The organism is Marinomonas vaga (assembly GCF_055388305.1).
This window is the reverse complement of record NZ_AP043903.1, coordinates 102,672-333,357: the sequence shown is the minus strand read 5'-3', so window position 1 is coordinate 333,357 and position 230,686 is coordinate 102,672. Positions and strand designations below refer to the sequence as shown.

The 230,686-nt window shown below is 47.2% G+C and carries 209 protein-coding genes, 1 tRNA gene, 1 other RNA gene and 1 riboswitch (2 of these 212 only partly in view); of the genes, 123 read left to right on the top strand and 88 right to left on the bottom strand.

What is annotated here, in order from left to right:
* From ACZ5DR_RS01545 to ACZ5DR_RS01535, 3 genes are all read left to right on the top strand, one after another.
* On the top strand, positions 1 to 175 hold the 3' portion of the coding sequence (locus tag ACZ5DR_RS01545; protein ID WP_377364556.1) for a GNAT family N-acetyltransferase. 287 nt of this gene lie to the left of the window's left edge; 175 of the gene's 462 nt are visible here — the last part of the coding sequence; the start codon falls outside the window, past its left edge; its stop codon occupies positions 173 to 175.
* Positions 176 to 316: 141 nt separating this feature from the next.
* The gene (locus tag ACZ5DR_RS01540; protein WP_464543845.1) at positions 317 to 904 is read left to right on the top strand and encodes an LPP20 family lipoprotein; all 588 of its coding nucleotides are present in this window, start codon (positions 317 to 319) and stop codon (positions 902 to 904) included.
* 71 nt (positions 905 to 975) lie between these two features.
* The gene (locus ACZ5DR_RS01535) at positions 976 to 1,194 is read left to right on the top strand and encodes a DUF6500 family protein (protein WP_377364560.1); all 219 of its coding nucleotides are present in this window, start codon (positions 976 to 978) and stop codon (positions 1,192 to 1,194) included.
* A 10-nt stretch (positions 1,195 to 1,204) separates the two neighbouring features.
* Here ACZ5DR_RS01535 and ACZ5DR_RS01530 read toward each other — a convergent pair whose 3' ends face one another.
* Positions 1,205 to 1,612, bottom strand: coding sequence for an acyl-CoA thioesterase (locus ACZ5DR_RS01530; RefSeq protein ID WP_377364562.1), 408 nt, complete (start codon positions 1,610 to 1,612; stop codon positions 1,205 to 1,207).
* On the opposite strand from ACZ5DR_RS01530, the gene ACZ5DR_RS01525 reads away from it, so the two are divergent.
* Complete coding sequence (locus ACZ5DR_RS01525) at positions 1,611 to 2,633, top strand: DUF3080 family protein (RefSeq protein WP_377364564.1); 1,023 nt, start codon at positions 1,611 to 1,613, stop codon at positions 2,631 to 2,633. The two genes, ACZ5DR_RS01530 and ACZ5DR_RS01525, sit on opposite strands and share 2 nt — an antisense overlap.
* On the opposite strand, the gene ACZ5DR_RS01520 is transcribed toward ACZ5DR_RS01525, so the two are convergent.
* Complete coding sequence (locus tag ACZ5DR_RS01520) at positions 2,630 to 2,953, bottom strand: hypothetical protein (RefSeq protein ID WP_377364566.1); 324 nt, start codon at positions 2,951 to 2,953, stop codon at positions 2,630 to 2,632. The two genes, ACZ5DR_RS01525 and ACZ5DR_RS01520, sit on opposite strands and share 4 nt — an antisense overlap.
* A 212-nt stretch (positions 2,954 to 3,165) precedes the next feature.
* Here ACZ5DR_RS01520 and ACZ5DR_RS01515 point away from each other — a divergent pair, with 212 nt between their 5' ends.
* The 5 genes from ACZ5DR_RS01515 to ACZ5DR_RS01495 all read left to right on the top strand — a co-directional run bounded on the left by ACZ5DR_RS01515 (position 3,166) and on the right by ACZ5DR_RS01495 (position 8,597).
* Entirely contained in the window at positions 3,166 to 4,230 is a 1,065-nt protein-coding gene (locus ACZ5DR_RS01515) for a GGDEF domain-containing protein (protein WP_377364568.1), read from the top strand.
* Positions 4,231 to 4,337: 107 nt separating this feature from the next.
* Complete coding sequence (gene glk, locus ACZ5DR_RS01510; RefSeq protein WP_377364570.1) at positions 4,338 to 5,312, top strand: glucokinase; 975 nt, start codon at positions 4,338 to 4,340, stop codon at positions 5,310 to 5,312.
* A 20-nt stretch (positions 5,313 to 5,332) separates the two neighbouring features.
* A complete protein-coding gene (gene zwf / locus ACZ5DR_RS01505) occupies positions 5,333 to 6,808 on the top strand; it encodes a glucose-6-phosphate dehydrogenase (RefSeq protein ID WP_377364572.1) in 1,476 nt (491 codons plus the stop codon).
* A gap of 19 nt (positions 6,809 to 6,827) precedes the next feature.
* On the top strand, positions 6,828 to 7,448 hold the full coding sequence (locus tag ACZ5DR_RS01500) for a bifunctional 4-hydroxy-2-oxoglutarate aldolase/2-dehydro-3-deoxy-phosphogluconate aldolase (RefSeq protein ID WP_377364574.1): 621 nt from the start codon (positions 6,828 to 6,830) through the stop codon (positions 7,446 to 7,448).
* Positions 7,449 to 7,652: 204 nt separating this feature from the next.
* Positions 7,653 to 8,597 carry a D-2-hydroxyacid dehydrogenase family protein gene (locus ACZ5DR_RS01495; protein ID WP_377364576.1) on the top strand — a complete coding sequence of 315 codons (945 nt, stop codon included), beginning with the start codon at positions 7,653 to 7,655 and terminating at the stop codon, positions 8,595 to 8,597.
* A gap of 25 nt (positions 8,598 to 8,622) precedes the next feature.
* Here the strand turns inward: ACZ5DR_RS01495 and ACZ5DR_RS01490 are convergent, their stop codons facing one another.
* Positions 8,623 to 8,985 carry a glutathione S-transferase N-terminal domain-containing protein gene (locus tag ACZ5DR_RS01490; protein WP_377364578.1) on the bottom strand — a complete coding sequence of 121 codons (363 nt, stop codon included), beginning with the start codon at positions 8,983 to 8,985 and terminating at the stop codon, positions 8,623 to 8,625.
* A gap of 228 nt (positions 8,986 to 9,213) precedes the next feature.
* Between ACZ5DR_RS01490 and ACZ5DR_RS01485 the strand changes: the two genes are divergently transcribed.
* Positions 9,214 to 9,744 (top strand): NADPH-dependent FMN reductase, encoded by a 531-nt coding sequence (locus ACZ5DR_RS01485; protein ID WP_377364580.1) that lies wholly within the window; start codon positions 9,214 to 9,216, stop codon positions 9,742 to 9,744.
* Positions 9,745 to 9,811: 67 nt separating this feature from the next.
* Here the strand turns inward: ACZ5DR_RS01485 and ACZ5DR_RS01480 are convergent, their stop codons facing one another.
* From ACZ5DR_RS01480 to rpsU, 5 genes are all read right to left on the bottom strand, one after another.
* Positions 9,812 to 11,206, bottom strand: coding sequence for a PhoH family protein (locus ACZ5DR_RS01480; RefSeq protein WP_377364582.1), 1,395 nt, complete (start codon positions 11,204 to 11,206; stop codon positions 9,812 to 9,814).
* A 329-nt stretch (positions 11,207 to 11,535) separates the two neighbouring features.
* Positions 11,536 to 13,380: an RNA polymerase sigma factor RpoD gene (gene rpoD / locus ACZ5DR_RS01475; RefSeq protein WP_377364584.1), complete on the bottom strand. Its 1,845-nt coding sequence runs from the start codon at positions 13,378 to 13,380 to the stop codon at positions 11,536 to 11,538.
* A 115-nt stretch (positions 13,381 to 13,495) separates the two neighbouring features.
* A complete protein-coding gene (dnaG, locus tag ACZ5DR_RS01470; protein WP_377364586.1) occupies positions 13,496 to 15,493 on the bottom strand; it encodes a DNA primase in 1,998 nt (665 codons plus the stop codon).
* Positions 15,494 to 15,503: 10 nt separating this feature from the next.
* A complete protein-coding gene (locus ACZ5DR_RS01465; RefSeq protein ID WP_377364588.1) occupies positions 15,504 to 15,950 on the bottom strand; it encodes a GatB/YqeY domain-containing protein in 447 nt (148 codons plus the stop codon).
* 140 nt (positions 15,951 to 16,090) lie between these two features.
* On the bottom strand, positions 16,091 to 16,306 hold the full coding sequence (gene rpsU, locus ACZ5DR_RS01460; protein ID WP_377364590.1) for a 30S ribosomal protein S21: 216 nt from the start codon (positions 16,304 to 16,306) through the stop codon (positions 16,091 to 16,093).
* A gap of 365 nt (positions 16,307 to 16,671) precedes the next feature.
* Between rpsU and tsaD the strand changes: the two genes are divergently transcribed.
* Positions 16,672 to 17,715 carry a tRNA (adenosine(37)-N6)-threonylcarbamoyltransferase complex transferase subunit TsaD gene (tsaD, locus tag ACZ5DR_RS01455; RefSeq protein ID WP_377364592.1) on the top strand — a complete coding sequence of 348 codons (1,044 nt, stop codon included), beginning with the start codon at positions 16,672 to 16,674 and terminating at the stop codon, positions 17,713 to 17,715.
* Positions 17,715 to 18,068 (top strand): dihydroneopterin aldolase, encoded by a 354-nt coding sequence (gene folB, locus ACZ5DR_RS01450; RefSeq protein WP_464543904.1) that lies wholly within the window; start codon positions 17,715 to 17,717, stop codon positions 18,066 to 18,068. Before tsaD ends, folB begins: the two co-directional genes overlap by 1 nt.
* Positions 18,069 to 18,113: 45 nt before the next feature.
* Here the strand turns inward: folB and ACZ5DR_RS01445 are convergent, their stop codons facing one another.
* The 8 genes from ACZ5DR_RS01445 to ACZ5DR_RS01410 are packed head-to-tail and all read right to left on the bottom strand — an operon-like array spanning position 18,114 to position 26,073.
* Positions 18,114 to 19,208 (bottom strand): multifunctional CCA tRNA nucleotidyl transferase/2'3'-cyclic phosphodiesterase/2'nucleotidase/phosphatase, encoded by a 1,095-nt coding sequence (locus tag ACZ5DR_RS01445; protein WP_377364596.1) that lies wholly within the window; start codon positions 19,206 to 19,208, stop codon positions 18,114 to 18,116.
* The gene (glpE, locus tag ACZ5DR_RS01440; RefSeq protein ID WP_377364598.1) at positions 19,208 to 19,531 is read right to left on the bottom strand and encodes a thiosulfate sulfurtransferase GlpE; all 324 of its coding nucleotides are present in this window, start codon (positions 19,529 to 19,531) and stop codon (positions 19,208 to 19,210) included. The genes ACZ5DR_RS01445 and glpE overlap by 1 nt, the downstream gene beginning before the upstream one ends.
* 7 nt (positions 19,532 to 19,538) lie before the next feature.
* Positions 19,539 to 20,354, bottom strand: a complete 816-nt coding sequence (locus ACZ5DR_RS01435) for a symmetrical bis(5'-nucleosyl)-tetraphosphatase (RefSeq protein ID WP_377364600.1) — start codon at positions 20,352 to 20,354, stop codon at positions 19,539 to 19,541.
* A gap of 8 nt (positions 20,355 to 20,362) precedes the next feature.
* Complete coding sequence (gene apaG / locus ACZ5DR_RS01430) at positions 20,363 to 20,737, bottom strand: Co2+/Mg2+ efflux protein ApaG (RefSeq protein ID WP_377364602.1); 375 nt, start codon at positions 20,735 to 20,737, stop codon at positions 20,363 to 20,365.
* A 3-nt stretch (positions 20,738 to 20,740) separates the two neighbouring features.
* Entirely contained in the window at positions 20,741 to 21,535 is a 795-nt protein-coding gene (rsmA, locus tag ACZ5DR_RS01425; protein WP_377364604.1) for a 16S rRNA (adenine(1518)-N(6)/adenine(1519)-N(6))-dimethyltransferase RsmA, read from the bottom strand.
* Positions 21,536 to 22,531, bottom strand: coding sequence for a 4-hydroxythreonine-4-phosphate dehydrogenase PdxA (pdxA, locus tag ACZ5DR_RS01420; RefSeq protein WP_377364606.1), 996 nt, complete (start codon positions 22,529 to 22,531; stop codon positions 21,536 to 21,538). It lies immediately after the preceding gene.
* A gap of 12 nt (positions 22,532 to 22,543) precedes the next feature.
* Complete coding sequence (locus tag ACZ5DR_RS01415; RefSeq protein WP_377364608.1) at positions 22,544 to 23,803, bottom strand: peptidylprolyl isomerase; 1,260 nt, start codon at positions 23,801 to 23,803, stop codon at positions 22,544 to 22,546.
* Positions 23,803 to 26,073, bottom strand: a complete 2,271-nt coding sequence (locus ACZ5DR_RS01410; protein WP_377364610.1) for an LPS-assembly protein LptD — start codon at positions 26,071 to 26,073, stop codon at positions 23,803 to 23,805. The genes ACZ5DR_RS01415 and ACZ5DR_RS01410 overlap by 1 nt, the downstream gene beginning before the upstream one ends.
* A gap of 128 nt (positions 26,074 to 26,201) precedes the next feature.
* On the opposite strand from ACZ5DR_RS01410, the gene djlA reads away from it, so the two are divergent.
* Positions 26,202 to 26,993: a co-chaperone DjlA gene (djlA, locus tag ACZ5DR_RS01405; RefSeq protein ID WP_377364611.1), complete on the top strand. Its 792-nt coding sequence runs from the start codon at positions 26,202 to 26,204 to the stop codon at positions 26,991 to 26,993.
* Between the two features lie 21 nt (positions 26,994 to 27,014).
* Here djlA and ACZ5DR_RS01400 read toward each other — a convergent pair whose 3' ends face one another.
* Entirely contained in the window at positions 27,015 to 27,965 is a 951-nt protein-coding gene (locus ACZ5DR_RS01400; protein WP_377364613.1) for a DUF3530 family protein, read from the bottom strand.
* 74 nt (positions 27,966 to 28,039) lie between these two features.
* Between ACZ5DR_RS01400 and rpe the strand changes: the two genes are divergently transcribed.
* Positions 28,040 to 28,714: a ribulose-phosphate 3-epimerase gene (gene rpe / locus ACZ5DR_RS01395; RefSeq protein ID WP_377364615.1), complete on the top strand. Its 675-nt coding sequence runs from the start codon at positions 28,040 to 28,042 to the stop codon at positions 28,712 to 28,714.
* Entirely contained in the window at positions 28,711 to 29,391 is a 681-nt protein-coding gene (locus ACZ5DR_RS01390) for a phosphoglycolate phosphatase (RefSeq protein ID WP_377364617.1), read from the top strand. Before rpe ends, ACZ5DR_RS01390 begins: the two co-directional genes overlap by 4 nt.
* A 92-nt stretch (positions 29,392 to 29,483) precedes the next feature.
* Here the strand turns inward: ACZ5DR_RS01390 and ACZ5DR_RS01385 are convergent, their stop codons facing one another.
* The 4 genes from ACZ5DR_RS01385 to ACZ5DR_RS01370 all read right to left on the bottom strand — a co-directional run bounded on the left by ACZ5DR_RS01385 (position 29,484) and on the right by ACZ5DR_RS01370 (position 33,375).
* The gene (locus ACZ5DR_RS01385) at positions 29,484 to 30,419 is read right to left on the bottom strand and encodes a sugar ABC transporter substrate-binding protein (RefSeq protein WP_377364619.1); all 936 of its coding nucleotides are present in this window, start codon (positions 30,417 to 30,419) and stop codon (positions 29,484 to 29,486) included.
* Between the two features lie 107 nt (positions 30,420 to 30,526).
* Positions 30,527 to 31,426, bottom strand: coding sequence for a myo-inosose-2 dehydratase (gene iolE, locus ACZ5DR_RS01380; RefSeq protein ID WP_377364621.1), 900 nt, complete (start codon positions 31,424 to 31,426; stop codon positions 30,527 to 30,529).
* A gap of 32 nt (positions 31,427 to 31,458) precedes the next feature.
* Positions 31,459 to 32,469, bottom strand: coding sequence for a bifunctional inositol 2-dehydrogenase/D-chiro-inositol 1-dehydrogenase (iolG, locus tag ACZ5DR_RS01375; RefSeq protein WP_377364623.1), 1,011 nt, complete (start codon positions 32,467 to 32,469; stop codon positions 31,459 to 31,461).
* Between the two features lie 102 nt (positions 32,470 to 32,571).
* On the bottom strand, positions 32,572 to 33,375 hold the full coding sequence (locus ACZ5DR_RS01370) for a TIM barrel protein (protein WP_377364625.1): 804 nt from the start codon (positions 33,373 to 33,375) through the stop codon (positions 32,572 to 32,574).
* 394 nt (positions 33,376 to 33,769) lie between these two features.
* Here ACZ5DR_RS01370 and ACZ5DR_RS01365 point away from each other — a divergent pair, with 394 nt between their 5' ends.
* Genes ACZ5DR_RS01365 through ACZ5DR_RS01355 form a run of 3 tightly spaced genes read left to right on the top strand, consistent with a single transcriptional unit; the run spans position 33,770 to position 37,364 of the window.
* Positions 33,770 to 34,696: a sugar ABC transporter substrate-binding protein gene (locus ACZ5DR_RS01365; protein WP_377364627.1), complete on the top strand. Its 927-nt coding sequence runs from the start codon at positions 33,770 to 33,772 to the stop codon at positions 34,694 to 34,696.
* A gap of 45 nt (positions 34,697 to 34,741) precedes the next feature.
* Complete coding sequence (locus ACZ5DR_RS01360) at positions 34,742 to 36,289, top strand: sugar ABC transporter ATP-binding protein (RefSeq protein WP_377364629.1); 1,548 nt, start codon at positions 34,742 to 34,744, stop codon at positions 36,287 to 36,289.
* Positions 36,290 to 36,317: 28 nt separating this feature from the next.
* Entirely contained in the window at positions 36,318 to 37,364 is a 1,047-nt protein-coding gene (locus tag ACZ5DR_RS01355; RefSeq protein WP_377364631.1) for an ABC transporter permease, read from the top strand.
* 129 nt (positions 37,365 to 37,493) lie between these two features.
* Here the strand turns inward: ACZ5DR_RS01355 and ACZ5DR_RS01350 are convergent, their stop codons facing one another.
* Positions 37,494 to 38,522 (bottom strand): LacI family DNA-binding transcriptional regulator, encoded by a 1,029-nt coding sequence (locus ACZ5DR_RS01350; RefSeq protein ID WP_377364632.1) that lies wholly within the window; start codon positions 38,520 to 38,522, stop codon positions 37,494 to 37,496.
* Between the two features lie 42 nt (positions 38,523 to 38,564).
* Positions 38,565 to 38,756: a hypothetical protein gene (locus ACZ5DR_RS01345; RefSeq protein ID WP_377364634.1), complete on the bottom strand. Its 192-nt coding sequence runs from the start codon at positions 38,754 to 38,756 to the stop codon at positions 38,565 to 38,567.
* Between the two features lie 403 nt (positions 38,757 to 39,159).
* Here ACZ5DR_RS01345 and ACZ5DR_RS01340 point away from each other — a divergent pair, with 403 nt between their 5' ends.
* A complete protein-coding gene (locus tag ACZ5DR_RS01340; protein ID WP_377364636.1) occupies positions 39,160 to 40,335 on the top strand; it encodes a Gfo/Idh/MocA family protein in 1,176 nt (391 codons plus the stop codon).
* Positions 40,336 to 40,348: 13 nt separating this feature from the next.
* The gene (locus tag ACZ5DR_RS01335; protein ID WP_377364638.1) at positions 40,349 to 41,278 is read left to right on the top strand and encodes a sugar phosphate isomerase/epimerase family protein; all 930 of its coding nucleotides are present in this window, start codon (positions 40,349 to 40,351) and stop codon (positions 41,276 to 41,278) included.
* A 74-nt stretch (positions 41,279 to 41,352) separates the two neighbouring features.
* On the opposite strand, the gene ACZ5DR_RS01330 is transcribed toward ACZ5DR_RS01335, so the two are convergent.
* Together ACZ5DR_RS01330 and ACZ5DR_RS01325 are read right to left on the bottom strand one after the other, a co-directional pair.
* Positions 41,353 to 42,531 carry a mechanosensitive ion channel family protein gene (locus ACZ5DR_RS01330; RefSeq protein WP_377364640.1) on the bottom strand — a complete coding sequence of 393 codons (1,179 nt, stop codon included), beginning with the start codon at positions 42,529 to 42,531 and terminating at the stop codon, positions 41,353 to 41,355.
* An 18-nt stretch (positions 42,532 to 42,549) separates the two neighbouring features.
* On the bottom strand, positions 42,550 to 43,881 hold the full coding sequence (locus tag ACZ5DR_RS01325; RefSeq protein ID WP_377364642.1) for a magnesium transporter: 1,332 nt from the start codon (positions 43,879 to 43,881) through the stop codon (positions 42,550 to 42,552).
* Positions 43,882 to 44,183: 302 nt separating this feature from the next.
* On the opposite strand from ACZ5DR_RS01325, the gene ACZ5DR_RS01320 reads away from it, so the two are divergent.
* From ACZ5DR_RS01320 to ACZ5DR_RS01305, 4 genes are read left to right on the top strand one after another with little or no spacing between them, the layout of a single operon-like run.
* Positions 44,184 to 44,762, top strand: a complete 579-nt coding sequence (locus ACZ5DR_RS01320) for an anthranilate synthase component II (protein WP_377364644.1) — start codon at positions 44,184 to 44,186, stop codon at positions 44,760 to 44,762.
* Between the two features lie 9 nt (positions 44,763 to 44,771).
* Entirely contained in the window at positions 44,772 to 45,803 is a 1,032-nt protein-coding gene (gene trpD / locus ACZ5DR_RS01315) for an anthranilate phosphoribosyltransferase (protein ID WP_377364646.1), read from the top strand.
* A 26-nt stretch (positions 45,804 to 45,829) separates the two neighbouring features.
* Complete coding sequence (trpC, locus tag ACZ5DR_RS01310) at positions 45,830 to 46,642, top strand: indole-3-glycerol phosphate synthase TrpC (RefSeq protein ID WP_377364648.1); 813 nt, start codon at positions 45,830 to 45,832, stop codon at positions 46,640 to 46,642.
* Between the two features lie 44 nt (positions 46,643 to 46,686).
* Positions 46,687 to 47,094 carry an OsmC family protein gene (locus ACZ5DR_RS01305; RefSeq protein ID WP_377364650.1) on the top strand — a complete coding sequence of 136 codons (408 nt, stop codon included), beginning with the start codon at positions 46,687 to 46,689 and terminating at the stop codon, positions 47,092 to 47,094.
* 35 nt (positions 47,095 to 47,129) lie between these two features.
* Here the strand turns inward: ACZ5DR_RS01305 and ACZ5DR_RS01300 are convergent, their stop codons facing one another.
* The gene (locus ACZ5DR_RS01300) at positions 47,130 to 48,065 is read right to left on the bottom strand and encodes a LysR family transcriptional regulator (protein ID WP_377364652.1); all 936 of its coding nucleotides are present in this window, start codon (positions 48,063 to 48,065) and stop codon (positions 47,130 to 47,132) included.
* 14 nt (positions 48,066 to 48,079) lie between these two features.
* Entirely contained in the window at positions 48,080 to 49,135 is a 1,056-nt protein-coding gene (locus tag ACZ5DR_RS01295; protein WP_377364654.1) for a GlxA family transcriptional regulator, read from the bottom strand.
* A gap of 245 nt (positions 49,136 to 49,380) precedes the next feature.
* On the opposite strand from ACZ5DR_RS01295, the gene glyA reads away from it, so the two are divergent.
* The 7 genes from glyA (at position 49,381) to ACZ5DR_RS01260 (ending at position 58,429) form a co-directional block, all read left to right on the top strand.
* A complete protein-coding gene (glyA, locus tag ACZ5DR_RS01290; protein WP_377364656.1) occupies positions 49,381 to 50,643 on the top strand; it encodes a serine hydroxymethyltransferase in 1,263 nt (420 codons plus the stop codon).
* Between the two features lie 60 nt (positions 50,644 to 50,703).
* Entirely contained in the window at positions 50,704 to 51,957 is a 1,254-nt protein-coding gene (locus ACZ5DR_RS01285; RefSeq protein ID WP_377364658.1) for a sarcosine oxidase subunit beta family protein, read from the top strand.
* A 15-nt stretch (positions 51,958 to 51,972) separates the two neighbouring features.
* Positions 51,973 to 52,257 (top strand): sarcosine oxidase subunit delta, encoded by a 285-nt coding sequence (locus tag ACZ5DR_RS01280; RefSeq protein WP_377364660.1) that lies wholly within the window; start codon positions 51,973 to 51,975, stop codon positions 52,255 to 52,257.
* 11 nt (positions 52,258 to 52,268) lie between these two features.
* The gene (locus tag ACZ5DR_RS01275; protein ID WP_377364662.1) at positions 52,269 to 55,292 is read left to right on the top strand and encodes a sarcosine oxidase subunit alpha; all 3,024 of its coding nucleotides are present in this window, start codon (positions 52,269 to 52,271) and stop codon (positions 55,290 to 55,292) included.
* Positions 55,285 to 55,935, top strand: coding sequence for a sarcosine oxidase subunit gamma (locus ACZ5DR_RS01270; protein ID WP_377364664.1), 651 nt, complete (start codon positions 55,285 to 55,287; stop codon positions 55,933 to 55,935). The genes ACZ5DR_RS01275 and ACZ5DR_RS01270 overlap by 8 nt, the downstream gene beginning before the upstream one ends.
* A gap of 57 nt (positions 55,936 to 55,992) precedes the next feature.
* On the top strand, positions 55,993 to 56,859 hold the full coding sequence (purU, locus tag ACZ5DR_RS01265; protein WP_377364666.1) for a formyltetrahydrofolate deformylase: 867 nt from the start codon (positions 55,993 to 55,995) through the stop codon (positions 56,857 to 56,859).
* Positions 56,860 to 57,049: 190 nt separating this feature from the next.
* Positions 57,050 to 58,429, top strand: a complete 1,380-nt coding sequence (locus ACZ5DR_RS01260) for an L-serine ammonia-lyase (protein ID WP_377364669.1) — start codon at positions 57,050 to 57,052, stop codon at positions 58,427 to 58,429.
* Between the two features lie 75 nt (positions 58,430 to 58,504).
* On the opposite strand, the gene ACZ5DR_RS01255 is transcribed toward ACZ5DR_RS01260, so the two are convergent.
* The 4 genes from ACZ5DR_RS01255 to ACZ5DR_RS01240 all read right to left on the bottom strand — a co-directional run bounded on the left by ACZ5DR_RS01255 (position 58,505) and on the right by ACZ5DR_RS01240 (position 61,989).
* A complete protein-coding gene (locus ACZ5DR_RS01255; RefSeq protein WP_377364671.1) occupies positions 58,505 to 58,960 on the bottom strand; it encodes a MarR family winged helix-turn-helix transcriptional regulator in 456 nt (151 codons plus the stop codon).
* Positions 58,961 to 59,118: 158 nt separating this feature from the next.
* Complete coding sequence (locus ACZ5DR_RS01250; protein ID WP_377364673.1) at positions 59,119 to 60,438, bottom strand: TRAP transporter large permease; 1,320 nt, start codon at positions 60,436 to 60,438, stop codon at positions 59,119 to 59,121.
* Complete coding sequence (locus tag ACZ5DR_RS01245) at positions 60,431 to 60,934, bottom strand: TRAP transporter small permease (protein ID WP_377364675.1); 504 nt, start codon at positions 60,932 to 60,934, stop codon at positions 60,431 to 60,433. Before ACZ5DR_RS01245 ends, ACZ5DR_RS01250 begins: the two co-directional genes overlap by 8 nt.
* Positions 60,935 to 60,954: 20 nt before the next feature.
* Positions 60,955 to 61,989 carry a TRAP transporter substrate-binding protein gene (locus ACZ5DR_RS01240; protein ID WP_377364677.1) on the bottom strand — a complete coding sequence of 345 codons (1,035 nt, stop codon included), beginning with the start codon at positions 61,987 to 61,989 and terminating at the stop codon, positions 60,955 to 60,957.
* A 367-nt stretch (positions 61,990 to 62,356) separates the two neighbouring features.
* Here ACZ5DR_RS01240 and ACZ5DR_RS01235 point away from each other — a divergent pair, with 367 nt between their 5' ends.
* The 9 genes from ACZ5DR_RS01235 (at position 62,357) to ACZ5DR_RS01195 (ending at position 74,068) form a co-directional block, all read left to right on the top strand.
* Positions 62,357 to 63,913, top strand: coding sequence for an acyl CoA:acetate/3-ketoacid CoA transferase (locus tag ACZ5DR_RS01235; RefSeq protein ID WP_377364679.1), 1,557 nt, complete (start codon positions 62,357 to 62,359; stop codon positions 63,911 to 63,913).
* Between the two features lie 39 nt (positions 63,914 to 63,952).
* The gene (locus tag ACZ5DR_RS01230) at positions 63,953 to 65,161 is read left to right on the top strand and encodes a thiolase family protein (protein WP_377364681.1); all 1,209 of its coding nucleotides are present in this window, start codon (positions 63,953 to 63,955) and stop codon (positions 65,159 to 65,161) included.
* Between the two features lie 216 nt (positions 65,162 to 65,377).
* Positions 65,378 to 66,142 carry a crotonase/enoyl-CoA hydratase family protein gene (locus ACZ5DR_RS01225; RefSeq protein ID WP_377364683.1) on the top strand — a complete coding sequence of 255 codons (765 nt, stop codon included), beginning with the start codon at positions 65,378 to 65,380 and terminating at the stop codon, positions 66,140 to 66,142.
* A gap of 39 nt (positions 66,143 to 66,181) precedes the next feature.
* Positions 66,182 to 66,949, top strand: a complete 768-nt coding sequence (locus tag ACZ5DR_RS01220) for a 3-hydroxyacyl-CoA dehydrogenase (protein WP_377364685.1) — start codon at positions 66,182 to 66,184, stop codon at positions 66,947 to 66,949.
* Between the two features lie 9 nt (positions 66,950 to 66,958).
* Positions 66,959 to 68,722: an acyl-CoA dehydrogenase gene (locus ACZ5DR_RS01215; RefSeq protein ID WP_377364687.1), complete on the top strand. Its 1,764-nt coding sequence runs from the start codon at positions 66,959 to 66,961 to the stop codon at positions 68,720 to 68,722.
* Between the two features lie 81 nt (positions 68,723 to 68,803).
* A complete protein-coding gene (locus tag ACZ5DR_RS01210) occupies positions 68,804 to 70,654 on the top strand; it encodes a feruloyl-CoA synthase (RefSeq protein ID WP_377364689.1) in 1,851 nt (616 codons plus the stop codon).
* A gap of 87 nt (positions 70,655 to 70,741) precedes the next feature.
* Positions 70,742 to 71,491 (top strand): electron transfer flavoprotein subunit beta/FixA family protein, encoded by a 750-nt coding sequence (locus tag ACZ5DR_RS01205; RefSeq protein WP_377364691.1) that lies wholly within the window; start codon positions 70,742 to 70,744, stop codon positions 71,489 to 71,491.
* Positions 71,492 to 72,421 carry an FAD-binding protein gene (locus ACZ5DR_RS01200; protein ID WP_377364693.1) on the top strand — a complete coding sequence of 310 codons (930 nt, stop codon included), beginning with the start codon at positions 71,492 to 71,494 and terminating at the stop codon, positions 72,419 to 72,421.
* 21 nt (positions 72,422 to 72,442) lie between these two features.
* Positions 72,443 to 74,068 carry an electron transfer flavoprotein-ubiquinone oxidoreductase gene (locus ACZ5DR_RS01195; RefSeq protein WP_377364695.1) on the top strand — a complete coding sequence of 542 codons (1,626 nt, stop codon included), beginning with the start codon at positions 72,443 to 72,445 and terminating at the stop codon, positions 74,066 to 74,068.
* A gap of 61 nt (positions 74,069 to 74,129) precedes the next feature.
* On the opposite strand, the gene ACZ5DR_RS01190 is transcribed toward ACZ5DR_RS01195, so the two are convergent.
* Positions 74,130 to 75,308 (bottom strand): AGE family epimerase/isomerase, encoded by a 1,179-nt coding sequence (locus ACZ5DR_RS01190; RefSeq protein ID WP_377364697.1) that lies wholly within the window; start codon positions 75,306 to 75,308, stop codon positions 74,130 to 74,132.
* Between the two features lie 278 nt (positions 75,309 to 75,586).
* On the opposite strand from ACZ5DR_RS01190, the gene ACZ5DR_RS01185 reads away from it, so the two are divergent.
* Both ACZ5DR_RS01185 and ACZ5DR_RS01180 read left to right on the top strand, forming a co-directional pair.
* A complete protein-coding gene (locus ACZ5DR_RS01185) occupies positions 75,587 to 78,940 on the top strand; it encodes an MHYT domain-containing protein (protein ID WP_377364699.1) in 3,354 nt (1,117 codons plus the stop codon).
* Between the two features lie 15 nt (positions 78,941 to 78,955).
* On the top strand, positions 78,956 to 79,963 hold the full coding sequence (locus ACZ5DR_RS01180) for a response regulator (protein ID WP_377364701.1): 1,008 nt from the start codon (positions 78,956 to 78,958) through the stop codon (positions 79,961 to 79,963).
* A gap of 16 nt (positions 79,964 to 79,979) precedes the next feature.
* Here ACZ5DR_RS01180 and ACZ5DR_RS01175 read toward each other — a convergent pair whose 3' ends face one another.
* From ACZ5DR_RS01175 to ACZ5DR_RS01160, 4 genes are all read right to left on the bottom strand, one after another.
* Positions 79,980 to 80,870 (bottom strand): AraC family transcriptional regulator, encoded by an 891-nt coding sequence (locus ACZ5DR_RS01175; protein WP_377364703.1) that lies wholly within the window; start codon positions 80,868 to 80,870, stop codon positions 79,980 to 79,982.
* 65 nt (positions 80,871 to 80,935) lie between these two features.
* Positions 80,936 to 81,982: an NAD(P)-dependent alcohol dehydrogenase gene (locus ACZ5DR_RS01170; protein WP_377364705.1), complete on the bottom strand. Its 1,047-nt coding sequence runs from the start codon at positions 81,980 to 81,982 to the stop codon at positions 80,936 to 80,938.
* 154 nt (positions 81,983 to 82,136) lie between these two features.
* On the bottom strand, positions 82,137 to 84,410 hold the full coding sequence (locus ACZ5DR_RS01165; RefSeq protein WP_377364707.1) for a sensor domain-containing diguanylate cyclase: 2,274 nt from the start codon (positions 84,408 to 84,410) through the stop codon (positions 82,137 to 82,139).
* Positions 84,411 to 84,427: 17 nt separating this feature from the next.
* Entirely contained in the window at positions 84,428 to 85,516 is a 1,089-nt protein-coding gene (locus tag ACZ5DR_RS01160) for a response regulator (protein WP_377364709.1), read from the bottom strand.
* 145 nt (positions 85,517 to 85,661) lie between these two features.
* Here ACZ5DR_RS01160 and ACZ5DR_RS01155 point away from each other — a divergent pair, with 145 nt between their 5' ends.
* Positions 85,662 to 86,207: a heme NO-binding domain-containing protein gene (locus ACZ5DR_RS01155; RefSeq protein WP_377364711.1), complete on the top strand. Its 546-nt coding sequence runs from the start codon at positions 85,662 to 85,664 to the stop codon at positions 86,205 to 86,207.
* Entirely contained in the window at positions 86,204 to 88,207 is a 2,004-nt protein-coding gene (locus ACZ5DR_RS01150; protein ID WP_377364713.1) for an ATP-binding protein, read from the top strand. Before ACZ5DR_RS01155 ends, ACZ5DR_RS01150 begins: the two co-directional genes overlap by 4 nt.
* A gap of 24 nt (positions 88,208 to 88,231) precedes the next feature.
* Here the strand turns inward: ACZ5DR_RS01150 and atzF are convergent, their stop codons facing one another.
* The 7 genes from atzF to ACZ5DR_RS01115 all read right to left on the bottom strand — a co-directional run bounded on the left by atzF (position 88,232) and on the right by ACZ5DR_RS01115 (position 97,897).
* Entirely contained in the window at positions 88,232 to 90,055 is a 1,824-nt protein-coding gene (gene atzF / locus ACZ5DR_RS01145; RefSeq protein WP_377364715.1) for an allophanate hydrolase, read from the bottom strand.
* Between the two features lie 2 nt (positions 90,056 to 90,057).
* Positions 90,058 to 93,711, bottom strand: coding sequence for an urea carboxylase (uca, locus tag ACZ5DR_RS01140; RefSeq protein ID WP_377364717.1), 3,654 nt, complete (start codon positions 93,709 to 93,711; stop codon positions 90,058 to 90,060).
* A gap of 85 nt (positions 93,712 to 93,796) precedes the next feature.
* On the bottom strand, positions 93,797 to 94,438 hold the full coding sequence (locus tag ACZ5DR_RS01135; RefSeq protein WP_377364719.1) for an urea amidolyase associated protein UAAP2: 642 nt from the start codon (positions 94,436 to 94,438) through the stop codon (positions 93,797 to 93,799).
* 3 nt (positions 94,439 to 94,441) lie between these two features.
* Positions 94,442 to 95,158 carry an urea amidolyase associated protein UAAP1 gene (locus tag ACZ5DR_RS01130; RefSeq protein WP_377364721.1) on the bottom strand — a complete coding sequence of 239 codons (717 nt, stop codon included), beginning with the start codon at positions 95,156 to 95,158 and terminating at the stop codon, positions 94,442 to 94,444.
* Positions 95,155 to 95,961 (bottom strand): ABC transporter ATP-binding protein, encoded by an 807-nt coding sequence (locus tag ACZ5DR_RS01125; protein WP_377364723.1) that lies wholly within the window; start codon positions 95,959 to 95,961, stop codon positions 95,155 to 95,157. Before ACZ5DR_RS01125 ends, ACZ5DR_RS01130 begins: the two co-directional genes overlap by 4 nt.
* Entirely contained in the window at positions 95,958 to 96,776 is an 819-nt protein-coding gene (locus tag ACZ5DR_RS01120; protein WP_377364725.1) for an ABC transporter permease, read from the bottom strand. Before ACZ5DR_RS01120 ends, ACZ5DR_RS01125 begins: the two co-directional genes overlap by 4 nt.
* A 68-nt stretch (positions 96,777 to 96,844) precedes the next feature.
* The gene (locus ACZ5DR_RS01115; protein ID WP_377364727.1) at positions 96,845 to 97,897 is read right to left on the bottom strand and encodes a putative urea ABC transporter substrate-binding protein; all 1,053 of its coding nucleotides are present in this window, start codon (positions 97,895 to 97,897) and stop codon (positions 96,845 to 96,847) included.
* A 63-nt stretch (positions 97,898 to 97,960) separates the two neighbouring features.
* Positions 97,961 to 98,065, bottom strand: a riboswitch (guanidine-I (ykkC/yxkD leader).
* A gap of 428 nt (positions 98,066 to 98,493) precedes the next feature.
* Between ACZ5DR_RS01115 and dinB the strand changes: the two genes are divergently transcribed.
* Positions 98,494 to 99,555, top strand: coding sequence for a DNA polymerase IV (gene dinB / locus ACZ5DR_RS01110; RefSeq protein ID WP_377364729.1), 1,062 nt, complete (start codon positions 98,494 to 98,496; stop codon positions 99,553 to 99,555).
* 162 nt (positions 99,556 to 99,717) lie between these two features.
* The gene (locus ACZ5DR_RS01105) at positions 99,718 to 100,092 is read left to right on the top strand and encodes an FCD domain-containing protein (RefSeq protein ID WP_464543844.1); all 375 of its coding nucleotides are present in this window, start codon (positions 99,718 to 99,720) and stop codon (positions 100,090 to 100,092) included.
* Positions 100,093 to 100,113: 21 nt separating this feature from the next.
* Here the strand turns inward: ACZ5DR_RS01105 and ACZ5DR_RS01100 are convergent, their stop codons facing one another.
* The gene (locus ACZ5DR_RS01100; RefSeq protein WP_377364731.1) at positions 100,114 to 100,770 is read right to left on the bottom strand and encodes a helix-turn-helix domain-containing protein; all 657 of its coding nucleotides are present in this window, start codon (positions 100,768 to 100,770) and stop codon (positions 100,114 to 100,116) included.
* 234 nt (positions 100,771 to 101,004) lie between these two features.
* Here ACZ5DR_RS01100 and glnT point away from each other — a divergent pair, with 234 nt between their 5' ends.
* The 5 genes from glnT (at position 101,005) to ACZ5DR_RS01075 (ending at position 106,852) form a co-directional block, all read left to right on the top strand.
* A complete protein-coding gene (gene glnT / locus ACZ5DR_RS01095) occupies positions 101,005 to 102,339 on the top strand; it encodes a type III glutamate--ammonia ligase (RefSeq protein WP_377364733.1) in 1,335 nt (444 codons plus the stop codon).
* 44 nt (positions 102,340 to 102,383) lie between these two features.
* A complete protein-coding gene (locus ACZ5DR_RS01090; protein WP_377364735.1) occupies positions 102,384 to 103,283 on the top strand; it encodes a class II glutamine amidotransferase in 900 nt (299 codons plus the stop codon).
* A gap of 12 nt (positions 103,284 to 103,295) precedes the next feature.
* Entirely contained in the window at positions 103,296 to 103,979 is a 684-nt protein-coding gene (locus ACZ5DR_RS01085; protein ID WP_377364737.1) for a GltB/FmdC/FwdC-like GXGXG domain-containing protein, read from the top strand.
* Positions 103,980 to 103,997: 18 nt separating this feature from the next.
* Complete coding sequence (locus ACZ5DR_RS01080) at positions 103,998 to 105,326, top strand: FMN-binding glutamate synthase family protein (protein WP_377364739.1); 1,329 nt, start codon at positions 103,998 to 104,000, stop codon at positions 105,324 to 105,326.
* A 266-nt stretch (positions 105,327 to 105,592) separates the two neighbouring features.
* On the top strand, positions 105,593 to 106,852 hold the full coding sequence (locus ACZ5DR_RS01075; RefSeq protein WP_377364741.1) for an ammonium transporter: 1,260 nt from the start codon (positions 105,593 to 105,595) through the stop codon (positions 106,850 to 106,852).
* A 283-nt stretch (positions 106,853 to 107,135) separates the two neighbouring features.
* On the opposite strand, the gene ACZ5DR_RS01070 is transcribed toward ACZ5DR_RS01075, so the two are convergent.
* From ACZ5DR_RS01070 to ACZ5DR_RS01040, 7 genes are all read right to left on the bottom strand, one after another.
* Positions 107,136 to 108,266 (bottom strand): ABC transporter ATP-binding protein, encoded by a 1,131-nt coding sequence (locus ACZ5DR_RS01070; RefSeq protein ID WP_377364743.1) that lies wholly within the window; start codon positions 108,264 to 108,266, stop codon positions 107,136 to 107,138.
* A gap of 22 nt (positions 108,267 to 108,288) precedes the next feature.
* Positions 108,289 to 109,089, bottom strand: coding sequence for an ABC transporter permease (locus tag ACZ5DR_RS01065; protein WP_377364745.1), 801 nt, complete (start codon positions 109,087 to 109,089; stop codon positions 108,289 to 108,291).
* A gap of 1 nt (position 109,090) precedes the next feature.
* On the bottom strand, positions 109,091 to 109,942 hold the full coding sequence (locus ACZ5DR_RS01060; RefSeq protein WP_377364747.1) for an ABC transporter permease: 852 nt from the start codon (positions 109,940 to 109,942) through the stop codon (positions 109,091 to 109,093).
* Positions 109,943 to 110,017: 75 nt separating this feature from the next.
* A complete protein-coding gene (locus ACZ5DR_RS01055; RefSeq protein ID WP_377364749.1) occupies positions 110,018 to 111,034 on the bottom strand; it encodes an ABC transporter substrate-binding protein in 1,017 nt (338 codons plus the stop codon).
* 288 nt (positions 111,035 to 111,322) lie between these two features.
* On the bottom strand, positions 111,323 to 111,622 hold the full coding sequence (locus tag ACZ5DR_RS01050; RefSeq protein ID WP_377364751.1) for a DUF1330 domain-containing protein: 300 nt from the start codon (positions 111,620 to 111,622) through the stop codon (positions 111,323 to 111,325).
* A 17-nt stretch (positions 111,623 to 111,639) separates the two neighbouring features.
* Positions 111,640 to 112,032: a carboxymuconolactone decarboxylase family protein gene (locus tag ACZ5DR_RS01045; protein WP_377364753.1), complete on the bottom strand. Its 393-nt coding sequence runs from the start codon at positions 112,030 to 112,032 to the stop codon at positions 111,640 to 111,642.
* On the bottom strand, positions 112,029 to 112,691 hold the full coding sequence (locus ACZ5DR_RS01040; RefSeq protein ID WP_377364755.1) for a GntR family transcriptional regulator: 663 nt from the start codon (positions 112,689 to 112,691) through the stop codon (positions 112,029 to 112,031). The genes ACZ5DR_RS01045 and ACZ5DR_RS01040 overlap by 4 nt, the downstream gene beginning before the upstream one ends.
* Before the next feature lie 145 nt (positions 112,692 to 112,836).
* Here ACZ5DR_RS01040 and ACZ5DR_RS01035 point away from each other — a divergent pair, with 145 nt between their 5' ends.
* From ACZ5DR_RS01035 to ACZ5DR_RS01005, 7 genes are all read left to right on the top strand, one after another.
* Positions 112,837 to 113,436: an amino acid synthesis family protein gene (locus ACZ5DR_RS01035; RefSeq protein WP_377364757.1), complete on the top strand. Its 600-nt coding sequence runs from the start codon at positions 112,837 to 112,839 to the stop codon at positions 113,434 to 113,436.
* On the top strand, positions 113,408 to 114,247 hold the full coding sequence (locus tag ACZ5DR_RS01030) for an alpha/beta fold hydrolase (RefSeq protein WP_377364759.1): 840 nt from the start codon (positions 113,408 to 113,410) through the stop codon (positions 114,245 to 114,247). The genes ACZ5DR_RS01035 and ACZ5DR_RS01030 overlap by 29 nt, the downstream gene beginning before the upstream one ends.
* Positions 114,234 to 115,142 carry a flavin reductase family protein gene (locus tag ACZ5DR_RS01025; RefSeq protein ID WP_377364761.1) on the top strand — a complete coding sequence of 303 codons (909 nt, stop codon included), beginning with the start codon at positions 114,234 to 114,236 and terminating at the stop codon, positions 115,140 to 115,142. The genes ACZ5DR_RS01030 and ACZ5DR_RS01025 overlap by 14 nt, the downstream gene beginning before the upstream one ends.
* Complete coding sequence (locus tag ACZ5DR_RS01020; protein ID WP_377364763.1) at positions 115,139 to 116,173, top strand: LLM class flavin-dependent oxidoreductase; 1,035 nt, start codon at positions 115,139 to 115,141, stop codon at positions 116,171 to 116,173. The genes ACZ5DR_RS01025 and ACZ5DR_RS01020 overlap by 4 nt, the downstream gene beginning before the upstream one ends.
* A 17-nt stretch (positions 116,174 to 116,190) precedes the next feature.
* Positions 116,191 to 117,681 carry an aldehyde dehydrogenase gene (locus tag ACZ5DR_RS01015; RefSeq protein ID WP_377364765.1) on the top strand — a complete coding sequence of 497 codons (1,491 nt, stop codon included), beginning with the start codon at positions 116,191 to 116,193 and terminating at the stop codon, positions 117,679 to 117,681.
* A gap of 152 nt (positions 117,682 to 117,833) precedes the next feature.
* Complete coding sequence (locus ACZ5DR_RS01010; RefSeq protein WP_377364768.1) at positions 117,834 to 119,444, top strand: BCCT family transporter; 1,611 nt, start codon at positions 117,834 to 117,836, stop codon at positions 119,442 to 119,444.
* A 45-nt stretch (positions 119,445 to 119,489) separates the two neighbouring features.
* Positions 119,490 to 120,953, top strand: a complete 1,464-nt coding sequence (locus ACZ5DR_RS01005; protein ID WP_377364770.1) for an NAD-dependent succinate-semialdehyde dehydrogenase — start codon at positions 119,490 to 119,492, stop codon at positions 120,951 to 120,953.
* Between the two features lie 19 nt (positions 120,954 to 120,972).
* Here ACZ5DR_RS01005 and ACZ5DR_RS01000 read toward each other — a convergent pair whose 3' ends face one another.
* Positions 120,973 to 121,731 carry an IclR family transcriptional regulator gene (locus ACZ5DR_RS01000; RefSeq protein WP_377364772.1) on the bottom strand — a complete coding sequence of 253 codons (759 nt, stop codon included), beginning with the start codon at positions 121,729 to 121,731 and terminating at the stop codon, positions 120,973 to 120,975.
* Between the two features lie 180 nt (positions 121,732 to 121,911).
* On the opposite strand from ACZ5DR_RS01000, the gene purU (ACZ5DR_RS00995) reads away from it, so the two are divergent.
* The 6 genes from purU (ACZ5DR_RS00995) to ACZ5DR_RS00970 are packed head-to-tail and all read left to right on the top strand — an operon-like array spanning position 121,912 to position 128,769.
* Positions 121,912 to 122,772, top strand: a complete 861-nt coding sequence (gene purU / locus ACZ5DR_RS00995; protein WP_377364774.1) for a formyltetrahydrofolate deformylase — start codon at positions 121,912 to 121,914, stop codon at positions 122,770 to 122,772.
* A 16-nt stretch (positions 122,773 to 122,788) separates the two neighbouring features.
* Positions 122,789 to 123,661 (top strand): bifunctional 5,10-methylenetetrahydrofolate dehydrogenase/5,10-methenyltetrahydrofolate cyclohydrolase, encoded by an 873-nt coding sequence (locus ACZ5DR_RS00990; RefSeq protein ID WP_377364776.1) that lies wholly within the window; start codon positions 122,789 to 122,791, stop codon positions 123,659 to 123,661.
* A 40-nt stretch (positions 123,662 to 123,701) separates the two neighbouring features.
* Complete coding sequence (locus ACZ5DR_RS00985; protein ID WP_377364778.1) at positions 123,702 to 124,949, top strand: FAD-dependent oxidoreductase; 1,248 nt, start codon at positions 123,702 to 123,704, stop codon at positions 124,947 to 124,949.
* 10 nt (positions 124,950 to 124,959) lie between these two features.
* On the top strand, positions 124,960 to 125,268 hold the full coding sequence (locus ACZ5DR_RS00980) for a sarcosine oxidase subunit delta (protein WP_377364779.1): 309 nt from the start codon (positions 124,960 to 124,962) through the stop codon (positions 125,266 to 125,268).
* Positions 125,265 to 128,180 carry an FAD-dependent oxidoreductase gene (locus ACZ5DR_RS00975; protein WP_377364781.1) on the top strand — a complete coding sequence of 972 codons (2,916 nt, stop codon included), beginning with the start codon at positions 125,265 to 125,267 and terminating at the stop codon, positions 128,178 to 128,180. The genes ACZ5DR_RS00980 and ACZ5DR_RS00975 overlap by 4 nt, the downstream gene beginning before the upstream one ends.
* Position 128,181: 1 nt before the next feature.
* Complete coding sequence (locus tag ACZ5DR_RS00970) at positions 128,182 to 128,769, top strand: hypothetical protein (protein WP_377364783.1); 588 nt, start codon at positions 128,182 to 128,184, stop codon at positions 128,767 to 128,769.
* 237 nt (positions 128,770 to 129,006) lie between these two features.
* On the opposite strand, the gene ACZ5DR_RS00965 is transcribed toward ACZ5DR_RS00970, so the two are convergent.
* A tRNA-Arg gene (locus tag ACZ5DR_RS00965) sits at positions 129,007 to 129,083 on the bottom strand.
* 247 nt (positions 129,084 to 129,330) lie between these two features.
* Here ACZ5DR_RS00965 and ACZ5DR_RS00960 point away from each other — a divergent pair.
* The 6 genes from ACZ5DR_RS00960 (at position 129,331) to ACZ5DR_RS00935 (ending at position 136,192) form a co-directional block, all read left to right on the top strand.
* Positions 129,331 to 130,221 (top strand): DUF4394 domain-containing protein, encoded by an 891-nt coding sequence (locus ACZ5DR_RS00960; protein ID WP_377364785.1) that lies wholly within the window; start codon positions 129,331 to 129,333, stop codon positions 130,219 to 130,221.
* Positions 130,222 to 130,239: 18 nt separating this feature from the next.
* Positions 130,240 to 130,848 (top strand): methylamine utilization protein, encoded by a 609-nt coding sequence (locus ACZ5DR_RS00955; protein ID WP_377364787.1) that lies wholly within the window; start codon positions 130,240 to 130,242, stop codon positions 130,846 to 130,848.
* Entirely contained in the window at positions 130,848 to 133,229 is a 2,382-nt protein-coding gene (locus ACZ5DR_RS00950; RefSeq protein WP_377364789.1) for a putative bifunctional diguanylate cyclase/phosphodiesterase, read from the top strand. Before ACZ5DR_RS00955 ends, ACZ5DR_RS00950 begins: the two co-directional genes overlap by 1 nt.
* A gap of 120 nt (positions 133,230 to 133,349) precedes the next feature.
* Positions 133,350 to 134,060, top strand: a complete 711-nt coding sequence (locus ACZ5DR_RS00945) for a dienelactone hydrolase family protein (RefSeq protein ID WP_377364790.1) — start codon at positions 133,350 to 133,352, stop codon at positions 134,058 to 134,060.
* Between the two features lie 153 nt (positions 134,061 to 134,213).
* Positions 134,214 to 134,876, top strand: a complete 663-nt coding sequence (locus tag ACZ5DR_RS00940; protein ID WP_377364792.1) for a glutathione S-transferase family protein — start codon at positions 134,214 to 134,216, stop codon at positions 134,874 to 134,876.
* Between the two features lie 98 nt (positions 134,877 to 134,974).
* Positions 134,975 to 136,192 carry an MFS transporter gene (locus tag ACZ5DR_RS00935; RefSeq protein WP_377364794.1) on the top strand — a complete coding sequence of 406 codons (1,218 nt, stop codon included), beginning with the start codon at positions 134,975 to 134,977 and terminating at the stop codon, positions 136,190 to 136,192.
* 15 nt (positions 136,193 to 136,207) lie between these two features.
* Here ACZ5DR_RS00935 and pcaQ read toward each other — a convergent pair whose 3' ends face one another.
* The 5 genes from pcaQ to ACZ5DR_RS00910 all read right to left on the bottom strand — a co-directional run bounded on the left by pcaQ (position 136,208) and on the right by ACZ5DR_RS00910 (position 141,859).
* Positions 136,208 to 137,152 carry a pca operon transcription factor PcaQ gene (gene pcaQ / locus ACZ5DR_RS00930; RefSeq protein ID WP_377364796.1) on the bottom strand — a complete coding sequence of 315 codons (945 nt, stop codon included), beginning with the start codon at positions 137,150 to 137,152 and terminating at the stop codon, positions 136,208 to 136,210.
* 188 nt (positions 137,153 to 137,340) lie between these two features.
* Positions 137,341 to 138,624 (bottom strand): Xaa-Pro dipeptidase, encoded by a 1,284-nt coding sequence (gene pepQ, locus ACZ5DR_RS00925; protein WP_377364798.1) that lies wholly within the window; start codon positions 138,622 to 138,624, stop codon positions 137,341 to 137,343.
* A 52-nt stretch (positions 138,625 to 138,676) separates the two neighbouring features.
* A complete protein-coding gene (locus tag ACZ5DR_RS00920) occupies positions 138,677 to 140,599 on the bottom strand; it encodes a putative bifunctional diguanylate cyclase/phosphodiesterase (protein WP_377364800.1) in 1,923 nt (640 codons plus the stop codon).
* Positions 140,600 to 140,827 carry a YgaP family membrane protein gene (locus ACZ5DR_RS00915; RefSeq protein WP_377364802.1) on the bottom strand — a complete coding sequence of 76 codons (228 nt, stop codon included), beginning with the start codon at positions 140,825 to 140,827 and terminating at the stop codon, positions 140,600 to 140,602.
* A gap of 30 nt (positions 140,828 to 140,857) precedes the next feature.
* Complete coding sequence (locus tag ACZ5DR_RS00910) at positions 140,858 to 141,859, bottom strand: GyrI-like domain-containing protein (RefSeq protein WP_377364804.1); 1,002 nt, start codon at positions 141,857 to 141,859, stop codon at positions 140,858 to 140,860.
* Between the two features lie 148 nt (positions 141,860 to 142,007).
* On the opposite strand from ACZ5DR_RS00910, the gene ACZ5DR_RS00905 reads away from it, so the two are divergent.
* Positions 142,008 to 142,682, top strand: a complete 675-nt coding sequence (locus ACZ5DR_RS00905) for a cytochrome b/b6 domain-containing protein (RefSeq protein ID WP_377364806.1) — start codon at positions 142,008 to 142,010, stop codon at positions 142,680 to 142,682.
* Between the two features lie 32 nt (positions 142,683 to 142,714).
* On the opposite strand, the gene ACZ5DR_RS00900 is transcribed toward ACZ5DR_RS00905, so the two are convergent.
* Positions 142,715 to 143,140, bottom strand: coding sequence for a YebG family protein (locus tag ACZ5DR_RS00900; protein ID WP_377364808.1), 426 nt, complete (start codon positions 143,138 to 143,140; stop codon positions 142,715 to 142,717).
* A gap of 126 nt (positions 143,141 to 143,266) precedes the next feature.
* Between ACZ5DR_RS00900 and ACZ5DR_RS00895 the strand changes: the two genes are divergently transcribed.
* The 5 genes from ACZ5DR_RS00895 to ACZ5DR_RS00875 all read left to right on the top strand — a co-directional run bounded on the left by ACZ5DR_RS00895 (position 143,267) and on the right by ACZ5DR_RS00875 (position 147,272).
* Complete coding sequence (locus tag ACZ5DR_RS00895) at positions 143,267 to 144,142, top strand: mechanosensitive ion channel family protein (protein ID WP_377364810.1); 876 nt, start codon at positions 143,267 to 143,269, stop codon at positions 144,140 to 144,142.
* Positions 144,135 to 144,716, top strand: a complete 582-nt coding sequence (locus ACZ5DR_RS00890) for a DUF1439 domain-containing protein (protein WP_377364812.1) — start codon at positions 144,135 to 144,137, stop codon at positions 144,714 to 144,716. The genes ACZ5DR_RS00895 and ACZ5DR_RS00890 overlap by 8 nt, the downstream gene beginning before the upstream one ends.
* A 57-nt stretch (positions 144,717 to 144,773) precedes the next feature.
* On the top strand, positions 144,774 to 145,253 hold the full coding sequence (locus ACZ5DR_RS00885) for an FKBP-type peptidyl-prolyl cis-trans isomerase (RefSeq protein ID WP_377364814.1): 480 nt from the start codon (positions 144,774 to 144,776) through the stop codon (positions 145,251 to 145,253).
* A gap of 277 nt (positions 145,254 to 145,530) precedes the next feature.
* A complete protein-coding gene (locus ACZ5DR_RS00880) occupies positions 145,531 to 145,899 on the top strand; it encodes a hypothetical protein (RefSeq protein ID WP_377364816.1) in 369 nt (122 codons plus the stop codon).
* Positions 145,896 to 147,272, top strand: a complete 1,377-nt coding sequence (locus tag ACZ5DR_RS00875; RefSeq protein WP_377364818.1) for a class II fumarate hydratase — start codon at positions 145,896 to 145,898, stop codon at positions 147,270 to 147,272. Before ACZ5DR_RS00880 ends, ACZ5DR_RS00875 begins: the two co-directional genes overlap by 4 nt.
* 54 nt (positions 147,273 to 147,326) lie before the next feature.
* Here the strand turns inward: ACZ5DR_RS00875 and ACZ5DR_RS00870 are convergent, their stop codons facing one another.
* Entirely contained in the window at positions 147,327 to 148,022 is a 696-nt protein-coding gene (locus ACZ5DR_RS00870; protein WP_377364820.1) for an aspartate/glutamate racemase family protein, read from the bottom strand.
* Between the two features lie 272 nt (positions 148,023 to 148,294).
* On the opposite strand from ACZ5DR_RS00870, the gene katG reads away from it, so the two are divergent.
* Positions 148,295 to 150,472, top strand: coding sequence for a catalase/peroxidase HPI (gene katG / locus ACZ5DR_RS00865; RefSeq protein WP_377364822.1), 2,178 nt, complete (start codon positions 148,295 to 148,297; stop codon positions 150,470 to 150,472).
* A gap of 66 nt (positions 150,473 to 150,538) precedes the next feature.
* On the opposite strand, the gene ACZ5DR_RS00860 is transcribed toward katG, so the two are convergent.
* The 3 genes from ACZ5DR_RS00860 to ACZ5DR_RS00850 all read right to left on the bottom strand — a co-directional run bounded on the left by ACZ5DR_RS00860 (position 150,539) and on the right by ACZ5DR_RS00850 (position 153,553).
* Positions 150,539 to 150,808 (bottom strand): DUF3820 family protein, encoded by a 270-nt coding sequence (locus ACZ5DR_RS00860; protein WP_377364824.1) that lies wholly within the window; start codon positions 150,806 to 150,808, stop codon positions 150,539 to 150,541.
* 137 nt (positions 150,809 to 150,945) lie between these two features.
* Positions 150,946 to 152,334 carry an L-cystine transporter gene (locus ACZ5DR_RS00855; RefSeq protein WP_377364826.1) on the bottom strand — a complete coding sequence of 463 codons (1,389 nt, stop codon included), beginning with the start codon at positions 152,332 to 152,334 and terminating at the stop codon, positions 150,946 to 150,948.
* Between the two features lie 307 nt (positions 152,335 to 152,641).
* Positions 152,642 to 153,553 (bottom strand): LysR family transcriptional regulator, encoded by a 912-nt coding sequence (locus tag ACZ5DR_RS00850; RefSeq protein WP_377364828.1) that lies wholly within the window; start codon positions 153,551 to 153,553, stop codon positions 152,642 to 152,644.
* A gap of 133 nt (positions 153,554 to 153,686) precedes the next feature.
* Between ACZ5DR_RS00850 and ACZ5DR_RS00845 the strand changes: the two genes are divergently transcribed.
* Both ACZ5DR_RS00845 and fghA read left to right on the top strand, forming a co-directional pair.
* Positions 153,687 to 154,802 (top strand): S-(hydroxymethyl)glutathione dehydrogenase/class III alcohol dehydrogenase, encoded by a 1,116-nt coding sequence (locus tag ACZ5DR_RS00845; RefSeq protein ID WP_377365075.1) that lies wholly within the window; start codon positions 153,687 to 153,689, stop codon positions 154,800 to 154,802.
* 66 nt (positions 154,803 to 154,868) lie between these two features.
* Positions 154,869 to 155,702, top strand: coding sequence for an S-formylglutathione hydrolase (gene fghA / locus ACZ5DR_RS00840; protein WP_377364830.1), 834 nt, complete (start codon positions 154,869 to 154,871; stop codon positions 155,700 to 155,702).
* Between the two features lie 58 nt (positions 155,703 to 155,760).
* Here the strand turns inward: fghA and ACZ5DR_RS00835 are convergent, their stop codons facing one another.
* On the bottom strand, positions 155,761 to 157,383 hold the full coding sequence (locus ACZ5DR_RS00835; protein WP_377364832.1) for a methyl-accepting chemotaxis protein: 1,623 nt from the start codon (positions 157,381 to 157,383) through the stop codon (positions 155,761 to 155,763).
* Positions 157,384 to 157,530: 147 nt separating this feature from the next.
* Between ACZ5DR_RS00835 and ACZ5DR_RS00830 the strand changes: the two genes are divergently transcribed.
* Entirely contained in the window at positions 157,531 to 158,364 is an 834-nt protein-coding gene (locus ACZ5DR_RS00830; RefSeq protein WP_377364834.1) for an SDR family NAD(P)-dependent oxidoreductase, read from the top strand.
* Here ACZ5DR_RS00830 and ACZ5DR_RS00825 read toward each other — a convergent pair.
* From ACZ5DR_RS00825 to ACZ5DR_RS00815, 3 genes are all read right to left on the bottom strand, one after another.
* Complete coding sequence (locus tag ACZ5DR_RS00825) at positions 158,361 to 159,350, bottom strand: alpha/beta hydrolase (protein WP_377364836.1); 990 nt, start codon at positions 159,348 to 159,350, stop codon at positions 158,361 to 158,363. The two genes, ACZ5DR_RS00830 and ACZ5DR_RS00825, sit on opposite strands and share 4 nt — an antisense overlap.
* A 23-nt stretch (positions 159,351 to 159,373) precedes the next feature.
* Positions 159,374 to 159,661, bottom strand: a complete 288-nt coding sequence (locus ACZ5DR_RS00820) for an HlyU family transcriptional regulator (protein WP_377364838.1) — start codon at positions 159,659 to 159,661, stop codon at positions 159,374 to 159,376.
* 77 nt (positions 159,662 to 159,738) lie between these two features.
* Positions 159,739 to 160,929: an MFS transporter gene (locus ACZ5DR_RS00815; RefSeq protein WP_377364840.1), complete on the bottom strand. Its 1,191-nt coding sequence runs from the start codon at positions 160,927 to 160,929 to the stop codon at positions 159,739 to 159,741.
* A gap of 242 nt (positions 160,930 to 161,171) precedes the next feature.
* Between ACZ5DR_RS00815 and ACZ5DR_RS00810 the strand changes: the two genes are divergently transcribed.
* A complete protein-coding gene (locus ACZ5DR_RS00810; RefSeq protein ID WP_377364841.1) occupies positions 161,172 to 162,458 on the top strand; it encodes a ribonuclease J in 1,287 nt (428 codons plus the stop codon).
* Between the two features lie 74 nt (positions 162,459 to 162,532).
* Here the strand turns inward: ACZ5DR_RS00810 and argC are convergent, their stop codons facing one another.
* From argC to ACZ5DR_RS00790, 4 genes are all read right to left on the bottom strand, one after another.
* Positions 162,533 to 163,465, bottom strand: a complete 933-nt coding sequence (argC, locus tag ACZ5DR_RS00805) for an N-acetyl-gamma-glutamyl-phosphate reductase (protein ID WP_377364843.1) — start codon at positions 163,463 to 163,465, stop codon at positions 162,533 to 162,535.
* Between the two features lie 162 nt (positions 163,466 to 163,627).
* On the bottom strand, positions 163,628 to 164,899 hold the full coding sequence (sbmA, locus tag ACZ5DR_RS00800; RefSeq protein WP_377364845.1) for a peptide antibiotic transporter SbmA: 1,272 nt from the start codon (positions 164,897 to 164,899) through the stop codon (positions 163,628 to 163,630).
* Between the two features lie 223 nt (positions 164,900 to 165,122).
* Entirely contained in the window at positions 165,123 to 166,346 is a 1,224-nt protein-coding gene (locus ACZ5DR_RS00795) for an aspartate aminotransferase family protein (RefSeq protein ID WP_377364847.1), read from the bottom strand.
* 49 nt (positions 166,347 to 166,395) lie between these two features.
* On the bottom strand, positions 166,396 to 171,213 hold the full coding sequence (locus tag ACZ5DR_RS00790) for an NAD-glutamate dehydrogenase (protein WP_377364849.1): 4,818 nt from the start codon (positions 171,211 to 171,213) through the stop codon (positions 166,396 to 166,398).
* 234 nt (positions 171,214 to 171,447) lie between these two features.
* Here ACZ5DR_RS00790 and ACZ5DR_RS00785 point away from each other — a divergent pair, with 234 nt between their 5' ends.
* From ACZ5DR_RS00785 to ACZ5DR_RS00765, 5 genes are all read left to right on the top strand, one after another.
* Positions 171,448 to 172,524 (top strand): GlxA family transcriptional regulator, encoded by a 1,077-nt coding sequence (locus ACZ5DR_RS00785; protein WP_464543843.1) that lies wholly within the window; start codon positions 171,448 to 171,450, stop codon positions 172,522 to 172,524.
* A 139-nt stretch (positions 172,525 to 172,663) separates the two neighbouring features.
* A complete protein-coding gene (locus ACZ5DR_RS00780) occupies positions 172,664 to 173,428 on the top strand; it encodes an ABC transporter ATP-binding protein (protein WP_377364851.1) in 765 nt (254 codons plus the stop codon).
* A gap of 92 nt (positions 173,429 to 173,520) precedes the next feature.
* Positions 173,521 to 174,276, top strand: coding sequence for a transporter substrate-binding domain-containing protein (locus ACZ5DR_RS00775; RefSeq protein WP_377364853.1), 756 nt, complete (start codon positions 173,521 to 173,523; stop codon positions 174,274 to 174,276).
* 65 nt (positions 174,277 to 174,341) lie between these two features.
* Complete coding sequence (locus ACZ5DR_RS00770) at positions 174,342 to 175,031, top strand: ABC transporter permease (protein WP_377364855.1); 690 nt, start codon at positions 174,342 to 174,344, stop codon at positions 175,029 to 175,031.
* A gap of 4 nt (positions 175,032 to 175,035) precedes the next feature.
* Positions 175,036 to 175,752, top strand: a complete 717-nt coding sequence (locus ACZ5DR_RS00765) for an ABC transporter permease (protein WP_377364857.1) — start codon at positions 175,036 to 175,038, stop codon at positions 175,750 to 175,752.
* A gap of 83 nt (positions 175,753 to 175,835) precedes the next feature.
* Here the strand turns inward: ACZ5DR_RS00765 and glnK are convergent, their stop codons facing one another.
* A complete protein-coding gene (gene glnK, locus ACZ5DR_RS00760; protein WP_115467851.1) occupies positions 175,836 to 176,174 on the bottom strand; it encodes a P-II family nitrogen regulator in 339 nt (112 codons plus the stop codon).
* A gap of 131 nt (positions 176,175 to 176,305) precedes the next feature.
* Between glnK and ACZ5DR_RS00755 the strand changes: the two genes are divergently transcribed.
* The gene (locus ACZ5DR_RS00755) at positions 176,306 to 176,686 is read left to right on the top strand and encodes a hypothetical protein (RefSeq protein ID WP_377364859.1); all 381 of its coding nucleotides are present in this window, start codon (positions 176,306 to 176,308) and stop codon (positions 176,684 to 176,686) included.
* A gap of 15 nt (positions 176,687 to 176,701) precedes the next feature.
* On the opposite strand, the gene hemE is transcribed toward ACZ5DR_RS00755, so the two are convergent.
* The 3 genes from hemE to ACZ5DR_RS00740 all read right to left on the bottom strand — a co-directional run bounded on the left by hemE (position 176,702) and on the right by ACZ5DR_RS00740 (position 179,247).
* Entirely contained in the window at positions 176,702 to 177,802 is a 1,101-nt protein-coding gene (gene hemE / locus ACZ5DR_RS00750) for a uroporphyrinogen decarboxylase (protein WP_377364860.1), read from the bottom strand.
* Between the two features lie 118 nt (positions 177,803 to 177,920).
* The gene (locus ACZ5DR_RS00745) at positions 177,921 to 178,724 is read right to left on the bottom strand and encodes a DUF2927 domain-containing protein (RefSeq protein WP_377364861.1); all 804 of its coding nucleotides are present in this window, start codon (positions 178,722 to 178,724) and stop codon (positions 177,921 to 177,923) included.
* Positions 178,711 to 179,247: an NUDIX hydrolase gene (locus ACZ5DR_RS00740; RefSeq protein WP_377364863.1), complete on the bottom strand. Its 537-nt coding sequence runs from the start codon at positions 179,245 to 179,247 to the stop codon at positions 178,711 to 178,713. Before ACZ5DR_RS00740 ends, ACZ5DR_RS00745 begins: the two co-directional genes overlap by 14 nt.
* A gap of 215 nt (positions 179,248 to 179,462) precedes the next feature.
* On the opposite strand from ACZ5DR_RS00740, the gene astE reads away from it, so the two are divergent.
* The 21 genes from astE (at position 179,463) to gspM (ending at position 200,463) form a co-directional block, all read left to right on the top strand.
* The gene (gene astE, locus ACZ5DR_RS00735; RefSeq protein WP_377364865.1) at positions 179,463 to 180,467 is read left to right on the top strand and encodes a succinylglutamate desuccinylase; all 1,005 of its coding nucleotides are present in this window, start codon (positions 179,463 to 179,465) and stop codon (positions 180,465 to 180,467) included.
* 90 nt (positions 180,468 to 180,557) lie between these two features.
* Positions 180,558 to 181,658 carry a zinc ABC transporter substrate-binding protein ZnuA gene (gene znuA, locus ACZ5DR_RS00730; protein ID WP_377364867.1) on the top strand — a complete coding sequence of 367 codons (1,101 nt, stop codon included), beginning with the start codon at positions 180,558 to 180,560 and terminating at the stop codon, positions 181,656 to 181,658.
* A 92-nt stretch (positions 181,659 to 181,750) separates the two neighbouring features.
* Positions 181,751 to 182,728 carry a KpsF/GutQ family sugar-phosphate isomerase gene (locus ACZ5DR_RS00725; RefSeq protein ID WP_377364869.1) on the top strand — a complete coding sequence of 326 codons (978 nt, stop codon included), beginning with the start codon at positions 181,751 to 181,753 and terminating at the stop codon, positions 182,726 to 182,728.
* 25 nt (positions 182,729 to 182,753) lie between these two features.
* A complete protein-coding gene (gene kdsA, locus ACZ5DR_RS00720) occupies positions 182,754 to 183,611 on the top strand; it encodes a 3-deoxy-8-phosphooctulonate synthase (protein WP_377364871.1) in 858 nt (285 codons plus the stop codon).
* Positions 183,611 to 184,201 (top strand): KdsC family phosphatase, encoded by a 591-nt coding sequence (locus ACZ5DR_RS00715; protein WP_377364873.1) that lies wholly within the window; start codon positions 183,611 to 183,613, stop codon positions 184,199 to 184,201. The genes kdsA and ACZ5DR_RS00715 overlap by 1 nt, the downstream gene beginning before the upstream one ends.
* The gene (kdsB, locus tag ACZ5DR_RS00710) at positions 184,202 to 184,975 is read left to right on the top strand and encodes a 3-deoxy-manno-octulosonate cytidylyltransferase (RefSeq protein ID WP_377364875.1); all 774 of its coding nucleotides are present in this window, start codon (positions 184,202 to 184,204) and stop codon (positions 184,973 to 184,975) included. It begins immediately after the preceding gene.
* A gap of 11 nt (positions 184,976 to 184,986) precedes the next feature.
* Positions 184,987 to 185,721, top strand: coding sequence for a hypothetical protein (locus tag ACZ5DR_RS00705; protein ID WP_377364877.1), 735 nt, complete (start codon positions 184,987 to 184,989; stop codon positions 185,719 to 185,721).
* A 121-nt stretch (positions 185,722 to 185,842) separates the two neighbouring features.
* Entirely contained in the window at positions 185,843 to 186,781 is a 939-nt protein-coding gene (locus ACZ5DR_RS00700; protein WP_377364879.1) for a type II secretion system protein N, read from the top strand.
* 11 nt (positions 186,782 to 186,792) lie between these two features.
* Positions 186,793 to 188,673 carry a type II secretion system secretin GspD gene (gene gspD / locus ACZ5DR_RS00695; RefSeq protein WP_377364881.1) on the top strand — a complete coding sequence of 627 codons (1,881 nt, stop codon included), beginning with the start codon at positions 186,793 to 186,795 and terminating at the stop codon, positions 188,671 to 188,673.
* Positions 188,674 to 188,914: 241 nt separating this feature from the next.
* Complete coding sequence (gene traF / locus ACZ5DR_RS00690) at positions 188,915 to 190,219, top strand: conjugal transfer protein TraF (RefSeq protein WP_377364883.1); 1,305 nt, start codon at positions 188,915 to 188,917, stop codon at positions 190,217 to 190,219.
* Between the two features lie 14 nt (positions 190,220 to 190,233).
* A complete protein-coding gene (locus ACZ5DR_RS00685) occupies positions 190,234 to 192,135 on the top strand; it encodes a hypothetical protein (protein WP_464543842.1) in 1,902 nt (633 codons plus the stop codon).
* 61 nt (positions 192,136 to 192,196) lie between these two features.
* Entirely contained in the window at positions 192,197 to 193,135 is a 939-nt protein-coding gene (locus ACZ5DR_RS00680; protein WP_377364887.1) for a hypothetical protein, read from the top strand.
* A 27-nt stretch (positions 193,136 to 193,162) separates the two neighbouring features.
* The gene (gene gspE / locus ACZ5DR_RS00675) at positions 193,163 to 194,650 is read left to right on the top strand and encodes a type II secretion system ATPase GspE (protein ID WP_377364889.1); all 1,488 of its coding nucleotides are present in this window, start codon (positions 193,163 to 193,165) and stop codon (positions 194,648 to 194,650) included.
* Positions 194,650 to 195,855 carry a type II secretion system inner membrane protein GspF gene (gene gspF / locus ACZ5DR_RS00670; protein ID WP_377364891.1) on the top strand — a complete coding sequence of 402 codons (1,206 nt, stop codon included), beginning with the start codon at positions 194,650 to 194,652 and terminating at the stop codon, positions 195,853 to 195,855. The genes gspE and gspF overlap by 1 nt, the downstream gene beginning before the upstream one ends.
* A gap of 43 nt (positions 195,856 to 195,898) precedes the next feature.
* A complete protein-coding gene (gene gspG, locus ACZ5DR_RS00665; protein ID WP_377364893.1) occupies positions 195,899 to 196,357 on the top strand; it encodes a type II secretion system major pseudopilin GspG in 459 nt (152 codons plus the stop codon).
* Between the two features lie 8 nt (positions 196,358 to 196,365).
* A complete protein-coding gene (locus tag ACZ5DR_RS00660; protein ID WP_377364895.1) occupies positions 196,366 to 196,839 on the top strand; it encodes a pilus assembly FimT family protein in 474 nt (157 codons plus the stop codon).
* Entirely contained in the window at positions 196,820 to 197,203 is a 384-nt protein-coding gene (gene gspI / locus ACZ5DR_RS00655; protein WP_377364897.1) for a type II secretion system minor pseudopilin GspI, read from the top strand. Before ACZ5DR_RS00660 ends, gspI begins: the two co-directional genes overlap by 20 nt.
* Complete coding sequence (gene gspJ, locus ACZ5DR_RS00650) at positions 197,200 to 197,829, top strand: type II secretion system minor pseudopilin GspJ (protein ID WP_377364899.1); 630 nt, start codon at positions 197,200 to 197,202, stop codon at positions 197,827 to 197,829. Before gspI ends, gspJ begins: the two co-directional genes overlap by 4 nt.
* Positions 197,826 to 198,803: a type II secretion system minor pseudopilin GspK gene (gspK, locus tag ACZ5DR_RS00645; protein ID WP_377364901.1), complete on the top strand. Its 978-nt coding sequence runs from the start codon at positions 197,826 to 197,828 to the stop codon at positions 198,801 to 198,803. The genes gspJ and gspK overlap by 4 nt, the downstream gene beginning before the upstream one ends.
* Positions 198,804 to 198,820: 17 nt before the next feature.
* Positions 198,821 to 199,948: a type II secretion system protein GspL gene (gspL, locus tag ACZ5DR_RS00640; protein ID WP_377364903.1), complete on the top strand. Its 1,128-nt coding sequence runs from the start codon at positions 198,821 to 198,823 to the stop codon at positions 199,946 to 199,948.
* Complete coding sequence (gene gspM, locus ACZ5DR_RS00635) at positions 199,945 to 200,463, top strand: type II secretion system protein GspM (protein ID WP_377364905.1); 519 nt, start codon at positions 199,945 to 199,947, stop codon at positions 200,461 to 200,463. Before gspL ends, gspM begins: the two co-directional genes overlap by 4 nt.
* Before the next feature lie 9 nt (positions 200,464 to 200,472).
* Here the strand turns inward: gspM and ACZ5DR_RS00630 are convergent, their stop codons facing one another.
* The 3 genes from ACZ5DR_RS00630 to ACZ5DR_RS00620 form a co-directional block, all read right to left on the bottom strand.
* Positions 200,473 to 201,039: a 5-formyltetrahydrofolate cyclo-ligase gene (locus ACZ5DR_RS00630; protein ID WP_377364907.1), complete on the bottom strand. Its 567-nt coding sequence runs from the start codon at positions 201,037 to 201,039 to the stop codon at positions 200,473 to 200,475.
* Between the two features lie 6 nt (positions 201,040 to 201,045).
* A non-coding RNA gene (ssrS, locus tag ACZ5DR_RS00625) (6S RNA) lies at positions 201,046 to 201,223 on the bottom strand.
* 124 nt (positions 201,224 to 201,347) lie between these two features.
* Positions 201,348 to 201,641, bottom strand: a complete 294-nt coding sequence (locus tag ACZ5DR_RS00620; RefSeq protein WP_377364909.1) for a cell division protein ZapA — start codon at positions 201,639 to 201,641, stop codon at positions 201,348 to 201,350.
* A 142-nt stretch (positions 201,642 to 201,783) separates the two neighbouring features.
* Between ACZ5DR_RS00620 and prfB the strand changes: the two genes are divergently transcribed.
* The 3 genes from prfB to hisC all read left to right on the top strand — a co-directional run bounded on the left by prfB (position 201,784) and on the right by hisC (position 205,593).
* Positions 201,784 to 202,879 (top strand): peptide chain release factor 2 gene (gene prfB / locus ACZ5DR_RS00615; RefSeq protein WP_377364910.1). Its coding sequence is split into 2 segments (ribosomal slippage): positions 201,784 to 201,855 and positions 201,857 to 202,879, totalling 1,095 coding nucleotides; the frame shifts between segments, so codons are not numbered across the junction.
* Positions 202,880 to 202,917: 38 nt separating this feature from the next.
* Positions 202,918 to 204,420, top strand: coding sequence for a lysine--tRNA ligase (lysS, locus tag ACZ5DR_RS00610; RefSeq protein ID WP_377364912.1), 1,503 nt, complete (start codon positions 202,918 to 202,920; stop codon positions 204,418 to 204,420).
* A gap of 120 nt (positions 204,421 to 204,540) precedes the next feature.
* A complete protein-coding gene (hisC, locus tag ACZ5DR_RS00605; RefSeq protein ID WP_377364914.1) occupies positions 204,541 to 205,593 on the top strand; it encodes a histidinol-phosphate transaminase in 1,053 nt (350 codons plus the stop codon).
* Positions 205,594 to 205,675: 82 nt separating this feature from the next.
* On the opposite strand, the gene dxs is transcribed toward hisC, so the two are convergent.
* Genes dxs through ACZ5DR_RS00590 form a run of 3 tightly spaced genes read right to left on the bottom strand, consistent with a single transcriptional unit; the run spans position 205,676 to position 208,729 of the window.
* Positions 205,676 to 207,559 carry a 1-deoxy-D-xylulose-5-phosphate synthase gene (gene dxs / locus ACZ5DR_RS00600; protein ID WP_377364916.1) on the bottom strand — a complete coding sequence of 628 codons (1,884 nt, stop codon included), beginning with the start codon at positions 207,557 to 207,559 and terminating at the stop codon, positions 205,676 to 205,678.
* Positions 207,560 to 207,608: 49 nt separating this feature from the next.
* Positions 207,609 to 208,490, bottom strand: coding sequence for a (2E,6E)-farnesyl diphosphate synthase (gene ispA / locus ACZ5DR_RS00595; RefSeq protein ID WP_377364918.1), 882 nt, complete (start codon positions 208,488 to 208,490; stop codon positions 207,609 to 207,611).
* Positions 208,490 to 208,729, bottom strand: a complete 240-nt coding sequence (locus tag ACZ5DR_RS00590; protein WP_377364920.1) for an exodeoxyribonuclease VII small subunit — start codon at positions 208,727 to 208,729, stop codon at positions 208,490 to 208,492. The genes ispA and ACZ5DR_RS00590 overlap by 1 nt, the downstream gene beginning before the upstream one ends.
* A gap of 171 nt (positions 208,730 to 208,900) precedes the next feature.
* Here ACZ5DR_RS00590 and pomA point away from each other — a divergent pair, with 171 nt between their 5' ends.
* The 3 genes from pomA to dapB all read left to right on the top strand — a co-directional run bounded on the left by pomA (position 208,901) and on the right by dapB (position 211,607).
* Complete coding sequence (gene pomA, locus ACZ5DR_RS00585) at positions 208,901 to 209,656, top strand: flagellar motor protein PomA (RefSeq protein ID WP_377364922.1); 756 nt, start codon at positions 208,901 to 208,903, stop codon at positions 209,654 to 209,656.
* Between the two features lie 33 nt (positions 209,657 to 209,689).
* The gene (locus ACZ5DR_RS00580) at positions 209,690 to 210,694 is read left to right on the top strand and encodes a flagellar motor protein MotB (RefSeq protein WP_377364924.1); all 1,005 of its coding nucleotides are present in this window, start codon (positions 209,690 to 209,692) and stop codon (positions 210,692 to 210,694) included.
* 112 nt (positions 210,695 to 210,806) lie between these two features.
* Entirely contained in the window at positions 210,807 to 211,607 is an 801-nt protein-coding gene (gene dapB, locus ACZ5DR_RS00575; protein WP_377364926.1) for a 4-hydroxy-tetrahydrodipicolinate reductase, read from the top strand.
* A 74-nt stretch (positions 211,608 to 211,681) separates the two neighbouring features.
* On the opposite strand, the gene ACZ5DR_RS00570 is transcribed toward dapB, so the two are convergent.
* From ACZ5DR_RS00570 to ACZ5DR_RS00555, 4 genes are all read right to left on the bottom strand, one after another.
* Entirely contained in the window at positions 211,682 to 212,176 is a 495-nt protein-coding gene (locus ACZ5DR_RS00570; RefSeq protein WP_377364927.1) for a MarR family winged helix-turn-helix transcriptional regulator, read from the bottom strand.
* Positions 212,177 to 212,348: 172 nt separating this feature from the next.
* Complete coding sequence (locus ACZ5DR_RS00565) at positions 212,349 to 213,737, bottom strand: cryptochrome/photolyase family protein (RefSeq protein ID WP_377364929.1); 1,389 nt, start codon at positions 213,735 to 213,737, stop codon at positions 212,349 to 212,351.
* Between the two features lie 2 nt (positions 213,738 to 213,739).
* Positions 213,740 to 214,720, bottom strand: coding sequence for a YbgA family protein (locus tag ACZ5DR_RS00560; protein WP_377364931.1), 981 nt, complete (start codon positions 214,718 to 214,720; stop codon positions 213,740 to 213,742).
* 15 nt (positions 214,721 to 214,735) lie between these two features.
* On the bottom strand, positions 214,736 to 215,698 hold the full coding sequence (locus ACZ5DR_RS00555) for an NAD(P)/FAD-dependent oxidoreductase (RefSeq protein ID WP_377364933.1): 963 nt from the start codon (positions 215,696 to 215,698) through the stop codon (positions 214,736 to 214,738).
* 108 nt (positions 215,699 to 215,806) lie between these two features.
* On the opposite strand from ACZ5DR_RS00555, the gene ACZ5DR_RS00550 reads away from it, so the two are divergent.
* Positions 215,807 to 216,691: a MerR family transcriptional regulator gene (locus tag ACZ5DR_RS00550; protein ID WP_377364935.1), complete on the top strand. Its 885-nt coding sequence runs from the start codon at positions 215,807 to 215,809 to the stop codon at positions 216,689 to 216,691.
* Positions 216,692 to 216,792: 101 nt separating this feature from the next.
* On the top strand, positions 216,793 to 217,020 hold the full coding sequence (locus tag ACZ5DR_RS00545) for a DUF2061 domain-containing protein (protein WP_377364937.1): 228 nt from the start codon (positions 216,793 to 216,795) through the stop codon (positions 217,018 to 217,020).
* A gap of 76 nt (positions 217,021 to 217,096) precedes the next feature.
* On the opposite strand, the gene ACZ5DR_RS00540 is transcribed toward ACZ5DR_RS00545, so the two are convergent.
* Positions 217,097 to 218,446 (bottom strand): sodium-dependent transporter, encoded by a 1,350-nt coding sequence (locus ACZ5DR_RS00540; RefSeq protein WP_377364939.1) that lies wholly within the window; start codon positions 218,444 to 218,446, stop codon positions 217,097 to 217,099.
* A 521-nt stretch (positions 218,447 to 218,967) separates the two neighbouring features.
* Between ACZ5DR_RS00540 and ectA the strand changes: the two genes are divergently transcribed.
* The 4 genes from ectA to ACZ5DR_RS00520 all read left to right on the top strand — a co-directional run bounded on the left by ectA (position 218,968) and on the right by ACZ5DR_RS00520 (position 223,018).
* Positions 218,968 to 219,474 (top strand): diaminobutyrate acetyltransferase, encoded by a 507-nt coding sequence (ectA, locus tag ACZ5DR_RS00535; protein ID WP_377364941.1) that lies wholly within the window; start codon positions 218,968 to 218,970, stop codon positions 219,472 to 219,474.
* Positions 219,475 to 219,525: 51 nt separating this feature from the next.
* Positions 219,526 to 220,836 carry a diaminobutyrate--2-oxoglutarate transaminase gene (ectB, locus tag ACZ5DR_RS00530; protein ID WP_377364943.1) on the top strand — a complete coding sequence of 437 codons (1,311 nt, stop codon included), beginning with the start codon at positions 219,526 to 219,528 and terminating at the stop codon, positions 220,834 to 220,836.
* A gap of 94 nt (positions 220,837 to 220,930) precedes the next feature.
* Positions 220,931 to 221,320: an ectoine synthase gene (locus tag ACZ5DR_RS00525; RefSeq protein WP_377364945.1), complete on the top strand. Its 390-nt coding sequence runs from the start codon at positions 220,931 to 220,933 to the stop codon at positions 221,318 to 221,320.
* A gap of 255 nt (positions 221,321 to 221,575) precedes the next feature.
* Positions 221,576 to 223,018, top strand: a complete 1,443-nt coding sequence (locus ACZ5DR_RS00520) for an aspartate kinase (protein ID WP_377364947.1) — start codon at positions 221,576 to 221,578, stop codon at positions 223,016 to 223,018.
* 134 nt (positions 223,019 to 223,152) lie between these two features.
* Here ACZ5DR_RS00520 and ACZ5DR_RS00515 read toward each other — a convergent pair whose 3' ends face one another.
* Positions 223,153 to 225,351 (bottom strand): bifunctional diguanylate cyclase/phosphodiesterase, encoded by a 2,199-nt coding sequence (locus tag ACZ5DR_RS00515; protein ID WP_377364949.1) that lies wholly within the window; start codon positions 225,349 to 225,351, stop codon positions 223,153 to 223,155.
* 300 nt (positions 225,352 to 225,651) lie between these two features.
* Between ACZ5DR_RS00515 and ACZ5DR_RS00510 the strand changes: the two genes are divergently transcribed.
* The 3 genes from ACZ5DR_RS00510 to ACZ5DR_RS00500 all read left to right on the top strand — a co-directional run bounded on the left by ACZ5DR_RS00510 (position 225,652) and on the right by ACZ5DR_RS00500 (position 230,408).
* Positions 225,652 to 226,623 (top strand): ABC transporter substrate-binding protein, encoded by a 972-nt coding sequence (locus ACZ5DR_RS00510; RefSeq protein WP_377364951.1) that lies wholly within the window; start codon positions 225,652 to 225,654, stop codon positions 226,621 to 226,623.
* A gap of 114 nt (positions 226,624 to 226,737) precedes the next feature.
* Positions 226,738 to 229,752, top strand: coding sequence for an EAL domain-containing protein (locus ACZ5DR_RS00505; protein ID WP_464543841.1), 3,015 nt, complete (start codon positions 226,738 to 226,740; stop codon positions 229,750 to 229,752).
* Positions 229,752 to 230,408: an HD domain-containing protein gene (locus ACZ5DR_RS00500; RefSeq protein ID WP_377364955.1), complete on the top strand. Its 657-nt coding sequence runs from the start codon at positions 229,752 to 229,754 to the stop codon at positions 230,406 to 230,408. Before ACZ5DR_RS00505 ends, ACZ5DR_RS00500 begins: the two co-directional genes overlap by 1 nt.
* Here the strand turns inward: ACZ5DR_RS00500 and ACZ5DR_RS00495 are convergent.
* On the bottom strand, positions 230,405 to 230,686 hold the 3' portion of the coding sequence (locus ACZ5DR_RS00495) for a MarR family winged helix-turn-helix transcriptional regulator (RefSeq protein ID WP_377364957.1). It continues 171 nt past the right edge of the window; the window shows 282 of its 453 coding nt (coding positions 172–453); the start codon falls outside the window, past its right edge; it ends in the stop codon at positions 230,405 to 230,407. The genes ACZ5DR_RS00500 and ACZ5DR_RS00495 overlap by 4 nt on opposite strands.

Sequence of the window (230,686 nt, the reverse complement as noted above, 5' to 3'; positions counted from 1 at the left end):
GGCCTTTGGTGTAGAGCAAGGCTTTAGCAAGATAGAGTTGTACACCAATGAATTGATGTCTCAAAACATTGCTATCTATAACCACTATGGTTATCAGGAAACGGCACGTCTTGAGGAAGCGGGATTTAAGCGGGTGTATATGAGTAAGTCATTATCAAGAAGTACTCAAAATTAAACCCTGTTTGGTCGGAATTGATAGTAAAAACTCTCTAACTAAAATCAATTCCTTGGGGGCTTTTGCTAGCTAAATACTAGGGATTGGGTAAAAATAGTGAGATTGAGTTTAATTGATCCAGACACCACTCAGGGGAACAACATGGTAATGAAAGCAGCAGGAATCGGATTAGTCGCGTTGGCGTTAGTAGCATGTAGCTCAACACCAGAAGAAACCGCCAGTGCGCCGGTACCAGAATGTATTTTTGCGGATGGCTCTAACCAACCAGCTCCAAGCTGGGTCTGTGGTGGCCCTGTTGAAGGTTTAGAGTTGTCAGCTGTGGGTTACAGTGAAAAATCCGCTGCTGGACATAATTATATGAAACAGATGGCGGCAACGGCTGCCCGTGTTGAATTGGCGCAAGTGTTAAGTGTCGATGTGCAGAACATGGTGAAGCAATATGTTGAAACCACAGGGGCTGCGGATTCAGAAACCGTTGACCGTGTAAACAGCGTGGTGACAAAGCAGATCACAGAGCAGACCTTGATTGGCTCTCAGATTGTGCGTCAAATGCCAACCCCAAGCGGCGGTTTGGTTGTGCTTGTGGGATTAGACCCAGAGCAAGCGGAAAGCATGTCGGAAAGCATCTTGCGTACTTCAATGCGTAACAACGAAGCCTTGTTCCAAAAGATGCAAGCCGAGAAAAGCTTTGATGAACTGGCGGAAGAGATTGCTAAACGCCGTTATTAAGCTTGAGATACTCGATAGAAAGCCGCTCCAATGCGGCTTTTTTGTGCCCATACATAAGGAGATGGTCACCGATGAGAGACGAACTTAGAGCAAAAATTATCGCTGTCTGTGATCAGAAAATAGCGGCGAAAGGTGACAATGTTGGGGTGTCATTTTATGCTTTTTTCGCCAATAAAAACGACGATCCCCAAAGACTGATGGAAGTGGCCACTTGGTGGATCCAAACCCATCAGCTCGATCACTTTGTCAAAGCCCGTATCATTAAAGAGATGGTGGAGCAGGGGCTTTAGAGCGCTTTCTTTAGCCTTCTTCAGGGAAGATGGGGGTTGGTTTTTTGTGTTCATCGATGGCGACGAAGTTGAAATGCCCCGTGATGGCCTTTTCTCGTTTGTCGCTGTAGAGTTCTTCCAGAAAAATAGTCACTTCGACTTTTAGCGAGGTGCGACCCACATGCACCACTCGTGCGACAAGTTCCACTAAAATACCCGAAGGAATAGGGCGTTTGAAATCCACTTGCTCAGTTGAGATCGTAACCACTGGTTTACGGGCAAAGCGCGTGGCGGCAATGTAAGCCACTTCGTCCATCCATTTGAGGGCTTCACCGCCAAAAAGCGTGTCATAATGATTGGTAGTGCTAGGGAAAACCATTTTCGAGACGCGGGTTTCAGAAATCTCTTCGCGTTTTTGTATTAGAAGTGTGTTCATCATGACGAGTCGTATCTCTTTTAAAGCGTTAGGTTTACTGTTGCTGTTAGTGCTGAATGGCTGTGACAGTCGTTATCAAGCACAAACCATGTTTGATGCCTATGTAAACGATTTAAACCGATCGAATCGAGTATCGATTGAGTTGGGGTCAAAACCTGAGTTGTTGCCTTTGCCGGCACTGCGGGAGCGAAAAGCAGAGCTGAGCCAGTTTGATGTGGGGTTATTAGATTTTTTATCACTGCAACGTTGCGAGGTTGGCGCCCTCGCAGGCCAACGCAATAGTATACTTGGCAAGGTCATGGCGACAAGTCAGCGGTTTGTTTATGAGCTTGAAATCATCCGTGCAATTCAAAGTTGTGACATCGAGGACGAGGAATTACGAACAACCCTTGCCCATGTGGCCATGGTGAAAACCAAGGAGTTGCCTTTAGCATTTTCAAACATGTTGTGGGCCGGGGAAGAAACCAGCACCTTCTTTAGTCTTGCGAACGGCTATGTCCCCACGTCTCCGGAAGCCTCCCAATACCAGCAGCTTATTATCGCCCTGCAAACCTTAGCAAGTATTGAGTCAAACCTAGCGGATGTGCCCAAGGTCACCAGTGAACAGGTGGAAGGGCAAATGAAAGCGGTCTATCAGAGCGAATACTTAGGTAAATGGTTGTACAGCGTGAGTTATATAAGCTGGTATCTAAATGCCGTGAGTGATCAGATTGAGCGCTTGGCATTTGATGAAGCCGTATGCGGTGCGCCGATACAGTTTTTAAAGCAACAGTTTGAAGCCCACTACATTGATCGTCTGCAACCCTACATGGCTCGAATCAATCGTGGGGCCTACCAAGTGTTACCCCTAACGGAGCAACTTATTAATAGTAGTCCTCTTGAGAGTCCCAGCTGGCGTAGTTTCATACAGCAGTTTTCGATGACATCAGAGTCGGCCCCTTGGCAGCACTATTTGGCGGCGTCCCGACGTCATGGCCAAGCTTGGAGTCGGCTGTTTGCCTTGTGTCGACAGGAGCCGGGCTAGGCGCGGGTAGAAATGAGGTTGTCTAATGCTTCTACAGCGTCGTAAGCAGCAGCTGGACCTTCCGCTAAAGGCTCTTGGCTAAGGGCTTTCAATAGGGCGATATTAGCACCTGGATTGGCGCTGATTTGACTAGAAAATTGGATCGGGCGTGTCACCGCATGGGGCTGGTGTTGGTTCAGAGTGTCGGCTTGCTCCCTTAGGCTTGGACCCGGTTGCGTAAACAAACTCATAAACAAAGCAAAGTTAGCACTGCCGGAGACTTTTCCACCGGGGCGTACTTCACTTGTTAACTGGGTTTCTAATACGTCTCTAATGTTCATAAGGTGCCGTCTCACTGGATAAATAGCTTATCGGCGGTTGAGCATTTTCTTTAATTAAGCCAACGAATTAAATTAAAGTTTTTTATAGACGAAACGTTAAGAAGGGTATTGAATAGTAGACTAATTAGTCAAAAAATAGACAATTTTATGTCTATACTATCGGGCATGGCCTTTCCTCAAGTTTGATTCCGTTATGCTGTTGGATTTCTTGAATGCACAATATTGATGAGCTGATTGAAAACGTTAGACAGAACGAGCAGATCGCGTTGAAGTTTTTCGACATCGAACGCTGCATTCTGTCGATTGGTCGTTGTGATCAGTTTGTTTCCACACTGACAAAGGAAGTTCAAAAACAGTTCAATGTGCCTTTTGTCTGGGTCAATCTAATCAATGAAGCTCCTTTGGCGCACCTGATCGAGACCTTAGAAAAAACCAGTGGTTTAAAAGACCGTGTGCTGTTCACCCGACGCAGTGCCATGGTGGATGCCATTGGCGCGGGTAATAGAACCGTCTTAGTCAATGATAACGTTGGTCGTTACTGGGAAGTGATTCCCCAATCTTACCGATCCATTATTGGTTCCGTTGCCATTTCCCCTTTGACCATTGACGGGGAGCTGGTGGGCTTGTTTTGCCAAGCGGATCAAGATCCCCACCGTTACGATCCCCATGTAAAAGACACTTTTCTATTGGATCAACTGTCCATCAAGATTTCTATCTGCCTGAGCAATGTGACGGCCAGAGAAAAACTCGAATATCTCGCCACCCGAGACCCACTAACGGGGCTATTGAACCGCCGTCAGTTGGAGCTCATGTTAGATCGAGAATTCGCCCGTTGTAAGCAGTCTGATCGAGATCTGACCGCTGTCTTCATTGATTGTGATGCATTTAAGTCGATTAACGATACCTTAGGACACAATTGTGGCGATGAAGTGCTAGAATACATAGCGAAACGCCTGTTGAAGCATGTGTATAAGCAAGGTTTAGCGTTCCGGTTTGCAGGGGATGAGTTTGTGTTTGTGATGCCTGGTAAGAGTTACGAGCAGGCCATAGACATTGCAGAGTCGATTCACGACTATTTACAAGCGAACCCGCTGCGCTACAAAAACAACTTGGTGCCTATTACCATCAGCTATGGTGGTGCCAGTGTTTTGTCCGATTCGCCGACCAGCTATAAGCAGCTACTTAAGCTCGCGGATGAGCGCCTCTATAACTACAAAAACAATCGTAAGCGATCTGTTCCCACAAAAGTCTTCAAGTTTCTCAACAAAATTCGCTGATCTGTAATTTTATTACACATTTGGGCGCTTAAATTTTTATTTCAGGTGTTTTCGCGAGCTTTTTCGTTGTAAAATTTCAAAAAAATTAGAAAACCAAGAGGTTATATATGTCTCACGCTTTGATTGCGGATTTGGGCGGCACAAACGCTCGTTTTGCCTTGGTGCCAATCAATCAGTATCAGCCACAAGAAGTGCGAGTCTTCTCATGCAAAGAATACGAGAGCTTCTTTGATGCTGTGTCGACTTATGTAGAGCAGTGCAGTGTGGACTTTGATTCTATCGACGCCATCGTGTTGGCGATCGCAGGTCCGGTAAATCAAGAAGTGATTCGTTTTTCTAATAACCCTTGGCACTTCACTCGCCAACAGGTTCAAGAGCACTTTGGATTAGACAAAAAGATTGCTTTCCTAAATGATTTTGATGCCATTGGTCACAGTTTAGAAGTCATTCCAGAAAGTGAACTGGAAGTGATTGGTGATCAGACTGAAGTCGATCCCAAAGCGGCATGCTGGGTGTTAGGTGCAGGAACTGGTTTAGGCGTGGCATGTGTTGTACCGCAAGATAACGGCGCTAATATTGTTCTTCCTGGAGAAGGTGGTCATGTTGACCTGTCTACTTGCAGCGACCAAGAAGATTATATCCTGCGCTTTTTGCGTGAGCGTCATAAGCGTGTTTCCGCTGAACGTGTTTTGTCTGGCATGGGACTGGAAAATATTTACGAAGCGCTTGCTCACCGTGAAGGTATTGAAAAGCGTTTAACTGCTCCTGAAATCGGTGAAGCCATTGAGCGCGGCGATGATCCAATCGCTCTGGCAACACTGGAACAATTTTTTGTTTTTCTAGGTCGAGTAACGGGTGATCTAGTATTGTCTGTAGAAAGCCGCGGCGGTGTGTACATTGCCGGCGGTATCGTGCCGCGCTACCTTAAGCACATTAAACGCAGTGCCTTTAGAGACGCGATGCAAGACAAAGGGCGCATGAAAGCCTTTGTAGCGCCCATCCCTACGTTTGTCGTTATGTCTGAATACCCCGGGCTGATGGGTTGTGCGTGTTACGCCGCCTATCTTGTGAATCAAGCCTAATAAAAGAATTGGAGAAAGCAATGAAGGTAAGTTTGAAAGCCTGTGATGTGGTGATTTTTGGTGGCGGTGGCGATTTGGCCATGCGCAAGCTTCTACCGGCTCTCTATCATTTGGACATGGACGGTCTGTTAGCGAAAAACACTCGCATTATTGGTGCCTCTCGTCGCGACATGAGCGCTGCAGATTATCAAGCAAAAGTACGTGCTGCGCTAGACGAATTCGTACCGAAAAGCATCGGTGACGAAAAGACTTGGCCACGCTTCAAAGAGCGCTTGAGCTATGTGTCTGTGGATGCCCAGCAAGAGTCAGATTTTGCCCGTTTCAACGATCACAATGTGGGTGAAGATGACAAAGATGTGGTGTTCTACCTAGCGACTTCTCCTGACCTTTTTGGCTCTATTTGTTCTTCATTGGCGAACAACGGCTTGAACCAAGAACGTATGCGTGTGGTACTTGAAAAACCACTGGGTCGTGACTTGACCTCTTCTCGCGCCATCAACGACGAAGTGACGCAAAACTTTGGCGAGAAGCAAATTTTCCGTATCGACCACTACCTTGGTAAAGAGACGGTTCAAAACTTGTTGGCGATCCGCTTCGGTAACACCTTGTTTGAACCTCTTTGGGACAGTGCGCACATTGATAACGTACAAATTACTGTGTCTGAAACTGTGGGTGTGGAAGGCCGCTGGGGCTACTACGACAAAGCCGGTGCCCTACGTGACATGGTGCAAAACCACCTTGTACAGTTGTTGTGTTTGGTGGCGATGGAGCCTCCTGGTCGCAACGATGCAGATTCTGTGCGAGATGAAAAAATCAAGGTACTGAAAGCCCTACGTCCAATCGAGGGTGCGAACGCCTACACGAAAACTGTCCGTGGTCAGTACGCTAAAGGCATGATCAATGGTAAAGAAGTACAAGGTTACTTCGACGAAGAAGGGTCTAACCCAGAGTCTCGTACAGAGACGTTTGTCGCTTTACGTGCAGACATCGACAACTGGCGTTGGGCTGGGGTGCCTTTCTACCTTCGTACTGGTAAGCGCCTTGGTCAGCGTTACTCTGAGATCGTAATTCAATACAAGTCTATTCCACACAGCATCTTTAATGATGAAAGCAATCGCCAGTTGCAGCGCAACCAGTTGGTGATCCGTCTTCAGCCAGAAGAGAAAATCTCTTTAACGGTTATGAATAAGGTGCCAGGAGCGGGTGAAGGTATGAACCTTCAACCAGTTGATTTGAACCTAAGTTTGAGTGAAGCCTTCCAGAACAAACGTAGTCCTGAGGCTTATGAGCGTCTATTGTTAGACGTAATGCGTGACGATGCTACTTTGTTCATGCGCTACGACGAAGTAGAAGCGGCTTGGAAATGGGTAGATGGCATCATGGGCGCATGGAATCAAACCAGTGAGCGACCAAAAGAGTATGCTTCCGGTTCTTGGGGACCTGCTGCATCCATGGCATTACCGATTAAAGATGGCCGTAACTGGCACGACTATTAAGTTTTAGGAGAAACGTATTATGGCAGCTTATACAGCCGCTCAAGTTATGACGGCAACCCCCGTTGTACCTGTGATCGTAGTGGACAGCGCAGAGCAAGCAGTGAATCTAGGTAAAGCCTTGGTTGCTGGCGGTGTTCCTGTGCTTGAAGTCACCATGCGTACCGAAGCTGCGTTAGAGGCCATCACGGCCCTACGCAAAGAAGTGCCTGATGCTATTGTGGGCGCAGGTACTGTATGTAGCCGTGAGCAGTACGTACAGGCGGTGGAAGCAGGGGCGCAGTTCATCATCAGCCCTGGGGCAACTCCTGATCTATTGAAAGTAGGTAAAGAGTACGACATTCCATACCTACCAGCGGTGGCGACCATCTCTGACATCCTATTGGGGATGGAGTACGGTTACGACCATTTCAAATTCTTCCCAGCGGAAGTTAATGGTGGCGTGAAAGCGTTGAAAGCGTTTGGTGGTCCATTGCCTCAGATCCGTTTCTGCCCTACTGGTGGGATCGGTGCGAGCAACTTCAAAGACTACCTAGCGCTAGATAATGTGCTATGTGTAGGTGGTTCTTGGATTGTGCCAACGGATCTTGTCCGTGCAGGTAAATGGGATGAGATTACTGAGTTAGCCAAATCTGTTCAGTAATCGTCCTGTTAGATAGATTTTAAAACGCCTCGCAAACTAAATTTTGCGGGGCGTTTTTGTTTGTATGGCCGAAATAATTGGCTTTAAATTATGAGCGTCGATAGTTGGGATTCACTATTAGAGCTTTTGTGGGATTCAGAGTTACACTAGCTTAACGCTCACAAATGAGCCCAGATCATAATAACAATGCCACCAGGAGGCCCTGTGAAGATCGCAATTTTGGACGATTATCAGGATGCAGTGAGAACTCTATCCTGTTTTGAGTTATTAAACGCTCATCAAGTGAGCGTCTTTAATGATACCTACCCTGAAGCAGACTTGATTTCGAAGCTGCAAGACATTGAAGCCCTTGTGTTGATCCGAGAGCGGACCGTGATTACCGAAAATCTACTTGCCAACTTGCCTAATTTAAAAGTCATTAGCCAAACAGGTAAGGTGAGTAATCATATTGATCCAGAAATGTGTGAGCAATATGGGGTTAAGGTGTTGGAAGGGCGTGGTTCTCCTGTAGCACCTTCTGAGTTGTGTTGGGCATTGATTATGTCTGCTTCTCGCCATTTAGATACCTATGGAGCACAACTACAACAAGGGAATTGGCAGTCCTCTCAAGGTCGTGGCTTAGGTCGCACTCTTAGTGGTCTGACGCTGGGGATTTGGGGCTACGGTAAAATTGGCCGACGTATTGCTCAATACGCCAAAGCGTTTGATCTGTCAGTGTTAGTTTGGGGCAGCGAAGGTTCGCGACAACAGGCTCAGGCGGATGGTTTTCAGGCGGCGGAGTCCAAAGAAGCATTTTTCGCCACAGCGGACATAGTGTCCTTACATCTGCGTTTAAATCAGGTGACGCAATACTGTGTCACGGCAGAGGATCTGCAGGCGATGAAACCGGACGCCTTGTTCGTTAACATCAGTCGTGCGGAATTGGTGGCACCTAATGCGCTGTTGGAGGTCATGACTGCTGAACCAAGCAAGATGGCGGCGATCGACGTGTATGTGAATGAGCCAGCCACCCCAGCTAATGAACCTTTATTGGCATTACCTAATGTGGTGGCAACGCCACATTTAGGCTATGTGGAGAAAAATAGCTATGAGCTCTACTTCCGCTTAGCCTTCGAAAACATCTTGGCATTTGAACAGGGCGCAGCTTAGGCGCCCTGAGTGTTCACCTGACCTGTTAGGCGAAGCGCTTTTGAAGGTATTGGATGATCTCGGAAGATTCGTATAGCCATTGGACCTTCCCGTCTTGTTCAATGCGTAGGCAAGGCACTTTTACTTTTCCACCTTGTTGCTCTAGTTCAGTACGGTATTGGGAGCCTTCTGATGCGCTGCGCTTCTCAATTGGAAGATTGAGTTTATACATGGCTCGGCGTGTTTTAATGCAGAACGGGCAAGCAAAGAATTGGTACAAGGCCATTTGATTGGCTTCAATGTTGACCGCTTGCTGTTGCTCTGGAGAGCGTTTTTGTTTTGTACCGCGAGTGAGGACATCTGCTAGAGCGATGATGCCCCCAAGCAGATTGCGAAGTAGTTTAATCATGAATTTCATAAAAGACCTGTGTTAACTAGGTGGATTCAGCTGAATGATGGTGGGCATTTTACCTACGGTAGGAAGCTTCCTCAATTGTTGAAATAATTACGACGGAATTAGGCATACACTATAGTCATTAGCTTTTGGTAATCTATTTGCCATGGGTATGATTTATTATCAGAAACGAATAGCGGCACGTTAATGTGTCTGTTTTTAAAACATGAGAAGGGAACGAACATGAAAGTATTGGCTTTTGCTGCAACGAACCACAAAGCATCCATTAACAAACAATTGGTCACCCATGCGGCAAATCTGCTTGCTGCAGACAAAGGTGCGGAAGTAGAAATTCTAGATATGAATGACTACGAATTGCCTTTGTACAGCATTGAACGCCAAACGGAGGATGGCATGCACCCATTGGCGCAGCAGTTCTTCGATAAGATTGGCGCGGCGGACGCAGTATTGATTTCGTTTGCTGAGCACAATGGTTCTTATGCCGCTGTATACAAGAACTTGTTCGATTGGGCGTCTCGTATCGACATGAAGGTCTACCAAGGCAAGCCAACCGTATTGCTATCTACTTCTCCTGGCTCTGCGGGAGCTAGCAACGTATTAGCTGGGGCGGTTAACTCAGCGGGCTTTTTTGCGATGGATTTAAAGGGCAGTTTATCTGTACCGTCTTTTAACGATAATTTTGATGTGGAAAAAGGCGAGCTGACTAATCCTGAGTTAGCGGCAGAATTGAAGAAAATCTTAGCAAGCGTATAAATACGGATTGCTAAAAAAGGGAGCCAATTGGCTCCCTTTTTTTGTGTATCAATGTATCAAGGAAAGATTAAAGGTTTTCTTCTGCGAACTCTGCCAGACGGCTACGTTCAATACCATTAACGTGCATGATGCTGGTGTATTTAAACCCTTTACAGCGTTCCACTAGGTACGTGAGACCTGAAGTGAGGGGGGTGATGTATTTGTTATCAATCTGTGCCAAGTTGCCAAGAACGATAATTTTGGAATTGGCGCCGATGCGGGTGACGATGGATTTAAGTTGAAATTGAGTGAGGCCTTGGGCTTCATCCACTATGATCAACGCATTATTAAAGGAGCGACCGCGCATAAAGTTTAGCGATTTGAACTGAATGTTGGCCTTTTGTTTTACGTAATCAATGGAGCTGACCGCATGCTCATCACTGCCATGGAGTACTTCTAAGTTGTCATCAAAGGCCGCCAACCATGGGGCCATTTTCTCTTCTTCCGTACCAGGCAAAAAGCCGATGTCTTCCGCAAGGGGCGGGGTAGATCGAGCGACAATGATTTTATTGAAGCGCTTTTCTTCCATGGTGACATGAAGGGCGTAGGCCAATGCTAATAGGGTTTTACCTGAGCCTGCTGGTCCTGTCATGACCATCATATCGCTGTTGTCATGGCGTAATAAGTAAAAGGCCATGGCCTGCTCTAAGTTGCGCGGTTGAATGCCCCAGAAGGACTGATGCATGAGACTCTGGCGATTAATGTCCAGTACATAGAGGTAAGTTTCATCAAGGTTAACGATAAAGCCTGTGAACTCCTCATCATCCACAATGAACATATTTAAATACAAGGTCGGTAATTCGTCTTTCTTGATCTTGTGAACCGTATGCGCTCCATGAGTTTCTGTATGGACATCTGTAATATGGCCCCAGAAAGTCCCTTCAATGTGGACATAACCCTTGTTCAGTAAGTCCACATCGTCGAGCACTTTGTCTTTACGGTAGTCTTCAACTCGCTCAAGGCCAGAGCCCTTGGCCTTAATGCGCATGTTAATGTCTTTGGTCACTAGGCAAACGGAGGCTCTTGGGGTGGTGGCTTGTAGGCTCAAGGCAACGTTGATAATACGGTTGTCATTGGCGTGGTGGTGATTGCCGTTAAGGAAGGGAACGTTGTCGAGCTGGGTGATTTGTTGGTCGGGGAACACCGCAAGGGTGCCGGTGGCTTTTTGTGCCTGTTCTGATTCTGGGGCATGGATAGGGACCCCTGATTGCAGCTCTTTCGGACTGGCATCACCGACCATTTTGTCGATGATGTTGATGGCAAGTCGTGCTTCTCGACTTACGTCTTTATCTCTTCTGTCTTTTATTTCATCAAGCTCCTCCAATACCGTCATGGGAATGACCACCTTGTGCTCGGCGAAGGAATAAATCGCCATTGGGTCGTGAAGTAATACATTGGTATCTAGAACATAGATTTTTTCCATAGTACTTCTCTCCTCTACATAGAGATAAATAATCCATTAGATGAGCGGGTCGTGGGAAGTGCGTAGGACGTAACAATGAGTTGGAAGTGTTCTGTTTAAGTTGTGGGTGAATGGTGCCAACAATGGCGCGAAGAAAGCTGTGAGAGGCAGGGCTCTCGATGGGGAAACTCTTTGCTTGGTCATTAACTACGTTTACTACCATATACGACAAGCTACTCTCTTTGAGTAATGAGCGTACTTTGAGTGTATGACAAAAATAGGGCGGATGGGAATAAAAAAAAGCCACCAGGTGCTGGTGGCTTTTTTGAGTGTTGGCTTTAGACGTTTGATTATTCGTCTAGGAAGCTACGTAAGTGTTCAGAACGGCTTGGGTGACGTAGTTTACGCAATGCCTTCGCTTCGATCTGACGAATACGCTCACGGGTAACATCGAACTGCTTACCGACTTCTTCAAGTGTGTGGTCAGTGTTCATATCGATACCGAAACGCATACGCAATACTTTTGCTTCACGGGCTGTCAGTCCTGCAAGCACCATGGTAGTAGACTCTTTCAAGCCTTCAATGGTGGCCGTATCGATTGGAGATTCTGCGCCATCGTCTTCGATGAAATCACCTAGGTGCGAATCTTCGTCGTCACCGATTGGGGTTTCCATAGAGATCGGCTCTTTGGCAATCTTCAATACTTTACGGATCTTGTCTTCTGGCATGTCCATGCGTACTGCCAATTCTTCCGGCGTTGCTTCACGGCCCATCTCTTGTAGCATTTGACGAGAGATACGGTTCAGCTTGTTGATCGTTTCGATCATGTGTACCGGAATACGGATAGTACGCGCTTGGTCTGCAATCGAACGTGTGATCGCCTGACGAATCCACCAAGTTGCATAAGTAGAGAACTTGTAACCACGGCGGTATTCAAACTTATCAACCGCTTTCATCAAACCGATGTTACCTTCTTGGATCAAATCCAAGAATTGTAGGCCACGGTTGGTGTACTTCTTCGCAATGGAGATAACCAAACGTAGGTTGGCTTCCACCATTTCTTTCTTCGCACGGCGAGCACGGGTCTCACCGATAGAGATGCGACGGTTAATTTCTTTTAGCTCAGGAATGCTTAAACCTGTGTCTTTAGAAATACCGCGAAGTTTACGTTGACAGCGGTTGAATTCAGCTTGGTTTTCTTCCAAACCAGCTGAGTAATTCGTGCCAGCATCGATGCGCTCTTGTAGCCATTCAGTGTTGGTTTCGTTGTTCGGGAAACGTTTCAAGAACTCAGTACGAGGCATGCCCGCTTTACGAACACACAATTGCATGATCAAACGCTCTTGCTCACGTAGCTTGTCCATACGTGAACGAACGCGGTCGATAAGATCTTCAAACAATTTCGGAGCCAGTTTAATTGGCGCAAACATAACGCTCAATTCTTCTTGCTTCTCAGAAACTTGCTTAGAGTCGCGACCATGCTTTTCGATCAAGACAAGAACTTCGTCATTTAGACGGCGGATTTCATTGAAACGTAAAGCTGTTTCTTCTGGGTCTGGGCCGCTTTCTGTCTCGTTCTCTTCTTCGCTAGAATCTTCGTCATCATCACTGTCTGAGTCAGATTCATCTGATTCCGTTTCTTCCGGTGTGTTGTCTTCTAGTTCTTCAAAGTAAGGCTCTTCGCCATCGCCATCAATGAAGCCGCTGAAAATGTCGCTCAAGCGGCCTTCTTCTTCGACGACACGGTCGTAGGTGTTGATCAATAGATCAACGGCACCTGGGAAGTAAGACAGGGCTGCCATAACTTCACGGGTACCTTCTTCGATACGTTTCGCGATTGCAATTTCACCAGCACGAGTTAGAAGCTCTACGGTACCCATTTCGCGCATGTACATACGCACAGGATCGGTGGTGCGGGTCACATCACCTTCTACAGCGGCTAGGGCTGCTGCAGCTTCTTCTGCTGCATCGTCATCGGTTGAATCGCCTTCTTCCATAAGAAGGTTTTCTTTATCGGGTGCGTATTCAGAAACCACGATGCCCATGTCGTTAATCATGGCAATGATTTCTTCAACCTGCTCCGGATCAGAAAGGTCATCAGGCAGATGGTCGTTAACTTCCGAGAAAGTTAAGTAACCTTGTTCTTTACCTTTGGCGATCAGCTCTTTAAGACGTGACTGTTGAGTGTCTGGCATTCGACAACCTATCATTTAGAAATTCGTTGGGAGTTTAGCAAGCGGCGGATTATAACAAAAATTCCGGATTTTATCCAGATATCCTACCTTTTTTTGGCCGAAAATTAGTCAATAATTATGACTTCTTCTTCCGTAGCTGCTCCATTAGAGCACGCAGTTCTTGCTGAGTTTCTGTACTGTTTATGGCGTCATTGCCTCGGGTTTTCAACCGTTGAATACTAGAATTTAATCCAAGTGCCTCAGTTTGTTCTTCAATCATGTCGAGAACCTCCTGTTTGGCATTGGTTATCTTCTGTTTAGTGGTGGCGTCCGGGTGATTTAACAAGCCGTAAATCGTATCCAGCAGTACTTGATTGCGCTCTTGATAAAGCAGGTGTCCAGTATTGTGCTCAGGGTACTTATTAAAATAACGCCAAACACGGCTAAAGGCTTGGCGGTCTGGGGTGTCTCCAGCCAAAAGGGGATCAGGCACATCAATGTCTCGGGCAATGGAGGGGTGCATCAACAAGCAAAGGGTAGCGTGTGCGATGCGGCTCAGGCCTGCTTGAAGAGGGGCAAAGGTCGGACCGTCGTCTTTCTGCCATTTTCCTTTGTTTTGCCACTTTCCTTTGCCTTTGAAGCTGCCTTTTGAGTCGAATCCCTGTTTCCCTTGATAACCCCCAGATTGATCCATGGGCATATCTTGGTAGGGCGCGTGTCCATCATCGTAACCGTGGGGCTCATAACCATCATCGTAGCCATAAGGTTCATAATCATGTGACACTTGCGGTGCATGATTTGAGTTGGTTTGCGGTGCTGCCGGATGACGTGGTGTTGGCGCATTGGCTGTCAGTGTTTCAGAGCTTAGTCCCGATTGGTCTGATAGTTGTTTCACTAGCAGGGAGCGAAGGGTGACTTCCTTGGGGATGCTTTGAATCAAAGCCATAGCATTCTGGGTAAACTGGGCTTCCCCTTCTTCGTCTCCAAGGGTGACAAGGGATCGTGCATGTTCAAACAAAACATGGGCCAATGACGAAGAATCGTCTAGACGCTCAAGAAATGCTTCTTTACCGGTTTTACGGACCAGTGAATCGGGATCTTCCCCTTCCGGTAGGAATAAAAAACGCACCTGTTTGCCATCTTGTATAACGGGCAGAGTGGCCTCTAGTCCTCTTATAGCGGCAGCGCGACCAGCTTTATCTCCATCGAAACAAAGAGTTACCTTATCCACTAACTTAAAGAGTTTCTTAAAGTGCTGACTGTTTACCGAGGTGCCAAGTGTGGCTACAGCATTGGTGATGCCATGTTGTGCCAGCACGATCACATCCATATAGCCTTCAACGACTATGATGTGATCCAGGGTGGTGGTGTTTTGTTTCGCCTCGTATAAACCGTAAAGTTCGAGGTTCTTATGAAAAACTGGGGTTTCTGGTGAGTTTAGATATTTGGGTTTTTCGTCACCAAATGCTCGGCCACCAAAAGCAATAACCCGCCCACGAGTATCGCGGATTGGAAACATGATGCGATCACGAAAACGGTCGTAATATTGCCCAGCTTGGTCTTTTTTCTCTATGAGCATGCCGCCCTGGAGTAGCTGCTCTTGCTGCTCGGCCCGAGGGCCGATGGCTTTGAGAAGGTTGTCCCAGCCTGGAGGGGCGAAGCCTAGGCCATAGACTTTCGCAATCTGACCCGATAAGCCTCGCTCTTTGGCCAGATAGTCTTTGGCCTTGTCTTTGTGTGAGCTTTCTAACAGCTGACGCTGGAAAAAAGTCGCACTTTCGCTGAGGCGTTTGAGTAGTTCGGCGTTTTGTTCATAACGATCTGGCGCACCTTGCTCTCGGGGCACTTCCATGCCAGCGTCTTTGGCAAGTACTTCAATGGCTTCCACAAAGTCTAGGTGATCATGCTCCATGACAAAAGAAATGGCGTTGCCACCAGCACCGCAGCCAAAGCAATAATAGAACTGCTTGTTCGGGTTTAAGCTAAAAGATGGCGTTTTTTCGTTATGAAAAGGGCATAAGGCAGAGTAATTTAAGCCCGTCTTTTTAACGGTGATGCGAGACGCAACCACATCGGTAATGTCAGTGCGAGCTAATAGCTCGTCGATGAACTGGTCTGGAATACGTCCCGCCATAAAGGTTGCCTTAGCCTAATAGGGCTTTTACTTGTTTGCTAACCACTGACATGTCGCCGCGGCCTTGAACTTGTGGCTTGACGATAGCCATCACTGCGCCCATTTGTTGCATGCTGGAAGCACCAGTTTCTTCAATGGCGGCTTTGACAATGGCTGTCACTTCTTCGTCACTCAGTGGCTGTGGAAGGAACTCAGCGATCACATCCATTTCTTTCTTTTCGGTTTCCGCTAGGTCTTCACGTCCGCCGTCCATAAATTGCTGATAAGAGTCTTTACGCTGCTTTACCATTTTGTCCAAAATGACCAGTACACGAGCATCATCAACATCGATACGTTCATCTACTTCAACGCGCTTAATTTCTGCTTGAATGGTACGCATGATAGTAACGCGCTCTTTCTCTTTGGCGCGCATAGATGTTTTGAGTGCATCGGAGATCTGCTTTTTCAGTTCTGACATCGTTGTCTTCCTCAAGGGTAATAATCGTTTTATTGAAGCAAAAAAAATCGGCTAGTTGTAGAACTAGCCGATTCTTATCGTAAAGCGTATATCTCTACGGCGTATTACAACTTGCTCTTAATGGAGCAAAATGTAGTCGCTTAGTACAAGCGTTGGAATTTCTTCTGCTCGCGAGATACTTTCTTAGCGTGACGCTTAACAGCAGCCGCTGCAGCGCGCTTGCGAAGAGTTGTTGGTTTTTCGTAGCACTCACGACGACGAACTTCAGCAAGGATACCTGCTTTTTCGCAAGAACGCTTGAAGCGACGTAGTGCAATGTCAAATGGCTCGTTATCTTTAACTTTAACTTGTGGCATATCTAATTACCTATAAATTTTTTACGTTTAGTAATCACAAAACGGCGCGAATCATACCGATTTTTTCATCATAAATACAATGGTACGAGCCGTAATGCGTGGCTGTAGTGTTGTATCTAAAGTTTGATTAAGTTGTCTCTTTAGATATTTAAGGTCTTTTTCTGGGGTGTCCCTGCCTGTAGCCTGTAGGGAGAGGGGGACGGTAAAAAATCACCTGCCTATTATTTAAACGATAAAAACGGGGCGCATTATAATGTAATGCCCATCATCTGTCCAACCCTTTGTATTTTTTATCGACTTAATAGACTGCCATCAACTTATGGATACGTTACAATAGGCCATAAATCTTACCGCGTAGGAATACCATGAAAGTTTTAGGTCTAGAGACGTCCTGTGACGAAACCGGAATCGCCATTTATGACACAGATAAAGGGCTACTCACCCACAAAATTTATACCCAGATCGCACAGCATGCGGAGTACGGTGGTGTGGTGCCTGAATTGGCCTCTCGCGACCATGTACGCAAAACTCTGCCACTGATTGAAGAAGTCTTAGCGGACGCGAATTTGAAGAAGTCAGATTTGGACGCTATTGCCTATACTTCAGGCCCAGGGCTGGTCGGAGCCCTAATGGCGGGTGCGACGATTGGTCGTTCTTTGGCTTACTCTTTAGGCATTCCGGCGTTAGGCGTGCACCATATGGAAGGTCATTTGTTGGCCCCTATGCTGGAAGAAAAGCAGCCTAAAATGCCATTCGTTGCCTTGCTGGTGTCTGGTGGACATACTCAGCTCGTGCGTGTGGATGCTATTGGTGAGTATAAGTTACTTGGGCAGTCTCTGGATGATGCGGCTGGGGAGGCTTTTGATAAAGCGGCAAAAATGATTGGTTTGCCGTACCCGGGTGGTCCATACATTGCGGCTTTGGCGCAAAAGGGAAATCCAGATGCAGGGATTAAATTTCCTCGCCCTATGACAGATCGCCCAGGGTTGGACTTTAGTTTTAGTGGCTTGAAAACGGCCTTTTTAACAGCTGTTCATGATGCTTTGGATAAAGAGGCTTTTAACGATCAGTTTCAAGGGGATGTGGCTTTGGCCTTTGAGCAAGCCATTGTCGATACCTTGGTGATCAAGTGTCGTCGTGCACTGGAGCAAGAAGGTCTAACCCAGTTGATTATTGCGGGGGGAGTCAGTGCCAATAAACGCTTGCAGTCTCAATTGGAAACTCAGCTAGCAAAAATCAACTCAAGTGTTTTTTACGCCCGTCCTGAATTCTGTACCGATAACGGCGCCATGATTGCCTATGCGGGTGCCCAGCGCTTGTTGGTTGGGCAGTCGTCGCCTCTGAATCTATCGATTCGTGCCCGCTGGCCCTTATCTGAATTGGAAAACGTAAATGGAGCAGCGCAATGATCTTGGATACCGTCTTTATTGAAGGGTTGCATACCCGTGCTGTGATTGGTGTGTACGAATGGGAAAAAGAGATTTGGCAAGATCTTGTCTTTGATATTGAAATGGAACACGATAATCGAGTGCCGGCTATGGACGATGATCTGAGTAAAACCCTAGATTACGAAGCCATTTCCAACGCCATCATCGAGTTTTGCCGCACGAAACAGTTTGAGCTTATTGAAACGTTGGCAGAACGCTTATGTGCACAGCTGATCGAAGTCTTTAATCTGACGACCATCACTATGACCTTAAGAAAGCCTGGGGCTGTGCCAGCAGCTCGTGCGGTAGGCGTAAAAATTCGCCGTACTGCATAAGGTCCTTTCAATTAGCGCCAGTTTTGGATTCCTTTGACTGGCGCATCATTTCTTCCCATTTTGCTCAATAAGCGGGTTGCTTAACCTAGCCAATGTTTCAATGCGCGTGCGCTTTAAAGCTTCCCCTAGTTCCGCTCCAGCATAGCCTTGCTTCATAAGGGCTTGGGCATTAATACTGGCAATGCTCGATCTAAGGCTCAGCCAGTCAGCCAAGTGTGTTTTGGTGAGTTTAGCTAGGAGGGTGGCTAGCTTTTCATAGGGTTGGGGCTTCTTCACGGCAGCCACTCGCGTTAGCCAAGATTCCCATGTTTCAGCGGTTAGCGGTAATGCACAGTGCTCTAAAAATTCACGACTTTGCTCACTGAACCAAGCATATTGGTTTGGTGCTCTGAGATGAGAATTTAGCTGCGTCAGGGTGTCTAACGGCGTGTTATGGGTGATCAGTGCCCAGCGGCTGTGTTTGTCCCAATTGGGCGCAAGCGGCTCACTGGTATAGCAAAGCCCTGGAAACAGCTCACTTAAAGCATGGCAGGATTGCAATACATCAAAATAGACATGGGGGTGATCGCTTAACAAAGCCTTTTCGGTTTCCCGCCAGACCCGCTCAGGTGTTAGGGTCGAGAGCTCACCTGAGGCAGAGATTTGCTGCATTAAAGCCATCGTTTCAGGGGCAATGCTAAAACCAAAACCCGCGAACCGTGCCATAAAACGAGCCACTCGTAATACCCTTAATGGATCTTCTACGAAGGCATCGGATACGTGTCGAATGATGCGATTTTCTAAATCCTGCTGACCACCAAATGGGTCGATCAAGTCCCCGTCTTTACTTTTAGCAATGGCGTTAATGGTTAGATCTCGGCGTTCTAGATCTTCTTCCAATCGAATATCAGGGGAGAAATCACAGATGAAGCCGGTATAGCCGGCTCCTTGCTTACGCTCTTTGCGAGCGAGGGCGTATTCTTCTTTGGTGTCAGGGTGCAGGAAAACAGGGAATTGCTTGCCCACTTGTTGGTAACCTTGGGCAAGCATTTGCTCGGGAGAGGCGCCTGTGACGACCCAGTCTTTGTCTTTTACGGTGAGTTTGAGTAGCTCGTCTCGAACGGCTCCGCCGACGAGGTAGGTGTTTGGCGTGGGGGCCATTACTGACCCAGCTCACATTGCTCAGGGAACATGGCGCTCCACTGGCTAAAGCCACCGTTTAATGAATAGACTTCTTGAAAGCCTTGGGCGGCAATGTATTCTGCTGCACCTTTACTGCTATTGCCATGGTAGCAACATACAATGACTGGCTTGGCCTTGTCGGCAGTGTCGATGAACTCTTGCACATTATCATTATTAAGGCTTATAGCATTGCTCATATGACTGGTGGCAAAGCTCACCGCATCACGGATGTCTACGATGATTGCGTCATTTTCGATGATGGCCAGGGCGTCATTCACGTCAATACAGGAATATGTGCTCATGTTTCTCTCAAGTTAGGTTACACGGGGTGCTGAAGCGAGTATTGTCTTCCAGTCTCATGGCGGTAAGTGTGCCGCCCCAAACGCAACCAGTGTCCAATGCATGGAAATGGCTGTGTTCAGTCACACCTTCGAGTGCGGCCCAATGGCCAAAAACAACTCGTGTATCGGGTGGAAGCTGACTGGGGAAGGTAAACCAGGGCGCGTAACCACTACGTGCCGTATTCGGACCTTCTTTGGACTTCAAGTCCAGCTTGCTGTCGGCGCGACAGAAGCGCATTCGGGTAAGATAGTTTGTGATGGCGCGAAGGCGATCCATACCGGTAAGTGCTTCTGACCACTGACTCGGCTTATTACCATACATGACCTGTAAAAAATCCTCTACTTGATCAGACTGCAGCATGGTCTCTACTTCTTTGCTTAGGCGAAGGGTGTCGTCTAAGGTCCAGCAAGGAGGGACACCTGCATGGGTCATTACAACGTTTAATGACGGGTCATAATGGCATAAGGGTTGTGATCTGAGCCAATTGAGCAGATCGTCTCTGTCACTGGCGTTAAGGATACTGTGTACTGTATCGCCACGTTTTAGATCGGCAAAGCCATAGGAAACAGCGATTAAATGCAGATCATGGTTGCCAAGTATGACCTTGGATTTGTTACCTAGGGAGCGGATAAAACGAAGGGTTTCAAGGGACTCATCACCGCGATTAATCAGATCCCCAGCAAACCAAAGTTCGTCATTATTTGGGTTATATTGGATTTGCTCAAGCAGCTTTAGTAGCGGCGTAAAGCATCCTTGTATGTCACCAATTACATAAGTAGACATGGGAAACCTTAATGAACTTTGTTGGGCACCGCCAAGGTAAATGGCGGAATAGGAGCGTCAAATTCAATGCCGTCTTCGCTTAAAAAACGGTAACTACCATGCATGGTGCCAACAACGGTGTCGATCACTGTACCGCTGGAGTAGTCGTAGGATTCACCTGACTCCAAGTTCGGATACTCACCAATGACACCTGCGCCTTTCACTTCTTGGGTTCGTTCATCGCCATTGGTAATGATCCAATGGCGTGACAAGAGTTTAGCCGCGCGGGTACCGCAATTGGTCATGGTAATGTGGTAAGCAAACACATAACGGTCATCGTCTGGGACAGATTGCTCTGAGAGGTACTCTGTTCTAACGGTGACAACGATATCGTGTTCTTGCATGCATTAATCCTTATTGCTTAGATGGTTGGCAATGTTAACAAAGTCTTTTACGTCTAAACGCTCAGGGCGCAATGTTGGATCAATTCCGAGTGCTTCAAAGTCGGCATCATTAAGCACGCCTTTGTAGTTGTTTCTCAAAGTCTTGCGACGTTGTTGAAAGCCGATTCGCACACTGTCTTCTAACTGTTTTAAGTCCTCGGCCACATAAGGCAAGGTCTTATGTGGTGTCATACGCACAATGGCGGAATCCACTTTTGGTGGTGGATCAAAGGATTCAGGGCCAACGATGAATAGATTGTCCACTTGACAGTAATACTGTGCCATAACACTTAAACGTCCGTAAAGATTATCCCCTGGACGTGCCGCAAGGCGATCAACGACTTCTTTTTGCAACATAAAGTGCATGTCGTCAATATGATCAGCAAAACTGAGTAAGTGGAAGATAAGCGGCGTAGAAATGTTATAAGGCAGATTACCGACAACACGAATGTTGCCTTGTTCGGTCAAGCTCAGGAAGTCAAACTTCATGGCGTCTGCTTCGTGAACCACAAGGTCTGGGTAACGGAACAAGTTAACCCGCAAAATTGGAATCAGATCCCGGTCCAATTCCACCACATCCATGCGTTTGGTAACGCTGATAATGCCTTCCGTTAGGGCGCCTTTACCGGGGCCGATTTCAACAATACGTTGACCTTCTTTTGGGGCAATACAAGCGACGATGCGGCGAATGATCCCAGCATCATGTAAAAAGTTTTGACCAAAGCGTTTTCTGGCTTTGTGAGGGTGTGATTTGCTCATTTAGATACTTTTTTGGGCGTTATTTGCCATGGTGATGGCATTTTCGATGGCAACTTTTAAACTGCCATCACTTGCTTTTCCTGTTCCGGCTAAATCAAGAGCCGTACCGTGATCAACGGATGTTCGGATAATGGGAAGCCCTAATGTTATGTTCACAGCATTCCCGAATCCTGAGTACTTTAACACAGGAAGCCCTTGATCGTGATACATAGCGAGGACACAGTCTGCTTCTTCAAGGTATTTTTGCTGAAAAAGAGTATCGGCAGGGAGTGGACCGATTAACGTTAGGCCCTCACTGCGTAGCTCATTCAAAGTAGGAATGATAACGTCGATTTCTTCTCTGCCTAGGTGACCATCTTCCCCAGCGTGCGGGTTAAGGCCGCATACGAGAATGCGTGGTTGGTCGCAGCCAAAACGGGTTTTGAGATCCTGATGGAGTGCTCGAGCCACGGTTTTAAGTGTCTCTGGGGTAATAGCAGCCGCAATGTCTTTTAGTGGTAAGTGAGTGGTTACTAAGGCCACACGCATGGCTTGACTTGCCAACATCATGACCACTTGAGGGCTGTTACAAAGATGTTGGAAAAATTCTGTGTGGCCAGAGAAGTGCTCTCCAGTTTCACATAGCACCCCCTTGTGAACCGGAGGTGTCACCACTGCATCAAAGACACCGTCTAAACAGCCTTGCCCTGTGATACGTAAGGTTTCGAGCACATAGGGAGCGTTAGCTACATTTAATGTGCCCGCTTGAACTGTTTCACCCAGTGCAGTAGGCCATATTTGAACCGTGCCAGGCTGATGAGGCGGCAAGGCCTCGAGAGAGCTAAGTGTGCGGATCTGAGCGGGAATGCCTAGGGCTTTGGCCCGTTCAGAAAAGACTCCAGGATCACCAACGACTACCAGTTTTGCATCGAAAGATGCTTGTAGAGCTCCGAGAACAATATCAGGGCCAATCCCTGCTGGCTCTCCTGAGGTGATGGCAATAGTTGGTTGAGTCACTGGGTCATCCACTTAGTTAATTGCTTTGCGTTCAATGAAAGAGTCTGCACGTAGCTCAGATAGCCAGGTTTCGATGACGAAGTCGCGCTTCTGTGCAATCAAAGCTTGCTCTGCGTTTTTACGTTGCACTTGTTCACTGATATCAGTCTGACGGCGGCCGTCAACGGTCAAAATGTGCCAACCAAACTGAGAACGGAATGGGGTACTGATATCGCCCACGTCAGTAGTATTCATGACTTGCTCAAATTCCGGCACCATGGCACCTGGCGTTACCCAACCTAGGTCACCCCCTTGAAGGGTAGAGCCTTGGTCTTCACTGTAAGATTTGGCTAATTCAGCGAAGTCTTCACCATTTTGCAAACGCTTGTAGAGTTGTTCTGCAAAAGCTTGGGTTTGTTGATCATTACGGATTTCGTTTGGTCGAACCAGAATATGGCTGACTTTGGTTTCTTGCTGGTAGGCTTCATTATTGGATTGTTTTTCCACTACCCATAGTAAATGAAACCCTGCGTTACTTTGCAGTGGGCCGATCAAAGGGCCCTTTTGAGTTTCAATGGCTTGGGTGAACAGGCGAGGTAGCTCATTGGCTTTTCGCCAGCCTAGGTCTCCCCCTTGAATAGCAAATTGGCCTTCAGAGTTGGCGATGGCTTGATTAATGAAGTCTTGCTCAGAGTTAATGTTTTGAGCGATCTCGTCAATCTTGGCGCGAGTCTCTTCAAGGTCTGTGGCTCGAATAACGATATGACGAAGACGGTATTCGTCTTTGCGATTGCTTTTTTGAGCCTGGCGATCTAAGAAGTCATCGATCTCTTGCTCAGTGATGGAAATGCGAGACTGCACCACCTGCTGGCGAGACTTACCGATTAGGATTTCATTTTCAATCTGTTGGCGGTATCGGGAGTAGTCGATGCCTTGCCCTGACAGAATGTCCCTTAGACCTGCGATGTCCGTTTGGAAGTTGGAAGCCACACTTAAAATGGCGCGATCCACTTCACCACTGCTGGCGCGAATCCCAAGCTTACGTGCGTAATTCACCTGCATGGCTTCTTCAACCAGCTGGTTAAGGATTTGGCGGCGGATGGTGTCGGTTAACACTCCACCAGGGATACGATCTTTAATTACTTGAAAACGGTTGTCTATGTCGCTGCTCAAAATGGCTTTTGAGTCGACGATGGCTACAATGCCGTCAAGCTTTTGCGGTGCGGCGGATGCCGGGACCGATGCCCAAATAAAAGTACAGAGGAAGAGTGAAAGAATAAATTTATACATCATTAGTATCCGACTTTGCCTGCGTTCCAGTAGTCATTTGCAATGCTTGAGGTGTCTGAGTTTTGTCGTCCCACACCACTTAAACTACGTAAAATAAATTGTAAATAAATGCCTTCGTCGTATATGCCGTCATCGTCTCGCCAGCGCTGGTGGCTAAGGGACACTTTAACACAGCAGTTTTCATACCCGAGTCCATTCACTTTTTTGGTTTCTTCTTCATCTAGCCAATCATAGGTTTGCTGGTGAAAGAGGTGCCAGTTTTCGTTCAATGGGATGATGGTGGAAAAATTAGACTGCTTAGTCATTTCATCATCATCTTCATCGTACACGTATGAGAAACTAAGATTTAACACAACGCCACTGTCAGGCGTGTATTTCATAGCAGTTTGCGCAAGATCTACACGTTCTTGATCCAAATCGTAGTTAAAGTTATTGGTCAATGTGTAGGTGTCACCATTATAAGAAGCGGAGGTTAAGATCGCACTGCGCTTATCATTGTCCACCACTTCGCCCGTATCCCCATCAATGTCCACCCGACGGTCTTTCATGTAAAACACCTGCCCGCCGCGAAGTGTCCAGCGATTCACGTTGTTGGTGTCGTAAAAGCGACTTTCTAACCCCAGGGCGATTTGCTCCGTGTCACCGATACGGTCATTACCGCTAAAGCGACTGTGAGAAAACGCTTGGGAGTAGGTCATGGTGGCTTCACTTGCGTCAAAATCCGGGATATCAGACTGCTCAACGTAAGGAGAGTTCAAGTAGGTTAGGCGCGGCTCCAATGTTTGGCGCCAGCGGTTAGCCAAGGAACGCTCAAATATTACGCCAGTGTCTAAATAATAGGACAGGTGGTTTACATCTGTGGTTTCGTCACTATTGGTGTTGTAGCGGTGTAAATCATAAGTTCGGTACTGGTGAATCGCACCGACTGTGATGTTGCCCCAGGAGTTGTTGCCGCTGATGCTGAAGTCTTGGTTTAACGCCGAACGTTTACCGTCTACATCGTCTTCTTCTGGATCATAGAAATCGGTAAATTGCACATCCGGTGAGTAGCTAAACGTGGGATCAGCATACCGGTACGAAGCGTTGACTCGAGGGAGCCATTCTAGAGGTTTTTCTTCGTCCGGATCAGGGGTTTGATACTGGCGTACCTGAATATCCGTGCTGAAGTTGTCATAGTTATAACGGGCGTAGGTGCTACGTTCGTAATTATCCTTTTCACCTAAAGATGTGGTGTTGATTTCAGGTGTTTCGTCAGGGGTTGGGTTGTCCTCTAAATAAGTACCGATACTGAAGTTATCAGTAAGCTGCTGATCTGAGGTCAGTTTACGTAAAGTGGCTTCATTGCCCGCGTCATCGTAATAGGTTGATTGCTCGAAAGTAGTTTCTCCCCACTGACTCAGATGACGAAACTCTACGTCAAGGCCATAGCCATTATCATCACTGCCATGGGGAATGGGGCCAGGTCCCATTCGAGTGGTCACATTTGGTGTGATGGTGGCATCGTAATTCGGCGCTAGATTCAGGTAAAAAGGTGCTGATAAGGCGAAGTTATCATCCCCATCGTAGGAGAAAAATGGGAATAGGAAACCTGTTTGACGACGGTTATCGATCGGGAAACGTAACCAAGGAAAGTAGAAAACTGGAATGTCATCAATGCGAATCTGAACATGCTTGGCGGTACCAAAACCACTGTTGGGGTTTAGCTCAATGCTGGTTCCGTAAAGCTGCCAGCTGATGTCACCAGGTTCACAAGTGGTGTAGAAGCCTTCTTCAATAAACACAACACCATCTTTGGCTCGGGTGATTTGTGCCGCTTCACCACGTATGCCTGAACTGTGGCTGAGGAATTTGGCATCGTCAAACTGAGCTGTTTGATTCGCTTCATTGCTGCTAAGGAAGGCGGAGGAACTACGAATGAGTTGATTCTCAGCTCTTAGCACCACATTTCCATCTGCTTTATAGTACTCGTCTGGTACCCCTTGAATCCTGTTGGCGTCTATATTGGAGTCGGGTTGCCGAAGACTGGCCGCCCCTTCCATATGAATCGTGCCTTGCTCGTCTCGATAAATAAGATCCGCTAGTAAGGTGGTGTTTTCTCCATCAGAGACTTCCCAACCATCAATATAACTGCCGCGACAGTATTGATTTAAGCTGGCTTGCTGTTGCGGTGTCAGAGATTCTCTCGGCACCCAGTCCCATTCATTCGCCTGTGCAATAGGCAAGATGAAAAGACTTTGAAATAATAGCGCGTAATAGCGTAAATGCTTTGGCATGCAGGGTATACTAAATCTTTTTAGGTGCCAGTTAACGCTCTAAGCGCGGCACGAATTAAGTCAATGTTGACGACAAATAATAATCTATGCGCCCCCTATGGGGCTACCAATTCTGGAGAATTATCTTTATGTGGAAATGGATAGGGGCAATCGTTGGAACCTTGTTTGCTGGTTTTTTCGGCACGATAGCTGGGTTTATTGCCGGAGCATTCATTGATCGAGCTAAAGGAAACCAGCTCGGTAACCGACGTACGGGCGCGTCCATGGCAGAACAACAGCAAGTGTTCTTCCAAACCCTATTCCAATTGATGGGGCGTTTGGCGAAATCTGATGGTCGCGTAACTGAGGCAGAGATCGAACTGGCGAAGGCGGTCATGCAGCGTCTTCGTTTGACTCCTGATGCCCAAAGACAGGCGCAAGAGCTATTCAATCAAGGTAAATCAGAGAGTTTCGATGTGGAAGCAACCTTGGCGCACTTTAATCGTGTGGTCGGCTCTCGCTTATTAATGCGTTCTATGATTGAAGTTTTGTTGTTATCTGCATACGCCGATGGCCACTTTAGTCTGGAAGAGAAAACCCTGCTGGGCAATATCTGCGCTCAGTTGGGCATGTCTCAAGCTGAATTTGAAAGTATCCACGAACAGGTTAAGCGCCAAGCTCATTTTCACCAGGGCTACCAGCAACAAGGCGGTCATGGGAGCTCCTCTCCTGACCTGTTAAAAGCAGCCTACGATGTGTTGGGGGTAACCGAAGATATGAGTGATGCTGAGATTAAGAAAGCTTACCGCAAGCTGATGAGTCAGAATCACCCTGATAAGTTAAGCTCAAAAGGTTTGCCAGATGAAATGATTGAATTGGCAAAAGAGCGTACCCAAGAAATTCAATCGGCTTACGAGCTGGTTAAAAAATCCCGCAAGTAGTTTGCTAAAGACACCCGCTGGTTAGTCCAGCGGGCTGTCAAAGAACAACGACTTTTCAAATTCTGGCAGCTCTTTGCGTTGGTTCCTTTGCACCGTGTTCTGCTTTAAAAACCCCCACACCCTCTGCTCCAAACGTTTGTCTCCCGTTGCATCATAGCGGGCATCAGGCACTGCATTAATTTGCACATAGTTCTGATTACGTACGGTACGTTTATTCGCTGCGGATTCGCGCATACGGGCAAACTGATGGGCGCGATAGGTGTGGTCAAAATAGTAATCTAATACCGATAAGCGCAGGCGTCGGATTTCTTGGCTAAATTGGAAATCTGTCATGGGAGCGATAGTTCGCGGCTCAATGAGGATTAATGCTTGTCCAGAGATATTGTTCTCCGCCGCATATCTCAGAGCATAGGCTGCTCCAGTACGATAGCCTAAGTAAGCCACCTGATTGTAACCCTTTTCTCGAATCCGTTGCTGAGCTGCGTTGATACGGGCAAAAACTGTCTCTTCATTGGGCAGGGCAACGGAGGTATTGTCACCGTCAATGTTAGCGACTTCTGGCGTGGTTAATGCCGCTCGGTCTTCCACGTCAGGAATTTCGATGGATAGGGTGCACCAACTGTGCTCGGGCAAGCTGTGGCGTAAAGGCGAAATCACTTGAGGCCAATCCGGGTGGCCGTGATCATTATGCAACATCAGTAAACAGCCTTGAGGGTCGCCACTGGCGGACTCTTCAAATAAGCCTAAAAACGATTCGCCATTGGCTTCAATGGTTTCTATTTCGTGGGCACGGTTCGTCGATAAGCGTTCAATCAAACCATTAATTCGAGTCTGTTGTGCTGAAGGCATGACCCGTTGCTCGTTTGCCTCGCCTGTTACGGGTGGGGATGCTGGCGCATCGCCTTCTTCCGCCGCCCAAAGAAGTGGGGGCGCTAACAGAGCTAGGGTGATCGTAAGGGTTAATTTCTTCATTGATTTCAATACTTATGCACTATGGCTTGTTAAGATACGATGCAAATAACATTCTGTCATTGCCGGAGCGAAATATGAAAGATTTTCTTATTGCCCCCTCGATTTTATCCGCTGACTTTGCCCGTCTTGGGGAAGAAGTGGACAACGTATTGGAAGCTGGAGCGGACATTGTCCACTTCGATGTGATGGATAACCACTATGTCCCCAACCTAACCATTGGGCCAATGGTGTGTAAGGCTTTGCGCAAGCACGGTGTCACTGCAGATATTGACGTGCATTTGATGGTAAAGCCCGTGGATCGTTTAATCGGCGACTTTATTGAAGCCGGTGCCAGCTACATTACCTTCCATCCACAGGGCAGTGAGCACATTGATCGTTCTTTGCAAATGATCCGTGATGGGGGCTGTAAATCTGGTCTGGTGTTTAACCCTGCAACCCCATTAGACGACCTGAAGTACGTGATGGATAAGGTGGATATGATTCTACTGATGTCAGTTAACCCAGGTTTCGGTGGCCAAAAGTTCATTCCGGGAACTTTGGATAAGCTCCGTGAAGCCCGTCGTCTGATCGACGAAAGTGGTTATGACATCCGCTTAGAAGTAGACGGTGGTGTCAGTGAAAACAACATTGCTGACGTAGCGGCGGCCGGTGCAGATACCTTTGTCGCGGGCTCTGCCATCTTTAATAAGCCAGATTACAAAGCGGTCATTGACCAGATGCGCAGTGAATTGGCGAGCGTAAAACGATGAAAACCCCGCAACATCTAAAGAGAATGTTTGATGGGTGGCCAGATCTGGTTTGTTTTGATCTGGATGGCACCTTGGTGGACAGCGTCCCTGATATTGCTAACGCGGTGGATAAAGCCCTTGTGTCTCAGGGGGCAGCCCCAGCAGGGGAAGAGCAAGTGCGAGGGTGGATTGGCTTTGGCTCCCCTAAGCTAATTCGCCAAGCCATGGAGTGGGCCAGTTTAGATGAAGGCTTGTACGAAGACATGTATAAGGTGTTTTTGCAGGCCTATTACCAACACCTTGCTGACGACTCCACTCTCTACGCAAATGTTGAGTCCTTACTTAAGGCATTTAAACATCAAAACGTTCCCATTGCGTTAATTACCAATAAACCCAGTGTGTTTGTAAAACCTCTGTTGGATCATTTTAATATTTCAAACTACTTCAGTTGGATGCTTGGTGGTGATTCTTTAGATGAGAAAAAACCATCGCCAATGCCTTTGCTCCATTGCGCCGAAGATGTGGAAGCACAGCCCGAGCGTTGCTTGATGATAGGTGATTCCCAAGCGGATCATAAAGCGGCCCGTGCGGCAGGTTTTAAAAGTGTCTTGGTGACCTATGGCTATAACCATGGCATGGACTTGACCACATTAGAGCCGGATGTGCTGATTGATGACTTGGCAGAGTTGCTGATGTAATGAGCCCTAAAAAAGCCCACCAATAGGTGGGCTAAAGGTCACCTGGGAGCTAGGAACTTGAGTTCGCAAGTGACGGAGCAGTTAGGGCTAATCTAGTTGGCGTATTGATCTAGGTTCTCAGGTGTCACCAGTTCAAATGGGATCCAAATGTTCCGTTCTACCGACTCTCCTTGTGACATCTGGTAGGCAGATTGCACGGCCACTTCACCTTGTTTGGTGGCATTTTGGAACACTGTAATATCCAGTTGACCTGTCTGCATGGCAATTAATCCATCTGCCGTGGCATCGATGCCGGCAATCACGACACTGTCCATGGATCGACCGCTGGCCTCGATGGCTTGAATGGCACCAAGGGCCATTTCATCGTTATTTGAAATCACCGCATCGTATTCAATACCCGAAGTAATCCAGTTGGTCATCAGGTCGTAGGCTTGTGTACGAGACCAATTGGCTACTTGTTTTTCTTCGATGGAAATCCCTGAGCATTCTGGTCTAGAAAGTACTTCTTCAATGTCTTTGGTACGGGTATGCGCTGCGTGATTTTCCAATGGCCCCATCATCACTAGGGCTTTGCCTTTGCCCTCTAATAATCGACAGACTTCAACGGTCTGTAAGGTGCCGGAGTCTAATTCGTTAGAGCCCACAAAGGACGCATTGTCTGGCAGCATATTAATGTCGATTGGTGGATGGTTGACGTAGACCAATGGGATTCCTGCTTCTTCTGCCATCTGCGTAATGGTGGCGGTAGTGTCACCGTCTACGGCGTTGACAACGATGCCGTCTACGCCACTGGCGATGAAACTTTGTACTTGGTTGAGTTGGCGACCTATGTCTAGGTTAGCGTCTTCAAATTGAATGGAAATGTCTGGGTTTGCTTTCTCGGCCTGCTTCATGCCTTCCATTAAAATATCTAGAAAAGGGTTGTCGAAAGAGGTCATAGTCACGCCAATGTTGGCTCCATGGACTGGTAAGCTGATGGTGCTGACAACCAAGGCGGTTTGGATTAGGCGTTTGTGTGCATTTCTCATAAGTTCGTCCTTTGAGTTTTATTATCGTTAACAAGGCACTGCTTGCGAAGAAAGCGAGACATAGGTGTTAGCCGCCTCCCGAGGTAAGGAAAGCGGCTTATGCTGCTTTAGTTGACCAAATCTAAAGCGGCTTCATGGCAAAATGCCTTGAGGTTGTTGGCCCCAAGGGTGGCGTAGGTAAGCGGGTGCGCAACCGCAGGGTCTTGCTCCGCTTCTACCACCAGCCAGCCGCTGTAGTCATGGTGTTTCAGTTGTTTAAAGAGACGTGCATAGTCGATGAAACCATCACCTGGGACGGTGAAGGCGCCTTCGAGCATGGCACGTAAAAAGGGTAAATCTTGATTTAGGGCGCTATCTAATATCGCCGGGCGCATGTCTTTGCAATGGACATGTACCACACGATCGGCGTGGCGCTCGTACACCTCATGGGGGTCTCCGCCCGCAAAAGTCATGTGGCCCGTATCCAGCAGCAAGCCCACTGATGGGCCTGTATGTTTCATTAGCAAGGCCACCTCTTCAGCGGTTTGAATGACGGTCCCCATATGATGGTGGTAGGCAATCTGCACCCCATGGGACAAGGTGAAATCTGCCAACTGGGTTAGCTTTTCTCCCAGAGCTTGGATTTCGTCTTCGCTTAAGGTTGGGCGCTGAGACAAAGGGGTGTCAATTTGTCCATGGATGCAGCCAGTGATTTCACAGTAAACCATGGCCTTGGCCCCTAAGCTTTGCAGCAGGTGAAGGTGAGGCTTGATAGCTTCAATTTCCTCTTCCACGCTGCGTGATAGCAACTCACCACTGAACCAGCCGGATACCAAATCTAGGCCATGACTTTGTAAAATAGGCCCTAAAACTTCTGGATCACGGGGGAACTTTTGACCTAATTCAAAGCCAATGAACCCCGCTTGTTTGCCTTCTGTTAGGCACGTTTCTAAGGTGGTATCCGCCCCTAATGTTGGCAGATCATCATTGGTCCAAGTTAATGGATTAATGCCGATACGAACGCTCATTGTGAATCTCCGTTCTCAAATGGTTGGGCTGCTTAGCGGTAGAAGTCAGGTGTGTCAGGAAGCTCAATGGCTTCGATCTGACCTGATTCTTGGGCTTTAACACAGGCGTCGGCAGACACGGCAGCGGCTAGTCCACTCCAAGAGTTCGGACCGGTTAGGTTTTGGTTGGTGACGCCATCAATAAAGTCTTGCAGTTCCACATCGTAGGCATCGATAAAGCGATCTTTCCAATCGGTTAAAAGCTGTTGGCCAAGGTTGGCATTTTTGCGCATCACTATGGCTTGTGGCTCAGGCAGGTTAGCAATGCCTTCTTCGCCCACCACGGAGCATTGAATGTCGTAGCCGTATTGGCAGTTCACAAACACTTCCACGTCGATGCGGGTGCCTTTTTTGGTTTCCAGCATCACAATTTGTGGGTCAGCGACTTTTGAATGGGCGTATTTGGTTTTTCGCGGAAAGACCACTTGGGCGGAGACATAGTCGTCATCCAGTAGCCAACGGAACACGTCTAGTTCGTGAATCAAGGTGTCATGGATGGCCATGGGGGAAATGTACTGCTCCGGAACCGAGGCGTTGCGGTGGGCCGCATGAATCATCAAAGGTTCGCCGATGGCCCCGCTATCAATGGTGTCTTTTAGCATCTTGTAGCCGCTGTCATAGGGACGCATAAAGCCCACTTGAACCAGACGTTTACCAGAGGCCATTTCTGCTTCCACAATGTTGCGGCAACCTTGTGCGGTCGTAGCTAATGGCTTTTCACAGAACACATACTTGCCTGCTTTGATGGCTGCTACGACGAATTCTTCGTGGGCGGCGCCCCAGCAAGTCACCAAGACTGCGTCTACGCCACTACGGGCGATGAGGTCATGACCATCTGGGTAGATTTCGGCGTTTAAACCGAGATCGGATTTTACTTTATGGGCGCTGTCTAGATTGACGTCCGTTAGGGCGATGACTTCGGCACCGACTAGGGTGTTGGTGATGCGTCGAGCATGATCTGCGCCAATAGCGCCGGTACCGATTACGCCGATTTTAATTGTCATAGTGTTTTCCTCGAAATTTATTGTTGTTAATTGAGGGGGACTGGCAGCCTAAAAACCATGTCTGCGTCATGAAGACTGCCGGTCAGATTTTTCTAATAGGTATTAAGCCAGCTCATTGTTGACGTATTGGATGCTGTCCCGCACGGCGTCTTCAATGTTGCTTAAGTTCCAAACTTTTTCTGAGAAAGGTTCAAAAGAGACTGGCCCCGTGAAGCCTGCATTGAGTAAAAAGCGCAGCTGCTCCACATTGCTTAGGCGATCCTTTTGGCCAACGAGTACTCGATCTCCGTCCAGCATGTCTTCAAAACGAATGTCATCTTCTAGCCCGGAGATGTGGACCAGTCCTGTGCGCTCTGGGAAGAATTCTTCTTCTCCAGCACCCTTGTGGTGGAAGGTGTCGTGAACCAAAGAGAAGCGTGCCGTTTCACCCACTGCATCAATGGCTTCTAACGCCACGCGCTTGGAGCGCAGTGAGGAAATAGGGAAACCCAGCGGCTCGATGAATCCATGTAGATCGTAGTCCGCCAGTACTTTTGCTAGCTCAGACAGGGCGTATTTTAAGTCTTCAAACGGTACTGGCGTGCCGTCATTCAGAGGGCAGCAAACGAGACCTTCCGCCTTGGCTGCTTGGGCTAAGGCGGCGAGCTCACGGGCTTGATGTTCTCGTTCGTCATTCCAAACGTTAAAGGGATACAGGGCATTGATGGATAGGACGCGAATGCCAAGCTGCTGGGCTTTTTCGCCGGCTTGTTTGGCGGTTGCCATGTCCGTCAGGCTGTTGTCTCCCACGTCATTGCGGAATTCAACAGTGTTGGCTTTTAGGTTTCCGGCAAGATCAAGAAACTCAGACACGGTGTAAGAAGGGCAGACCATATGGTTGAGACCAAATAGGGGCTTCGTAGACATGTTTTAACCTCTGCTAAAAGGCGCTTTTTTAATCGATGGAACCCATCAAATTGTCCAAGCTGTATGGTTTTTTAGAATTATTTTCGAGGGGGATAGTAGTCAGGGGATTTTAAAATCGTCAATTGCTGATGTTTTATTTGCATCACAATCTATCAAAAACCATCATATTGATGGTTTTATTTCAAAATGATAGAAATTCGTTATTCATAAAGCTTGACAAGACGCGGTATATGCACCAGATTGGAACGTATGTTCTAGATTTCTCGTTTTTGGAACATCGATTTTCGAAATGCTTGATGTGGTGTTTTGAGGATCTGGGATAGCCCCAATGGATTTTACGGAAACAATAAAAATAAATAGGACACTGAGTGTCCGCTTTCGAGGAAATCACACAATGAAAAAACTAGCTCTTACTGCAATCGCTTCTGGTATTTTGATGTCTTCTGCTCACGCTGCAGATCTAACCATCGGCGTTTCCATGGCCATCTTCGATGATAATTTCTTAACGACCTTACGAAATGGTATCGAAGCAGCGGCCGAAGACGAAGGCGTGGATGTGCAAATCGAGGATGCGAAAAACGAAGTCGGTACTCAGCTAAACCAAATTCAAAACTTTATTGCATCGGGGGTCGACGCCATCATTGTGAACCCTGTTGATACCGATGCCACCTTATCTATCTCTGATGATGCTCAAGCCGCAGGCATCCCCCTCATTTATGTCAATCGCCAACCGATTAACGTTGACCTACTTCCTGATAACCAAGCGTTTGTTGCCTCTGATGAGCGGGTGTCTGGCACCTTACAAACACAAGAGGTATGTCGCTTACTTGGTGGGGAAGGCAAGGTTGTGGTCATGATGGGTGAGTTAACAAACCAAGCGGCCTTGCAGCGTACCCAAGATATCCACGATGTGATCAAAACACCGGAATGTTCTGGTCTTGAAATTGTCGAGCAGCAAACCGCCATGTGGCAACGGACCTTGGGTAGCGATCTCATGACGAACTGGGTCTCCGCTGGTATCGAGTTTGACGCAGTGATTTCAAATAATGATGAAATGGCCATCGGTGCTATTCAAGCTCTGAAAGCCAGCGGCCGTGCTATGGACGATGTGGTGATTGCAGGGATTGATGCCACCACTGACGCCCTTGCCGCCATGAAAGCGGGTGACCTAGATGTGACCGTTTTCCAAAGTGCTGATGGTCAAGGTCGAGGCTCGGTGGATGCAGCGATTAAGCTTGCTCAAGGCGAAGACGTGGACCAGAAAGTATGGGTGCCGTTTGAGTTGGTGACTCCGAACAATCTAGCGAATTACATCAACTAACCCGTATATCCGTAATACAAATACAATAAATGGAGGGATTGCGTTATGAGTAGCGCAGCAGTGGTGGAAGCCATGCCTACGAGTGGCGTAACTCCCCGGGAAGCAAACTCAGAATACGTACTCGAAGTGGTCGATGTGCGTAAGGAGTTTCCGGGGGTATTGGCACTCGATGATGTTCAGCTAAAGATTCGTCCAGGGACGGTTCATGCCTTAATGGGTGAGAACGGTGCGGGCAAATCCACGTTAATGAAAGTGATCGCTGGCATTTATCAACCTGACCGCGGCGAAGTACGCTTACGCGGTGAAGCAATTACTCTGGAAACTCCCCTTAAAGCTCAAGAATCTGGTGTGGCCATGATTCACCAAGAGCTGCTCTTGATGAATTCTATGACGGTGGCAGAGAACATTTGGATCCGCCGAGAGCCTAAAAACAGATTTGGGCTCATTGATCATGACCGTATGCGCGGTATGACGGTAGAGCTGTTTGACCGTCTTAATATTCGCTTGGACCCTGATGCGGAGATTTCTACCTTATCCGTTGCTAACCGCCAAATGGTTGAGATTGCCAAGGCTGTGTCTTTCAACTCGGATGTGCTCATCATGGATGAGCCCACTTCAGCCATCACAGAGACGGAAGTGGCTCACTTGTTTGAGATCATTCGTGACTTGAGAAAGCGTGGCATCGGTATCGTTTATATCACCCACAAAATGAACGAATTGTTTGAAATCGCGGACGAGTTTTCTGTGTTCCGAGATGGCAAATACATTGGCACCCATTTGTCTTCTGATGTGACTCGGGATGACATCATCAAAATGATGGTGGGCCGTGAAGTGTCCCAGATGTTCCCTAAGGAAGAAGTGGACATTGGCGATGTCTTATTGTCGGTGAAGAACCTGTCCTTGGACGGTGTGTTTGAAAACATCTCCTTTGATGTGCGCAAAGGGGAGATCCTTGGGTTGGCGGGTTTGGTGGGGGCAGGACGTTCGAATGTGGCAGAAGCCATCTTTGGTGTGACCCCAGCCACCTCAGGGCAAATTTTCATCAATGGTGAAGAAGTAAACATTCAAAGCCCCAATGATGCCATCAAAGCGGGCATGGCGTTTTTAACCGAGGATCGCAAAGAAACGGGCTGTTTCTTACCTCTGGATATCCAAGAAAACGTTCAATCTGCAGTACTGCATCAGAACTATGTAAACAATGGTTTTGTAGACCATGCAGGCTTGGAAAAAGAATCCGAAGCCCTGTGTCGTAAGCTTCGAGTGAAAACTCCAAGCATGCACGAAATCATCGAAAACTTATCCGGTGGTAACCAGCAAAAGGTATTGATTGCTCGCTGGTTACTGATTCATCCACAAATTCTCATCTTAGATGAGCCCACCCGAGGCATTGATGTGGGAGCCAAATCTGAGATCCATTCGTTGATTTCACAACTCGCACACAAGGGGGTGGCTGTGATCATGATTTCTTCGGAGTTACCTGAAGTGCTGGGCATGAGTGACCGCATCTTAGTAATGCACGAAGGTCATTGCACAGGGATTTTGGACCGTGACGAAGCTGATCAAGTGTCAGTGATGAATCTCGCCGCGAACTAGCTTTCAACCATAAGAATAAGAGATTGATATGACTTCTTTAGACAACTCCATTAAGCAAACGGCTGTGGATCGCAGTTCCGAGAAAACCAAAAAGCCCATGCCAGCAGAGGTCAGCATTTTGCTGGTGTTGGTAGGGATCTCCGTGATGTTTGAAATACTTGGCTGGCTGTTTGTCGGTCAAAGTTTCCTTATGAACATGAGCCGACTGCAAATCATCGTATTGCAAGTCTCTGTAATTGGCATCATTGCTATCGGTGTGACCATGATCATCATCACCGGGGGGATCGATTTGTCCTCTGGCTCAGTGGTCGCCATGACCGCTATGATAGCTGCCACCTTCGCCCAAACCAGTGCCTGGCCCAAAGTGATTTTCCCAAGTCTTACGGACTTGCCCTTTGTTGTGCCCTTGATCGTTGGCTTGGCAGCCGGTGCTTTGGCGGGCTTTATCAATGGATTCTTGATTACTAAAACCAAGATTCCACCTTTTATTGCTACCTTGGGGATGATGGTGTCGGCACGCGGCGTGGCACGCTGGTACACAGATGGTAGTCCTGTGTCGGGTTTCACATCGGATTTTGCGGCCTTGGGTAACGCGTTAGATCGCTGGATGCCAGTGGTGATCTTCTTGATAGTGGCGGTGATCTTTCATGTGGTAATGCGCTACACCCGCTACGGTAAGTTCACCTATGCGATTGGGGCGAATCCCCAAGCCGCACGCGTCTCTGGTATCAACATCGACACCCATTTAATCAAGGTGTACACCATTGCAGGCCTGTTAACAGGCTTGGCAGCGATGGTCGCGATCGCTCGTATCAAAACCGCTCAGGCGGGTATGGGGATGATGTACGAGCTAGATGCCATTGCCGCAGCTGTGATCGGTGGTGTCTCGCTCTCTGGTGGTCGTGGTCGAATCGCAGGAACAGTGATTGGCGCTTTGATCCTTGGGGTCATGCTGTCTGGATTTACCTTCTTGCGCATTGATGCCTATTACCAAGATATTATTAAAGGGGCCATCATTGTGGTGGCAGTGATCGTGGACCAACACCGTCAAGGTAAGCGTAAAAAGTCGACCTAGTGCCTTAGGCAGCGATCGTTCACCCAAACATAACCCAGTTAAAAGCCGATCCTAGGATCGGCTTTTTGGTTTTTCGAAGCACAAAAAAAAGAGTTTATAGGCTCCATCTCGAGGGTGAAATCAAGCTAATTACAGGGTTTCCGCTATGTGTATTTCTACCGTGAGTTGCACAGGTGCTTGAGGCGTAATGTATTTACGAGACAAGGCCTCAGTAAAGGTTTCCGCTACGGTTTGGGCCATTTTTTGAATGGGGGTAGCGATGATGAAATCTAGGTAGCCTTCGCTCAAAGCCAGCTTGGTGCTGTCCATTAGCTCATTGCAAACAAAGGTCACGTCACTGGCTCTGCGGGATTCTCGAAGGGCTCTTAAAATACCTTCTACACCACCGCCTGCACTGTACAACCCAGTCAGGTTCGGAGTTTGGGAAAGCAGCTCTCGGGTGGCTTTATAGGCGAGGTCGTTGTCGTCTAGGCTGGTTCTTGGGGGAAGTAGGGTAAAGTCATGTTTAAACTCCCGAAAGTAGCTGATAAAGCTGATTTCTGCGATGTCCTGATTCAGGTAGCTGTGGCTACCAAGCATGATGCCCACTGATCCGGGTTTGGCTAAACGGCTGACACCCCAGGCGGCGGTGCGTCCAGCTTTGCGGTTATCCATACCAACGTGGCGTGTACAAGCGGTAGTGGAGAGAGGCGACAAGATTGTCACCACGGGAATATTATTGGCGACGACTCGCTCCACTTCCATGTTTATCAGAGGGTGGTCCAGGGGCACGATGGCGATGGCATCTGCGTCCTGACTTTCGCGCTTGAGTTGTTCGGCAATGAAAACAGGGGAAACTTCGTCCATAAAGATGATACGTGTATCAAATACAAACTCTGTGGCCGCATCGAGAGCGCGACGAATGTGATCTCCCATGCTTTTGTAGAATTCATCGTTGCTACGCTGTAAAAGCACTGAAATGCGCTTGTGGGGTTTGGACTCCCTAACACGTTGCTTCAATAGTCCCGCTGCATGATAACCAATGTCCTCTGCAGCCATGAGAACCCGTTGGGCGGTCGACTCGCGAACCTTTGAGCGCTTATTTAAAACACGGTCAACAGTAGCGGTACTGACACCTGCCGCAGCAGCGAGATCTTCGATAGTAGGGCGGTTAGACATAGAGAAAACCTAGCATTTGACGATGAAGCACACAGAGGAAAATCATTCCGCTGGTGTGTTTTTTTCGTAAGTATAAAGGTAGCGCCACGCGCAGTAGAATGTCATAGCTGTGAACACCACCCCCCAAAACGGGTTGCCTGTCACCCATTCAAGAATGCTCCAAGCACCACAAAATACGGTCATAGCGACACGTCGCCATTTGGGTTTGAAAAAATCGTGTTCAGCGTCGTTCATAGTTCAATTCCTGTTGTTATTCCTATATGGAAAATCTCAGCTGGTGGCAAAAGGCCATACTAAGCAGCATTATCAACCACTAAGTTAGAATTTTTGTTCCAAAAATGCAACTGATTCTACATGGGGCTCTTCGCTGATAAATGAGGGATTTTGCAGGAATTTTCTGTAGATCTAACGTGAAATTTTCACTTCCCAAAAGCTTAGTAGGAAGGATATATAAAAATCATAAATTCTATATAAATTTTGTTTGGAATTTATGTTTCATTTTGTAATTAATCGAACTATCCTGACTTCGAGTGTTTAGTGCGCTCCAAGGCTCGCCTAAGGGTGAGACTGTCGCCAGCATGGCGGGGATCGTATCTGCCATGGTTGGTCTCTAACAATAAGAAGAAAGGATCCAGATATGCTAAATGGAGAAATGAAATTAGCTCGTCCATTACGTTGGGGTATGGTTGGCGGTGGTCAAACCAGCCAAGTAGGCTACAAACATCGTATTGGAGCGCTCCGAGATAATGGGGCTTTTGAGTTGGTGTGTGGTGCCTTCGATGTGGATGCTGAACGCTGTACCGAATTTGGTACGCGGATTGGTGTTCAGGCAGAGCGCTGCTACGGGGATTTCCATCGCATGTTGGCCGAGGAAGCCAAGCGTCCAGATGGGGTTGAGGTTGTCTCTGTTGCGACCCCTAACTTTACCCACTATGAAATCACTAAAGCCTGCCTTGAGGCGGGTCTACATGTTATCTGTGAGAAACCTTTATTTTTTACGGTCGCTGAGTGTGAAGAGATCGAGCAGCTCGCGGCCAGTAAAAACCTCATTGTCGGCGTCACCTACGGTTACTCCGGCCATCAAATGCTAATGCAAATGAAAGCCATGATTGAACAAGGGAAAATTGGTGATGTGCGCATGGTGGATTTGCAGTACACCCATGGTTTTAATGCCGCAGATGGCGATCACCTTTCTGAAGCTCAGGCGTGGCGAGTTAACCCTAAAACCTCTGGTTCGACGTTTGTGTTGGGAGATTTGGCCACTCATACCTTTTATATGGCACATAGAATCTTGCCAAACTTACATATCGAAAAGCTCATGTGTGACCGTCAAAGCTTGGTGCCTGCCCACGCACCGCTGGAAGACAATGCCCATGTGCTGTTCCATTACAATAATGGGGCGGTAGGGCGTTTATGGACTTCATCTGTGGACGCTGGAAATATGGATGCTCAGCGTATCCGAATCGTGGGAAGTAAGGCGTCATTGCAATGGTCAGCAGCCTACCCGGATGATCTTCATTACCAAGTACAAGGGGAGCCTAATCAGCACCTTCATCGTGGCATGCCCTATTTGGATGAGCAGGCATTGGAGTATGAACGTATGGGAGCTTTGCATACGGAGGGTCTTGGTGACAGCTGGGCCAATGTGTACTTGTCTATTGCCCTTGCCATCGATGCTGCCAATCGCGGTGCCAAGGATGAACTTGAAGCAGTGCAATATCCTGATGTGAAAGCCGGAAAGGAAGGTGTACGTTGGCTTGAGAACTGCGTACGTTCCTCTGAAAGTGGCTCCGCATGGGTTGCCTATCAGTAATGGGAGGGAAACGATGACTGATATTACGATTACCTGCGCTCCCTGCTGCTGGGGTGTGGATGATGTGTCTAATCCTCACTTGCCACCTTGGGAAAAGGTATTAGATGAAGCTCAAGGGGCTGGATTTGGCGGTTTGGAGCTTGGACCATATGGCTTCATGCCTTTGGCTGTAGACACAGTGTCAAAAGCTTTGGCTGATCGGCAGCTTAGTATTGTAGCGGGCACCATCTTTGATGACTTGGTAAGCCTAGATAATCGTGACAATTTGATTCGTCAGACTCACGAAATATGCGCCTTGATCACAGCTTTGCCTAAGCCAACCCAGCATAAGGGACAAACCGTGGATGCCCCATATCTGACGGTAATGGACTGGGGGCATGATGAACGGGATTATGCGGCTGGACATCCCGAAACGGCACCGCGTTTATCCCCAGCCGCATGGCAAGGCATGATGGATAATCTACGTGCTATCGCCACCATCGCTCAGGAGGAATACGGTGTTCGTGCCGTGATTCATCCCCATGCTGGGGGGTACATAGAGTTTGCTGACGAAATCGCCCAATTGGTGCAAGACATCCCCGCAGACGTAGCAGGTCTGTGTTTGGACACGGGGCACATTGCTTATTCAAAAATGGATCCTGTTGAAACCCTTCGACAGTACTGGGATAGAGTGGACTACATCCACTTTAAAGACATTAATCCTTCAGTGTATGACGAGGTCATGGGGGAGCGTATTCGCTTCTTTGACGCTTGCGCTAAAGGGGTCATGTGCCCCATCGGTACTGGTCAGTTAAATTACCCAGAGATTCGAGCATTACTTACAGAGCTGAACTATGGGGGATTCATTACCATTGAGCAGGAGCGAGATCCGAGAAACAGTGATGGGGTGTTGGAAGACCTGACCGCCAGTCGGCAGTTTCTTCGTGATGTAGGGTTTAAATAGCGTTCTGCCCTTAGACTAAAAAGCCGCTGAACTCTTGAAGAGAGTGAAGCGGCTTTTTTATTGCCTATTTTTAATTAACTTTGATCTGGTCCATTCTGATCAGATTGGGTGGGTGCCGCTTTAGGCTGGCGCACCTTGGCTTCTGATTCCACAGGGCTTTGCGGTTGATCTTGCTCGGTTTCAGAAAACATATGAAGTGTACGCGTTGGGAACGCCACTTCTGCACCATGATCTTCAATAATCTTCATGGCCTTGATTAACACATCTTGCTTCACTTCATGGTACTTAGCCCAGTTGGTGGTGCGAGTGTAGGCGTAGATAAAGAAGTCCAATGATGACGGGCCAAACTGATTGAAGTTCACCATGAAGATTTGATCCGTATCGATTTCATCATGATTACCGACCATGTTTTTAATCTCATCAATTATCTCCGCAAGCTTGCCGAAGTCGCTGTAGCGTACGCCAACCGTTTCATTGATACGACGATGGGACATGCGAGATGGGTTTTCTACTGAAATAGTAGAAAAGGTCGCATTAGGCACATAAAGCGGACGCATATCAAAGGTGCGAATGCGAGTTTGGCGCCAGCCGATGTGTTCCACAGTGCCTTCAATGTTCTGATCTGGCGAACGTATCCAATCTCCCACCTTAAAAGGGCGATCTAGGTACACCATCAAACCACCGAAGAAGTTGGCCAATAGATCTTTGGCTGCAAAACCCACGGCGATACCACCAATACCACCAAAGGCGAGGACACCAGAGATGCTGTATCCCATGGTTTGTAAAATGACCAAAGCGGAGGTGATGATGACCGCCGCACGTAATAGCTTACTGATAGCACTAGCAGTGGTGTAATCCACAGGCTGATTCGTCGCTCGGCCAGAGGTCATGGCATTTTCAACCCCTTTGACACAGCGTAGTAAGAACCAAGTAATGATGAGTATGACACCCACTTCTCGAATCACAGAGACGATGTTGGTGAAGTTTTCGTCCAGCTCAGTGTCGGAGATTTCTGCCGCGATACTTAAACCGATTAACCAGATAAATAATCGTAATGGCGTACGGGCAGCTTCAACAATCATGTTGTCCCACGGGTTACGAGTGCGCTGCAAATGTTTATCTACCCGCAACAAAATGCGATTCACTATAAAGTTGATCAGCAATGTAACGAATACAACAATGAATACTTTGACTATCCAATGCATTGATGAATCGCCAAGCCCCAGGTAGGGGGCAACAGTTTCCCAAGTCATGTTTGGTCCTTCATTCTTTTAAAGTAATAGCAATGTACCTAAGCCTAAGAAGGCAATGTATCCCGCGATATCTGTTACTGTGGTCAGAATCACAGAGCCTGAAAGCGCTGGGTCGATTTTGAGCTTGTCCAGTATGACAGGGATCACCACCCCAGAAAGCGCAGCCATTATGATATTAATAATGATGGCTAACCCTATGGTGAGACCGAGTAATGGACTGTGGAACCACCAAAGCACCATGCCTCCAATACATAAAGCCCAGACCACACCATTTAAACCACCCACCTGAATTTCTTTTTTCAGTAACGACACCAAGTTGGAGCGGGTGATTTGTCCCAGTGCCAAACCGCGAACGATAAGGGTAAGAGTTTGACTGCCAGCGATGCCGCCCATGGAGGCCACAATGGGCATCAAGACCGCTAAAGCGACTACTTGCTCTAACGTGGCTTGAAACAAGCCAATGAACGCCGACGCTAAAAATGCTGTCAGTAAGTTAATGCCCAACCAAATACCACGGGTCGCAGCACTGCGTCGTACCGGGGAGAATAGGTCTGATTCTTCGTTTAAGCCCGTGGTGGACATCTGGCTAGATTCCAATTCTAAACGGCGGGCTTCCAGGGCGTGCCCCGTGTGAAAGCGGCCAACTAAAAGGTGGTTGCTATCGACCACAGGTAAAGCGGACAGTTCGACCTTTTCCAGCTGGTCAGCCGCTTTTATGACATCCGTATCTGCGGTTAAGAATGGATAGTCCTCGATCATCAAGCTGGACACATGATCGTGGGGCTGAGCATTCAGAAGGGCGTTTAACTGCACGCAACCCACCCAACGACCAGTTCGGTTCACCAAGTACAGTAAGTCTGAATACGCTGAGCTCGCACGTCGAAACAGGCGCATGGCTTCGGAAACGCGAATGGATTGTGATGCGATCAATAAGTCATGATCTACCCAACGACCTACCTCATCGTCATCATAAGTGACACCTTGGTGGTAGTACTCACGCTGCTTGGAGTCCATCTTTTGCAGGGCGATATCGATCATCTGATCGGGTAAGGAATCAGCGATCTCAAGTAGGTCTTCTGCGTCCACATCAGAGAAAAGTGCTGCTATCTCAAAGTCTTCTAACTGCTTAAGTAACAGAGTTCGAGACTCGCCACGCATTTCAACTAAAATATCGAGGCGATTAGCTTGCTTGATGCTGTCCCACGCAAGACGACGTTGGGCAATGGGAATGGACTCCAAGGCCAATGCTACATCGTCCGGGGACATGGCATTGATGGCGCTGTTCACTGCTTCATGTGAAATGTCGTCTTGGCTAAGTTGTTCGATCAGTTCGGCAATAGGGTTGGACACTGTATGGCCCCCTTAAAGTACGGCATGAGAAATGATACACAGTGTGCGTGATCTAACTGACTGAATCAATTAGATTAATTTAAATCCCACCCTTTATGCGCGATTGCAGTGAGTATTTCGTCTTCCTGTCAGTAAAGGGTAAGTCCGCCCAGTAAATAGCTTGGTCCCTCGTAGCGCCTATCGTTACGATGAGGTAATATTTAGCCCCTTTTGTAAACTCAGATTGCAGTAAAGCCGGTGGAGTAATAGGGCATCATGCCAAGCGTGACTAACAACCTCTTTAACGTAAGCGGGCACTTTTTATGGTCCTAATGATCGATAACTACGACTCGTTTACTTACAATTTAGTGCAGTACATCAGCGAATTGGGTTACCCAGTCGTGGTAAAACGTAATGATGCTCTAACGATTGAAGACATTGAACGCATGGCCCCAAGCCATATCGTGATCTCTCCAGGGCCTTGTACGCCCAATGAAGCAGGGGTGTCTTTGGCTGCCATTAAGAACTTTGCAGGACGTATTCCAGTGTTGGGAATATGTTTAGGGCATCAAAGTATTGCTCAAGTATTTGGTGGAGATGTGATTCGTGCGAAAACCGTCATGCACGGCAAGACCTCGAAGGTGTATCATACTAATGTGGGTGTGTTTAGAAACCTTCCGACACCTTATACTGCGACACGTTATCACTCGTTGGTTGTGAAACAAGATACCTTGCCGGACTGCTTTGAGGTGACCGCTTGGACACAAACCAGTGATGGCCAGATTGATGAAATTATGGGCTTACGCCACAAAACGATGAAAGTTGAAGGGGTACAGTTTCACCCCGAATCAATACTAACCGAGCATGGTCACGCTCTGTTGGACAATTTTTTTAAAGACTAGGAGTTGCTGGTGGATATACAACAAGCGATCGCTCGAGTAGTGAACAAGCAGGATCTAACAGGCGAAGAGATGCGTGATGTCATGCACAGCATCATGACTTGTCAAACAACCAATGCTCAAATCGGCGGATTCTTGATCGGCCTGCGTATGAAAGGCGAAACGGTTGATGAGATTATTGCTGCCGCTCAAGTGATGCGTGAATTGTCTACCAAAGTAGATTTGGGTGGCGATGAGATTGTCGATACCTGCGGTACAGGTGGTGACGGCGGTAACTTATTCAATGTCTCTACCGCATCGGCTTTTGTTGCCGCTGGAGCAGGCGCTCATGTTGCTAAGCATGGTGGCCGTTCCGTATCCTCTAAATCGGGCAGTGCAGACGTGCTTGAGCGTGCTGGTGTTTTCCTTGGTTTAAACAGTGAACAAGTGAAGCGCAGTGTGCAGGAGATTGGTTTAGGTTTTATGTTTGCTCCGAACTACCATTCCGCTATGCAATATGCCATTGCGCCTCGTAAAGAGATGGCCACTCGAACCATCTTTAATTTACTCGGGCCTTTGACCAATCCTGCTGGAGCTAAGCGCCAAGTCATGGGTGTGTTTGGTCGTGAATGGGTACGTCCGATTGCAGAGGCTTTAAAAGCCCTAGGCAGTTCCCATGTATTAGTGGTGCATTCTGCGGATGGCCTAGATGAAATCAGTATTTCTGACACAACCTATGTGGCTGAGCTAAAAGATGGTGAGATTACAGAATACGAAATCTCCCCAGAAGATTTTGGTATGACCCGTCAGCCTATCTCGGCGGTGCAGGCGGAAGATCCAGAGACCAGTTTAGAAATGCTAAAAAACGCGATTGAAGGTAAAGGTGTGGAAAACGCGCCTCGTGATATCGTGGCGTTAAATGCCGGCGCAGCAATTTATGTGTCGGGTGTCGCAGACACTCTAGCTGAGGGGGTTGCGATTGCCGAGGATGTGATCGGTGGTGGATTGGCTAAGATTAAGCTCCAAGAACTAGCGAGCTTTTCACGTTGCTTCATGCCTCAATAAACTGAAACAGAACACAGAGATCGAATATGCAAGTTGAAACTCCTACTGTTTTGAGAAAAATCGTTGCGCGCAAATACGAGGAAATCGTTGAGCGCAAGGCTCGCACGTCCCTAGAAAACTTGGAAATTGCTGCCGCGGCGGCCAATGCTCATAATCCAGTGCGCGGCTTTGCTAGCGCTTTGCGCCGTAATATTAGCCAAGGTAAAGCAGGTGTGATCGCTGAGGTGAAAAAAGCGTCCCCAAGTAAAGGGGTGTTGCGTGAGCACTTTTCGCCAAAAGACATTGCCGTCTCTTACGAAAAAGGTGGTGCGGCTTGCTTGTCTGTACTGACGGATAAAGATTTTTTCCAAGGTCATGAAGACTTCCTAGTGGAAGCACGCAGTGCTTGTTCCTTGCCTGTGATCCGCAAAGACTTCATCGTGGATCCTTACCAAGTGATGGAAGCCCGTGCCATCGGTGCAGACTGTATCCTTTTAATTGCGGCTTGCCTAAGCGGAAAAGAGCTAAAGGAACTGGATCAAATGGCCCGTGATTTGTCCATGGACGTGTTGGTAGAGGTCCATAACAAAGCAGAGTTAGATCTAGCGCTGGAAAACACCGAGACTGAGCTGTTAGGAATTAACAATCGAGATCTGCACACCTTTGACCTAAGTTTGCAGACGACGTTTGAATTGATGAACCACGTGCCGAAAGATCGTTTGATCGTCACTGAAAGTGGTATCCATACCCGTGATGATGTGGCTGCGATGCGTGAAAATGACATCCATGCGTTCTTGGTTGGCGAAGCCTTTATGCGTGTAGATAACCCTGGTGAAAAACTAGCGGAATTATTTAAGTAACCCAGACCAAGTCGTAACTTTCCAAGAATTTGAGAGACATAAAGATGAAAACAAGTGTTGCATGGCAAGAAGATGTGCATTTTACCGCTGAAACGGGTTCTGGTTTTAAAGTGGAGATTGATGGCACGCAAGTGGCTGGACCACGCCCAATGGAGCTTATCCTAGCGGGATTAGGTGGTTGTACCTCTTATGATGTAGTGGGCATCTTGAAAAAAGCGCGTCAAGATGTGGTGTCTTGTGTGGCGCACATCGATGCGGATCGTGCGGATTCGGTGCCTTCTGTATTTACTGAGATCCGAGTGCATTTTGTGGTCACGGGTCGTAAAATCAAGGAATCTCACGTTGCCCGTGCGGTGAAGTTGTCTGCAGAAGAATACTGCTCAGCATCCTTGATGCTTGAGCGTGGTGGCGTGAACATAGTGCACAGCTACGAGATCATTGAAGTCGAGTAATTTGCTCGATTTTCAAACTGAGAAAGCCCTGTTGATCATTGATCAGCGGGGCTTTTTTGTTTCAGTTTATCAACCAGTTCAATGAAGGTGTCTTGAATCATGTTGGGGATGTGGGAGCTACGAGTCACAGCGGAAAAAGTGGTTAGGTAGCGGTATTTCTCTGGCAGGATAGGTCGAAATTCCCCTTTGTCTTCCCAAGTGGCGGCCAAATGATCTGGTAGGTAGCCAATAAACTTACCCGTGCGTATCAAAAATGCGATGCCTTCTCGGTCAGTGGCGGTGGCCCCTGTTTTAAGCATTTGGTGGTGCGCTTTGATTTCAGCGGTTTGCGCATAGGCGGGGATCACCGCATCAAATTCCGACAAGTCGACGCTTTCTAGTTCAGCTTGGCTCATCTCGTATAAGGGATGATTACGAGCACAATAAAGCAGGGACTGTTCTTGATACAGAGGACGGTAGTGCAGGCCACTGATGACTCGTAATTCGGGCACTATGCCTACATGAAGTTGGCCATCCAGTACTTTTTGTTCAACCAGCGTTGGAGGAATCATGCGAATGTTAATACGAATGTCTGGGCCACGTTCTTTTAGCTTAGACAGGGCTTGGGTGATAATCATGTGAGGGATGGTCACCAAGTTGTCTGTGATGCCTATGTTGAGCTCTCCCTTCATATTGGCGTGGAGGGCGTTCACACTGGTACGAAAGTTTTCAATAGAAGAAATCAGCTGCAAGGTGTAGCTATAAACCTGCGTGCCTTCGTTCGTTAAAGCAAACCCCGAACGTCCCCGCTGACAGAGCTTAAAGCCAAGACGTGTCTCTAGATCCGACATGGCGATGCTGATGGCGGCTCGGGAGATATTAAGCTCTACTTCGGCGGCGGAAAAGCCGCCACATTCCACCACGGCCTTGAAGATTCTAAGGGTGCGAATATCCGTGTCGCTGATTTGTCCAATGCCGGGTTTGCTGGCCAAGGTGACTCCTTAACTTAATTGCTGGGGCTGCTGATCTTCTTGCGGAAGTTACTGGGTGCCGTGCCAAAATAATCTTTAAAACAGTTGCTGAAATGGCTTGAGCTGACAAAACCACTGGCAATGGCAATGTCTATGATCGGCTTGTTGGTTTGTTGTAGCAAGCGGCGAGCATAGGTAATGCGCAGCTCTAAATAATAACGTGATGGACTGGTTTCAAGATTATTTTGAAATAAACGCTCTAGCTGGCGACGGGAGACGTTGGCGTAATGAAGCAACTCTTCAAGGGTTAAAGGTTCTTCAATGTTGTTGCGCATCAGTTCTAATACCTTGCGCAGGGATTCAGGGTATTTTTGATCGTCAGTGGTTTCGATAATCGGAGTCACGGAGGTTTCTGAAAACTGATCACAGGTCAGAATTTCTTTTACCGCTCGGGCAATACGGTTGCCTTGGAAATGCTCCACAAGGGTTAACATCATGGCGAGGGCACTGACTGGGCCTGCGCCGCTCAGAATCTTGCCGTCCAATAGGGAGGTTTCTGAGGCAATGGCGATCTGTTGAAAGTGCTCTTTTACGTAGGGGTGATTGTCTGGATGCACGGCAATACGTGCCCCTTGTAACACATCCGCATGGGCCAAAGAGATGGCCCCATTCCACAGACCACCAAGATATAACCCCTGTCGTTGGGATGCCTTTAAAAACTCACTTAGTTGCGGCTGCTCTTCCAACTTACAGCGGTAGCCGCCACACACAATGATCACATCAAAATTTTTCTGGCTGGCTTCTACTTGCTCGCAAACCGTTGAACCAGTTGAAATATCAATGCCTAAATCACTGGTGATGGTGTTACTGCCGACCCCAATGGTGCGGTAATCAAATAGCTTCTCTGTCTGCACAAGGTTAGTGGTTACCAGAGCATCCACCGCGCCAGTAAAGGCCACCATGGAAAAGTTCTCCAACAATACGAAACCAATCATGATGGGCTGGTTACTGGATTCGACCTTTTTTACATGGGCGTGATTGGAGTCAACATTTGAGGGGCTAAAGCTTTTTTTGTGTGTGGGTTGGCTCATGGCAGAACGGCATTCCAAATCAGGATTTCGTCATTAATTGTGCAAGTGTATGCCAAATGGCGCCCTAAAGTAAGCCTAGCAAGGGTTCAAGGGACGGTTAAAACTAGGTTCTTTTATGACAAATCAATTGCCTAGTTATGACACTTTGCTGTCGTAAATAACCATTAATGTGACGCAATCTGGAATGTCGCTGAAAGGCCCTTTTCATAGTATGAGTGGGTAGGTTGTTTTTTCCGGAGAGTGAGATGTTTTACAAGTCAGATACGGTAGAGAATTTCGACGCTGAACTATGGGCAGCGATGCAAAAAGAAGCAGTTCGTCAAGAAGAGCACATTGAGCTGATTGCTTCTGAGAACTATACCAGCCCACGCGTGATGGAAGCACAAGGTTCAGTGTTGACCAACAAGTATGCTGAAGGCTATCCAGAAAAGCGTTACTACGGCGGCTGTGAATACGTTGACGTGGTGGAGCAATTAGCAATTGACCGTGCTAAAGCTTTGTTTGGCGCTGAGTACGTAAACGTACAGCCTCACTCTGGTTCACAAGCGAACGCTGCGGTGTACATGGCATTGTGTGCACCGGGTGATACAGTCTTGGGTATGAGCTTGGCTCACGGTGGTCACTTGACTCACGGTGCCCATGTGAACTTCTCTGGCAAGATTTACAACGCGGTGCAATATGGCCTAAACGAAACCACTGGCGAAATCGATTACGACCAAGTGGAAGCTTTGGCTCTTGAGCATAAGCCTAAAATGATTGTTGCAGGTTTTTCTGCTTACTCACGTATCGTTGACTGGGCAAAATTCCGTGAAATCGCCGATAAAGTGGGCGCTTACCTGTTTGTGGATATGGCCCACGTAGCAGGCTTAGTAGCAGCGGGTCTTTACCCGAACCCAGTGCCATTTGCGGATGTTGTGACAACCACAACACACAAAACCCTACGTGGCCCACGTGGTGGTTTGATCATTTCCCGTGACAACGAGCTAGAGAAAAAATTGAACTCTGCTGTCTTCCCTGGTGGTCAAGGTGGCCCATTGATGCACGTGATCGCGGCGAAAGCGGTGGCGTTCAAAGAAGCCTTGAGCGAAGAGTTCAAACAATACCAAGCGCAAGTCGTGAAGAACGCCAACGCTATGGCTGACGTGTTCGTAGCACGCGGTTATGACGTGGTATCAGGCGGTACGGATAACCACCTATTCTTGCTAAGCCTTATCAAGCAAGGTCTAACAGGCAAAGACGCCGATGCGGCATTGGGACGTGCGAACATTACAGTAAACAAAAACGCTGTACCGGGTGACCCGCAATCTCCATTCGTCACCTCTGGTCTACGTATTGGTTCTCCGGTAGTGACGACCCGCGGCTTCAAAGAAGCTCAGTGTGAGCTATTAGCAGGTTGGATTGCTGATTTGTTGGATGTACTAAACCAACCAGAAGCACTAGAAGACAAAATCACCGCAGTGAAAGAGCAAGTAAAAGCGCTTTGCGCCGACTACCCAGTCTATCGCTAGTTTTACCACTTTGTATGCAGTCCTGCTGAGTCAGGTCTGCCATGATAAGGAGCTGACATAATGCAGCATTATTCCGGATTCGGCCTGTTAAAACACAGTCTTAGCCATCATGAAAATTGGCAGCGAGTTTGGCGCAACCCAACACCGAAGAAAAAGTATGACGTCATCATCATCGGTGGTGGCGGTCATGGCCTAGCGACCGCTTACTACCTTGCAAAGCAGTTTGGCGTTACTAACGTTGCTGTGATTGAAAAAGGCTACCTTGGTGGTGGTAACACAGCACGTAATACCACCATCGTTCGTTCTAACTACCTATGGGACGAAGCGGCGCACTTGTACGAGCACGCCATGAAACTTTGGGAAGGTTTGTCTCAAGACTTGAACTACAACGTTATGTTCTCTCAGCGTGGTTGTTTGAACTTGGGTCATACCCTACAAGACATGCGTGACATTGAACGCCGTGTAAACGCTAACCGTCTAAACGGTATTGACGGTGAAGTGTTGGACGCGAAACAAGTTAACGAAATCGTTCCGATTTTGGATTGCTCTGGTAACGCTCGTTACCCAGTGATGGGTGCTTCTTGGCAGCCACGTGCAGGTGTGGCGCGTCACGATGCGGTGGCATGGGGCTTTGCCCGTGGCGCAGATGCCCACGGTGTTGATTTGATTCAACAGACGGAAGTGGTGGACTTGATCATCGAAGACGGCACCATCACTGGTGTTAAGACCAATCGTTACGGCGACATCATGGCTGACCGAGTAGGTTCTGTGGTCGCGGGTAACTCTAGCGTGATCGCTGGCATGGCTGGCTTTGAACTGCCTCTTGAGTCGCATCCTCTACAAGCTTTGGTATCTGAGCCAATCAAACCAATCCTAGACACAGTTGTTATGTCTAACCACGTACACGGTTACGCCTCTCAGTCTGACAAGGGTGACTTGGTCATCGGTGCAGGTATCGACGGCTACACAGGTTATGGCCAGCGTGGATCCTACGGCACCATCGAGCACACTATCCAAGCGATTGTAGAAATGTTCCCGATCTTCAGCCGTGTTCGCATGAACCGTCAGTGGGGCGGTATTGTGGATACCTGTCCTGATGCGTGTCCGATCATTTCTGAAACACCGATCAAAAACCTGTTCTTCAACTGTGGTTGGGGTACCGGTGGCTTTAAGGCAACGCCTGGCTCTGGCAACGTGTTTGCCGCGTCTTTGGCGAAAGGTGAAATGCATGAGTTGGCGAAGCCATTCTCTATGTTCCGATTCCACAACGGTGCGCTTGTCGATGAGCATGGCGCAGCCGGCGTAGCTCACTAACGGGAGAGAGTTAACATGTTCCATATTTATTGCCCGCACTGTGGTGAATACCGTGAAGAAGAGGAATTTCACAACAACGGACAGGCGCACATTGCGCGCCCTCTAGACCCAGACTCTTGCACCGACGAAGAGTGGGGTAACTACATGTACTTCCGTAAAAACCCTCGTGGTCTGCACCACGAACTTTGGGTACATGCTGCTGGTTGCCGTAAGTTTTTTAACGTGACTCGTCACACCCAGACTTACGAAATCAAAGAAGTGTACAAAATTGGCGAACAGCCAACGGTTACGGCAGACTGAGGAGCGCAGACATGTCACAGAAGAATCGTTTAAAAAGCGGTGGCCGCATTGACCGTTCTAAGCCACTGTCCTTTGTTTACAATGGTAAATCTTACCAAGGCTTTGATGGGGATACCCTAGCGTCAGCATTACTGGCGAACGGCGTAGACATCATTGGCCGTAGTTTTAAATACAGCCGTCCGCGCGGTATCGTTGCAGCAGGTGCTGAAGAGCCGAATGCCATCATGCAGATTGGTGCGACTGAAGCGACGCAAGTACCAAACGTACGTGCAACACAACAAGAGTTGTACGCAGGCTTAGTTTCTGGCTCAACCAACGGCTGGCCGAACGTTGAAACCGACCTAATGGGCTTAGTAGGTAAAATCGGTGGCAAGATGATGCCTCCAGGTTTTTACTACAAAACCTTTATGTACCCAAAATCCATGTGGGAAACCTACGAGTCTTACATCCGTAAAGCAGCGGGCTTAGGTCGTTCTCCAAAAGAAGTAGACCCAGACATCTATGACAAGATGAACCAACACTGTGATGTAATGGTGGTCGGTGCAGGTCCTGCTGGTCTAGCGGCAGCTCTAGCGGCGGCCCGTGGTGGCGCGCGCGTCATCATCGCAGATGAGCAAAACGAATTTGGTGGCAGCCTACTAAGCAGCAAAGAAACCCTAGACGGTAAAGCCGCGTCTGTTTGGGTTGCTGAAGTGGTTAAAGAGCTGGAAGCCAATGAAAACGTATTGGTATTGCCTCGCTCTACGGTTAACGGCTACCACGATCACAACTTCCTAACGATCCATCAACGTTGCACAGATCACATTGCAGATCGTGCGCCAAACGGACAAGTACGTGCTCGTTACCACCGTGTTCGTGCAAAATGGGTGGTATTGGCTACTGGCGCCCACGAGCGTCCATTGGTTTACGGTAATAACGATGTGCCTGGATGTATGGTGGCAAACGCTGTTTCTACTTACATCAACCGTTACGGTGTTGTACCTGGTCATGAGCTGGTACTGATGACCACTAACGACAACGCTTATCAGACGGCTATTGATTGGCACGATGCGGGTCGCAAAGTACAAGCCATCGTTGATACTCGTAAGAATCCATCTGGCGATTTGATTGCCGCTGCCCGTGAGCGTGGTATTACGGTCATGACAGGTTGTGCAGTGATCGACGTACAGGGCAGTAAACGCGTAACAGGTGTGTCTGTTGCCAGCATCAGCGAAGACGGCAATTCTGTTTCCGGTGCAGTGAAAAAACTCAGCGCTGATACCGTTGCCACATCAGGCGGCTGGAGCCCAGTTATTCACTTATCTTGCCATACTGGTGCACGTCCAGTTTGGAACGATGAAGTGCTTGGTTTCTTACCAGGTGAAACCGTACAGCATCAATTAACAGCTGGTGCTATCAATGGCGTTTTCTCTACTGAAGGTGCGCTATCTGAAGGTTTGAAAGCCGGTCTTGATGCTCTGGCGAAACTGGGTATGAGTGCTGTCGATGTTGCCTTACCTGCAACGCAAGATTTGAAAGTCGGTGCGTCCATGGCCCTGTACCATGTGCCGCACTCTAAACCAACGTCCCAAGCGCCTAAGCAGTTTGTGGATTACCAAAACGATGTGACTGCTGCGGGTATCGAGCTTGCGTGTCGTGAAGGTTTTGAGTCCATCGAGCACGTTAAGCGTTACACCGCAATGGGCTTTGGTACTGACCAAGGTAAGTTGGGTAACATCAATGGTATGGCGATTGCTGCGAAAGTATTGAATCAAACCATTCCACAAACGGGTACGACGATTTTCCGTCCAAACTACACACCTATCACCTTTGGTGCCATTGTTGGCCGTGATTGTGGTGACTTGTTCGATCCTGAGCGTTACAGCGCAATGCACAAGTGGCATGTGGAAAACGGCGCGAAATTTGAGGATGTGGGCCAATGGAAACGTCCATGGTACTTCCCGAAAGCCGGTGAAACCATGCAGCAAGCCCTAGACCGTGAATGTGTTGCAACCCGTGAATCGATTGGCATTTTGGATGCATCTACCCTAGGTAAAATTGACATCCAAGGTAAAGATGCCCGTGAATTCCTAGGACGCGTTTACTCTAACGCTTGGGCTAAATTGGCAGTGGGTAAATGTCGTTACGGCTTGATGCTAGGTGAAGACGGCATGGTCTTCGACGATGGTGTAACGTCTTGTCTAGCGGAAAACCACTTCCTAATGACAACAACATCCGGCGGTGCCGCTCGTGTATTGAGCTGGTTAGAGCTTTACCACCAAACAGAATGGCCAGAGCTAGAAGTGTACTTCACTTCTGTTACTGATCACTGGGCAACTATGACCATCTCTGGTCCAAACAGCCGCAAGCTGCTTGAAGAATTGATCGATGAAAACGAAGACGTGTCCAAAGATGCCTTCAAATTCATGGACTGGAAACCTATGAAAGTCGCAGGCGTGCCAGCACGTGTGTTCCGTATCTCTTTCACTGGCGAGCTGTCTTTTGAGATCAACGTACAAGCAAACTACGGTCTGCATGTATGGGAAAAATTGTTCGAGCACGGTGCAAAATACAACCTAACACCTTACGGCACAGAAACCATGCACATCTTACGTGCTGAAAAAGGCTTCATCATTGCGGGTCAAGATACAGATGGTTCAGTACACCCATACGACTTGGGCATGGGCTGGGCAGTGTCTATGAACAAACCATTTAGCTTCATTGGTAAGCGTGGTATGCAGCGTGAAGACTGTGTTCGTGCAGAGCGTAAGCAAATGGTAGGTATCAAGACCATTGATCCAAACGTGGTATTGCCAGAAGGTGCTCAAGGGGTGTTCGATCCTAAAGCGCCAATCCCAATGCCAATGGTGGGACACATTTCCTCAAGCTACTGGAGTGCCAACCTAGGTCGTTCCATCGCGATGGGCTTTGTGAAGGGTGGTCTAGATAAGATGGGTGAAAAAGTTTACTACCCACTTGCTGATGGCCGCACCATCGAAGCTGAAATTTGCAGCCCTATTTTCCTAGATCCAAAAGGGGAGCGTCAAAATGTCTGATGTGACTGAAGCACCATTAACAGTGGTAATGGACCAATTAGCGGACGCTTCCATCGAAGCGCAATCTCCACTGCACCATGCAGACCTCGCCACTATGGCGAAAAAAGGCCCTAAAGCGGGTGGTGTGGTCTTTAAAGAAGACAAATTGAAAGGCTTGCTAACACTACGTCTGAATGCTGAGAACGCAGAGCTGAAAGCCAGTGCTGAAAAAGTGTTAGGGGTTGAGTTGCCAACACAGCCTTTAACGTCTGTTGAAAGCGGTGAAGTATCTGTTCGCTGGATTTCCCCTGATGAGTGGTTGGTCGTTGTACCAGGCTTGAAAGCGTTCGATTTAGAGGCAGCTTTTCAAGCACAAGTATCTGGCCACTATCAGCTAGTGAACGTAAGTGGCGGTAACACCATCTTCTTGTTGTCTGGTGCGAATGTGCGAGATGTATTGAAGAAATCAACGCCAATTGATGTTCACCCAAGTGAATTCCCAGTAGGTAAAGTGGTTTCTACTGTATTTGCCAAAAGCAGTGCAGTGATTCGCCGTGCTGGCGAAGACCAATATGAGTTAGTTGTGCGTCGTAGCTTTGCAGATTACCTGTGGCTATGGCTACAAGATGCAAGCCGTGAATACGGCCTTGTGGTCGAAGTTTAACTCCTTCCTACTCCGGGCTGACCGTTTTGGTCAGCCCTCATATCGAGAGAGCGTCCAATGAAATCAACAACTAAACCATGGATCTTTACCGCGAGCTGCCCAAGTGTTATCGGCACAGTAGACGTCGTCACACGCTTTATGGCGGAGTCTGGAAACTACGTTGATGAAATCCACTCGTTTGATGACCGTGAAGCCAACCGCTTTTTTATCCGTATTGAATTCTTTCCGCAATCTGCGGATTTCAGTGCAGATGAGTTCCGTGCTGAGTTTGGCCCAAAGGCAAAACAGTTTGAAATGGAGTGGGCTCTGACGGAGCCGAACCATCGCCCCCGTGTGGCGATTATGGTCTCTAAATATGATCATTGTTTAAATGACTTGTTGTACCGCTACCGTACGGGCCAGCTAAACATTGAAGTCCCTGTGATCATCTCCAACCATCCCGATCTAGAGCCTTTGGCAGAATGGCATGGTATTCCTTACTACCACCTGCCAATCACTGCGGATACTAAGCCCCAGCAAGAGGCTCAAGTGATTGAGCTGATCGAGAAATATGATGCTGAGCTGGTTATTTTAGCCCGTTACATGCAGGTGCTGTCACCTGAGATGTGTAACTACCTAGATGGCCGTGCTATCAATATTCACCACTCTTTACTTCCAGGTTTTAAAGGCGCTCGCCCTTATCACCAAGCATGGGAAAAGGGTGTGAAAATGGTCGGCGCAACTGCCCATTACGTGAATAACGACTTGGACGAAGGGCCAATTATCGCCCAAGGTATTCAAACGGTAGACCATGCACATTATCCAGAAGATTTGGTCGCAAAGGGGCAAGATATCGAACGTGTAACCCTGTTTAATGCAGTGAAGTATCACGTAGAAAAGCGTGTCTTTTTGAATGGCAAGAGAACTGTCGTATTTGGTCGCTAAAACAGAATAGCGCTTCGGCGCTATTTTTTTGGTTATCCCCCCATGTAACCCAAATGTTTTATCGCCTAAATGAACTTAGCAGACTTGCAAGATCTCACAGTGCGATCAAATACTTGTAATTTGGGTTAATTATCTGTATTTGTTTCCAATCGTTAAATAAGTTTCCAATAGGAAACTCTCTGGAGGCATCATGTCTATCAGCGTATTTGATCTTTTTAAAATTGGCATCGGGCCTTCGAGCTCCCATACCGTTGGCCCTATGGCTGCGGCGGCCGATTTTGCCCAAGCGTTGTTAGACCGAAAGCTCACCAATGATACGAGCCGCGTATCAGTTGAGCTATTTGGTTCACTCAGTGCAACGGGCAAAGGCCACGGCACTGACAACGCAATCATCATGGGGTTAATGGGCGAGCGTCCGGACAGTATCGATCCTGAATGTGTCAACGGACGCATTGGCGCTTTAATGGCAAACCAGCGCCTTACCCTTGCTCCAGGTCGTGATATCGAATTTGTTTGGGAGCGAGATATGCTGTTGCTTGAAGAAGCCTTGCCATATCACCCCAACGCCATGCGTTTATCCGCTTACAATGAGGCGGGTGATGTTTTGTATCACAATACCTTTTACTCCATTGGTGGCGGCTTTGTCATTGATGAATCCGAAGCCACTGCGGATGCTCATCTAGTCCCTCAAGTAGATGTGCCTTACGACTTCAATAATGCCGTTGAACTCCTTAATTTGTGTCGCGAACACAAAATGAGCATCAGCGAGTTGATGATGGAAAACGAAAAAGTCTGGCGCTCAGAACAAGAGATTCGTGATGGTTTGATGGACATCTGGGGGGCAATGAAAGATTGCATCGCCAATGGTCTGCACAAAGAAGGCATTTTGCCAGGCGGCTTAAACGTTCGCCGCCGTGCCATGAGTTTGCATAAGTCTCTCATCCGAGCGACACGACCTAATATTATTAGCTCCACCTTGAGTGCTATGGATTGGGTCAACTTATATGCCTTAGCCGTGAACGAAGAAAATGCTGGGGGCGGCCGCATGGTGACGGCGCCAACCAATGGTGCGGCAGGGATTATCCCAGCTGTACTCATGTACTACATGGAGTTTATTCCAAATCCATGTGAGAAAAACGTTGTGGACTTCCTATTGGCAGCGGCTGCGATCGGTGCCCTGTGTAAGAAGAATGCGTCTATCTCTGGTGCCGAAGTAGGGTGTCAGGGCGAAGTTGGCTCAGCTTGTGCCATGGCTGCGGCAGGTCTGTGTGAAGTGATGGGCGGTACGCCTCAACAGGTGGAAAACGCCGCAGAGATCGGCCTGGAGCATAACTTAGGCTTAACCTGTGACCCAGTGGGTGGCTTAGTGCAAGTTCCTTGTATCGAACGTAATGCAATCGCTGCGATGAAAGCCATCAACGCGACTCAAATGGCATTACGAGGCGATGGCGAGCACTTTATTTCCCTAGATAAAGTGATTCGCACCATGCGTGATACCGGCAAAGACATGCAAGACAAGTACAAAGAAACGTCTCGCGGTGGTCTAGCGGTGAACGCAATTGAGTGTTAGATGATAAGCTTGGCTCAATAAAAAAGCGCTGCCATTTGGCAGCGCTTTTTTTGTGTCAAATATGAATGGGTTATGTTATTCCGCTAGGCGTTCGAGAATATCCAGTAACCAGCGTTTCTCGTCTTCGTTTTGCAAACGTTTGGCCATTTGATTTTCATAAGCTGTAACGCGGTCACACAGTGTTTTGAAGAATACTTGACCTTCATCGGTCATAAATAAGGCGTATGAGCGTCGGTCGTTTTTCGCGGGACGACGCTCCAACAGGTTTTTGCCTTCAAGTTTGTCCACGGCTGCAACCATAGCGGATCTGTCATTCCCCAGCGCTTGCGCGACAGCTGTCTGAGTAAGTCCTGGATTACGTTCTACGATCGCCAACACTGCAAATAATCCAGGGCTGATACCAAGATCAGAGCAAACGTCATTGAATTTGGTAAAGAAGTTCATTTGCGCACGACGTAAGCGGTATCCTAAAAACTCGTTAAGTACACCAAAGTCGACACTTGGGTCGTTTTTCTTATCATCGTCTTGCATACGTTTTTCCTACTATTCTGGCTCAAACTCTGAGCACGTTATTGTAATACAAGGAAGCATATTGGTGAAAGCTATAACAGTTTGCTGTTCATCAGTATAAAAAAATAGGGGCTGGAGTCAGCCCCCTAATATTTAATTGCTACTTGGAGCTCGAGCAATTAACCGATGGCGTGCACCAAACCTAAAGTGATACCTGGGAAGATCACTAGCAGCGCTACACGTATAAAGTCAGAGATCAAAAAAGGTACGACTCCTTTAAAGCATTCTTTGAGTGGCAAAGCGTTGTCGAACGATTTGATGATGAAAATATTCATCCCAACCGGAGGTGTGATTAATCCTACTTCCACCACAACCAGTGCAATGATGCCAAACCAAATACCTAAATCTGCTGAAGGCATGCCGAAATCCATCGCCATGATGATCGGGAAGTAGATCGGAATGGTTAATAAGATCATTGCTAAGCTGTCCAAAAAACAGCCCATAATGAGGTAAGTGATCAACATTACCACCAAGATGGTATAAGGCGATAACCCTGAATTAGTCAGTAACTCAACACCGATATCTGGCAGTTTTGATAGGGCGATAAAGACACTGAATACGTCAGCTCCTAGGACAATGAAAAAGATCATAGCGGACGAAACGGCGGTCTTAACCAAACTGCTGATAAAACCATCCATCCGCATCTTACCGTGTGTAACAGCAAGTATTGCTGTGAGTACAACACCCACCGATGCCGCTTCGGTAGGGGTGAAAACCCCCATGTATATGCCGCCAAGCACGACTAAGAAAATCCCGGTGATGTGCCACACATCTTTGGTCGCTCGGAATTTTTGTGACCAAGTTGTTTGTTCGCCACGAGGACCAGTGTTTGGGAATAGGCGTACATAAATGGCGATGGTAAGCATGTACCCCGCTGCGGCTAAGAAGCCTGGGATAAATGCCGCCATGAACATTTTAGAAATGTTTTGCTCGGTTAATACAGCAAAGATAATCAGCACCATAGAAGGTGGGATTAAAATTCCTAAAGTGCCACCTGCAGCCAGAGAGCCCGCGGCCAAACTGCCTGAATAATTTAGGCGACGCATTTCTGGCAGGGCAACTTTACCCATGGTCGAAGCCGTTGCTAAAGAGGAACCACAGATGGCGCCAAATGCAGCACAGCCTGCGACCGCAGCCATGGCGATACCGCCTTTTTGGCGGCCTACCCAGGTATTACAGGTACGGAATAATTCTGTAGTAATACCTGAACGCGTTGCGAGTTCCCCCATTAAGAGGAACAGAGGCACTACCGATAAGTCGTAGCTGGAGAACTTAGCAACTGGCGAAGTGCCGAGGTACTCTAGTAACGCAGGCATACCACCGATCGCTGCGTAGCCTATGGAGCCACACAGCAACATAGACAAGGCAATTGGAATACGAATACTCATTAAGACAAGCAAAATGCCCATCATTAGAAATGCGAGTTCAACATTACTCATTGTGCTCTCCTGATGGACCAGACAGTAATTGAGTCGCACCACACAATGCGCAGACACTGAATCCAATTACGCCGACTACATAAACCCACCAAATAGGCAGTTCGAGGATCATGGTTTGCTCGTAATAATCTTTCGATTCAAATCCACTTAATGTCATGCGATAAGCAAAGATCACAGAAACCACAGTGAATAATAAATGTCCCGTGTTATCCAAAAAACGAATGGTTGCAGGGCGGCAGTTAGCGGTGAATAAATCCACAATGACATGCCCACGTCTCAAATAACATTCAGGTAGGAACAAGAAGACCGACATGGCTAAACCAACTTCAGTAAGCTCATAGTCGCCTTCGACTGATTGGCCAAAAAATGTCCTGCCGATGATGCTGGCGACCGTAATGATCGCCAACGACAGCATGATTAGACCTCCAACCAAAGCGAAACTAAACGACACGCGTCTAAGTCCTGCTTTGATACTTTCTACAACGGATAGCTTCATGCTAGATCACCGAACAGCGTTTACATGTTTTCGTATTTTTTGATTAAGCCTTCTGCTTTTTCGAGCAGGCGTTCGGCTTCATAATCGTCGTCGTTCATCTCTTCGATCCACTCAGAGCGAACTGGTGCAAGCATTTCTTTCCATTTGTTGTACTCAGCGCCTTCGACGTAATCGAAGCTGTTGCCATTATCGGCTGCATATTGGCGAGCAAAGATTTCATAATCATCAAACAAGCTACCGATGTGACCTGCTAGAGCAACACCGGAATTATTATCAATGACTTTTTGAAGGTCGGCTGGCATGTCTTCATATACGTCTTTGTTCATGGCGAATATGAAAAATTGGGTGTACAAGCCACGATCACCTTTGATTTCTGTGTGGTAATCCACCAGCTCATAAATTTTTGTTGGCAAAACTACTTCGTAAGGCAATGCAGCGACATCTAGAACGCCTTTAGAAATAGCACTTGGCATTTCGGTGACAGGCATAAAGATTGTGTTGGCGCCCAATTCTTTAAATGCAGAAGCCATAACTTTGTTAGGCGCGCGCACTTTCAAACCGTCCAAATCATCTGCGGTCTTAATGGATTCTTCGCGTGAATGCAAAGAGCCAGGCGCGTGGGTGTGCATGGCTAAAACATGAACGTCTTTGAGCTCATCTTGCATTTCCTGCTCAGCATATTCTTGCAGTGCCATACTGGTTGCTTTGGCGCTACCTGGCATGAATGGCAATTCAAAAACGGTGGCTTTAGGAAAGCGGCCAGGCGTGTAGCCACCAACGGTCCAAGTGATGTCTGAAATTCCTTTACGGACTTGATCAAACAGTTGAGGTGGCTTGCCACCAAGTTGCATAGCGGGGAACAGTTCGATGTCGATTCGGCCTTCAGATTCCGCTTCCACTTTTTCAGCCCAAGGCTGTAGAAACTTACTGTGCGCCATCGACATCGGTGGCAAGAAGTGATGTAGCTTTAGCGTATATTCCGCTTCGGCCATTGCATTCACGGAGAGAACAGCGCCAGCGATTAGGGCTAGGCTTTTACGTCCTACGTAGTTCATTTTCCACCTCACATTGTTTTTTTTATAAGAGATTTTTTAGTTTTTTAGCGGCCATCGACCGTGTATCGACTTTGGTTAATATATTTCTGGCACAAACTGTTTAGTAATTCAACAATATTAAATATAAATTTTTTAGATTACCCATTATAAAAATAGAACCCCATCATTCATTTTCCTATAAGCAGTTGCTCGTATGTTTTTTGAACAGTATTGAGGGGTGTCTATTTTTAGAAGTACCTCGCTAAATTAAAATATAAACTATTTGAAAATAAAATTGTTGTGTAGTACAACAAAAAAAACACTAAACGTGAGAAGTATCATTTTTCGCGTCCTAACACCTAACAAAGCTAAAAATAGAAGGTGAAACATGAGCAAGGTAATTTCTTTGGCAGAGGCTGCTGGCCTAATCAAAGACGGGGATTCCGTCGCGTGGTCAACGGTTGGTATGTCGTTTTTTGCTGAGGCGGTGGCTGATAAATTGGAGCAGCGCTTCTTGGAAACAGGTCATCCTAAAAACGTTACGTTGATTCATGACTGTGGTTGTGGCGACGGCAAAAACGGAGGGATGTCTCACCTTGCTCATACTGGCCTTGTAAAGCGCCTTATTTCTGGGCATACCGGTCAAGCACCAAAAATGGCGGGCCTTGTAGCAGATGACGCGATCGAAGCTTATTTGTTGCCACAGGGTGTGCTGACGACAATGTGGCGTCAAATTGCTGGTAATAAGCCTGGTGTGATCACAAAAGTCGGTATGGGGACTTATGTTGATCCTTTGGTGAGCGGTGGCAAGGTCACTTCGTTGGCTAAAGAAGACTTGGTCAAGCACATCGAAATCGAAGGCGAAGACTGGTTGCTTTACAAAACTTTCCCGCTGGATGTTGTGGTAATACGGGCAACAACGGCTGATGAGCACGGTAACCTATCGGTTGAAGAAGAAGCCATGTTGGCGGAAATTTTACCAATGGCCCAAGCTGCTCGAAATCGTGGCGGCATTGTCATAGCGCAGGTGAAATACCTAGCTGAAGCTAAAACCCTGAAACCTAAAGATGTCAAAGTCCCAGGCGTGTTGGTGGATTATGTGACAGTTGCAGCGCCTGAACAGCATATGCAGACCATAGCGACTGTTTATAACCCATCTTTGGCGGGTAATTCTAAAGTGCCTTTAAATGCGATCCCGCCGGTGCCTTTTGGTGAAAGAAAAATTATTGCTCGCCGTGCTGCGATGGAGCTTTCGAAAGGGGCCATCGTCAACTTGGGTATCGGTATGCCTGATGGCGTTGCGTCTGTGGCAGCAGAAGAAAAAGTCGCCAATGAATTTATGTTGACCACTGAGCTTGGAACCTATGGCGGTATTCCTGCATCCGGTGGTGATTTTGGTGCAGCTTGGAACGCTGAGGCGATCATTGAGCATGAAGCGCAATTCGATTTCTATGATGGCGGTGGTTTGGATATGGCGTTTCTTGGCTTGGCTCAAGCAGACCAATACGGCAACTTAAATGTGAGTAAGTTTGGTCCTAAAGTTGTAGGGCCTGGCGGTTTTATCAACATTTCTCAAAGCGCTAAAAAGATTGTTTTCTGCGGCACCCTGGTAAATGGTGCAAAACTGTCTTTTGAAGGCGGTAAAGCCACTGTTCTAGAAGAAGGACGAACCCGTAAGTTCGTGCAACAAGTTGACCATATTACCTTTAGTGGTGAATTTGCTCAGGCAAATGAAAAGCCTGTGTTTTTCATTACCGAGCGCTGTGTATTAGAGCTACGCAAAGAAGGCATGGTTCTAACTGAAATCGCACCTGGTTTGGATTTGCAAAAAGACGTGCTAGATATGATGGACTTCGCGCCAATTGTTGCTGAAGACCTGAAAACCATGCCAGATGAAATATTTCATGAACAATGGGGCGGCTTAGCGGCTTACATGCAGTCGTAATCTTGCCAGATCAAACAATAACAATAGCGGAGATGTTGAATGCCAATCCAAAACGTAGAAATCCCTTATGGTGCTTATTGGAGTACGCCGTTTGCTAAATGGCAAGGCTCATTACAGTACTTACATTCGATGAAATTTGCGGCTCACGTGGCTAAGCATGAGCTTTCAAAACGAAATATTGATCCAACCGTTTTCGACTCGGGCGTGTTGGGTATGACCATCAATCAATATCAATCGTTTAACGGAGCACCTTGGCCGCTTCATGATATCGGCGCAACACACACTCCAGGACATGCAGTAAACCAAGTATGTGCTACCAGCGCGCGTGGTTTATTTGCCTCTGCCACAGAAGTGATGACTGGCATGGCGAGTGTGTCTTTGTTTTTGGCCGCTGATCGCTGCTCTAACGGTCCTCATATTGTGTACCCGAATCCGAAAGGCATAGGCGGCGCTGGGGAATCTGAGGATCAAGTGTTTTATAACATGATGAATGACCCAATGGGTGGGCATTCCATGATGCAAACTGGTGAAAACGTTGCGCGCCGATTTGATATTACACGCGAAGAGTTGGACGCCGTCACGCTGCGACGTTACGAGCAATATCAAGAAGCGCTTAAAGATGAGCAAGCTTTTCAGAAACGTTTTATGACGCTGCCTTTATCGGTGCCCGCACCAAACTTTAAGAAAGAAGCGACGGTGATGACGGGTGATGAAGGCGTATTCCCAACGACAGCGGAAGGATTGGCAAAGCTGAAACCGGTGCAGGAAGGTGGTGTGATTACCTTTGGTAATCAGACGCATCCTGCGGATGGTAATGCTGCAGCCATTGTTTGTAGCAGTGATAAAGCGCAAGAACTTGCCAGTGATACATCGATTAAAGTCGAAATTCTTGGCTTCGGACAGGCGCGAGACGACTTGGCCTACATGCCTGCCGCGCCGATAGAGGCCGCAAAGCGTGCCCTCCTAGTTGCAGGTATTTCGATAGATCAAGTTGATGCGATCAAAACACACAACCCATTTGCGGTAAATGATGTTGCGTTTGCTAAGGCGACGGGCGTAGATGTGATGCAAATGAACAACTTTGGTTGTTCATTAATCTGGGGGCATCCGCAAGGACCAACTGGTTTACGAGCCATGATTGAAATGATCGAAGAGCTGGCTATACGTGGTGGCGGTTATGGTTTGTTCACCGGCTGTGCGGCGGGTGACACTGGCATGGCTGCGGTAATTCGAGTGTCCGATCGTTAGTTGTTGAAAGGCAATAGATTGCCAAATGCGTTATTGAGTGTTGTATCCATGCCTTAATGCATTGATATATGTGTAAGCAGAGCTTTGGCCACACGATGTTGTGGCTTTTTTTTAAGTATAGATAATAGTTGTAATTGACATTTGTTTAGCAGTACAACTATTATATTTTTAAATCATAAATTATTCGCCCATAAACATAAAAATAGAGGCATGAGAATGACGACTTATCAATTCATCCAATTCACTTCTGATAACGGTATTGGCCATCTTCAGCTAAACCGTCCTGAAAAGAAAAACGCAATCAACGATGCGCTGTGTCTAGAAATCGAGCACGCCTTTATCAATCTACCTGATGATGTTCATGTGATTGTGCTGTCCGGTGCAGGTCCTGAGTTTTGTGCAGGGCTAGATCTTAGCGAGCACAAAGCTCGTGAACCATTCGAAGTAGTTAAGCACTCCAACATGTGGCACCGAGTATTTGGTCATATCCGTGAGTCTGGCATTCCTGTTGTAGCGGCAATGCAAGGTGCGGTTATTGGTGGCGGTTTAGAACTAGGGATTTGCGCCCACGTTCGCGTGACAGAAAAGAATACGTTCTACCGCTTACCAGAAGGTCGCCACGGTATTTTTGTTGGTGGTGGTGCATCAGTAAATGTGGCACGCGTCATTGGTACTAGCCGTATGACTGAAATGATGCTGACGGGACGTGATGTTGACGCAGAAGAAGGTTACCGCATTGGGCTAGCCCACTATATTGAAGAAGACGGCCAGGCGCTTGCTAAAGCGATGGAGCTTGCTAAAAGCATTGCGAAAAACTCTAAGTACTCAAATTGGGCTATGACAACAGGCTTAGCGCGTATTGACAGCATGGCAGCCGATGATGGTTTGTACACAGAGTCTCTCATCTGTGGCATCACGCAAACCAGCGAAGAAGTGAAAGCGCGCATTGATGCTTTCCTAAACCGCAAGAAAAACAAGTAGTCGATCGTCATAACAATAAGTATTCGATAGGAGTTTGTCGTGGAAATTCAAAATCGTCATTTTGTAATTACAGGTTCAGCGTCAGGTATTGGTGAAGCGGTTGCTCGACGCTTACACGGCTTAGGTGCAAAGGTATCGTTAGCAGATATCAACGAGCAAGGACTGCAGCGAGTCAGCGAAAGCCTTGGGCAACGCGTGCAGTACGCGCTTACTGATATTTCCGATGAGGCTTCCGTCACCGCGTCATTGGATCAAGCCATTGCTACATTTGGTTCGATTGATGGGGTGATTAATTGTGCTGGTATTCCCGGTGCTGAACGTGTCGTCGGCCGCGAAGGCCCACATGCTCTGGCCTCTTTTGAACGTGCTTTACGCATTAACCTTCTTGGTACTTTTAACATGATCCGCTTGGCTGCTGACAAAATGCAGCACAATGAGCCACAGTCTAATCTGGAACGTGGTGTGATCATTAATACTGCGTCTGTTGCTGCTTACGACGGGCAAATTGGTCAAGCGGGTTATGCTGCTTCTAAAGGCGGAGTAGTTGCGATGACACTGCCAATCGCGCGCGAGCTAGCGCGTTTCGGTATTCGTGTAATGACCATTGCTCCGGGGCTTTTCAAAACGCCTATGATGGATGTGTTGCCAGAGGAAGTGCAGCAATCTTTAGGGGCATCGGTACCTTTCCCACCGCGTTTAGGTGATCCAGACGAATATGCTCAACTTGCACAGCAGATTATTGAAAACAGCATGCTAAACGGCGAAACCATTCGGTTGGATGGTGCGATTCGTATGGCGGCTAAGTAGGAGTCGATTATGAGCTACCAAGCCCCTTACAAAGACATGCAATGGTTGGTTGAGCAGGCATTTACTCGCCAAAACTTGGCTCAATTGGAAAGCTTAGCAGATTACGATCTTGATCTGGCGAATGTCATCATTGATGAAGCGAACAAGTTTGCCAGCAATGTATTAGCGCCGTTAAACGTCATTGGTGATGTCGAAGGATGTCAGTTCAACGCAGGTCAGGTAAGCACGCCAACCGGTTGGAAAGAAGCATACGCTCAATTTCGTGATTCTGGTTGGATTGGCTTGGCCTTGCCTGAAGAGTTCGGTGGTCAAGGGTTACCAAAATACATTGCACAGCCCGTCAATGAAATGTGGCTATCAAGCAACCTCGCTTTTGTTATGTTTGCGGCGTTGGCGCAAGGTGGCTCTGAAATTCTTTTGAAATTCGCATCCGATAAAATTAAAGCACGCTATTTGACGCCGATTGTAACGGGTGAATGGACGGTCGCAATGGCGCTGACCGAACCCAATGCAGGCTCAGACTTGGGAGCTTTAAATACCAAAGCGATTCCTCAAGAAAATGGCAATTACTTAATTAAAGGTCAAAAAATCTACATTACCTATGGCGAGCATGATATGGCGGATAACATTGTTCACCTAGTGCTTGCCCGAACACCGGATGCTCCAGCAGGTAGCCGCGGTATTTCACTGTTTGCTGTTCCTAAATATCGTGTAGGAGACGGGGGGGAAGTAGGTGAGTTTAATGACATACGCTGTACAGGGATTGAGCACAAAACTGGTCTTCATGGTAGCCCGACTTGCTCTATCAGTTATGGTGATAACGATGCCTGTATTGGTGAGTTAATCGGTGAACTCAACCAAGGTCTTATGGCAATGTTCGTGTTGATGAACGAAGCTCGATTGAGTTGTGGTATGCAAGGCGTAGCTCTTGGAGAGCTGGCTTATCAAAAGGCTTTGCAATACGCCACTGAACGTATTCAAGGTTCTGGCACGCAAGGTGAACGTGTTGCGATTCTTGAGCATCCAGACGTGAAGCGAATGTTGTTAACCATGCGTTCTGAAACGTTTGGGCTGCGCTCTTTAGGGTATCAAATTGCGGCATTGATTGATGTTAGTGAACAATCGCAAGATGCCGATCAGGTCAACTCAGCGCACCGACGTATTGCCTTGTTAACCCCCATATTTAAAGGCTTTGCTACAGAGCAAGCGAATCGTATGGCCGGTACTGCGGTGCAAATATTTGGTGGTATGGGCTTTGTTGAAGAAACAGGCATTGCGCAAATAATGCGCGATGCTCGAATCACAACTATTTACGAAGGTACAACGGGCATTCAATCGAAAGACTTGCTGCATCGAAAAGTACGCGCGGATAAAGGTACCGCATTATCGGAGCTGCTTGTTTTGATCCGTGAGGATGTCAGCTCCGTGAAGCAATACCCGGCGTTGCAAACAAGTGCGGGCCGAATTGAGCAAGCGTGCGATGAGTTAGTGGCGACATTGGATCAAGTGATTCTAAACCCTAGCAAGTCTGTGACAGATTTAGATTGCGTCTCGGTGCCGTTTTTAATGGCCATGGGCGGGCTTTGTACCGCTTGGCAATTAGCTTGCACTGCGGCAAAAGCTCAGCAAGCAATGAATGATGATCCTGATTATTTCGCAAATGTCGTAGCGCTTTTAGATGTGTACAGCACTTATTCTTTGCCACATGTAATTGCAGAATTAAGTGCTGTAAATAGCCAAGTAATAGGTTTAAACGCGTATCGATTTTCGTAACACGTAAATAGCAGAGCACCCTTGTGGTGAGGCATTTACCTTCTTTGAACGAATAAAAATAACAAGTCTCAGGAGTATAAAATGACAAGCGAATTCCATCCTGTAAAGGTGGTAAGTCACCCTGTTTCCGTAGAAAAACGCAGTAATGGGGAACAGATTGTACATAGCCAAACACCGTTAGTTGAGTACGCAAGATGTTTGACTGACCGCGTCGCGTATTGGGCGGAGAAAACCCCTGATACAGTGTGTATTGCTCAGCGAGACTCAAGTGGTGCATGGGAAGAATACACGTACTCAGAAACCCTAACAAAAGTCCGTGAACTAGCGTCTTGGTTATTGACGCAAAATGTATCGCCCGAGCGTCCCATTGCATTTCTTTGTGGTAACAGTGTACAGCATTTGCTGCTTGCCCTAGCTGGTAGCTATATTGGTGTGCCACATGCGCCTATTTCGCCAGCTTATTCATTGATTGCAACCGATTACAGCAAACTTAAACATGTCATCGATAGCTTGACGCCAGGTTTAGTGATTGTCGATAAGCTAGCGCCCTATGAAAAAGCCATCGCTGCAACCTGTGAACGAGATGTGACTGTTGCAGTCATGGATGATGGCGTGAAAGCGAACCTCATTAGTAACCCGATCATTGGCTTCTCTAAGTTTTGGAAAATGCCAATCAATGCTGAAATAGAGAAGCGCAACGCTGAGGTAAATGGCGACACAGTTGCCAAGATCTTATTTACCTCTGGAACCACTGGGATGCCGAAAGGCGTGATGAACACCCAGCGCATGTTATGTGCGAATGCGGTGATGATCCGTGAGACCATGGCGTTTTTGAAGGATGAAACACCTGTGATGGTAGATTGGTTGCCTTGGAACCATACGTTTGGAGGTAACCACAACGTCAGCATTGCTTTGTATAACGGCGGTTCCTTGTATCTCGACGATGGCAAGCCAACAGAGACACACTTCCATAAAACCCTCACAAACCTAGCTGAAGTGGCTCCTACTGTGTATTTCAATGTGCCAAAAGGCTTTGAATTACTTGTTAAAAAGCTGCAACAGGATGATGTTCTAGCTCAGCAGTTTTTCTCCCGCTTACGTTTGATGTTCTTTGCTGCGGCAGGCATGGCGCAGCATATTTGGGATGCCATCGACGAGCTTTCGATCAAGCACACCGGCAAGAAGATCCCAATTGTTACCGGCTTAGGTTGTACGGAAACCGCACCGTCAGTGACATTTGCTTCAATTGAAGAAAGTGCGTCAGGCGTGATTGGTACGCCTGCACCAGGTATCTCAATCAAGCTTGTGCCCAATGAGGGTAAGTTGGAAGCGCGCGTTAAAGCTGTAAGCGTGATGCCTGGTTATTGGCGTCAGCCAGAGTTGTCCCAAAAAGCGTTCGATGAGGAAGGTTTTTACTGCCTTGGCGATGCGTTTGCGTTCCTTGATGAAAATACGCCAAACCGAGGCTTTCGATTTGACGGCCGTGTTTCCGAGGACTTTAAGTTAGACAGCGGCACTTGGGTGAGTGCGGGTACGTTACGCAGTAAATTTATAAGTGCTTTCGCTCCGCTAGCCCAAGACATTGTTCTGTGCGGTTCTAACCGAAGTGACATAACAGGGCTCGTTTTTCCAGATGTGAATCACTGTCAAGCGCTGATAGAAAATGGCGTGGATTTATCAGTAGAAGAGCTGGTGAATCATCCAACGGTGCGTGCAGCATTTGAAGAGAAGCTAAAAGCCTTTGCCGCACAGGGGACTGGCAGCTCGACGGTTGTACAGCGGATTCTCTTGCAGCATGTCGCCCCGAGCATAGATGCACACGAGGTCACTGATAAGGGGTCTTTGAACTTACGTAATGTCCAGTCACATCGTGCAGATCAAGTTGAGATGCTTTATCAGATGCCAAAATCTGTCAGCGTAATTAGCGTTTAATGTTATTGAAGAAATCCAGTATTCACGCAAATCTTATAGGGTATTTGGCGTTTATTGTTACAAAAGAAGAATCCTTAGGTGACGAACATGAAAATAATAGTCGGTGTAAAGCGCGTAATTGATTACAACGTGAAAGTTCGCGTCAAAGCAGACAACAGTGATGTGGATTTAAGTAATACCAAAATGGCGATCAACCCATTTTGTGAAATCGCGGTAGAAGAGGCCATTCGTTTAAAAGAAGCGGGTGTTGCCACAGAAGTCATTGCTGTGAGTGTGGGGGCTGGCGCTAGCCAAGAGCAGTTGCGTACTGCTTTGGCTCTCGGTGCTGATCGTGCCATTTTGGTAGAGACAGACATGGTGGCTGAGCCATTAAACGTGGCGAAAGTTTTCGCTAAATTAATGGAAAAAGAACAGCCGGGCTTGGTTATTTTAGGCAAACAGTCCATCGACTCGGACAATAACCAAGTGGGACAAATGTTGGCCGCTTTGACGGACCGTCCCCAGGGGACCTTTGCCTCTAAAGTGGCGGTTGAAGGTGACCAGGTATCCGTTACCCGAGAGATCGATGGCGGTCTGCGCACGGTGAAATTGTCCTTGCCAGCCATAGTGACCACAGATTTGCGCTTGAATGAGCCTCGTTTTGCTAAGCTTCCAGACATCATGAAAGCGAAGCGTAAACCACTAGAAACTCTGTCTATGGCGGATCTAGGGGTGGAAGCAAAACAACATATTCAAATTGATAAAGTGGAAGCCCCAGCGGCTCGTCAAGGTGGCATCAAAGTCGCCTCTGTTGATGAGTTAATTCAAAAATTAAAAGATGAAGCGAAGGTGATCTAAATGGCTACTTTACTGATTGCAGAACACAATGGCGAAGCACTAGCCCCAGCGACATTAAGTGCTTTGTCTGCAGCGAAACAACTAGGTGGCGATGTAACAGTGTTGGTCGCAGGTGTCGATGTTCAAGGCGTTGCAGATCAAGCTGCCCAATGTGAGGGCGTTACCAAGGTGCTATTGGCCCAAGGTGAGAGCTTGCAACATGAGCTGGCGGAACCTTTAAGTGCTCTGATTGTTTCTCTAGCTGGTGACTATTCCCACATCGTTGCACCCTCAAACTCCGTTAGCAAAGACGCACTGCCTCGCGTGGCAGCGAAACTAGATGTGGGGCAATTATCTGATATCACAGCAGTATTAAGTCCGGATCAATTTCAGCGTCCGATTTATGCGGGTAATGCCATCGCTACAGTGACTTCAAATGATGCTACTAAGGTCATTTCAGTACGTGCCGCAGCATTTGATAAAGCCCCTGCAATGGGTGGTTCCGCGTCCGTGGAAGCTGTAGACGCCCCTGCGGATGGCGGCTTATCAAGCTGGGTGAATGATGAGCTCACGAAATCTGAGCGTCCTGAGCTGACTGCCGCTGAGCGGATTGTGTCAGGTGGTCGAGGTGTGGGCAGTGGTGAAAACTTCGCCTTGTTAGAAGCCTTGGCTGACAAGCTTGGCGCTGCGGTTGGTGCGTCCCGTGCAGCGGTAGACTCTGGTTTTGTGCCAAACGATATGCAAGTGGGGCAAACTGGTAAGATTGTTGCACCTAATCTATACATGGCGTTTGGTATTTCGGGGGCTATCCAGCATTTGGCGGGGATGAAAGACTCAAAAGTCATTGTTGCGGTCAACAAAGACGAAGAGGCTCCGATCTTCCAAGTGGCAGATTATGGCTTGGTAGGCGACTTGTTTGAGGTCCTACCTGAATTGACGGAAAAATTATAATAAGTAAAGAGGAGTGCAGTGATGCGTGAATCGATGGAGTTTGATGTTGTCATCGTGGGAGCGGGGCCATCTGGCCTATCTACTGCTATTCGATTAAAGCAGCTCAATGAAGATCTAAATGTCTGTGTACTGGAAAAAGGCTCAGAAGTGGGTGCGCATATTTTATCCGGTGCAGTGGTTGAACCACGGGCATTAAATGAATTGTTTAGCAACTGGCAAGAGCTAGGCGCTCCTCTAAACACACCGGTAAGCAAAGACGAAGTCTACTTGCTTAAAAACGGAGAGATTGCAAAAGAACTGCCCCATGCCCTAGTGCCCAATACCATGAAAAACGATGGCAACTATATTGTCAGCGTTGGCAATCTTTGTCGTTGGTTAGCAGAGCAGGCCGAAGGCTTAGGGGTTGAGATTTTCCCTGGGTTTGCTGCGGCGGAAGTACTGTACCATGAAGATGGCTCGGTTAAAGGTGTGGCCACAGGAGACATGGGGGTGTCTGCTAAAGGTGAACAATTACCAACCTATATGGAAGGTATGGAGCTGCATGCGACTTATACGGTGTTTTCTGAAGGTTGCCGTGGGCATCTAGGCAAGCAATTGATTGAGAAGTTCTCTTTGAATCGCTCCGCGGATCCCCAGCATTATGCTTTAGGTATTAAGGAGCTTTGGCAGATTCCCGCTGAGAAGCATCAGCCAGGTCTTGTTATACATGGTGCAGGTTGGCCATTGGAGGAAGCCAGTGGCGGTTTCTTCTTGTATCACGGTGATAATCAGCAAGTAATGGTTGGTTTGATCGTGGACTTGAATTACCAAAATCCTTGGTTGTCCCCATACGAAGAATTCCAACGTCTCAAGCATCACCCTGTTATTAAGCAATATCTTGAAGGGGCGGAACGTGTGTCCTATGGTGCCCGTGCCATCGCAAAAGGCGGCTGGAATGCACTGCCGACCATGACCATGCCTGGTGCCATGTTGATCGGTTGTGATGCAGGAACCCTTAACGTTGCCAAAATTAAGGGCACTCATACGGCAATGAAGTCTGGCATGTTAGCGGCAGAAGCCATGGCTAAGGTCTTTGGTAGTGACGGGCTGTCGTTAGATAAGACCTTTCAAGAGCTATTTGATCAGTCATGGCTCAAACAGGAGTTATACGGCACACGGAATTTTGCTCCCGCCATGCATAAGTTTGGTACCTTCTGGGGTGGCGCCTTTAACTTCATTGATCAAAACATCTTTGGTGGCAAAATGCCTCTCACCTTGCGCGATACCTCTCTGGATTACGCGCAAATGGAAAAGGCCAATGACACCAATAAAATTACCTACCCAAAACCTGATGGGAAGTTAAGTTTTGATCGATTGTCGTCGGTATTTTTGTCAAATACCAACCATGAAGAAGATCAGCCTTGCCACCTCACCTTGGCAGATGACAGCATCCCAACGGGCAGTAACTTGTCCGATTTTGCTGAACCTGCCCAGAGGTATTGCCCTGCTGGGGTCTATGAAATCGTTGAGCAAGAGGCTGGACCTAAATTTCAGATCAATGCTCAGAACTGCTTGCATTGTAAAACGTGTGATATCAAGGACCCAGCGCAAAACATTACTTGGGTCACGCCGGAAGGCACGGGTGGTCCAAACTATCCCAACATGTAGCGCTTACAGATAAAAAAACCAGCCTTGGCTGGTTTTTTTATCTCTGTATTTCGCGTTATAACTAGCGCGCCATGGTGTCCAACACATCCCAGCAGGCCCCTAATGTGTGGTAATCCACCTTGCCCATTGGGGACTTTTCATCTGTGATCTTGCTGCCATCTCTAGCAACAATGCGGTACCAAGCACCGTATTGATGATCGATCAGATGATCCCAGCTGTATTGCCACAGGCGCTCATACCAGCCTAAATAGGTGGCATCTTCTGTGACCTTATATAAGCGATAAGCGGCGGCGATGGCTTCCGCCTGAACCCAGAAGTATTTCTGTGCATCGGCAAACTCATGGGTCTTGGGAGCAAAGCCATAGACTAGGCCTCCGTGTTCTTGATCCCAGCCGTATTGTACCGCCTGATCAAACAAAGACTGGGCGCGTTCTCGATACCAAGTATCAGGGCTCAGTTGGTCTAACTGAAGCAGTAATTTTGTCCACTCTACTTGGTGACCTGGTTGGAATCCCCAGGGCTTAAATAAGTCATCTGGCTTATCGATATTATATTTCCAATCCGGTTGCCAGTTTGCATCGTAATGTTCCCAGATCATGCCGCCAGCCGTGTCACATAGTTCTCCCGCAAAGCGTTTGGCTAAGGTCTGGGCGCGACTCAAGAAGCGTTCGTCACCGATGGCACGGTAAGCGGCAATAAAGGCTTCACACATATGCATGTTGGCGTTTTGCCCACGGTAAGGATCAAGGGTGCTTAGGTCGGCACTGCACTCGTCTGCGTAGGCTTCGTATTCTGGCTGGTAAAAGTGCGTCTCGAGTAAGTTATAAAGATGGTCTAGTTTTTGCGTTCCATCCACGATCCCTGCCATGTGAGCATGGGCATAGGCCAATACCACAAATGCTTGGCCGTAGGCCATGGCGGTATGATCGTCCCTTTCTCCGAGCATCCAAGCGTAGTGGCCAGTTGCAGGGATATAGTGTTGGCGTTCTATAAAATCCAGTCCGTGTTTGGCCCAATCAGCGTAGTGATCGCCGTAGCCTCTGCGATAGGCTTCTGAGTAGTTGAAGACAAAGCGGGTAGAGGACACTAGATGGCGGGTTTTTGAATCAAATACTTCGCCATTGTCGCGAAAGTTTTGAAAGAATCCGCCGAGAGGGTCTTTTGCGACGGGTTCGTAAAAATTCAATATGCTTTGAGTATGGTGCTTGAGAAACTGCGTGGTGTTAAATGCTTGAGCCATAGCCTTCGTCCTTATTATTTTGCCACTCGTTTGTACTGCAAAGGTAGGTAGAAGTGCAAGAGAAGCGCATTTAACTTTAACCGAAAGGTGAAAAAAAATGACGAGTTCAGGTATGAGCTTAAAATCGTAAACCACTTGTCTGTATACTAATCACCCTAATCTTTAGCCTAGAGGGAAGACGGCTCTCAGATTCATAAAATTGCGTTCAGTGATTTATTGCGATGAGATTGATTGGTTGATGCAATATTATTTCAAAGCAATTAGGTATTACATATTTTATGAATTGGCTGTCTTCCTTATTCATTACGGATCTTACAGGCGTTACGCTTGTGGCTGGGCATTATGATGCTTTTCTAGTGGTGTTATCGGTTCTCGTAGCATCCAGTGCTTCTTTCTTTGCCCTACGATTGGCCGAAACAGCCCGATTTATTTCTGTAAAACGCTATCAGATGGTGGCGCAGTTTTCAGGGGCTTTGATTCTCGCCGGCGGCATCTGGAGCATGCACTTTGTCGGCATGCTTGCCTTTGTGATGCCTCATAGCATGCACTACGATCCTAGCATTACCATCTTGTCTTTATTTCCTGCTCTAGTTGCCAGTTACATGGTGATTAAGTCTCTGGTGCGTAACATTGACTCCATCGCGAATACCCTTCGTAACGGTATCATTGTGGGGGCAGGGATTGGTGCCATGCATTACATCGGTATGGCGGCCATGGAAATGCACCTGACACTTAAGTACAACCCTTATCTGTTTATCACCTCTATTTTTGTTGCGGTGTTTTTGGCTTGTGTGGCTTTAGGCACACGATCCTTCATGCGTAAAACCTTCCCAAAGCTGTCTCCAATCAAGATTAAATTGGTTGCCGCTCCTATTATGGGCTGTGCGATCGCGGGTATGCATTACACCGGGATGGCGGCAGCTTATTTCATCGACGATACGGCAAATGGAATGACCTTCAGCTCCGCGTTTAATGACGATGGCATGATGGGGTACGCCGTTGGCTTATTTTCGATGATTGTGTTTGTGTTGGCGATGAATGTGAGCGCTCAATTGCGATACCGTCAGATGCTGGCAGAAAAAACGGACAGTGAAGCGCGCCTACAGGCTATTTTGGATACCGCTACCGATGGTTTGATGACAATTAATGCCAAAGGTGAAATTCAAGAATTAAACGCGGCTTCCGAGCGGATTTTTGGTTGGTCTCAAGAGGAGCTCATTGGTCAATGCATTCATGTGTTGATGCCCGATGCTGATCACCCAGACTATGACAGTTTTATGCTGGATTACTTTAATCCTAGTAAGATTTCTGTGTTGGGTAACTCCAAAGAGATTTCAGCCAAACACAAAAATGGCACTGTATTTCCGATTCAAGTGGGCATCGGCAGCATCAATTTAAGAGAAGGTGAGCTGCTTTACGTTGCCTATGTGTCTGATATTTCTGAGCGTAAAGCAATGGAATCTCGGGTGACCAAGAGTGAAGAGCGGCTCAGTTCCTTGGTGCGCAATATTCCCGGTGTGTCGTTCCGTTGTTTATTAGATGACAACTGGACTCCTTTGTTTTTATCAGATGCCATTTTCGACCTTAATGGACATCATGCCAAAGAGTACCTAGACGGCACCTTAAGTTTTGGTTCTTGGTTACTGTCGGAAGATCAGACACGGGTGGTGCAGTTTTTTGAGCAGGCGGTGGGGGTTCAAGACCGTTACGAGCTTGAATACCGTATTACTCATCGAGATGGTCGAATTCTATGGGTGCTAGAAAGTGGCACCATAGTGTACGACGAGGTTGGCAACGCTAAGTGGATTGATGGGGTCATGCTGGATATTTCTGAGCGTAAGGCCATGGAATCTGAGCTGCGTCATGCGAAGCAAAAAGCAGAAGAAGCAGCGGATTCAAAAGCGGCTTTCCTAGCCAATATGAGCCATGAGATTCGTACCCCGATGAACTCTATTATTGGCTTTAGTGACATCCTACTAGATTCTGAATTACCCACTGACGCTCGCAGTCACCTGCAAACCATCAGTCGTTCGGCTCAATCTTTGTTACACCTTCTGAACGACATTCTCGACAGTGCCAAACTCGACAAGAGCAAGCTTGAAATTGAGAAGCTTCCGTTCCGCTTATCTGCTTGTGTGGACATGGTAGTGTCAACCCTTTGGTTGCAAGCCAAAAACAAGGACCTCACTTTAGGGTTAGAGGTGCAAGATGATCTGCCGCCAGTCCTGTTGGGGGCAGAGGATCGAATCCGTCAGGTGTTGATGAACCTAGTAGGTAACGCCATTAAGTTCACTGAGAAAGGATCCGTGGATTTACGTATTAGCAAAACACCGAATAAACAAGGTTGGTTGCGTTTTGCGGTAGTGGATACCGGCATAGGGATTGCCCAAGATAGAATTGACGCCATCTTTGAGCCATTTACTCAAGCGGATGCCTCCATGAGCCGTCGCTTTGGCGGAACAGGCTTGGGTACGACTATTTCCAAGCAACTCGTTGAGCTGATGGGGGGCGACATTAATGCCACCAGTGTGATTGGGCAGGGCAGTTGCTTCTACTTCGACCTTCCTCTTCAAGAGGCAAACGAGTCGGACTTAGCGGGGGACAAATACATTCTTAATTTGCCGCCGATGAATGTCCTAGTGGCGGATGACATTGAAGAGAACATCACTCTATTGACCTTGCTGCTGACCAAGCGTGGCCACACGGTTTGGCAGGCTCGAAATGGTCAAGAAGCGGTGGAAATGTTCCAGACGAATCCCCCAGATATTGTCCTGATGGATATTCAAATGCCAGTGCTGGATGGTCTTGAAGCCAGTCGCACGATCCGCGAATACGAACAAGACCACAGCTTAGAGCAGACCCCAATCATTGCGTTGACTGCTAGTGTTCTCTTAGAAGATCGTCTGCAAGCGAAAGCAGCAGGGATGACCGGATTTGCGAATAAGCCTGTGAACATTGCCCAATTGACCCAAGAAATGGCAAGAGCGTTAGAGTTGGACGCAGAGGCTCTAATGGCGACAGCTCGACAAGAGGTCTCTCAGGTTCTGACCCCTTACCACGTGGTTCATTTAGCCAAAGGTTCGGAATTATGGGGAGATGAAGCCATGTATGTATCTGAGGTGATCAAGTTCCATGATAAATACGACCAGACCGTTCAGTCCCTGAGTAAACTAGCAAAAGCAGAGCAGTGGAAACGACTTGCCGAGCATGCCCACGCCTTGAAAGGGGTGTCTGGGAATTTGGCCTTGCTGCCTTTGTTGCCCTTATATGCTCAACTCGAAAACGTGTTGCGGGAACAGAGTTTTGACAAGGTCACCCAGGCAGTCGAGCGAATTCAAATGCAATGGAAGGTGTTTGATCAAGAGGTCCAGGTGTTAGCACCGACAGAAGATACGAAGCCTGACACGCCAGTAGACGAGCCAGAGCTAAGCCGATATGAGCTGCATGAAATGTTGGAGCAGTGGTTGCAAATTACTCTGTCTGGTGAGATCGATGATGAGCTGGCTAGCAACCTTGAAAAGGGCGTTGGGGCGCGGCTACGTCCGACCATTCGTAAGGCGATCAATGCCGTTGACGAATTTGATTTTGATGTGGCCATCACCCGTATTAAAGAAGCGCAAACAAGTATTTAAAGGTACACCGATAGAATGTCATTGCTGGAAAAAGTTTTACCCCGCATCCTGATTGTGGATGATGAGCCTGCGAACCTAAAGATCCTACGCCAAGTGCTACAAGATCATTACCGTCTAGCGTTTGCTAGATCGGGCATGGCGGCCCTGGAGCTGATGGCGAAAGAACCCATGGATATGGTGTTATTGGATGTCATGATGCCCGGCATGACAGGCTTTGACGTGTGCAAAAAAATGAAGGCCACTAAGTCATTAGAAAACATCCCAGTGATCTTTGTGACAGCTTTAAAAGACACCATAGACGAAGAACATGGATTCGAAATGGGGGCAGTGGATTACATCACTAAACCCGTAGTGCCTTCCATTGTTATGGCTCGGGTAAAAGCCCAATTGTCCTTGGTCCAAGCCGACGTGCTAAAGGCAACCCAAGTGGATCTGATTCAACGACTGGGCCGTGCTGCGGAGTACAAGGACAACGAAACCGGTATGCACGTGCAGCGTATGAGCCGGTATTCTTATGTGTTAGCCAAAGCGGCAGGCATTGACGAAGAATTGGCTATGGAGCTTCAGCTTGCGGCGCAAATGCATGACTTGGGTAAAATTGCGATCCCAGACAATATTTTGCTGAAGCCGGGGCGTCTGGATAATGACGAATTTCGACAAATGAAAGCCCATGCACAGATAGGTGCCGACATTCTTTCGAACCCTAAATCTCAACTGGTGGCCTTAGCGCGATCCATTGCCATTTCACACCATGAAAAATGGGACGGTAGTGGTTATCCCCATGGATTAAGTGGTAAAGACATCCCAATCGAAGGGCGCATAGCGGCCATTGCTGATGTGTTTGATGCCCTAACCAGTGAACGTCCTTACAAACCTGCATGGAAAGTCGAAGACGCGGTGGCTTTACTTGAGGAACAAGCAGGTAAGCACTTTGACCCAGAACTCATCCCCTTGTTTATAAAAGAGCTGCCACAAATCCTACAGATTAAGACGGAGTTTTCGGAGCGACAAGGGACCGCCTAGGTCTCTCGTTTACGTCTTATTGATATTCTTGCTGCTGTCTCATTTTATCTTGGGACGGCGGCAAACCAAACAGACGACTGTAGTCTCGGCTAAATTGGGAAGCGCTTTCGTAGCCAACCTGATAGGCGGAGCTAGACACATCACTGGTTCTTACAATCAGACGACGGGCTTCTTGAAGACGTAGCTGCTTTTGATATTGCAGCGGGGTCAAGGTAGTGACCGCCTTAAAGTGGCTGTGCATGGACGACACACTCATATTAACCAGCTCAGCTAACTCTTCTACGCGAATCGTTTCCCGGTAATTTTGGTTGAGGTACTTAATTGCCCGAGAGATCTTATGGCTGGAGCTGTCTAATACGCAGCTATGTTTTAAGCGTGAACCTTGTTCAGAGGTTAGCAAGCGGTAAATCAACTCCCGTTCTAGCATGGGATACAGCACAGGAATGTCCCTAGGGTTATCCAGCAGGGACAACGACCGTTTAATGATGTCGAGGATGTCATCGCTCACAGAGGTGATGCTCACCGCGGGGCTAGTTTTGTCTGGTGGTGACGCCGTTGGGATATCCATTTCGGTTATAAGATCCGCCGCCGCATCCGTATCCAATTCAAAAATCACGCACACATAGGGTTCTTCTTTAGTGGCCTTAACCATGTTCGACAGCATGGGCATATCCACCGCCGTAATCAAACAATCACCGGGCTTAAATACGCAGGTTTCACCAAATATATGCAGCTGCTTTTCACCTTGTAAGGTAACGATTAAGGACGGCTTATAAATATTGGCGTCACAGGTGGAAGGCTTTGATCGGGTAAAGAAGGACATGGACTTTAGTGGCGTCAAATGGGTGCCATCGCCTGATGTGTAACGGCGAATTTGGTCGATAAGCGGTTGTAAGTTTGCGGTCACTGTGTGCTCCTTAATCATTCCTTGGGGCAGGAATAGCCCCCTCAAAGAGGGGGCGTTGCATCGTCTTATGCTTCAAGAGATGCCATGTCGATAACGATTCGGTGTGCTAGATCACCTTTCGCCATGCGTTCGAACGCATCATTGATTTGATCTACTTTGATGATTTCACATTCTGGGTAGACATTTTTCTCAGCACAGAAGTTCAGCACTTCTTGTGTTTCTGCGATACCACCAATCAATGAACCCGCCACACTGCGACGACCGAATAACAGTGGGAAAGAGGAGAAACTGTCCATTTCGCCTACTTGTCCAACGATCACCAAAGACCCATTGACTGCCAAAAGAGGCGTGTATTGGTCAACGTTGTGCTTGGTTGGAATGGTGTCAATGATCAGGTCGAAGCTACTTGCGGCAGCCGCCATAGCACTTTCGTCAGAAGAAGCCAGTAGACCTTTGGCGCCGATTTCTTTGGCTTCGGCTGCTTTTTTATCTGTACGGCTAATAGCAGTCACTTCGGCACCCATGGCTACGGCCAATTTCACTGCCATATGACCAAGGCCACCAAGGCCGATCACGCCAACACGAGAACCTTCTTTCACACCCCAGTTACGCAGTGGTGAGTAGGTCGTAATGCCGGCACACAGAATGGGGGCTGACTTAGATAGGTCCATGCCCTCTGGAATGCTCAGTACAAACTCTTCACGTACCACGATGTGCTTAGAGTAACCGCCTTGGGTTGTTTCTCCAGAAATGCGGTCTGGTGCGCCGTAAGTCGGAGTCATACCGTTGCGGCAGAATTGCTCTTCTCCTGCGTGACATTGATCACACTCTTGGCAGCTATCAACCATACAGCCCACGGCGACACGGTCACCCACCTTGTAGTTTTTAACGTCAGAACCAATGGACTGAACCACACCGACGATCTCATGGCCCGGTACGAGAGGGTAAGGTTGCGGGCCCCAATCGCCATTCACTGTGTGTAAATCAGAGTGGCAAACGCCAGAGTATAAAATTTCGATGGCAACATCGTTTCCTCGTAGGGCACGACGCTCGAAGTGATAAGGAACCATGTGAGCTTCAGAAGAATGAGCTGCGTATCCAACAGTTTTCATGCGGAAATCCTCTATGAATGGTGGAAAATGTATTCACTACTATACGTGTTCATAGAGTTTTGGGTTATCACGATTCTCTAAGAGGCTTGCCTGTTTCTACAAGTGTTAATCAGGGTTTTTGATGTAAAAGGCATAAAGCGCTAAGGATAGCGCTTTATGTATCCGACCAGATGATCTGATTTCGTCCCTGTTGCTTGGCTTGATACAGGGCTTTGTCGGCGTCGATTAAAGTGGAGTCGCTGGACTTTTGAGCAAGTTCTGCCACCCCAATGCTAATACTCACTGTGAGGTTGTGACCATTGGTTTCGATGGCATCTTGTTCAATGGTTTGACGGAGGTTTTCGAGCTGTTGGTGAACCTGATCAGGCCCTTGATTCTCAAAGATAATGCAGAACTCTTCCCCTCCCATTCGCGCAATAAAGCAATCCTGAGAAAGCTGATCCTTAAGCACTTGAGACAGGTGTCGAATCACATCATCACCAGCATCATGGCCATAGGTGTCGTTCACTTTTTTAAAGTGATCGATATCAATCATGGCATAGTAAGTGTCAGGAGCGTTCTGCAGGTTTGCGGCGTAATCGTAGAAGGAACGTCGATTATTAAGGCCGGAAAGGGCATCAGTCATGGCCATACGTTGCAGCATATCTTCTGCAGCCGAACGTGCCTTTTCTAGTTCAATGGCGTAGAAAAGTCCGCCTAAAGCGTCTAGTAAGGGCTTCAAAAAATTGGCGTCTTCTTCCGTATAGTGCCCGAATTTGTTTGCCAAACCGATCATGCCTACAAGCTCTCCTTGCACTTCAATGGGTAACCCCATAAAGCGGTAAATTGGAGGGTGCCCAGTAGGGGTTCCCCGAGCTGCGGTATGGTTTGCGGGTTGGTTGCTGATGACGTTTTTACCCGTGGTAATAACGCTACCAAATAAGTTATCAAAAGAATCAAAATACAGTTTTCGACCTTTATAGAGGTCTACCAGCGCTTCACTGGCGGCGTTCCAGCTTAATTCTGAAATAGCGTGAATAAAGAGACGTCTGCGATCATCTTCTATGACCACTTGTCCAATAAAGGCGAACTGGCTGTCTGCAATATCGATCAACTCAGGTAATATTTGCTGACATGCGCCTGACAAGTCGTTGTTATCCAGGTATGCGGCACGAGCCTTATTGATGAAGCCTAGTAGTTGGGCCTGCTTAGTTTGGTTGATTTCCGCAATCTTGCGCTCGGTGATGTCTCGGTGAGTCCCCGCTAACCGTAGGGGAGTATTGTTCCCGTCTCTCTCTACAATACGTCCATAGGTTTCGATCCAAATCCAATCACCGTTTTCATGTCTCATGCGATAACTGGCGCTATAGATACTGGTTTCCCCTTTCATGTGTGCCTCGATTAATGCTTTAACCTGAGTCACATCCGCAGGATGAATGCGCTGTTGCCAAAACCGAGTGCTGCCATCATAGAATTCGTAATCCACCCCAATGATGTCGCACCAACGATGGTTGACCTTAGTGGTGTCAGTCAGTACATCGTAATCCCATGTGCCTAGCTCTGAGGCTTCCAGTAACAAACGCATCTGTTTGTTGGCTTCATTGAGTCGATGCTCTATGTATCTGTGTTCTGTGTTATCGGTGGCGATGGCTTGGATACTGTGTAGCTTTCCTGTATCGCTATAAAAGGCTTTTGATAGCAGGCGCACCCATATCTTGCGGTGGGGTAAGGCAATTTCCAGATTACATTCCGTGGTTTGTACCCCAGACAAGTGAGACTGCAGCATGAAGTTGAATTCGTCTTGGCTTTCAGGGGTTAGACTGAGTTCAAAATGAAGCTCCTTGGACATGAGCTTTTCATAATTCAGATGCAGCACATCCTCCACATTGCGAGTAATGCTTTGGAGCTCAATGCCACTGCGGAAGCGCCAGCGAATCAGTACCGCTGGAGAGCTGTCTAGTAGGCTATGTTCAGCTTCCAGATTGTAGTGTTCATTTACTAAGGTGAGGTGAGAACTGACGAAGTCACTGAGTTGAGACAGGGCTTGCTGTTGTTCCTCTGTGAGCGTTCTTGGCTTGGTGTCCATGATACAAACCGTGCCGATTACTACGTTATCCATGCGCAGAGGACAGCCCGCATAAAAGCGAAGCTGGTCTTGTTTCACTACGTCAAAGTCTTTGAAGCGTTCGTGTTGTTCCAAGTCATCAATGACTATGAGACGTTCTTCATTAATTACGTCGGTACAAAAAGCCCCTTCCACTGGCACACTGACCGCTTCTATGCCAAGTCGAGCATGGAGGTGGAGTTCTTGTCCGCGGGCAATAGTGACCAGAGCAATGGGGATATCAAATAAGGTGGCAATGCTTTTAAGCAAGGTGGTTAATGCAGGGTCAGCATGGCTTTCTAGGTCATACTTCTCAATCACTTTGCGTCGAATATTGTGGGGCATCTTCTCTCCAAGGACGGCTAGTCCTTAAATTCCTGTGCTATGTTGACGAAGGTTTCTTCGATGGCCATAAAAGCATCGGTGATGTTCGGGTCAAAGTGTCTCCCTTTACCCTCTAACAAAATAGCTTTTGCTTTCTCATGGCTGAAAGCAGGCTTATAAATACGTTCAGAAATAAGGGCATCATAGACATCTGCTAAGGCCATAATGCGTCCAGCAATGGGGATATCATGCCCTGCCAGCTGATAGGGGTAGCCTGAACCATCCCATTTTTCATGGTGGTATGCGGCGATTTCCCGAGCATAGCGAAGAAACGAAGATTCGAGCTCAGGGACGGTTTCTTGGGCAGACAGTAATGCTTGAGCCCCCAGAGAAGCATGGCTCTTCATGATTTCGAACTCTTCTGGGGTGAGTTTTCCAGGTTTTAAAAGAATATTGTCTGGGATTCCCACCTTGCCAATGTCATGCAGTGGCGCCGACCGAAACAGTAAGTCGATGTTGGTAGGGGTGAGTTCGTCTTGATAATAACCCACACTGGCAAGGTGTTCTGCTAGGGCTTTTACATAGTACTGAGTGCGGCGGATATGGTTACCGGTTTCGTTGTCTCGGGTTTCGGCTAAGGATGCTAACGCCTGAATGGTGACGTGTTGTGTCAGGCGCAGTTCAGAGGTCCGCTCGGCCACGGTTTGTTCAAGTGCTTGATTTTGGCGTGTTAAGGCTTGTTGAGCATCCATCAGGTCTAAGATGTTCTTAATACGTGCTTGAATAATGACTGGGGAAATTGGCTTAGTGATGTAGTCCACCGCGCCAGCCGCAAATCCTTTTTCCTCATCCACATGCTCGCTCATGGCCGTGACAAAGATGATTGGTATAGTCGCTGTGGCAGGTGCTGCCTTGATCGTGCGACACACTTCGTAGCCATCCATTTCTGGCATCATAATGTCCAGCAGAATAAGGTCTGGGCGCTGCTGCTCTAGTCGTTCAAACGCCTGTTGTCCGCTTTTCGCTACGAGTACGCGGTACTTGTCTTTTAATGTGCCGGAGATGACCTTGATGTTCATAGGCTCATCATCGATCACCAAAACAGTCTTTAAAGGCTGGTCAATCATGGGATTCCTTTCTGTCTCTGCTAAAAGTACGACTTTCACAACAATTAACAAAACTCCACGTACGGACTAATGAATTATTGAAGCGGTGTGATAGTTTAATTCTTAACCAACTCGTTCCGCTCCGCAAATAAATAAGGGTTACGTTATGTTAGGAATCGTGTATACCGAATTTATGGACATGGTCAAAGATCGCTTCTCTGAAGAGGTGCTAGATGACCTGCTCGACGCTCCAGGATTATCGACTGAAGGGGCGTTTACTTCCGTCGGCTATTACACCCATACCGATATGATCAAACTCGTGGTGACCCTTAGCCAGGTCACAGATATCCCTGTGGATACCTTAGTGGAGGTCTTTGGTGAGCACTTGTTTGGTGTCCTGATTAGCAAGTATCCGACGCTAGCTGAAGGCAAGTCGAATACTATAGAAATGCTTGAATCCGTAGATGGAACCATTCATATCGAGGTAATGAAGCTCTATCCCAATGCGGAGTTGCCGTCGTTTACCTGTCAGCGTCTTGGAGAAAACCATTTGCTGATGCAATACCGTTCAAAGCGGCCATTTTCGTTGCTCGCCCTAGGTCTTATTAAGGGGTGCGCCAAATACTATGGGGAAACTCTGGAGATCAGCCATGAGAGCTTTGATACCGAGTCTATGTTCGAAACACATTTTGATATTCGTAACCTGTCGTGAAAGATTTAGAAGAACGCCTTAAAAAGCGCCTAGAACGCGAGAAACGAGCGCGCCTTGAAGCGGAAATGTTGCTGGAAGTGAAAGCGACAGAGCTGTACGAGGCGAACAAGCATTTACGTGATTTGGTGGCCCAGCAGGAAGATCTGGTTCTGCAAAGAACCGAAGAACTCCGTTCTGCGTTGGAGTTAGCAGAAACTGCCAATAAGCATAAGGGCTTTTTCTTAGCCAACATGAGTCATGAGATCCGCACACCGATGAATGCCATCATAGGTTTGGCGCATTTGCTACAAGATACTCAGCTCGCTGACGGTCAGCGAGATTACCTTAATAAGATCCAAGGCTCTGCGTCTAATTTATTGGTGATCATCAATGACATTCTAGACTTTTCTAAAGTGGAATCGGGGCAGCTGACCCTTGAGCATGAGGTCTTCGCGTTAGACAAAGTATTACAAGGTGTGTACGACATTAACCACCTAAATGCCCGTAAAAAAGGCATAGGTTTCCACATTGATTATGCAGACGATGTACCTAAGTCCTTTGTGGGGGATTCGGTCCGAATCAGTCAAATTTTCACCAATTTGGTGAACAATGCCATCAAATTCACCAACAATGGACAGGTGGACGTGAAGGTGTCTTTGTTGCACCGGGTCGCCAACGTGGCGCATCTAGAAGTGAAAGTTAAGGACACGGGTATTGGTATTGCCGATGACTCTTTAGACACGCTATTTGCGCCGTTTTCTCAGGCAGACATTTCCACCAGTCGACGTTTTGGAGGCACAGGGTTGGGGCTCTCCATTACCAAACAGTTAGTGGATATGATGGACGGCGACATTCATATTGAAAGTTGTTTGGGGCAAGGGTCTGAGTTCACTCTACGTATTCAGCTGCCCTTGGCAGAAGCCCATCTGGAACAATCAGAGTCTAAAGTACAACCAGAAAATCAGGATGAACTTTCAAGCTTCCTAAACGAGGCTGAAGCATTACAAGGCATTCGAGTGCTGGTGGCAGAAGACAATGCCATTAATATGATGATCGTCTCCAATTTGCTCAGTAAGCTTGGAGTGCAGGTTTACCCAGCAGAAAATGGCGCTGAGGCGCTACAGGTACTTGAAAGTCATGCCATTGATTTGGTGTTGATGGATGTACAAATGCCAACAGTAGATGGGTTTGAAGCCACTGATCGTATTCGCTCCCAACCAAAATTTGCCAATTTGCCTATCATTGCCCTGACGGCCCATGCGATGGAAGGGGATTATGAGCGCAGTATTGCTGCCGGTATGAATGACCACATCACTAAGCCCATTGATCCTATTGCACTCAAGTCGGTGTTATTAAAGTGGCGTGGGGTAGAGCACGTACCGAATGACCAAGGTCAGAGTGTGGTAACATCAGGAGATTTGCCGAAAGCATTACCGGGTATTCAACTGAAACGGGCGCTAGTCCGCATTCCCCAAGGGCTACCGAAATACATAGAGTTATGGGATCGCTGTGAAAGTAAATACCCGAATATCGCGGCACAATTTGACCTATTGAGGCGAGAGCACTCTTTGGCAGCGGTAAAACGTCTGGGGCACGATCTAAGAGGCATGTTTAGTCATCTTGGAGCGGTTGATATGGTGGCTGTGGCGCGAGACATAGAGCACCTAGAATCCCTCGATGCCGAAATCACGGATGTTGTATATCAGAAGTTGATAACCAGCTCCCAAACGCTTAATCGCAGCATGGTTCAACTACGTGAGTTAGCGGCCAAAACCTTAGAAAACACAAAAGCAGATCTGCCACCAGAAAGTTTGCTCATGACGTTAGAGACGTTAAAAGTCTTGGTTCACGAGGGGGACTTTGCCGCAACGGAATACACACACGCTCTAAAGCCCCATTTGAGCTACTCACAATATTCATCGGATTTAGAAGCACTTATTACGGCATTGGACGATTTGGAGTTTGACCGTGCCAGACAACTGACCGAAGGATTGATAAAACGGTCGGAGCACCGTTGCTAAGCTCCGACCGTTTGCCATGGCTGATTAGGCGTTAAGGTAGGCCCGCCAGCCGCCAAATTCGGTAATGTCTTGGGCGTCTTCTAAGGCGTATCCTTCACAAATAAACCCACTTACTAGGCGGCCATCCGCCAGCTTAAGTTTGCCTATCCCAAGCGGGGCAGGGATGCCCGCCACAAAGCTACCGAACTCTGCGCTCGGAACGCGCCATACTTCCACCTCAATAGCGGCCCCGTTCCCTTCGTTTAATTGCATACCTGGACGCATTGGCGGTCCACCTGCCAAAGCGTATAGGCGATATACGGGAGCTGTGCTGGTTTTCGCCAGCAGGGTTGCGCCCCGTTCTGTCAACTGCCAATTTAGGGGCTGGCCTTCCAGGTGGGCACCGCAGACCACCACATCAATACCATCGGGTGCTGCTACTTTTGTGTTGTTAGTAGGTCTCGCTGGATAAGCCAGCGCACCTTTTGGTAAAGGGAATGTTTGTTGAATTCGATTAGCGATGGACAGCAGCATGCGGTCACTGAAGGTCGGGCCCACTAAGGTCACGCCAAATGGCATACCTGCGTGTGTGAACTGGGTCGGTACAGCAACGGAGGCTAAGTCGATCAGGTTCATGAAGTTGGTGTAATACCCCAATTCACTGTTGCGCTTGATCGGTTCTTCTAGCATTTCATCAATGGTGAAATGACGACCAGCGGTGGGAGTCAGTAAGCAATCCACTTCAGACATTTGTGCCAAACACACTTGTTGAAGAGCCTTAATGCGGTATTGAGCTTTAAATAATGAGGTCGCTGGAGGCTTGCCCCCAGGGGCGATGATCTCACGTACCACAGGGAAAACTGCATCAGGGTTTTCGTCTATCAAGGGTTGTGTCGCAATGTAGCGCTCAGACACCCATGGGCCTTCGTACAGTAATTTGGCGATTTTATCGAATGGGGCATAATCGATTTCTTTGAACACAAAGCCTTGTTCAGAGAGCTGGTCTAATGTGGCTTGGTATGCCTTAGCATACTGCTCGTCGCCAAAGAATTTAAGCTGAGACGGTGCGATGATCCCAACGGTTAATTCCCCTTCTCGTAGGCCGTACTGTCGTTCTTGGTTGCTAAATGGGTTTTGACGGCTGTAGCCATCCCGTTGATCAAAGCCCTCCGCAGCCGCCAACGCCGTATTGGCATCGTCTGTGTTGTAGGCAAACAAGGTAATACAATCAAGGCTTCGACACGCAGGGACGAGACCGGTTGCTGACAAGAGACCAATGCTCGGTTTTACCCCAATGAGATTATTGAAGCAGGCCGGGATACGACCAGAACCTGCCGTATCGGTACCAAGACTGAAACTGGCCAAACCTAAAGCCACCGCAACCGATGACCCCGCGCTAGAGCCGCCACTGAGGTAATCGAAATCGAAGGCGTTATGGCAGGCTCCATAAGGTGAGCGTGTCCCGTTTAGCCCGGTAGCAAACTGGTCAAGGTTGGTTTTTCCTACAGGGATGGCCCCTGCGTCAATCAATTGTTGCACCACCTGTGCGGAGCTGTCCGGTGTGTAGGCAAACTCTGGGCATGCTGCGGTCGTTGGAATGCCAGCCAAATCAATATTGTCCTTGATGGCAAATGGAATCCCCCAAAGAGGGTGGGAGGCTGGGTCCTTGTCTTTTAAGGCATCAAGGTAAGGGGCTTGCTCTGCTTCGCTGAGTAGATGAATCCAGATGTTGTAAGATTCAAAATCTTTAGCCCGCTCGCGAATCTCTGCCATGACCAGAGCTGGGGTCTTGCTGTGTGATTGATAGGCTTGTGTCAGAGCGCTGAAGCCCATGTCTGTCGTCGTGTTGAGTGGTGCAATAATGCTCATGCTTAGTTCCCCTTAACTTGGTCTTCAATAACAATCACGGCTTGGCCAGCGTTTACGCGGCTACCATTTTTTAATAACACATCCGACACCACTCCATCGCTGGGGGCATGCAGAGGGATTTCCATTTTCATGGACTCCAGGATCACTAGAAGTTGGCCTGCTTTGACTAAGTCGCCCGCTTGCACCTGAGTTTGCCAAACACTGCCAGACACTGGGCTGTCTACCACAACGGCGTCTTCGCTCCAAGTGACCTCCGTAGCAACGCTTGTCGCTTCTTCTTGATCAAAGTGAAATTGCCCATTGGCGTGCCAGCGTTCTAGCTCTGCCTCAAACGCCTGATTACGAGAAGCTTTGAACTGATCAATGTCCTGCTGGTTTTGCGCTACAAATGTTTCGTATTCGGATAAGGAAAAGCTGCTTTCCTCAATGCGAATGGGGCTTTCTTTGTCGTGGTAAAGGTCGTGGGGGAAGTCCTTACGAATCTGTTGTAACTCATCATGACTCACCTCGTAGAAGCGAATTTGATCAAAGAAGCGTAGTAACCAGGGTTTAGTAAAGGCGGAGGTGAGTCGGTAACGATTCCACATTTGTAGAGTGCGTCCAACAAACTGATAGCCCCCCGGCCCTTCCATGCCATAGACACATAAGTAGGATCCACCAATGCCTACGGAGTTTTCTGCAGTCCAGGTGCGAGCTGGGTTGTATTTTGTTGTGACAAGACGATGGCGAGGGTCCACAGGTGTTGCCACAGGAGCACCGAGGTAAACGTCTCCCAGTCCCATCACTAAATAGCTGGCATTAAAAACGATCTCTTTGACCTGATCGATACTGTCTAAGCCGTTAATGCGGCGAATAAATTCAAGGTTACTAGGACACCAAGGAGCATTAGATCGTACTGACTGAGCGTACTTATCAATGGCGTCCTGGCAAGCTTTGTCATCCCAAGACATAGGGAGATAAACGGTACGGGAAGGCACTGTTAGTTCGGCTAAGGTTTCCCCTAAGGCCCGCTCAGCTTGCTCAAGTAAGGCTAATAATTCCGTATGACGGATTTGTTGGCTGTCGTAGTGAATCTGAAGGGAACGAATTCCTGGCGTCAGCTCTTTCATGCCTTCAAAGGGGTGTTTCTCAAGCCATTGCATGAGAGCGTGTGCCCTAAAGCGCAAACGAATGTCTAACGTCTGTTCACCGTATTCCACTAATAAAAAGTGATCTCCTGCGGCACGATAAACAATGTCATCGCCAAAATCGTCAGCAGATAGCGTCTTTAAAATAGGGGAAGTGATGCCACAGGAGTTCACCGTCAGGCTAGGGGCAGAAAGGTCTGCTAGGCTGGCGGTTTGTTCTGCTTCAAGGGCCACAGCATCGTCGAGGGTGACAGGGACAAAGCGAACGGTATCTCCCGCCCGTAATTGCCCCAGCTTCCATAGATCCGCTGTGATCACTGTGGCAGGGCAAACAAAGCCCCCTAGGGATGGTCCATCAGGCCCAAGAATGACTGGCATGTCACCGGTGAAATCAATGCTGCCAAAGGCGTATGCATTGTCATGGATGTTAGACGGATGCAGACCCGCTTCGCCGCCATTCTGACGTGCCCATTTCGGTTTAGGCCCAATTAAGCGCACCCCTGTACGGCTAGAGTTGTAGTGGATTTCCCAATCGGTATTAAAGAAGATTTCAATGTCTTCATCGGTGAAGAAGTCTGGGCAACCATGGGGGCCATAGACGACTCGTAACTCATGTTGATGGGACAGAGTAGGGATGAGTTCGTCGGGTAATTGAGCACCAGACACTGGGGTTGTGCCTACCAAGGTGGTTAACACATCACCTGTTTGCAAGGCACGACCATTGTGTCCCCCAAATTGGCCTAGGGTAAAGGTGGATTTAGAGCCGAGGTAGTCAGGACAATTAAAACCACCTGCTACGGCCAAATAGGCACGTGCACCACTTTGTTTAATGCGCCCTAGGGCGAGTGTTTGGCCTGCTTTAATCGCCACGACTTGATTCATGGGAACTGGTTCATTGTCCAGTTTGATGTCCATATGGGCGCCAAACAGAGCAATGGCCGTATCGAAACTAAATTGCAGGGAGGGCCCTTGGAGAGTGATTTCCATGGTGGCCGCATTAATGGGATTGTTGAGTAAGCGGTTAGCCAGACGGCTGTGGTAATTATCAAATGGCCCAGACGGTGGAACGCCCACGTTCCAATGATGTTGGCGTCCGGGGAAGTCTTGCAAAGTCGTTTGTGTACCGCCACTGAGAACATCGATGCGTTGGGGCGTGTAGACAAAGTTATTGAGGTATCGGGTGCTGATTTCACCGTCCGCAAGGGTTTTGTCCTGCAGTAATTGCTTTAGATAATCCAGGTTGGTTTGCGTGCCGTAGAGGGTGCATTGATCCAAGGTTGAACTCAGTAAAGCCAGAGCGCTATCACGATCTTGATTATGGACGATGACTTTCGCAATCATGGGATCAAAGTAAGGGGAGATCTCTATGCCTGTTTCAACCCAATGATCGATGCGCACCCGTGGGCCATCAGTAACTTGGTTTAGTTCCGTATAGCTCTGCGGTAGGTCCACAAAGCTAAGTAGACCAGGACTAGGCTGAAAGTCTTTATAGGGATCTTCTGCGTAGAGTCGTACTTGGATCGAGTGGCCTTGAGGTGTCAATGTGTTGCGCTTGGCATCCAGATCGAATGTGTCTCCTGCTCCTAAACGAATCATCCATTCCACAAGGTCTACACCGTACACTTCTTCGGTTACGCCGTGCTCTACTTGGAGGCGAGTATTGACTTCGAGGAAGTAAAACAGGCCAGTGTCCATGTCATAGATGAACTCGACGGTGCCTGCGTTACGGTAGTTTACTGATGCTAATAGGGACTCGGCGGTTTGGTGAAGTTGCTGACGCACCGAGTCGGTCAGGTTTGGTGCGGGACATTCTTCTACCACTTTTTGGTTACGGCGCTGGCTGGAACAATCTCGTTCCCCTAGGGCGAGAGCGTTACCTTGTCCATCAGCAAAAATTTGCACTTCAATATGGCGCGCTCGGGCGATGAATTTTTCTAGGAAAACTCCGTCGTCGGCGAAGTTGCTCGCGCCAAGGCGTTTTACAGAAGCAAAGTTATCGCGCAGGGCTTGTTCGTCGTGGCACAGATGCATGCCGATGCCACCGCCCCCCGCGGTACTTTTAAGCATGACTGGGTAGCCGATTTCTGCGGCAATTTGCACGGCACTTTCTAGGTCTGTGAGCAGCTCTGACCCTGGTAACAATGGCACTTGGGCTTGCTCAGCCAATTCACGGGCTCGGTGTTTTAGACCAAAGGCCAGCATTTGTTCGTCTGTTGGACCGATGAAGGCGATGCCTTGCGCTTCACAGCGGCGGACAAAGTTGGCGTTTTCGCTAAGGAAACCGTATCCCGGGTGGATGGCTTGGGCGCCGCATTGTTTGGCAATGCGCAAAATGTTGTCGACGTTTAAGTAGGTGTCGCTGGCAGCCCCTTCTCCCAGAGAATAGGCTTCGTCGGCCAGTTTTACATGACGACTTTTGGCATCGGATTCGGCATACACGGCTACAGCCTTGATGTTCATACGCTGTAGGGTGCGGATAATTCGGGCAGCGATTGCTCCACGGTTAGCAATTAAAACAGTGTGAAACATTTTTCAACCTTCACCGGGTCGTCCCGGTTTTTGAAAATATGACAGTGGCCGTCCACTGAAATGACAAGAGGAGTCGGTTGTTTGGTTAAGCTTCCCAGACTAATACGTCGATTGGTGTTGGGTTGTAGCCATTACAAGGGTTGTTAAGCTGTGGACAGTTGGAGATCAAGACGATCAAATCCATTTCTGCTTTCATTTCTACGTACTTGCCCGGAGCAGAAATACCGTCTTCAAAGGTGAGTCCACCGGCCTCAGTGACCGGCACATTCATGAAGAAGTTGATGTTGTGGCTGATGTCACGTTTGTCTAAGCCAAATTTTGGGTTTTCTGAGATGGCCAGCATCCAGCTGTCACGGCAGGCATGCATACAGCGTTTTTCTAGGTCGTAACGAACCGTATTACTCTCGGTGGCACAGGCGCCCCCTAGGGTATCGTGTCGGCCACACGTATCGGCAACGATTTCCAACATGATGTTGTTTTCATTGGAGCGAAGCTGGGAGCCAGCTGTGAGGTATACATTGCCTTGCTCTCGAATCGTGTCCGTGGCGCTGTAGCGTTCAGCTGGGTTGTGGGCGTTGTAAAACAAGGTGTCTGCAGCTTGGTTTCCTTCTAAATCCACAAAGCGAAACGTGGCCCCCGCGGGAACATAACGTATGAAGTAATCACCCGCGTCGACAGTGTATTTTTGGTTGGCTTTTTCTGGTAATCGTTGACTTTCTTTAATCATGGGTTAGGCCTCCATTCCGAAATGGTACAAAGCGTTATTGGCGAAGCCCCGTTGGTTTTCTGGGCGGGAGTTTTTGCATAAGTCGTCGTCAGTTACGGGTGCGGCTTTTTCAAGTAGCAGTTTTACGGGCTTACGGGGATAGCTGTCCGCTTGGCTGAGAGGATGAGGGCAGGTATGCAGCATCACTAAGGTGTCCATTTCAAAACGTAGGGTGATTTCACTGCCTGCTGGGCTGTGATCTGGCACTAATGCCATGTTGCCCTCGGCGTCTGTTTGCACCTTGCTGAAAAGGTTTAGGTTGGCGGTGATATCCGCTTGCGTGAGACCGTATTTCGCCATCTCCACTAACATGGCATCGTGGCCGTTTTGCATCCAGCCATTGTGATCGCTCTGATAGTCACGGCTGCCCCATTGGGCTGCGATATGAGAAGCGTGGCTATTACCACTGACTGTTTCATGCCAGCCTAATGAATCCTTAATAATGGAGGCAAAAATTCGCCCCATGTCTGAATAAAGGCAGTGCCCTTGCGTTAACTTAAAGGTGTGTTGTCCTTTTAAAGTATCTGGGGCGTTGTAGCGCTCTAGTAGGTTTTCTGGGTTGTAAAACACCATGCCAACATTGGCGCCACCTTCAAGGTCTGTGAGGGTTATTTGTGTCCCGCGACGAACGCGAAGTGACCAATGGCTGGCCGGTGGAATAATGGTTTCATAATGTGTCATAAGACGGTCTCCGTTTGCTCAGTCGCCATGCTGTCAGGGCGAATCTGATCGGTGATTTCTTGGTAAAGGCTGTCCTGCGTTTCACCCACAGGCAGGTCGTAAGTGATGGAAGCACCGTAAGCGTTGGGGGCATGTGGATCGTGACGTAATTTGTCAAACACCCATAAACGTGTGCCAAGGTAAAAGCCTTCTTTCAGGTCATGGGTCACCATGAAGATGGTGAGTTTGTGCTTTTTCCAAAGGTCTAGGATAAGGCGGTGCATGTCAGCGCGGATGCCCGGGTCCAAGGCGCCAAATGGCTCATCGAGCAGCAAGATACGTGGCTTGCAAATCACCGCTTGGGCGATAGCAAGGCGTTGCTTCATGCCACCAGAAAGTTCGTGGGGGTAACGATTAAGTGCATGGCTGAGTCCTACCTGAGTCAATACTTCCGTTGCTTCATCCTTGGCTTGTTGCTTTTCTTTGCCAAACAAATAGCCACTGAGGGAGGCTTTTTGAAAGCCTTTCGCCGCAACGACGTTTTCCAGTACGGTCATGTGAGGGAACACCGAGTACTGTTGAAACACAATCCCGCGATCTGGTCCCGGCTCGTTGGGCATGGCTTGGCCATTGAGCAAGAGCTCCCCAGATGAAGCTTGTTCCGTGCCTAGAATCATTTTCAAAAAGGTGCTTTTACCGCAGCCGGATGCACCAACTAGCGTGACAAATTCTCCTTCTTGCACTTGAATGTTGACCCGTTCCAAGATGATGTCTTGGCCGTATTGTTTGCCGACATTGCGGGCTTCAATAAATGGCTGGCTCATGATTTGCTCTCCGCATTCCAAGGGTAAAGTCGGGTGTTGAGCGCACTGAGTAGGTAATCAATCAAAAAGGCGAGCAGAGTAATCCAAGCCACATAGGGAAGGATCACATCCATGGACATGTAACGTCTTACCAAAAAGATCCGATAGCCTAAGCCATCAGTCGATGAAATGGCTTCCGCCGCGATGAGAAACAACCAACCGGAACCTAAAGACAAACGCACGGCATCGATCAGCTTAGGCATCACTTGAGGAAGCAATACACGGATTAAGATCTGCGGAGTGCTGGCGCCCAAGGTCTGAGCTTTTACCAATTGTTCGCTTGGGATCTCTTGAGTACGTCGCTGGATATCACGTGCGATAAAAGGCGCAACACCAATGGCAATTAAGGTGATTTTTGAGGCTTCCCCAAGGCCGATGACGATAAATAGAATCGGCAAAATAGCCAGTGGTGGAATCAGTGAAATCACGGTCAGTAACGGCGCTAAGCTGGCGTACAATACTGGCAAAGCGCCTGTCAGCAAGCCTAGGCATAAGCCAAAAACCGCGGCGATGCCGACCCCTGCAAATAATCTCAGCAAGCTACTTAGGGTATCCTGCCAGAACACCAATTCCCCTGTGCGTCGGCTAGGCTCAAACGCCAAACGGTACATGGCGTCACCCATTTGAGTGAAAGAGGGCAATAGCTTATCGCTTGGATTGATGGCCAAGCGCGCATCCGAACTCAGCATGTAAATCACAATAAGCAATGCGAAGGGCAATAAGCCGAGCAATACTTGGTTTGCTGAGGAGGGGGTATAGTTAATCAGTTTTTTCATACATGCGTCTTCATGTGAAGGTTCTTAGGAACGTGCTGCTCAAAGTATGAGCAGCACGCCTGAGAGCATTACAGTTGACCGTCTGCGGCCATTTGCATGTAGGTGTTGTCAAAACGCAACTTGATGTTGTTTGGGTCACCGTAGATGCCAGCAGGCATTTCGATTCCCACGATGTCAGCACTTGGCGCCCCTTCTCCTAATAAACCGTGTTCAAAGGAAAACTCTGCAACATGGGTCATGGTGTCCACGAGTTTAGGGCTATTAACCAGTTCTAGGGCTGCGGCTGGGGTGTAATACATGTGAGTTTTCGCTAACTGAGCGTCATAGCCTGCTAGGTCTGTCTCAGCGGCTTCAGCCATCAAGGTGCGTACTTCTTTTGCGCTGTCGCTGTCCCCGGACATCTCAGCCATGATTTCAAACCAAGCGCCTGTTAAAGCTTTACCCAAGGCTGGGTTGGCTTTTAAGGTCTCAGTATTAACGATCAGGCCATCGATGATTTCACCTGGAATCATAGAAGAATCAAACACACTGTGGGTTTTAGGCATGGAGAGAATTTCGCTGACCAGAGGATTCCAGGTAACGGTTGCTGTGACATCACCGGAGCCAAATACAGAAACTAGATCGGCGTCAGAGGTGTTAACCACTTGCACATCACGTTCGCTCATTCCAACTGTTTCTAAGCCACGGGCTAGCAAGTAGTGGGAAACGCTGTATTCCACTAAGTTTACGTCTTGTCCTTTAATGTCAGACAACTCGTCTTTATTCATTAGAATGATGGCATCGTTACCATCAGAGTAGTCCCCTGCGATCAGGACTGTGCTGTCTACTCCACCGACGGCCGGGATGGTCAAAGCATCCATTTGCGCCATGGTGCAAGCGTCAAACTGACCGGCTGTGTACTGGTTCATGGATTCCACATAGTCATTGATCTGTACGACTTCAATGTTGATATCGTATTTGTCAGCCCATTTATCAATGATGCCGGATTGATTGGCGTAGGCCCAAGGCATCCAACCAGCGTAAATCGACCAACAGACTTTAAAATCATCTTGAGCAAGTGTTTGGGAAGAAGCGAGGAGAGCAAACAGTAGAGCGGGTACTTTTTTCGTTTGGAATTTCATAGGAAGTCACCTTTTCAGTTTGTTTAATTACACATGGAGTACCCTTGGCAATATCGCCATGTGGTCTCCCGGGCTTTTATCCCGCCGTGTAACCTTGCAACTTCCAAGGTCGAAAGCTCTCGGACCAGACACATCAAACATGATGTCGGAACCCTAGCTCTCTATTTTGATTAAATTGTGATGTCCGACTTTCCAAGGGTACGAACACTTAGACGTTAAAGCACTTTGCGTGCCAAGCTAAATGAAAACCTGTTATTTAAAAAGAGAATTAAACCTAAACTAGAGTGACTTAATTTTTAAAAAAGTCATTTAAAAACAGTTGTTTAATAACGTTTTCTATTGGTCTGATTTTTTATGAAAAATAATAATATTAAATTAATGCTAGCCCTAGTGATTAGGTTTAACTTTGAAACGGATTATGCCTCTTAAAAACTAAAAATGTTGTGTTTAAGTGCATCTGCTTTAGTTTGGTGCGGTATAAAAAATGAATTGGCTAGGCGTGGGCTCGAATGAATTGAGCAGATTAGTATGGACTTATCGCCTCTAAAAAGGTGTAATTGACTGTATATTTAACCAGTATTAGTTGGGTGTCGTCCGTGAGTGATCGAAAAATTATTCATATTGATATGGATGCTTTTTACGCGTCGGTCGAAATGCGTGATGAACCCAGTTACCGCAACATTCCCCTAGCGGTTGGGGGCAGTGAAACCCAACGGGGCGTGATCAGCACCTGCAATTATGAAGCCCGTAAATTTGGTGTGCGCTCTGCTATGGCGACAGGATTGGCTAGGAAGCTTTGCCCGCACCTGAAGGTCGTCCCAGGGCGGATGCAGGTGTACAAAGACATTTCTCGGCAAATTCGGGCTATTTTCGAGCGTTATACCCAGCTGATTGAACCCTTATCACTCGATGAAGCCTATCTGGATGTGACGGACTGTACTCTTCATAGAGGATCCGCCACTTTAATTGCTCAAGCCATTAGAGAAGACATCCGTAATGAATTGAATCTGACCGCCTCCGCAGGCGTGGCGCCTATTAAGTTTCTCGCCAAGGTCGCTTCAGACATGAACAAACCCGATGGTCAGTTTGTAATCCCGCCAGATAGGATGCAAAGCATTATTGATTCTCTGCCTCTTGAGAAGATTCCAGGGGTCGGCAAGGTCAGTTTAAAAAAGTTAAACGATGCAGGCTTTTATGTGTGTGCCGATATTCGTCAAACCGATCATATGCAGCTGATCCGTCGCTTTGGTCGTCTTGGCGAATCCTTGTGGAATCGAAGCCATGGCTTAGACACTAGAGCGGTAACGCCCCACCGTGAACGCAAATCTGTCGGTGTGGAGCGCACCTTCTCCGCCAACATCAGTGCTTTTGAGGATTGTTGGGCTGTGATCGAGCAGCGGTTATTCCCTGAGCTGGAAGTGCGTTTAAAAAAAGTGCCACCAGAGCGGTTAATTGCCAAACAAGGCATAAAAATTAAATTCGCGGATTTTCAATTAACCACCATTGAATACACCCGTGGTCGATTGGAATTACAGGCATTTCGTGAGTTATTAAAAGAAGTGTTAAAACGCCAAAATGGCCGTGAAATTAGGCTAATTGGCTTACATGTTATGCTCAAACCTGCTTTAGAAGCACGACAGTTATTGTTGGATTTTTAGGCATAGAGTTTACTTTCTTCAATTTTAAAGCTTGAGGCTGAACGTTTTATTGAGCTAATTCCTCGCAAAGGTGCGCGAGTTCGCCAAGTAACAGGCTCTGAGATCATTAACATTTACGAGACTAGGCGTTTAATTGAAGAGCATGCTGCAACCCGTATTTGTGTGGAGGGCATTCCAGTACCTGAAAAGATGATGGAGCTACACCATGCTATGGTGGAATGCTATGAAGCGAAAAAAGAGGATCTTAGGGCGGTAGACTTCTACAAACATATCTTTATGGATATTGGGTTTCATGGAGCAATGGTGGAGGCCATTGGCAATCCGGTACTGCTGGAAATGTACGAGGCCATGCAAAATAGAAAGATACAAGTGGCTTATACGGCGTTAAGTATGGACCCTGAACGCATTCACACCATTATCGAAGAGCATACGGAAATCGTAGAGGCTCTTTCAGATCGAGATGTCACCAGAGTGGTCGCAGCCTTGGAGCAGCATTTAAAACCTATCGATAGCATTATCTCTCGATTACCTGCTTAGCAGTTAAACGGTTGTAGTCGTTTAATTGTCTGAATTGCTGTGAGTAATAAAAGAAAGAAGCTTTATTGGCACTTCAAGTAACTCCTCTGGTCCATGGGGAATACTGGAGTCAAAGGATAATGAGTCCCCCTTTTCCAAATGATAAAGCTTATTACCATGGCGATACATGATTTCACCTTCTAATAAATAAATGAACTCTTGCCCAGCGTGGGAAAACGTCGGGAAGATTTCGCTCGCATCATCCATTGTAATTAAAAAGGGTTCCACCAATTGAGTTTCGCCTCTGGTGTAATTGAGTAGGTGATAGGTATGGCCTTTTTCGGTGCCACGTCTAACCACCTCCATACCTTGGCCAGATTTTGTATGTTGGGCACCGCCTTCTGGGCGGTCGTAGTCCGCAAATAATTGAGAGATAGATAAGCCAATGGCGTCGCAAAGTCGTCCAAGTGTATCGAGACTTGTGGAAACTTGAGCGTTCTCTATTTTGCTCACCATTCCTTGGCTTAACTTAGCGATACGAGCCACGTCAGCGATCTTGAGGTCTTGGGCAATGCGCTTACGCTTCACTTGCATGGCGATATAGTCTTCGAGCCTTAGGCGAGGTGATCCGACACGTTCTTGGCTAATTTCGCCTTCTTTTAGTGCCTTGATGTGCCTTGATGGTGCGCTATTCGTCATTTTATGACCCTCTAAGTTCGATATTTTCATTGTATCAGCTTATTGAGATTAAGGTTATCGCCTTCAAAGCCTGATTATATTCACTTCAGGAAAAAAATATAACTGTCAGTGCGTATTTGGCAAGAAGTTTGCTTTACTATTAAGAATATTAATTTCCTTGTGGGAAATCTTGTTCTCCATTAACATGGCGCCAAGTCTTCCATAAGTTGCGCAAATTAACTTAGGAGTAATGCAATGCAATCTAATGAAGTCACAAGTTTTTTAGAGTCAAATCAAATCAAATATGTGCTTGCCCAGTTTGTTGACATTCACGGTGTCGCTAAGACTAAGTCAGTTCCAGCCAAGAACATTTTTGATGTGGTTGAAAAGGGGGCTGGCTTTGCGGGTTTTGCCGTTGCAGGTCTTGCTATGGAGCCTCACGGTCCAGACTTCCTTGCTCGTGGTGACCTTTCTACTTTAAGCATTGTGCCTTGGCAGCCTGGCTATGCACGCCTTGTGTGTGATGGTTATGTTAATAATGCACCACACCCTTACTGTTCACGTGTGGTACTTAAAAATCAGCTTCAACGCTTAGAAGACAAAGGTTGGACTCTGAATACAGGTCTAGAGCCGGAGTTTTATTTGTTCAAAAAAGGCACCGACGGAGAGCTACTTCCTGTTGATGATTCCGATACTCTTGCAAAACCCTGTTATGACTATAAAGGGTTATCCCGTTCTCGAGAGTTTCTAGAGCGTTTGGTTGAAGCATTACAAGCGGTAGATTTTGATGTGTACCAAATCGACCACGAAGACGCTAATGGCCAGTTTGAAATTAACTACACCTATGGCGATGCCTTGGAGTCTGCGGATCGTTTTACCTTTGTGCGCATGGCAGCGGGTGAAATCGCAAACGATATGGGAATTATCTGTTCTTTTATGCCAAAACCCGCAGCAGATAAAACCGGAAATGGCATGCACTTCCATTTATCTATTACCGATGACTCGGGCAAAAACCTGTTTGGTGATGACAGTGATAAGCATGGCATGGGGCTGTCTAAAATGGCCTATCACTTTACCGCAGGCATCTTGGCCCACGCTAAAGCCATTTGTGCTTTTGCGGCACCAACCGTGAACTCTTACAAACGCCTTGTTGTTGGCGGTAACAGCTCGGGTGCGACTTGGGCTCCAGCTTATGAGTGTTACGGCGATAATAACCGTTCTGCTTTGGTGCGAGTGCCATACGGTCGTTTGGAATTCCGTCTACCTGATTCAGGCTGTAACCCCTACCTAGTTCACGCTGCATTGATTGCGGCAGGGTTAGACGGTATTGAGCGTGAGCTTGATCCAGGTGAACCAATGAACATCAATCTGTATGACTTATCCCTCGAAGAGATTATTGCGAAAAACATCTCGATCCTACCTCAGAGTCTGGGGGCTGCTCTTGATGAATTAGAGAAAGATTCCATTTTTGTTGAAGCAATGGGCAGCGACATTGTCGCCGAGTTTTTAAAAGTTAAGCGAGCTGAGTGGGGCGAATACCTACGCCATGTGTCTGACTGGGAAGTTAAGAAGTACTCAGAGTTTTTCTAAGCGCTATTTGTTAGCAAATACTTAATTAAATAGAGGTTTCTACCATGTGTGGAATAGTCGGTCTTTATCTAAAAAACGATAAATATGAAAGTAAGTTAGGTGAGCTTTTTGAGCCAATGCTGATCGCCATGACAGATCGTGGCCCAGATAGCGCAGGTTTTGCCATTTATGGGGATGATGTGTCAGAGGATTGGGTCAAGCTGACGCTTCGTCATCCAAGTGACACCTTTAATTGGGCTGGATTCACCGATCAACTTGCCACGGCTTTGGCATGTGAAGCGGATTGGATGCAGAACTCTAACGTTGCTGTGCTGAAAGTAAAAGCAGCGGAGTCGACGGTTCGCGAGTGGATTACGGCAAATGCTGAGGGCGTACTGGTGCTTAGTGCTGGCCAGTCAATTGAGATTTTGAAAGAAGTGGGTTTGCCGGAAAACATCGCTTCTAAATTTAATTTGAGCGGTATGAAGGGGAGCCACATTATTGGTCATACCCGTATGGCAACAGAATCTGCCGTCACGATGGAAGGTAGCCATCCGTTTTCTACTGGCTCCGACCTGTGTTTGGTGCATAACGGATCTTTGTCAAACCACAACCGTTTACGTGACAAGCTAAAGCGTGAAGGTATCACCTTTGAAACGGAAAACGACTCAGAAGTGGCAGCTGGTTATTTAACTTGGCGTCTAAATAACGGTGATACGTTAAAAGGTGCTTTGGAAAACGCTCTTAAAGACCTAGATGGCTTTTTCACTTTCACTATTGGTACCAAAGATGGTTTTGCTGTCATGCGTGACCCGATTGCTTGTAAACCAGCTGTGCTAGCGGAAACAGAAGATTATGTTGCTATGGCTTCAGAGTACCAAGCACTTGCATCGTTACCTGGCATTGAAAACGCCAAAGTTTGGGAACCAGAGCCAGCGACATTCTATATCTGGGAACGTAAGTAGTAGGGGAACACCATGAAAAAATTTGATTTAGCTAACAACAGCATTCGTGAACTTAACCAAGCTCTACATGCGCAACAGACGTCGCTCACTGAAAAAGAATGGAGCGTGGCCAACCCTAAGGGTGAGCATAATATTGCCGTGGGCCTTGATGCAGATTTGCACGTGGATATTCATGGTCATGCTGGTTATTTTTGTGCTGGTATGAATAAAACGGCTAGCGTAACGATCCACGGTAATGCGGGGCAAGGCCTAGCGGAAAACATGATGTCAGGCGTCGTTCGAGTGAAAGGCGATGCTTCTCAAGCTGCTGGTGCAACAGCCCAAGGTGGTCTACTGGTCATCGAAGGTAACGCTGGTGCTCGCTGTGGTATTTCCATGAAAGGTGTCGACATCGTGGTGAAAGGCAGTGTGGGCCACATGAGCTGTTTCATGGGCCAATCAGGCTCTCTAGTAGTATGTGGCGATGCGGGTGAAGCTTTGGGGGATTCTCTCTACGAAGTACATATTTATGTTAAAGGCGAAGTGAAGTCATTGGGTGCAGATTGCATTCAAAAAGAAATGCGTCCTGAGCACCTTGAGGAGCTTAGTGGACTCTTGGCGAAGGCTGGCGTGGACGAAGACCCAGCGGCCTTTAAGCGCTACGGCTCAGCACGTCAACTTTATACATTCAAAGTTGATAACGCGTCTGCATACTAAATTTGAGAGGTTAGAATCATGAGTAATGAATCCAAATACAACGCAAGCCTAAGAGAGTCTGCAACCTTTGACCGTGCCACTATGGCAGAGATCCGCCGAGCTGCGGACACTGGTATCTATGACATTCGTGGCTTTGGCGCGAAGCGTAAAGTCCCTCACTTTGATGACCTGCTTTTCTTGGGCGCGAGTATGTCTCGCTACCCATTAGAAGGCTATCGTGAGACCTGTAATACATCGGTTGTGTTAGGTGATCGATTTGCGAAGAACCCCATTAAATTGGACATCCCTGTCACGATTGCGGGGATGAGTTTCGGTGCTTTGTCTGCAAATGCTAAAGAAGCTCTAGGCCGAGGTGCTTCGATTGCGGGCACATCTACGACCACAGGGGATGGTGGTATGACACCGGAAGAGCGTGGTCAGTCTAAAAAGCTTGTTTACCAATACTTACCATCTCGCTACGGCATGAATCCTGACGATCTGCGTAAGGCGGATGCGATTGAGGTCGTATTAGGTCAAGGTGCCAAGCCTGGCGGTGGCGGTATGTTGCTAGGGCAGAAGATCACTGATCGTGTCGCTAAGATGCGAAACCTACCGAAAGGCATCGATCAGCGTTCTGCGTGTCGTCATCCAGATTGGACAGGTCCTGATGACTTGGCGATTAAAATTCAAGAGTTACGTGAGATCACTGATTGGCAGGTGCCGATTTACATCAAAGTAGGTGCTACGCGAACTTACTACGATGTGAAGCTTGCTGTAAAAGCGGGTGCGGACGTGATTGTAGTTGATGGTATGCAAGGTGGTACCGCAGCGACACAGGACGTGTTCATTGAGCATGTTGGTATTCCGACAATGGCGGCCATTCCACAAGCGGTTCAAGCGCTGCAAGAAATGGGCATGCATCGCAAAGTACAGTTGATCGTATCTGGTGGTATTCGTAACGGTGCCGATGTTGCCAAGTGTATGGCTCTTGGTGCGGACGCTGTTGCAATTGGTACGGCTGCCTTAGTTGCATTGGGCTGTAATGACCCGAAATGGGAAGAAGACTACCAAAAAATAGGTTCTGCGGCTGGCTTTTATGATGATTATCAAGAAGGTAAGGATCCAGCAGGCATTTCAACGCAAGACCCTGATTTAATGAAGCGTCTTGACCCTGTTGCTGCCGGTAATCGCTTGGCGAATTATCTGCGAGTTTTGACCCTAGAGGCGCAAACTTTAGCCCGTGCCTGTGGTAAGAACGACCTTCGTAACTTAGAGCCAGAAGACTTAGTTGCTTTAAATGTCGAAGCCGCAGCTATGGCGCGTGTGCCATTAGCAGGTACGACATGGATCCCTGGACAGCAATATTAATTGCTGAATCCCCCTTGGGAAGTTAGCCACGCTATATGCGTGGCTTTTTTTTGCGTAAGAACTGTGCAAGCAATGATCTAAATCGGTGCCTGAGAACCCAGGATCAAATACCCCAGTGAAAACCCCGTTCAGATATCAAAGTTAATAAAAAAAACACTTATTTTTCAATATTTTAGAAAAGTATGGCCTGAAAGTTGTAATAGCACTATCAGGAAATAAATTTTCCCTCTAGTGATTCATATTAATTTGCTTGGAGATAGTTGTTTATGGGAAACATGGTGATTGAGGTCAGTTACGCACTGGATACCTTTTACTTTTTAATGTGTACCGCTTTGGTGATGTGGATGGCCGCAGGCTTTGCCATGCTAGAAGCAGGTTTAGTACGTGGTAAGAATACTGTCGAGATTCTAAACAAGAACGCCTTGCTCTATGGCATCGCTTGCTTTGTTTACTTATTAGTGGGCTACAACGTGATGTATCCAGGGGATCCTATTAGTGCCTATATCCCTGGCATTGATTTCTTACTGGGAGCAGACAATGCTACCGATGCAGTGGTCGCTGGGGGCGATGATGCACCTTATTACTCAACTATGGCGGATTTCATTTTCCAAGCAGTGTTTGCTGCGGCCACTATGTCCATTGTGTCTGGTGCGGTGGCTGAGCGTATGCGCCTTTGGCCGTTCCTTGTGTTTGCCGTGGTCATGGTTGCTGTTATTTACCCTGTAGAAGGCTACTGGAAATGGGGCGGTGGTTTCCTTGATCAATTAGGTTTCCAAGACTTTGCGGGTTCTGTTGTGGTTCACATGGCGGGGGCTTCCGCAGCTCTAGCAGCAGTACTTATGGTCGGTCCACGTAAAGGACGTTACGGTAAAAATGGTGAAGTACGTGCTATCCCTGGCGCTAACTTACCGCTGGCCACCTTGGGTATGTTCATTCTATGGATGGGGTGGTTTGGTTTTAACGGTGGCTCGGAACTAAAAATTGCTAACGTAGAAGAGGCTAATGCTGTTGCTAAAATCTTCGTGAACACTAACGCCGCTGCTGCAACAGGCATGATTGCTGCCGCACTATTAGCTCGTGCATTGTTTGGCAAGACAGATCTTACGATGACGATTAATGGTGCTTTAGCGGGTCTGGTGGCGATTACAGCTGAGCCATTGGCACCTTCTGCAGGCATGGCTTCTCTGATTGGTGCAATTGGTGGTGTAGTCGTTGTGTTCTCCGTGCTCGCCCTTGATAAGCTGAAAATCGATGATCCTGTAGGTGCTATTTCAGTGCATGGTTCAGCCGGTATCTGGGGGATTTTTGCTGTCCTAATCTCGAACGATGACGCTACTTTCTTTGGTCAGTTGACGGGTATGGTGTGTACTTTCCTTTGGATGTTCTGCGCTACGTTAGTCACCCTATGGATTATTAAGAAAGTAATGGGACTTCGCGTAAGTGAAGAGGAAGAATTAGAAGGTATGGATATGCATGAGTGTGGTATGCATGCTTACCCAGAGTTTGGTCAAGAGACCAAATCATAGTGTCCAAAAGCACTGTGTAAATGTTGCGCCCCCCTAAGTGCAACGACTACAAAGCCCCCATTATGGGGGCTTTTTTGTGTCTTCTGATTGAAAAGCAATTTAGGGTAATGTTATCGCTTAGCAGCTTCGGACAGGTTGTAAACGCTAGTAGCGACATATCTAGTAGCGACATATCTAGTAGCGGTAGTTAAGTAATGATGGGGCGTTTTAATTTAGTCAGGGAAGCAGATATAAAAAAGGGAGCTTGCGCTCCCAAAAAGGGTGATTCTAGGGGGTAATCGAGTTAGCTGGCTTTCATTATGTCCTGCTCACTCCATTGATCGTAGACACAGCTGTGTTGTGTTGCCCAGCGCACCTTAACTTGTGTGCCTACCGACACATTAGTGTGTTCCCGAGCGACAGCCTTGCCCATGAGGCGTTGTCCTGATGCTGTGATTAATGAGCAGGTATAGCTTTCGCCAAGGAATACTGTTTCTTCCACCGTGGCCGTGATTTCGTTCATGTCTTCGGGCAAGGGCTGGTTGGCAGCTAGCTCTTTGGGTAATACATGAATGTTCTCTGGACGAACCATCAATAATACTTCAGCTTGGATTGGTAGTTGTGCTGTTAGATGGCCTAACTTCACTGTCTGTTGTTCAAATTGCGCTTCGCAATGGGTTTGAGTTCGCACTTTCAGAAAGTTTGAGTTACCTAAGAATGACGCCACAAAGGCATTGGGTGGCGTGTTGTACAAGTCTGTACCTGAGCCAAGTCCGACAATTTCGCCGTCTTTGAAAATGGCAATGCGCTCTGACAAACGCATGGCTTCATCTTGGTCATGGGTGACATAGATGATAGTAATGCCAAGTCGTCTATGGATTTGGCGTAGCTCGTCCTGTAGATCTTCACGCAACTTTTTATCTAGCGCACCTAGAGGCTCATCCATAAGTAGTATTTCTGGCTCGTAAACTAATGCTCGGGCAATGGCGACCCGCTGTTTTTGTCCTCCAGATAACATAGCTGGGCGACGATCGGCAAAATCAGCAAGCTGTACCAGTTTGAGTATTTCATCGACTTTTTTATCGCGCTCAGCCTTCGGTACTTTGCGAATATCCAATGGAAAGCCGATATTGTCCCTTACATTCATGTGCGGGAAGAGAGAGTAGTGCTGAAACACCATTCCAATGCCTCGCTTATGGGAAGGCACATGGATAAGTGAGTCGTCATGCAAGAGTATTTCGCCAGAGGTAGGTGTCTCAAAGCCGGCGATCATAGAAAGAGTGGTACTTTTCCCTGAGCCGCTAGAACCTAAGAATGTTAAAAACTCTCCTTTCTCGATTTCTAGATTGATGTGATTAACCGCCGTAAATTGACCGTACTCTTTATTCAGCAGCTTTAAGGTGACCAGTGGTGAAGTACTTTTAGAAATTGACATAATAAGGCTCCTAACGCATGGCCTACTGGCTGCGTTTACGTAAAAAGTTAGCGGCAATCATGATGATGAGTGACAGGAAAATCAGCAGTGTAGAAGCTACGGCAATCACTGGCGTAAGATCTTGACGTAGTGTCGACCACATTTTTACAGGCAAGGTTTGTAGCTCTGGGCTAGCCATCATGACACTGATGACGACTTCGTCCCAAGATACTAAAAAGGCGAACAAGGCTCCCGCAAAAATCCCTGGTTTTATAGAGGGAAAGGTCACTTTAAAGATGGCCTGGAGGCGATGGGCACCGCATATCACCGCTGCGTTTTCGATGGATTTATCAAACAGCTTGAGGGAGTTAATAATCGAAATCATAGCAAAGGGGACAGCCACGATGACATGGCTTATCACAAACGCCACTAAAGTGCCTGTCAGACCTAGACTCAAAAACATGCTGTAAGTGGCGACTGCAATGATTACCACAGGAACAATCATCGGCAAGGTGAATAGGCTATAGAGATAGTCTCTACCCGGAAACTTACCACGCACCAGAGCAAAGGAAGCCGGTAAAGCAATCAGTGTGGCCAAGATGGAGGTAATCACTGCCACTTGCAAACTGGTTAAGGCCGCCTCAATCCATTGTGGATTGTCAAAGAAACGCTCGTACCATTTTGTTGTCCAGTGTGGCGGTGGAAACACCAGCCACTGGGATGAACCAAAAGACAGGGCAACTATGAAAAATATTGGCAGCGCCAAAAATGCCGCAATAGAACCTGTAATAAAATACAGAGCGGATTTAACTTTCCACCCTAAGGATTGTTGCGTAAGTAGCATTTTAGCCCCCAGTATGAGATGAGGTTGGTGACTCGGTTTGCACCTTTAGATAGATGTAAAACATCACTAAAGTCACTGCGATAAGGATTGACGCGGAAGCGCTGGCAATGCCCCAATTCAGGAAGTTTTGTACCTGTTGAACGATAAATTCAGGCAACATCATATTGCTCACTCCCCCTAGCAAAGCTGGGGTGACGTAATAGCCCAATGACATAACAAACACCATCAACCCGCCAGAGAAAATGCCCGGTTTACACAGTGGAAGAAATACCTTGAAGAAGACAGTGCGAGCAGATGCGCCACAGATAGACGCCGCTTGTAATACCATGGGGTCAATGGCGCTCATGGATGCCTGTAAGGGCAGTACAACGAATGGAATCATTATGTAAGTCATACCAATAATGACACCAGTTAGGTTATGAACCAGCTCTAAAGGCTGATCAATAATACCTAAGCCCATCAGGATCTTATTCAATACACCAGAGGATTGGAGCAGCACTAACCAAGAGTAGGTTCGCGCTAGTAAACTGGTCCACATGGAGAGCAAAACAACGTTGAGTAGGAATCGTCCCCACCCTTTTGGAAACAAAGTAATGCACCAGGCCAAAGGAAAGCCAAGCAATACTGCAAACAGGGTGACCAGGGTTGCCACTAAAAATGTGTTACCAAGCACCTGAATGTAGGTTGAAGTGGCCAAAAGCTCAGCGAAATTGGCAAGCCCGAGGATGGGTTCAGTGACGCTTTGAATGAGTAGGCCGATCAAAGGAATTAGAAAAAATATTCCTAAAAACAAGAGTATAGGGAGTAGGAGAGAGGTGTCCTTCCACTTTTGACTATAAATACGTACAGACATAACGATTACCTTAAAATCCACTGAACAACAAAATGTTGCCCAGTGGTCAGTGAATACAGGAATGGCGGTGTGGAGTTATTTCAGTAGCCAGTTGTTCCAACGAGCACTGATCTCTTGTCCATTTTTAGCCCAGTATTGGTAATCCAGTGATACTTGGTCATCGGCGTAACTGGTAGGAAGGTAGGCGTTTAAGCCGTCGTCGATTAGGTCACTACTTTGTGTATTAATGGGAGAATATGCCGTAAGCGTTGCAAAGTCTGCTTGGCCTTGTGCGCTAGTAGAATACGCTAGGAATTTCATCGCAGCGTCTTTGTTTTTAGCCCCTTTCGGAATGACTAAAAAATCAGACATCACTAAGTTATCACTCCAGCTGATGCCTACAGGTAAACCGTCTTCTTGTAATGAGAAGACTCGCCCATTCCAGAACATACCCATGCTTGCTTCCCCGGATGCTAACAATTGTTGAGATTGCGCGCCGCCGCCCCACCAAATAATGTCATCTTTAATTGTGTCCAGTTTAGCGAAGGCTCGGTCTAGGTCGAGGGGGTAAAGGTCTGCTGGTTCTACACCGTCTGCGATCAGCGCCATTTCTAATACGCCAGGGCTAGGCCATTTGTATAAGGCGCGCTTGCCTGGATAGGTATCGAGGTCAAACAACTGATCCCAAGAGCTAGGTTCATTTGAAAGTCGGCTTTTATTGAACGCCAATACAAATGAAAAGTAGAAGGAGCCGATGCCGTAGTCGGATACAAAGCGAGGATCGACGTTTGTAGTGTCAATAACAGAAAAGTCTAGAGGCTCCAGTAAACCTTCTGCCGCCGCACGGTAGGCAAAGTCCGCTTCAACATCCACTAGGTCCCATTGCACGTTACCGCTTTCGACCATGGCTTTTAATTTGCCATAGTCAGTTGGTCCATCCTGAATAACCTTGATACCTGATGTAGCAGTAAACGGCATTGCCCAAGCTTGCTCTTGTGCTTCTTGGGTGGAGCCACCCCAGCTTACGAAACTCATTGTATCGCTTGCATTGGCCATCATCGATGCCATGCCCAAAGTCAGCGCAAATGCGCCGCTCTTTAGAGTGTTGTTCATGTTCCTATTCCTTTTGCGTTGTAGTTTTTAGTTACCGATATGTGTTGGTTTTTTTGAGGCGATAAGGGAGGCTGTGCTGATCAAAAAATACACTCGGTATAGACCATATTATGGTATACCATGATATGGTCAAGCAGTTTTTATCTTTTTTTAGCTTTGTGAAAATTTCTACATGGGTAAAAAAATGGGCGGGTGTAATAGAGGAAATTCAGTATAGATAAACGTTAAGTTTGGGAAGAATTGCAGCAACTGTAATAATGAAAAGTCAGCTGCTGCAATGGTGAAGTTCTACGTCTGTGGTAAGCCTTTGAGAATTAAAATGGTCGCCTTGGCGTGTTCGATTCGGTGTGAGCGTGCTTGTTGGTAAGCATCTGAATGGTAGCAGGCTAATGCTGTTTCATAACTGTCAAATTCAAATACTACAGCGCGAGTAGGTGTGGCGTGTTCACCTTCAAGCATGGTGAAGTTTTCACCACGGGACAGCATCCTCGCTCCAAATGATGCTAATGCCGCTGGAGCCTCAGCAAGATAATTTTGGTATGCATCGGTATCTTGTACCTCCACATGGGCAATCCAATATCCTTTCATCGAGTGACTCCATCTTATTAGACAGTTGGTTCAAGAAGACCCTTTTCCGTCAGTACCGCTCGGGCGATACGGAAACACTCAACCCCTTGGGGAACACCGCAGTAAATGGCAATGGCGTGTAAAATGGAACGAATTTCGTCTACCGTAACGCCATTGTTTAGTGCTCCGTTTAGGTGAAGTTCCCATTCTTCCATTTTGCCTAAGGCTGCAATCATGGTGAGGTTCATCATGGAACGGGTTTTGGCATCGATGGTGTCATCACCCCAACCAAATCCCCAACACCACTGTGTCATGGCTTCCTGAAAGGGGAGGTTGAAGGCGTCGGCTTTTTCTAAGTTACGTTCCACATAGTCGTTTCCTAGGGTAGCCTTGCGTTTTGACAAGCCAAGCTCAAATAGCTCTTTGTTCATGTATCACTTCCTTTATCGATGGTTGATGCTATGTCATAAGCTTCGCGCAAGTGGCGCTCGCATATTTCCACAGCGGCTTCGGGGTTATGTTCCTCAAGTGCTCTTACCATATCGTATAGGTCCTTTGGACCAGTGGTTTTACGACCCTGAGCACTCAGGGTGTAAGCCCGGAGGCGAGAGATTCTTGAATTCAACTGTTCAACCAGTACCCATGCCACATGCTTTTCAGCCGTCTTAAAAATCAACTCATAGAAGCTTGTTGTGAGTTTTAGTGCTGCTTTGATGTCATCTTTGCTGAGGTGTAAGGCAATGTCATCGTGTAACGCGTAGAGCTGGCTAATCACTTCGGGAGTGATGACCTTGCTGCATGCTTTCACCGCAGTGCCTTCTAATAGCGCCCGTATCTCATAGATCTCACGTGCTTCTTCTTCGCTGATAGAGGCCACAACAAAACCAGAGTTAGGTATGCCTTTTACTAAGTGCTCGCTCTCTAAATGTCGAATGCACTCACGCACAACAGTGCGGCTAACTCCCATGGTTTCACACAGAGTCCGTTCTACTAATCGTGTTCCTGGTTTCAATGTGTTGCTAGTGATGGCATCTCGAAGTGACGCAAGTGCGCTTTCTTTGAGTGTTTTTGGTCGCTCAACCTTCTGCATCCTATGGTTTTTCCTTTAGTCGATGAAAGAGTTTTCAAATATTAGCACATTACTGGTTGAACTATATAAGATAGTATGTTTATGTTTATATCATATGGTATACCATATTACAAAAAGTAAGATTTAACTCTCTCAGGAAATCATTATGAGTTTAGAAATTCGCAAGATTGTGTGTTTTGAGGAAGAAACCCTAGTCGAAGGTTTTAAGAAAGCGGATAAGCCTCTGCGTATGCTTGCAGCTGCCGCTGTCGTTAAGAACCCATGGGCTGGACGCTATGTGGAAGACCTGAAACCTGTGGTACGTGAGTATGGACCGATTCTAGGCAAGTTATTGACGGATCGTATTTGCGAGTTAGCTGGCGGAGCAGACAAGATTGAAGCTTTTGGTAAAGCCGCAGTTGTAGGCTTAAATGGCGAAATTGAACACGCCTCAGCTCTGATTCACACCCTGCATTTTGGCAATTTTTATCGTGAAGCCGTACAGGCGAAATCGTTTCTTTCTTTCACCAACACCCGTGGCCCAGCCAACGCTGCTATTTCTGTCCCTATGATGGATAAAAACGACGGTGGTCGCCGTTCTCACTATTTAACTCTGCAATTTAACATTTGCGATGCGCCAGCGGATGACGAGATCGTTGTTGTATTAGGTGCTGCGACGGGTGGGCGCCCCCATCACCGTATTGGAGATCGCTACCAAGAGCTTAAGGAGCTAGGTCATGACATCGAAAATCCCGCAGCGGTTTAAATCGTCGCAGGGGCTGGCTTATGTCAAGGTAGGCACGGGGCCATCCCTCGTGCTTATTCATGGTGTTGGGTTAAGGCTTGATGCTTGGTTGAACCAGCTGGACGAACTAGCACAACATTTTACTGTTTATGCGGTAGACATGCCTGGGCATGGGGAAAGTGATCTGTTTCCTAGCTGTGGTGATATTGCTGGTTATACCGATGTCATTGCTCAATGGATCGACTCAGATGTTTCCACGCCAGTAGTGATTGCTGGGCATTCTATGGGCTCGATGATTGCTTTGAATTTTGCAATTCGCTATGGGGCAAACTGTGCGGGTGTGGTTGCCTTAAATTCAGTGTTCCGTCGTTCTCAAGAAGCGAAAAAAGCCGTTCAGAGTCGTGTTGAACAAATGAAACAAAATATCACCGCAGAGAATGTGACCGCGCCAATTCAGCGTTGGTTTGATTTTCCCTTGCAAGGGGCGGATGTGCGTCATGCAGAGCTTTGCGGTGAATGGCTTTCTAAGGCCTCTTTAGAGGGTTACCGACAAGCTTATGAGGTGTTCTGTTTCAACGATGGCCCTGCTACGGAAGATCTGACGTCATTGGCGGTCCCTGCATTATTTTCCACTGGCCGCGGTGATCCTAATTCAACAGCAGAGATGTCTGAAGCCATGGCGACGTTATGTCCTCACGGGCAGTCTTATATTATTGAAGACGCCCGTCATATGGCACCTATGACTCACTCAGACGAACTCAATCCAATAATAATCAAATTTGGGCAGAAGTGTTTTGACCCAAAAGAGGAGGTTTTTTATGAGCGCGCATGATCCTAGAGCACTGCGTAATGCATTTGGCTCTTTTATGACGGGGGTCACTGTGGTGACAGCTGTTAGCAAATCGGGTGAAAAGGTTGGTTTCACCGCCAACTCCTTTACCTCTGTTTCTATGGATCCACCGCTTTTACTGGTGTGTCCAGCCAATAAATTGTCGAGTTTTGAGGTATTTGAGCAGTGTGAATATTTCGGTGTAAGCATTCTGGCAGAAGATCAACAGCATGCTTCGAATACCTTCGCTGGCTCAAAAGGTGATCGGTTTGGTGAAGTCTCTTGGTTTGCTGATGAGTTTGGCACACCACTGATCAGTGATGCTGTGGCTCACTTCTCCTGTTCTGCATTTGAAAAAATCCCCGCTGGAGACCATCTCATGCTGGTGGGTAAAGTAGAACAGTTTAATAGCAATGAAAAATTTGGCTTGGGATATGCAAAAGGCGGTTACTTCAGTTTAGGTATGGAACATAAAGCCGAAGAAGTCGCTCATGATAAATGTGCTCAAGTAGGGGCTTTGATCGAAACAAATGGCCAGCTTGTGGTGGAAAAGACCCAGCAAGGTTACCGCTTACCAGCTATGGAAATATCCTCCGAAAAAGGGTCTCGCACCTCTCTAGAATCCTTTATGAAGAGCTTGGGCGGAGAGTTTGAAATAGGCCAAGTATTTTCGGTCTACGAAAAAGTCAGTACTGGAAACTTCATTGCCTTCTATCGTGTAGACCGCCTAGATGGACCATTACCTGAACATTGTGAATATGTGCCATTAGGTGCGTTAAAAGACCTTAAATTTGTTTCTTCAGATCTCACAACTATGGTGGATCGATTTGTATCAGAAAAGCAAAACGGCGTATTTCGTTTGTACTTTGGCAATGAATTAGAAGGAGATATTCGATGAAGTTTTCATTGTTTGCTCATATGGAGCGTGTTAACGAGAATCAACGTCAGAAAGAGCTGTACGACGAGTTTTTGTCCCTTTGTAAAATTGCTGATGAAGGGGGCATGACGACGGTTTGGACTGGCGAGCATCATGGTATGGACTTCACGATTGCGCCGAACCCATTCTTGAATTTGATTGATATTGCGCACCAAACCAAACAGGTTCGTCTTGGTACTGGCACCGTGGTAGCGCCTTATTGGCACCCAATTAAGCTAGCGGGTGAAGCCGCCATGACAGACATCGTAACCGGTGGGCGTCTAGAGCTGGGGATCGCCCGTGGTGCTTACGCATTTGAATATGAGCGTATGGTTCCTGGTGGTATGGATGCTTGGCAAGCGGGTGAATGCTTGCGTGAAATGGTGCCGGCTATCAAAGGTCTTTGGAAAGGTGACCATACCCAAGACAGTAAACATTACAACTTCCCTAAAACAACCTCTTCTCCTAAGCCACTAACAGAAGATGGTCCACCTATTTGGGTAGCAGCACGCGATATTAATAGCCATGAGTTTGCCCTAAGCCAAGATTGTAATGTGCAAGTGACGCCATTATGGCAAGGCTTAGAAGAAGTTGAGTCTTTGATTAGTAAATACAAGGAAGCGTGTGCCAAGTATGACAAACGCACCAAAATCATGATTCTACAACATGCTTACGTGTCTAACGATGAAGCAGAGTTGGAGCAAGCTACGCGAAAACTCCATGAATTCTATTGCTACTTCGGTGCTTGGTTTAAAAACGAACGTCCAATTAGCCAAGGTTTAATAGAGACCTTAAGTCAGGAAGAGATCGATAATCATCCTTTCTATAAGCGCGAGGCAATCCGTAAAGACCTCATGATTGGCACCTCAAAGCAGATTATTGAACGTTTGAAATACTATGAAGAATTAGGATATGACGAATTCTCTTATTGGAGTGACTCCGGTATGAGCCGCGCAGAAAAAGAAACGTCACTTCGTCGCTTCATTGACGAAGTTATGCCCGCATTTAACTAAGAGTCCGAAGAGGCCGTATGTCAAAGATTACCTTACCTCACTATTCGCTGTTTATTGATGGCGAATGGGTCGAAGGCGCCGCTGGAAATGTGATGCCGACCGTCAACCCTGCAACGGGAGAGTCGTGGGCGACATTTGCGTGCGCTGAGCCTGAAGATGTCGACCGTGCAGTGAACGCTGCCCGACGAGTCTTATCTGATCCAGAATGGGCAGGCTTAACAGCGACTGCCCGCGGTCAACTGTTGTATAAGTTGGCTGATCAATTAGAAGCTAATTCAGAAGCTCTAGGGGCTGTTGAGACAACAGACAGTGGCAAACTAGCAGCGGAGACACAGTCTCAGGCTAAGTATGTTGCAAATTACTATCGTTATTACGCCGGTTTAGCAGACAAGATTGAGGGCCAGACCTTTCCCATTGATAAACCGGATATGCATGTGTTTACTAAGCCGGAACCCATTGGTGTGGTTGCAGCTGTGGTACCTTGGAATGCTCAAATGTTCCTGACCGCTACTAAGCTAGCGCCAGCATTGGCAGCAGGCTGTAGTGTCATTATCAAAGCCTCTGAAGTGGCTCCTGTAGCGATTCTAGAGTTCGCCAAATTGATCGAAAAAGCGGGCTTTCCCAAAGGGGTTGTGTCTGTGATTACTGGGGATGCAAAAGGCTGTGCCATCCCGCTAACGTCTCATCCAGATATTGACCGTTTGGCTTTCACTGGTGGTCCAGAAACCGCTAAGCATGTGGTGCGTAACACAGCCAACAATTTTGCTGTGACCTCATTAGAGCTGGGCGGTAAATCTCCTATTTTGGTTTTTAACGATGCGGACCTAGAAAGTGCCACGAACGGTATTATTGCCGGTAATTTTGGCGCATCAGGTCAATCTTGTGTGGCGGGCTCGCGGGTTTATGTGCAACGGGATTTGTATCCCAAATTGCGGGATCTTTTATTGGAGCGTACCGCGCAAATCAAGGTTGGTGATCCCTTAGATCCTAATTCTCATATTGGCCCACTTTGTACCATGGCCCAAATTGAGGGAATCGAAGCCGCCCTAGACAAAGCAACAGAGCAAGGTGGGAGACTACTCACTGGTGGTCGTCGCATGACAGAGCTTGGGGCTGGCTTTTACTTTGCCCCCACCATTGTTGAATGCCCCAATACAGAAGTTGAAACCCTCCATGTTGAGATGTTTGGCCCTGTTATGTCACTGGCTTGTTTTGATACGGAGGAAGAGGCGATCGCTTTAGCTAACGATTCTGAATTTGGACTGGGTTCTGGATTGTTCACCGAGAACCTCGCTAAAGCTTTACGTGTCTCTCAGAAGATTCAATCGGGCATTTGTTGGGTCAATACTTACCGTGCTGTGTCTTATGTGGCGCCTTTTGGAGGTGTGAATCAATCCGGTTATGGCCGTGAAGCTGGGATTCAAGCCATTCAAGATTATATCCGTGTAAGGACGACTTGGATAAGTACGTCCAGTGAACCCATGTCGAATCCTTTTGTGATGCGCTAATTCACACTTAGAGACTTAAGCACGAGAGACTTGTTATCCAGAAGCAAACTTGCTGTCTGGACAGCACTCTTGTGCTCTGAGTATTTCCTTAGTGACAAAAACGAATAATAAAAATAACCCCCCATTTCGAGTGGGGTGGCTCAGGAGTTTGTATGGAATCTCGCAATTCGGTAGCGACCCATGGTCTATGGGCAGGTACTAATAAGTTTATGTGTCTTGCCTCCAGCCTAATGGTGTTGGCGTTTGTTATTTTCGCTGTGACGAATGTTGAACTGTCCAATTATATTTTTAATACCCTTAATACTTGGATCACCACTAAGCTCAGTTGGTACTACATTATTGTGGTCAGTAGTGTGTTGGCCTTTGCTGTTTGGGTGGCCTTCAGTCGCTTTGGCAAGATCCGCTTAGGCCGTGATGACGAATCCCCTGAATTTGGTTTTACCGCATGGTTTTCTATGTTGTTCAGCTGTGCTATCGGGACTGGGCTGCTCTTTTGGAGTATTGCTGAACCTATTACCCACATGCAGGGTAATCCTTTTGCTGAAATGCGTGGCTTTGCACCCAATACAGCAGAAGCTGCGCAGATGGCCATTGAGGTCACCATGTTTCACTGGGGGCTTCATGGCTGGGCTGTCTACATTATGGTGGGGTTGTGTCTAGCTTATTTCAGTTATCGCCGCGGACTACCTTTGACAGTACGCTCGGGCTTATATCCTATCTTGGGTGAGCGAGTGAATGGACCAATTGGTCATGGGGTCGATCTGCTAGCGATTTTTAGCACCTTGTTTGGTACTGCGACGACTCTAGGGCTAGGGGTATCGCAAATGAATGCTGGCCTCAATTACCTTTTTGGCATGTCTATCTCTACCTCTTCTCAGTTGATCTTGATCGCGGTGGTGTCCCTGATTGCGACGGTGTCAGCTATTTCAGGGATTGGGCGTGGTATTAAGGTTTTGAGTATCTGGAACATTCGTCTGAGTGTGTTGGTGATCTTATTCTTTGTGTTAGCAGGGCCAACGGTTTTCCTATTTGACTTGGCTGTATCGAGCATAGGCGATTACGCCGTGTCTTTTGTCTCTATGGGATTTTGGGTCGATCTACAATCTGATCGCCAATGGCAGGGTTGGTGGACCATCTTTTACTGGGGGTGGTGGTTGTCATGGGGCCCACTAGTAGGGATGTTTATTGCGCGTATCTCCCGTGGCCGTACGATTCGACAGTTTTTACTTTCTGCTTTGGTTATTCCCCCTTTGGGAGGCTTCTTGTGGATCATTATCTTCGGTGGTACCGCGTTAAACATTGATCTTTACCAAGGTGGGCAACTAACGGAAGCGGTGAATGCGGACATAACTCAAGCCTTGTATCAAACCATTGAAGCCCTCGGAGTGGATTCAATGACAGGTATTATCGCTGGCCTTTCGACTTTCCTGATTGTGACCTGGTTTGTGACGTCTGCGGATTCTGGCACCTTGGTGATCAGCACTATTGTTTCTCAAGGCAGCGCCAACCCTCCCAATTGGTTGAGAGCGGCTTGGGGAATTGGATTAGGCGTTGTGTCAGCGATCTTATTGCTGTCCGGGGGACTTGATGCCTTAAAAACCGCTTCTATCGTGGCCGCCTTCCCGTTCTCTATTGTGTTCATCTTTATGTGTTGGGCACTTGTTAAGGGTCTTAATGATGAAACTCAGGGTATCGCTTATAACTCAGGAGACCTGGTTAAAACCAATGTCATGCAAACAGCTAAACAGGCTGTTGGGCACTAATGATAAGTATTCGGCAGGATAAGGTCCTGCCTTTAGGAGCACATAATGTTTGAACAGATTTTAAGTGATTCGAGCTTAGTAAAGACGCACGGTTACATTAATGGTGAGTGGGTTGTTAGCGCCTCTGGGAACTTGTTTGATGTGGTGAATCCGGCTACCGGTGAGATCATTGCAAAGGTAGCGGATTTGGGTGTGGTAGAAACTCAAAAAGCAATTGTTGCTGCCCATAAGGCTATGGCAAGTTGGGCGAAGCGTACCGCAAAGGAGAAATCTGCGGTGTTGCGAAAATGGTTTGACCTGGTCATGTCGAATCAAGAGGATCTGGCTAAGATAATGACGGTAGAGCAAGGCAAAGTTCTTGCGGAAGCCCGAGGAGAGGTTGCCTATGGCGCGTCATATATCGAGTGGTTTGCAGAAGAAAGTAAACGTATTTACGGAGACATTCTACCAAACACCACCACTGATCGTCGTTCAGTAGTGATCAAGCAACCGATCGGTGTGGTAGGGGCGATAACGCCGTGGAACTTTCCCATTGCTATGATCACTCGTAAAGTAGCTCCAGCATTGGCGGCAGGCTGTTCCGTAGTGTTAAAGCCCGCAGCAGAGACGCCGCTTTCTGCATTGGCGTTAGTAGAGCTTGCAGAGCGAGCAGGCCTGCCAAAGGGCATGTTTAATGTAGTGCCAGGTCTAGATGCACCACAAATTGGTGAGCGACTGACCAGTCACCCTTTAGTTAAAAAAGTCACTTTCACAGGTTCCACACGAGTGGGAAAAATCCTGATGGCGCAATCGGCGCAAACAGTGAAACGCACTTCTATGGAACTGGGGGGGAATGCGCCAGTTCTTGTATTTGATGATGCGGATCTTGATAAAGCGGTACAAGGGGCTTTTGCGGCTAAGTTTCGCAATGCTGGGCAAACCTGTATATGTGCAAATCGGATCTTGGTGCAAAGCAGTATCTATGATGAGTTTGTTCGTCGATTTACTGAAAAAGCAGAGCAATTTGTTCTAGGGGAAGGCTTGTCTGAGGCGAGCACTATGGGGCCGTTAATCACTCGAAATGCTGTAGAGGGGGTTTCAACCCTAGTGGCTGATGCTTTAGACAAAGGTGCGAGTTTGACCACAGGAGGAACCCAGCCCGCTGGTGAAGGGTATTTCTTCACCCCGGCCGTTATTCGTGATCTTAATCAATCCATGCGCTTGTCTAAGGAAGAAGTATTTGGTCCCGTGGCTCCGATTTTCAAATTTGAAACAGAAGAAGAAGCCATTGAGATGGCAAATGATACTGAGTTTGGTTTAGCAGCTTATCTCTTCACCAAAGATCAATCTCGTTCTTGGCGTGTCAGTGAGGCCTTGGAGTACGGTATGGTTGGGGTAAACGAGACTGCTATCAGCTCAGAAATGATCCCATTTGGAGGGGTAAAAGAGTCGGGGCAAGGCCGAGAAGGTTCCAAGTATGGTTTAGAAGACTATTTAGAAATGAAATATATCTGCTTGGGAGATATCTAACCTCCTATCCTCTAGCCCCTCATGCAGGGGCTACTTCAGTAATGGCTTGTGCTGCTTTTAACAGTTGATTCTTTGCAATATCAAACTTCTCAGGGTTGTTCATGACTTGATCTGCTCCAGAAATATTAATGGCCGCTATCGTTTTACCAAGATAATTTTTGATCGGTGCTGCTATGGCAGTCGCATTATCTGATCGATTGCTGGAATACCCTTGTTGCCATTCGTCTCTAAGTAAACGCTTCAGCTCCCCTAGTGTTTGAGGATGCGGTGTAGGATACATATCTAGCTGCTGTGTCTGATACATAGCACTTAGCTCAATGTCGCTCAATTGTTGTAGCAGTACTCGCCCCATAGCGCTGGTGTGACAGGGCAGACGTGTCCCTAATGGAATGTTAACTGAAAGTCGTTGAGAAGCTTGTGCTCGATATATGTACAAGGTATCCAGACCATCTCTGATGGCCAGATGGCATGAAATGGAGGTTTCATCCCGCAAAGCGTTTAGATGGGGGGCGGCGATGTCAATCAGATCCTTCCCTGCTAAGTAAGCAAATCCACGAGATACAATCTGGGGCCCTAGTTCATAGGCATTTCGTGCCACCTTCTTCAAATAACCACGATCCAGTAAGGTCTGAACAATCCTGTAGGTCGATGACGTGCTGACATTCAGGTGGTCGGCAAAGTCCTGAGTGCTCAAGACTCTATGCTCCGCATTAAATAGCTCAATGATATGCAACCCTCGGGTAAGGGCGGGTACATGATAATCCGTGGTCTTGCTCATGTTTTCTCCAAATACAAACGATAAATTTCTCTGTGAAGGAAGTTTCGAATATTTCCACTTACTTTGGTTAAGTTATTGTCATTTAGATTTCCTAATAATATATTTAATTTACTGTAAATAAACAAACCTAATGCTGAGTTTTTATTTTTAACTGTGAATTAATTTGTTCTTGGAGAAAAAATGTCGGAATCAAACGTGTTTGTGCTTAAAGCTGCATGCGACGCCACCAGTGGCATCGTTGCTTCCGTAACGTCCTACTTAGCAGGTTTAGGCTGCTATATCTCAGAAATGCATCAGTATGATGATGAAGAGAATCAGCGTTTCTTTATGCGTGCGGTCTGCCGGATTGAATCTGATAGCACGACTCTGGAAATGATTCGTGAGGGTTTCGACGCCCAAGTCTCTGAGTTCAACATGGAGTGGGAATTATTTGATTCGGCTGAGCCGATGCGGGTGTTATTGATGGTGAGTAAGTTTGATCATTGTTTGGATGATTTGCTTTACCGACATCGCAAAGGTGAGTTGCCAATGGAGATCACTGCTATTGTCTCCAACCACAAGGACTTACGTCCTATGGCCGAGCGGGAAGGTATTCGATTTGTTCACTTACCTGTGACCAAAGAGAATAAGCCAGAGCAAGAAGCAGCTTTGGTGCAAATTGTAGAAGAAACCAAAACAGACTTAGTCGTTCTAGCCCGTTATATGCAGATCTTGTCCGACAGCCTGTGTAAGGAACTGCATGGTCGTGCGATTAACATCCATCATTCCTTTTTGCCTGGCTTTAAAGGCGCGAAACCCTACCATCAAGCCCATGTCCGTGGCGTTAAGCTCATTGGTGCAACGGCACATTATGTGACTTCTGATTTGGACGAAGGCCCAATTATCGAACAATCTGTTCAGCCTGTGGACCATTCTTATTCTCCTGAACGTTTAGTGGCTGTGGGTAGAGACACAGAAACCGTGGCATTAGCCAGTGCTGTGCGCTTGCATTTAGAGCACCGCGTTTTTATGTACGGCAATAAAACCGTTGTCTTTAAATAACGCAGGGGAATAAACCATGACGACACACATCATTGATGGGAAGCGATTGGCAGATGACCTCATTGCAGAAGTAGGCAATGAAGTGCGTCGTCTCGCTGAGTTGGGGGTTCCGGCACCAGGATTAGCCGTTGTACTGGTTGGAGAAGATCCAGCCAGCGCTATCTATGTGCGTAACAAGATTAAACGAGCCCAAGAAGCAGGTATGACTTCTATCGAGAAACGTTTACCTGCTGATTGCACGCAGGACTCTTTGGAGGCTGTTGTAGAAGAGTTGAACCAAAGAGCCGATGTTCACGGCATATTGGTGCAACTGCCATTGCCCAAGCACCTCAGTGAAGAACGCATCATTCGTTTGATTGCACCTAGCAAAGATGTGGACGGCTTTCACCCGGAAAACGTTGGCTTATTGGCAACAGGTCAGGCGACTTTGATCCCTTGTACCCCATTGGGGTGCCTTGAAATGCTCCAGCGGGAAATAGGGGATTTGTCAGGTAAGCATGCTGTCATTGTAGGTCGATCCAATATCGTTGGTAAGCCCATGGCTAATTTACTTTTGCAGGCAAACTGCACCATTACGGTGGTCCATTCTCGCTCCGTCAACGGGAAAGCTATCGCTCGACAGGCGGACATTTTGGTTGCCGCAGTGGGAGTCCCTGAGTTAGTGGATGAGACTTGGGTGAAACCAGGCGCTGTGGTGATAGACGTTGGCATCAATGCCATTGAAAAGGCTGGAAAGCGTAGATTGGTTGGCGATGTAAATTACGCCAAGGTGGCTCCCTATGCTAAAGCGATCACGCCTGTTCCAGGTGGTGTTGGTCCAATGACCATCGCTTGCCTGATGAAAAATACATTAGTTGCGGCGCAGCATGCATCACAGTCAGCGCGCTAATCATATACACCCTATACAAAGGTAAACGAGGACATCGTCTATGCCATTTTCACTACTGAAATATGGTCTTTCTAATGATTACCCATTCGAGAAAGACGCAGACTTGCCAGCACCTACTGAGCTAAAACGTCACTACGATGTAGTGATTATTGGTGGCGGTGGCCACGGCGTTGCCACCGCCTATTATCTGGCCAAATACCATGGCGTCACTAACATTGCGGTTCTAGAGAAGGGGTATCTTGGTGGCGGAAATACGGCTCGAAACACTGCGGTCATTCGTTCGAACTACTTAACCTCTGAAGGGGTCAAGTTTTACAAGCAATCGGTAGATTTGTTTCAAGGCCTGTCTAATGAGTTTGATTTTAACATCATGTATTCCTCTCGTGGTCAGTTGACCCTTGCTCACACTGATGCGACGGTTCGCTCATTCCGTCAGCGTACAGAAGTGAACAAACACTTTGGCGGACGTACTGAGCTGATCGATCCGCAACAAATCAAAGAGTTAGTCCCCACTTTGAATATGAATCCAGCTGATATGCCGATCCTTGCTGGCTTGTGGCATATAGATGGAGCAACAGCACGCCATGACGCAGTGGCTTGGGGCTATGCCAAAGGGGCCACCCAGCGCGGCGTAGAATTGCATCAGTTAACGGAAGTCACGGGTGTAACTGTGGAGCAAGGAAAGGTCACTGGGGTTACGACTAATCGTGGCAAAGTCAGTTGTGGATGTGTCGTTCAAGCGGTGGCAGGGAATAGTTCCATTGTGGGAGCTATGGCTGATATCAAAATGCCTATTACAACATACCCATTACAAGCCATGGTGACACAACCGGTTAAACCCTTTTTAGATCCTTTGGTAAGTTCGTCTGCGTTGCATTGTTATGTGCAGCAAACGGGTCGAGGAGAGATTGTATTTGGAGGTGGATCTGATCCTTATCCCCTCTATAACACTCGTTCAACCTTAGATCTGAAAGAAAGCTTACTTGCCAGTGCAGTGGAAATGTTCCCGTTTATGGCAAACCTAAAACTGATGCGCCAATGGGCCGGCATGACGGATATGACTTCCGACTACAGTCCAATTATGGGGTTAAGTCCTGTGGAGAATTATTACCTTGATGCAGGGTGGGGGACTTGGGGATTTAAGTCTACCCCTATATGTGGCAAGACCATGGCGGAGTTGGTGGCAAGTGGTGGCAAGGTGCCAGATTTAATCGCTCCCTTTGCTATGGACCGCTTTGATGTTTTCCGCCAAGTAAATGAAATGGGCGCAACCGCCGCTAGTCACTAGGAGACGTACAATGAAATTAATGACTTGCCCTTTAAATGGCCCCAGAAATATCTCCGAATTTGTGTACGGCGGGGAAGTGAAAACCATGCCGGATCATAAGACCTGTACCGATAAAGAATGGGCTGATTATGTCTTCTATTCTGAAAACACCATCAGAGTTGTACAAGAGTGGTGGTTTCACTCTCCATCAGGTTATTGGTTTATTGCCGAGCGTCATACGGCATCCGACGAGATCTTACGTACTTTTGATCCTAGTGAGCTTTTACAAAAGCGTGTTGAATTTGAGCAAGCAAGTCCTGAGAAGGAGGTTGTAGCATGAAGGGTTTAGATCGTTTACCGGAGCCATTAGGTTCTTTAATCGACCGTAGTAAAGAACTTAGTTTTGAATTTGAAGGTGCTCGCTATACCGCTTTTCAAGGGGACTCCATTGCCAGCGCCTTGGTGGCAAATGGCCAGTGGCTCATGTCTCGCTCGTTTAAGTACCATCGCCCACGGGGTCCTTTGACCATGGCTGGGCAAGATGCCAACACCTTAGTGCAGTTACCAGAAGAACCTAATGCTTTAGCTGATCGTGTATTGGCGAAAGATGGCTCATCGATCATGGGGCAAAACTATAATGGTACTTTGGAGCAGGATAAAGACGCTAAATTGGGGTATGGCGGCCGATTCATGCCAGTGGGCTTTTATTACCGTGCTTTTTATAAGCCCAAAGGTATTTGGGATAAGTGGGAACCCTTCATTCGTAAGAAAGCGGGATTGGGTGTAGCGGATTTGAACTTCAAACCGACTTATCATGACAAGGCCTATGGCTTCTGTGATGTAGCGGTCATTGGTGCAGGGCCGGCAGGCTTGTCTGCGGCGATCCATGCCGCAGAAGGTGGTGCAGATGTGATACTGATCGATGAAAATAAACAGATTGGTGGTGCTCTCACTTACCATCGTTTTGATGTGGATGATGCTGTTGCCCATCAGACCTTGTCTGCTTTAGTAGACAAGGTAACTCAGCACCCCAAAATTCGTGTCTTAACGGAAGCGACTTGTAATGCTTGGTTTGCAGATAACTATTTACCCGTGATCCAAGGGAACCGCATGTTTAAGCTGCGTGCGAAGCAATGTGTAGTGGCTTCCGGTGCCTTTGAGCAACATGTTGTGTTCCGTAATAACGATGTACCAGGCATCATGATGTCCAGTGCCGCTATGCGTTTAATGAAGCATTATGCGGTCAAGCCTGGACAAAAAGCCGTGATGTTGACCGGGAATGATGATGGCTATTTGGCCGCTATCGAGCTTGTCAAAAATGGCGTTAAAGTTCCTTTGATTGTCGATATGCGAAAGGAAGGGGCTGACGCCTCTTTGGCAGAAGAAGTCAAAGCTCTAGGCATTAATATCAAATGCCAAGCCACGGTGTACGAAGCCATTCCAACGAGTGACAAAAAACATCTAGCTGCGGTAAAAGTTCATACCATTAGCGGACAAGGACAGGTAGCGAGGGACGGGGTGACTATTCCTTGTGATACGCTTTGTATGTCCGCAGGCTATATGCCAACTTATCAGTTATTGTGCCAAGGCGGAGCAAAGCTACAGTATGACGATGCCAGTGCACGCTTTAGCCTATCTAACTTACCGAAAAATGTGTTCATTGCAGGTTCTGTAAACGGAATTCATGACTTGGGTAAAGTGCTTCTAGACGGTCAGCGCGCTGCTCAGGATTGTTTGGTTGGTCTTGAATTCACTGATACCACGCTACCAGCGGTTAATTGCGACAAAGCAACAAATTTCGAATGGCCGATTTTCAAACACCCTAAAGGCAAAGACTTTGTGGATTATGATGAAGACCTGCAAGCCAAGGATATTATTAACGCTACGCGCCTTGGATATCGCGATGTTCAGCTAGTAAAACGCTTTTCTACGGTTGGGATGGGGCCATCACAGGGGCGCCATTCAGCACTCCCAACGGCTCGTTTAGTGGCCAAAGCCACCCAGAGATCAGTAAGTGAAACGGGTGTCACAACGGCACGTCCACCATTTGTACCAGAGAAACTGGCCAATATTGCAGGGCGTATTTTTAATCCACATAAATACACGCCGATGCATCAACGTCACTTAGAGCTAGGTGCGCATATGATTCCTGCGGGTATTTGGCGTCGTCCTGCCTTTTATGGGCCAAAGCATAACCGCCAAGCTTTGATTAAGCAGGAGGCATTAGCGGTGCGTAATAGCGTGGGCATGATAGACGTCAGTACCCTAGGAGGGATTGAGCTTCGTGGCCCTGATGCCGCGGAGTTTATGAACCGTATGTACACCTTTGCATTTGTAAAACAGCCCGTGGGTAAAACTCGTTATGCCGTTCTCACAAATGAGCAGGGTGTCGTGGTTGATGATGGGGTGGCTTGTCGCATTGGAGAAAATCATTTTTATGTAACTGCGACCACCAGTGGCGTAGATGCAGTGTATCGAGAGATGACTAAATGGAACGCTCAGTGGCGTTTACAGGTAGACATCGCCAATGTGACCTCTGCGTTCTCTGCGGTAAACGTTGCTGGCCCCCTTGCTCGCAAGGTGCTCGAAAAAGTATGCAGTGATGTGGACTTTTCTAATGAGTCATTTCCTTACTTGGGTTATCGAGAAGGCAGTATTGAAGGCATGCCAGTGCGCTTATTGCGTGTAGGGTTTGTTGGCGAACTGGGTTATGAAGTACACATGCCAAGCTTATTTGCTTTGAAAATCTGGGATCTGCTAATGGATGCTGGTGATGAGTTCAATATGCGACCCTTTGGTGTGGAAACTCAGCGACTACTTCGATTAGAGAAGGGGCACATCATTGTTAGCCAAGACACTGATGGTATGTCTCATCCTGGAGAGTTGTCGCTTACCTGGGCCATTGCTCGTAAGAAGCCATTTTATGTGGGTAGCCGATCTGTAGACATCGTAATGGCTCGTGAGCAAACCCGTAAATTAGTGGGCTTTAAGTTAGAGAAAACAGCAGCTAAGCCAGAAGAAGGGCATATTGTGCTAGATCGAGTTGGCGAAAATTCTAATATTACTGGCAATGTGACCTCCTGTGAGTACTCCCCTACATTAGATGCCTATATCGGTTTAGCGTTTGTCGGCGTTGCACAGCAAGATGTCGGGCAACAAGTGCCGATTCGGGTAGATGGTAAAGAAGTTATAGCAACGGTGGTAGAACTGCCATTTTATGATCCAGAAGGTGCTCGTCAGGAGGTGGCTTAATATGTCAGCATTTTTAATCAGCAGTGCTCCATCATTGCGTCAGACACAAATCACTGGAAAGCAAGCATCCGCGTCTTCCATTGAATTCGAAGATTGGACTGAAGTATCGCGGCTTGGTTTTCGCGGGCCACAAGCGGAAGCCTTTTTAATAGCTGAAAAGCTTCCTGTTCCAGATCAACCTAACCAAGCATTACTTGATGACAGTGGCATTCGCGTATTGCGCTTGAGTAAAAGTGAATTCTGGCTCATTGATGAAGCACAGCAAAATACGCAGCGCCTGTATGAAATAGAAACACGGGGGTTACAGCAACAAGAAGTATATCGACTGTACTGCCAGCATAGCCATGCTATGTTTATGTGCCGTGGTGTCGACTGTGGCACCATGTTTGCGAAGGTATGTGGTGTGGATTTGACGCAAGGGGCATTTGCAGTCAATCAGATTGCGCAGACTTCCGTTGCTCGGGTAAATGCTATTGTTGTAAATATTTCAGAAAACCCTGAAGGCGCAGATCGATATTTAGTGTTAAGTGACTTATCCAGTTCCCAACACCTATGGGACGCGTTTGGCGATGCGGCATCTGAGTTTTAACGCTAGTACCTAAACTGCTTTTAACCCAAAAAATCAGCCAGCTATCTGGCTGATTTTTTTATTTATAGATTGATTTACCAAGTCACTAATTTTGTTCGATACGTTCTGCTACAAGTCACTCTTAAGTTATCCTGATAAAAATATGAATGAGTAGTCAGATGGTCGTCATTTTATGACCACAACACTGGGTGGTGACTTGGAAAGGCTATGGAAAGCATGGGATCAGAGCTATGAAAATGGTACACCCGAGAGGATTCGAACCTCCGGCCTCGCCCTCCGGAGGGGCGCGCTCTATCCAGCTGAGCTACGGGTGCACATTGTAGGTCGCGAATTATAAGGACTTGTGCCCAGGGACTCAAGGTTGTTTTGGGGTACAAATTAAAACAATTTGCTTTCGGTGTATTTCACCTTTGTCTTATGTTTATGCTTAGAATACTAAACCGAGTTACGCTCCCTCTCGTACAGAGGCTTAGAGCATAAAGCATTGTGCTGTTAATGGAGAATATATCCGACGCTGAAGGATGCAGCAGGAATTCGAGTAATCATAATAAGAGGTAAGCTATGAAGAACGTTGCATGTCGCCTGACTACGGGAGTCGCATTAACAATTGGTCTGAGTATGTCTACTGGAGCTTTGGCTGATGGGCATATGGGTTCGCTGCCTAAATCTGTGTGGGCGATTGATGATGCCCATCGCTTGATCAATGTGAACCCTGCCATGCCCGCAAAAATCCAATCTTCGGTTCAAGTCACTGGCTTGGAAATGGGCGATAAAGTGATTGGTATCGATTTTCGTGTCGCCTACGGTGATATGTATGCTTTAGCTGATACGGGACGGATTTATATTATTAACCAAAAAACTGGCAAAGCGACCTTGGTGCCAGGCTCTTCCCCAGTTGCTCATATGGCCATGGGGCCCTATGGTTTTGATTTTAACCCCGCTGCAGACAAGTTACGTGTAGTAGGGGATAAGAACAGCAACTCTCGTTTGCACCCAGAAACCGGAGCGGTAGTAGATTTTAATGGCTCCACAGCTGGGGTTCAGCTAGATCCAAAACTGGCATACAGTGATGAAGATCCCTATGCGGGAGAGTTGCCTGATATTGTGGCTGCGGCTTACACCTATAATCCAAATGATAGTAAGCTGACGACCAATTATGCGATTGATCGTCGTCACGGTAACTTGGTAATGCAGGGGACAAAAGAAGGGGTGACACCAAGCGTTTCACCTAATTTGGGTGTGTTGTATACAGTAGGTGATTTATCTTTAGGCAGTATCCGCGATGCCTCTTTTGACATCAGTGACATTTCTAATGTGGCACTGGCAGCGGTGTTAAGCAGTCAAAACAGTAAGACGGTGTTGGTTGAAATCGATTTAGAGAGTGGTCGTAACCATGAACTTGGCGTGCTGGGAGATGGCGTGCATTACACTGGGTTTGCGATCGAGCCTTAATGTTAGGAGAAGCGATTCATGGTTAAGGGAAGGATAGTCAGTGCCTTGTGTGCCTGTGCTATGTCTTCGTCCATATGGGCGGCAGACATTCAAATTACTGTGTTGGGAAGTGGCGGAGAGCCATTAGAGAATGCAGTAGTGTTTCTTAAATCGGATGCGTTAATCAAGCAAGCCAAGCCTCAGACTGGGGTAACCATGGCTCAGCAAGATAGAGCGTTTATCCCCGGTTTGCAGGTCGTCACAAAGGGGTCGGCTATTTCCTTCCCAAATCAGGATGACGTGCGCCATCACGTTTACTCGTTTTCACCCGCCAAGACCTTTGAATTGAAGCTTTATATAGGTAAGCCAAAAGATCCTGTGGTATTTGATCAAGAAGGCATTGTTGAGCTGGGGTGCAATATCCATGACACCATGTTGGCTTGGGTATTGGTGACCAATACGTCTGTTTATGGCAAAACAGATGCGAATGGACTGGTGACTTTCTCAGGCCAGCCGTCTGATACATATGATGTGGATGTATGGCATCGCTCATTCCCTTATGGCGCTCCTTTTGAAACCGCTCAAGTGGCATTGGGTAAAACGGATGTGACCCAAACCATTCGTTTAGATTCTGGAAGCTCATTTTAATGGGACGCTTATTCGCGCTCTTTCGATCGCACTTATCGGCACGATTTGTACTGTTTACCCTGATACTGCTTTTGATTGTTCAAGCGGTGGGCTTTTTTGTTGTACGAGCGACCTTGGATCAGCAAGTTCGTGAAGAAGCTAACCGTGCCCTGACCGTTGCTGAGCGTGTTTGGCAGCAGCAAATGATACAAAGTCGTGATCGGTTGAAGGAGGGGGCAGAAGTGCTCTCTGCAGATTTCGGCTTCCGAGCTGCGGTGTCTTCTCAGGATGAAAAGACCATCTCTTCAGCGCTCCTAAATAGCGCGGAACGCATTGATGCCTCCATTGCCATCATGGTGGATTCTCGCTGGAACCTAAAGGCTTCTTCAAATCTGGGGGTGCTGTCTTCAACGAATCTCGGTTTCTTGATTCAGCGACTTGGCCAATCTATGGAAGCGGGAGATGCGAGTAATCTGATTGCTATGTATGACGGGGAGCCCACCCAATTTGTACTAGCTCCCATTCGAGCACCACGGGTGATTGGATACGTATTGCTAGGTTTTACAATTAAGGCGGACCGGATTCAGGCTGCCAGTGAGTTGTCTGGTGTAGACATCGTATTGCTAGCGAAAGAGGCGAATCAAGACGCAATCATCTTGGCAAATAAAGACAGTCTTTCAAGCTATTTTGCGAACAGTCCCCAAGCTAAATATTTTTTAGAAAATACCAGCACTGAGCTTGTTGTTGAAGACGATGTGTTTGTGAGTGCCATTAAAGGCAGTGAGGTCATTGGTGGCTATGTGAGTATGGTTTTTATGGAATCCCTCAATGATGCCCGGGCCAGCTTTGATCGTTTATCAAACCAATACCTTTTTGTGACGACCGCCGGTATTTTGGTGTTTGCCCTCGTGATTACTTGGCTTTCCCGTCGTGTTACCCAGCCCTTGCAAGCGCTAACAGAAGCGACAGCCGCTCTTGAAAAAGGGGATTTTAGTGCTCGAGTGAGTGGTGCCAAACGAGCAGATGAAGTGGGGACACTGGCACGAAGTTTCGCAGGCATGCGGACCAGTATCAGCGAGCAACAAGCGGAAATAAAAAAACTTGCCTATTTTGACTCCCTAACGTCCTTGCCTAACCGAGTGAGTTTTCGCTCTATGGTTGAGACAGCCATAGAAGATGCTGAAAACACATTTGTTGCCGTGGTCACTATCAACTTAGACCGTTTTAAACAGGTAAATGATGTGTTGGGTTACGCCATGGGGGATGAGATCCTAAAAGCCACGGCAATCCAACTGACGAACTCTGCAGGGCTAAGCCCAGATTGTGTCGCTAGGGTCAGTGGTGATGAATTTGCGATTATTTTGAGCTCATCTGACGCACTAGATGCTGTGCTACCAACATTGCAGCAATCTCTCAACCGTCCCTTGGAGATTAATGAAACCCAAATTGATCTCAGTGCCAGTATTGGTGTGGCTTCTTGGCCTAAAGATGCGACCGATGTGGACAACTTGATTAACGTGTCTCAAGTGGCCATGTATGCCGCCAAAGCCCGTAAAGAAGACTTGGTGATTTACCACGAATCATTGGTGACTGCCGCACCGGAAAACTTAAGTTTGTTATCTGAGCTGCGCCGAGCGGTCAATCAAGATGAACTGAGGGTATTCCTACAGCCAAAAGTAGATACGAAAACCCATAAAGTGACTGCCGCAGAAGCCTTAATACGTTGGCAGCACCCTGAAAAAGGTATGGTGGCGCCGTATTTATTTGTTCCTTTTGCAGAGCAGACCGGGTTTGTTCGGGAGCTAACTAAATGGATGATTCGTGAAGTGGTTCGCCAATGGCATGACTTGCAAATTCAAGACACACCGCTGCGTATTTCAGTGAATTTATCCACGCGGGATTTGATGGCACCGGGGTTACCGGAGTTTTTGGCGGATACCTTGTCTAAATTTGATGTGCCTGCTTCGGGTTTGTGTTTAGAAATCACTGAAAGTGCCATTATGGACGACCCAAAATTTGCGGAGCAGACCTTGGCAAAACTCTCCGAAATGGGCTTTAGGTTGTCGATTGATGATTTTGGGACCGGCTATTCATCGCTTGGTTATTTGAAGCGCTTGCCTGTGAACGAGCTGAAAGTAGATCAGTCCTTTGTGTTTGGTATGATTGAAAACCCAAATGATAAGGTGATTGTACGATCCACGATAGATTTGGCCCACAACCTTGGTTTAGATGTGGTGGCGGAAGGAGTGGAAACAGAAGACATGTATCACGCCCTTTGTGAGCTTGGTTGTGAAGAGGCTCAAGGGTACTTGATCAGTCGTCCTATTCCATTGTCTGAGTTCGCCCAATGGCGTGACACTTGGCAGTCCCGACAGCAGGGCAATCGTCCTGTATTTTCATAGCATGATTGCTTTATGCATAATTTCTAAATTATGAAAATCCCGAGAAGACCGTCTGGACTTCATTGATGTTCTGGCATGGCTCTCTTACATTGCTAAGAACACGATTTATTGGAGTTCCTTATGTCATCTGAATTTAATAAGAGATTTATTGAAGGGGTGGAGCGTTCCCATTCTCATGTGGCTTGGGACGGTGAAGACACGTCCAATGTCCATGTAGTGATCTGGCCAACTTGGGGCGGATTGAGCGATTTTGAAAAAGGCTTCGCCAGCGATATTGCAAGCTGGGGATATACGGCGACGGCGGTGGATCTTTATGGGCAAGACAATAACCCCGTTGATCTGCAAGCCAAAGCGGATACCTTAAAGTTACTAGTGACTGACCGTGCTCTTTTGACTGGGTTGCTAAACGATCTAACAAATGACGTGACCGCCGCACATTCAGATAAAAAGATTGTCCATGTTGGCTTCTGTCTTGGTGGTCGTTTGGCCATTGAAGCAGGTTTACATTTGCCGGTCAGTGCAGGGTCTGTCAGTTATCACGGCTTAATGAATTTCCATCGGGTTGAGCCAGAAAGTAAAGCCAACCAAGAAGCGCGCTTTTTAGTGTGTAATGGCTACCAAGATCCTATGGTCGATGAGGATTCTGCTGAAAGTGCTCGAGCGTATTTCGATGAGTTAGGGGTAGATTGGCAGTTTATTGACTTTGGTAATGCCAAGCATTCCTTCATGTTGCCTGGAGCTAATGCACCCCAAGACGGACATGCCTTTTCGCCGATTGCTAACCAGCGCGGCAGGGCTTACCTGAAAGCTTTCTTAGAAGAGATCGCTTAACCTTTCTTGATCAGAGTTAGAGTGATCCCCCTTTAAAGCGATACCTAGATGTATCGCTTTTTTGTGTCTCTCGTTCCCCTCAGTCCTTGTAAAATAAGTCATCTAGTTTTCCTTTTGTTCCGTATTTTAAGTAGGGAGACAAAGGAGAACGTTATGTTAGTGCTACACCATTTAGAAAATTCGCGTTCACAACGAATTGCTTGGGCATTGGAAGCCTTAGGTAAGGACTATGAGGTTAAAACCTACCAGCGGACGCCAGATCAGACGGCTCCTGAGAGTTTAAAGCGAATCCATCCATTAGGACATGCTCCGATTTTACAAGATGGGGCGTTAACTTTGGCGGAGTCTGGTGCGATTTTGGAGTACTTGGCGGAAGAGTATGACGCAAACGGTGTGTTAAAACCTGCTAGTAAAGAAGCGCGGGTGGACTATCGTTACTGGCTGCATTTTGCGGAAGGTTCTTTGATGTCATTGCTGCTGATGATGCTATTGTTTCGTAAAATCCCGAAGCAGAAAATGCCCTTTTTTGTGAAGCCCATTGCTAAAACCATCTGTGAAAAAGTGGAAGCCAGCTTCATTTCTCCACGTCTGCGGGATGCCTTGAATCTTATTGAAGACCATTTATCCCAGAATATCTGGTTTGCGGGGGAACAACCCAGTGCCGCAGACATTCAAATGAGTTTTCCGCTGTTAGCACTTAGCCAAGTGAGTGATTTGTCTGATTATCCACATATCCCAAAATGGATCGAAAGAGTCCGCAAACAGCCAGCGTACCAGCGTGCTGCCAATAAGGTTGGGGAGTTCAAAACGTTTTAGGACAAAATTGCGCCTTTTAAACCGATAGATTGTTCTTCTCAGGGATTTGGAGTACTGTCGCAGATTCGCCTGACATCCTATGTTTAAAAGGACTTAACATGTCTCAACCTGTTCGTTTACTCAGCATCGCGGTAGCGTTTGCTTGTGTCTTATTGGCGTTAAACTTCGGTTTACGCTCTTCTATGGGCTTTTTTATGGCCCCTATTTCTACTGAATTTGGCTACGGACGAGAAGTGTTTGCGTTTTCCTTGGCTTTGCAAAACCTATGGTGGGGATTGGCTCAGCCGGTGGCGGGGGCCTTGTCTGATCGCTTTGGTACTTTAAAGACGGTAATTGTTGGCTCTTTGCTTTATGCCCTAGGGCTTTATGTCACAGCCACGGCGGATGGTGCTGCAGATCTACATATTGGCGCGGGATTCTTAATGGGGATGGGGGTAGCTGCCACAGGGTTTGGTGTTGTTCTGCCTGCAATGGCACGTATGGTAGCACCTGAGAAGCGGGCATTCGCCTTAGGTTTGGGCAGTGCTGCTGGGTCTGCGGGACAGCTATTAGTGGTGCCCGTGGCTCAGGATTTCTTATCGGTATATGGCTGGAGCACGGCATTGATGTTATTGGGGGCCTGCGCTCTATTGATGGTGTTGTTTGCTGCGCCTTTGGGCCGAGCAGGAAGTGCCTCATCTGGTAGTGAGCCTGAGTCAGGACAAACGGTAAAGCAGGCGTTGCAAGAAGCCAGCGCTCATTCCCATTACTGGTTATTGGTAGCTGGTTTCTTTGTCTGTGGCTTCCAGCTGGCATTTATCACGGTCCATATGCCTGCGTTCTTAGCGGACGAAGGGTTTGCGCCAGAAGTGGCGGTAGCCAGTCTGGCTTTGATTGGGTTGTTTAATATCTTTGGTTGTTTGCTGTCTGGCTCATGGTCTGGGAAGTACTCTAAAAAATATTTACTGGCCTATATTTATGGTATCCGCGCGATAGTGATAGCTGCTTTTATGCTGCTGCCCATGAGTACCATGAGTGTGTATGTGTTTTCGATTATGACCGGATTATTGTGGTTGGCGACGGTACCGCCGACTTCAGGACTGGTTGGTCAGATGTTTGGTCTTAAACATATGGGAATGTTGTACGGCATCGTCTTTTTAAGCCACCAGTTGGGGTCTTTCAGTGGTGTGTGGTTGGGTGGTTATTTGTACGATACCACTGGGTCATACGATGTGGTGTGGTGGGCGGCAGCCATCATTGCTCTGGTGACTGCCTTTATTCATGTCGTTATCGATGAGCGACCTGTACTTCGTTTACGCAGTGCTGCACAGGCCTAGAGGTGATGAGGGCTATTAGGACGTAGGACGCACGTTGTAGTAGCTGTCTAGGTTTTCTGCCGTGTCTCGAACCGCCGTGGCAAACTGCTGTAAAGCAGAGGACATGGCGGTATCGGAGCGTACTGTTAGACCGACAGCGCTTAGGGTTTCTTTGGTGTTAACCGGTAACTCTGCTAACTCCCCATCGGCAATTTCCCGTGCCACCACTCCCCGTGAAATGATCCAGACTGCGTCATTGTGACGGATGAATTCTTTACCAAAGGAGTCTGATACCGTGTCGATACGGTCTTGGATTGGCCGCACGCCTTCTGCTAATAGGAAGCTTTCAACCGTTGGGCCTGTGATGGATTCTTTGGGGGGATAGAGCACGGTAAAGTCGGAGATGTCGTTTAGTTGGAAGTCTTGCTTGTTCAGTAGCGGATGACCGGGGCGCACGGTAAAAGCGATTTGTTCTGAATACAAATGCTGGAAGGATAGGCCAGACATGGCTTCCGGTACCCCTAATCGCCCCACTACAAGATCTAATTCTCCCACTCGTAATTGGCTCATGAGTAAGGAGTTAGGGCCAGAGACAAGGTGTAAACGCACATCAGTACGATGGTCTCGAAAACGTTTTACGGCTTCTGGCAAGATGCTAGTAGCGACTGTCGGTAACACACCGATGCTGAGTTGTTGAAAGCCCTTGTTCTGAGCTTGAGCAACCCTTTCTGCGCCTTCTCTTAGGGCAGCCACGCTGGTGCTGGCATATTCCAGAAACACATTGCCAAATGATGTCAGTTCAATGCCTTTTTTACTGCGCTCGAGTAACCTGACCCCAAGAATCTCTTCCAGCTCTTTCAGTTTTTTTGACACCGCAGGTTGCGTCAGTTGAAGGACATCGGCAGCTCGCACCAGACTGCCTTGACGAGTGACTTCTAAAAAACACTCAAGGTGGCGATATTTAATCCGATTTTCCATCATGACATGGGTACCTACGAGGCTATTTTTGACTGGCCTATTACACCTTTCTTTTTAAGCTATTAAAAGTAAACACTTGCAATTTTTGTCATGTAATGACGGTTATGTGGTGGAGGTTTAGGCAAATTGCGCCACTTTTGCCAAGGATAAAGTGATTGCCCATGACAAAAGTGACATGCATGGCAAGAGGGTTAGAGTGCGTCAAACGCCTCACGGGTCAGGTTACGGATCTGTGATTTACCCACTACCACGTTATCCTCAATACGAATACCGCCGTAAGGTAGCAGCTTATCAATCTTAGCGAAGTTACAACCGTGCTGAGGTACGTCTGCCTTGAGTTGATCGAGCAACATAGGAATAAAGTACAAGCCAGGCTCAATGGTGATGACCATGTTTTCTTGAAGGGGGCGGGTCAAACGAAGGAATGGACTCTCCGCTGGAGAGGGTTTCGTATCGCCAGCATGATTGATTTGGCGTCCTCCAATATCATGTACCTGCAAACCTAATAAATGCCCTAAGCCATGGGGGTAGAAATGTTGTGGAATGCGTTTTGCGATTTGCTCTTCCACACTCAATGAACACAGATCATGGGTACGCAGTATGTCTGCAATACCGGCAACGGTTTGGTCGTGCAATTCGATGAAGGATTGCCCGTCTAAAGACTGATTAGCGATGCGCTGTTGTAGTGTGTTCACATCATCATGGAGCGCTTTAAAGTCATCATTTAAAGCTAGGGTAGTGCGTGTAATATCACTGGCATAGCCATTGTATGTGGCCCCTGCGTCTACGAGTAGAGTCAATGGACGGAACGAACGTAAGTGATCTTTTTGCTCGTAATGCAGTACCGCTGCATGCTCGTTGATGCCGATGATGTTTGGATAAGGGGTGTAGGCCGCGTCTTGGCGGGTGGCATTCAAATAGGCTAGATGTACTTCAAATTCGCTGGCACCCGCTAAGAAGGCATCACTTGCAGCTTTGTGACCTGCCGCCGCAATATGAGAGGCTTTACTTAAGCATTCAATTTCATAGTCAGTTTTGACTGCGCGATAGAAGTCTAGCCAAGTTTCTAATGATGCAAGATTGGGGACGCCTTCAAGGTTGGCTGGCCCAATGAGTGCACAATGAGTGGGTAATGCTGCTACCCAGTCTTGGTTTTCAACTGGGGTAATTTGCCATGCAGATTGCCATTCGCCCTCTGGAACGGCGTTTACCATGTGCCAAAAGTCTTGCTTCGCAGGCCAAATAAGCTCCAGTTGATCGGCTTTAATGACCACATAGCAATTAGCGGGTAGGGCAAATGGGAGCCATTGTTGGGCCCCAGCATAGGGTTTAAAAGGGTGACTGTTATCGTCGTGGTAGTAGTAACTTAAGGCGCCACTGGCCACAACAATTGCATCGAGTTTGAATTGACTCAGTGCCTCTTTGTATCTTTGTAAGAGCACATCGAGGTGATGAAGATATACTGCATTGTCCATGTATTGATTCCACTGTCTGTAATGACCCACGGGTGGTGGGATTACCCCTAGTCTAGGCTACAGGGAGGGTGCGAGTAAATTTGATCATGGCGGTAAATTGATCGACGGGTAAAGGACGGGAATAATAAAAGCCCTGTCCAAAGTCACAGCCCATTTCTTTAAGTAGAGCCATTTGTGTTTTATTTTCAATGCCTTCTACCACAATGGTGCAGCCGAAAGATCGGGCAAGGGTCAGTGCTGTATTGACGATACTGTAGTGGTTGGCGTTGGTTTCTATGTCGTGTACAAACGAACGATCTACCTTGATGGTGTCCACATTTAATGAACTGACATAGGCAAGTGAACTCATGCCAGTCCCAAAGTCGTCAATTGAAAGTTTGACGCCGATTTCCTTAAAGTCATTTAAGGCATCAGAAATTGTTTGAATATCGACACTGGTCGCTGTTTCGGTCAGCTCTATTTCCAGCAGTTCAGGAGAGATGTTTCCCTTAACAAGGAGGTTTTGTGTGTACAGCACCAGATCCTTGTCTAGCAAGTTATAGGGGGACAAGTTCACGGCGATGGGACTTTCGATCCGTTGATTTTTCCATGTGACTAACTGTTGAATCGCTTGGCGAATTACGTAGCGTCCGAATTCCTGCACCAAACCACTTTGCTCGACCAATGGGATAAAAATCATTGGTGAGATCATTCCATCTGTCGGGTGAATCCAGCGGGCAAGGGCCTCGGCCCCGACTATTTCTCCGGTTTCGATTTTGACTTTTGGTTGGTAGTAAAGCTGAATTTGGTTTTCGGATAAGGCTGAGTTTAACTCACTGCGTAATTGCAGGTGGCGTTTGTTGTCCACGTTTCCACTGTTATTTGGGCAGTAGGTCGCCCAACCTGCTCTGCGTTGTTTGGCCTGATACATGGCGCTGTCCGCATAGGTAATTAAGGTTTCTACATGGTCGGTATGGGATGGAAAGTGAGCGACCCCCAGACTGGCACCGATGTTCACTGTCAGCTGATCCATCATTAAGGGTTCGTTGCAGGCAGTGATGATGTGGCTGGCCAGCACACTGGCCCCGTCGATGGACATGTTTGGCGCCCAGACCAAGAATTCGTCCCCACCTGCTCGAACCAGCATCTGATCTTCTGATAACTCCTGTTGAATACGATAAGCGAGGACAATCAGTAGCTTGTCTCCTGCTGAGTGTCCGAGGGAATCGTTCACATCTTTTAGGTGGTCAACATCTATGGCTAACAGGCAGCCTGATTCAGGTGCTTTTTGTTCTCTTGTTTGCATGACCCCATGGAGCTTGTTCACTAGGTACAAGCGATTAGGGAGCCCTGTTAAGCTGTCGTGGGTGGCAAGCTTTTTCAAGGCATCATTCTTGTCTTTGACCCGCTTTGTAATCCAAGAAGACAGCAACAAAGCTAGCCAGACAGCGATCCAGAATACGATTGCTGATGTGATGGCAAGGCGCTTAAACGCATAGGACATTGAGGTTTCTAAGCTGTTTGGTTTGACCGCTAGAATAAGGTCAACGTCATGATCCTTGCCGTAAAACCAGATAAAAGATTGGCCTTCAAACTTAAAGTGCCCAGAAGAGAGATCATCGCCGTCTGGTAAGGGGGGAATCAAGCTCATCAAGTCATCAGCTTGTGTCTCAGACACAGAGTCCGACAGGACAAAGTCTTCGAGTTTTGGGTGGCGGATGTGGACATGGTAACGGCTGTTTTTGGTGCCAAACGTGAGGGGCAAATGTTCTCGTAAATGATTCAATTCACTGGTGTTGGCGTGCTCGAGCTCGTGCAAAAAGGCTTTACCTTCTTGCTCCAAGTAGTGGGTTTCGGTTCGAATACCTAGATCATTTATCAGGCGATAGGCCACCGTGGCATACACAGCAGATACCATAATGGCCACACTCAGACAGACAAATATGAGTCGCCGCCTGAGCTGGTTATCTTGTTCAAATTCTCTAAAAGCTGTCATTTAAGAGCGTTTATTAGAATCCGGATGGGTGTTGATGCCTGTCAGTGCATAGACAGGACACCAGCCAGTTGAAAGAGAGATGAGGTTTAAGATGCCAAATATGCCGAGCAATATCTCTAAAATGGGTTCATTAAGCATGTCACCATTAAACAAAGCAAACCCTGTTACGGCCACACCGATGACACCTCGCATGATGCGATCCCAGAAATGAAGATTTTTAGTAATCATAATAAATCCCTCATAGGCAATGTGATTACTCTAATGTATTGGTGTATTGAGTACTGTAATAAATTGCAACTCTTCATTTGTATCATGGGGCGATACGTCAAATATCTCTAAGCTGGGTCTACGAGGGTGCTTTTTTAATCCGCGGCTGAGGCATTGCATCTTAAGGACATGCCATGCGAGTCCTAAATACTCATAACTACCCTGATATTTTAATCGAGCATATTGGCCTTTAAAGACCAGTCTTTCTGGATGAGCTTCACAAGGGGTAAAACATTGAATAGGAATACCTAAGCGCCCGACAAAGTAATGATGGCTCAAATCTGCGGTGTCATACAAAGCGAATCGTGGGCCGGCAGGAGGGTTTTCAGGCCCGAGAATGGCGGTGAGATCTTGAAAGCCCATGGCCATGATTTGCGACATATGTTGTTCACTTACGATGAAAGGCCGTGTGACAGCATCCATATTGCTTAATGTTTGGCAATCTAAGGCAGTAAAGGAAAGTGTTGTGTTTTGAGAGGGTTCAAATGTGCTATGAAGTTGAACCAGCATGAGCTTAAGATCAGCGTAGAGCTGATTGAGTTGCTGTGTATGATGATAACGCCGCCAAAAGGGTAACCTGTTATTGGCTTTTAGTCGCAGGCGCTTGCCTTCCTCTGAATCAATAAGGTCTATGGTGATATGTAAATCGCCATAAAATAATCTGTCAGATGCGACCAGCAAAGACAGGGGGAGTTGGTTTAAGGGCTGACGTGGGCTGCAGGTGATCGTGCCAAGATGTTGGCTTGAGAAAGTGATTTGCCCATATGGGTAGCTGGAGTCAGCTTTTTTGACCATGACATCGGCCTTAGTATCGTAACGTATCCAAGGCAACCAATTAGGCCAATTCGCTAATTGAGTGAGAGCTAGCGGAAGTGAGCTGGTGTCTTGGTTGACCGGCAGTGTGTGCTGAATCCAGCATTTCTGCTGTGTAAAAAGGACGTATCCGCAGACAACCAGTAATATCACGATACATAAAATGATAAATACGACCACGTATTGCGCTCCTTAATGCTCACTTAGTGTGAAAGTGGCATGGTGACATTCTGTCGTTAGATTAACTTTTTGTAATGTTGGATATAAATGGAAACTGTACTGTCAGTATAGCTAATCAAGTTCAACTGTGAGGAGCGGATAAGGAAATATGAAAAAAGTATTAGTTTGGGATTGGCCCGTTCGAGTGATGCATTGGTTGATGGCGATCCTGTTTTCGGGATTGATCATTACAGGAAATATTAACGCCGATGTTATGGATTGGCACTTTTATATGGGATATGGGCTCTCTGCCGTGATAGTGGCGCGGGTGTTATATGGGTTGGTCGGGTCTAGGTTTGCACGCTTTACTCAGTTTATTTACCACCCAATAGACACTTTTAAGTATCTTAAAACGCTGCTAACGGGCAGAGGTAAGCATTATTTAGGTCATAACCCTGTTGGCGGGTTAATGGTAATAGCGCTTTTGATCGCAATGACGATTCAGTGGCTAACGGGCTTGTTTAACAGTGATGAAGTGTTTTGGTTTGGCCCTTTCTATAACTGGGGGACCGACTATATCTGGGAAATGTCTGCCAGTTTGCACCGCCAATTGCCTGATGTGTTATTGATCTTAATTGCTTTACACATCTTAGCGGTGTTGTACCACGAGGTCCGGTTTAAGGAGCGCCTTATCGGGAGCATGATTCATGGTAAAAAGCCCATCCAGAACTCAGCAGAGCACCAGCAAGAGGAAGGCGAAGCTCGTACCCCAAGAGTTGGGGTAATTATCTCCCTGTTACTTTCACTTGCGTGGTTAGCTTGGCTCTGGTCTATCCCGTTTTAAAACCTTTTTAGGGATGAAAGCGATGCGCCTAGTTAGGCTGCATCGCTTTGGTTGTAGGTTTCATCGTTATCAAAACCCTCTGATGTGACCTCATCATCGTTGTAATCAACGGAGCTGTCTTCCTCTTCATAATAGGAGTCCGCATCGGGTTCAATGACTAGATCCTCTAGCAAGGGAGCGGTGGGCTTGGTGTTATTGGTCGCCTTGGTTGTTTTTTTGGCTGCAGGCTTTCGCTTACTTCCAAGGGCTACCAGCACGTCATCTTTGTTTTCTGCCAAAAACATAGCAAGCTTCCCAAGAGTTTGTTCATCTTCAAGGGTCTTACTATCACGAAGTAGCTCTTCGAGACTTTCTGCTGTCTCAAGCAGCTTGTCGTATTGGTCGGCTTCAGCTTTGGAAGAGAAGGTCATTTTTTCAACACCATTGCGTTCTACAATATATTTGATCATTACAGGCATATCGAGCACCTCACTTAAAATACTGTATAAATATACAGCTATAAAAATTCACTTGTCCAGTATTTTGTTGGCTAATTGGCATGAGGTTGGTAAAGTTTGCGCCAGATTTAAAAGGCTGGGAGAGCTATGTCTTCGTTTGATTTTTCGCAAATTGATTTGTCGTTTTTAACTGAAAATTTTGAGTACCTTGGCACTGTTATTTGGGTCATTTTGGTGGTCGTCATTCGCCGCTATAGCAAGCACGCCTTGCGTAACAACGCCAAAATAGACGTTGACCGTAAGCGCCGTCGGCTGAATACCGTCGATAATGTCTTCAACTTGGTGTTGGTCATTGGTCTGATATTGATCTGGGCCACTGAACTGCAGAATATCGCCATTTCCATTGCGGCTTTTATGGTGGCTTTGGTGATTGCTACCAAGGAGTTCATTTCTTGTATTGTCGGGGCGCTGTTTAAGGCAAGTACACGCCCTTATCAGGTAGGGGATTGGGTTCGGATTGGCAGCTTTGAAGGGGAAGTGACGGACAGTGATTGGTTGTCAACGACCCTTTTTGAAGTGGACTTTCGTGGAGGGAGTTATGCTTACACTGGCCGCACAACGGTCGTTCCTAACAGCCAGTTGCTGACTCATTCGGTGCAAAACTTAAACTACATGCGTCGTTATGTTGAGCATACATTTTCGATTTCTAGACAGACAGATGAAGTCAATTTGTTTGAAATAAAAGAGCCTATTTTGGCAAAGATTCGCGAGTACAGTGAGCATTTTCATGAAGTCGCGATTCGTTACAACAGCTTGATTGAAAAGCGGCTGGACGTAAAGATAGCGGGACCTGAGCCAAGGGTTCGTATTAAAACAACCCCTGAAGGATTTAATATTTTCAGTGTTTCTCTTTTCTGTCCAACCCAAGAGGCTGTTGAAATAGAGCAAAAAGTCACCGAGGACTTTATGCGTATTTGGTTTGATAAAAAGCGTCAGGCAGTAGGAGGCGCAAATAATGATTAAAAAACTCATGCTCGGTTTAGGTCTTATCACTTCCGTCTTCCTAACGGGGTGTACGGATATGAGCATTACCGAGGAAGAGCTTAACCAAGAGATTGCGACCCGTTTAGAACAGGAGCAACCGGACGTTATTCAACTGACTCTAAATGATTCGACCCTAAATTTGGACTTGTTGGTAAAAAGCGCGGATGTGGATCTCACGGAACGTGATGGTGGTTTGGTATTAGTGGACATGAAAACCGACATTCGCGGTACTTTAACGGCGTTTGGCCGTGAAATGACCATGAAAACAGAACTGGATCCATCCTTTGAATCGGGTTTGCGTATCGAGGAAGATAGGGTGTATTTGGTTGGTCCAAAGTTAACCAGTATTACGGTACAAGGCTCTAATTTTGGTGATCAAGTATTGCGATCTTATCTGGGCTCTTTACATGATGAGTTTGAGGCAGCCATTGCCCGTTACTTTAATGAACACCCTGTCTATGTATTAAATCACTCGACTGTTGAAAAAGCGGCGGCAAAATTCGTGAAAGACATTGTCATTACTGAGGACAGTATCGAGTTTATGATTTTTTAGGCGACAAATTTGAGAATCACGTTAGAATAGCGCCAAATTTTTTAATGAGGAAACACCATGTCGATTGCTGACAATACGGTAGTGCAATTTCACTACACTCTCCGTGAAGGGGAAACCCTAATTGAAACGTCTGCTGGAAATGATCCACTGGCGTATCTTCATGGCCATGGCAACATCATTCCAGGTCTAGAGAAGGCAATGGAAGGTAAGTCTGCTGGTGATGAGTTTGATGTGACTGTGGCACCAGCGGATGCCTACGGTGAGCGTCATGAAGACCGTACCCAGCAAATGCCTATCAAACACCTTCAAGGTGCTAAACGTTGGAAGCCAGGCATGATTGCCACGGTTCAAACAGATCAAGGTCTACGTCAAGTGACTATCTTAAAGGCTGGTCTGAAACACGCGACTGTGGATCTTAACCACCCACTGGCTGGTAAAGAGCTGACTTTCTCAGTACAAGTGCTTGAAACCCGCGAAGCGACGGACGATGAAATCGCCCACGGTCACGCTCACGGTATCGGTGGTCATCACCACTAATGCTCAGGCGCCTTATCGCTTTTGTTTGGTAAGGCGCTTGCTCTCTATGCAATCCTCTCTTCTCTACTTTTCTGATTTTTTACTCTTCTGAGTCGTTGGCATTATTTGGCTGCTTTCGGCATTTACCCCGAATTTTGATGCTTCTTGCGCAATGTTTGAATCACAAACCTCTACCTTTTTATGATCTAGATTAAATCTAGGCAAAACCCATGCTTGACAGATCTGTGGCTTAGTGTTTAATTGATAATTGTTATCATTTGCATTTTGGAGTCACACTATGACGCATCAAATTGTTCCGTTTTCTGTCATTGAGCAAGTCATTAAGCGTGGACAAAGCGCTGACTCGCCCCAAGTCTTGTATCACTACCTAGAAACCAGTGAGCAGTACGCGGAGCAGTTAGGGATTGCAGACGCTTATGGGATGCACCGTCGCGTATATCAAGTACTGCTTGAGACCGTATGTGACAGCGAGATTCCATGGCATTGGCGGGAGCTGTGTTTGGATATGATTCATCGACCTCTGCGCCAACTACAGCGGTTTGTTATCACTGATCAAGATGCCAAAGAATACTATTGTTTAGAGCATGAGTTGCGAACGTTGAGCCACTACTTTTTAGTGGGTGAAAAAACGAGGAGTATCCAATGAAGACTCGCATAGAAAAAGACAGCATGGGGCCTCTTGAAGTCCCTGAAAACGCCCTATACGGCGCCCAAACCCAGCGTGCCATTAACAACTTCCCCATTAGTGGCGAAAGTATGCCTGAGTCCTTTATCAAGGCTTTGATTCAACTGAAAGCGGCCGCTGCGAAAGCAAACTTGGAATTAGAGTGTATTACGCCAGAAATAGCGGGGGCCATCGAGAATGCCTGTGGTGAGTTACTGGAAGATCCAAAATTGATGGAGCATTTTCCGGTAGACGTTTACCAAACGGGCTCAGGCACTAGCTCTAACATGAATGCCAACGAAGTGATTGCCACCATTGCTTCCCGCGCATCGAATGAAAAAATCGGCCCCAACGATCATGTGAACTTTGGTCAAAGCAGTAACGACATTATCCCGAGTGCCATTCATGCCAGCGCCTCTATTGAATTAGCGAAGCGTTTGTTACCTGCGGTGGAGCATTTAAAAACGACGATTACCCTCAAAGGTGAGTCACTCAAAGAATTCACCAAGACCGGTCGCACCCATTTAATGGATGCTATGCCAGTGCGAATGGACCAAACCTTCCATGGCTGGGCCGCGCAACTACAAGACAACATCGACAACCTTAAGTTTGCTCTAACCAAAACCACTAAGCTTGCCCAGGGGGGAACTGCTGTCGGCACAGGCATCAACGCGCACCCAGACTTTTCTCGATTGGTCGCCCAAGAACTGTCCAAAATTACCAGCGTTGAATTTCAGCCAGGGGACAACTTCTTTGCCTTGATCGGCTCCCAAGACACCATAGTGGCCTTGTCTGGTGCCTTAAAAGCCACCGCAGTCACTTACATGAAAATCGCCAATGACTTACGTTGGATGAACTCTGGTCCCCTTGCTGGGCTTGGGGAAATCACCCTTGAGGCGCTACAGCCTGGGTCGTCTATCATGCCGGGTAAAGTGAATCCTGTGATCCCTGAGGCCACTGCTATGGTAGCGGCACAGGTGATAGGCAACGATGCTGCCATCACCATTGGTGGTCAGTCTGGTAACTTTGAGCTTAATGTGATGTTGCCGATGATTGCGAGCAACGTGTTAAACAGTATCAAGCTGCTGACAAATAGCGCTCATCTATTGGCTAACAAGGCCATTGATACCCTAGAAGTGAATCCTGATAAGCTCAATGAAGCGTTAGATCGTAACCCTATATTAGTGACGGCTCTGAATCCCATCATTGGTTACGAGAAAGCAGCGGAAATCGCTAAAAAAGCTTACAAGGAAGGTCGCCCTATTATTGATGTGGCGGCAGATGAAACAGACCTAAGTCGTGAAGAATTGGCCCAGCATCTCAATCCAGCCAAACTGACTCAAGGTGGTCTGTAACTAGGATTGTGAAATAGCTAACTGAGCAAGACTTGCTCTTGCTCAGTCTGCACTTCATTCATCCAGAGCAAAGGTAACAGCAGCCTCCGCATGAATCTTTGTCGTATCAAATAACGGAATGTCTGTGTGCTGAGGCTGCACCAGCAAGGTAATTTCAGTACATCCTTCGATAATGCATTGCGCCCCTTGGGACCTCATCTTCTCCAATATGTTTAAGAATTGCTGGCGGGAGCTGTCCTTCACATGTCCTTGGCACAACTCTTCAAAGATCACCCTGTGAATCAGTGCGCGATCTTCCTGTTCAGGTATCACCACATCTAAGCCATAGTTTTCTTGTAAACGCTTAATGTAAAAGTCTTCTTCCATAGAGAATTGGGTGCCTATAAAACCTACCTTGGTGTGCCCCGCCTGTTGAACCACTCTACCTGTGGCGTCGGCGATATGGATAAAAGGCACAGAAATATGAGGCTCAATATCCGGCAGTACTTTGTGCATGGTGTTGGTGGCGATGAGGATAGCCTCTGCGCCGGCGGCTTCTAGTCCCTTGGCTTCGGCCAATAATAGGCTTCCTGCTTGCTCCCAGTCACCAGATTTCTGCATGGCTGCAATGTCTGCAAAGTTCACGCTGCTCAGAAGCAACTTGGCAGAATGCAATCCCCCAAGTCGTTCACGCACGCCTTGGTTTATAAGAGTGTAATAGAGGGAGGTGGACTCCCAACTCATGCCACCTAAAATGCCGACTTTCTTCATAAATAATGTCTCCTTTTAGGGGTTCAGATTAGTGTCTCAGTACTCATCTATAAAGATACAGACCCGTGCAAAATTCATAGGATCTGTATGGATTGATCTAATAAGACCTGATCTTTCGTAACGAATTAGACGCATCTCTGGTCTATGTTTGTTACTGGGGAAAAGAAAATCTATTTCCTCATTAGGATATATTTATTAGAAGTGTATGTTAGATAGCTATATAACTATGGATAGGAATTAAGCCAGACAGACTCAAACAAAGAGGAATCATCATGTCTAACGAAAGCAAATGCCCATTTCATCAGGCACAGTCTCAAGGCACAACAAACCGTGACTGGTGGCCGAACCTTTTAAACCTGAACATTCTGCATCAGCACTCTCCAAAGTCCAATCCAATGGGAGAGGGCTTTGACTACGCAGCGGAATTCAACTCCTTAGATCTAAACGCTGTACGCGACGATCTAATGAAGTTAATGACAGACTCTCAAGAATGGTGGCCTGCAGACTACGGTCATTACGGTCCACTGTTTATTCGTATGGCGTGGCACAGTGCCGGTACGTACCGTACTGCTGACGGTCGTGGTGGTTCCTCTGCTGGTACTCAGCGTTTTGCACCATTAAACAGCTGGCCAGATAACGTCAGCTTGGATAAGGCCCGTCGTTTATTGTGGCCAATCAAGCAAAAATACGGTCGCAAAATTTCTTGGGCAGATCTAATGATCCTAACAGGTAACTGTGCTCTTGAGTCCATGGGATTAAAAACCTTTGGTTTTGCCGGTGGCCGTGAAGATCTATGGGCACCAGAAGAAGACGTTTACTGGGGTAAAGAAAAAGAGTGGTTAGATGACCAACGCTATGCTGGGGATCGTGAACTGGAAAATCCTTTGGCAGCGGTTCAGATGGGTTTGATCTACGTAAACCCTGAAGGCCCGAATGGTAAACCTGATCCATTGCAATCTGCCCGTGACATTCGTGACACCTTTGGTCGTATGGCCATGAACGATGAAGAAACAGTTGCCCTAATCGCAGGTGGTCACACCTTTGGTAAAGCCCACGGTAATGGCGATGCCAGCAAACTAGGGGAAGACCCAGAAGCAGCAGGCTTAGCGTCACAGGGCTTTGGTTGGCACAACCCGCAAGGAACTGGCAGCGGTGCAGACACCATCACCAGTGGTTTAGAAGGTGCCTGGACACCACAGCCGACCCAGTGGGACATGGGCTACTTTGATATGCTGTTTGGCTACGATTGGGAATTGACTAAGAGCCCAGCGGGCGCTTGGCAATGGACACCAAAAGACGGTCAGGGTAAAGATCTAGTGCCTGATGCACACGATAAGACAAAACGTCATGCTCCTATGATGTTTACCTCTGACATTGCATTACGTGAAGATCCAATTTACCTAGAGATTTCTCAGCGTTTCCATAACAACCCTGAAGAATTTGCGGACGCTTTTTCCCGCGCTTGGTTTAAATTGACTCACCGTGACATGGGACCTACTAGCCGCTACCTAGGGCCATTGGTACCAAAAGAAGAATTGCTGTGGCAAGACCCAATTCCAGCTGTTCAATATGAGTTGGTGTCTGAGCAAGATGTAGAAGACCTAAAAGCCAAAGTACTTGCGTCAGGTGTGAGCATTTCTGACCTAGTGAGCGTTGCTTGGGCTGCTGCCTCTACTTTCCGTGGTTCTGATATGCGTGGTGGTGTGAACGGTGCACGTATTCGTTTGGCCCCTCAAAAAGATTGGGACGTTAACGAACCAGAGAAACTAGCAAAAGTATTGGCCGTATTGGGTGGTATCCAAGCCCAATTCAACGAAAGCCACACTGACAAACAGATATCTCTTGCTGACTTGATCGTGATTGCCGGTAACGCAGCGGTTGAAGAAGCAGCTCGACAAGCGGGTGAGACCGTTAAAGTGCCTTTCACTCCAGGCCGTGCGGATGCCAGCCAAGAGCAAACGGATGTTGAGTCATTTGATGTGCTTGAGCCGGAAGCAGACGGTTTCCGTAACTACTTGCTGAAGACCTTCACAATCTCAGCAGAAGAAATGCTAGTGGATCGTGCTCAATTGTTGACCTTGTCAGCACCAGAGATGACCGTGCTAGTCGGTGGTCTACGTGCACTGAATGCGAACTACGAGCAAAGCTCTGAAGGCGTATTGACGGCTCGCCCTGGCGTTCTGACAAACGATTTCTTCGTTAACTTGCTAGACATGAGCACGGTTTGGAATCCAAAAGACGATCAAGAAAGCACCTTCGAAGGCCGTGATCGTAAGACAGGTAAGATTAAATGGACCGGTAGCCGAGTGGACTTGGTGTTTGGTTCTAACTCAATCTTGCGTGCCATTGCCGAGGTATACGGCTGTGAAGACGGTAAAGAACGCTTCACTGCAGACTTTGTAAAAGCCTGGACGAAAGTCATGGAGCTTGATCGCTTCGACGTGAAATAACTTCGATTGTTGGAAGCGTTACCAACAAAACAAACCGCTGCCTAGCTACTCTAGGTAGCGGTTTTTTTATGGTAAATCATCAAAGCTAATACGCTTTTTTACGGGTTTATCTGCCTCAGACGTTGGCAGTTTGAGTGGCTCGACAACCTTCTCTAAACCGTTAATCTTTACTTCTAAAGCGAGCTGTAACCAGCGTCCTAGCTTACCTTCTGGCCAACCTTTATGGTTAAACCACAGCAAATACTCTTCGGGTAAATCAATGATCAAACGGCCTTCGTATTTCCCAAAGGGCATGGTTTGACGGGCGATATGGAGTAGGTCTTCTTTTTCGATCATGACATGAGCCTAATGCTAAATTCGCCCAGCATGGTAACAAGACTTAATAGGCTTGGGTACGGATTATTAAAGAGAAGCCCCTTGAGTAGATAGGATACTCAAGGGGCTATCGTCAGTAGGTAGACTACAAAGAGGGATTAGCTGGCTTTTACTTCAGCGCCAGCTTGGTCGTCATTAAAGGTTTCTGTATCGGTGTGGCCTAACCATTTCGACGTAATGGTACCGGAGGTCATCGCACCGTTTACGTTGATGGCTGTTCGGCCCATATCGATCAAGGGTTCGATAGAAATCAATAGACCCGCGAGGGCGACAGGCATGTCCAATGCAGATAGAACGATCAAAGCCGCAAACGTGGCGCCGCCACCAATACCTGCAATACCAAAGGAGCTAATCGTCACGATAGCAACCAGTGACAAGATAAAAGAAGGGTCCAGAGGGTTAATACCAATCGTTGGCGCGATCATGACGGCCAACATAGCAGGGTATAGGCCAGCACAACCGTTTTGCCCCATGGTGGCACCGAAGGAGGCAGAGAAGTTGGCTTCCCCGTCACCATTCCCAAGACTCTTAGTTTGAGTCTCAATGTTCAGCGGGATGGTGCCAGCGCTGGAGCGGGACGTGAAGGCGAATAACAGAACGGGAGCGACCTTCTTCAAGTAACGTACCGGTGAAATGCCATTAACCGCCAACAATACTAGGTGCAGTACTAAAATCAGCGTCAAGCCCACATAGGACGCCACGACAAAGTTCAGCAAGGTCAAAATATCTGACACGTTCGAGCCAGCCACTACCTTGGTCATTAATGCAAGGATACCGTATGGGGTTAGGCTAAGTACCATACGCACTAGGGTGCGCACGATAGATTGAGCCACATCCACAAAGCGTTCAAAGCTAGCGCCAATGTCCGGTTGCGCTTTGGCCACAGAGACGCCAGCGATACCGATAAAGGCGGCAAAAATCACCACAGCGATAGTAGACGTTGGACGGCTACCGGCCAAATCTGCAAACGGATTCCCAGGGAAAAATGAACGAATCATGTCCGCAAAGGAGACATTTTCCAGACCCTCTAGGCGCACTTGTAGTGCTTCACCACGGGCCATTTCCCGTGCACCTTGTACGATGCCATCGGCAGATAAGCCAAATAGGTTGCTGACAAAGATACCGATCAAGGCAGACACCGCGGTGGTTGCCAGTAAGATACCGATGACGGAGCCGGACATCTTACCAAGGGAGCCTGTGTCCTTTACTTTGACAATCGCACCAATGATGGAAACCAAAATCAGTGGCATGATGATCATCTTCAAGAGGCTGACATAGCCTGAGCCAACAATGTTCACATAATCCAATGTGGTGGCAATGGTATCGCTACCCACACCGTACAATAACTGCAAGGCGGCACCGAACAATACGCCTAAACCAAGACCGGTGAAGACGCGAGTGGAAAGGGACTTTTGGGCTTTATGCTGTCGCACTAGTAGAACTAGCAATACCGCAAAAGCGACCAAGTTTAAAATGGGGTACAACATAGAGTTACCTTTAACAGATGAATGCTACCAAGGATGTTTTAATGATCAAAAGACAGGGTGGTAGCGGGAAAACGGCGCCATCCTAACAAAATCTTGACTAAATGGATAAGATCTAAAAAAGCACATTTATAGTGCCAATAGTAATAAGAGGCGTGCTCCCACTGGCCCTTAAGCCGTAACCCTCTATGCCAGCCCCCGAGGGGCTTGAGTTGCGGCGTTTACTAGCGTTTAGCGGGTTCAGTGAAGAGGGTTTTTGTGAGCTTTATGTGCGCAAAGGTTCCCTAAAGTTTGCGCACTTTAACCAGGCTTAAAGCAGAGTTTGTGTCTTCCATTGGGCAAAAATGTCTTCCTTTTCAAAACGCTCAATTAAAAAGTCACACACAGATTTGAGTTTAGGAGAGGGTTGTTGTGAGCGTGGGTAGATGAGCCAAACTCCGGTGTAGGGGTATTGGTATTGTGGCAGCAATGCAACGAGCCTCCCTGATGCCAGATCATCTCGCACGTAATAGTCTGGCAACTGGGCAATCCCGAGTCCTTTGCGAACGGCATCCAACAGGGCTGGCCCTGAGTTACTGCGCCAGTTAGTGGCGACCTTAATTTCCTTACGTTGGCCACTTTGTTGGAATACCCAGTGGGTTTTAGAGCCAGTTAGACAGCGGTGACGATTAAGCTCTGATAAGGTATGGGGCACACCAAATTGATCCACATATTCCCGTGACGCACAGAGAAACTCTGCTCGATTGCAAAGCCTTCGAGACAATAGGCTTGAATCCCGTAAAGCTCCCATACGGACGGCTAGGTCATATCCTTCTTCGATTAAATCCACTTCCCGGTTGGTCAAATGTAGGTCTAAGTCGACCTGGGGATTGTCGATTAAAAAGTCATTGAGAAGGGGGGCAAGATAACGCTCACCAAAGGTGGTGGCGCAGGTAATCCTTAGGGTGCCCATTGGAGCTTGATTCAGTGCGGCGACCGCTTCTTCGGCGCTGGCGAGGGTGTTGGGTAAGTCACGACAATGTTGATAAAAGCGCTCACCTGCTTCGCTTAGACGAATGCTGCGTGTAGTTCGAAACAGCAAGGTTGTATTCAGACGCGCCTCGAGATGAGAAATAAGACGACTTATATGCGAAGCGGAGACATTTAGGCGGCTCGCAGCTTTAGAGAAATTACCTTGGCGGACAACTTCCACAAAGGCTTCCATGGCTTCCCATTGTTTCATTATATTTCTACCAATCTGTTTATTGTTGCTGTATGGCAACAATGATTTGTTAAAACGAGGATTATCGCAATAGTTTTTTACGTCTACACTTACATTCATTAATCGATCCATGAAATAAACGGAGTTCGCAATGTTGAAATGTAAAGCGGCGGTGGCTTGGGGCCCTGGTCAACCACTTAAAATCGAAGAAGTTGAAGTTCAAGACCCGCAAGCGGGTGAAGTCCGTGTTCGTATGGTGGCCACAGGCGTATGTCATACCGATGCATTCACCCTGTCTGGGGATGATCCAGAAGGTATCTTTCCTGCAATCCTAGGTCATGAAGGTGCAGGTATCGTTGAGTCTGTGGGCGCAGGCGTTACAACACTTAAGCCGGGTGATCATGTTATCCCTCTTTACACGGCGGAGTGTGGCGAATGTAAATTCTGTAAGTCTGGCAAAACTAACCTATGTCAGGCCGTTCGTGCGACGCAAGGTAAAGGTTTGATGCCTGATGGCACTAGCCGTTTCAGCATCAATGGCGAGCCAATCTTCCACTACATGGGTTGTTCTACCTTCTCTGAGTACAGCGTTGTTCCAGAAATTTCACTGGCTAAAGTGAACGAAGAAGCGGCCATGGACAAAATCTGTCTACTTGGCTGTGGTGTCACAACCGGTATTGGTGCAGTACTGAACACTGCAAAAGTGGAAGCTGGCGCTACCGTTGCGGTCTTTGGTCTAGGCGGTATTGGTCTATCTTGTATTCAAGGTGCGCGTATTGCTGGCGCGGGTCGTATCATTGCCATCGACCTAAACGAATCTAAATTTGAAATGGCTGAGCAGTTCGGTGCCACAGACTTTGTTAATCCGGCTAAATTTGATAAGCCAATCCAAGAAGTCATCGTTGAGATGACGGATGGTGGTGTGGATTACTCATTTGAGTGTATCGGTAACGTTAATGTGATGCGTGCAGCCCTTGAGTGCTGTCACAAAGGTTGGGGTGAGTCGATCATCATTGGTGTAGCGGGTGCTGGCCAAGAAATCTCTACTCGTCCATTCCAGTTGGTAACGGGACGCGTATGGCGTGGTTCTGCATTCGGTGGCGTTAAAGGTCGTACCGAGTTGCCAGGCTATGTTGAAGATTACATGAGTGGCAAGATCGAAATCGATCCGTTTGTGACTCACAAAATGAAATTAGAAGACATCAACGAAGCTTTCCACCTCATGCACGAAGGTGAAAGTATCCGTACTGTCATTGAGTTTGATGCATAAGTAAGTCATTTGTCGTTAAAAGCCCATCTCTAGGATGGGCTTTTTTTACTGACCAAAGAGGCCTATATGGAACTTTTATCAAGTACTAAAGTAAGCGGTGGTTGGCTGAAGCGCTACCGCCATGAAAGCTTGTCTGTTAAAGGCGATATGGTGTTTGCGATTTTTCTGCCGCCACAGGCAGAAAGCATTAAGGTGCCAGTGCTTTATTGGCTATCGGGTTTGACCTGTACCGACGAAAACTTTTCCCAGAAAGCAGGGGCGTTTAACAAGGCCGCTGAGCTTGGTTTGGCGATCGTTATGCCAGACACGAGTCCACGTGGTACGGACTACCCTGGTGAACACGAGAGCTATGACTTCGGGTCGGGAGCAGGTTTTTACCTGAATGCTACGGTGGAGCCTTATGGGCATACCTACAACATGTACGATTACGTGGTACAAGAGCTGCCAACCTTAGTAGAAGAGCATTTTCCAATTTCGGATAAACGTTCTATCTCGGGCCATTCTATGGGCGGCCATGGTGCCCTGATTTGTGCTTTGAAGAACCCTGGTCGCTACCAGTCCGTGTCAGCCTTTGCGCCAATCACGAACCCAACTCAATGCCCTTGGGGTGAAAAAGCCTTCACCGGCTACTTGGGAGAGAATCGTGAAACATGGAAAGCGTGGGATGCGTGCGAGTTAATCGCAACCGCTGAAGAGCGTTTGCCATTGTTGGTGGATCAAGGTGAAGCAGACGGCTTCCTTGAAGAGCAGCTGAAACCTGAAGCCTTGGAGCAAGCCTGTGCAAAAGCAGGGCATGAAGTGACCCTTCGCCGCCAATCTGGCTACGACCATAGTTACTACTTCATTTCGAGCTTTATTGCGGATCATTTAGAGCATCATGCGGCGGCATTAACCTCCTAAAGAGGGATATGACGTTCCCAAATGTAACAAGCGGGCCCATCATAGGCCCGCTTTTTTGTTATGCAAAACGAAACTGGTTAATTTGGTTTCTAAGGGATAGTGCCATGTTGGCAATCATGTCTGATCCTTGAGCAACCTGCTCTGATTCTTGCAGTACGCGCTCAGAGACATTTTTTATGCCTAGCAAGTTTGAGTTGATCTCTTCTGCTACTTGACCCTGTTGCTCCGCGGCAGAGGCAATCTGAGTGGATCTGTCGGATACGTCGTCCACTTGGCTTAACATCTGTTCAAGGTTATCTGCGGCGTTTTTCATGCGCAGTGCCCCTTGTTCTGCTTGTTCGGTGCTGGTTGCCATGGATACGGACGCCTCTGCAGATTGCGCTTGCAGTTTCTCGATAATGGATTTGATTTCCACGGTGGAACTTTGGGTACGGCTGGCTAGGGAGCGTACTTCATCGGCCACCACAGCAAACCCGCGCCCCATTTCACCTGCTCGTGCGGCCTCAATAGCGGCATTGAGCGCTAATAAATTGGTTTGTTCAGAGATATCGCCAATGACCCCAAGCACTGAGTCGATTTCTTTGGTCTGAGACAGTAGCTCAACAATGACCTGATTGGCCCCTTCCACATGGTGAGTGAGGGTCTGGATGTTGTAATTGGTCTCTTTTAGGTCCGTAGAAGAACTGCGAGTGGCGTTTTGTACAACGACAGTCGCATCGGCTGTGTTTTTGGCATTGGTGGCTACGTCACGGATCGAATAAGACATTTCGTTCATGGCTGCTGCGAGTTTTTCCACCTCGCGGAATTGAGTGTCCATACCGGCTTTCGTTTCGCTCGTATTGGCATGCATCTGGGTGGAGACGGCTTGCAGCTCATCGATGGCTTGGGCGACTTGGCTTAATGTGTGTCCCAACGAGCTGGACACTTGATTCGCGGATTTAGCTAAAATGCCTAATTCGTCCTGTCGATTAAGGGTTAGAGATTGGGTCATGTCTCCGGTAGCGATGGTTTCTAAGTGTTGAGTCACTTGAGCCAGTGGTCTTACAATGCTGCGTACCACAAAGCTGCTAATCACTAGGGCAAGCAACACTAATATTGTTTCAATGGCCGCTGAGCGTTTTACGTCAGCCCAAAATAGCGTTTTCACATCTGTGTAGAAAACACCAGAGCCGACAATCCATCCCCATTTCTCGAAACCTTTTACAAAGGATACCTTGTCTTCTGGCTGATCGACTTGAGGCCCTTTGTAAGCGTATTCCACGAACCCTTCACCCTGCTGTTTGACCACATTCACCATTGCCTGCCAATGGAACTGACCGTTCGCATCGGTGGCATTGGTCAGGTCTTTGCCGTTAAGCTGGGGTTTGAGAGGATGCATGACCAGCTTTTGTTGATAGTCGTTGATCCAAAAATAGTTGTTATCGCCATAGCGTAATGCACTTATGGCAGCACTGGCCTGTGCTTTTGCCTCAGCTTCGCCCAATTCATCGCTTTGGCTTTCGTAATAGGCAATTAGGGAGTAGGCGTTTTCGACTTGCTCTTGAACTTGCGCCTTTCGCGTTTGTAGCAGTTCCTTGTATAGACTGATGTAGGCGGTCGCTTCAAAAGCGACAAGTAGCGCAACCAGTAGGCCGATAATACTCCATAGCTTGGTGCTAACACGGACGTTTGCAAGTTTCATAAGCACTCCTTTAATTTGATAAGCGGAGCTTATGGCTACTGGACGAAAAATGTTCTGATATAGATCAAGCTTCTGGGACAATAGTGTTTCAGTTTGTTAATGGAACGTGTGGATAACAGGAATGAACGTGGAGCTAAGTAACCGTATATGAAATATTCCGTTTTGATTACAGGGTGCAGCAGTGGTATTGGGTTAGAAGCGGCTCGAATGCTGCAACAAAAGAATTATATGGTGATTGCCAGCTGCCGTAAGCAAGAAGACGTTGCCCGCCTTAAAGCGGAGGGGTTTAAACATGTGGTGCAGCTGGATCTTGCCGACTCTGCTTCCATTGAAACAGGTTTGGCAGAGACTTTAGAGATTACCGGAGGGGAGCTGTTTGCACTGTTTAACAACGGCGCCTATGGTCAGCCCGGCGCGGTAGAGGATCTTCCGGTTGAGGTATTGCGGGAGCAATTTGAAATCAACTTCTTTGGCACCCATGACCTCACTCGGCGGGTGGTAAAAATCATGTTGGCCCAAGGTTATGGACGCATCGTGCATAACAGTTCTGTGTTGGGGTTGGTGGCGGCCCCGTTTCGCGGTGCTTACAACGCCAGTAAATTCGCTTTAGAAGGGCTGACGGATACCATGCGTTTAGAGCTGCGTGATACGCCTATCCAGGTGTCTTTGATTGAGCCCGGCCCCATTACCAGTCGTTTCAGAGCCAATGCATTGAAAGCATTGCAAGCCAATATTGATATGATGGCCAGTCGACATCAGCAAGGTTATCAAGAGGCGATTGAGCGTTTGAGTAAAGAAGGGCCAGCAGGTAAAGGGACACTGCCCGCCAGTGCTGTGGTTGATAAGTTGCTGCATGCTCTGGAATCCAGCTCCCCCAAGCCCCGTTATTACGTTACCTGGCCCACTTATGCAGCGGGCATTATGAAGCGCTTGTTGCCTACTCGGTTACTGGACAAAATCATGGCAGGACAGGGCAGCTAATCTTTAAACGCCCTGTTTATCAGCCAATGATCTAGCTGCTCAAGATAGTCATCGCGAACGTTTTTAGGCGATAAGAAAAGGTCATGAAATCCGCCTTTGATACTGCGTAACTGCAAGTTGGCAAAGGTGGATTGTGCCGCTTGCTTCATGCTTTCTACATCCAGCACTCCGTCACCTTGACGTGTGTAGTCAAGGTCCTCAGATTTAAGGGTGCTGCACGCAGAATGACACAATAAGGTTGGGGTTTCGATCTGTTGTTTATGAAGGTTCCTTTGCGCGAGGATGATTTGCTTTAGCCAATGGAAGGATAGGGGGAACCCTTGAGCTGGTTTCCAATCCAAACGATAGTCCCATTCACCCGCAAAAGAGCGGTGTAATGTTTTGGCATAGGTGCTGATTTTTTGAGCGCGCAATGAATGAAACGGCAGCAGCGAGACTGCTAGCCAAATGGGCCAGCTCAGTCGTTTTAATACTTTGGGTGGAAAAGGCAGGGCCAAAAATGGGCTGTTTAAGATGAGCCCCTTGATCGCAGGGAAGGGTAAATTGCGCTCTTGAGTCATGTCGAATTCTTTTGCTAAGAAACTTGAGGCAATCAAGCCGCCGGTAGAGTGTGCCATGATGACCACTTCAGAGACGCCCTTATTGGCCATTTCTGCCAACGCTATGGTGATGTCATCGTGGTATTGCTCCATGCTCTCACACCAATTAGGAGGCGTGTTTGGGCGGATAGAGCGCCCGTACCCTTGTAAATCCAAAGCAAAGAAACGCTTGCCTTGTGCTGCCACATGCTCCGCCAAATCATGCTGAAAAAAATAATCCGTGTAACCATGCAAATACAGTATGGCTTGATGGCTGTCAGGATTTTTCAAATGCTCAATCAGAGTTGTTACTACGGACGTAGCAGGCCCTTTAAAGCGATAGGTATGGGCGACAAATAAAGGCCCTAAATGATCGTCTCTGGAGTGCTCAAGTTGCCATTGAAGCATGGGCAGTTTTATTTCCTTCAGACTTAGAAGATTTGATCGCCCATCTGGTCGATGGTTAATTTCGCTTTACGAATGGTAAGTTCGACACATTCGTCTTTGTTAGCCACTAAGTCAGAGCGGATAAAGTGATGTGTTTTGACATCCTCTCCCGCTCCTTTGGTGATTTGAGCACATACTCGGTATTGGCCTTGGTCTGACTGCGGTGTTGGCAGTATGGTGAAGCCATTGTATTCAATGGGATCTGCTGCAGGCGTAGAAGCAGAGCTAGGGGAGCCAGAAAAGATTTTCGATAGGCTTGAGAAAATACCCATAAATGAAGTCCTAACAATTATATGAATGTTGGACTTCATTGTCGGGGATTTTGCGACAGAGTCAAATATCTTTGAAACTAGGCAAGAGGGGGAGTCTTTTCAACCACGATCACAGCACGCTTGCGACTGGACATTAAAGTAAACATGGCGAAAAAGATTGCAGGGATCATCAGCAAGTTCAATACTTCCCAGCCAAAGATCGACTGCCAATAGCCTGCCAGAATGCTTGCAGTGGCTGCGCAGCTGAACACGATCAGGTCGTTTAGGCCTTGGACTCGTGCTTTGTCTTCTGGGCGGTAGGTCTTAGTTAATAAGGTTGTGGCACCGATAAAGGTAAAGTTCCATCCCACTCCAAGCAACACTAATGCGCTAAAGAAATGCCAATAGGTCTCTCCTAGTTGGTTCAGTAGGACACAGCCCAATAACAGTATGCAGCCTAATTGAATAATGCTGTAAGCGCCGTAGCGCACGATCAAACGTCCAGTAATAAAGGAAGGTAAAAACATTCCTAAAACGTGCCATTGAATCACGGTGGCGGTGCTGCCAAAGTCAAAACCGCAGGCCTGCATCGCAAGAGGGGTGGCCGTCATGACCAATACCATAACCCCATAACCGATTGAACCCGCCACAATGGCGCTCATTAATGAAGGTTGACGTAATAGTGCCATATAAGGTCGTGGCGTGCCTTCTAATTCGGCTTTGGTAGGAGGGTTAAGGGGTAAGCAGGCCACCAGCACAGTATTGAACGCGTATAACACGATCAAAGCGGCAAATGCGCCCAGGTAACGAGTTTCTTCTGACCAGTTTTCAAACCAAATAGCCATATTGGGGCCCAAAACTGCAGCCACTACACCCGCTCCCATAATTAAGCTGATGGCTTGAGGGGCTTTCGCTTTAGGGGCGTTCTCAGTGGCAGCGAATCGATACTGCTGACCGATCCCTATGGCCATACCAAGTAAGAAGGTCGCACAGCAAAACAACATGAAATTGCCTTGTTCCACCCCCATATACGCCATTAGCGCACCACTGACACCGATAATATTACCCGCTAGAAAGCCCTTTTTTCGGCCCAGCCATGCCATGAATAGGGCCGCCGGTAGGGTGACGCCCATTAAACCTAAAAACTGTAGTGCGACAGGTAAAGTGGCCATGGCAAAAGTCGGGGCCAAACTTTGACCAATAAGCGCTGTCACAGATACAAGTAAGATGTTCCCTGTTACGAGCAGTGCTTGCCCAAGAGCCAAACCCCAAACGGTGATGCCGAGCATTGGATGTTCCTTTTTGGCTAAAATAGAAAGAGTGCTTTAGATCAGAAAATGAGCACGCATTGAGTAAATAGAAATTTAACATGAGTAGGAGTTATATCAAAGCATAGTAACTATGAATTTGAATCATTTTTAATCCCGTAGAATGGTGACCCTGAAACGAAGAGGAGAGATTTGTGGAGCAGTTGATTCCGTCACAAAATGACCTGTGGTTTTTGCCCTTGGGTGGAACCGGAGAAATAGGTATGAATATGAATCTTTATGGTCATGACGGACAGTGGTTAATGGTGGATTGTGGGGTGTCATTCAACGAGCCTCTTACCCCAGACAGCCATACCACCTATGAGCTTGTCAGTGCAGATCCTTCTTTTATCGCCACACAACGCCATCGATTGGCGGGGATTGTTATTACCCATGCCCACGAAGATCATATTGGGGCTTTACCTTTCTTATGGAAGCGGCTTCAAGCCCCTGTTTATGCTACCCCATTTACTGCTGAGATCTTGCGTCGCAAACTTGCCCAAGTGGGATTACTAGAACGGGTAGAGATCCATGAACTCCCCATGGATTCGCAATTTAGAGTGGGGCCTTTTCAATTGCAATGGATCACATTAACCCACTCCATCCCTGAGCCCAGTGCGTTAACCATCGAAACCCCAGTAGGTAAGGTCTTTCATACGGGTGATTGGAAAATTGACCATACGCCTGTGATTGGCAATCGTTTTACGCCTACAACCCTATCAACGTTGCGTCGCCGTAACATCAGCGCCATGGTATGTGACTCTACCAATGCGTTACGTGATGGGCATTCGGTGTCGGAGCAGGCTTGTTATGATGCCTTGTTAGAAACGATTCGACATGAGACTGGACGAGTGGTGGTGGGCTGCTTCAGCAGTAATATCGCCAGATTAGTGTCCATTGCCCGGGTGGCAAAAGAGACAGGACGTTATGTGGCCTTTATTGGACGATCCTTACAAAATATGGTGAGCGCCGCCCGAGTGGCTGGTTACTGGCCCGAAGGCTTGCCGGTGATGGAGAGCGCTCATTTAGGCTACTTACCTCGAGGAGAAGTAATCGCCGTTGCTACCGGAAGCCAAGGTGAACCGAGAGCCATGCTAAACCGATTGGCCAGAGACAACTGCTTTGATTTGTCTTTGGATAAAGGAGATTTGGTACTTTTCAGCGCCATGACCATACCGGGTAACGAAATGGCCATTGAGCGCCTGGTCACGGCATTTAAAGCCCAAGGCATTAGGACTTTGCAAACCCATGATACAGAGCAGCCAATTCATGTGAGTGGGCACCCTTACCGAGATGAATTGGGGCAGATGTATGACTGGGTACGCCCACAAGTGGCGATACCGACTCACGGGGAACCTGAACACATGGCTGCCAATGCTGAGATGGCTAAAGCCACCCATGTTCCCCGCCAATTAACGGGGTTAAATGGCGATCTGTTTAGCATTGCACCAGATATTGGTGTGCGTAAAAATGCTATCAAAGCTAAGCGAATCGCCATAGATAGACCATGATTTAGCGGAAACTGACAGCAACAAAAAGCCCGCCAAGATGTCTCTTGGCGGGCTTTTTGTATCCCTTAACGGGATTAAAGTACGACGGCTAGGTGTTCGTCGAAGCCTAACATTAGGTTTAGGTTTTGAACGGCAGCGCCGGAAGCACCTTTACCTAGGTTGTCTAGTTTGGCGGACAGTACCGCAGATTTGCCATCTTCAGAGGCAAATACCGCCAGCTCCACTTGGTTAGTATTTTCCAAACCGTGCGGTGTTAGGAAAGGGGCATTTGGATCGTTCACTTCGTTAAATGGATGAACGGTCACGAACTCTTCGCCAGCGTAAGTGGCCGTTAATGCAGCATGAAGGGCTTCTGCATTACCATTGGCCAAGGTGACAGGGATAGAAATCAGCATGCCTTGGGCAAAGTTACCCACGCTTGGAATGAAGATAGGCGTGCGCGCTAGACCTGACCATTTTTCAATTTCTGGTAAGTGCTTGTGCTTAAAGTTCAGGCCATAAGTGGCGTAGGTCGGCGCATTGGCGTTACTTTCGTACTGGTCAATAAGCTTGTTGCCGCCACCTGTGTAGCCGGAGATGGCATTCACCGCATAGTGATCGTCTGCCGATAACAGGCCTTGCTCTACCAAAGGTTTCAACAGCAGGATAATGCCCGTTGGATAGCAGCCTGGGTTAGAGACAAACTGTGCATCCTTGATCGCACCACGTTGGCTAGGGTCAAGCTCAGCTAGGCCATAGACCCAGCCTTCGGCCACACGGTGTACTGAGCTGGCATCCAAAATACGGCAACCTTCTTGTTTTGCTAGGGCAACACTGTCAACCGCTGCATCATCGGGCAGGCACAGTACTGTCACGTCGGCTTCTTTCATAAGGCGGCGCTTTTCTTCAACATCGCGCTTTTTAGCTGGATCAATGCTGATAATCTCAATGCCTGTGTGGTTAACAAGGCGCTCACGTACTTGTAAACCCGTTGTACCAGTTTCGCCGTCGATAAATACTTTTTTCATGTGTGGTCTCCAGTCCTGCTGCGTGACGTTGTAAGGGGCAGCGGGCAAATAATTGATGTGACAATCATAGCATTGGCTTGAGTCGGAAAAAACAAAGCACTCGGAGATCTCGTTGAGAATTTTGCCAAAATTCCCGAGTACTTTGCTTTTGTATCGTGGGGCTTATTGTGCTTCGTTTAGATCTTCTTTCGGTAGAGAAGCATTGCCGATAGCGGCCTCAAAAGCTTTAAGACGTTTATAAATAGAGAGCAACTCTACGATGGTGGTCCATGAATTGACCAAGAACTGAAACGAGTTCTCCACTTGGTTGAAAGCGTTAGAGATACGTTGCATCACACCTAAAGTGAACGCTCCAGCCACGATGTAAGGGCCCAATGCGATAAGGGGCACTAGAACCCCCGCTTGCAAGTAGCCGTAACGTACCACGTTGAAATACAGGTAGTGGAAGTACAAGCGGAAGTAGTTTTTACGAACATTATCAAACAGCTCCACCAGTTTTACTGGTTCAGCGCGATCTTCATAGTCTTCCCCGTAAACCAACTCTTTTCGGTAAGCGGCTTCGACCTTCTGATTTTTAAACTCAAGACCGGGTAGCTTGATACCTGCGACGGCCAGCAACACAGTACCTACGATAGACCAAAGAATGGCGACGAATACCAATGCCTGGGAAACTTCACCAATCAAAGGCAGCTCGGTCACATAGCCAGATAAGCCCCACAATACCGGTAAGAACGCTAAGAGCGTCATGATGGCATTTAAGAAGCGAACGCCAAGGCTTTCCATGATGCTGGCAAAGCGCATGGTGTCTTCTTGAATACGCTGAGAGGCACCTTCAATATGGCGTACTTGAGGCCAAATGTTGGTGTAGTAATTGTTCATTGCTGTACGCCAGCGGAAGACGTAATGGCTGACAAAAAAATGGTTGAATACGGCAACGGTAATGGCTACCAAAGCAATGGTGGCAAAGGTGAGAAGCTGGCCATAAAACTCTGACAAGGTGATGGTGTTAGGAGCCGTGAGGGCCTTTTGAATGAGGTCGTAAAAACTACCATACCATTCGTTGATCATGACGCTGACTTGTACCTGAAACCAGGTGATAAACACGATCAATGCGGAGCCCAAGACCGACCATTTGGCCCATTTTTGTCCACCGTAAAGCATCCAGCCGGCAACAAATAAGGCATAGCAAACGAACATGTATTGGTACAGCCAGACATCACTGGCGAAACTGTATGCGTCTTGATAAGCCGTTTGGGCCGCAGCATCGGCACCTTCCCCTAGGACAGCAGGGAAGTCGATACCAAATAATTGTCCAAGGCTTAGGGTTTGTCCCAAGTCGTCACCGATGGCGTACCAAGCAATGACGGTGGCGAGCGCCCAGAGCACAAAGGTTAAAAAGAACAGTTTAGGTTTTGGAAAAAAGGATAAAAACACAGTTTATCTCTCTATTTTTCAGTAGGTGAGTGAGGGTTTTTAAGTAATTGATTTGGCTGGAGCATTACTGACAATAGAGCTTAAACCAGCACGCCGCCTTGGACAACGAAACAAAGCAAAGGATTCCGAAAATATATGGATAACACTGAAGGATGTAGGGGTGAGACCCAAAAAAAAGCCGCGATCAGCAGGGCTGTCGCGGCTTTGTGGTTAGATCAGAGATTTAGGCGCTTTTTTGTGCAGCCACGGTTTTGGCAACCGCTCGTTCAAAACGAGCCAAACCTTCTTTGACGTCAGCTTCAGGGATGATCAAAGAGGGTGTGAAACGCACAACGTTTGGACCGGCAACTAGGCAAAGCAAACCTTCACTTGCTGCATTGGCCAAAAAGTCTTTTGCGTGACCCGCAAGCTCATCTTTCACTTCAGCACCGATCAATAAGCCCATACCACGAATGTCTTTGAAGACGTCGTATTTCGCGTTAATGGCATTGAGTTCATCGACGAACATCTGGTGACGAGCTTTTACGCCATCCAGAACTTCTGGTGTGTCGACGATATCGATCACAGCTTCAGCAATGGCAGCAGCCATTGGGTTGCCACCGTAGGTGCTACCATGGGTGCCAAATGCAAAGCTCTTTGCCACGTCTTCTGTGGCGATCATAGCGCCCACAGGGAAGCCATTACCCAGTGCTTTTGCTGTGGTCAAAATGTCAGGTGTTACGCCCACTTGTTCGTAAGCGTACAAGGTGCCCGTACGGCCAACACCAGACTGGACTTCATCGTACACAAGCAAAGCATTGAATTGATCACACAACTCACGTACTTGTTTGGCGAACTCTTTGTCTGCCGGGATGATACCGCCTTCACCTTGGATGGGTTCCATCACTACCGCACAGGTCTTGTCAGACATTAGGGCTTTAAGGCCTTCAATATCGTTATAAGCACAGTGCTTGATACCACCAGGTGTTGGTTCAAAGCCTTCTTTGTATTTCGCTTGTCCGCCGACAGAAACCGTGAACAAGGTACGGCCATGGAAAGATTGATTAAACGCGATAATCTCATGCTTTTCTGGACCGTAGTGATCGAACGCGTAACGTCGTACTAATTTGAATGCAGCTTCGTTTGCCTCGGCGCCACTGTTTGCAAAGAACACGCGATCCGCGAAGGTCTTTTCTGTCAGTTTTTTTGCTAGTCGAAGCGCTGGCTCATTGGTCATTACGTTTGATAGATGCCAAAGTTTTCCAGCTTGCTCACGCATTGTGTCAACCAAAGTTGGGTGCGAGTGCCCCAGTGCAGTGACGGCGATGCCGCCCGCAAAGTCGATGTACTCTTTACCTTCCTGATCCCACAAGCGAGAGCCCTCACCACGCACAGGGATAATGGCCGCAGGTGCATAGTTTGGAAACATTACTTCATCAAATGTTGCTCTCGTTACTTGTTCAGTCACTTTCTTTACCTCTTAAAGTCGAGCGGCCCCAGATGGGCCGCTCTGGGGTTTATATCAGATTTCTCAACTCTCGAATAGCAACGGTCACCATCGAAATCGATAACTCTGTTTCGGATTTAATTTCTCCGAAGGTTGCATGGTAATGCTTGATGTTATCGCTGTTGAGATCCTGCCAATTAGCCAATCTACTTTCGACGTCATTGATGTCTGCACCCGATTGAATCACCTCTTGAGTGATGGTTCGTAGTGCATTGTCTACTTCGTCGCCTAGGCCAGCTTTTGCACGACGCTCCCACATATCATCGGCTGGTAATTCGTTAACGCTTTGGCGCAACCAATGTAAGCCTAGATCCATTTCAAGAGCGAAATAGGTTTGTGCCGCATCGAGTACTTCTTTCTCGGTGTTAGCCGCAACGCGGATAATATCTAAGCCGTAGAACAAGTAGTTCAAGGCGCAAAGGTTACTCGCCACCTCAGTAGGGATGCCTTGTGCTTGTAGCTTCTCACTGATGGCGACCAAATGTTCTTTGCTAGGCTCCGTTAAAATAGCGTCTAGGTTATTGCGGATGATCTCAACACCTGGCTTGTAGGTGTCCGTCAAACGTTGAATAGACAAGGTTTCACGGGTATTACGAAGCAACCATAGGGTAGCTCGCTCTAGCATGCTTTGGATGCGAATCAAGAGCTTGTTTAGTACCGCGTTTTCAACGGTGAAATCTAAGCTGTTGATAGCGTCCCATAGCCCTGAAACATTAAAGATCTGCTCTGCTGCCATGTAGGCACGTACCACGTTCAACGCTGATGCGCTGGTTTCTTCCTGTACATAAGTACTGAAAGTTGGGCCCATGCGGTTGCCCACGTTGTTCGTTAGGTGCGCTGCAACGATTTCTTGTACCAGTTGGTGTTCTACCATCTGACCAGAGAAGCGCTTAACCAAAGGTTTAGGGAAGTAGTCTTTGATCTGCTCGATCAAGTCCGCGTCTTCGCCAATGCCGTCTTCTACCAGTTGCTCAAACAACTTGATTTTGGAGTAAGCCAGCAACACGGAAATCTCTGGGCGGGTCAGACCTTGGCCTTTGTTCATGCGTTTTTTGATTTGCGCATCCGATGGTAAGAACTCGATTTCACGGTTCAAACGGCCTTCACGTACCAGAGACAAGATCAAACGCCAATGGTCTGCAAGACGCTCAGGAGCCTGGGAGTTTGCGAGAGACAAGACATGGCTCTGGCCAGTGTTGTGGCGTAAGACTAGGTCGCCCACTTCATCGGTCATTTCTGCCAACAGCTTGTTACGCTGCTTTTCTGTCATGTCGCCGTTTTCGACAATACGGTTCAGCAGGATTTTGATGTTTACTTCATGGTCGGAGCTGTCCACACCAGCGGAGTTATCGATGGCATCTGTGCTCACTAGGCCGCCGTTTTGAGCGAACTCAATACGACCTTTTTGAGTGAAGCCAAGGTTACCCCCTTCACCAATGATCTTGCAGCGTAGCTCGTTGCCATTGACGCGTAAGGCGTTGTTGCCGCTGTCACCAACGTCTGCATGGGACTCGGACTCTGCTTTGGCATAAGTACCAATACCACCGTTCCAAAGCAGGTCTACCGGTGCTTTCAAAATGTGAGAGATCAGCTCCGTTGGTGCCATAGATTTGGCGTTGCCTTCAATGCCTAAAGCCTTACGGATATCAGCATTGATTGGAATAGACTTGCTGGTACGGCTGAAGATGCCGCCGCCTTTAGAGATCAGCTCTTTGTTGTAATCTTCCCAAGACGAACGAGGTAGATCAAACAGACGCTGACGTTCTTCAAAGGACGATGCTGCATCTGGGGTCGGGTCAATAAAGATGTGCATGTGGTTAAAGGCCGCCACTAGGCGAATGTGTTTGGATAACAGCATGCCGTTACCAAATACGTCACCGGCCATGTCACCGATACCCACAGCGGTAAAGTCTGTGGTTTGACAGTCCACGCCGATTTCTTTGAATTGGCGTTTTACAGATTCCCAAGCACCACGGGCGGTAATGCCCATTTTCTTATGGTCGTAACCGTTCGAACCACCTGATGCAAAGGCATCTCCTAGCCAGAAACCGTATTTTTCAGAAATACTGTTTGCTAAGTCAGAGAAAGTTGCGGTGCCTTTGTCTGCAGCAACAACCAAGTATGGGTCGTCTTCGTCATAACGAAGCACTGACTGTGGTGGAATCAGCTCGCTTTGTTTTAGGTTGTCCGTAATGTCTAGCAAACCAGAAATGAAGGTGGTGTAACAACGTACCACTTCCGCTTGCACCTCTTCACGGGATGCGTTTTTCTTCAGTTGTTTTGCTACGAAACCACCTTTCGCACCGGCTGGTACGATGACGGCATTCTTAACCATCTGAGCTTTCACAAGCCCCAAGACTTCGGTACGGAAGTCTTCCATACGGTCTGACCAGCGCAATCCACCACGGGCAACCTTGCCACCGCGCATGTGAACGCCTTCTACCCATGGCGCGTAAACGAAGATTTCGAATTTCGGACGAGGTAGTGGTACGGCTGGGATTTGGGTTGGGTCCAATTTGAACGATACGTAGTCTTTTTCGCTACCTTCTTCAGATGCCTGATAGAAGTTAGTACGAAGCATTGCCTGAATCACAGACAAGTAATGTTTCAAGATACGATCTTCGTCTAGATTGGCTACTTGATCGAACGCAGCGTTGATTTTCTCTAGCAGTTTTTCAACTTTCTCGTCACGTTTGGCCTCTTGAGCAGGGTCGAAGCGTTGCTCAAACAATTGTACTAATAGACGAGCAATCGGAGCGTTTTTCTCAAGGGTTTGTTGCATGTATTGCAAGGAGAAGGGTACTTGTAATTGCACCAAGTACTTAGTGATCGCTCGCAACATGGTTACTTGACGCCAAGTCAGAGATGCGTCCAACACCAAGGCGTTAAAACGGTCGTTTTCCACACGACGGCGGAATACTTGGTTGAAGGCATCTTGGAAGTCTTCGCGGTACGCTTTCTTCTCAAGGTTTACGCTTGGGTTAACACTGATTGCAAACTCTACGACCCAAGTATTTGCGGTGCCGTCACCGTTTTGGTCTAGCTCGTATGGACGAGCTTCAAGCACACGCAGCCCCATGCACTCAAGGATTGGCAGCACGTCAGATAACACTAGGGTGGTACCTGCGCCGTATACCTTGAAGAAGTAATGGTTTTTAGATTGACCTACTTGGCGGTAAAGGTGCGTTGAAATGTCGCCTTCGCCAACCAAATCATTCAAACGCTCAATGTCTAAAACAGCTGAGTTCGGTGAGAAGTCCTCTCGGTAGGCTGCTGGTAAGTACGGAGCGTATTCAGTGTACAGCTTGTTGCCGTTTTCCTCACCTTGGCTGGTGTGTAACGCGCTCAGTAGTTTGTCGTCCCAAGACAACATGGCGTCCTGCATCTTACGTTGGATGTCATCAACGTCCGGTGCGGGGCTGTTTTCTGGGTCAGCGATTTGAATGGTGAAGTTTACTCGAGCCAGTACCTGCTGGGAGAACTGCACGTTAAATTCAGAGCTGGTGCCATTACACGCGGACATAAGGATGTCCTGCATGCGAATACGCAATTCTGTGTTGTAACGATCACGAGGCACATAGACCAAGGCGTTAAGGAAGCGACCGTAAATGTCTTTGCGTAAGAAGACACGTAATTGACGACGCTCTTGAATGGCTAGGATGCCTTCAATGGCGTGGAACAATTCATCCACTGGCGCTTGAAGCATTTCGTCACGAGGGTAGCTGTTAAGAATATGCTTAAGTGTTTTGCCTTTATGGCCGTAAGGGTCCACGTTTGCACGATCTATAATCACCGCGAGTTTTTTACGCAGTAGTGGGATGTCTTGTAGGCGTGCTACGTAGGCCGCGGATGAGTAAAGGCCGAAGAAGCGCCATTCACCAATCACATTGCCTTTTTTATCGAAGCGTTTAACGCCTAAGTAATCTAGATGAACAGGGCGGTGAACCGTCGAAATGGCGGTGGACTTGGTCAACACCAGTGCATTGTCACGATCGTAGGCTAGGGCCGACAAGCGCTCGTTTAACACGATGTCATATTTGGATTTCTTGGTTTTACGGAAAGTACCTAAGCCTGAGTCTTCTTGGAACTTCAGGTGGGTCTCGCCATTTTCTTGTACAAGGTCATAGGCACGGAAGCCTACAAAAGTGAAGTGATCACTCTCAACCCAGCGCAAGAAAGCTAAGTTCTCTGCATGAGTCTCATCGTCTTTAAGGTGAGCAACACTTTCTGAGTCTTTAATAATATCAGCAAGACGTGCCTTCATGGTTGGCCAGTCTTCGACACAGTGTTTTACATCACCCATGGTGTCGATCAAGGCGTCCTTGATGGCATCCATTTTGGATAAATCGGAAATACGGTCGATCTCGAAGCGAATCAAAGCCTCAGTGTTTGATTTGGCTGATTGAGAGCCGATGGCTTTTAGTTCGCCTTTTGCACTGCGCTCAACATTAACAATAGGATGCGCAGTAAAGTGAATGGTATGGCCAAGACGAACCAATGCCATATTGAAAGAAGATACTAAAAACGGCATGTCGTCGGTTAGAATTTCGATAACCGTGTGGGTGGACTGCCAGCTGTGTTCTTCGTAGTTTGGATTGTAGACGCGCACTTTAGGTGTTTTCGGCGAGCGCTGTTGTACGAAGTCCCATAGGCAAATGATTGTGCCGTATAGGTTATCAATCGAATCCTGCTCCATGTCCTCGAGCAGCAGGTCTTCAAAATATTGGTTTGTCAGCTTAATCGGGCCTTGTGAATCAGCAGGGCTAAAGTTCCCCTTTATTTCTGCTTCAATCCGGGCAATCAATTCACTTTTTTTTGTATTCGTCATGTTTACTCATCCTCATGAGTGAATGGTGCTTATTGGAGTTATCGTTATTGTTGTAAGAAAAAGCTACCCAACACCGTGTAATCGATTATTATGAAAACTATAGGTGATGAATAGATAGATACTTTTCAAATAGCGACATTTCATTTTAGGTAGGCGTCCATCGCCTAAAAAAAAGCTTGATGTCACTCTTAAAAGCCTCTGTTATTCATTCTAAACGATATAAACCTCTTTTTAATGGGCTTATCGCAGGATAATAAATTGTACAAGTCGGAATTTGCATCACGTGAAATCATGCAAGCGAGCAAAAAAGCACAAAAGTATGGTTTTTTACTCATGCCACAGTTTTCTATGCTGGGATTTTCTTCCGCAATAGAAACTTTACATATGGCCAATTGGGTCACAGGCAAGGAGTTATATCGTTTTTGCACGATCGGACAAAAAACGAAAGAAGTACTTTCGAATTCTGGCGTTGTTACCATGACTGATTACCTCACTCACGAAGCGCCATCTGATTTAGACGGTATTTTTATTTGTGGTGCATCACCGGTTGCGCAAGTTGATGATTCCAGTTTAGACGCTTGGCTGACATCTTGCTCAAAAAGAGGCATTGAGCTAGGCGGCATCTGTACGGGAAGTCATGTGTTGGCCCGAGCGGGTTTGTTAGATGGCTACAGGGCAACGATCCATTGGTGGAATATTTCCAATCTGCGTGACGCATTTCCGCAAGTGATTGTGTCTAATCATTTGTTTGAAGTAGATCGGGATCGATATACCTGCAGTGGAGGCAGTGCAGCTATGGATATGATGTTGTTTTTGATTGGCAAACAACACGGTATGTCCTTGGCGAGCAACATCTCTGAGCAGTTTGTGTGTGAGCGTATTCGTACAAATGAAGACCCCCAGCGGATTCCGTTGCAGGCTCGCATTGGAACAGGACAACCTAAGTTGGTTGAGGCGGTACAGCTTATGGAAGCGAATATCCGAGAGCCACTTTCTTCGGATGACATTGCTTTCCATGTGGGCGTGTCCCGTCGCCATTTGGAAAGATTGTTTAAGCAAAATTTGAATACGGTGCCATCGCGCTATTATTTGGAATTGCGTTTAAATCATGCCAAGCAACTGATTACTCAGACGGATAAATCGATTTTGGAGGTGGGGCAAGAGTGTGGTTTTACCTCAGCACCCCATTTTAGTACCACTTATAAGGGCTTTTTCGATGTGACTCCTAGGGATGAGCGTAAGGCGTTAGCGAAAAAATCCGTTGATCCTGTCCGTTTGGATAAGAAAAAGAGACAACTTTGGCGAAAATAGTTTTACAATATAGAGGATTGTGGTTGGCGTGATTTTTGAATCGTTCTACCTGAACCTTGAGAAACGAAAGCGTAAGCTCTGAGCTTTATTGAGCCTATCCTTGACGCTGACAGAGTCACCAAAATGAAGGTAATAATACATGTCAAAAGGCCCTGCTTTAGAACTAAGGGATATTCATAAAACCTTTGGGGATCATGAAGTATTAAAGGGGATCTCCTTAGAGGCGAGAGACGGGGATGTCATTTCTATCCTTGGCTCGAGTGGCTCGGGGAAGAGTACATTCCTACGTTGTATCAATCTGCTTGAGAATCCGACCCGAGGCGAAATTTTATTTAACGGTGAAGCGTTAAATTTGAAGCCCGGTGAGTGTGATTTATACGCATCCGATATGAAGCAACTGACGCGTATGCGTCAAAAAATTGGCTTCGTGTTTCAGAGCTTTAATCTGTGGCCACACATGACGATTCTTCAGAATGTCATGGAAGGTCCTCTGCATGTACTAAAGCGCCCTAAACAAGAGGTGTTGGAGTACGCAGAGTATCTACTAAACAAGGTGGGTATTGCAGATAAAAAGCATATGTATCCGAACCAACTTTCCGGTGGGCAGCAGCGTGTGGCGATTGCGCGTACGTTAGCCATGGATCCACAGGTCTTATTATTTGATGAGCCAACGTCGGCACTTGACCCTGAGTTAGTTGGGGAGGTGTTGGGGGTGATGCGTGGTTTGGCGGATGAAGGCCGCACCATGTTGATCGTGACTCATGAAATGAATTTCGCACGAGAAGTATCCAGTGAAGTGGTATTCCTGCACCAAGGTTTGGTGGAGGAAAAAGGTACGCCAGACAAGGTTTTTGGTTCGCCAGATTCCGAGCGCTGTAAAGCCTTTATATCATCGGTATTTTAACTGCGTCGCGTTGTGCTTGCGGCACGACAGAGGTTATCTCTGCAAGATCGCAAGTAATATAAAAACTATCAATCTTACAAAAGGGTCCAAGAATGAAATTGAAGAAAATTGCCTTAGGGTCAGCAGTTCTACTTAGCGCAGCCGTATCGTCTTTCTCTGCTCAAGCGGCTGATAGCATTAAAATTGCAACAGAGGGTGCATGGGCACCATTCAACTACATCGATGACAACGGTAAGCCACAAGGCTTTGACGTAGACATCGCTTGGGCGCTTTGTGAAAAAATGGACGTTGAGTGTCAAGTAGTGACTCAGGATTGGGATGGTTTAATCCCAGGTCTTAAAGTGCGTAAATTCGATGCCATCATCGCTTCTATGTCTATCACTGAAGAGCGCCTAAAGCAGGTAGACTTCTCTGATAAGTATTACTCTGGCGGCCTACGTTTTCTTGCGCCAAAGGGTAAAAGCTTTGACCTAGAAAACCTAGATGGCAAAGTGATCGGTGCACAGCGTGCTACCCTTGCTGCACAGTACTTGGAAGATAACTACACAGGTAAATCCACTCTTAAGTTCTACGATACTCAAGACAGTGTTTACCTTGATCTAGTGTCAGGTCGTTTGGACATCGTGCTTTCTGATGAGCTACCTACTTACGATTGGTTGAAAACCTCTGGTAACGGCGGCAAGTTCGAGTTCAAAGGTGACTCCTTCAAGAAAGAAGATGAAATCGGCATTGCTGTTCGTAAAGGCGATGACTTGAAAGACAAGTTCAACGCGGCTTTGGCTGAGATCTTAGCCGATGGTACTTACGAAAAGATCAACGCTAAGTACTTCCCATTCTCCATCTATTAAGATGCGATTAAGCGAAGTGCCGCCTTTGGCGGTGCTTCGTACATTTACTCATTGAGAATATCTGTATGTTGGATCTTCACGGTTTTGGTGACCAGCTTCTTCTCGGAGCCGCAGTCACGATACAGCTAGCATTGTGCTCATTAGTCGTGGGATTGATTCTTGGCTTGCTCGGTGCTTCAGCGAAACTGTCAAATGTTCGTCCGTTACAGTGGATTGCGAACTTTTATACCACGGTGATTCGTGGTGTCCCTGAATTGTTGACAGTGTTAATTATTTATTTCGGTGCAACCACCGTATTAATGTCGGTAGCCAGCCTATTTGGTTATGACGAATACATTGAGATAGGCCCTTTTGCGGCGGGTGTGACGGCACTGGGTTTAACCTTTGGCGCCTATGCAACCGAAGTGTTTCGTGGGGCATTGCAGGCCATTCCTAAAGGCCAGCATGAAGCGGCTATCGCATTAGGCATGCCCGCAAAACGTAAGTTTTTTCGGATCATCCTGCCACAGGTCTGGCGTGTGGCTTTGCCAGGAATCGGTAACTTATTCCTTGTCTTGCTGAAAGACACGGCCTTGGTGTCAGTGGTAGGTCTTGAAGACATTATGCGTAAGGCAAATGTGGCGGTGGGTAACACCAAAGAGCCTTTCTTGTTTTACCTTGTGGCGGCGTTTATGTACTTAGGTCTAACCATTATCTCCATGGTGGTGGTGTCCTACCTTGAGAAGCGCGCAAGTCGCGGACTAACCAGAGGATAACGTCGTGGAATTAGATTTTTCTGTTGTAATTGAATACTTCCCACGTCTCCTAATTGGAACGTGGACGACGATTGAATTGGTGATATTGTCGATTGTCTTGGGAGCGATTGTTGCCTTGCCTGTGGCATTAGCGCGTATTTCTAAGAACCCTTGGATTAGCTCGTTACCTTTTGCTTTTATCTTTTTCTTTCGCGGTACGCCTTTGTTGGTTCAGATCTTCTTGGTGTACTACGGCGCTTCGCAGTTTGAAGCCGTCCGTGAAAGCTTCCTTTGGCCAGTGCTAAGGGAGCCTTTCTGGTGTGCGATTATTGCTTTTACATTGAATACTTCTGCTTATACTGCAGAGATTTTCCGTGGTGCGATTCAAGCCATTCCAGAAGGGGAGGTTGAGGCCTGTAAAGTGATGGGGATGACGAAGGCACAAATGTACCGTCGCATCTTGCTGCCTCGTGCCTTTGGTATTGTGTTGCCTGCTTACGGTAACGAAATCATTTTGATGCTGAAGGCGAGTGCCTTAGCGAGTACCATTACTTTGCTAGATTTAACTGGCATGGCACGTACCATCATTGCTCGTACTTATACGCCCATTGAGATCTTTTTGGCGGCGGGTGCTATCTATTTGGCCATTAGTATCGTCGTGATCTATATCTTCCGGATTATTGAGAAGCGTCAAAACCGCTACCTGGGCTCTTTGTCAATTAAGGTGCCGGATAAAGGCTAATACCTTTGTGATTCACCATGTCTATGCAATAAAAAAAGAGGCTATCAAGCCTCTTTTTTTATGGTGTTTCACTGTGTTCAGTACTAGATGGCATCAGCGCCGGTTTCACCAGTACGAATACGGATCACTTGTTCTAGCGCTGTGACAAAGATCTTGCCATCACCGATCTTGCCGGTGTTGGCGCTTTTTTGGATAGACTCGATTGCACGGTCTACTTGATCGTCGTCCACTGCTAGCTCAAGTTTTACTTTTGGTAAAAAGTCCACCACGTATTCCGCACCGCGGTAAAGTTCGGTGTGGCCACGTTGGCGACCAAAGCCTTTTACTTCTGTAACAGTGATGCCGTTAATACCAATTTCAGAAAGTGCTTCACGCACTTCGTCCAATTTGAACGGTTTAACTATTGCTGTTACTAATTTCATAGATTATCTCCATCTAAGGCATTGTTTTCGTATAAATTACCATTCAAATCCGCCGCCCGCTACTAAATGCCTCAATTTGTTCTACAGTTAATGTTCCAACTAGACTGGGTTATGCAGGAATGGGGGTAGACATGGAGCAATCAGCCATCATGGCATTTGAGCAAGGGATGGATGCTTTTATGCTAGGGGTAAAAAATGAGCTGGCTGCCGAATATCAGGCGCATGTAGTGCATCTTTCTGTTCCTCGATGTTTAGAGTGCCTTAGTGTTGTCGGTGAAGATGATAAAGCTTTGCAGCTGCGCTTGGTGTTGGTGGGCTGTGGGCCGGAGGTGACCTTTGGGAGGTTGTCTTGGGTGTCAGAAGATGGGCGAGAGCATATCTGTTGCTATCTTAATTCCGAGTACGAGGCTGTGAAACGTAAACCCAATGGCATTTGGGTAAAAGAGAAGTCTTCAGCAGAACGCATGTGTCTGAGAAAGTGGTCACGATTGCATTCACCTATGCCATCGTGACCTTAATCGAGCGTCTTACAAGTCGTTTAAAGAATCCAAATCCTCAAAGACTTCTTCGTGGTAAGGGCGGCTTAGTTCATGAACCGCATCAATAAGGTACTTAGGACGCTCAGGGTCCACAAACTGGTGGATGCCATGGCCTAAGTTAAAGACATGACCTGAGCCATTGCCATATCCTTCTAGCACAAGCGCCACTTCACGCTCGATAACCTCTTTATCTCCGTATAAGACACATGGGTCGATGTTGCCTTGCAGTGCGACTTTGTCGCCTACACGAGCACGGGCTTCAGCCATATCAGTGGTCCAGTCTAAGCCCAGTGCGTCCGGTCCAGTAGCGGCCATGTTTTCCAGCCATTGTCCGCCATTTTTGGTAAACATGATAACTGGAATCTTGCGGCCTTCGTGTTCACGGATGAGACCATCCATAATTTGGCGCATATACATCAGCGAGAACTGTTGGTACATAGGGCCACTGAGGGCTCCGCCCCAAGTATCAAAGATTTGAACTGCTTGGGCGCCCGCTTTGATTTGGCCGTTCAGGTAGTCAGTGACGGAAATAGCAAGTTTATTTAGTAATGCATGAAGTGTTTCTGGAGACTGGTACATCATCCCTTTGATGTGACGGAAGTCTTTGCTGGAGCCTCCTTCAACCATGTAAGTAGCGAGTGTCCAAGGGCTACCTGAAAAGCCAATCAAGGGAACTCGACCATTCAGGGCATGGCGGATTGTGGTTACCGCCTTCATCACGTAATCAAGATCCGAAACCGTTGCGATAGGTAGGGCATCTACGTCTGCCTGAGTGCGAACGGTGTGTTTGAATTTTGGTCCTTCGCCTGTTTCAAAGTAGAGTCCAAGACCCATGGCATCAGGCACCGTTAGGATATCTGAAAACAGGATGGCAGCATCAAGATCATAACGCTCTAAAGGTTGCAGTGTTACTTCACAGGCGAATGCATCGTTTTTACATAGGCTTAAGAAATCTCCTGCGGTCGCTCGGCTTGCTCGGTATTCTGGAAGATAGCGACCCGCTTGGCGCATCATCCACACAGGGGTGACATCAACAGGCTCTTTTAAAAGAGCGCGAAGAAAACGGTCATTCTTAAGTTCTGGAAACATTCAACTTCTCCGATGAGCTATCTGGTTTTGTGCATTCTACCTAAGTTGAACGGAAAAATTGATCGAATAACCAGAATTTATGATATTGATTAAGAAATAGGAAATTAAGAGTTATTTTCTATTCCCCGAGATAGCGTTTAAGGCTATAGCGTAAGGAGTTTTGGGTCGCGTTCTCGATCTCACCTTGCGCATGAAGATCGGACAGCACCGCTGGCATACGGGCTAATACCTGAGGAACATCCATATTGGTTTGCAGCCGAGGGGAATAGAGGGTTTTTAATAACAGGTAGTCTAAAGGGGATAGGTAAGTGTCAACACTGACGTCGTTGAATACAGACGGAAAAACGTCATTAGAGTCGTTTGGTAGTCCCATTAACTGCGTAATTTCTTCGATGATGCAATCTAGGAAACGTGCTTTTTGTCGTGCATAGTCCACTGGGATGATGATGGCGCCCCTGAGGATCTCTCCTCGTTTATTGATCGAGAAGTTACCTAGGCAAATGGCTTCGTCTAAGGCGGCACGGATTCGGTTGGGGTCGCCAATGTATTGTCTGACGCGATCTTCAATACGGTCGTATTGGGTGAAAATAGTGTAGATGTTGGCTTGCTTTACATCGTCCGTAAAGTCGATAGGGAGTCCAGTGATGTAGGACAGGTGCTGGGCATGGACACTGAGTAATTCTTTTTGAAAACTGGCATCACCCGCTTCACTTTGAAAATACAGCTTAATGGGCTGTTCCCAGCGAATTAATTTTGGGTTTGCTGTTTCTCGATATTCTCGCTGTAGGGCGATTTTCAAAAAACTGTCAGTAATGTACTGGTCGGATTGCCAGCGCTCTTGGCCAATACTAAGTGTGGAGGCAAGTGCTAGCCCCAAGGCCAACACAAGCGTACGACATAGAGATAGGTTAAATGGGGTCATCAGCAGACGTTGTTAAATCATTATGGACATAATGAAGTAAAGCGTCATAAGAGTCTGGTGTAAAGGGGCGTTGGCTTGGGTTGGATAAGATATCGTCAATCGGCAGCTCTAACACTTCAGCGACTTCTTTCGTTTGCAGGGTAAGTGGGCCATCTCGCTGGGCATCATATTGACAAGAATACACCTTACCCCAAATACGAAAACCTTCTCCTTCCGTGAAAAACATGCCATGGGTTGTCAAAGGTAAGGAAACGCCAATTTCTTCTTCGAGTTCTCGTTCAGCGCACTCCATGTAGCTTTCGCCGGTTGCCACCACACCACCAGTGGTAATGCCGTAAAAGCCAGGACAAAAGGCTTTAGTGTCACTGCGCTTTTGCACCAAGAGTCGATCATTGCCAGTGAATACCAAGATAAAGGTTACCCGATGGATGTCTTTACCAAAGTCCATTTTGCTTCTTAGGACGTCGCCGATAACTTGGTTTTGTCGATCTACTAAAGTGATGATTTCTTCGGAACTGGACATGATTTACTGGCTTTTGAGGGTAAAGGCAAAAGGGTAACGATTAATTAAACCTTAGGGAAGGGTTGGTCACTGATTGGAGACCGTAATTTACAAGACTTTCTCAAATGCGACAGAAGTTTGCGTAACCGTGTCGCCCAATTAAAAGTATAGGCTACTTGAAGAGGAGATCTGTTTTATGATGAAACCCTGATAGATGGCTTTTAGGTGATGATTTTATGGCAATACCAAACAATGATTTCTTAGGTTTTACCTTGGCACATAAAGACGTGGCGGCACCTATGTCATTTGATCTGCCGACTGCCACAGCATGTCTAGAAGAGGTAGGCGTACTTCGATTTGAGCCAAAACAGCCCCCAAAAGCCAGTTTGGTTTTGTCTGCGGGGATTCATGGCAACGAAACCGCCCCCATTGAGATGGTCAATGGATTAGTCAAAGAATTGCTCTCTGGTGCAATTGATTTGCAGGTGCGTCTACTGGTGATTCTCGGTCACCCTGAAGCCATGGTGGCTCAGAAGCGCTTCCTTGATGTAAATCTTAATCGTTTATTCTGCGGTGCTTGGCAAAAGTATTCAGGTATGGAAGTGCCTCGAGCTCAAGTGTTAGAGCGGGCTGTGCAGGCCTTTTTTGAAGGGCATCAGCAAGGTGGTAAATTCCACTACGATTTACACACCGCCATTCGTGGTTCCCAATATGAAAGGTTTGTCGTGCACCCATTTCCAGCGGAGCGCTCTTACTCGGCAGAGCAGTTTGGATTTTATGCGGCCGCTGGAATTGATGCGGTGCTGCTCTCTCATCAGCCCACCACAACCTTTTCTTATCATTCTTATGCTCGCCATGGGGCCGAAGCCGCAACCGTTGAGTTAGGGAAGGTCAGACCTTTCGGAGAAAATGATTTCTCCGGCTTGATGAAAATTCAAACTGCCTTGCAGTGCTTATTGCAAACAGGTGAAGTGAAGCAAGAAACGCCAGAAAAAGTGAAGGTTTTTGAAGTGGTGGATGCATTGGTTAAAGATGCGGAAGACTACGAGTTAGCTATCGATGCTGATGTTAATAATTTCACATCCTTTGCTGCTGGGTTTGAGTTGGCTCGTTCCTCTAACAGCTGTTACCTCATAAAAGCGACTGGCGATGCCATCGTGTTTCCGAATACTAATTTGCCAGTAGGGCAGCGTGCTGGCTTAGTGGTTCGTCCAATAGCGCTGCCTGATTTCTCAAGCTGAGCTAAGAAGGCGCATTAGATTTTCGTTGAGCTTTGGCGCTCCGATTGGTATTGTTATGTTATAACGTCAATTACTGTTGGGTTTTAAATCATGCTTAAGTCTGCTTTGCCTCTTTCTCTTCTTTTATCTGTGTCTGCTCTTGCTAATACGCAAGTCGTTACCACGGTAAAACCTGTGTCTTTAATTGTGGGAGCTATTGGGGGTGAACATGTCACTGTTGAACAGCTGATTAATAATCAAGCGTCTCCCCATGATTTTGCGTTACGCCCATCAGACCTAAGAAAATTGAATGATGCAGAGCTTGTGGTGTGGGTAGGCGAGTCCCTAGAGACTTTTTTAGAGAAGCCATTAGCAAACTTAAATGCTAAGAAGGATCTAGAGTGGATGGCTTTAAATGGCCTAACACTGCGAGAGTTTGGCGAAGAACACGATCACGAAGGCCATGACCATGAAGATCACGAGGGCCATGACCATGAAGATCACGAAGGCCATGATCATGAAGATCACGAAGGCCATGATCATGAAGATCACGAAGGCCATGACCATGAAGATCACGAAGGTCATGATCATGAAGATCATGAGGGCCATGATCATGAAGATCATGAGGGCCATGATCATGAAGAACACGAGGGCCATGACCACGAAGATCACGAAGGCCATGACCATCATGGGCACAGTCACACAGGTACGGATCCCCATGTTTGGTTAGACCCAGATAATGCAAAAGTCCTAGCCCATGCCGTGGCGGATCGACTCGCCGCTTTAGATCCTGACAATGCAGAAGCGTTTGAAGCAAACTACGCGACCTTCGTTAACGATCTTGAGCAAGCAGACAAGCGTTTGGCGGCACAGTTGGAGCCTGTTCATGACGTGCCTTACTTTGTTTTTCATGAGGCTTATGGCTACTTTGAGGCCCACTACGGTCTAAACAACCAAGGTGCTGTGACGGTGAGCCCAGAACGCAAACCTGGCGCACAAACCGTTGCCAAGCTGCGTGAAGAAATAGAAGAGCACAAAGTTGAGTGCATCTTTAGCGAGCCTCAATTTAGCCCTGGAATTGTGAAGACCCTTATTGCAGGGACAGACGTTAAAAGCGCAGTGTTGGATCCATTGGGCAGCACTTACCAAGTAGACACTTATAGTGCATTTCTTGAAGAATTAGGTAATCAGTACCTTTCTTGCTTGAAATAGTGTCAAGAAGCTTGAACGCCGACCAATCTTGGTAGGCGTTCAAAGCTTGCCCCTGTATAATGCAGCCAACACTAATAAAGGCAAGTTGGCTCATGAGTGATAAGTCCCCTCAAGTTTCCTACACCGCTGATTCATTAATTCACAGCGCAAAAACCACCTTAAACACCCAAGGGCAAGCACTGATTGGTTTAGCCCAGCGTATCGATGATAATTTCTCTAATGCCGTTGAGATGATACTGCAATGCCGTGGCCGCACCATTATTTGTGGCATGGGTAAATCTGGCATCGTAGGCAAAAAAATTGCCGCGACTTTGGCTTCTACCGGTACTCCATCTTTCTTTATGCATCCAGGTGAAGCGTTTCACGGTGACCTTGGCATGGTTCAAGAAGATGATGTGCTGGTGCTGATTAGTTACTCTGGTGAGACAGAAGAAGTGGTGCGCTTATTGCCGTCTCTCAAGGAATTTGGAAACCGATCTATTGCCATCGTGGGAAATCCTGATTCTACCCTGGGCCAGCACAGTGATTGCGTGCTCGATATTGCCATTGATCGTGAAACTTGCCCTAACAATTTAGCGCCAACAACCTCTACCACTATGACCATTGCCATGGGGGATGCCTTAGCCGTGGCTTTGATGCAGTGTCGCGATTTTCAGCCCCAGGACTTTGCGCGTTTTCACCCAGGTGGCAGCCTAGGGCGTAAGCTGTTAACACGCGTTAAAGACTTAATGCACAAAGATAATCTACCCTTCTGTGCCCCGAACACTTCATTGCAAGAGGCCATCGCCGTCATGACCCAAGGACGCAAAGGTGTAGTGTTGGTGCAGGAAGAAGATCGCTTAGTCGGTATCTTCACCGACGGCGATTTGCGTCGTGCCATGTTAAAAGATGCTGCGGGCATGCTGAATAAAACCATGGCTGAGCTGATGACCTCAAATCCAAAAACGATTTCACAAGACACCATGATTGTGGAAGCGGAAGAACGTATGCTTAGAGACAAAATTACCTTGTTGGTCGCAGTAGACGATCAACAAGCGGTCACTGGTATACTCGAAATCTACGATCGATAATTTTATTCAAGGGAATCCCAACGTTATGGCTGAAACAAGCAAAGTAATCCGTATTGGAGACAAAATCGAAGTCGCTAACCACCTACCATTTGTTTTGTTTAGTGGTATGAATGTGCTCGAATCCCGTGATCTGGCGATGAAGGTAGCGGAAGAGCATGTGAAAGTGACAGAGAAGCTCGGTATTCCTTACGTTTTTAAAGGCTCCTTTGACAAGGCGAACCGCTCTTCTATTAACTCTTTCCGCGGTCCCGGCATGGAAGAAGGTCTGAAGATTTTACAAGAAATCAAAGATACCTTTGGTGTACCTGTGATCACGGATGTACATGAAAATGACCAGTGTGCGCCTGTGGCAGAGGTGGCGGATGTGATTCAGCTGCCCGCATTTTTATCACGTCAGACTGATCTAGTGGTCGAAATGGCAAAGACGGGTGCCGTGATCAACATTAAAAAAGCCCAGTTCCTAGCCCCCCACGAAATGAAACACATTTTAACCAAGTGCCAAGAAGCAGGTAATGACAACTTGATGCTGTGTGAGCGTGGCACCATGTTTGGTTACAACAACCTAGTGGTCGACATGCTGGGCTTTGGGGAAATGAAGCAATTTGACTACCCAATCATGTTTGATGTGACTCATTCGTTACAACGTCCAGGTGGCCGCTCGGATTCTGCTGACGGTCGACGTGCTCAAGTGACTGAGCTTGCCCGTGCAGGTATGGCGTTGAGCTTGTCTAGTATGTTCTTAGAAACCCATCCAGATCCAAATAATGCCAAGTGTGACGGCCCATGTGCTTTACCTTTGGCTAAATTGGAGCCGTTTTTGAAGCAGATCAAACAGCTTGATGAACTGGTTAAAACTTTTGAAACCTTGGATACCAGTGCCTAATGGATACGTCTTTTTTAGGAGAGTACCCAGAGTTAGTGCAAGGTAGCTTGTTAATGAAAAAGCTACCGTTTCTAAAGCTGGTAGTGTTTGATGTGGACGGTGTGCTCACCGATGGAGGCCTTTATTATGGGGCGGATGGTGAGCTGATCAAGCGATTTAATGTCAAAGACGGTGTCGCCCTAAAGCTTCTGCCTAAATGGGGCGTTAATGTTGCTGTGATTACAGCAAAAGACTCCGCCCCGCTGCGTAAGCGCATGTCCGATTTAGGCGTGAAACATGTGTACTATGGTTGTCATGATAAAGCGGCTGCGTTTGACGAATTAATGGCTTTATTATCTCTAGAGCCCGAGCAAGTGGCTTATGTGGGTGATGACGTGATCGATTTACAGGTGATGCCGAAAGTGGGCATTTCTATTTGCCCCCAAGACGCTCATGTTTTATTGCAGCGGCATTGTCATATTAAGCTTAAGCACGGTGCTGGTCAGGCGGTGGCGCGGGAAGTTGCGGATCTTGTGTTGGCTTCTCGAATGAAATTAGAAACTGCCTATGAATTGGCTTCCCGACCAGAATTTGAAAAGAAAGATGTCTAGATGAGTACTTTACCTGACTTTCATATTGTCATCCCTGCGCGGTATGCATCCCAGCGGTTTCCGCAAAAAATGTTGGCACCCTTGGCAGACAAGCCAGTGGTGCAATGGGTATATGAGTTGGCTCTTAAAGCAGGAGCTAAGTCTGTCACCATTGCCACCGATCACCAGGATATTGAAGCGGCGGCTAAGGCATTTGGTGCCGAGGTGGTGATGACGCGAGCTGACCATGAAAATGGCACTGAGCGTTTGGCCGAGGTAGCAGCGGTCAAAGGCTGGGCAGGGGACGAAATTGTGGTAAACGTGCAAGGAGATGAGCCGCTGTTGCCGATCTCTTTGATCCATGATGCTGTGCGTGCTTTGGCTGATGACCCTGAATCACAAATGGCCACTGTCGCCTGTCCAATTCATCGAGAAGAAGACATTTTTAACCCCAGTGTGGTGAAGGTAGTGTGTGATGCCAAAGGACGTGCATTGTATTTCAGTCGTGCCACCATGCCCTGGGATCGGGATGGGTTTGCAGCGCAAAAGAAAGTCATTGCAGAAGACTACCCAGCTTTGCGTCATGTGGGCTTGTATGTGTATCGAGTGGCTTTGCTTGGTCAATATGCGCAAATGCCCATGTCTCCGTTAGAAAAATGGGAGAAGTTGGAGCAGCTTCGTTTTTTGCATCAAGGTATTAAAGTACAGGTCGCCCTCACTGCAGAGTTACCACCCCATGGTGTGGACACTCCTGAGGATTTGCAGGCCCTGACCGAAAAGCTAAAAGCACAATAGAGGAAATTTCTTTGGGACGTAAAGCAGCAATTGTTCTGGTTATTTGGTTTGTTGCTGTGGCAGGGATTGTTGCTGCTGCATATGCCCCTCTGTCCCATTGGAAAAGCTCTATCCAGCGCCAGTTGCCCCGAGATGTGTATTTAAAAGATATTTCAGGACACTGGTGGCGTGGCAATGCTCAAGTTGAAGTGCACAATCTTAAAGGTGCTGTGTCGGTTAATTGGGCTTTGGGGTCATTGTTTGAGCCTTTCAACTGGCAAGTGTCCCATTCTAAGTTCCGGGGCTTTGGTCAAGCCCAAGCATCATTAGATACGATTAAATTCTGGATTGAGGGGTTTAACCTTGAAGCAGATACCTTTAATGGGCTGATGAAGCGCGAGCGTATTGAAGTACAAGGTGCTCCTGTGATGGTGGAGCGTTGGTATCTAGAATGGAGTCATGCCGAACAAGCTTTCACCCAATTTAGAGGTGTGGCGAACTGGTCCGATGGGGAAATTCAATACCCAGTAGGGCGAACGTTGCGAAGTGCTCGCTTTTCAGACTGGCAACTGTTAGGGCGATTGGACTCTGGAGCCCCAGATTTGCAGCTTAGATCGGAAGCCAATACCAATCTTGCGGGGGTTAAGTTGCTCCCTTCTAACGAACTTGAAGTTACTGTTATGCCTTCAATGGTTGAAGCATTAGGACAACGGTGGAATGGGTCGCAAGATTACCCAGCGTTTGTGATGGTTCAGCCAATTCTTTAGGGTTGGATCGCGACACTGTCAGCTTTTCTTCTTTAATTGATATTTTATCTGCGTTTTTCTTGCATTATGTTAGGGGTTTGTTGAAGATAACAGGCGAACCACAGCCCTAATGTGAGCGCAGATGCGAGTAATTTTATCCACTTTTGAATCCACTACTCGGTGGGGACTGACTTTTGCTGCAACGGCTACCGCCGCTGCAGGGGTCGTTGCCCTTGGTTGGTTGTGGTTCGGGGAGGGCGATCCTCAAGCGACTCTGCCTCCTGTGGTGGCCCAAGGGCAAGCCTCAGAATCCCGTCTGCCAATATTAAGTGGTAGCTTGTTTGGTGTCACTGAGCAGCAAGAAGCTGTGTCCGAAGCAGTGAGTGAAACCAAGCTAAATATCCAGCTAAAAGGCGTCTTTCCCGCTTCCTCCCCGGATCAAGGTATGGCGATCATAGCCAGTAGTGGTCAGGCCGATGGCTTGTATCAAGCTGGGGAAACGATCTTGCGTGGCGTGACCTTGATGGCAGTCTATGGGGATCACATTATTTTGCTACGAAGCGGCATTAAAGAAGTGCTGTATTTTGAGCAGAATGAAGAGACATCATTGTTTGGCTCAACTGACGACGGTCAAGTTCTGACTGGGACTCGAGAGCAAACGGTCCAAAATACCGGCACAGGGGTATTACCTGGGAGTGCTCGTTCAACTTATCAATCCATGTCAGGTAGTCAATCTGCTGCTTCCACTCGTTCATCCCATCCTCTTATCCAAGATATCAACCAGCTGTCTGTGTCTGAAATGATTGATACCTATGAACAAAAGTTTAAATCAGACCCCCAATCCTTGTTGTCTTCATCTGGTTTAGAGGCTACTGGAGAGTCTTATCGAGTGGTTAATGGGAGCCCTCTCATTGGTATTGGTCTGAGGGCTGGGGATGAGATTCTTTCGGTGAATAGCCAAAAAGTTGGCAATGTGTCAGCAGATATGGGCTTGGCAGATATGATGCGCCAGCAGGGTGTTGCGCGAATTGAAATGCGTCGAGGTGATCGACGTTTTTTTGTTAATTATCCAATTAGGTAAGGGAATCGGTAATGTTGTTGCTAGCCGTCAGGAAGTGGTTCAAAAGCGTGATCTTCGCGGGGTTATTTTTCCCTGCCGTGCTGATTGCGCAAACTTGGCAGGTTAACCTGCAGCAGGCGGACATAGGCGTATTTATCCAGCAAGTCGCTAAGATGACGGGCAAAAGCTTTATTGTTGACCCTAGGGTTAAAGGTAAAGTAACGGTTGTCTCGAACTCGGAATTGGACGAAGACGGTATTTATCGACTATTGCTGTCGGTATTAACTGTTCACGGTTATGCGGCCATAGATTCATCGGAAGGCATCAAGATTTTGCCGCAAAATGTTGCTAAGCAAGGGGGGCTGGATTACGACCTTGATGGCAAAGCTGCTGGAGAGCTGTTGGTGACACGGGTGATTGCCATCAAAAATGCCTTAGCGTCCGAACTTGTACCGATTTTACGCCCTTTAATTCCCCAATATGGCCATCTTGCCTCTGTAAACGAGGTAAATGCTTTAATCATTAGTGATCATGCGGATAACATTCGTGAACTAGAGCAATTGATAACTCGTTTAGACAGCACGGTAGAAGGGCAGATTCGTATCGTCAATCTAGATCATGCTTGGGCGGCGGATGTCCTTGAACTGATCAATACTCTGGTCTCGGGAAATCGAGAGGGAAATAGCTCTGGTAACTCCACGGCCACTCGGGTCATAGCTGATGAACGTACCAACCGCATGGTACTCAAAGGCAAGGAAGCTGAGCTGGATCAAGTAGAACAATTGATCAAAGACTTGGATCAGCCGTCTAAAAAGTCCAGCCGCTTGGCGGTGATTCCTTTGCGTTATGCAGATGCCGTCAAAACAGCGGAATTAGTGAATGGCTTAGTGGGCAGTGGTAACGAAGAGGGGGTTCAACGCCCGACTAATACCTTTATCCAAGCGGATGAAAGTACTAACTCATTGGTGGTCAACGCAGAGCCTAATGTGATGGTTGATATTCAATCTGTGCTAAAAGAGTTAGATACCCCTAGGGCACAAGTACTAGTCGAAGCGATAATTGTAGAAGTGACCATGGAGGGCTCTGAGGCCTTAGGTTTTCAATGGCTGTTTGGTGATGCTTCCCAGTCCACGACACCCGTGGTGGGGACGAACTTTACCGCCGCAGGCAATAGTTTAACGGATATCGCTACCGGCATTGCCACCGGCACCCCATCTATTTCAAATGGCCTCACGGCAGGGGTGGCGAGTTTTAATAGTGATGGGGATCTGAACCTGGCTGGCATCCTGCAAGCGATTGAAAGCAACTCCAACGCCAATCTGTTATCTACGCCTAAGATAATGACTTTAGATAATCAAACGTCAAAAATCCTAGTGGGTGAAACGCGTCCTTTCCAAACCGGTGGTTATGCGGATAGTAGTAGTAATGCTTTTATCACTACGACCCGTGAGGACATAGGTTTGACTCTCGAGGTGACGCCCCACATTAACGCTGGGGATGAAGTGCGAATGGAAGTGCTGCAAGTGGTCGAAGCCGCATCGCCTGAGCCCAGCTCCTTAGGCACCATTACCACCAAGCGGGAAATCGAAACCACGGTTATTGCAGGGAATAGGAAAACCATAGTGTTGGGTGGCTTGATCGAAGACAACGTCGTGGAGATCCAACAAAAAGTTCCTCTATTGGGTGACCTTCCCATTGTTGGAGCTCTGTTCCGCAGTACTTCCTACGATAATCAAAAGAAAAACCTTTTGGTGTTTATTCGCCCAACCATCTTGAGAAGCCAAGAAGACGTAACGACTGTCACGGAAGAAAAGTTCCGTGCGTTCCGCTCCATTGAGATAAGCCACCCTCTGTCAGCAAATCGTCCTGATAGTTTAGAAGGGCGCTTCCTGTCACCAAACGCCTCCCGCTAGTCATATAAACAGCTGTTATTCATTGATATAACAGCTGTTTATTTCAATTCTTAAATCTGTTGCCCATCCTGAAATAAGCATACCTTGCACTAGATAATCTTATTCTTTATAAAAATAATGTAAAAATATCGCGGTAAAATAATTTATTGTGTAAACTTTTTGCATAGATAGTCGATAGATTCAGCGTAAGCGTAGGAGAAAATACGCTCGCAATGCCGTTAAAATCACAAGAGGTTTCAAAATGAAAAAGATGCTTGTTGTTGCAGGGAGCTTGGCATGTAGTGTGAGCTACGCCGCTTCTCCTGTGTTCCAGCCTATTGGGTCAAGTTTTACACTTGGCACCAGCGCAAATCCCGCCTCCTTATCTACCTCCCTTACCAACCCAGCTGCACCATTTTTGATGGTAGACACAGAAGCGGGTGACCGTTTCCGCTTTGGCATTATCGGACCAGGTGGGTTTGGTTATGAAATGGGTCAGGTTGATTCTCTGCAAGATCAAATAGATGAGCTTGATGAATTGCTGGATGAGGATGTTACCTCTGCGTCCCAAGCTCAGACCTTGCAAGATAAAGCTAACAGCATAGTTGCTTCATTGGGTGATGATGCCAACGGCAAGTTAATGACCTCCGGGCAAGTGCCAGTCTTTCCATTAATATACAAGCATCCCGAATATGGTGCTTTTTCTATCGATATGTCGTTGTCAGCGGTAGGACAAGGTAAATTCCTAGATGATGATATTGATATTGTCGTTACTGGCTCGAATTATACCCTCAATACTAATTCCTCTGTTTACGTTAAGTCCGGTGTAGATCTGAACTTAGGTTTGGGTTACTCAAAAGATGTTTGGTCGAATCAATACGGCATGTTGTTAACCGGTGCCAAAGTTAATTTACATAGTGTGACTTTGAGTAAGGGATTAATGCATTTAGCTAGCTCAGACGATGATTCCGGTGATGCTTTTTCTGATTCTTTGGCTGATCACCAAGAAACTTCATTTGGCGTAGGTTTAGATGTAGGTGCTATTTGGGTATCTAATTATTACCAAGTTGGCTTTACTGCAAGCAATTTAAATGAACCGTCCTTTGAATATGGTTCTCTGAATGAAACTTGTTCTTCGCTAGAAACCAGTAAGCAAGCGAGTTGTTATGCAGCGCTTGAGTTTGCTGGGGAGGGCGAAATTGCCTTAGACGAAACGCATACTATGGAAAGGCAGTTTACGCTTGATGCTTCAGTATACATTCTTGATCAGCAGCTTGCCCTTGCGGGTAGCTATGAGATGAATGAAATTTCTGATTTGATCGGCGACAAATATCAATGGGCCACTATTGGTACGTCTTACTATAGTAAAAACGTATGGATCCCTGCTGTACGCGTAGGTTACAAGAAAAACATGGCGGGTACGGAATTAAGTTACCTAACTTTAGGCGCTACTTTGTTTAAGCGTTTAAATTTTGATCTTGCATATGGTCTTGAATCTATCGAAGTCGATGGTGACGAAGTGCCACGAAGCTTGTACCTAAGTGCTGGTATAGAAAGTGCCTTTTAATGGAGATTGCTAAAATGAATTTTAAGAAAACTTCTATTGCATGCAGTGTTGCAGCGATGTCTCTAGCTTTGATCAGCTGCGGTGGAGACAGTGGCTCCCAAGATTCTGGTGCTAATTCCAGTACTTCTTTTACTGGGCTTGTGGTTGATGGTCGTATTGCTAATGGTACCGTTTGGGTCGATTTGAATGATAATGGTGCGATTGATTCTTTCGAACCATATGCTAATACGGATGAGGATGGGTATTTCTCTTATCGCCCTGCTATTGGAACAGAGGAAGCAATTAATTATTGTCAGTTAGATGACAGTCCATATTGTTTGAATACCGCAGCAGTTCAAACATCCGCAAAAATTAAAATCGCTGGCGGGACCGATTTAGATTCAGGCGAACCCTTCTACGGAATAATGAGTCAGAATGTTACCAAGGCTCAGGCTGAGGAATATGCTTCTGGATCAAGAGTCCCAATGTTATCTCCATTGACAAGCCTTGGTTCATCTTTAACTGATGCTCAGTTGAAGACTCTTTTGGTTACTTTAGGTGCCATGACTAGCACCGATACCTTGTCTACGATTCTAGAAACAGATTTTAGTGATCGTGATGGTATGACTACTGAAGAGGCTACAACGAAAGAAAAGCTATTTAAGGTTGCATATCGTTTACAGAAAGTAATCGATTCTATTGCAGTGATTCTAGATGCCGCCGCGGATGAAGCGGGAATTGAACTGGGTCTAACTTCTGATGATAAACCCGGGGTTAAATCCACATCTGAGTTTGTTGCGGTTGCCTTGGCAGAAGCTTTGAATGGCGATAATTCATCCGTTACTGCTAGTAGCTTGGACGCATTAGACGATGATGATCTTACTGCTATTGCTGATGCGGCGTTAGATAAGTTCGCAGAGAAATATGCTTCGCTTGATGATTCAGAATCTGCGGCATCAGTGAAAGCTAAGTTTACTAACGTTGTTACACTTGATGATGTTGGAGATGTGGCTGATACCGTTGACAGCAGCGTTAAAAGCTCTACAGGGAGTTTAGACTTCACAAGCACTAGTCTGGAGTCTGCTTTCAAGAAGGCAGTGGTTAAGTCTGAAACAGTGCTAGCTCAAACCAAAACACAGTCTAAAGACATCGCCAAAGGAACATCTGGTGCCAAAGCAACAGTAACTACCGTATCTCAAAATGTAGAATCAGCTAACTTTAATACAGCACTGGATGCTGCGATTACGGATTCAAATGTTGATGGTGTAACCATTGATGTGGGTTTATTAGCTAAGGATGTTGAATCTAAAAGCTCAACTGATTCATACACAAGCTCAGTTAGCGACTCTACGCTCGCGGATGTTCCTGATTCCCTTTGGGCAAACCGTTTCCTAGCTATGTCTGGGGTGGACGATGCAAGTAATTCAGCTTCCGAAAAAGGCCGTGTAATATTCTTCTTTAGCGGAGAAACGGACTCTGCTACTAAAGGTAGTGTTGATGTATGTTATGCCTTTGACTCTGGTGTAGGAAGTAGTGATGATGATCAGCTTGGCTCCATGCAAGGTTCTACTTGGTCTAAGATCTCTGATGGTGTAGTTCAAGTTACTACTTCTTATGGTAGTTTCCAGATCAAAGCTTACCGAGTAGAGGCTGTAGCTAGTGGGGATCAGAGTCAGTATCTAGGTTTGGGTACTGCAGGATCCCCAGGTACTGGAGATTATGGTAAATTCCTGTTTTCTTCTGAAGCGTTTGATCAAAACGCGACCTGGTATTCTGATTTCAGTGGCGACTCTACTGATACGACCTTTGCCGGGTGGGGGCTTAGAACGGCTACTTCTGTGCCTAAATCTGATAGCGCTTGTAAAACATTTGGATTTACGGACGGGTCAACAACCTACAATAATGTTCTAACAACAAATCTTACTATCACTGAATAAAGAAGATGTAAAAAAAGCCGCCAACGTTAAGTTGGCGGCTTTTTTGTGGAGCTTTTATCTTATGAAGAAAATTCTTTTAGCTGGCCTCGCCCTGTCTGGCGCAGTGCACGCGGATATTAATAACGAACCTTTTACCTACATTGGTTTTGCTGGCGGTACTCTGACTTATAAAGAGAGCGGAACGGTAACAGGCAATGTTAATTTTGAAACGAACCCTTCCAACTTTCAGGTGTTTAACTACTCTGGTGGTTACACTGCAATAGGTGAAAGAACGGGCTTTTATATTAATACTGTCAGCACTCTTTATGCTTCAACAGATGATGAGTCTTGGACGTTTAGTAGTCCAAATGGTTCTGGGGAACACCAGAAAAACAAAATGACTTCTAATCATAATGCCATTGATTTGTTGTTTGGCTATTTAATGGGGAGTGGGCATCAGGTAATTGCTGGGGTTGGGTACCGTCGTAATTTGATGGACCGTAATAGTTTCCAGGCAGGTTCAGATGTTGATACGTTTAATGATGTGCGTTACGCAGGAGAGACAACCTCGCTAACTGAATCTGAGTACGATTCAAAATACGGTTTATCCTTTGTAGACGGTCAGATCGTTAACTATACCGAGACATTTACAAGTTTCATGGCTCAAGTGGGTTACCGCTATGATACGCGTTTTAAATCCGCTGATACGGGTGCCCGTTGGCAATTTGGAGCAACTTTAGGGGTGCCAGTGTACTACGAAGCGATCAACACGTCGAAGCCACAGTATAACTTTTCATCTATGTTCGATGGCTACAATATTGATGCGTACGTAGGTTACGGTTGGCGCTTTACTGAAAACCTAGGTGTTTTAGCTAAAGCCAATTATTCTTATCGCTTACGTGGAGAGCTGAAAGAGAATATTGGTTATAACTCAGAATTAAACCGTAACCGTTATGCCATCATCCCTGAAAACATTGTCAGTTTTTGGAATGTGGGGTTAAATGGTTACTGGAATTTCTAGTTAAACTCTCTTAGCGCGGCTAAGGATGTGTCGTTGTCTGCTTTAACCTATTCATTTGTGAAAGAGAACGGCGTTTTGTTATTTCAAGACGCCGATCAGTGGGTGCTCGCCCATAAGGCGAGTGCATCCCTTGCTGCCCTCAATGAAGGGCTTCGTGTGAGTCCTATCATCCCTCAAATTCGCTTGTTAGAAGCGGATGCTTTCGATGCTGAAGTGGTGAATTTTTATCAACGGGAAGGTGGTCAAACCTTAGCGAACGTTCAGGGCTTGGGTGATGATCTCGAGTCCGTTGCAGATGCCATTCCCGAGAATGAAGACTTGCTCGAGAATGAAGGTGATGCCCCTATTATTCGTTTGATCAATGCCATCTTAAGCGAAGCGATCAAAGAAGGCGCTTCGGATATCCACATTGAGACCTTTGAGCGCCGCCTACAGGTGCGTTTTCGTGTGGATGGTGTGTTGCGAGAAGTAGTTTCACCTAAACGGGCATTGGCGCCAATGCTGGTGTCGCGCATTAAAGTTATGGCGAAACTTGATATCGCAGAAAAGCGGGTACCTCAGGATGGTCGAATCCTGTTGCGCATTTCAGGTCAAGATACGGATGTTCGTGTTTCTACCTTGCCGTCCACCCACGGCGAGCGGATCGTGATGCGTTTGCTATCAAAGCAAGCTGGTAAGTTGGATCTTAGTCATCTTGGAATGGGGGATGGAGATCGACAATTAGTCCGCCAATTATTAGATCAGCCCCATGGTATTTTGCTCGTTACTGGCCCCACTGGCTCGGGCAAAACCACGTCTTTGTATGCTTCTTTAACGTATCTTAATGATGGCAAGCGTAACATCATGACTGTGGAAGATCCGGTGGAGTACCACATCGAGGGTATTGGCCAGACCCAAGTGAATACCAAGGCAGATATGACTTTCGCCCGTGGGCTAAGGGCAATTCTCCGTCAGGACCCTGATGTGGTGATGATCGGTGAGATTCGAGATAAAGAAACCGCTGAAATCGCTGTGCAGGCGTCCCTAACAGGGCACTTGGTTTTATCCACACTTCATACTAACAGTGCAGTGGGCGCGATTACTCGTCTGCAAGATATGGGGGTGGAGCCATTTTTGTTGTCCTCTTCTGTAGTGGGGGTGTTGGCCCAAAGGCTAGTGCGTCGTTTGTGTGATCACTGTAAGGCCCCGGTCGAAGCGGACGACACAATGCGGTCACTCATGGGTGAAGAAGAGCCAATGACCTTATATCGTCCTGTGGGATGTGATGCTTGTCATCACCAAGGTTTTAGAGGGCGTTTAGGGCTCTATGAAATCATAGTAGTGGACGACGTATTGCAAGAAAAAATCCACCAAGGTGCGGGTGAACAAGACATGGCCCGCTATGTGCGTACCATTCGTCCAAGCCTGAGAGCCGATGGATTAAACAAAGTACGTGCAGGACTGACGAGCCTTGAAGAAGTGTTGCGTGTCTCTAATGAAGACGTACAGCCCTTAACCGATGTAGAGCACCTCTGATGGCAGCTTTTGAATACCAAGCCTTGACCCCGTCAGGCAAGAAAAAAAAAGGTGTTCTAGAGGCGGATAACGAGCGCCATGCTCGTCAAAAGCTCCGTGATATGGAGTTGGTGGCCCTACAAATCCGCCAAGGCAAAGCCTTAACGGACAAACCGTCTCTGTTCTCGCCTGCTATTTCTATTAAAGACCGTGCTCTGGTGACCCGCCAACTGGCTACCTTGATTGATGCTGGGCTTCCCATAGAAGAATCCCTAGCGGGTGTCGCAAATCAAGCGGGTAAGCAAAAGACTCGCGCCATGTTGCTGGCGATTCGTTCAAAAGTGTTGGAGGGCCAACCTTTGGCGGCTGCCATTGGTTTGTATCCTAAAGCCTTCCCAATTTTGTATCGTGCAAGTATCAAGGCTGGGGAAGAGTCTGGCCATTTAGCCGCCGTGTTAATGGCGTTGGCAGATTTTTCCGAGCGCACACGGGCTAACAATCAAAAAGTACAAATGGCACTTTTGTACCCTGCTATTTTGACCTTGGTCGCTATTTCAATCGTGGTATTTTTGCTGGGCTCAGTGATGCCAGACATTGTCTCTGTGTTTAATAAACAGGGCGCTGAATTGCCTGGTATCACTCAGGTGATGCTGGGAGTCAGTGATGCCATAAGTGATTATGGACAAGTGATCTTATTGGCATTCGCTGGGTTACTGGTTTGCTATGCTTGGTTGATCCGAAAACCTAGGATCAAATCCGCTCAAGATAGCCTCCTTTTAAAGGTTCCTTTCATTGGTCGCTTTGTTAAGACGATTCAGATCACCCGTTATATAGGGACTTTAGCCATGCTAACCAGCAGTGGCGTTGCTTTAGTTGAGGCCATGAATATCGCTTCGCAAGTGGTAGAAAATGATCGTATGGCGCGCGCTCTGTTAGAAGCCAGAGATCGAGTTAAAGAAGGGGTGTCACTGGGAGACACCTTAAATGAAACTAAGCTGCTGCCGCCCATGATGCTGCAATTAATCATCAGCGGGGAACGCAGTGGCGAATTGGATAAGATGCTCAATAAAGCTGCTTACCAGCAGGAGCAGGACAGCAATAACTGGATTTCTGCCATGGTGGCTTTGTTTGAACCTATTATGTTGTTAGTCATGGGGGCCGTTGTCATGATGATAGTGATGGCGATTTTGTTACCCATAATGAATATGAATCAACTGTTAAACTGATTGCCTCTGCCCCAGAGCAATCGCGTCATTTAAGGAGTTAAAAATGACCTCAAAAGGTACTCGTAACATGAGTCGTCAAAAACAGAAGAAAAGCGGTTTTACGCTGTTGGAGTTGATGGTTGTACTGGTGATTTTAGGGGCGTTAATTGGCTTGGTTGCGCCAAATTTATTAGGGCGTTCAGATGATGCCAAGGTGTCAGTGGCCAAGACACAGATTCGAAACGTCATGTCAGCCCTAAGTCTTTATAAACTTGATAACGGCACCTTCCCGTCTACTTCTCAAGGCTTGCAGGCCTTAGTCACTAAGCCAACAGGTTACCCAGAGGCAAAGAATTGGAAGTCGGGAGGTTATATGCCGAAATTACCTCTTGATCCTTGGGGTAATGAATTTCTCTATGTAAGCCCGGGATCTGCTGGGGATTATGACCTTTTATCCCTCGGCTCAGATGGGCGCGAAGGGGGCGAGGGTGATGCAGCAGACTTGTCTCCGAGTGATTTATAAGGCGTCCAGTGGCTCGTCAAAATGCGTTCACCCTGTTAGAGCTTTTGATTGTGCTGGCAATCCTGGGGGGATTGCTCGGGTTAGTCACTCCTAATCTTAGTTTTGATGGAGAGGGGGCAAAGCTCGAGAGGGAAGCTTCTTCTCTACGACAGGCGTTGCAAAGCCAGATTGATCAAGCTTGGTTACAGGGGGAGTCCCGTTTTGTCGAGCTGGATGAGGGGGCGGTGAGCTGGTTTATTTTAAAAAATGGTAACTGGGAGCAAGAGCAAGGCCTATACCTATCTGATCAAATACGTTCCCGTTTATTACTCGATGAATCCCAGCTAAATAGTGCCGTTGGCGTTTTGGATGGGCCGGATTCCGTTGACCTAGTGATCTTGTCTAATGGGGAGTATTTGCCCTTTCAGTGGACATTAATCAGTGAGCAAGGCGATCAGCGTACTATCACGGGGGATGGCATTAATGCCTTGGCGCTTCAATAACCGTGGGTTCACTCTGATTGAGGTGCTGATAGCCCTAGTCATCCTAGGTCTGGTGGGGGTAGTACTCCTGCAAACGACACAAACATCCACCGATCAAAGCCGCTATTTAGCCAATAAGGTGATTGCTACCTGGGTGGCGAAAGATCGAGTTACGGCCATGCGGTTAAGTCTCCGTCAAGGTCAGTCTCCTGAGTTAGGTGATCAGCGTGTGGAGCAAGCGGGGCGGCAATGGCTAACTCGAATTCAATTGTCTAAGCAAACAGCCCAACTGGATCGTATTGAAGTGCAGGTGTTTTTGGGCTCTGAGATAACTCCTATGTATCGCCTAAGCAGTTATCTTCCTCATCTTGGAGACCGCCAATGAGGTCCGTTTCTAAGGGATTTACCCTCATAGAACTACTGATTGTATTGGGGATCTTAGGCTTTGTAGGGGCGGTCAGTTTTGACATGCTGAATTCATCTTTACAGCTTCAAAACCGTGTCGGAGCGCAGGGAAGTCAGCTAGAGAAGATTACTCGGGCGGTCAACTGGGTGCAGTCAGATGCGGAGCAATTTATCCAAAGACCCATTCGAGATGGGCTAGGTGAGGTGCAACCGGCATTAAGTATCCAAGAGGGGGCCTTACAGTGGACCCGAAGTGGTTGGAACAACCCATTAGGAGCAATGCGCTCTAGGTTGCAACGGGTTGAATATCGCAATACAGCCGACGGGCTGGAACGGCGCTTTTGGCGGGTGTTAGATCGTGATCAAACATCTCAGCCAGTATTACAGCAATTGGAAGGCATTCAAGCCATTCGTGCTCAGGTGTTAACAGCTTCCGGTTGGCAATCTAGCTGGCCCCTTGAAACCACTTTGCCCGGTGCAAGTGTCTTAACGGAGCAGCCAATTGCCCTGCGCATAGAGTTTAAAACAGAAGCCTTGGGTAGTTTCACGCGTTTAATTGAGCTCCCTGGTATTCCTTCAGAGGCGGTATCGGGAGGGGATCTATGAGGCGAGCTCGACAGCGAGGTGTGGCGCTTATCTTGGCGCTTATGGTGTTTGCCATTGTCAGCGGTATAGCGGTCAATCTTCTAAATACCATGGAGCAAACCCTAAGTGTTGCGGAGTTTGCCCAACGGGAAACCGCTCAAAAGGAAACCTTGTTGGGCGGGGAGGCTTGGGCTATGTCTTGGCTTGCCTCCGATGAGCTGGGATCAGAGTCTGAAGCGGGTATCAACTGGAGTGCCCCTTGGCAATGGACCCAGCAGGTGTTTCCGTTAGAAGGTGAGAATCGCCGTTTAGAGATACAGATCATTGAGCGACAAAGCTGTCTTAATGTGAATGCTCTAGGGGACGATGAATTAAGGGAGGTGACCCGCCAGCGCTTGCAGCGATTGTCTTCTGAGCTTTCGCTCTCGGATGACTGGGTGAACTATCTCACTGATTGGATAGATGCTGACCAGGATTGGTCAGCCAGTAGTAGCCGTGAAGATGAATTCTACCAAGGTAAACAACAACCCTATAGAACCGGGGATACGGCCATAGTGTCTGCGTCAGAATGGGAGCTTCTAGGCTTGGATGAAGCTGTCTTACAGGCCATTGCTCCTTATGTTTGTGCCTTGCCCAATGACGCAGGGGTTAATGTGAATCGAATGTCATCGGTGTTGATCAATGCTTTATTGCCGGATCTTGATGCGGACCAGCAGGAGCAGTTAGAGGCGCGCATTCAAACATCAGGGTTCATGACTCTAGATGATTTTCTAGGCTTAGAAGCCCTTGAAGATCAGCAATTGGTTGCAGAAAATTGGCGTGTCGATGTGCATTTTGTGGATGTGTACGTGACCTTTATGGATCAAGGGTACCCTTACTATTTGTATAGTCAGTTGGCGAAAACTGACGCGGGCGCAATAGTCCCTGTGGCTCGCGCCTTTGGGCCTTTTGACGTACTATCGAAAGCTTTACTGGCAGCGCAGGAATCAAATTAGATGCGGAGACGATCTTAGTGTTTAGATTGGTATTACAGTTAAATGAACTGGCGCAATCGGACTATTCTTATGATTGGTGGCTGTTTCTAGGTGCTGAACTGTCAGAGCAAGGGACCTGTGCGTGTCAACAAGACTTCCTTCAAAGTCTGGAACGGCTTATTCCAGATGTTTCCAAACGTAGTGAATTGATTGTCTTACCGCCTTCCTACCGTATTCATTATCGATTACTAGAGGTTCCCAAGCAGCAGTTGCGTCATATCCATCGTTTAACACCTTATTTGATGGAGCCTTTTGTAGGGGAAGCATTAGAAACCATGCATTTTGTGGCTCGTCGTGAAAAGAGCTCGGGTGTGTTTGTGGCAGGCGTATCGACTGAGCTGATGGAGCATTGGCAAGACATTAGCCAATCCGCCCAGTTTATCTCTAGCTTTGTTCTGCCTCCCCAGTACTTTGTGGCTTTAGAAACGACACAACAGGTGGCATTGGAAGGCGACCTGATGGCAGTGAGTCACATGCAAATTTGTCATGTTCCTGAGGTGTTACGTACTTCTCAGGAAGACGTGAAGCAAATCTCGGTGGGCGATATTGTTACTTTTTTGAACAAGGATTCCCAATGGCGTCAGGCATCCCTGTTACAAGGGGCTTTTTCCAATGCTCCAGCCCTAGGTAAGGGCGTTGCTCGTTGGGCTTGGGTAGCAGGCTTATGCATTATCGCCTTATTGGTTCAGACGGTTTTCAATTACCAGCAAGCGGATGCCCTAGATCAGGAGGCATACCAAGTTGAGCAGGCGGGTGCCCAGGCTTTTTTAAAGCTTGCGCCAGAGGAAGGGCGAGTAGTGAATTTAAATAGACAGATTCAGGCTCGTTTAAATGGCCAGATGAGTTCGCCTGAAGTGCAACGAACCCCCTATGAATTTTTAGTGGCTTTAGAAGAAGCGAGCGCTCAACTGACCTTAGGGAATGGTTTGCAGCAGGTTTCTTATCGGGATGGTGGTTATCGTTTTGAGTGGATTGTTACTAATCGAAGCCAATTAGAAAGGCTTCAAAATCAGCTGCGTGAAGCCGGTTTCCAAGCCCAATTAGCCCAAGTGATTCGTTCTGATCAAAGCTACCGGGGCGTCTTTGTCGTGCAGGGAGGTTTATGATGAAACAGTGGTTTGTTCAGCAGTTTCAACAAAGCCCAAGTCTGTATGCCATTTGGCTGGCTTTCTGCGCCCGCACTCAGCGAGAGCGTTTGTTGATCATGGTTGGCTTGGCGCTTCTTTTGGTCCTTGGGTTGTTTTATGGTGTTTGGCAACCGGCTTATCAAGCGAAGCTGGATGCACAGCAAAGGCTCACGAGGGCGAATGGGCAATATCAGCAATTGTTAGTGAATGCACAACAGATTGCTTCCAGTAAAGTTTCTGAGCCGACTTTTGAGGACAGAGATGGAACAGAGCTATTGCAGGTAGTGAACTTGGCATCAAGTCAGACGCAATTCGCTGCCGACCGGATTAACTTCGAAGGACAAGATAGCTTGCAGATCTGGGCCAGTAACGTGCCCTTTGCTCGGGTATCTGCTTGGTTGAATGCTTTAGGAGAGCAGCAAGTTATGATTGATGACTTTCAGCTAGAGCGAGTGTCTGACGGACAAGTGAATGTCCGTATCACTCTTGATTAATTAAATGGTCTAGCGCTCGCAGTTAATGAACCGAGTGGGCGTTAAGATTCCCGACAGGGGAACATCCCAGGAGGCCGTAGGTAATAGAGGGACCTCTTGGCAATCATGGGCTAAGCCAATGAGTTTTGTGGTGGCGGCTTTATGTTCAAAGGTTCGATCATAGAAACCACCCCCCATGCCTAGGCGATCACCTTTTTGATCGAATCCGACTAAGGGCATAAAGACCCAATCTAAGTCCGCTCCCGTAATGGGATTCGGGTCAATAGGCTCCAAAATACCAAAGCGATTCTTTTGCCAGTCAGAGTCTTGCTCATAACGAGCGAAAACAAGGGCTTTGCCATCCAGTACGGGAAGGTAAACTTGAATATTCTGCTGCCAGCACCATTGGCACAGGTCAGCAGGTGAGATTTCCCCATCATTAGCAAGGTATAGGGCGACTTTGTCATTGCTTTGAAGGGGAACTTGACTGCGCAGTACGTCTAATAAGGCAGACGCTGCGGCATCTTGTTCTCTATCGGAAAGTTGCTGTCGTCTAAGGCGAAGTTCGCTGCGAAGAGATTGTCGATCAGAAGACATAAAAAAGGGTTTCCCAAGTTGCCGTTTCGGCTATTGGCCTTGAACCCAGTGGTTCAAGGTGGAAATCACTGAGGGTCTTTAGGCTTTCCGTCGCACGGACATGCTCACCGAACCTACAGGCTCATTCCGGGGTATTGCTCATAGGCTCAAGGGCGTTAAGCCGCTTCGAACAACCCAGGAAACACAGCCATTATAGGGGAGATGTCGCGAAAAATCACCCGACTAAAAAACGGAGGTTTTTAGCTGCATGAAGATTTTTCGTGTAAAAAAATCTTATTTTAGCTTGCTTGAACAAACATTAAGCAGGCTTAACCCACTTTGCTGTGCTGACCAAGAGCTGAGTCTAGTTGCGAGGTTAGCTCACGCAATTGCTGTTCATTATTGCGTGCGTAACGTCGACTTGCTAGCAAATCATGGGACAAGTTTAAAGCCGCAATGATGGCAATTTTTTCAAGACCGATGACTTTTCCGCTTGCTCGTAATTCGCGCATTTGGTTATTCAGGTATTCTGCAGCTTCTTTTAATTCTGCTTCGTGACCTTTAGGGCAATTGATATTGAACGACTTGCCCAGAATGTCGACAGCAACAGTTGGCTTTTCCATGATATCTCCGACAGCCCGATAGGCGCTTAATGAATTGAATTTCCATTATTTTCGCAACGAATACATTTTATGCCGCAGGTAAATTCGTTACAATTGGCGATTACTTAAATCCACTGAAAATTTATAGCAAATTGACGAAAAAATGGAAATAAATCCGATACTTTTAAAGATCAAAGACCTGACTGAACGTACGAAAGTGCTTCGGGGGTATCTTTGACTACGATGTAAAGCAAGAACGACTCGAAGAAGTTAGCCGCGAATTAGAAGATCCTGATGTTTGGAATGACCCTGACTATGCTCAAAAATTGGGTAAAGAGCGGGCGTCCCTAGAAAATGTCGTCACCACAATCGATAACATGGAAGCGGGCCTAGAGGATGCTTCTGTCTTATTGGATATGGCGGTTGAAGAAAAAGACGAAGACTCGGTAGAAGCCGTTCAACTTGAGTTAGAGGATCTGGAAAGTCAGTTAGCGACTCTTGAGTTCCGACGTATGTTTTCTCAGGAAATGGACCCAAACCATGCCTTCTTGGATATTCAAGCAGGTTCCGGTGGCACCGAAGCACAAGATTGGGCCAATATGCTGCTGCGCATGTATTTGCGTTGGGGTGAGGACAAAGGTTTCAAAGTGGATTTGATTGAGGTATCCGCTGGGGAAGTGGCTGGTATCAAGTCTGCAACCGTTCGTTTTGAAGGGGAATACGCCTTTGGTTGGTTGCGCACCGAGACGGGTGTACATCGTTTAGTACGTAAATCGCCATTTGACTCGGGCAACCGTCGTCATACGTCATTTGCTTCTGTGTTCGTTTCACCAGAAATTGATGACAACGTGGAAATCGATATTAACCCTGCAGATTTACGTACTGACACTTACCGTTCATCCGGAGCGGGTGGTCAGCACGTTAACACTACTGACTCTGCGGTGCGTATTACCCACGTGCCATCGGGCATTGTGGTGCAATGTCAGAATCAACGCTCTCAGCATGCTAACCGTGACTTCGCCATGAAGCAGTTGCGTGCAAAATTATATGAAATGGAAATGCAAAAGCGCTCGGAAGCCGCTCAGGCGTTAGAAGACAATAAGTCTGATATCGGTTGGGGAAGCCAGATCCGTTCCTATGTGTTGGATGCCTCTCGCATTAAAGACCTACGCACTAGCGTAGAAACGTCCAATACAGGTGCCGTCCTAGATGGTAATTTGGATCAATTTATCGTTGCGAGCCTTAAGCAAGGCCTCTAAAGCACTAAACTTATTTTTAAAGAGTAGATAAACACATCATGTCTAACGAAACTCAAAACGAAGCAGTCGCAAATACTGAAGATAACCGTTTAGTGGCTGAGCGTCGTGCCAAGCTAGAAGCGATTCGCGCTGAGCGTAATGCTTTCCCAAATACTTTTCGCCGTGACGCCTACGCCGCTGATCTACAGGCTGAATTTGGTGAGCTAGAAAAGGCAGCCTTGGAAGAAAAAGATCATAAGGTCAGCATTGCAGGTCGTATCGTTCGTAACCGTGGTGCTTTCATGTTGCTTCAAGACATGACTGGTCAAATTCAAGCCTATGTAAACCGCAAAGCCTTGTCTCCTGAGCTGTTGGCTGAGCAGAAAACTTGGGACCTTGGTGACATCATTGGTGTGAGCGGTCCAGTGCACAAATCTGGTAAAGGTGACTTGTACATTGACATGCAAGAAGCCCAATTGCTCACTAAATCTTTGCGTCCATTGCCTGACAAACACCATGGTCTAGCCGACATGGAAATGCGCTACCGTCAGCGTTACGTTGATTTGATCGTAAACCAAGAGTCTCGCGAAACCTTCCAAGTGCGTTCTAAAATCATTTCAACGATTCGTCGTTTTCTAGAAGATCGTCGCTTCATGGAAGTGGAAACGCCAATGCTGCAAACCATCCCAGGTGGTGCTTCTGCACGTCCATTTGTGACACATCACAATGCCATGGACATGAGCATGTTCTTGCGTATTGCCCCAGAGCTTTACTTGAAGCGTTTGGTGGTAGGTGGTTTTGAGCGTGTGTTCGAGATTAACCGTAACTTCCGTAACGAAGGCGTATCTACTCGACACAATCCTGAATTCACTATGATCGAATTCTACCAAGCCTATGCGGATTACAAAGATCTAATGGATCTAACCGAAGACATGCTACGCACAGTGGCTGAGAAGGTTCTAGGTACGACTAAAGTGACTTACCAAGGTTCTGAGTATGACTTTGGTGCGCCATTTGTCCGCATGACCATGCTGGAGTCTATTCTGCACTACAACCCTGAGTTGACTGCGGAAGATTTGGATTCGGTGGAAAAGGCAACAGAAGTGGCTAAGAAACTGAAAATTGATGTTAAGCCAATCTGGGGGCTAGGTAAGCTTTGGACGGAAATTTTTGAAGAAACCGCTGAGCATAAATTGGATCAGCCGACCTTCATTACTGAATACCCAGCAGAAGTATCGCCTCTAGCCCGTCGTAACGATGACAATGAGTTCATTACTGATCGCTTTGAATTCTTTGTCGGTGGTCGTGAAATCGCAAACGGCTTCTCGGAGCTTAATGACTCAGAAGACCAAGCGGCACGTTTCCGTCGTCAGGTAGAAGAGAAAGATGCAGGTGATGACGAAGCCATGCACTACGACGCTGATTACATCAACGCTCTAGAGTACGGCCTACCACCGACTGCGGGTGAAGGTATTGGTATCGACCGCTTGGTGATGTTGTTCACCGATGCGCCGTCAATCCGTGACGTATTGTTGTTCCCACATATGCGCCCTCAGGACTAGTCCGAGGCCGGATAGTGAACTGATCAAAGTAATATGTATAAGGCCTCAATAGAGGCCTTATTTTGTTGTGATTGTAACGATGCACTGCCTAATAATAGGGGCAGCGTAGGAGCTAAGAGAATGAGCCGTTTCTGGACAGATAAGATCGCTTCCCTTGACCCATATGTACCAGGGGAACAGCCACAAGATAAGCAGTACATTAAGCTAAATACTAACGAAAGCCCATACAGCCCATCGCCGAAGGCGTTGGCAGCCATGACGGAACAAGTGAGCGAAAAGCTTCGCCTTTACCCAGATCCAAACTGTCAGACTTTGAAAAACGCTTTAGCCACCACTTATTCGGTTAAGCCAAACCAAGTATTTGTTGGGAATGGCTCTGATGAGGTGTTGGCGCTGGCGTTTATGGGCTACTTCACGGGGGATAAGCCCCTTGCGTTTGCCGACATTACCTACAGCTTTTATAAGGTGTACGCGAATCTATATGACATTAAGCCGCAGCTCATTCCTCTAACAGATACGTTTGATATTGCCCCATCTGACTACGAGAACTTAGATGTGTCTGGGGTGGTGGTCACCAACCCGAATGCGCCAACGGGTAAAGCGCTGCCTTTGTCTGACATTGAAAAGATTTTGCAGGCAAACCCAGATGTGGTGGTGTTAGTAGATGAAGCCTATGTGGACTTTGGTGCCGAAAGTGCAGTGACCTTAGTGGATCAGTATCCCAATCTGTTAGTGGTACAGACCTTCTCTAAATCCCGTGCTTTGGCTGGGATTCGTGTAGGCTACGCCATCGGTCACCCTGACCTGATTGATGGGCTAGAACGTCTGAAAAACTCATTTAACTCCTACCCGATTGATCGTATCGCCTTAGCGGGCGCCACGGCTGCGGTAGAAGATGGAAAGTACCTCCAAGACATCTGTGACAAAACCATTGCTACTCGAAGCTGGGCGGTAACCGAGCTAGAAAAGTTAGGTTTTGAGGTGTTGCCATCTGCGACAAACTTTGTGTTTGTGACCCATCCTGAGCGTAGTGCCGAAGCGTTATACTTAAATCTAAAAGAGCAGGGGATTCTTGTTCGTTACTTTGGTAATAAGCCAAGAATTGGCAACTACTTGCGTATTACCATCGGCACAGATGAAGAGATGGCGGCATTGATCTCAGCACTTAAATAAGTGTGGTCAGCTGATCATATCCCACTAAAAAAGGCGCCTCGGCGCCTTTTTTGTGAACGTTTGCTTTGTCCAAGCTAAACAGTTAGATCGCAGAAAGTTTAGTTTCGATGGCTTTTTGAATACCCTCTGCATCAAGGCCAATACGCTTCAGCATTGCGCTATGGCTAGCATGTTCTTCATATTGATCAGGTAGTCCCAAATGAAGTACAGGGGTGCAGATGTGCTGGCTTTGTAAGAATTCACTGACTCCTGAGCCCGCGCCACCCATGATGGCGTTTTCTTCTACTGTTACAAACAGCTTGGCCTCTTTATGCTGCAGCAGTGCGGCTTCATCCAGAGGTTTAACAAAGCGCATATCTATAAGCGTTGCGTCCAAGGCTTCGGCAGCCTGTTGTGCATCAAAAGTAGGTCGACCAAAACCGCAGATTACAATGCCACTCTGGCCTTCTCGAAGGGTGCGGGATTGTCCAATTTCTAGGGTTTCAAGGTTAGGGCTGATAACAGCACCACGTCCTGTTCCACGGGGGTAGCGTACGGCAGCAGGGCCTTGATGGGCGTAGCCGGTTTGCAGCATAGCGCGACACTCTGCTTCGTCTGAAGGCGCCATAGCAATCATGTTTGGAATACAGCGTAAGTAGCTTAAATCGTAAGCTCCCGCATGTGTTGGTCCGTCTTCACCGACTAGGCCTGCTCGATCAATCGCAAATAAAACATCGAGATTTTGCAGGGCAACATCATGGATGAGTTGATCGTAGGCACGCTGTAAGAAGGTCGAATAAATGGCTACAACAGGCTTTAGACCATCGCAGGCCATACCTGCCGCCAAGGTCACCGCATGTTGCTCGGCAATCGCCACGTCAAAGTAGCGAGTGGGGTAGCTGTCTGCGAACTCAATTAGGTCTGAGCCTTCTTTCATGGCTGGGGTAATAGCCACCAATTTTTCATCTTGCTCTGCTGCGTCACATACCCAGCGGCCAAAAACATTGCTGTATTTTGGGGGAGTTGGAGCTTTGGACTCATTGGACGGCTTTGGATCTGGCTCCACTTTGTTAATGGCGTGGTAGCCAATGGGGTCCCCTTCGGCTGGTTCAAAGCCTTTGCCTTTTTTGGTGATCACATGGAGGAACTGGGGGCCTTTGCGATCCTTAAGGTTATTTAGGGTTTGGGTCAAGAGTTCTACGTCGTGTCCATCGATCGGGCCAATATAATTAAAGCCTAACTCTTCAAACATGGTGCCTGGAGCCACCATACCTTTCATATGTTCTTCAGCTTTACGAGCCAGCTCTAACGCAGAAGGTAAGCCAGAGAAAACCTTACGGCCTCCTTCGCGGATGTTTTCGTAAGTCTTGCTGGCCCAAATTCGTGCAAGGGAACTAGATAGGGCGCCTACAGGCTTAGAAATGGACATTTCGTTGTCATTCAAAATCACCAGCATGTCGGCTTCCACGTCGCCTGCGTGGTTAAGTGCTTCGAAGGCCATACCAGCAGACATAGCGCCATCACCAATGATGGCGACCGCTTTACGTCCTGTGTCTAGTTGACGAGCCGCTAGGGCCATACCCAGTGCGGCACCAATGGACGTACTAGAATGACCAACGCCGAACGTGTCGAATTCACTTTCTTCCCGTTTAGGGAAGCCTGAAATACCGCCTTCTTGGCGAATGGTAAGGAGTGCGTCCCTACGTCCCGTTAGAATTTTGTGAGGGTAGGCCTGATGACCCACATCCCATACGATTCGATCTTCTGGTGTGTTGAAGACATAATGCAAGGCGACAGTTAACTCAATTACGCCAAGTCCAGCGCCAAAATGACCGCCCGTTTGGCCGACGCTGTAAAGCATGAATGAGCGCAACTCTCGAACCAGTGTTGAGAGCTCTTTTTTATCCAGATCGCGCAAATCCGCAGGCGTGTCTATTTGATCTAGTAAAGGCGTCAAGGGACGCGTTGTTGGTATCGTTTCGAACATGGGCACCAAAAGGTCACTTCAATGAGTCGTAAAATAGCGATGAATTATATCAGTGGTTGCGGGCAATAATATAGTTAGCCAGCTCTACTAATGGTCTTGCTTTGTCACCAAATGGGGCAATTTGTGCAACAGCTTCATCGTGCAGACGTTTTGCTAAGGCTTGCGCACCTTCTAAACCGAGTAATTTCGGATAGGTAGGCTTGTTGGCGTCTTCGTCTGAAAATTGGTTTTTGCCAAGCGTTTGGGTATCACTGGTGATGTCTATAATGTCGTCTTGAACTTGGAAGGCCAAGCCAATTGCGGCAGCGTAAGCGTCTAACGCATTCAAATCTGATTCGCTGCTGACGCCAACACTTTGCGCCCCCATTTTCACTGCGGCGCGAATCAAGGCTCCGGTTTTGTGGCGGTGCATTTGTTCTAGTGCAGTGATGTCGATCTGCTTGTCCACATTGGACAGGTCAATCATTTGCCCTGTGACCATGCCAAAGCGTCCAGAGGCGTTTTGTAGGGTTTGAATTAAGGTTAATTGAACCGTCGGCGCCTCCAGCTCTGGCTGGCTAAGTAGCTCAAAAGCAAAAGTCTGTAGTGCATCGCCTGCCAGAATAGCCGTCGCTTCGTCAAATTGAATATGACAAGTCGGTTTGCCGCGACGGAGGTTGTCATCGTCCATGGCCGGTAGATCATCGTGGATTAGGGAGTAGGCATGGATGCTTTCTACCGCCGCTGCACTGGCATCTGTTAAGGCATTCGCGCCACCAAACAGCTCGGCTACCGCATAGGTCAACATAGGACGTACCCGTTTGCCACCGTTAAATAAACTGTAGCGCATGGCTTGGTGAAGGTGGTCAGCAGGGGGGTAGGCATCCAGAGCTTGATCTAAATATTGGTCAACTCGATCCCGAGCATACTGGGAAAATTGCTCTAAGTTCACTATTCTGATTCCGGATCAAAAGGTTCTAGGCGTTCGCCTTCGTTGGTTTCAAGCAGTACTTGGACTTTTTGTTCAGCTTGAGTCAATACGGACTGACAGTCTTGACTGAGTTTGACACCTTTTTCAAAGGCTTTAAGAGCATCTTCTAATGACAACTGATTGGACTCAAGTTGTGCGACGATGCTCTCTAATTCAGATAGGTTTTCTTCAAAATGACGGACACTGGTTTTGCGAGACATAAATACTTCTCTTTTGGTAACCTACAATTTGTAACAGAATTCCGCTTATTTCTCGAGTGTTGTCACGCTCTGTATACAAAATTGTGACCTCAGCATAGGACGTGGGGCCAGTTATTGTTTAAAATGATTTTTAATTGAGTTGCATTATAGCTTTATTCGTAGGAGACGTGTGTGGATATCGCAACGTTAATTGGCCTCATAGGGGCTTTTGTAATCGTCATCATGGCCATTTTCTTGGGCGGTTCAGCAGGGATGTTTCTCGATCCTGCGTCCTGCTTGATTGTACTGATTGGTTCTACGTTCGTTGTGTTAATGCAATACCCTCTCTCCCAGTTCTTAGGAGCAGGGAAGTCGGCTGCTAAAGCGTTTATGTTTAAAAGCGTGCCTGTAGATGCTTTGATCGATGAAATCTATGGTCTTGCTGATGAGGCGCGTAAAGGCGGTTTGCTTTCCTTAGAAGGTAAAGAGGTGAGTCACCCATTTCTCTCCAAAGGTATTCAGATGTTGGTGGACGGTCATGACGGTTCCGTTGTCCGCAGCCAATTATCGCGGGATATGAATCAGGCCTTTGTACGCCATGATAACGGTGCCAAGATCTTTAAGGCATTTGGTGATACGGGACCTGCAATGGGGATGATCGGGACCTTGGTGGGTCTGGTACAGATGTTGGCCAACATGGATGACCCGAAAGCGATCGGTCCAGCCATGGCGGTTGCCTTGTTGACCACTCTTTATGGTGCCATGTTGGCAAACATGGTGTGTTTGCCGATCCAAGCCAAGCTACAAAACCGAGCTAACGAAGAGCTTTTGTGCCAAAAGCTTATTCTCGATGCGCTCTTAGCCATTCAAGCGGGTCAAAACCCTCGTGTCTTGGATGGTGCCCTGAAAACCTACCTTGCTGAAGGCAAGCGTGTTGAGCGTGAATAATCTTTTGCCTTGCTGTAACTGGAAGTTTGCTGAATGAGTGACGAAGAAGAAAACGACTGCCCCGAATGTATAGAAGGCCTCCCGGCATATATGGGGACATTCGCCGACTTGATGTCGTTGCTGATGTGTTTCTTTGTGCTGTTATTGTCCTTTGCTGAGATGGACGTGCTGAAGTTTAAGCAACTGGCGGGCTCCATGCGCGAAGCCTTTGGTGTGCAAAAACAGATCGAAGCGGAATCCATCCCTATGGGGACCTCTATCATTGCTCAGGAGTTTAGCCCGGGTCGACCAGAACCAACGCCTATTAATGAAGTGCGACAAAAGGCAGACGATCGTCCTGAAAATACTCTGGAAGTGATGTGTAAACCTGATACAGCCGAGTTGAATGAGCAAGATGGTGCGGGGCAGCCCTCGCCAAATATGACGGTGGACAAGTCCCAAGCGGATTTGCAGCGAGAACAACAGATCCAGCAGACTGAAGAAGACGCACAGCAGGTGGCATCGATCCTCCGTGAGGAAGTTTCCAAAGGCACGGTTGAAGTGGAGACCCAAGAGCAGACCATTACCATTCGCTTGAAGGATAAAGGGTCTTTTGAGTCTGGTTCTGCTGAATTGAATTACGACTTTATCCCAATCATTGATATGGTGAGAGATGTTTTGGTGGGGTTAAAAGGCTCCATTGCGGTGGAAGGGCATACGGATAATATCCCGATCGACACGGCACGTTTTAACTCCAACTGGCAGTTGTCTTCTGCTCGAGCTATCTCTGTGGCAGAGGAATTGTTTTCTACAGGACAGTTGGATCAAAGCCGATTTGCTGTAACAGGCTTTGCTGATGCACGACCATTGGTGCCAAATGATACGCCTGGCAATCGAGCGACTAACCGTCGGGTAGAAATTGTCATCAATCAAAATGACTTGGTACGGACGAATGTGATTGAGCCTGAGTACCCACCAGGTTTTGGTGAAGACGAGAATGATGACCTTTTCACCGAAGGTGATTCGGGATTCCAGCTAGCGCCGAATGAGATTTTCTAGTCAATCACAGCAAGATAAAGCGGCCAATAGGCCGCTTTTTTTGTTTCTAAAGCTGAGTTATGAGCTAAATTTTGGTATCTTTCAGCGCACATTCAGTCGAGGATAATGAATAATGCGAATTGCAGTGATCGGTGCAGCCGGGCGCATGGGGAAATACTTGATCCAAGCGACGGCTGAAGCAGAAGGCGTCACGTTAGGCGCAGCGATTTTACGACCTGGTAGCTCCCTAGTTGGTGCAGACGCAGGTGAAATAGCCGGCGTGGGTAAGCTAGGTGTGGCAGCCGTGGATAGTATCCAAGCCTGTGCAGAAGACTTTGATGTGTTGATTGACTTCACGCCACCAGGTTTGACTATTCAAAATGCCACCGCTTGTGCCCAGCTGGGTAAGGCCGTGGTGATTGGGACCACAGGCCTAAGCGATGAAGAAAAAAACCAGCTGAATGCTTTGGCAGAGAAAACTTCTATTGTCTTCGCACCAAACATGAGTGTTGGGGTTAACCTAACCTTGAAACTCTTGGCCATGGCTGCTGAGATTCTTGGGGATGACTACGATGTTGAGATCGTTGAAGCCCATCACCGTCATAAGGTGGATTCTCCATCAGGTACAGCGCTGCGCATGGGTGAAGTGGTTGCAGAGGCTCTAGGCCGCGACTTGAACGAGTGTGCTGTGTACGGACGAGAAGGTAAGATTGGTCCACGTACTCAAAAAGAAATCGGTTTTGAAACCATTCGTGCAGGGGATGTTGTAGGCGATCACAGTGTTTGGTTTGCAACGGAAGGTGAGCGCATTGAAATCGTTCATAAAGCCAGTAGCCGTATGACTTTTGCAAAAGGTGCTGTGCGTGCAGCCGCTTGGCTAGAAGGTAAAAAATCAGGTTTGTTCGATATGCAGGATGTTCTAAATCTGAAGTAATGGGTTCTCCCTCTATCGACAATAAAAAAAGGCCGCTTAGCGGCCTTTTTTAGGTTTATGCGATTGCCTAGTGACTAGTAATTGTCGTGGCTCGTAGTCGGGGCATGAATATCAAGCAGAGGTGCCGCATCAAGGTTTTCTGCATTCATCATCATAGCAACCCTTTGTAGGGAAGATAGCATCTGCGTTTGTTCCCAGCCATCCAATGCTTCAAATTCAGCAATGAATTTTTCGTGTAGCAAAGGCGGTGTTGTTAGCAACATCTCGGTGCCAGACTCCGTTAGGCGAGCGTTAACAATACGCTTGTCTTTTTGTGCGCGAACCCGTTCAACCAGCTTTCGCTCTTCTAGTCGATTAAGAATCGTAGTTACTGTGGCTTGGCTCAAAGAAACATTGTCAGAAATACGACGTACAGTAACGTCTCCCAGCTCTTCGATAGCACGAAGTACCATGATTTGAGGGATGGTCAGGCCACATGCTTTTACAACCCGCTTGGACTGCAGATCAGTGGCGCGGATAATGCGGCGTAGGTGGACGAGTACGTCATGTAAATGTTGTGATTCGGGCATACTTAATTTATTCAGCACTTAGTTGGGTATAGATTTGGCGCGCATTATAGAGCTTACAGAGAGGTTGGGAAATCCCTGTCACAAAATAATGTTCAGAATCCTAATGATTAGACTTCAAAATAATAGTGCTGAGACAAAAAGTCAAATGCCTTATATTAGTTGCTGCTTTTATTCACTTTAAATCCTCGAACGCGGAAATGGCCTTTTTTCGGGCTGCTTTGTAATCAATGATGGGGGCTTGGTAGCCAATTTTTGACCGGACAGATGGAGCTGGATCGTGAATCTCTTTTGCCGACAGAGGTTTAAGTTCGGGAACAAAGCGCTTAATAAACTCGCCATCTGGATCGAAACGCTCGGACTGTCTTGTAGGATTAAAGACACGGAAATAAGGCGCGGCATCACAGCCAGTGGAGGCACTCCATTGCCAGCCACCGTTGTTGGCGGCGAACTCACCATCAATAAGTTTAGACATAAAGTAGGCTTCCCCCTTACGCCAGTCGATCAAGAGTAACTTAGTGAGGAAGCTAGCAGTAATCATACGTAGGCGATTATGCATCCAGCCCGTTTGGTTTAATTGGCGCATGGCGGCATCGACAATTGGGAAACCTGTCTTGCCTTCGCACCATGCCTGAAACAGCTGCTCGCTATCATTCCATCTCACCTGTTGGGTTTCAGGTTTAAAGGGCAGAGATTTTGATAAATCGGGGAAATGCCCCATGAGTTGTTTGTAGAAATCCCGCCAAGCGAGTTCTTTAAGCCAAACGCTCGCTTGCCAGTCACGATTATTTTGTTGTGAGACATACATGATGGCTTCAAGACAGTCTCTCGGGCCAATTGCTCCCAGGGCTAAATAAGGTGAGAGAAGGCTGGTGCCAGGAACGGCAGGGAAGTCCCTATCTTCATCATACTGGGCTTCTTTATTGTGGCAAAAACGCCATAGCTTCTCACGGATGGCTTGGTAATCCGCTGGCCAAAGGTCATCGCGAAAGTCCTTACTACGAAAGCTTTGATGGTCGGAATGTATGCTTTCAGATTGAGCCTTTGGCTCAGGGTAGGGGCTGCTTAATTGCTGGATGAGTATCTGCAACCAACGTTTATAAAAAGGGGTAAAAACCTTGAACGGTCCGTTCTGCTGGTTCAATACGGGAGTGGGGACAATCAAGTCAGGTGCCAGTCTTTGGCAAGCAATTTTGCCTTCCTCTAGGGCTTGCGCCACTTTGTCATCTCTTTGTGCTTCGTGCACAGGCAATTCATTTTGCCACCACACTTGTTGGTAATGGTGTTCTGAGCACAGTGCTGGAATGGCTTTGGCGCAATCGCTGAAGCGTTTAAGGTGCAACACATGCAGGGAAATGTTGAGGGATTTAGCTTGCAGAAACAGCGTATCGATGAGTTGTTCCCGCAGGGCGAATTTTGCCTCTGATTCGTTGTGTTCTTGCCACTGCCCTGGGGTCAAGCAAACCACAAGAGCAATGTCACCCTGTTGTTGAGCTTCATAGATGGCTGGGTGATCGGCTAATCTTAGGTCGTTTCTTAGCCATACTAACTGGGTTGCTGACATGGTTACACCGTATTCCTAATGCCAAGTTTTTTGGGGTAAGGGGCAAAGTAGCGCTGTGCCTTAACGTAATCACTGCCGTAGTGCTTCAGGTAGTGGTACAGCAGTGTCGTGGGGGTAGTGAGATTCACCTCTCCACGACGGTACTGCTCTACTACGTCTAATATGTCCTTGCGGATCTCCACATCTACTTGGCGCTTGAGGTAGCCCACTAGGTGCATGAGAACATTGCAGTGGTTACGGCGTTTTGCTGGGCGACCAATAGCCTGCATGAAATCATGGAAATAGCGTTCCGCTAGATCTTCAATAGGGCATTTTTCTTGCCCAGAGAGTAGTTTTCCAAGGGCCTTGTAGGCGGGCTGAGAGTGGGCCATAACAACGTATTTATAACGACTGTGGTAGTCCAGTAACGCTTTCATAGAGAGTTGGTTTTGTACCGTGTGGCGAAACTCATGGTGGGCAAACACTCGCAAGATAAAGTTTTCTCGCAGGGCTGGGTCGTTGAGGCGGCCGTCTTCCTCAATCGGCAACAACGGAAAGCGTTCTTGCAGTGCTTGGGTAAACAGTCCGGCAACACGCTGCATATGAGGGTGGCCATTTTTTTGGTACACCTTGATGCGTTCTAGGCCGCAGGATGGGGAGTTTTTCATCACGATATAGCCATCCAAAGCAGGCATCTGGTCCAAGTAGCGTTTGTTGGCTTGGTTCAATTGATCTGATAGATCCTCGCCAGACTTGTTAGAAAAGGTAAGTCGAGGAGCATTTGGGTCCCCCTCTAATCGCATGGTTGGTCGAGGTGTACCAAAGCCTGCTGCCACTTCAGGGCAAAACTTCTGATAATCAAAATGTTCTGAAAGGGGCCCTAGGCAATAAGTAGAGCGGCTATGACCGCCATTAAAACGAACATTTTCCCCCAGTAGGCAAGCGCTGATGCCAACAGGGATTTTGTGATCAAGGAAATCTGGATGAAAGTTGTTAGCGTTCATGGTGCTCTCCTGACTCTATAAAAATGAGATGCTTGATAGCACTTTGTCGGCGGCAAATTTGGCGCTTAATACGGCACCTTCGCCATCACCTTGGCAGAGCCAGTCCCCAATGACGATTAACTTAAGAGCTGGATCATATAAAAATGGCTTGTTGGAAGTGACGACTGCTTGACGTCCTAGCAACCAGCGGTGGGGCGTGCCTTGCTCTACTGCCGTCAGGCCTGTGGCGGTTTCGAATGCATGGATCATGTCTTTCTGCACTTGGGTTTTATCGTCGTCAATGTGTTGCTGACCCCAGGTTGTGGTGCTTTGAATAACCCAAGTGTCCAACTCACTTTGCATTCGTTGTGGCTTGTCTGAATCCTTGATTAGGGTTTGCAGTACTTCATTTGGGACAAGCTGCAATGGTGCTTGATCACTTTTCTCAGTACGTAGCCACATGCTCCATTGAGGTTGAGTGGCCGCACTGGATTGGTTGGCATTCAGTAACAGATTAGGGGTGTTAGGAACGGTAGCCAACAGCATGGCAGCCTGTGTAGCAGGGGTGGCAATGACCAGTGCTTGAGCTTTGATTATGGGTTGGTACTTGTCGTCTCGCAGCAGCCAATGGTCCCCTCGACGTTCTAAATGTTGTACACGTTGTTGTGTTATCAAGGGGGTGTCACCTGCTAGGTAGCGGCTGATAGCAGACATGCGTGGAACGCCTACATGTCCGCTTTGCCAGCTGGCCAGTACGTTTGCGTTAAGCAGTGTGTCCCTAAGTTCCATTAGGTCGGGGTCATGAAAACTAATGATGCTTGCCCCAAGCTCCACACTACCTTGTTCTAATCGTTTGCTGCCGGCACGACCGCCCGTACCACGAGATTTATCTATGAGTGTCGTTGCAATGCCTTGTCGATTGGCGAAATAAGCCATGCTGGTACCAGCGAGGCCAGCACCAATAATGGCTAGGGAGGTTGTCGGGATAGCGTTTGACATGGCGGTCTTTGCTCCAAATGCTTAAAATATTATTCTTGTACAAATTAATTTCTTGTATAATTATTATCTTATACAAGTTTTCATAATGTACAAGTTTTTGGTGTAAAGATGAGTGAACAACAAGTCCAAAAGGTTGATGTGCTTTTCCCAATTAGGGAGTTATCAACTCGCACAGGGGTCAACTCTGTGACCTTGCGTGCTTGGGAGCGCCGCTATGGATTGCTCAAACCTTTTCGTACAGAGAAAGGCCATCGATTGTATGGAGATAAGGATGTAGAGCGGGTGGAGCGGATTCTTTATTGGATGAACCAAGGCGTTGCGGTGGGCAAGGTTCGTGCATTATTGGATCGTCAAGGGGATAGCTTAGAATCTGAGACATTAGACTCTGAGGGCTTGGGGAATCAATGGCGAAGCTGGCAAGACACCTTTGTGGAGGCGGCTAGAAGCTTTTCTCAGGGACGTTGGGAGCAGCTGTTTCAAGAAGCGGTTAAGCAGTACCCATTTCATGTGTTGTTATTGAATGGGATTTTTCCTACCTTGCAATCGCTCAATAACGACATGGCATTAAAGCGTTATGTGATGACCTCTTTGGCGGAGCAGATCACTTTATTGAAGCTAAATGGCGCAAAATCCATTCGTTCTTCAAAGGAGAAAGTGCTCATCGTAAATATGGATGAATGCAATCTCATGGCAAAACTGGTGGCTTGGTGGGTAATAGAATCAGGTCGAGGGTTTGTGTTGGTGGATGGCGTTACCCATAGGCAAGAAGCTGAGTCCCTGCAGGCAGGCATGGGTGCCTGTCAGATCATCATAGTGGCGGAACGTACCTCTGAGCAAGGTGTAAAACGTTGGCTTGAAGAGGGGGATATTGGGAAGGAAATGGTCTGGGTCAGCAGTGGTGCTTGGTTATACGCAGAGCATCAAGGTCTAGCGACAGGCGGGTGGGCTTTTTCCAATGTGGCGGAATTGATTCAATCAGAACTAAATTCCTGATTAGCTAATAGCTATTAAATTTATTTTATTTATTAATTTTTAAAATTTAATAGGCGGGCTTATTATTCTTATATCGGATTAGGAATAAGAGGACACCAGCCATGACTAAAACAATTACTTTTGCAATCATGCACTTCAGTGTGGCGTTTACGGTTGCCTACTTGATTACTGGCAGCTTCGTTGTGGGTGGAGCTGTCGCACTGATCGAGCCTGCCATTAATACTGTTGCATACTACTTCCACGAAAAAATTTGGAACCGTCTGCGTCGTGATAACACCCTGCAAAATACATTTGTTTCAGCAGGTGAAAGCTTTGCTTTGAAATCTTAGGATTTATTAGATCTCATAAAAAAACGCCACCCGAGTAACTCGGGTGGCGTTTTTATTTGGGAAGCTTCGTGACTGATTACAGGTTCAAAACGAATACAATCGCAACCGCGATCGGCGCAACGAATTTCACCACGAACAGCCACAATTTCAGCAAAGCGTCGGACTTCAGGCTTAACTCTTCGGCAGCAAACTTCTGTTTTACAACCCAGCCTGCGAATACGGACACTAGGATACCGCCCAATGGCAGCATGATGTTTGCGGTCAAGTAATCTAGGAAATCGAACGTGTTCTTACCAAAGAAAGTCACGTCAGACATAAAGTTGAATGAACCAAGACACATGATGCCTAGCGCCCATACTACTACGCCTAATGCGATAGTCGCTTTAGTACGACCCATTTCAAACTTCTCAACTAGGTAAGCAACCGTCGGCTCTAGTAGAGAAATTGCTGATGTCCAAGCTGCCACGCCAATTAGAACAAAGAACAAGAAGCCAAAGAATTGACCGCCTGCCATTTGGCCGAAGGCAACAGGCAAAGAGATAAACATCAGGCCAGGGCCTGCTGCTGGATCCATACCATTAGAGAAAATGATTGGGAAGATTGCTAAGCCTGCGATCAATGCAACGATAGTGTCCAAGAAGCCAATCGCGAGTACGGTAGAGCCAATCGATGCACGTTTAGGCATGTAAGAACCGTATGCCATGATGGTGCCCATACCCAAAGAAAGGGTAAAGAATGAGTGACCAAGTGCAACCAGAACGGCATCCCAAGATAGCTTACTCACGTCAAAATCGAACATGAAGTGCCAGCCTGCTTCAAAGCCATCAGTGCTCATTGCGTAACCGAATAGGACTAACAGCAGCACGAACAACGCAGGCATCATGATGCGTGTGGCGCGTTCTAGACCGGCGTTAACCCCTGCAGCAACCACTACAACGACCATGATGGTGAAGATGGTGTGCCACATAAGCAGAGTAGTTGGATCGGCTAGCAAGCCTGAGAACAGTGCGCCAGCGTCATCAGAGCTGATGTTGTTCAGTGCGCCGCTCGCAGTCGAAACAATGTACTGAAGCACCCAGCCTGCAACGACTGAGTAAAAGGAGAAGATGAGTACGCCAGCTAACATTCCCATGAAGCCCACTAGGCCCCATTTTTTAGAATGACCCGATTCTTCGGCAAGATCCGTCAATGCATTGACAGGGCTTTGACGTGCTCGACGACCAACAAAGACCTCGGCCATCATGATTGGAATGCCTACTAGGGCAATACAAACTAGGTAAACGAGTACAAATGCGCCACCGCCATTTTCACCCGTAATGTAAGGGAACTTCCAGATGTTACCTAGGCCAACAGCGGAGCCGGTAGCCGCTAAAATAAAGATCCAGCGACTCGCCCATGAGCCGTGAATAGACTTCTTTTCTTGCATAACTATCTCTTGTTATTGAGCAATTTACTCAGACCTCGAACAACGTGAGCGTGAGGCTGTGCAGAGCCATGAGCGGCGATATTGCAGCGGCTCTATGGTGATTTGCTTGTGTGTTAATTGGAGAACATCGCTCAGAGATTTTGACCAAAATTGCGCTTCCCACACTGACAAAATTGGAATTAATAAAAACGATTATTAATTGAACGCTCTGAATTGCGGGCGATTTTGCAAAGTTTGCGCACGTTTTTCAAGCAAAAAACTGTCGAGCTGGTCAGTTTTAAGGCAAATCATCGTAAAAAGTAGGTCATTTGAGTTGATATTAATATAGTTGAAATAATTAGAGTTAAAAATAAATCTTGATAAAAATATTTAGTCCTGTAATCTATTTAGCCATCGAAGCAATTGATTGATTCGTTATTGAGTCTGTTTTTAATTGGTTTTTAAGCAGTTTTTAACATCAATTGAGTTTGCGAGCTAAGCAATAGCTTGGTTTATAAGATTAGACATGTAATGGGTGAGTTATGGAAAGCAACGAAATTATTTTAAGAAAGCCAACGGCTGAAGATGGGATAGATGTTTTTGATCTCGTCGAACGTTGTGCGCCGCTTGACCCAAATTCTTCTTACTGCAACTTGCTGCAGTGTAGCCATTTTTCGGACACTGCTGTGGCCGCTGAAAAACAAGGGGAACTGGTTGGGTTTGTGTCTGGATATCAAATTCCAGCGCGCCAAGAACCGACTTGGTTTGTTTGGCAGGTGGCAGTAGATGCCAAGGCTCGAGGTCTTGGCTTAGCTAAAAAGATGGTAGCCGAAGTATTAAACCGAGCTGATATGCAGTCTGTTAAATACATCGAAACTACCATCACACCGGATAACGAAGCCTCTTGGGCATTATTTAGAAGTCTCGCGAAGCAATTAGATGCACCGCTGGAAGACTCAGTGATGTTCGATGAGACAAAGCATTTTAAAGGGCGTCATGGTACTGAGCACCTAGTGCGAATTGGCCCATTTAACCTAGCGGGTCATTAATACCCACTCGGAATACGTCAACAGAATTTAATTATAGGAAGAGGATTAGATATGAAAATTTTTGAAGAGATCGAATCAGAAGTACAGTCTTACGCACGTTCATTCCCACGCATTTTTAACAAAGCGCAAGGTAGCTACCTGTTCGATGAAGAAGGTAACAAATATCTAGACTTCTTAGCCGGTGCCGGCACATTGAACTACGGTCATAACAACCCGATTCTGAAGAAGAAGCTGGTTGAATACATCATGGAAGATGGCATCACCCATGGCTTGGATTTGCATACCAAGGCGAAGGGCGAGTTTATGGAAGCCTTTAAAAATCACATCTTAGATCCGCGTGACCTGGAATACGTGATGCAGTTTACCGGTCCAACTGGTACCAACGCAGTGGAAGCAGCAATGAAACTGGCTCGAAACGTGACGGGTCGTGAAAACATCATCACCTTCACTAACGGCTTCCATGGTTGTAGCTTGGGTGCCCTTGCCGCGACGGGTAACTCACACCACCGTGGTGTGGCGGGTACGTCTCTTACAGGCGTGAGCCGTGTGCCTTACGATGGTTACCTAGGTGATGGCATCGAAACCACAGAGTACCTAGATAAAGTATTGTCTGATTCTTCTAGTGGTATCGATCACCCAGCAGCTGTTTTGGTTGAGACGGTCCAAGGTGAGGGTGGTATCAACGCTGCCAGCCTTGATTGGTTGAAGAACCTAGATGCGGTATGTAAAAAACATAAAGTCCTATTGATTGTCGATGACATTCAGGCGGGTTGTGGTCGTACGGGTACCTTCTTCAGCTTTGAGCCTGCAGGCATTAAGCCAGACATTGTCACCATGTCTAAATCTATTTCTGGCTACGGTCTACCCTTTGCGATCGTGTTATTCCGCCCTGAGCTAGACGAGTGGAAACCAGGCGAGCATAACGGTACCTTCCGTGGTAATAACTTGGCGTTCGTGACTGCGAAAACAGCCATTGAAACTTTCTGGAAAGATGACAAATTCGCTGCAGAAGTACGTCGTAAAGGTCAGTACATCGAAGACCGTCTAGCGTCTATTACAGAAGAGTTTGGTGAAGGTAACTTCTCCATCCGTGGTCGCGGCATGATGCGAGGCATTAATTGTGTGAGCGGTGAATTTGCCAGCAAGATCACCAAAGCATGTTTCAAGCAGAACCTGATCATCGAGACTTCTGGTGCTGATGACCAAGTAGTGAAATTCTTGTGTCCTCTTACGATTACAGACGAAGAGTTGAAGCACGGTATTGATATCGTTGAGCAAGCCATTCGTGAGGTTTGTGCCAAAACCGATGAAATGCCAGAAGAGAAAAGCTACTTCGACGAAAATTACGACATCGCCATCTAATTGGCTGATAAGCAGGCAAGTGCTTCCACCAAGGGAGCGCTTACCTGAAAAGTTAGTAACCGATTTTAAGTTTATTGATTAATAAGGAGCGAAAATGATTGTTCGTAATCTAGATGAATGTGAAAAGACAGAACGCCGCGTAGTCTCACCAGACGGTAAGTGGCAGAGTGTTCGTATGTTGTTGAAAGGCGACAACATGGGATACTCCTTTCACATTACGACGATTTTTGCTGGCGAGGAATGCCAATTCCATTACCAAAACCATTTCGAGTCTGTTTTTTGTATCGAAGGTGAAGGTGAAATTGAAAGCCGTGAAGACGGTAAAGTCTACCCAATTACACCGGGTACTTTGTATAACCTAAACGAGCATGATCGCCACACCTTGCGTGCGTTTAAAGAGCTAAAGCTGGCTTGTGTATTCAACCCACCTGTAACAGGTAAGGAAGTACACAATGCGGAAGGTGCTTACGAGTTAGTCGATTAATGATCCCTTCAGAGGAGCTTTTTGCTCCTCTTTGCTTACCTCGTTTTAACCACGTCATATCTCAGCTCAGTGCCAAGAATCCTGATTACGATTCTGACTAGGCAGAGCCGGAGTCGATCCAGCGTTTAAAAAGGTCATATTTCATTAAGATTTATGTAATTCATGCTTAATATTTGAGCGACCTTATGACAAACTACGCGCCGGCGCTCACACTAGGTTGAGGTTCCCTTAACCCCACAGAATTTCGGATACATCATGGGACTACACACAGTTGATAAAATCGGCGGCACGTCAATGAGTGACTACCGTTCGGTTCGAGACAATATAATTTTTAAGCCAGCAGGTGGAGAAGACCTGTATCAACGCATTTTTGTAGTGTCGGCATACGGCGGCATTACCGATAAGTTACTGGAAGCTAAGAAAACCGGTGACGCAGGTATTTACGCACACTTCGCAAAAGACCGTAACCAAGAAGCTTGGGGCGATGCTTTTGAAGACGTTCGTACCACTATGCTTGACATTAACCGCAACCTATTTGGTGAGAGTGAGCTTCTTAAAGAAGCTAACGACTTTTTAGAAGGTCGTCTAGATGATGCCAAAGAAGCGTTGGAAGATTTGAGTCGCTTGTGTTCTCACGGTCACTTTGCCATCAGTGAACATTTGGCGACAGTCCGTGAAATGCTTGCCAGCCTAGGTGAAGCGCACAGTGCTTGGAACATGGCAAACCTACTGAAGCGCGATGGCGTGGATGCGGTTTTTGTTGATTTGACAGGTTGGAAGACCAACAGTCACATGTCACTGGATGAGCGCATTATTGAAGCGTTTAAAGACATCGATTTGTCTAAACAGCTACCTATTGCGACCGGTTATGCCCACAGCGAAACTGGCTTGATGACCACTTTTGACCGTGGTTACTCAGAGATGACATTCAGCCGTATCGCAGTCTTAACCCATGCCCGTGAAGCCATCATCCACAAGGAATTCCACTTAAGTAGTGCGGATCCACGTTTGGTAGGTGAAGACAAAGCTGTGCCAATCGGACGTACTAACTATGATGTAGCGGATCAATTGGCTAACTTAGGGATGGAGGCTATCCACCCTAAAGCAGCAAAAGGTTTGCGTCAGAGCGGTATTGCACTGCGTGTGAAAAATACCTTTGAGCCAGAGCACAGCGGTACGCTTATTACCGGTGATTACGTCTCTGATGAGCCATGTGTTGAGATCATCGCAGGTAGCCGTGGTGTCTACGCAGTTGAGCTATTTGACCAAGAAATGGCGGGTGAAATCGATGCCTTTGATATGGGTATTTTAAAAGTACTTAATCAGCTTGGCGCTCATATCATCGCTAAAGACATCAATGCGAACAGCATTACCCACTACCTTGCGGTGAACTTGAAGACCATGAAGCGTGTTATGCGCGTGCTTCGCGAAGAGTTCCCAGAAGCAGAAATTGCGCAACGTAAAGTGGCCATTGTGTCTGCTATCGGTTCAGATATGAAAACCACAGGCATGTTGGCAAAAGCCGTGAAAGCCATTTCTGAACAAGACATCAACGTCATCGCTATGCACCAATCTATGCGTCAGGTGGATATGCAGTTCGTAGTTGATGAAGATGATTACGAAGTAGCAATTCGCAGCCTACATAAGGAACTAGTGGAAGTGCACAACCACGGTCGTGCCATCTGTCTAGCGTCCTAAATCTGCCAGAGGCGAATTAGCCTCTCGTAGAAAGCCTCAAGCTCTAAGATGCGAGTGCAAGATTGCATTGGCTAAGAGCTTGGGGCTTTTTTATTGGAGTCTGTTTGTAACAAATGAAGAGACTCTAAAGCCTGCTATTTCAGTAGTGGTGTAATGTCTTCATCAAAGCGGTTAAATTCTGCTTCCGGGATAGGGCGACTGATAAGGTAGCCTTGGCCCAAGTCACATTTGAAATCACGCAGCATCTGAAGCTGTCCATGAGATTCGATGCCTTCCGCAATCACCTGAGTATCCAGTTTGTGAGCCATGGCAATAATGGCTTCTACAATCATTTTGTCGTCTGGATCGTTTTCTAAATCCATCACAAAGCTGCGGTCAATCTTGATCAGATCCACGGGTAGGTTTTTAAGCTGCCCAAGGGACGAAAATCCCGTACCAAAATCGTCAATGGCAATGCAGATCCCCAAGGCCTTCAATCCATTTAAGGTTTTCTTGGCGTGTTCTAAGTCTGTTAACAGAGTGGTCTCTGTGATCTCGAATCCTATGTAATGACCAGGCACTTTATAGAGGTCAATCATTTCTTTTACGAAGGGGACTAGATTAAGGTCGCTTAATTGCAGTGACGATAGGTTAATGTGCAGAAGAATAGGGGGTAAACCTAAATCAAAGCGAGATCTTAGGTATTCAAAGCTCTTGCGAATGACGTAATTACCAAGCTCAAGAATCTGGCCTGATTGTTCTGCAAGAGGGATAAACTGATCTGGGAATACCAGACCTTTTTGTGGATGGATCCAACGAACCAAGGCCTCTGCTCCGATGACTTTGGAGACTTCCAAATCAAACTGAGGCTGGAAGTAGAGCACAAGCTGATGGTTTTTTATGGCTTTTGCTAGGGCAAGTTCCTCCTGATGGTGTTCCATCAGCTTTTTCTGCATAGCGTCTGTAAACAGAATGAATTGGTTTTTACCCCGGTGTTTTGCTTCGTAGAGGGCAACGTCTGAGAAGCGCATGAGCTCAAGTACATTTTGGCTATGCTGTGGAAACAGAGAAACCCCTAAGGATGTGCTGAGCTTGAATTCCCTATGCTCGATCCGAAGTATCTTTTGTATGTTCGAGAGTATTTCTTTAGCCGTGTCTTCAATGCTATCGATACTGCCATCGCCAAGGATGATGGCAAATTCATCCCCACCCAACCGTATTATCAAATCGTTTTCATCAATGCTGTTAGTCAGTCGTCGAGCGACCTCTTGGAGCACTCGATCACCGACATCATGACCAATGGAATCATTAATAGACTTAAAGTTATCGAGGTCAAAATAGATGAAAGCGCCCGATTGGTTGTTAGCCTGTAATTCTGATAAGTACTGGGGAAGAAGATCGTTAAGGTAGCGCCGGTTAGGGAGGCCTGTAAGCGGGTCGTTATAGGCAAGTTTCTGAAGCTCTTTGGTCTTCTTTTGCACTTCTTGCTCAAGTTGTTTGGGCCTAATGGAAATCAAAAATAGAAACAAAGAAGTCAGTACGCCTATGACCACTGTGATAAGCATTAATGTGTGGGAGCGGGATTCTATTCTATCTGAGACATCCAAAGAGATGATGAGCGTCCAGGTACCAGTGGGGAGGGTGATATCAGATTGTACAGCGGTTTTGGGGTTGATAGGGGTGCTGGATTCGTAAAAGACTGATTTCTCAGACGTGTCCGTATGATTTCGCTCTAATGTGACGCTGTAACCTTCTTCTTCGAGCTCGCGGATGCCTGTGTCTGCTAATAAATTGTCCAGCAGAATGAGAGCCGATGCAAAGCCCCAAAATTTGGCGTTATCTGTTCCCCCGATAAAAATCGGTGTTCTACCAATGACCGCAATGCCTCCCTGTACCAGCTTGACGGGACCCACGGCGATCATGGTTTTTTCTCTAATGGCGAGTTGAGCTGCCTCTCGGTATCTTGGGTGGTTTAAGACATCCAAACCTATCGCATTTTCATTGCCTTTAAGGGGATAGATAAACTGGATAATGCCATCTGGGGCCAATTGAATATTTTCGATGCCACCAATGGAGTCCATGATATTTTCGGCGTAGTTTTCAAACAGCTCAGTATTGCCCTGATCAACTTCGATTTGGTGAGCAAGTATTTGAGTCGAGGTGAAAGCAAGAGAAAGACTGCGTTCTAAATCAGAGGCTTGTGAACGGGCTGTGCTGCCAAGGTAGATTCGTTGACTTTGAACAAAGTTATCATTGGATAGCTTGGTAACGTATCCACCAGCGATACAGATAGCGACAAAGGCTATGCCTGAGAGTAAAACGGCGCGAATATCGTATGTTCGCTGTCTGGCCATCCTATGGAACTCCAATTTAAGGCTTCGTCATGAATAACGGTAATATACTAGATTTCTCACGTTTCGTGTTCGTGTAAGTATCGTGAAAACTGACTTATATCATCTCATAAGTAAATATTATTACATTAGCCGCTAATATATTAATTGCTAGTTTTCCTTCGCGTATATTTGTAAAGAAACGCTATCTCGAGAGCTTTTGAGCGTTGTTTTCTTTTGAATGTTCGAGGTTTTAACTTCGTTCTTATTCGGCTCTGATAAAGTGCTCTCTTCAAAGATGCTGTGCCGGGTATTTAGCGATGTTTGCAGGAGGATAATCTGAAGCGTATTCGTATCATCTTAATTGTGTTGGTCGTATTTTTGACTGGCGTAATACTGTATGTGCTTGTTAGTGGTAAACCTCTGAAGCTCAGCCTTCATCCATGGCCTGGCTATGAGAGTTTTGTGGTGGCGGAACATTTCTCTTGGTTGCCTGATGATATCAGTGTGGTACAGGTGAAAAACGCTTCCCAATCATTGGCCCTACTGGAAGCGGGGGAAGTTCAGGCTGCGGCGTTAACGCTTGATGAGGCTCTATACGCCCGAAGTCGAGGAGTGCCATTGGATATTGTGGCGATTCTAGATGAATCGGTGGGGGCTGATGTGCTGATGTCTCAGAAAGAGCAAGCTTCTTGGGTGGATTTAAAGGGTAGTCGAATTGCCTACGAAGGGAACACTGTCAGTGCTATTGTTTTGCATGAGGTATTTAAGGCGTCAGGCTTTGATAAGAATGACGTAGACATAGTAGAAATTCCTCCAAATGATCAGGTGGTATTTTGGGATACTAAAGCGTTTGACTATGCTATTACCTTTGAGCCTTATGCCTCCTATCTTGAGCAGAAAGGCGCGTTTAGGGTATACGATAGCCGCGATTTTCCCGGAATCATTTACGATGTTTTGGTAGTGCGAAGGGATGCAAGGTTCTTTCGTGAAAGCGCAATAACAGAGCTGTTAGCGGCTCATTTCAAAGCACTTCAATATTTAAGAGTTAATTCGGAAGATGCTCTTAGGCGTATTGCAGCTTGGCGATCCTTGAGCTATGAAGAAAACCGAAAAGTTTTTAGTGGTCTATATTTACCTGATTTAGATTATAACAAGCGTATGCTGACGCTAGATTCTGAATTTTACCAGGCGATACAACTGATCAATTTGTCTATGAATAACGGTCTGCCTTTACTGCCTGATTATCAGCTTAGAGCTCTGCTTCAGCCGGCATTTTTATTTAGAATAGAGTAGTAGGTTTTTATGCCTAGATGGATTTTAGCATTTATTTTATTAATCCCGCTTACTGCGATCGCTGACCATAAGATTAGGTTAGCGGTTTTATCCTATCAGCCCGATGTGATGCTTATGGCTAAGTATCAACCGGTGATCGATGATCTAGAAAATCTTATTGATGATTATTCTATCGAGTTATTTTTGGTGGATGCAAAGGCTTTGGAACAGGGGATCGAGCGCCACGAATTTGATGTGGTATTAATTGATCCTGTTCATTATTTGCTTTACCGCAGCGCGGGCAATATGAGTGCTGCGTTAGTGACCATGGGGCGAATGAAAGAGCGTAGTGCGACCAACTTGATGGGGGGCGTCATCTTTACAAGACGTGAGGACTCTCATATTACTCTTGAGAATGTCTTCCAGCACCAGGTGGCAAGCGTCGCTTTAGATTATTTAGAGACGTATATCGCTCAGATTTATGAGCTCTATAGCCGGGGCTTAAATTCCCCATCTGCTGATGACGTTCAGTTATTCAACTCTGATGAAGCCGTTGTACAGGGAATATTAAATCGACAGGCTGACGTCGGTTTTGTACGGTCGGGTGTTTTAGAGAACATGGTTGCGACGGGACAACTCTCGTTCGACAATATTCGCGTACTGAATGAGCAGACGCTGGCGGGCTATCCTTTTAAAGTGTCCACTCGGCTGTACCCAGAATGGGCCTTGGTGGCGCTTTCTCATATTGATATGAATGTAGTTAAAGGTATTACGGCTGGGCTGTTGAGCTTGCCAAACTCGATTTCCAGTATGGAAGCCCTGGGGATCTCAGGCTTTGTACCTGCACTTGATTATTTCCCGGTGGAGCAGGTGCTAAAAGAGTTGAAAATAGCCCCCTACGATAAGACTCAAGTGTCTTGGGTAGCGATTGTTAAAGCCTATGCCCTCTATGTGATTCTAGCGAATGTCATTGTGCTGATACTGATCGGTGCCTCTTGGTTCACCTACCGTCAAAATAAGAAGCTGGGCGCTGTAGTGGACGAACTACAGTTGGCCAAAACTTTACTGTCTAAAAGTTATGATCAGCTGGATGATTTGCTGAGCAGTAGTCCTGCTATGATTTATTCCTTAGCACCGGACACACTGCAGCTGCGTTTTATTAGTGCGAACTGTAAAAAGCTGTATGGGTTGACTGCTGAAGAGATTAAAGCTTTGCCTAAATGGTGGGCAAATTCCATCCACGATGAGGATGTGACTGACGTCTTGGCAGCGATGCGAGAGTGGCGTGTAAAGGGCTGCCAAGGGACACTTATCTCCAATTATCGTATTCACTCTGGTACTAAGTGGCTTTGGGTGGAAGACAGAGTTCAAGCGCTGTTTAACGAAGAGGGGGAAATCTCTGAGTTAGTGGGTTCTCACTTGGACATCACTGATCGCCATAAATCCCAGCAGCTATTAGAGCTGTCTGCCAGTGTGTTTGACAACGCTCGTGAAGGCATCGCCATCACGACTCCAGAAGGTGCAATCATTGAAGTGAACGACGCATTCAGTCGGATTACGGGGTATTCAAGAACAGACATCTTAGGGAAAAATCCAAGAATTTTGAGTTCAGGGCGCCAGAGTCGAGAGTTCTATGAAGAAATGTGGCGCCAGATTCTTCTCTATGGATTTTGGGAAGGGGAGGTTTGGAATAAACGCAAAGATGGAGCTATTTTCGCCCAGAATTTAACCATCGCATCTGTGAAAGATGTTCATCAGAAAGTCACACACTATATTTCTTTGTTTTCTGATATCACCCGACAAAAACGTAATGAAGAGCAGTTGGCGCACATTGCCTATTTCGATGCCCTGACAGGATTGCCTAACCGTACGAATTTGACTCAATCTTTAGATCATCATATCGCTCAGGCTCAGATCAATGGTCATAGGTTTGTACTGGCATTTATTGATCTTGATGGCTTTAAAGAGGTCAATGATACCTTTGGTCATGAGACTGGAGATATATTGTTAGTGCAGGTTTCCCAGCGTATGTTGGCCACCTTAGACGAGGGGAAGGTGGTGGCTCGTTTTGGTGGGGATGAGTTTGTTATCTTAATGCCCCTAGAAAAGGGAGAAGACCTGGAAGTCTCAGAGGGGGCTTTAGAGTCTTTATTGCAATCCTTGTCTGAGCCTTTCCTAGTCTCAGGTATTGAGCTGCAGATCAGTGCCAGTATTGGCATTACCTCGTACCCTCAAGCGAATGGTGTCGAAGCAGATCAGTTAATTCGACAGGCCGATCAAGCCATGTACCAGGCAAAGATTGCTGGCCGTAATCGTCTACATGTCTTCAATTCTTCCCATGAAAGTATTCTGATTGAGCAACATAGGTTATACGAAGAAATCCAGCTGGCTTATGACAACAAAGAGTTTTGCTTATTCTATCAACCTAAAATTAATATGCGCACTCGAGAGGTTATTGGGTATGAGGCACTTATTCGTTGGCGTCATCCCGCTCGCGGCATCTTGCCTCCTGTGACTTTTCTGCCCACTTTAACCAATCAGCCACTTGAGTTAGAGATTGGTCATTGGGTGATTAAGACGGCAGTAGCTCAGATTGATGCTTGGCAAAAACTCGGTTACGGGCAGAGCGTCAGTGTGAATTTGGCGGGTTATCAACTGCAGCAACCTAATTTTTTAGCCGATTTGGAGTCTGCTCTTGAGGGGTATCCAGAGTCTGTGGCCCATGCCTTAGAGTTAGAGATTTTAGAAACCAGTGCCATTGAAGATCTCGCCAAAGTGGCAGCTGTCATTAATGGTTGTAAGAAAATGGGGATTTCTACCTCATTGGATGATTTTGGTACTGGTTATTCCACCTTGAGTCATCTCAAAGAAATGTCTGTAGATATGCTGAAAATCGACCATAGTTTTGTGCGGGATATGATTAATCAGCCTGATGATCTTGCCATCATTAAGGGAGTGATTGGGTTTGCTGATGCGTTTCATTTAGACGTCATTGCTGAAGGTGTGGAAACGGAGGAGCATGCGGAGTATTTACTGGGACTTGGGTGTGATCTTGGGCAAGGGTACTGGTTTTCCCGTCCTATGCCAGCAGAAGAGGTGTTGGGCTGGTATGATAGTTGGCTTTTTAATAATGAAGAATCGTCTGACTGATGAATACCAACACTTTGCCAAAGCTTTCCTTAGAGGCCATAGAGCAGGCTTGTGAGGCGTATATAAGCCAGCATATGGCTCAAGACTCTGCCCATGACCTCGCGCATATTAAACGAGTTGTGGTTAGCGCCCGCCAGTTGGCCAACGCCGAAGGGGCTGATCCTTTCATCGTAGTGCCTGCTGCCTGGTTACATGATTTGGTTAATTTGCCTAAAAATCACCCTGAAAGACATTTGGCGTCAGGGATGGCAGCAGAACAGGCTTCTGTATTTTTGAGTGAGCTAGGGTACGCAGATGGTGCGTTGAAAGCGATTAAACACAGTATTACTGCCCACAGCTACAGTGCTGCCGTAGTGCCTGAAACTGTCGAAGCCAAGGTGGTGCAAGATGCTGATCGATTAGATGCAATAGGGGCGATCGGTGTCGCACGGTGCATGATGGTGGGTGGTCAGTTGGGCCGTGAACTCTATCAAACCTTAGACCCTTTTTGTGAAGACCGCAGACCGGATGATACGACTTTTAGTATTGATCATTTTTACAACAAGCTGCTGTGTTTAGCAGACAGCTTTCAGACTCAAGCGGGGAAAGCAGAAGCAAAGCGCCGTACAGCCTTTATGGAGACGTTTCTTGATCAGCTAAGATCTGAAATTGTTTAATGCGGAGCTTGTTGGTTGTGCTCCGCTAGGTTCGCTGCCATTGTGTTGGCTATCTCAATAAAAGCAGCGATCTGCTCATCAGATAAACCCTGCATCATGACTTGTAGTGCCTCGATGTCATGTTTTTCTAGGGTTTTATAGCAATTTTTTCCTTTACGGGTGAGGCTCAGAAAGAAGCTGCGCTTATCTTTTGTGTTAGGTTCTCTGGTTAGCAATTCTTGTACTTCAAGCTCTTTGATTAGGCGTGTGATTTGGCCTTTGTCTTTTTGTAGTTTGGA

Excerpts from the sequence above, each read along its gene's own strand:
- gspD (WP_377364881.1), top strand. The coding sequence starts at position 186,793 with ATGTTGTTGCTAGCCGTCAGGAAGTGGTTCAAAAGCGTGATCTTCGCG.
- purU (WP_377364666.1), top strand. The coding sequence starts at position 55,993 with ATGAAATCAACAACTAAACCATGGATCTTTACCGCGAGCTGCCCAAGT.
- ACZ5DR_RS01250 (WP_377364673.1), bottom strand. The coding sequence starts at position 60,438 with ATGAGTAATGTTGAACTCGCATTTCTAATGATGGGCATTTTGCTTGTC.
- ACZ5DR_RS00725 (WP_377364869.1), top strand. The coding sequence starts at position 181,751 with ATGAGTGATAAGTCCCCTCAAGTTTCCTACACCGCTGATTCATTAATT.
- ACZ5DR_RS01100 (WP_377364731.1), bottom strand. The coding sequence starts at position 100,770 with ATGACGAATAGCGCACCATCAAGGCACATCAAGGCACTAAAAGAAGGC.
- ACZ5DR_RS00855 (WP_377364826.1), bottom strand. The coding sequence starts at position 152,334 with ATGTTGTACCCCATTTTAAACTTGGTCGCTTTTGCGGTATTGCTAGTT.
- ACZ5DR_RS00590 (WP_377364920.1), bottom strand. The coding sequence starts at position 208,729 with ATGTCTCGCAAAACCAGTGTCCGTCATTTTGAAGAAAACCTATCTGAA.
- gspJ (WP_377364899.1), top strand. The coding sequence starts at position 197,200 with ATGAGGTCCGTTTCTAAGGGATTTACCCTCATAGAACTACTGATTGTA.
- ACZ5DR_RS01400 (WP_377364613.1), bottom strand. The coding sequence starts at position 27,965 with ATGAAGAAATTAACCCTTACGATCACCCTAGCTCTGTTAGCGCCCCCA.
- iolE (WP_377364621.1), bottom strand. The coding sequence starts at position 31,426 with ATGAGCGTTCGTATCGGCATTAATCCATTAACTTGGACCAATGATGAT.
- gspI (WP_377364897.1), top strand. The coding sequence starts at position 196,820 with ATGCCTTGGCGCTTCAATAACCGTGGGTTCACTCTGATTGAGGTGCTG.
- ACZ5DR_RS01040 (WP_377364755.1), bottom strand. The coding sequence starts at position 112,691 with ATGCAGAAGGTTGAGCGACCAAAAACACTCAAAGAAAGCGCACTTGCG.
- tsaD (WP_377364592.1), top strand. The coding sequence starts at position 16,672 with ATGAAAGTTTTAGGTCTAGAGACGTCCTGTGACGAAACCGGAATCGCC.
- ACZ5DR_RS01320 (WP_377364644.1), top strand. The coding sequence starts at position 44,184 with ATGGTCCTAATGATCGATAACTACGACTCGTTTACTTACAATTTAGTG.
- ACZ5DR_RS00565 (WP_377364929.1), bottom strand. The coding sequence starts at position 213,737 with ATGTCAGCAACCCAGTTAGTATGGCTAAGAAACGACCTAAGATTAGCC.
- ACZ5DR_RS00770 (WP_377364855.1), top strand. The coding sequence starts at position 174,342 with ATGTTGGATCTTCACGGTTTTGGTGACCAGCTTCTTCTCGGAGCCGCA.
- ACZ5DR_RS01180 (WP_377364701.1), top strand. The coding sequence starts at position 78,956 with ATGTCATTGCTGGAAAAAGTTTTACCCCGCATCCTGATTGTGGATGAT.
- ACZ5DR_RS01165 (WP_377364707.1), bottom strand. The coding sequence starts at position 84,410 with ATGCCCCACAATATTCGACGCAAAGTGATTGAGAAGTATGACCTAGAA.
- ACZ5DR_RS00555 (WP_377364933.1), bottom strand. The coding sequence starts at position 215,698 with ATGTCAAACGCTATCCCGACAACCTCCCTAGCCATTATTGGTGCTGGC.
- ACZ5DR_RS01240 (WP_377364677.1), bottom strand. The coding sequence starts at position 61,989 with ATGAACTACGTAGGACGTAAAAGCCTAGCCCTAATCGCTGGCGCTGTT.
- ACZ5DR_RS01205 (WP_377364691.1), top strand. The coding sequence starts at position 70,742 with ATGAAAATAATAGTCGGTGTAAAGCGCGTAATTGATTACAACGTGAAA.
- ACZ5DR_RS01080 (WP_377364739.1), top strand. The coding sequence starts at position 103,998 with ATGAGTAATGAATCCAAATACAACGCAAGCCTAAGAGAGTCTGCAACC.
- ACZ5DR_RS01115 (WP_377364727.1), bottom strand. The coding sequence starts at position 97,897 with ATGAAATTCCAAACGAAAAAAGTACCCGCTCTACTGTTTGCTCTCCTC.
- ACZ5DR_RS00570 (WP_377364927.1), bottom strand. The coding sequence starts at position 212,176 with ATGCCCGAATCACAACATTTACATGACGTACTCGTCCACCTACGCCGC.
- ACZ5DR_RS01155 (WP_377364711.1), top strand. The coding sequence starts at position 85,662 with ATGTTAGGAATCGTGTATACCGAATTTATGGACATGGTCAAAGATCGC.
- ACZ5DR_RS00960 (WP_377364785.1), top strand. The coding sequence starts at position 129,331 with ATGAAGAACGTTGCATGTCGCCTGACTACGGGAGTCGCATTAACAATT.
- znuA (WP_377364867.1), top strand. The coding sequence starts at position 180,558 with ATGCTTAAGTCTGCTTTGCCTCTTTCTCTTCTTTTATCTGTGTCTGCT.
- ACZ5DR_RS00860 (WP_377364824.1), bottom strand. The coding sequence starts at position 150,808 with ATGATCGAAAAAGAAGACCTACTCCATATCGCCCGTCAAACCATGCCC.
- ACZ5DR_RS01280 (WP_377364660.1), top strand. The coding sequence starts at position 51,973 with ATGTTCCATATTTATTGCCCGCACTGTGGTGAATACCGTGAAGAAGAG.
- ACZ5DR_RS01185 (WP_377364699.1), top strand. The coding sequence starts at position 75,587 with ATGAATTGGCTGTCTTCCTTATTCATTACGGATCTTACAGGCGTTACG.
- glnT (WP_377364733.1), top strand. The coding sequence starts at position 101,005 with ATGCAATCTAATGAAGTCACAAGTTTTTTAGAGTCAAATCAAATCAAA.
- ACZ5DR_RS00870 (WP_377364820.1), bottom strand. The coding sequence starts at position 148,022 with ATGAAGAAAGTCGGCATTTTAGGTGGCATGAGTTGGGAGTCCACCTCC.
- ACZ5DR_RS01075 (WP_377364741.1), top strand. The coding sequence starts at position 105,593 with ATGGGAAACATGGTGATTGAGGTCAGTTACGCACTGGATACCTTTTAC.
- ACZ5DR_RS01120 (WP_377364725.1), bottom strand. The coding sequence starts at position 96,776 with ATGAAAAAACTGATTAACTATACCCCCTCCTCAGCAAACCAAGTATTG.
- iolG (WP_377364623.1), bottom strand. The coding sequence starts at position 32,469 with ATGACAATTAAAATCGGCGTAATCGGTACCGGCGCTATTGGCGCAGAT.
- ACZ5DR_RS00940 (WP_377364792.1), top strand. The coding sequence starts at position 134,214 with ATGTTAGTGCTACACCATTTAGAAAATTCGCGTTCACAACGAATTGCT.
- ACZ5DR_RS01025 (WP_377364761.1), top strand. The coding sequence starts at position 114,234 with ATGAGCGCGCATGATCCTAGAGCACTGCGTAATGCATTTGGCTCTTTT.
- ACZ5DR_RS01225 (WP_377364683.1), top strand. The coding sequence starts at position 65,378 with ATGACGACTTATCAATTCATCCAATTCACTTCTGATAACGGTATTGGC.
- ACZ5DR_RS01230 (WP_377364681.1), top strand. The coding sequence starts at position 63,953 with ATGCCAATCCAAAACGTAGAAATCCCTTATGGTGCTTATTGGAGTACG.
- apaG (WP_377364602.1), bottom strand. The coding sequence starts at position 20,737 with ATGCAAGAACACGATATCGTTGTCACCGTTAGAACAGAGTACCTCTCA.
- ACZ5DR_RS00950 (WP_377364789.1), top strand. The coding sequence starts at position 130,848 with ATGGGACGCTTATTCGCGCTCTTTCGATCGCACTTATCGGCACGATTT.
- ACZ5DR_RS00955 (WP_377364787.1), top strand. The coding sequence starts at position 130,240 with ATGGTTAAGGGAAGGATAGTCAGTGCCTTGTGTGCCTGTGCTATGTCT.
- dnaG (WP_377364586.1), bottom strand. The coding sequence starts at position 15,493 with ATGGCGGGACGTATTCCAGACCAGTTCATCGACGAGCTATTAGCTCGC.
- ACZ5DR_RS00540 (WP_377364939.1), bottom strand. The coding sequence starts at position 218,446 with ATGCAAGAAAAGAAGTCTATTCACGGCTCATGGGCGAGTCGCTGGATC.
- traF (WP_377364883.1), top strand. The coding sequence starts at position 188,915 with ATGAAAAAGATGCTTGTTGTTGCAGGGAGCTTGGCATGTAGTGTGAGC.
- ACZ5DR_RS00500 (WP_377364955.1), top strand. The coding sequence starts at position 229,752 with ATGAATACCAACACTTTGCCAAAGCTTTCCTTAGAGGCCATAGAGCAG.
- ACZ5DR_RS01385 (WP_377364619.1), bottom strand. The coding sequence starts at position 30,419 with ATGAGAAATGCACACAAACGCCTAATCCAAACCGCCTTGGTTGTCAGC.
- ACZ5DR_RS01050 (WP_377364751.1), bottom strand. The coding sequence starts at position 111,622 with ATGAAAGGATATTGGATTGCCCATGTGGAGGTACAAGATACCGATGCA.
- dxs (WP_377364916.1), bottom strand. The coding sequence starts at position 207,559 with ATGTTCGAAACGATACCAACAACGCGTCCCTTGACGCCTTTACTAGAT.
- ACZ5DR_RS00885 (WP_377364814.1), top strand. The coding sequence starts at position 144,774 with ATGTCGATTGCTGACAATACGGTAGTGCAATTTCACTACACTCTCCGT.
- glyA (WP_377364656.1), top strand. The coding sequence starts at position 49,381 with ATGTTTTACAAGTCAGATACGGTAGAGAATTTCGACGCTGAACTATGG.
- glpE (WP_377364598.1), bottom strand. The coding sequence starts at position 19,531 with ATGAGCACATATTCCTGTATTGACGTGAATGACGCCCTGGCCATCATC.
- ACZ5DR_RS00685 (WP_464543842.1), top strand. The coding sequence starts at position 190,234 with ATGAATTTTAAGAAAACTTCTATTGCATGCAGTGTTGCAGCGATGTCT.
- gspF (WP_377364891.1), top strand. The coding sequence starts at position 194,650 with ATGGCAGCTTTTGAATACCAAGCCTTGACCCCGTCAGGCAAGAAAAAA.
- ACZ5DR_RS01015 (WP_377364765.1), top strand. The coding sequence starts at position 116,191 with ATGTCAAAGATTACCTTACCTCACTATTCGCTGTTTATTGATGGCGAA.
- ACZ5DR_RS01530 (WP_377364562.1), bottom strand. The coding sequence starts at position 1,612 with ATGATGAACACACTTCTAATACAAAAACGCGAAGAGATTTCTGAAACC.
- purU (WP_377364774.1), top strand. The coding sequence starts at position 121,912 with ATGTCGGAATCAAACGTGTTTGTGCTTAAAGCTGCATGCGACGCCACC.
- fghA (WP_377364830.1), top strand. The coding sequence starts at position 154,869 with ATGGAACTTTTATCAAGTACTAAAGTAAGCGGTGGTTGGCTGAAGCGC.
- ACZ5DR_RS00850 (WP_377364828.1), bottom strand. The coding sequence starts at position 153,553 with ATGAAACAATGGGAAGCCATGGAAGCCTTTGTGGAAGTTGTCCGCCAA.
- ACZ5DR_RS00715 (WP_377364873.1), top strand. The coding sequence starts at position 183,611 with ATGGATACGTCTTTTTTAGGAGAGTACCCAGAGTTAGTGCAAGGTAGC.
- ACZ5DR_RS01090 (WP_377364735.1), top strand. The coding sequence starts at position 102,384 with ATGTGTGGAATAGTCGGTCTTTATCTAAAAAACGATAAATATGAAAGT.
- ACZ5DR_RS00630 (WP_377364907.1), bottom strand. The coding sequence starts at position 201,039 with ATGTCTTCTGATCGACAATCTCTTCGCAGCGAACTTCGCCTTAGACGA.
- ACZ5DR_RS00945 (WP_377364790.1), top strand. The coding sequence starts at position 133,350 with ATGTCATCTGAATTTAATAAGAGATTTATTGAAGGGGTGGAGCGTTCC.
- uca (WP_377364717.1), bottom strand. The coding sequence starts at position 93,711 with ATGTTTCACACTGTTTTAATTGCTAACCGTGGAGCAATCGCTGCCCGA.
- ACZ5DR_RS01020 (WP_377364763.1), top strand. The coding sequence starts at position 115,139 with ATGAAGTTTTCATTGTTTGCTCATATGGAGCGTGTTAACGAGAATCAA.
- ACZ5DR_RS01135 (WP_377364719.1), bottom strand. The coding sequence starts at position 94,438 with ATGATTAAAGAAAGTCAACGATTACCAGAAAAAGCCAACCAAAAATAC.
- ACZ5DR_RS01410 (WP_377364610.1), bottom strand. The coding sequence starts at position 26,073 with ATGCCAAAGCATTTACGCTATTACGCGCTATTATTTCAAAGTCTTTTC.
- ACZ5DR_RS01130 (WP_377364721.1), bottom strand. The coding sequence starts at position 95,158 with ATGACACATTATGAAACCATTATTCCACCGGCCAGCCATTGGTCACTT.
- ACZ5DR_RS01465 (WP_377364588.1), bottom strand. The coding sequence starts at position 15,950 with ATGTCAGAACTGAAAAAGCAGATCTCCGATGCACTCAAAACATCTATG.
- ACZ5DR_RS01490 (WP_377364578.1), bottom strand. The coding sequence starts at position 8,985 with ATGATTAAACTACTTCGCAATCTGCTTGGGGGCATCATCGCTCTAGCA.
- hemE (WP_377364860.1), bottom strand. The coding sequence starts at position 177,802 with ATGTTTCCAGAACTTAAGAATGACCGTTTTCTTCGCGCTCTTTTAAAA.
- hisC (WP_377364914.1), top strand. The coding sequence starts at position 204,541 with ATGAGCCGTTTCTGGACAGATAAGATCGCTTCCCTTGACCCATATGTA.
- ACZ5DR_RS00820 (WP_377364838.1), bottom strand. The coding sequence starts at position 159,661 with ATGGGTATTTTCTCAAGCCTATCGAAAATCTTTTCTGGCTCCCCTAGC.
- atzF (WP_377364715.1), bottom strand. The coding sequence starts at position 90,055 with ATGAGCATTATTGCACCACTCAACACGACGACAGACATGGGCTTCAGC.
- ACZ5DR_RS01065 (WP_377364745.1), bottom strand. The coding sequence starts at position 109,089 with ATGCTACTTACGCAACAATCCTTAGGGTGGAAAGTTAAATCCGCTCTG.
- kdsA (WP_377364871.1), top strand. The coding sequence starts at position 182,754 with ATGGCTGAAACAAGCAAAGTAATCCGTATTGGAGACAAAATCGAAGTC.
- gspK (WP_377364901.1), top strand. The coding sequence starts at position 197,826 with ATGAGGCGAGCTCGACAGCGAGGTGTGGCGCTTATCTTGGCGCTTATG.
- ACZ5DR_RS01295 (WP_377364654.1), bottom strand. The coding sequence starts at position 49,135 with ATGAGCCAACCCACACACAAAAAAAGCTTTAGCCCCTCAAATGTTGAC.
- ACZ5DR_RS01435 (WP_377364600.1), bottom strand. The coding sequence starts at position 20,354 with ATGTCTACTTATGTAATTGGTGACATACAAGGATGCTTTACGCCGCTA.
- ACZ5DR_RS01215 (WP_377364687.1), top strand. The coding sequence starts at position 66,959 with ATGAGCTACCAAGCCCCTTACAAAGACATGCAATGGTTGGTTGAGCAG.
- ACZ5DR_RS01350 (WP_377364632.1), bottom strand. The coding sequence starts at position 38,522 with ATGTCTAACCGCCCTACTATCGAAGATCTCGCTGCTGCGGCAGGTGTC.
- ACZ5DR_RS01360 (WP_377364629.1), top strand. The coding sequence starts at position 34,742 with ATGAGTAGCGCAGCAGTGGTGGAAGCCATGCCTACGAGTGGCGTAACT.
- ACZ5DR_RS01370 (WP_377364625.1), bottom strand. The coding sequence starts at position 33,375 with ATGTCTACGAAGCCCCTATTTGGTCTCAACCATATGGTCTGCCCTTCT.
- ACZ5DR_RS01195 (WP_377364695.1), top strand. The coding sequence starts at position 72,443 with ATGCGTGAATCGATGGAGTTTGATGTTGTCATCGTGGGAGCGGGGCCA.
- rpoD (WP_377364584.1), bottom strand. The coding sequence starts at position 13,380 with ATGCCAGACACTCAACAGTCACGTCTTAAAGAGCTGATCGCCAAAGGT.
- ACZ5DR_RS00580 (WP_377364924.1), top strand. The coding sequence starts at position 209,690 with ATGAGTGACGAAGAAGAAAACGACTGCCCCGAATGTATAGAAGGCCTC.
- ACZ5DR_RS00880 (WP_377364816.1), top strand. The coding sequence starts at position 145,531 with ATGACGCATCAAATTGTTCCGTTTTCTGTCATTGAGCAAGTCATTAAG.
- ACZ5DR_RS00890 (WP_377364812.1), top strand. The coding sequence starts at position 144,135 with ATGATTAAAAAACTCATGCTCGGTTTAGGTCTTATCACTTCCGTCTTC.
- ACZ5DR_RS01030 (WP_377364759.1), top strand. The coding sequence starts at position 113,408 with ATGACATCGAAAATCCCGCAGCGGTTTAAATCGTCGCAGGGGCTGGCT.
- astE (WP_377364865.1), top strand. The coding sequence starts at position 179,463 with ATGGCAATACCAAACAATGATTTCTTAGGTTTTACCTTGGCACATAAA.
- ACZ5DR_RS01340 (WP_377364636.1), top strand. The coding sequence starts at position 39,160 with ATGCTAAATGGAGAAATGAAATTAGCTCGTCCATTACGTTGGGGTATG.
- ACZ5DR_RS00905 (WP_377364806.1), top strand. The coding sequence starts at position 142,008 with ATGAAAAAAGTATTAGTTTGGGATTGGCCCGTTCGAGTGATGCATTGG.
- gspM (WP_377364905.1), top strand. The coding sequence starts at position 199,945 with ATGATGAAACAGTGGTTTGTTCAGCAGTTTCAACAAAGCCCAAGTCTG.
- ACZ5DR_RS00740 (WP_377364863.1), bottom strand. The coding sequence starts at position 179,247 with ATGTCCAGTTCCGAAGAAATCATCACTTTAGTAGATCGACAAAACCAA.
- ACZ5DR_RS00920 (WP_377364800.1), bottom strand. The coding sequence starts at position 140,599 with ATGACAGCTTTTAGAGAATTTGAACAAGATAACCAGCTCAGGCGGCGA.
- ACZ5DR_RS01085 (WP_377364737.1), top strand. The coding sequence starts at position 103,296 with ATGAAAAAATTTGATTTAGCTAACAACAGCATTCGTGAACTTAACCAA.
- ACZ5DR_RS00550 (WP_377364935.1), top strand. The coding sequence starts at position 215,807 with ATGAGTGAACAACAAGTCCAAAAGGTTGATGTGCTTTTCCCAATTAGG.
- ACZ5DR_RS00915 (WP_377364802.1), bottom strand. The coding sequence starts at position 140,827 with ATGATTACTAAAAATCTTCATTTCTGGGATCGCATCATGCGAGGTGTC.
- ACZ5DR_RS01125 (WP_377364723.1), bottom strand. The coding sequence starts at position 95,961 with ATGAGCCAGCCATTTATTGAAGCCCGCAATGTCGGCAAACAATACGGC.
- ACZ5DR_RS01000 (WP_377364772.1), bottom strand. The coding sequence starts at position 121,731 with ATGAGCAAGACCACGGATTATCATGTACCCGCCCTTACCCGAGGGTTG.
- ACZ5DR_RS00560 (WP_377364931.1), bottom strand. The coding sequence starts at position 214,720 with ATGAACGCTAACAACTTTCATCCAGATTTCCTTGATCACAAAATCCCT.
- ectA (WP_377364941.1), top strand. The coding sequence starts at position 218,968 with ATGGAAAGCAACGAAATTATTTTAAGAAAGCCAACGGCTGAAGATGGG.
- ACZ5DR_RS01415 (WP_377364608.1), bottom strand. The coding sequence starts at position 23,803 with ATGATGTATAAATTTATTCTTTCACTCTTCCTCTGTACTTTTATTTGG.
- ACZ5DR_RS01200 (WP_377364693.1), top strand. The coding sequence starts at position 71,492 with ATGGCTACTTTACTGATTGCAGAACACAATGGCGAAGCACTAGCCCCA.
- ACZ5DR_RS01045 (WP_377364753.1), bottom strand. The coding sequence starts at position 112,032 with ATGAACAAAGAGCTATTTGAGCTTGGCTTGTCAAAACGCAAGGCTACC.
- ACZ5DR_RS01515 (WP_377364568.1), top strand. The coding sequence starts at position 3,166 with ATGCACAATATTGATGAGCTGATTGAAAACGTTAGACAGAACGAGCAG.
- ACZ5DR_RS01210 (WP_377364689.1), top strand. The coding sequence starts at position 68,804 with ATGACAAGCGAATTCCATCCTGTAAAGGTGGTAAGTCACCCTGTTTCC.
- ACZ5DR_RS00620 (WP_377364909.1), bottom strand. The coding sequence starts at position 201,641 with ATGGAAAAGCCAACTGTTGCTGTCGACATTCTGGGCAAGTCGTTCAAT.
- ACZ5DR_RS00775 (WP_377364853.1), top strand. The coding sequence starts at position 173,521 with ATGAAATTGAAGAAAATTGCCTTAGGGTCAGCAGTTCTACTTAGCGCA.
- ACZ5DR_RS00505 (WP_464543841.1), top strand. The coding sequence starts at position 226,738 with ATGGCTAAGTATCAACCGGTGATCGATGATCTAGAAAATCTTATTGAT.
- ACZ5DR_RS01335 (WP_377364638.1), top strand. The coding sequence starts at position 40,349 with ATGACTGATATTACGATTACCTGCGCTCCCTGCTGCTGGGGTGTGGAT.
- ACZ5DR_RS00745 (WP_377364861.1), bottom strand. The coding sequence starts at position 178,724 with ATGACCCCATTTAACCTATCTCTATGTCGTACGCTTGTGTTGGCCTTG.
- glk (WP_377364570.1), top strand. The coding sequence starts at position 4,338 with ATGTCTCACGCTTTGATTGCGGATTTGGGCGGCACAAACGCTCGTTTT.
- ACZ5DR_RS00680 (WP_377364887.1), top strand. The coding sequence starts at position 192,197 with ATGAAGAAAATTCTTTTAGCTGGCCTCGCCCTGTCTGGCGCAGTGCAC.
- ACZ5DR_RS00755 (WP_377364859.1), top strand. The coding sequence starts at position 176,306 with ATGGAGCAATCAGCCATCATGGCATTTGAGCAAGGGATGGATGCTTTT.
- ACZ5DR_RS01485 (WP_377364580.1), top strand. The coding sequence starts at position 9,214 with ATGAAAGTATTGGCTTTTGCTGCAACGAACCACAAAGCATCCATTAAC.
- ACZ5DR_RS00785 (WP_464543843.1), top strand. The coding sequence starts at position 171,448 with ATGGGCTTATCGCAGGATAATAAATTGTACAAGTCGGAATTTGCATCA.
- ACZ5DR_RS00975 (WP_377364781.1), top strand. The coding sequence starts at position 125,265 with ATGAAGGGTTTAGATCGTTTACCGGAGCCATTAGGTTCTTTAATCGAC.
- trpC (WP_377364648.1), top strand. The coding sequence starts at position 45,830 with ATGCAAGTTGAAACTCCTACTGTTTTGAGAAAAATCGTTGCGCGCAAA.
- ACZ5DR_RS01355 (WP_377364631.1), top strand. The coding sequence starts at position 36,318 with ATGACTTCTTTAGACAACTCCATTAAGCAAACGGCTGTGGATCGCAGT.
- ACZ5DR_RS01535 (WP_377364560.1), top strand. The coding sequence starts at position 976 with ATGAGAGACGAACTTAGAGCAAAAATTATCGCTGTCTGTGATCAGAAA.
- ACZ5DR_RS01255 (WP_377364671.1), bottom strand. The coding sequence starts at position 58,960 with ATGCAAGACGATGATAAGAAAAACGACCCAAGTGTCGACTTTGGTGTA.
- ACZ5DR_RS01160 (WP_377364709.1), bottom strand. The coding sequence starts at position 85,516 with ATGATTGACCAGCCTTTAAAGACTGTTTTGGTGATCGATGATGAGCCT.
- ACZ5DR_RS01540 (WP_464543845.1), top strand. The coding sequence starts at position 317 with ATGGTAATGAAAGCAGCAGGAATCGGATTAGTCGCGTTGGCGTTAGTA.
- ACZ5DR_RS01365 (WP_377364627.1), top strand. The coding sequence starts at position 33,770 with ATGAAAAAACTAGCTCTTACTGCAATCGCTTCTGGTATTTTGATGTCT.
- dapB (WP_377364926.1), top strand. The coding sequence starts at position 210,807 with ATGCGAATTGCAGTGATCGGTGCAGCCGGGCGCATGGGGAAATACTTG.
- ectB (WP_377364943.1), top strand. The coding sequence starts at position 219,526 with ATGAAAATTTTTGAAGAGATCGAATCAGAAGTACAGTCTTACGCACGT.
- ACZ5DR_RS01500 (WP_377364574.1), top strand. The coding sequence starts at position 6,828 with ATGGCAGCTTATACAGCCGCTCAAGTTATGACGGCAACCCCCGTTGTA.
- pepQ (WP_377364798.1), bottom strand. The coding sequence starts at position 138,624 with ATGGACAATGCAGTATATCTTCATCACCTCGATGTGCTCTTACAAAGA.
- ACZ5DR_RS01345 (WP_377364634.1), bottom strand. The coding sequence starts at position 38,756 with ATGAACGACGCTGAACACGATTTTTTCAAACCCAAATGGCGACGTGTC.
- ACZ5DR_RS00830 (WP_377364834.1), top strand. The coding sequence starts at position 157,531 with ATGAAATATTCCGTTTTGATTACAGGGTGCAGCAGTGGTATTGGGTTA.
- ACZ5DR_RS01005 (WP_377364770.1), top strand. The coding sequence starts at position 119,490 with ATGTTTGAACAGATTTTAAGTGATTCGAGCTTAGTAAAGACGCACGGT.
- rpsU (WP_377364590.1), bottom strand. The coding sequence starts at position 16,306 with ATGCCACAAGTTAAAGTTAAAGATAACGAGCCATTTGACATTGCACTA.
- ACZ5DR_RS01170 (WP_377364705.1), bottom strand. The coding sequence starts at position 81,982 with ATGAAAACTGTTGGATACGCAGCTCATTCTTCTGAAGCTCACATGGTT.
- ACZ5DR_RS01190 (WP_377364697.1), bottom strand. The coding sequence starts at position 75,308 with ATGGCTCAAGCATTTAACACCACGCAGTTTCTCAAGCACCATACTCAA.
- ACZ5DR_RS00825 (WP_377364836.1), bottom strand. The coding sequence starts at position 159,350 with ATGCTTCAATGGCAACTTGAGCACTCCAGAGACGATCATTTAGGGCCT.
- pcaQ (WP_377364796.1), bottom strand. The coding sequence starts at position 137,152 with ATGATGGAAAATCGGATTAAATATCGCCACCTTGAGTGTTTTTTAGAA.
- ACZ5DR_RS01060 (WP_377364747.1), bottom strand. The coding sequence starts at position 109,942 with ATGTCTGTACGTATTTATAGTCAAAAGTGGAAGGACACCTCTCTCCTA.
- ACZ5DR_RS01275 (WP_377364662.1), top strand. The coding sequence starts at position 52,269 with ATGTCACAGAAGAATCGTTTAAAAAGCGGTGGCCGCATTGACCGTTCT.
- ACZ5DR_RS01520 (WP_377364566.1), bottom strand. The coding sequence starts at position 2,953 with ATGAACATTAGAGACGTATTAGAAACCCAGTTAACAAGTGAAGTACGC.
- rpe (WP_377364615.1), top strand. The coding sequence starts at position 28,040 with ATGAAAGATTTTCTTATTGCCCCCTCGATTTTATCCGCTGACTTTGCC.
- ACZ5DR_RS00515 (WP_377364949.1), bottom strand. The coding sequence starts at position 225,351 with ATGGCCAGACAGCGAACATACGATATTCGCGCCGTTTTACTCTCAGGC.
- ACZ5DR_RS00815 (WP_377364840.1), bottom strand. The coding sequence starts at position 160,929 with ATGCTCGGCATCACCGTTTGGGGTTTGGCTCTTGGGCAAGCACTGCTC.
- ACZ5DR_RS01010 (WP_377364768.1), top strand. The coding sequence starts at position 117,834 with ATGGAATCTCGCAATTCGGTAGCGACCCATGGTCTATGGGCAGGTACT.
- ACZ5DR_RS01235 (WP_377364679.1), top strand. The coding sequence starts at position 62,357 with ATGAGCAAGGTAATTTCTTTGGCAGAGGCTGCTGGCCTAATCAAAGAC.
- ACZ5DR_RS01055 (WP_377364749.1), bottom strand. The coding sequence starts at position 111,034 with ATGAACAACACTCTAAAGAGCGGCGCATTTGCGCTGACTTTGGGCATG.
- ACZ5DR_RS01445 (WP_377364596.1), bottom strand. The coding sequence starts at position 19,208 with ATGGCCCCCACGCCAAACACCTACCTCGTCGGCGGAGCCGTTCGAGAC.
- ACZ5DR_RS00810 (WP_377364841.1), top strand. The coding sequence starts at position 161,172 with ATGAATATGAATCTTTATGGTCATGACGGACAGTGGTTAATGGTGGAT.
- ACZ5DR_RS00990 (WP_377364776.1), top strand. The coding sequence starts at position 122,789 with ATGACGACACACATCATTGATGGGAAGCGATTGGCAGATGACCTCATT.
- ACZ5DR_RS01070 (WP_377364743.1), bottom strand. The coding sequence starts at position 108,266 with ATGTCAATTTCTAAAAGTACTTCACCACTGGTCACCTTAAAGCTGCTG.
- katG (WP_377364822.1), top strand. The coding sequence starts at position 148,295 with ATGTCTAACGAAAGCAAATGCCCATTTCATCAGGCACAGTCTCAAGGC.
- ACZ5DR_RS00780 (WP_377364851.1), top strand. The coding sequence starts at position 172,664 with ATGTCAAAAGGCCCTGCTTTAGAACTAAGGGATATTCATAAAACCTTT.
- ACZ5DR_RS01285 (WP_377364658.1), top strand. The coding sequence starts at position 50,704 with ATGCAGCATTATTCCGGATTCGGCCTGTTAAAACACAGTCTTAGCCAT.
- ACZ5DR_RS00520 (WP_377364947.1), top strand. The coding sequence starts at position 221,576 with ATGGGACTACACACAGTTGATAAAATCGGCGGCACGTCAATGAGTGAC.
- zwf (WP_377364572.1), top strand. The coding sequence starts at position 5,333 with ATGAAGGTAAGTTTGAAAGCCTGTGATGTGGTGATTTTTGGTGGCGGT.
- glnK (WP_115467851.1), bottom strand. The coding sequence starts at position 176,174 with ATGAAATTAGTAACAGCAATAGTTAAACCGTTCAAATTGGACGAAGTG.
- argC (WP_377364843.1), bottom strand. The coding sequence starts at position 163,465 with ATGAAAAAAGTATTTATCGACGGCGAAACTGGTACAACGGGTTTACAA.
- rsmA (WP_377364604.1), bottom strand. The coding sequence starts at position 21,535 with ATGAGCAAATCACACCCTCACAAAGCCAGAAAACGCTTTGGTCAAAAC.
- ACZ5DR_RS00835 (WP_377364832.1), bottom strand. The coding sequence starts at position 157,383 with ATGAAACTTGCAAACGTCCGTGTTAGCACCAAGCTATGGAGTATTATC.
- ACZ5DR_RS00935 (WP_377364794.1), top strand. The coding sequence starts at position 134,975 with ATGTCTCAACCTGTTCGTTTACTCAGCATCGCGGTAGCGTTTGCTTGT.
- ACZ5DR_RS00545 (WP_377364937.1), top strand. The coding sequence starts at position 216,793 with ATGACTAAAACAATTACTTTTGCAATCATGCACTTCAGTGTGGCGTTT.
- djlA (WP_377364611.1), top strand. The coding sequence starts at position 26,202 with ATGTGGAAATGGATAGGGGCAATCGTTGGAACCTTGTTTGCTGGTTTT.
- ACZ5DR_RS01305 (WP_377364650.1), top strand. The coding sequence starts at position 46,687 with ATGAAAACAAGTGTTGCATGGCAAGAAGATGTGCATTTTACCGCTGAA.
- ACZ5DR_RS01330 (WP_377364640.1), bottom strand. The coding sequence starts at position 42,531 with ATGACTTGGGAAACTGTTGCCCCCTACCTGGGGCTTGGCGATTCATCA.
- lysS (WP_377364912.1), top strand. The coding sequence starts at position 202,918 with ATGTCTAACGAAACTCAAAACGAAGCAGTCGCAAATACTGAAGATAAC.
- ACZ5DR_RS00900 (WP_377364808.1), bottom strand. The coding sequence starts at position 143,140 with ATGCCTGTAATGATCAAATATATTGTAGAACGCAATGGTGTTGAAAAA.
- ACZ5DR_RS01035 (WP_377364757.1), top strand. The coding sequence starts at position 112,837 with ATGAGTTTAGAAATTCGCAAGATTGTGTGTTTTGAGGAAGAAACCCTA.
- ACZ5DR_RS00985 (WP_377364778.1), top strand. The coding sequence starts at position 123,702 with ATGCCATTTTCACTACTGAAATATGGTCTTTCTAATGATTACCCATTC.
- ACZ5DR_RS00970 (WP_377364783.1), top strand. The coding sequence starts at position 128,182 with ATGTCAGCATTTTTAATCAGCAGTGCTCCATCATTGCGTCAGACACAA.
- ACZ5DR_RS00895 (WP_377364810.1), top strand. The coding sequence starts at position 143,267 with ATGTCTTCGTTTGATTTTTCGCAAATTGATTTGTCGTTTTTAACTGAA.
- ACZ5DR_RS00525 (WP_377364945.1), top strand. The coding sequence starts at position 220,931 with ATGATTGTTCGTAATCTAGATGAATGTGAAAAGACAGAACGCCGCGTA.
- kdsB (WP_377364875.1), top strand. The coding sequence starts at position 184,202 with ATGAGTACTTTACCTGACTTTCATATTGTCATCCCTGCGCGGTATGCA.
- ACZ5DR_RS01270 (WP_377364664.1), top strand. The coding sequence starts at position 55,285 with ATGTCTGATGTGACTGAAGCACCATTAACAGTGGTAATGGACCAATTA.
- ACZ5DR_RS00790 (WP_377364849.1), bottom strand. The coding sequence starts at position 171,213 with ATGACGAATACAAAAAAAAGTGAATTGATTGCCCGGATTGAAGCAGAA.
- ACZ5DR_RS01390 (WP_377364617.1), top strand. The coding sequence starts at position 28,711 with ATGAAAACCCCGCAACATCTAAAGAGAATGTTTGATGGGTGGCCAGAT.
- ACZ5DR_RS00980 (WP_377364779.1), top strand. The coding sequence starts at position 124,960 with ATGAAATTAATGACTTGCCCTTTAAATGGCCCCAGAAATATCTCCGAA.
- ACZ5DR_RS01260 (WP_377364669.1), top strand. The coding sequence starts at position 57,050 with ATGTCTATCAGCGTATTTGATCTTTTTAAAATTGGCATCGGGCCTTCG.
- ACZ5DR_RS00700 (WP_377364879.1), top strand. The coding sequence starts at position 185,843 with ATGCGAGTAATTTTATCCACTTTTGAATCCACTACTCGGTGGGGACTG.
- ACZ5DR_RS01245 (WP_377364675.1), bottom strand. The coding sequence starts at position 60,934 with ATGAAGCTATCCGTTGTAGAAAGTATCAAAGCAGGACTTAGACGCGTG.
- ACZ5DR_RS01525 (WP_377364564.1), top strand. The coding sequence starts at position 1,611 with ATGACGAGTCGTATCTCTTTTAAAGCGTTAGGTTTACTGTTGCTGTTA.
- ACZ5DR_RS00875 (WP_377364818.1), top strand. The coding sequence starts at position 145,896 with ATGAAGACTCGCATAGAAAAAGACAGCATGGGGCCTCTTGAAGTCCCT.
- ACZ5DR_RS01480 (WP_377364582.1), bottom strand. The coding sequence starts at position 11,206 with ATGGAAAAAATCTATGTTCTAGATACCAATGTATTACTTCACGACCCA.
- gspG (WP_377364893.1), top strand. The coding sequence starts at position 195,899 with ATGACCTCAAAAGGTACTCGTAACATGAGTCGTCAAAAACAGAAGAAA.